Annotated in this window: 162 protein-coding genes and 5 pseudogenes (1 of these 167 running past the window's edge); 86 read left to right on the top strand and 81 right to left on the bottom strand. The window is 62.1% G+C overall.

Features of this window, described 5'->3' with window-relative positions:
• The first annotated feature begins 450 nt into the window (after positions 1-450).
• The 4 genes from F8N66_RS18715 to F8N66_RS18700 all read left to right on the top strand — a co-directional run bounded on the left by F8N66_RS18715 (position 451) and on the right by F8N66_RS18700 (position 5521).
• On the top strand, positions 451-1491 hold the full coding sequence (locus tag F8N66_RS18715; RefSeq protein WP_150771588.1) for a LacI family DNA-binding transcriptional regulator: 1041 nt from the start codon (positions 451-453) through the stop codon (positions 1489-1491).
• A gap of 157 nt (positions 1492-1648) precedes the next feature.
• Positions 1649-3037 carry an MFS transporter gene (locus F8N66_RS18710; protein WP_150771587.1) on the top strand — a complete coding sequence of 463 codons (1389 nt, stop codon included), beginning with the start codon at positions 1649-1651 and terminating at the stop codon, positions 3035-3037.
• Positions 3038-3041: 4 nt separating this feature from the next.
• Positions 3042-4397 carry a glucarate dehydratase gene (gudD, locus tag F8N66_RS18705; protein ID WP_412070739.1) on the top strand — a complete coding sequence of 452 codons (1356 nt, stop codon included), beginning with the start codon at positions 3042-3044 and terminating at the stop codon, positions 4395-4397.
• A 230-nt stretch (positions 4398-4627) separates the two neighbouring features.
• Entirely contained in the window at positions 4628-5521 is an 894-nt protein-coding gene (locus F8N66_RS18700) for a LysR family transcriptional regulator (protein ID WP_150771586.1), read from the top strand.
• Here the strand turns inward: F8N66_RS18700 and F8N66_RS18695 are convergent.
• Both F8N66_RS18695 and F8N66_RS18690 read right to left on the bottom strand, forming a co-directional pair.
• Positions 5509-6681, bottom strand: coding sequence for a cupin domain-containing carboxymuconolactone decarboxylase family protein (locus tag F8N66_RS18695; protein WP_150771585.1), 1173 nt, complete (start codon positions 6679-6681; stop codon positions 5509-5511). The two genes, F8N66_RS18700 and F8N66_RS18695, sit on opposite strands and share 13 nt — an antisense overlap.
• An 18-nt stretch (positions 6682-6699) precedes the next feature.
• A complete protein-coding gene (locus F8N66_RS18690; protein ID WP_150771584.1) occupies positions 6700-7752 on the bottom strand; it encodes an alpha/beta hydrolase in 1053 nt (350 codons plus the stop codon).
• 433 nt (positions 7753-8185) lie between these two features.
• Here F8N66_RS18690 and F8N66_RS18685 point away from each other — a divergent pair, with 433 nt between their 5' ends.
• Positions 8186-8347, top strand: a complete 162-nt coding sequence (locus tag F8N66_RS18685) for a DUF2986 domain-containing protein (RefSeq protein WP_150771583.1) — start codon at positions 8186-8188, stop codon at positions 8345-8347.
• 41 nt (positions 8348-8388) lie between these two features.
• Here the strand turns inward: F8N66_RS18685 and F8N66_RS18680 are convergent, their stop codons facing one another.
• On the bottom strand, positions 8389-8985 hold the full coding sequence (locus tag F8N66_RS18680) for a DUF4157 domain-containing protein (RefSeq protein WP_150771582.1): 597 nt from the start codon (positions 8983-8985) through the stop codon (positions 8389-8391).
• An 84-nt stretch (positions 8986-9069) separates the two neighbouring features.
• Positions 9070-9996: a Gfo/Idh/MocA family protein gene (locus F8N66_RS18675; RefSeq protein ID WP_150771581.1), complete on the bottom strand. Its 927-nt coding sequence runs from the start codon at positions 9994-9996 to the stop codon at positions 9070-9072.
• A 172-nt stretch (positions 9997-10168) separates the two neighbouring features.
• Here F8N66_RS18675 and F8N66_RS18670 point away from each other — a divergent pair, with 172 nt between their 5' ends.
• The 3 genes from F8N66_RS18670 to F8N66_RS18660 all read left to right on the top strand — a co-directional run bounded on the left by F8N66_RS18670 (position 10169) and on the right by F8N66_RS18660 (position 14178).
• Positions 10169-10675 (top strand): sigma-70 family RNA polymerase sigma factor, encoded by a 507-nt coding sequence (locus tag F8N66_RS18670; RefSeq protein WP_150771580.1) that lies wholly within the window; start codon positions 10169-10171, stop codon positions 10673-10675.
• Positions 10672-11640 (top strand): FecR domain-containing protein, encoded by a 969-nt coding sequence (locus F8N66_RS18665; protein ID WP_150771579.1) that lies wholly within the window; start codon positions 10672-10674, stop codon positions 11638-11640. Before F8N66_RS18670 ends, F8N66_RS18665 begins: the two co-directional genes overlap by 4 nt.
• Positions 11641-11739: 99 nt before the next feature.
• Positions 11740-14178 carry a TonB-dependent siderophore receptor gene (locus tag F8N66_RS18660; protein ID WP_150771578.1) on the top strand — a complete coding sequence of 813 codons (2439 nt, stop codon included), beginning with the start codon at positions 11740-11742 and terminating at the stop codon, positions 14176-14178.
• A gap of 28 nt (positions 14179-14206) precedes the next feature.
• Here F8N66_RS18660 and F8N66_RS18655 read toward each other — a convergent pair whose 3' ends face one another.
• Positions 14207-15235: a GlxA family transcriptional regulator gene (locus F8N66_RS18655; protein ID WP_224790501.1), complete on the bottom strand. Its 1029-nt coding sequence runs from the start codon at positions 15233-15235 to the stop codon at positions 14207-14209.
• Between the two features lie 117 nt (positions 15236-15352).
• Here F8N66_RS18655 and F8N66_RS18650 point away from each other — a divergent pair, with 117 nt between their 5' ends.
• The 6 genes from F8N66_RS18650 to F8N66_RS18620 all read left to right on the top strand — a co-directional run bounded on the left by F8N66_RS18650 (position 15353) and on the right by F8N66_RS18620 (position 21224).
• The gene (locus tag F8N66_RS18650) at positions 15353-16402 is read left to right on the top strand and encodes an ABC transporter substrate-binding protein (RefSeq protein WP_150771576.1); all 1050 of its coding nucleotides are present in this window, start codon (positions 15353-15355) and stop codon (positions 16400-16402) included.
• 15 nt (positions 16403-16417) lie between these two features.
• A complete protein-coding gene (locus F8N66_RS18645) occupies positions 16418-17485 on the top strand; it encodes an ABC transporter ATP-binding protein (protein ID WP_150771575.1) in 1068 nt (355 codons plus the stop codon).
• Positions 17482-18324 carry an ABC transporter permease gene (locus tag F8N66_RS18640; RefSeq protein ID WP_150771574.1) on the top strand — a complete coding sequence of 281 codons (843 nt, stop codon included), beginning with the start codon at positions 17482-17484 and terminating at the stop codon, positions 18322-18324. The genes F8N66_RS18645 and F8N66_RS18640 overlap by 4 nt, the downstream gene beginning before the upstream one ends.
• The gene (locus F8N66_RS18635; protein WP_150771573.1) at positions 18321-19109 is read left to right on the top strand and encodes an ABC transporter permease; all 789 of its coding nucleotides are present in this window, start codon (positions 18321-18323) and stop codon (positions 19107-19109) included. The genes F8N66_RS18640 and F8N66_RS18635 overlap by 4 nt, the downstream gene beginning before the upstream one ends.
• Before the next feature lie 35 nt (positions 19110-19144).
• Positions 19145-20158 (top strand): proline racemase family protein, encoded by a 1014-nt coding sequence (locus F8N66_RS18630; RefSeq protein WP_150771572.1) that lies wholly within the window; start codon positions 19145-19147, stop codon positions 20156-20158.
• A gap of 622 nt (positions 20159-20780) precedes the next feature.
• Positions 20781-21224, top strand: coding sequence for an HIT family protein (locus tag F8N66_RS18620; protein WP_150771571.1), 444 nt, complete (start codon positions 20781-20783; stop codon positions 21222-21224).
• 64 nt (positions 21225-21288) lie between these two features.
• Here F8N66_RS18620 and F8N66_RS18615 read toward each other — a convergent pair whose 3' ends face one another.
• Positions 21289-23493: an OsmC domain/YcaO domain-containing protein gene (locus F8N66_RS18615; protein WP_150771570.1), complete on the bottom strand. Its 2205-nt coding sequence runs from the start codon at positions 23491-23493 to the stop codon at positions 21289-21291.
• A 350-nt stretch (positions 23494-23843) separates the two neighbouring features.
• Here F8N66_RS18615 and F8N66_RS18610 point away from each other — a divergent pair, with 350 nt between their 5' ends.
• Positions 23844-25313 carry a sensor histidine kinase gene (locus tag F8N66_RS18610; RefSeq protein WP_150771569.1) on the top strand — a complete coding sequence of 490 codons (1470 nt, stop codon included), beginning with the start codon at positions 23844-23846 and terminating at the stop codon, positions 25311-25313.
• A 58-nt stretch (positions 25314-25371) separates the two neighbouring features.
• Here the strand turns inward: F8N66_RS18610 and F8N66_RS18605 are convergent, their stop codons facing one another.
• Positions 25372-26577 carry an epoxide hydrolase family protein gene (locus tag F8N66_RS18605; protein ID WP_150771568.1) on the bottom strand — a complete coding sequence of 402 codons (1206 nt, stop codon included), beginning with the start codon at positions 26575-26577 and terminating at the stop codon, positions 25372-25374.
• A 403-nt stretch (positions 26578-26980) separates the two neighbouring features.
• On the opposite strand from F8N66_RS18605, the gene F8N66_RS18600 reads away from it, so the two are divergent.
• A complete protein-coding gene (locus F8N66_RS18600; RefSeq protein ID WP_150771567.1) occupies positions 26981-27898 on the top strand; it encodes a LysR substrate-binding domain-containing protein in 918 nt (305 codons plus the stop codon).
• 366 nt (positions 27899-28264) lie between these two features.
• The gene (locus F8N66_RS18595) at positions 28265-29521 is read left to right on the top strand and encodes an MFS transporter (RefSeq protein ID WP_224790500.1); all 1257 of its coding nucleotides are present in this window, start codon (positions 28265-28267) and stop codon (positions 29519-29521) included.
• 54 nt (positions 29522-29575) lie between these two features.
• Here F8N66_RS18595 and F8N66_RS18590 read toward each other — a convergent pair whose 3' ends face one another.
• From F8N66_RS18590 to F8N66_RS18545, 10 genes are all read right to left on the bottom strand, one after another.
• The gene (locus tag F8N66_RS18590; protein WP_150771565.1) at positions 29576-30301 is read right to left on the bottom strand and encodes an aspartate/glutamate racemase family protein; all 726 of its coding nucleotides are present in this window, start codon (positions 30299-30301) and stop codon (positions 29576-29578) included.
• A 99-nt stretch (positions 30302-30400) separates the two neighbouring features.
• Complete coding sequence (locus F8N66_RS18585; protein WP_150771564.1) at positions 30401-31633, bottom strand: OprD family porin; 1233 nt, start codon at positions 31631-31633, stop codon at positions 30401-30403.
• A 168-nt stretch (positions 31634-31801) separates the two neighbouring features.
• Positions 31802-32809, bottom strand: coding sequence for an asparaginase (locus F8N66_RS18580; RefSeq protein ID WP_150771563.1), 1008 nt, complete (start codon positions 32807-32809; stop codon positions 31802-31804).
• A gap of 3 nt (positions 32810-32812) precedes the next feature.
• Positions 32813-33181 carry a non-heme iron oxygenase ferredoxin subunit gene (locus F8N66_RS18575; protein ID WP_150771562.1) on the bottom strand — a complete coding sequence of 123 codons (369 nt, stop codon included), beginning with the start codon at positions 33179-33181 and terminating at the stop codon, positions 32813-32815.
• Positions 33182-33185: 4 nt separating this feature from the next.
• Positions 33186-33758, bottom strand: a complete 573-nt coding sequence (locus tag F8N66_RS18570; protein WP_150771561.1) for a nuclear transport factor 2 family protein — start codon at positions 33756-33758, stop codon at positions 33186-33188.
• The gene (locus F8N66_RS18565; protein WP_150771560.1) at positions 33755-34990 is read right to left on the bottom strand and encodes an NAD(P)/FAD-dependent oxidoreductase; all 1236 of its coding nucleotides are present in this window, start codon (positions 34988-34990) and stop codon (positions 33755-33757) included. Before F8N66_RS18565 ends, F8N66_RS18570 begins: the two co-directional genes overlap by 4 nt.
• A complete protein-coding gene (locus F8N66_RS18560) occupies positions 34987-35313 on the bottom strand; it encodes a cupin domain-containing protein (protein ID WP_150771559.1) in 327 nt (108 codons plus the stop codon). Before F8N66_RS18560 ends, F8N66_RS18565 begins: the two co-directional genes overlap by 4 nt.
• Positions 35310-35726 carry a cupin gene (locus F8N66_RS18555; protein ID WP_150771558.1) on the bottom strand — a complete coding sequence of 139 codons (417 nt, stop codon included), beginning with the start codon at positions 35724-35726 and terminating at the stop codon, positions 35310-35312. Before F8N66_RS18555 ends, F8N66_RS18560 begins: the two co-directional genes overlap by 4 nt.
• A 14-nt stretch (positions 35727-35740) precedes the next feature.
• Positions 35741-36124, bottom strand: a complete 384-nt coding sequence (locus F8N66_RS18550) for a hypothetical protein (RefSeq protein WP_150771557.1) — start codon at positions 36122-36124, stop codon at positions 35741-35743.
• A 5-nt stretch (positions 36125-36129) separates the two neighbouring features.
• Complete coding sequence (locus tag F8N66_RS18545; RefSeq protein ID WP_150771556.1) at positions 36130-37416, bottom strand: aromatic ring-hydroxylating oxygenase subunit alpha; 1287 nt, start codon at positions 37414-37416, stop codon at positions 36130-36132.
• A gap of 238 nt (positions 37417-37654) precedes the next feature.
• On the opposite strand from F8N66_RS18545, the gene F8N66_RS18540 reads away from it, so the two are divergent.
• Positions 37655-38227 carry a TetR/AcrR family transcriptional regulator gene (locus F8N66_RS18540; protein ID WP_150771555.1) on the top strand — a complete coding sequence of 191 codons (573 nt, stop codon included), beginning with the start codon at positions 37655-37657 and terminating at the stop codon, positions 38225-38227.
• A gap of 96 nt (positions 38228-38323) precedes the next feature.
• Here F8N66_RS18540 and F8N66_RS18535 read toward each other — a convergent pair whose 3' ends face one another.
• Positions 38324-39196, bottom strand: a complete 873-nt coding sequence (locus tag F8N66_RS18535; protein ID WP_150771554.1) for a DNA/RNA non-specific endonuclease — start codon at positions 39194-39196, stop codon at positions 38324-38326.
• A 357-nt stretch (positions 39197-39553) separates the two neighbouring features.
• On the opposite strand from F8N66_RS18535, the gene F8N66_RS18530 reads away from it, so the two are divergent.
• Positions 39554-40114, top strand: coding sequence for a YSC84-related protein (locus F8N66_RS18530; RefSeq protein ID WP_150771553.1), 561 nt, complete (start codon positions 39554-39556; stop codon positions 40112-40114).
• 96 nt (positions 40115-40210) lie between these two features.
• Here the strand turns inward: F8N66_RS18530 and F8N66_RS18525 are convergent, their stop codons facing one another.
• From F8N66_RS18525 to F8N66_RS18510, 4 genes are all read right to left on the bottom strand, one after another.
• The gene (locus F8N66_RS18525) at positions 40211-41629 is read right to left on the bottom strand and encodes an efflux transporter outer membrane subunit (protein WP_150771552.1); all 1419 of its coding nucleotides are present in this window, start codon (positions 41627-41629) and stop codon (positions 40211-40213) included.
• Entirely contained in the window at positions 41626-44805 is a 3180-nt protein-coding gene (locus F8N66_RS18520; protein WP_150771551.1) for an efflux RND transporter permease subunit, read from the bottom strand. The genes F8N66_RS18525 and F8N66_RS18520 overlap by 4 nt, the downstream gene beginning before the upstream one ends.
• Positions 44806-44817: 12 nt before the next feature.
• On the bottom strand, positions 44818-46077 hold the full coding sequence (gene mexE, locus F8N66_RS18515; RefSeq protein ID WP_150771550.1) for a multidrug efflux RND transporter periplasmic adaptor subunit MexE: 1260 nt from the start codon (positions 46075-46077) through the stop codon (positions 44818-44820).
• A gap of 139 nt (positions 46078-46216) precedes the next feature.
• Entirely contained in the window at positions 46217-46495 is a 279-nt protein-coding gene (locus F8N66_RS18510; protein ID WP_150771549.1) for a LysR family transcriptional regulator, read from the bottom strand.
• 109 nt (positions 46496-46604) lie between these two features.
• Here F8N66_RS18510 and F8N66_RS18505 point away from each other — a divergent pair, with 109 nt between their 5' ends.
• Positions 46605-47156 carry a TetR/AcrR family transcriptional regulator gene (locus F8N66_RS18505; RefSeq protein ID WP_150771548.1) on the top strand — a complete coding sequence of 184 codons (552 nt, stop codon included), beginning with the start codon at positions 46605-46607 and terminating at the stop codon, positions 47154-47156.
• Positions 47157-47628: 472 nt separating this feature from the next.
• Here F8N66_RS18505 and F8N66_RS18495 read toward each other — a convergent pair whose 3' ends face one another.
• From F8N66_RS18495 to F8N66_RS18485, 3 genes are read right to left on the bottom strand one after another with little or no spacing between them, the layout of a single operon-like run.
• Positions 47629-48870, bottom strand: a complete 1242-nt coding sequence (locus F8N66_RS18495; protein ID WP_150771546.1) for a nucleoside permease — start codon at positions 48868-48870, stop codon at positions 47629-47631.
• A 58-nt stretch (positions 48871-48928) separates the two neighbouring features.
• A complete protein-coding gene (locus tag F8N66_RS18490; protein WP_150771545.1) occupies positions 48929-50023 on the bottom strand; it encodes a sugar phosphate isomerase/epimerase family protein in 1095 nt (364 codons plus the stop codon).
• Positions 50020-51186, bottom strand: coding sequence for a Gfo/Idh/MocA family protein (locus F8N66_RS18485; protein ID WP_150771544.1), 1167 nt, complete (start codon positions 51184-51186; stop codon positions 50020-50022). Before F8N66_RS18485 ends, F8N66_RS18490 begins: the two co-directional genes overlap by 4 nt.
• Before the next feature lie 175 nt (positions 51187-51361).
• Here F8N66_RS18485 and F8N66_RS18480 point away from each other — a divergent pair, with 175 nt between their 5' ends.
• Positions 51362-52369 carry a LacI family DNA-binding transcriptional regulator gene (locus tag F8N66_RS18480; protein WP_150771543.1) on the top strand — a complete coding sequence of 336 codons (1008 nt, stop codon included), beginning with the start codon at positions 51362-51364 and terminating at the stop codon, positions 52367-52369.
• Between the two features lie 187 nt (positions 52370-52556).
• Here F8N66_RS18480 and F8N66_RS32155 read toward each other — a convergent pair.
• From F8N66_RS32155 to F8N66_RS18465, 4 genes and pseudogenes are all read right to left on the bottom strand, one after another.
• Positions 52557-53093 (bottom strand): annotated as a pseudogene (locus F8N66_RS32155) (methyl-accepting chemotaxis protein); the annotation flags it as partial.
• A 324-nt stretch (positions 53094-53417) separates the two neighbouring features.
• Positions 53418-54311, bottom strand: a pseudogene (locus F8N66_RS32150) (cache domain-containing protein); the annotation flags it as partial.
• 412 nt (positions 54312-54723) lie between these two features.
• Positions 54724-55062, bottom strand: coding sequence for a hypothetical protein (locus tag F8N66_RS18470; RefSeq protein WP_150771541.1), 339 nt, complete (start codon positions 55060-55062; stop codon positions 54724-54726).
• A 223-nt stretch (positions 55063-55285) separates the two neighbouring features.
• A complete protein-coding gene (locus tag F8N66_RS18465) occupies positions 55286-55813 on the bottom strand; it encodes a winged helix-turn-helix transcriptional regulator (RefSeq protein WP_150771540.1) in 528 nt (175 codons plus the stop codon).
• 99 nt (positions 55814-55912) lie between these two features.
• Here F8N66_RS18465 and F8N66_RS18460 point away from each other — a divergent pair, with 99 nt between their 5' ends.
• Both F8N66_RS18460 and F8N66_RS18455 read left to right on the top strand, forming a co-directional pair.
• Positions 55913-56551, top strand: a complete 639-nt coding sequence (locus F8N66_RS18460) for an isochorismatase family cysteine hydrolase (protein ID WP_150771539.1) — start codon at positions 55913-55915, stop codon at positions 56549-56551.
• Positions 56548-58113, top strand: coding sequence for an aldehyde dehydrogenase (NADP(+)) (locus F8N66_RS18455; protein WP_150771538.1), 1566 nt, complete (start codon positions 56548-56550; stop codon positions 58111-58113). The genes F8N66_RS18460 and F8N66_RS18455 overlap by 4 nt, the downstream gene beginning before the upstream one ends.
• A 120-nt stretch (positions 58114-58233) precedes the next feature.
• On the opposite strand, the gene F8N66_RS18445 is transcribed toward F8N66_RS18455, so the two are convergent.
• Positions 58234-59304 carry a GGDEF domain-containing protein gene (locus tag F8N66_RS18445; protein WP_224790499.1) on the bottom strand — a complete coding sequence of 357 codons (1071 nt, stop codon included), beginning with the start codon at positions 59302-59304 and terminating at the stop codon, positions 58234-58236.
• Positions 59305-59594: 290 nt separating this feature from the next.
• Here F8N66_RS18445 and F8N66_RS18440 point away from each other — a divergent pair, with 290 nt between their 5' ends.
• The gene (locus F8N66_RS18440; protein ID WP_150771536.1) at positions 59595-59777 is read left to right on the top strand and encodes a hypothetical protein; all 183 of its coding nucleotides are present in this window, start codon (positions 59595-59597) and stop codon (positions 59775-59777) included.
• Between the two features lie 51 nt (positions 59778-59828).
• Here the strand turns inward: F8N66_RS18440 and F8N66_RS18435 are convergent, their stop codons facing one another.
• Positions 59829-60026, bottom strand: a complete 198-nt coding sequence (locus F8N66_RS18435) for a YbdD/YjiX family protein (protein ID WP_008051268.1) — start codon at positions 60024-60026, stop codon at positions 59829-59831.
• A 15-nt stretch (positions 60027-60041) separates the two neighbouring features.
• Positions 60042-62099, bottom strand: a complete 2058-nt coding sequence (locus tag F8N66_RS18430) for a carbon starvation CstA family protein (RefSeq protein ID WP_150771535.1) — start codon at positions 62097-62099, stop codon at positions 60042-60044.
• A gap of 306 nt (positions 62100-62405) precedes the next feature.
• Between F8N66_RS18430 and F8N66_RS18425 the strand changes: the two genes are divergently transcribed.
• Both F8N66_RS18425 and F8N66_RS18420 read left to right on the top strand, forming a co-directional pair.
• Positions 62406-63767 carry a cache domain-containing protein gene (locus F8N66_RS18425; RefSeq protein ID WP_150771534.1) on the top strand — a complete coding sequence of 454 codons (1362 nt, stop codon included), beginning with the start codon at positions 62406-62408 and terminating at the stop codon, positions 63765-63767.
• A gap of 25 nt (positions 63768-63792) precedes the next feature.
• Positions 63793-64425 carry a response regulator gene (locus F8N66_RS18420; protein WP_150771533.1) on the top strand — a complete coding sequence of 211 codons (633 nt, stop codon included), beginning with the start codon at positions 63793-63795 and terminating at the stop codon, positions 64423-64425.
• Between the two features lie 120 nt (positions 64426-64545).
• On the opposite strand, the gene F8N66_RS18410 is transcribed toward F8N66_RS18420, so the two are convergent.
• Positions 64546-64761, bottom strand: coding sequence for a TOBE domain-containing protein (locus F8N66_RS18410; protein ID WP_007904463.1), 216 nt, complete (start codon positions 64759-64761; stop codon positions 64546-64548).
• Positions 64762-65004: 243 nt separating this feature from the next.
• Here F8N66_RS18410 and F8N66_RS31530 point away from each other — a divergent pair, with 243 nt between their 5' ends.
• Together F8N66_RS31530 and F8N66_RS18405 are read left to right on the top strand one after the other, a co-directional pair.
• Complete coding sequence (locus F8N66_RS31530; protein ID WP_191623020.1) at positions 65005-65166, top strand: hypothetical protein; 162 nt, start codon at positions 65005-65007, stop codon at positions 65164-65166.
• Between the two features lie 53 nt (positions 65167-65219).
• The gene (locus F8N66_RS18405) at positions 65220-65807 is read left to right on the top strand and encodes a helix-turn-helix domain-containing protein (protein WP_191623023.1); all 588 of its coding nucleotides are present in this window, start codon (positions 65220-65222) and stop codon (positions 65805-65807) included.
• A 124-nt stretch (positions 65808-65931) separates the two neighbouring features.
• On the opposite strand, the gene F8N66_RS31835 is transcribed toward F8N66_RS18405, so the two are convergent.
• The 5 genes from F8N66_RS31835 to F8N66_RS18375 all read right to left on the bottom strand — a co-directional run bounded on the left by F8N66_RS31835 (position 65932) and on the right by F8N66_RS18375 (position 71949).
• Positions 65932-66441, bottom strand: a complete 510-nt coding sequence (locus tag F8N66_RS31835; RefSeq protein ID WP_224790498.1) for a hypothetical protein — start codon at positions 66439-66441, stop codon at positions 65932-65934.
• A gap of 471 nt (positions 66442-66912) precedes the next feature.
• The gene (locus F8N66_RS18395) at positions 66913-68259 is read right to left on the bottom strand and encodes a glutamine synthetase family protein (RefSeq protein ID WP_150771531.1); all 1347 of its coding nucleotides are present in this window, start codon (positions 68257-68259) and stop codon (positions 66913-66915) included.
• 23 nt (positions 68260-68282) lie between these two features.
• Positions 68283-68837, bottom strand: a complete 555-nt coding sequence (locus F8N66_RS18390; protein WP_150771530.1) for a helix-turn-helix domain-containing protein — start codon at positions 68835-68837, stop codon at positions 68283-68285.
• Positions 68838-68862: 25 nt separating this feature from the next.
• Positions 68863-70152, bottom strand: a complete 1290-nt coding sequence (locus F8N66_RS18385; RefSeq protein WP_150771529.1) for an NAD(P)/FAD-dependent oxidoreductase — start codon at positions 70150-70152, stop codon at positions 68863-68865.
• Between the two features lie 390 nt (positions 70153-70542).
• Positions 70543-71949 (bottom strand): purine-cytosine permease family protein, encoded by a 1407-nt coding sequence (locus F8N66_RS18375; RefSeq protein WP_150771527.1) that lies wholly within the window; start codon positions 71947-71949, stop codon positions 70543-70545.
• Positions 71950-72273: 324 nt separating this feature from the next.
• Here F8N66_RS18375 and F8N66_RS18370 point away from each other — a divergent pair, with 324 nt between their 5' ends.
• The 7 genes from F8N66_RS18370 to F8N66_RS18340 all read left to right on the top strand — a co-directional run bounded on the left by F8N66_RS18370 (position 72274) and on the right by F8N66_RS18340 (position 77754).
• A complete protein-coding gene (locus F8N66_RS18370; RefSeq protein WP_150771526.1) occupies positions 72274-72759 on the top strand; it encodes a flavin reductase family protein in 486 nt (161 codons plus the stop codon).
• A gap of 223 nt (positions 72760-72982) precedes the next feature.
• Positions 72983-74026 carry an LLM class flavin-dependent oxidoreductase gene (locus F8N66_RS18360; RefSeq protein ID WP_150771524.1) on the top strand — a complete coding sequence of 348 codons (1044 nt, stop codon included), beginning with the start codon at positions 72983-72985 and terminating at the stop codon, positions 74024-74026.
• Between the two features lie 117 nt (positions 74027-74143).
• Positions 74144-74299, top strand: a complete 156-nt coding sequence (locus F8N66_RS31520; RefSeq protein WP_191623018.1) for a hypothetical protein — start codon at positions 74144-74146, stop codon at positions 74297-74299.
• Positions 74300-74431: 132 nt separating this feature from the next.
• Positions 74432-75109: a cysteine hydrolase family protein gene (locus tag F8N66_RS18355; RefSeq protein ID WP_150771523.1), complete on the top strand. Its 678-nt coding sequence runs from the start codon at positions 74432-74434 to the stop codon at positions 75107-75109.
• Positions 75110-75114: 5 nt separating this feature from the next.
• Positions 75115-76500: a purine-cytosine permease family protein gene (locus F8N66_RS18350; protein ID WP_150771522.1), complete on the top strand. Its 1386-nt coding sequence runs from the start codon at positions 75115-75117 to the stop codon at positions 76498-76500.
• Between the two features lie 157 nt (positions 76501-76657).
• The gene (locus tag F8N66_RS18345) at positions 76658-77329 is read left to right on the top strand and encodes a class I SAM-dependent methyltransferase (protein WP_150771521.1); all 672 of its coding nucleotides are present in this window, start codon (positions 76658-76660) and stop codon (positions 77327-77329) included.
• 269 nt (positions 77330-77598) lie between these two features.
• A complete protein-coding gene (locus F8N66_RS18340; protein WP_191623026.1) occupies positions 77599-77754 on the top strand; it encodes a hypothetical protein in 156 nt (51 codons plus the stop codon).
• A 4-nt stretch (positions 77755-77758) separates the two neighbouring features.
• Here the strand turns inward: F8N66_RS18340 and F8N66_RS18335 are convergent, their stop codons facing one another.
• Positions 77759-78217, bottom strand: coding sequence for a metallophosphoesterase family protein (locus tag F8N66_RS18335; protein ID WP_150771519.1), 459 nt, complete (start codon positions 78215-78217; stop codon positions 77759-77761).
• A 247-nt stretch (positions 78218-78464) separates the two neighbouring features.
• On the opposite strand from F8N66_RS18335, the gene F8N66_RS18330 reads away from it, so the two are divergent.
• A complete protein-coding gene (locus F8N66_RS18330; protein ID WP_150771518.1) occupies positions 78465-80108 on the top strand; it encodes an acetolactate synthase large subunit in 1644 nt (547 codons plus the stop codon).
• A 216-nt stretch (positions 80109-80324) separates the two neighbouring features.
• Here F8N66_RS18330 and F8N66_RS18325 read toward each other — a convergent pair whose 3' ends face one another.
• The 3 genes from F8N66_RS18325 to F8N66_RS18315 all read right to left on the bottom strand — a co-directional run bounded on the left by F8N66_RS18325 (position 80325) and on the right by F8N66_RS18315 (position 84218).
• Complete coding sequence (locus tag F8N66_RS18325; protein WP_150771517.1) at positions 80325-81656, bottom strand: MFS transporter; 1332 nt, start codon at positions 81654-81656, stop codon at positions 80325-80327.
• Positions 81657-81735: 79 nt separating this feature from the next.
• Positions 81736-82260, bottom strand: coding sequence for a ribonuclease E activity regulator RraA (gene rraA, locus F8N66_RS18320; protein ID WP_150771516.1), 525 nt, complete (start codon positions 82258-82260; stop codon positions 81736-81738).
• Complete coding sequence (locus F8N66_RS18315; RefSeq protein ID WP_150771515.1) at positions 82257-84218, bottom strand: aconitase family protein; 1962 nt, start codon at positions 84216-84218, stop codon at positions 82257-82259. The genes rraA and F8N66_RS18315 overlap by 4 nt, the downstream gene beginning before the upstream one ends.
• 94 nt (positions 84219-84312) lie before the next feature.
• Here F8N66_RS18315 and F8N66_RS18310 point away from each other — a divergent pair, with 94 nt between their 5' ends.
• Positions 84313-85230 carry a LysR family transcriptional regulator gene (locus F8N66_RS18310; RefSeq protein WP_150771514.1) on the top strand — a complete coding sequence of 306 codons (918 nt, stop codon included), beginning with the start codon at positions 84313-84315 and terminating at the stop codon, positions 85228-85230.
• Here the strand turns inward: F8N66_RS18310 and F8N66_RS18305 are convergent.
• Positions 85209-85646 (bottom strand): annotated as a pseudogene (locus tag F8N66_RS18305) (alcohol dehydrogenase catalytic domain-containing protein); the annotation flags it as partial. The gene F8N66_RS18310 and the pseudogene F8N66_RS18305 overlap by 22 nt on opposite strands.
• 112 nt (positions 85647-85758) lie before the next feature.
• Positions 85759-86673 (bottom strand): LysR substrate-binding domain-containing protein, encoded by a 915-nt coding sequence (locus F8N66_RS18300; RefSeq protein ID WP_150771512.1) that lies wholly within the window; start codon positions 86671-86673, stop codon positions 85759-85761.
• Positions 86674-86873: 200 nt separating this feature from the next.
• Between F8N66_RS18300 and F8N66_RS18295 the strand changes: the two genes are divergently transcribed.
• From F8N66_RS18295 to F8N66_RS18280, 4 genes are all read left to right on the top strand, one after another.
• Positions 86874-87623 (top strand): SDR family NAD(P)-dependent oxidoreductase, encoded by a 750-nt coding sequence (locus tag F8N66_RS18295; protein ID WP_150771511.1) that lies wholly within the window; start codon positions 86874-86876, stop codon positions 87621-87623.
• Positions 87624-87720: 97 nt separating this feature from the next.
• Positions 87721-89019 (top strand): MFS transporter, encoded by a 1299-nt coding sequence (locus F8N66_RS18290; protein ID WP_150771510.1) that lies wholly within the window; start codon positions 87721-87723, stop codon positions 89017-89019.
• Positions 89020-89036: 17 nt separating this feature from the next.
• The gene (locus F8N66_RS18285) at positions 89037-89885 is read left to right on the top strand and encodes a transketolase (protein ID WP_150771509.1); all 849 of its coding nucleotides are present in this window, start codon (positions 89037-89039) and stop codon (positions 89883-89885) included.
• A complete protein-coding gene (locus tag F8N66_RS18280; protein ID WP_150771508.1) occupies positions 89882-90904 on the top strand; it encodes a transketolase family protein in 1023 nt (340 codons plus the stop codon). Before F8N66_RS18285 ends, F8N66_RS18280 begins: the two co-directional genes overlap by 4 nt.
• A 43-nt stretch (positions 90905-90947) precedes the next feature.
• Here the strand turns inward: F8N66_RS18280 and F8N66_RS18275 are convergent, their stop codons facing one another.
• From F8N66_RS18275 to F8N66_RS18265, 3 genes are all read right to left on the bottom strand, one after another.
• A complete protein-coding gene (locus F8N66_RS18275) occupies positions 90948-91193 on the bottom strand; it encodes a hypothetical protein (RefSeq protein WP_150771507.1) in 246 nt (81 codons plus the stop codon).
• Between the two features lie 352 nt (positions 91194-91545).
• Complete coding sequence (locus F8N66_RS18270; protein WP_150771506.1) at positions 91546-92295, bottom strand: creatininase family protein; 750 nt, start codon at positions 92293-92295, stop codon at positions 91546-91548.
• Between the two features lie 61 nt (positions 92296-92356).
• A complete protein-coding gene (locus F8N66_RS18265) occupies positions 92357-93670 on the bottom strand; it encodes an MFS transporter (protein WP_150771505.1) in 1314 nt (437 codons plus the stop codon).
• A gap of 135 nt (positions 93671-93805) precedes the next feature.
• Here F8N66_RS18265 and F8N66_RS18260 point away from each other — a divergent pair, with 135 nt between their 5' ends.
• Entirely contained in the window at positions 93806-94732 is a 927-nt protein-coding gene (locus tag F8N66_RS18260; protein WP_150771504.1) for a LysR family transcriptional regulator, read from the top strand.
• Positions 94733-94822: 90 nt separating this feature from the next.
• Here F8N66_RS18260 and F8N66_RS18255 read toward each other — a convergent pair.
• Positions 94823-96882 (bottom strand): annotated as a pseudogene (locus F8N66_RS18255) (TonB-dependent receptor).
• Between the two features lie 224 nt (positions 96883-97106).
• Here F8N66_RS18255 and F8N66_RS18250 point away from each other — a divergent pair.
• Together F8N66_RS18250 and F8N66_RS18245 are read left to right on the top strand one after the other, a co-directional pair.
• Positions 97107-98750, top strand: a complete 1644-nt coding sequence (locus tag F8N66_RS18250) for a cyclic peptide export ABC transporter (RefSeq protein ID WP_150771503.1) — start codon at positions 97107-97109, stop codon at positions 98748-98750.
• Positions 98751-98874: 124 nt separating this feature from the next.
• Complete coding sequence (locus F8N66_RS18245; RefSeq protein WP_150771502.1) at positions 98875-99141, top strand: hypothetical protein; 267 nt, start codon at positions 98875-98877, stop codon at positions 99139-99141.
• A 25-nt stretch (positions 99142-99166) separates the two neighbouring features.
• Here the strand turns inward: F8N66_RS18245 and fhuF are convergent, their stop codons facing one another.
• Positions 99167-99856 carry a siderophore-iron reductase FhuF gene (gene fhuF / locus F8N66_RS18240; RefSeq protein WP_150771501.1) on the bottom strand — a complete coding sequence of 230 codons (690 nt, stop codon included), beginning with the start codon at positions 99854-99856 and terminating at the stop codon, positions 99167-99169.
• 199 nt (positions 99857-100055) lie between these two features.
• Here fhuF and F8N66_RS18235 point away from each other — a divergent pair, with 199 nt between their 5' ends.
• Positions 100056-101762 (top strand): ABC transporter ATP-binding protein/permease, encoded by a 1707-nt coding sequence (locus F8N66_RS18235; protein WP_150771500.1) that lies wholly within the window; start codon positions 100056-100058, stop codon positions 101760-101762.
• Between the two features lie 125 nt (positions 101763-101887).
• Here F8N66_RS18235 and F8N66_RS18225 read toward each other — a convergent pair whose 3' ends face one another.
• The 6 genes from F8N66_RS18225 to F8N66_RS18200 form a co-directional block, all read right to left on the bottom strand.
• Positions 101888-103204 (bottom strand): purine-cytosine permease family protein, encoded by a 1317-nt coding sequence (locus F8N66_RS18225; protein ID WP_150771499.1) that lies wholly within the window; start codon positions 103202-103204, stop codon positions 101888-101890.
• Positions 103205-103315: 111 nt separating this feature from the next.
• Positions 103316-104290, bottom strand: a complete 975-nt coding sequence (locus F8N66_RS18220; protein ID WP_150771498.1) for a biotin-dependent carboxyltransferase family protein — start codon at positions 104288-104290, stop codon at positions 103316-103318.
• Positions 104287-105159 carry a 5-oxoprolinase subunit B family protein gene (locus F8N66_RS18215; protein ID WP_150771497.1) on the bottom strand — a complete coding sequence of 291 codons (873 nt, stop codon included), beginning with the start codon at positions 105157-105159 and terminating at the stop codon, positions 104287-104289. Before F8N66_RS18215 ends, F8N66_RS18220 begins: the two co-directional genes overlap by 4 nt.
• Positions 105156-106529 (bottom strand): acetyl-CoA carboxylase biotin carboxylase subunit, encoded by a 1374-nt coding sequence (locus F8N66_RS18210; protein WP_150771496.1) that lies wholly within the window; start codon positions 106527-106529, stop codon positions 105156-105158. Before F8N66_RS18210 ends, F8N66_RS18215 begins: the two co-directional genes overlap by 4 nt.
• A 10-nt stretch (positions 106530-106539) precedes the next feature.
• Positions 106540-106785: an acetyl-CoA carboxylase gene (locus F8N66_RS18205; RefSeq protein ID WP_150771495.1), complete on the bottom strand. Its 246-nt coding sequence runs from the start codon at positions 106783-106785 to the stop codon at positions 106540-106542.
• Positions 106786-106878: 93 nt separating this feature from the next.
• Positions 106879-107637 (bottom strand): 5-oxoprolinase subunit PxpA, encoded by a 759-nt coding sequence (locus F8N66_RS18200; RefSeq protein WP_150771494.1) that lies wholly within the window; start codon positions 107635-107637, stop codon positions 106879-106881.
• Positions 107638-107762: 125 nt separating this feature from the next.
• Here F8N66_RS18200 and F8N66_RS18195 point away from each other — a divergent pair, with 125 nt between their 5' ends.
• Positions 107763-108680, top strand: a complete 918-nt coding sequence (locus F8N66_RS18195) for a LysR family transcriptional regulator (RefSeq protein WP_150771493.1) — start codon at positions 107763-107765, stop codon at positions 108678-108680.
• Positions 108681-109123: 443 nt separating this feature from the next.
• Positions 109124-109618, top strand: a complete 495-nt coding sequence (locus F8N66_RS18185) for a PaaI family thioesterase (RefSeq protein ID WP_150771492.1) — start codon at positions 109124-109126, stop codon at positions 109616-109618.
• 59 nt (positions 109619-109677) lie between these two features.
• Here the strand turns inward: F8N66_RS18185 and F8N66_RS31830 are convergent, their stop codons facing one another.
• Positions 109678-109893: a hypothetical protein gene (locus F8N66_RS31830; protein WP_150771491.1), complete on the bottom strand. Its 216-nt coding sequence runs from the start codon at positions 109891-109893 to the stop codon at positions 109678-109680.
• Between the two features lie 262 nt (positions 109894-110155).
• On the opposite strand from F8N66_RS31830, the gene F8N66_RS18175 reads away from it, so the two are divergent.
• From F8N66_RS18175 to F8N66_RS18160, 4 genes are all read left to right on the top strand, one after another.
• On the top strand, positions 110156-111454 hold the full coding sequence (locus tag F8N66_RS18175; protein ID WP_150771490.1) for a sialidase family protein: 1299 nt from the start codon (positions 110156-110158) through the stop codon (positions 111452-111454).
• Positions 111451-112044, top strand: a complete 594-nt coding sequence (locus tag F8N66_RS18170; RefSeq protein ID WP_150771489.1) for a hypothetical protein — start codon at positions 111451-111453, stop codon at positions 112042-112044. Before F8N66_RS18175 ends, F8N66_RS18170 begins: the two co-directional genes overlap by 4 nt.
• Before the next feature lie 52 nt (positions 112045-112096).
• Positions 112097-114133, top strand: coding sequence for an LTA synthase family protein (locus F8N66_RS18165; protein ID WP_150771488.1), 2037 nt, complete (start codon positions 112097-112099; stop codon positions 114131-114133).
• Positions 114134-114686: 553 nt separating this feature from the next.
• On the top strand, positions 114687-115361 hold the full coding sequence (locus F8N66_RS18160; protein WP_150771487.1) for an NADPH-dependent F420 reductase: 675 nt from the start codon (positions 114687-114689) through the stop codon (positions 115359-115361).
• A 25-nt stretch (positions 115362-115386) separates the two neighbouring features.
• Here F8N66_RS18160 and F8N66_RS18155 read toward each other — a convergent pair whose 3' ends face one another.
• Positions 115387-116475, bottom strand: coding sequence for an SDR family oxidoreductase (locus tag F8N66_RS18155; protein WP_150771486.1), 1089 nt, complete (start codon positions 116473-116475; stop codon positions 115387-115389).
• Between the two features lie 107 nt (positions 116476-116582).
• On the opposite strand from F8N66_RS18155, the gene F8N66_RS18150 reads away from it, so the two are divergent.
• Positions 116583-117488, top strand: a complete 906-nt coding sequence (locus F8N66_RS18150) for a LysR family transcriptional regulator (RefSeq protein ID WP_150771485.1) — start codon at positions 116583-116585, stop codon at positions 117486-117488.
• Positions 117489-117601: 113 nt separating this feature from the next.
• Here F8N66_RS18150 and F8N66_RS18145 read toward each other — a convergent pair whose 3' ends face one another.
• Positions 117602-118489 (bottom strand): LysR family transcriptional regulator, encoded by an 888-nt coding sequence (locus F8N66_RS18145; protein ID WP_150771484.1) that lies wholly within the window; start codon positions 118487-118489, stop codon positions 117602-117604.
• A 93-nt stretch (positions 118490-118582) separates the two neighbouring features.
• Here F8N66_RS18145 and F8N66_RS18140 point away from each other — a divergent pair, with 93 nt between their 5' ends.
• From F8N66_RS18140 to phnE, 13 genes are all read left to right on the top strand, one after another.
• Positions 118583-120025 (top strand): aldehyde dehydrogenase family protein, encoded by a 1443-nt coding sequence (locus tag F8N66_RS18140; protein WP_150771483.1) that lies wholly within the window; start codon positions 118583-118585, stop codon positions 120023-120025.
• Between the two features lie 13 nt (positions 120026-120038).
• Positions 120039-121025, top strand: coding sequence for a dipeptidase (locus tag F8N66_RS18135; RefSeq protein WP_150771482.1), 987 nt, complete (start codon positions 120039-120041; stop codon positions 121023-121025).
• A 58-nt stretch (positions 121026-121083) separates the two neighbouring features.
• On the top strand, positions 121084-122634 hold the full coding sequence (locus tag F8N66_RS18130; protein WP_150771481.1) for a BCCT family transporter: 1551 nt from the start codon (positions 121084-121086) through the stop codon (positions 122632-122634).
• 27 nt (positions 122635-122661) lie between these two features.
• Positions 122662-124356 (top strand): hypothetical protein, encoded by a 1695-nt coding sequence (locus F8N66_RS18125; RefSeq protein ID WP_150771480.1) that lies wholly within the window; start codon positions 122662-122664, stop codon positions 124354-124356.
• Between the two features lie 2 nt (positions 124357-124358).
• Positions 124359-125051: a DUF3726 domain-containing protein gene (locus tag F8N66_RS18120; RefSeq protein WP_150771479.1), complete on the top strand. Its 693-nt coding sequence runs from the start codon at positions 124359-124361 to the stop codon at positions 125049-125051.
• A 30-nt stretch (positions 125052-125081) separates the two neighbouring features.
• A complete protein-coding gene (locus F8N66_RS18115; protein WP_150771478.1) occupies positions 125082-125465 on the top strand; it encodes a RidA family protein in 384 nt (127 codons plus the stop codon).
• A gap of 429 nt (positions 125466-125894) precedes the next feature.
• Positions 125895-128021, top strand: coding sequence for a TonB-dependent receptor family protein (locus F8N66_RS18110; protein WP_150771477.1), 2127 nt, complete (start codon positions 125895-125897; stop codon positions 128019-128021).
• A gap of 298 nt (positions 128022-128319) precedes the next feature.
• Positions 128320-128790 carry an arsenate reductase ArsC gene (locus tag F8N66_RS18105; RefSeq protein WP_150771476.1) on the top strand — a complete coding sequence of 157 codons (471 nt, stop codon included), beginning with the start codon at positions 128320-128322 and terminating at the stop codon, positions 128788-128790.
• Between the two features lie 11 nt (positions 128791-128801).
• Entirely contained in the window at positions 128802-129494 is a 693-nt protein-coding gene (gene arsH, locus F8N66_RS18100) for an arsenical resistance protein ArsH (RefSeq protein ID WP_150771475.1), read from the top strand.
• Positions 129495-129602: 108 nt separating this feature from the next.
• The gene (locus tag F8N66_RS18095; protein ID WP_150771474.1) at positions 129603-130454 is read left to right on the top strand and encodes a putative selenate ABC transporter substrate-binding protein; all 852 of its coding nucleotides are present in this window, start codon (positions 129603-129605) and stop codon (positions 130452-130454) included.
• The gene (locus F8N66_RS18090; RefSeq protein WP_150771473.1) at positions 130451-131248 is read left to right on the top strand and encodes a phosphonate ABC transporter ATP-binding protein; all 798 of its coding nucleotides are present in this window, start codon (positions 130451-130453) and stop codon (positions 131246-131248) included. The genes F8N66_RS18095 and F8N66_RS18090 overlap by 4 nt, the downstream gene beginning before the upstream one ends.
• A complete protein-coding gene (locus F8N66_RS18085; protein ID WP_150771472.1) occupies positions 131242-132069 on the top strand; it encodes a PhnE/PtxC family ABC transporter permease in 828 nt (275 codons plus the stop codon). The genes F8N66_RS18090 and F8N66_RS18085 overlap by 7 nt, the downstream gene beginning before the upstream one ends.
• On the top strand, positions 132066-132833 hold the full coding sequence (gene phnE, locus F8N66_RS18080) for a phosphonate ABC transporter, permease protein PhnE (protein WP_150771471.1): 768 nt from the start codon (positions 132066-132068) through the stop codon (positions 132831-132833). The genes F8N66_RS18085 and phnE overlap by 4 nt, the downstream gene beginning before the upstream one ends.
• Before the next feature lie 2 nt (positions 132834-132835).
• On the opposite strand, the gene F8N66_RS18075 is transcribed toward phnE, so the two are convergent.
• The 3 genes from F8N66_RS18075 to F8N66_RS18065 form a co-directional block, all read right to left on the bottom strand.
• Positions 132836-133528 (bottom strand): RES family NAD+ phosphorylase, encoded by a 693-nt coding sequence (locus F8N66_RS18075; RefSeq protein WP_150771470.1) that lies wholly within the window; start codon positions 133526-133528, stop codon positions 132836-132838.
• Entirely contained in the window at positions 133522-133929 is a 408-nt protein-coding gene (locus F8N66_RS18070) for an antitoxin Xre-like helix-turn-helix domain-containing protein (RefSeq protein ID WP_150771469.1), read from the bottom strand. Before F8N66_RS18070 ends, F8N66_RS18075 begins: the two co-directional genes overlap by 7 nt.
• Before the next feature lie 120 nt (positions 133930-134049).
• The gene (locus tag F8N66_RS18065; protein ID WP_224790497.1) at positions 134050-135177 is read right to left on the bottom strand and encodes a sensor domain-containing diguanylate cyclase; all 1128 of its coding nucleotides are present in this window, start codon (positions 135175-135177) and stop codon (positions 134050-134052) included.
• A 397-nt stretch (positions 135178-135574) separates the two neighbouring features.
• Here F8N66_RS18065 and katG point away from each other — a divergent pair, with 397 nt between their 5' ends.
• Positions 135575-137842, top strand: a complete 2268-nt coding sequence (gene katG / locus F8N66_RS18060) for a catalase/peroxidase HPI (protein WP_150771468.1) — start codon at positions 135575-135577, stop codon at positions 137840-137842.
• A 200-nt stretch (positions 137843-138042) separates the two neighbouring features.
• On the opposite strand, the gene F8N66_RS18055 is transcribed toward katG, so the two are convergent.
• The 3 genes from F8N66_RS18055 to F8N66_RS18045 form a co-directional block, all read right to left on the bottom strand.
• The gene (locus F8N66_RS18055; protein ID WP_150771467.1) at positions 138043-139836 is read right to left on the bottom strand and encodes an alpha/beta fold hydrolase; all 1794 of its coding nucleotides are present in this window, start codon (positions 139834-139836) and stop codon (positions 138043-138045) included.
• A 273-nt stretch (positions 139837-140109) separates the two neighbouring features.
• Positions 140110-141555 (bottom strand): mechanosensitive ion channel family protein, encoded by a 1446-nt coding sequence (locus tag F8N66_RS18050; RefSeq protein WP_150771466.1) that lies wholly within the window; start codon positions 141553-141555, stop codon positions 140110-140112.
• 289 nt (positions 141556-141844) lie between these two features.
• Positions 141845-142750 (bottom strand): cation diffusion facilitator family transporter, encoded by a 906-nt coding sequence (locus F8N66_RS18045; protein WP_150771465.1) that lies wholly within the window; start codon positions 142748-142750, stop codon positions 141845-141847.
• 205 nt (positions 142751-142955) lie between these two features.
• Here F8N66_RS18045 and F8N66_RS18040 point away from each other — a divergent pair, with 205 nt between their 5' ends.
• The 3 genes from F8N66_RS18040 to F8N66_RS18030 all read left to right on the top strand — a co-directional run bounded on the left by F8N66_RS18040 (position 142956) and on the right by F8N66_RS18030 (position 146965).
• The gene (locus F8N66_RS18040) at positions 142956-143477 is read left to right on the top strand and encodes a sigma-70 family RNA polymerase sigma factor (RefSeq protein ID WP_150771464.1); all 522 of its coding nucleotides are present in this window, start codon (positions 142956-142958) and stop codon (positions 143475-143477) included.
• On the top strand, positions 143474-144442 hold the full coding sequence (locus tag F8N66_RS18035) for a FecR domain-containing protein (protein ID WP_150771463.1): 969 nt from the start codon (positions 143474-143476) through the stop codon (positions 144440-144442). Before F8N66_RS18040 ends, F8N66_RS18035 begins: the two co-directional genes overlap by 4 nt.
• Before the next feature lie 99 nt (positions 144443-144541).
• Positions 144542-146965, top strand: a complete 2424-nt coding sequence (locus F8N66_RS18030) for a TonB-dependent siderophore receptor (protein WP_150771462.1) — start codon at positions 144542-144544, stop codon at positions 146963-146965.
• 345 nt (positions 146966-147310) lie between these two features.
• Here the strand turns inward: F8N66_RS18030 and F8N66_RS18020 are convergent, their stop codons facing one another.
• The gene (locus F8N66_RS18020) at positions 147311-148123 is read right to left on the bottom strand and encodes an AraC family transcriptional regulator (RefSeq protein WP_150771460.1); all 813 of its coding nucleotides are present in this window, start codon (positions 148121-148123) and stop codon (positions 147311-147313) included.
• 134 nt (positions 148124-148257) lie between these two features.
• Here F8N66_RS18020 and F8N66_RS18015 point away from each other — a divergent pair, with 134 nt between their 5' ends.
• Together F8N66_RS18015 and grxC are read left to right on the top strand one after the other, a co-directional pair.
• The gene (locus F8N66_RS18015; protein WP_150771459.1) at positions 148258-148776 is read left to right on the top strand and encodes a carboxymuconolactone decarboxylase family protein; all 519 of its coding nucleotides are present in this window, start codon (positions 148258-148260) and stop codon (positions 148774-148776) included.
• Between the two features lie 137 nt (positions 148777-148913).
• Complete coding sequence (gene grxC / locus F8N66_RS18010) at positions 148914-149165, top strand: glutaredoxin 3 (RefSeq protein WP_150771458.1); 252 nt, start codon at positions 148914-148916, stop codon at positions 149163-149165.
• Between the two features lie 218 nt (positions 149166-149383).
• Here the strand turns inward: grxC and F8N66_RS18005 are convergent, their stop codons facing one another.
• Together F8N66_RS18005 and F8N66_RS18000 are read right to left on the bottom strand one after the other, a co-directional pair.
• Positions 149384-150472 carry a polyamine ABC transporter substrate-binding protein gene (locus tag F8N66_RS18005; protein WP_150771457.1) on the bottom strand — a complete coding sequence of 363 codons (1089 nt, stop codon included), beginning with the start codon at positions 150470-150472 and terminating at the stop codon, positions 149384-149386.
• A gap of 52 nt (positions 150473-150524) precedes the next feature.
• Positions 150525-151826 carry an NAD(P)/FAD-dependent oxidoreductase gene (locus F8N66_RS18000; RefSeq protein ID WP_150771456.1) on the bottom strand — a complete coding sequence of 434 codons (1302 nt, stop codon included), beginning with the start codon at positions 151824-151826 and terminating at the stop codon, positions 150525-150527.
• Positions 151827-151977: 151 nt separating this feature from the next.
• Between F8N66_RS18000 and F8N66_RS17995 the strand changes: the two genes are divergently transcribed.
• On the top strand, positions 151978-152898 hold the full coding sequence (locus F8N66_RS17995) for a LysR substrate-binding domain-containing protein (RefSeq protein ID WP_150771455.1): 921 nt from the start codon (positions 151978-151980) through the stop codon (positions 152896-152898).
• A gap of 74 nt (positions 152899-152972) precedes the next feature.
• Here the strand turns inward: F8N66_RS17995 and F8N66_RS17990 are convergent, their stop codons facing one another.
• Genes F8N66_RS17990 through F8N66_RS17980 form a run of 3 tightly spaced genes read right to left on the bottom strand, consistent with a single transcriptional unit; the run spans position 152973 to position 155955 of the window.
• Positions 152973-154481: a tripartite tricarboxylate transporter permease gene (locus tag F8N66_RS17990; protein ID WP_150771454.1), complete on the bottom strand. Its 1509-nt coding sequence runs from the start codon at positions 154479-154481 to the stop codon at positions 152973-152975.
• 24 nt (positions 154482-154505) lie between these two features.
• Positions 154506-154988 carry a tripartite tricarboxylate transporter TctB family protein gene (locus tag F8N66_RS17985; protein WP_150771453.1) on the bottom strand — a complete coding sequence of 161 codons (483 nt, stop codon included), beginning with the start codon at positions 154986-154988 and terminating at the stop codon, positions 154506-154508.
• A gap of 1 nt (position 154989) precedes the next feature.
• Positions 154990-155955, bottom strand: a complete 966-nt coding sequence (locus F8N66_RS17980) for a tripartite tricarboxylate transporter substrate binding protein (RefSeq protein ID WP_150771452.1) — start codon at positions 155953-155955, stop codon at positions 154990-154992.
• Positions 155956-156216: 261 nt separating this feature from the next.
• Between F8N66_RS17980 and F8N66_RS17975 the strand changes: the two genes are divergently transcribed.
• From F8N66_RS17975 to F8N66_RS17945, 7 genes are all read left to right on the top strand, one after another.
• A complete protein-coding gene (locus tag F8N66_RS17975) occupies positions 156217-156567 on the top strand; it encodes a DUF6152 family protein (RefSeq protein WP_150771451.1) in 351 nt (116 codons plus the stop codon).
• Complete coding sequence (locus F8N66_RS17970) at positions 156567-157055, top strand: DUF6644 family protein (protein ID WP_150771450.1); 489 nt, start codon at positions 156567-156569, stop codon at positions 157053-157055. The genes F8N66_RS17975 and F8N66_RS17970 overlap by 1 nt, the downstream gene beginning before the upstream one ends.
• A gap of 352 nt (positions 157056-157407) precedes the next feature.
• The gene (locus tag F8N66_RS17965) at positions 157408-158181 is read left to right on the top strand and encodes an alpha/beta hydrolase (RefSeq protein WP_150771449.1); all 774 of its coding nucleotides are present in this window, start codon (positions 157408-157410) and stop codon (positions 158179-158181) included.
• Positions 158182-158308: 127 nt separating this feature from the next.
• Entirely contained in the window at positions 158309-158566 is a 258-nt protein-coding gene (locus tag F8N66_RS17960; protein ID WP_150771448.1) for a DUF2790 domain-containing protein, read from the top strand.
• 113 nt (positions 158567-158679) lie between these two features.
• Complete coding sequence (locus F8N66_RS17955; protein WP_150771447.1) at positions 158680-159351, top strand: heavy metal response regulator transcription factor; 672 nt, start codon at positions 158680-158682, stop codon at positions 159349-159351.
• Positions 159348-160760 carry a heavy metal sensor histidine kinase gene (locus F8N66_RS17950; protein WP_150771446.1) on the top strand — a complete coding sequence of 471 codons (1413 nt, stop codon included), beginning with the start codon at positions 159348-159350 and terminating at the stop codon, positions 160758-160760. Before F8N66_RS17955 ends, F8N66_RS17950 begins: the two co-directional genes overlap by 4 nt.
• Positions 160761-160946: 186 nt before the next feature.
• Positions 160947-163328 carry a DUF3772 domain-containing protein gene (locus F8N66_RS17945; RefSeq protein WP_150771445.1) on the top strand — a complete coding sequence of 794 codons (2382 nt, stop codon included), beginning with the start codon at positions 160947-160949 and terminating at the stop codon, positions 163326-163328.
• A gap of 143 nt (positions 163329-163471) precedes the next feature.
• Here the strand turns inward: F8N66_RS17945 and F8N66_RS17940 are convergent, their stop codons facing one another.
• The 4 genes from F8N66_RS17940 to F8N66_RS17925 form a co-directional block, all read right to left on the bottom strand.
• Entirely contained in the window at positions 163472-164962 is a 1491-nt protein-coding gene (locus F8N66_RS17940; RefSeq protein ID WP_150771444.1) for an aldehyde dehydrogenase family protein, read from the bottom strand.
• Positions 164963-165078: 116 nt separating this feature from the next.
• Positions 165079-165468 carry a c-type cytochrome gene (locus F8N66_RS17935; protein ID WP_150771443.1) on the bottom strand — a complete coding sequence of 130 codons (390 nt, stop codon included), beginning with the start codon at positions 165466-165468 and terminating at the stop codon, positions 165079-165081.
• A 282-nt stretch (positions 165469-165750) separates the two neighbouring features.
• Entirely contained in the window at positions 165751-166101 is a 351-nt protein-coding gene (locus F8N66_RS31515; protein WP_191623017.1) for a hypothetical protein, read from the bottom strand.
• 294 nt (positions 166102-166395) lie between these two features.
• On the bottom strand, positions 166396-166665 hold the full coding sequence (locus F8N66_RS17925) for a hypothetical protein (protein WP_150771441.1): 270 nt from the start codon (positions 166663-166665) through the stop codon (positions 166396-166398).
• A 3-nt stretch (positions 166666-166668) separates the two neighbouring features.
• On the opposite strand from F8N66_RS17925, the gene F8N66_RS17920 reads away from it, so the two are divergent.
• From F8N66_RS17920 to F8N66_RS17895, 6 genes and pseudogenes are all read left to right on the top strand, one after another.
• The gene (locus F8N66_RS17920) at positions 166669-167991 is read left to right on the top strand and encodes a hypothetical protein (RefSeq protein WP_150771440.1); all 1323 of its coding nucleotides are present in this window, start codon (positions 166669-166671) and stop codon (positions 167989-167991) included.
• A gap of 29 nt (positions 167992-168020) precedes the next feature.
• Positions 168021-169415: pseudogene (locus tag F8N66_RS32145) on the top strand (HAMP domain-containing protein); the annotation flags it as partial.
• A 15-nt stretch (positions 169416-169430) separates the two neighbouring features.
• Entirely contained in the window at positions 169431-170270 is an 840-nt protein-coding gene (locus F8N66_RS32140; RefSeq protein ID WP_412070741.1) for a methyl-accepting chemotaxis protein, read from the top strand.
• Positions 170271-170622: 352 nt separating this feature from the next.
• Positions 170623-171936, top strand: a complete 1314-nt coding sequence (locus F8N66_RS17905; protein ID WP_150771437.1) for an amino acid permease — start codon at positions 170623-170625, stop codon at positions 171934-171936.
• On the top strand, positions 171929-173206 hold the full coding sequence (locus F8N66_RS17900) for an aspartate aminotransferase family protein (protein ID WP_150771436.1): 1278 nt from the start codon (positions 171929-171931) through the stop codon (positions 173204-173206). Before F8N66_RS17905 ends, F8N66_RS17900 begins: the two co-directional genes overlap by 8 nt.
• A 9-nt stretch (positions 173207-173215) precedes the next feature.
• Positions 173216-174229, top strand: a complete 1014-nt coding sequence (locus F8N66_RS17895) for a phosphotransferase enzyme family protein (protein WP_150771435.1) — start codon at positions 173216-173218, stop codon at positions 174227-174229.
• A gap of 223 nt (positions 174230-174452) precedes the next feature.
• On the opposite strand, the gene hpaC is transcribed toward F8N66_RS17895, so the two are convergent.
• Entirely contained in the window at positions 174453-174965 is a 513-nt protein-coding gene (gene hpaC, locus F8N66_RS17890; RefSeq protein ID WP_150771434.1) for a 4-hydroxyphenylacetate 3-monooxygenase, reductase component, read from the bottom strand.
• A 262-nt stretch (positions 174966-175227) separates the two neighbouring features.
• Here hpaC and F8N66_RS17885 point away from each other — a divergent pair, with 262 nt between their 5' ends.
• Positions 175228-175857, top strand: coding sequence for a response regulator transcription factor (locus F8N66_RS17885; RefSeq protein WP_150771433.1), 630 nt, complete (start codon positions 175228-175230; stop codon positions 175855-175857).
• A 139-nt stretch (positions 175858-175996) separates the two neighbouring features.
• On the opposite strand, the gene feaR is transcribed toward F8N66_RS17885, so the two are convergent.
• The 6 genes from feaR to F8N66_RS17855 form a co-directional block, all read right to left on the bottom strand.
• Positions 175997-176917, bottom strand: a complete 921-nt coding sequence (gene feaR, locus F8N66_RS17880; protein WP_150771432.1) for a transcriptional regulator FeaR — start codon at positions 176915-176917, stop codon at positions 175997-175999.
• A 154-nt stretch (positions 176918-177071) separates the two neighbouring features.
• Positions 177072-178022, bottom strand: coding sequence for a PDR/VanB family oxidoreductase (locus tag F8N66_RS17875; protein ID WP_150771431.1), 951 nt, complete (start codon positions 178020-178022; stop codon positions 177072-177074).
• Positions 178023-178179: 157 nt separating this feature from the next.
• Entirely contained in the window at positions 178180-178920 is a 741-nt protein-coding gene (locus F8N66_RS17870) for an SDR family NAD(P)-dependent oxidoreductase (RefSeq protein WP_150771430.1), read from the bottom strand.
• Between the two features lie 10 nt (positions 178921-178930).
• A complete protein-coding gene (locus F8N66_RS17865; protein ID WP_150771429.1) occupies positions 178931-179431 on the bottom strand; it encodes an aromatic-ring-hydroxylating dioxygenase subunit beta in 501 nt (166 codons plus the stop codon).
• Positions 179428-180711: an aromatic ring-hydroxylating oxygenase subunit alpha gene (locus F8N66_RS17860; RefSeq protein ID WP_150771428.1), complete on the bottom strand. Its 1284-nt coding sequence runs from the start codon at positions 180709-180711 to the stop codon at positions 179428-179430. Before F8N66_RS17860 ends, F8N66_RS17865 begins: the two co-directional genes overlap by 4 nt.
• Positions 180712-180764: 53 nt before the next feature.
• Positions 180765-181719, bottom strand: partial view of an amidase gene (locus F8N66_RS17855; protein ID WP_150771427.1) — the 3' portion only. Its footprint extends 167 nt past the window's final position; only the last 955 of its 1122 coding nucleotides appear in the window; its start codon lies beyond the right edge, outside the window; it ends in the stop codon at positions 180765-180767.

Below are 181719 nucleotides of genomic sequence, written 5' to 3'. Positions count from 1 at the left end.
GTTGGTTACATCTTTGATTTCTCGCGGAGTAACTTGTGATGCTGATAATCTGTTGACTAGCAGTCTGATACCACAAGCACCCACACGAATTGCTTGATTCAGTTGTTAAAGAGCGGTTGGTTAAGATGTTCGTCTCAACCGAGGTGCGCATTCTACAGACACCAGCGAACCCGTCAAGCGCTTAAAAGCATTTTTTTTGAAATTTTCTTCTTAGCTTTCAGATACTTGATTTCCACCCTTCTCTTGACAGCCAGCGCACGAGGTTGAAACCACCTCGAAATCTCCACCTCTAATCGCAACTCTTCTCTATATATAGAAACAAGCGCATTCGGGGACCTCTTTCCGGACGATCTGGCACAGAGCCCTAAACCACGCCTGCCTCATGGTATGGCTTCGAAAAGCCCGTTAACATCCCCTATTGTTCTTACTAGTTGAATCGCCGGGTATTTTGTGGCCAAAAAGTCGAAACGTGAGATTGCCTCCGCCAATGGCAGCTCTGAAACCCCGCTCACCGTGGCTGACGTTGCGCTCAAGGCAGGCGTTTCGCCTATTACCGTCTCGCGCGCCCTGCACCGCCCGGAGCTGGTCAGTGATTCAACCAGGCAACATGTCCTGGAAACGGTACGCGAGATGGGCTATGTGCCCAACCTGTTGGCCGGAAGCCTTGCCTCCAGTAAAAGCCGGCTGGTTGCCATTCTGCTTCCGACCATCGCCAACTCGATTTTCGCCGGTGCGGTACAAGCCATGATGGATCGGCTGACCGAAGCGGGTTATCAATCCCTCCTGGGCCCGACTGGCTACTCCCCTGAAAAAGAGGAGGTCTTGCTTGAAGCCATTCTGGGCCGGCGTCCGGACGGCATCGTTCTGACGGGCACCCTCCACACGCAAGCCAGCAGAAACCGGCTTGCATCGGCGGGCATTCCCGTCGTTGAAGCCTGGGACCTGAGCGATACCGCACTGGACATGCAAGTCGGTTTTTCCCATGAAAAAGTCGGCGTGCTCGTCGCTGATCACTTTTATGCAAAGGGTTACCGTCGATTTTCGGTTATTTCGGTCGATGACCCACGTGCCATTCGACGCTGCAATAGCCTGATTGAAAGGCTCAGGGAGCATGATCTGCACGACGTGCCTGTAGAAATCCTGCCCCTGCCTTCGACATGGGAAGTCGGCAGAGTCGGCCTGAAACGCCTCCAGCAGCGCGAATCCCGACCTGAACTGATTTTCTGTAGCTCGGACACCCTGGCCTTCGGCGTGCTTGCCGAAGCCGCCAGCCAGGGTCTGCGCGTACCCCAGGATGTCGCCGTCCTCGGATTCGGCGACATCACCAACGCAAAATTCGCTCACCCTGCGCTTTCCACGGTCAGCGTCAATTCCGCACGAATGGGGCGGGAAGTCGCCGAAGCCCTGCTGGAAAGATTTTCCGGCAGCCGCGATGCCTCTGTAAGCCAGACAGACACAGGCTTCGAGCTGATCGAACGCGCCAGCACCTGATTCAATGCCAAAAATCCCGCCAAATGGCGCTTGAAATGATAGCGCTATCTGTTTAATGATAGCGCTATCGTTGTACGACAACATACAACGACACATGACGGATATCGTCGACCTGACAGGTCTACCCGCACAAAAATAATTCGTGGGAGCGTCAACCATGCAAGAACCCAAGAAAACCCGCGTCCGCTATTTGATCCTGCTCATGCTGTTCCTGGTGACAACGATCAACTATGCCGACCGGGCAACCATCTCCATCGCGGGCTCCAGTATTCAAAAAGACTTTGGTCTGGACGCCGTGACCCTCGGCTACATCTTTTCAGCGTTCGGCTGGGCTTATGTACTGGGCCAGATCCCGGGCGGCTGGCTCCTTGACCGCTTCGGCTCAAAGAAAGTCTACGCGGGGAGTATTTTCACCTGGTCATTGTTCACCCTGTTGCAGGGCTATATCGGTGAGTTCGGCATCTCGACCGCCGTGGTGCTGCTGTTCCTGCTGCGCTTCATGGTGGGTCTTGCCGAAGCCCCTTCGTTCCCGGGCAATGCGCGAATCGTCGCCACGTGGTTTCCGACCAAGGAACGCGGAACGGCGTCAGCCATCTTCAACTCGGCGCAATACTTTGCCACCGCACTTTTCGCACCGCTGATGGGATGGATCGTCTACACCTACGGCTGGCAGCATGTGTTCATCGTCATGGGCGCCTTGGGCATCCTGTTCTCTCTGATCTGGATGAAGGTGATCTACGGGCCGAAGGATCACCCGTTGGTCAACGCCGCCGAGGTCAAGTACATCGCTGACAATGGCGGACTGGTCGACCTTGAGGATTCAAGAGGGAAAAAGGACGGCGGCCCCAAGTGGGACTACATCCGTCAGCTTCTGACTAACCGCATGATGATGGGCATCTACATCGGCCAGTTTTGCATCAATGCCCTCACCTACTTCTTCCTCACCTGGTTCCCGGTTTATCTCGTACAAGAACGCGGCATGACCATTTTGAAGGCCGGGTTCATTGCTTCGCTACCGGCCATTTGCGGCTTTCTGGGCGGCGTCCTGGGCGGCGTCATTTCAGACACCCTGCTGCGTCGCGGCAACTCTCTGAGCGTGGCACGCAAGACCCCCATCGTGTGCGGCATGTTGTTATCGATGAGCATGATCATCTGCAACTACGTCGAGGCTGACTGGATGGTGGTGTGCTTCATGGCGCTGGCGTTCTTCGGCAAGGGGATCGGCGCACTGGGCTGGGCCGTCGTGTCGGATACATCGCCCAAGCAAATCGCAGGGCTTTCAGGTGGCTTGTTCAACACCTTCGGCAACCTGTCTTCGATCTCAACGCCGATCATCATCGGTTACATCATTGCCGCCACCGGCTCTTTCAAAATGGCCTTGGTGTTCGTTGGCGCCAACGCGCTGGTCGCCGCCATCAGCTACCTGTTCATCGTCGGCGAAATCAAACGTATTGAACTCAAAGGCGTGACTCACGAGCCCAAGCCCACCGAGGCAACGGCGGCGAGACACACAGGCCCACTACACCCAACTACAAGAAAGGTATGAACTCATGGACGCTTTGAACCCAGCCCAAGCAACCACTGGCGCACCTGTTATCAGCGACCTGAAAGTCGTCCCGGTGGCGGGGCATGACAGCATGCTGCTCAATCTGAGTGGCGCTCACGGCCCTCTATTTACGCGTAACATTCTGATTCTGACCGACAGTTCGGGTCACGTCGGCGTCGGTGAAGTGCCCGGTGGCGAAGGTATCCGCAAGACGCTGGAGGATGCCCGTGACTTGCTGATCGGCCAGTCAATCGGCAACTATCAACGTCTATTGAACAACGTCCGAACCGCCTTCGCTGACCGCGACGCGGGGGGGCGTGGCCTGCAAACTTTCGATCTTCGCATCGCAGTCCATGCCGTGACGGCTGTGGAATCGGCATTGCTGGATCTGCTCGGACAACACTTGCAGGTACCCGTCGCGGCACTGCTCGGCGAGGGCCAGCAACGCGATGCCGTTGAAATGCTGGGTTACCTGTTTTACGTCGGCGACCGCAACAAGACTGATCTGGGCTATCGCTCGGAGCAGGATGCGGATAACGAGTGGTTCCGCCTGCGCAACAAGGAGGCCCTGACACCGGAGTCGGTGGTCGCACTCGCTGAGGCGGCCTACGATCGCTACGGTTTCAAAGATTTCAAACTCAAGGGTGGCGTGCTTCGGGGCGAAGACGAAATTGCCGCCGTTACCGCATTGTCTGAACGCTTCCCCGACGCCCGCATCACCCTTGACCCAAACGGTGCCTGGTCGCTCAAGGAAGCCGTGGCCCTGTGCCGAGACCAGCATCACGTCCTGGCCTATGCCGAAGACCCGTGCGGCGCGGAAAATGGCTACTCCGGCCGCGAAGTGATGGCCGAGTTCCGCCGCGCCACGGGCCTGCGCACGGCCACCAATATGATTGCCACCGACTGGCGCCAGATGGGGCATGCCATCCAGTTGCAATCTGTCGATATCCCGTTGGCCGACCCGCATTTCTGGACGATGCAGGGATCCGTGCGAGTTGCACAAATGTGCAATGAATGGGGGCTGACGTGGGGTTCTCACTCGAACAACCATTTCGATATCTCGCTCGCCATGTTCACCCACGTTGCCGCCGCTGCCCCGGGCAACATCACCGCCATCGACACCCACTGGATCTGGCAGGACGGTCAGCGCCTGACCAAGGAGCCCTTGCAGATCAAAGGTGGCTTGGTTGAAGTGCCCAAGAAGCCCGGCCTGGGCGTCGAGCTGGACTGGGACGCGCTGATGCAAGCCCATGAAATCTATAAATCCATGGGCCTGGGCGCCCGCGATGACGCCACCGCCATGCGGTATCTGGTGTCGGGTTGGGAATTCAACAACAAGCGTCCGTGCATGGTTCGTTAACCCTGCCATTTCAACGGCCTGCCTCCCTCAGGGGCAGGCCCGCACGGAACCTTCATGAATCAATACCCTGGCTTCCCGACAAGCCTCTGCGATGCAGGCCAGTCACCCATTGTTCAAGCGCTTGATTCCCGCTTTTACTAAGGCATCTCTGTTTCCTCCCACCCTTGCGGATCGGACGATCCATCGCAAAAAAGGCATAATCGAAAGCCTTTTATAACGGGGGCGGATCAATGACCACTGAACGTTATGACCAACTGGCGATTTTCTCGGCCGTTGCCCAGGAGCGCAGCTTCACCCGCGCGGCGGCCAAGCTCGGCATGTCTCAACCCGCCTTGAGCCGGGCGATGCGCCAGCTGGAAGATCACCTGGGCGTCAGGCTGCTTTCTCGCACCACGCGCAGTGTCTGTGCGACGCAGGCAGGCGAGCACTTGCTGAAGGTTATTGCCCCGAGATTCGAAGAGATCGATAACGAACTGGCATTGCTCAGCGAATATCGCGACAAGCCGGCCGGTAAATTGCGCATCACGGCTGGTGAACACTCCGCAATCACGATCCTGCACCCCGTACTCTCCAGGTTGCTGCCTGACAATCCCGACCTCAGTATCGAAATCATCGTCGACTACGGCTTTACCGATATCGTGGCGCAAGGTTTCGACGCAGGGGTACGGCTGGGCCAGCAGGTGGCCAAGGACATGATCGCGATGCGCATCGGCCCTGACATGCGGATGGCGGTGGTGGGCTCCCCGGCGTACTTCGCCCGCTATCCCAGACCGGTCATACCGAGCGATCTCATGGAGCACAACTGCATCACCCTGCGCATGCCGACTCACGGCGGCCTGTTCCTGTGGGAGTTCGAGAAAGACGGGCAAGAACTGAACGTTCGGGTTGAAGGCCAACTGGTGTTCAACAACATCGCCATGCGCCTGGAGGCGGCCCTCCAGGGGCTGGGACTGGCCTACATGCCGGAGAACCTGGTGCTGGAGCATGTCGCGCAGGGTCGGCTGATTCACGTACTCAAGGACTGGTGTGAACCCTTCTCTGGCTACCACCTCTATTATCCGAGCCGTCGCCAGAGTTCACCGGCCTTCACCTTGCTGCGCGAAGCCCTGCGCTATGAGGGCTGACTGGCCTGGACGCTTTCCAGCGCCTCGCCGGCACGCTTGGCCGCAGCGCTATCACCCTGGTCAGCCAGCAGTTGAACCAGCTGACGTAATTGCGCAGCCGTCAGGCCGACCCGCAGGCTGGCAGCCATGTGCGAGCGCAGTTGCGGCTCGACACCGGGTGTGACGGCTAAGGCCGCGACAGTGGCCAGCTCACGACTCTGCCAGTCCAGGTTGTCGCGCTCGAAGATGTCGCCGAACAGATGCGCTTGCAAGTACTGGTTGATGACGGGAACGAAGTCGAACAACGGGCCCTGGACAGGCGCTCCGGCAATGCGTGTCTGATTGGCTTTGCCCGCCGCCAGCAATGCGTCGCCGACGGGAATGACCCGGCCGGGCTCGCGCCCCGGAGCATCCTGGACGCCACGTTGCTTGCGTGCCTCGACCACCTTCATCAGTTCACCGAGTGCATTGAGACTGCGTGGAAAACCGCTGTAGGCGTAGAGCTGCACCAGGACTTCCTTCGCCTCGCTGACCGTCAGGCCCGCATCCAGTCCCCGATTCAACGCGGTATTGAGCCCCGGCATGTTACTGGTGGCCATGGCCGCGGCGATCAACGGGATGGCCTGTTGCCTGGCAGACAGCGTCTCGGACACCGGCGGGTTCGCAGGCTCGTCCTTCGGCGCCAGCGAACCCTGGGCATGGTATTGCTCGTCGGTCACTTTCTCCAGCCATTGCACATTCTTACCCTCCACCGAACCCGTCACGGCCAGGTGCGTCATGGCGCTCGTCGCCGTGGCGCCGTGCCAGTGCTTGACGCCCGGAGGGCAGACGATCACGTCGCCCGGGCGGATTTGCTGCACCGGCTTGCCCCATTCCTGGACCAGTCCCACGCCGGACGTCACCACCAACCGCTGTCCAGCGGGGTGGGTGTGCCAGGCCGAGCGCGCCCCCGGTTCGAAGCTGACATAAGCGCCGGACGCATTGATCTCGTCCATGGCGGGAAACAAGGGATCGACGCGTACTCGCCCGGTGAAATAATCCGCAGGTCCCGCAACCGCGGCCTGACTGCCCGCCCGGCTGATGTGCTGCACGGTCCGGGACTCGCTGGCATTGTCCGCACCGGCGGCGTCGGCAAACGGGGCCGCGGCGCACACCGCGAGGCCTATCAAGGTGTTCTTCATGTGACGTATCCCTTCAAGTCAGAGCGTTCTTTCGTAAAACGCGGTCAACTGGTCCATGGCGACGTCCACATACGCAGGCACCCAATAGGTATCGATATGGGTCGCGCCCTCGATGGTGAACAGTTTTTTGTCCTGGGTACCGGTGGCCCTGGCAAAGGCTTGCTCCGACATGTAGAGGCTGTCGGCCTTGCTGCCCGCGATCATCAGCAACGGCTTGTCGATCAGCTCGATCTGATCCGTGGCATCGAAGCGCATCAGGTCCAGCAGGCTGCTCTGGGTGTAGCGGAACGTCGAGTTGGGGTGAGCGTGAGTCTTGCCGTAGTACTCGAAGCCCTGGCGATACAGATCGAAAGGCAGCCTGGCGATCTGCTCATCGGTCAGCCTGGCATCACCCACGTAGAGAATTTCCCCACCCGCCGCTTCCTGGGCGCGGGCCGCCGACGCCTGCTGCAAGCGCTGCTGTATCGTCGACAGCTGCGAATCCTGGTAGCCATTACGGCGAACCAGCCCGGAATTGAACATGCTCAAGGTCGCAACCGACTGGAAGCGCTTGTCGGTTTGCGCCGCCGCCAATGAATAACCGCCACCACCACAGATACCCAGCAAGCCCAGGCGCTGGCTGTCGGCACCGGGATAGCGGGCAATGAAGTCAGCCATACCGTGGATGTCTTCGATGCGATGCGCCGGTGTGTCCACATTGCGCGGCTCGCCACCACTGGCCCCTTGATACGCCGCATCCGCAGTAATCGTGATATAGCCCTGATCCGCCAGACGCTGGGCATACAGGCCTGCGACCTGCTCCTTCACCCCGCCATTAGGGTGCGCCACGACGACGACCGGGTATTTTTTCGCCGCATCATAGTTCGCCGGGGTGTACACGTTGGCGGCAATGTCCAGCCCATCCAGTTTGTAGGTGACCGGATGGATATTGACCTTGCCCGGTTCGTTTCTGGTCAGCGCGCCACCGTAGGTCAAGGTGAACGGATTCTGCTTGTAGTCCGCAGCCTCGGCTTCGACGCCCGACAGGCCGATCATGGCGGCTATTAACGTGGCCTTTAACGTGGTTCTCATCCTGCGAATACTCCTGACAATTCGTGTATGTGAGAGGCGCTGCTGACATCGCCGCGCACTCGGTCGATCCAGATTTTTTCAGCGAGAGGTTGCTAAGCAGGAGTGGGCGATCAGAGTCATCGGCGAAGCCAACGAACCAGAAAGCGAAACAAGGAGTGCCCGCCGTGCAGCGGCGAGCCCGCATCGGCGGATAAAGAAGCAATGAGTCATGGCCTGCCCTCTCGATCAGGTATCGCAGAGCAGCAAATTACCTTTCATCGATTAATCGATAAACCATGCCAATCACATAGCACTGATACCAGAATCACATAGGTGCGCTCGGTAAAGCACCGGGTTCGACCCTTCAAACTCATGCACTGAGTGCGCACCACAGGGCGCTGGTTTGATACTCAAGCTGATATCATCCAGGCATTGACACCTTGAGCAGAACAACATGAATCGCCGTAAAAAAATCAATCAGCTATTAAAGGCCAACGCCAAGAAGGCCAGCGCCAAACTGGCCCCGAAAAGCAAGCCTAAATACATCTGCAAAGCCGACCGATTGAAACTGGCGGCTGAAGCCGGTCAGGACCCCATCGTTTCCCCTGAGAGCTGAAGCCGCCGTCGGCCTGCAATGCCAGGCCGCGTCGCTCCCCATCAGTCAGCCCCTTCGCGCAGCGAGCGCCTGACCTCGGCCTGTACGGCATAAGCCGGCGCCTCCACCGCGTTGAAGTCCTGTGTGTAGCGCTGGGCAAATCCTTCTACTCCCCATTCCTGAAACTGCTGCACATGCTTCAGTTCGTGAGCCCAGAGCGCGACGTTCTGTTCAGCGGTTTGAACATCGCGGAAAAGGATGACGTCGATCAGCGTCACGGCACCGACATCGGGGTTTTGCAACATGGCCGTGGCGGCGTTGAATTGGCCGTTGTCGCTGACTTTGTAGTGCGCGGCATCCAGCACGCCGGGGTCGTACCAGCGCTGCAATTGCTCGCGCACGTGCGGCGGAATCGGCTGGGTGCCGGCGCTGGCTGCTTCTGCGCGGGCCTGGGTCAGCCACAGTGCCAGGGCAGGTGCGGCCATCTGGTAGATGCCATCCGGCAGGACACCGGGCAACTGCCCAAAGTCTGGCAGGCAAATGCAGCCATCCAGGCACACCTGTTTCTCACCAGCCGGGCAGGTGTCGGCCACAGCTGGCATGGCAAACGCCAGGCAAAGGGCGAACGGCGCCACCAGGCGCGAGGTGATGGGCGACATCGGACCCTCCGGGACGCCAGCAGCACGAACAGTGGGGATTGATCGGGTTGCTGCGCGAGAAACCCGACCATGCTTGAGTAGCCGCTAGTCGTAGAACGGCTCAACCAATGTCCGGCTGCCGACAAAAAAACTGTCGGCCACCAGCCGCAGCGGCTGGAGGTCCAAGTCGCTGGCCTTGTCACTAATCAACTGCTGGAAATGCCGATACACCGCCGCGTACTCGCCCTCCTCCGACACGGCCTGGCGCACGCCGTCGATACTCAACAGGGCGCCGCCGTTGTCCAGCCGCAAGATGCCTTCGGCGCAGCGAATCTCGATGCTCCAGAGTTCGTCATGGCCGTGGTCGAAATCGAACTCCGCACGGACGTCGAGGTGGCGCGGGTCAGACATCTTAATGGAGGCGGCAATCGGCGACTGACAGTTGTCGGGCACTCGCAGCTCGGCAGACTCGACAAACAGCGGCAGCGCCAGCAGATGGGTCGCAATCGACAAGGCATTGATGCCCGGATCGAAGACACCCAACCCACCGGGTTGCCAGATCCACGCCTGGCCGGGGTGCCACTTGCGCACGTCTTCCTTCCAGTCGATCTGGACACTTTGCAGGGTGCGGCTGGCCAGCCAGTCGCGGGCGGCCTCGATGCCCGGCGCGTAGCGCGAATGCCAGGCGAACAAACCGCTGACGCCTTGCTCGTGCACCTGATTCACCAACGCCATTGCTTCACCCAACGTCGCGCACGGCGGCTTTTCCACCAGCACGTGCTTGCCAGCGGCCAGCGCTTGTTGCACCAGCGCGAAGCGTCCTTGCGGCGGCGTGCAAAAGGCGATCGCGTCAACGTGCGGGCCGTGTTCGAGCAGCTCGCCCAGCGACCGATAATTCTCCACCCCGGCGCAGGGCTGCCCTTGCGTGGCGACGGCCACCAACTGGAACGCGGGGTTGGCGTTGATGGCGGGGACATGCTGATCCTGGGCAATCTTGCCGTAGCCCACCAGACCGAGACGAATCGGTTGCATCGATGACTCCTGTTGTTTTTCTTGTCTTGGAAAGCGCCGGGCAAGATTACGTTTGTATTGCGTAGAAGTCATTGGCTGCCTGCGCCGGCTTCGTTTCACGCAGGATTGCACTGGCGCTCATCCCGCAGGTAAGATTGAGAACGATTCACACTCACATCTGGAAAGCCGACCAGTGCCCTCTTCTCCGTCCAGCAAGCTGGGATTCTTTTTCAGCGATCATCACCGGTGGCTGCTGCAGCATATCCATCGGCATCTGCGCAATCACGCGGACGCGGAGGACACCGCCGCCGATACGTTTTGCCAGTTGCTGGTGGCGCGCGTCGATCCCGACAGCATCGAACAACCCCGCGCTTACCTGTCGACCATTGCCCGTCGGCTGATCTTTGACCGTCATCGCCGGCGCAAGCTGGAACTGGCCTACCTTGAGCGCTTGTCCGCCCTGCCGGAGACGCTGGCCCCCTCCCCTGAAGAGCAGCTGCAACTGATCGAAGCCCTGGTGGCCATCGACCGAGTGCTGGACGGTTTACCGATGCTGGTCAAGGCGACGTTCCTCTACAGCCAACTCGATGGCATGAGCTACGTGGCTATTGCGCAGAAGCTGGGGCTCTCGGAGCGCACGGTCAGTCGCTACATGAAACAGGCGTTGCGCCAGTGCCTTCTGTGCGAGATGGCGCCATGAGCACGCCGCGCCTGGACCCCGTCAGCGAGCAGGCCATCGACTGGATGGTCAAACTGCGCGCCGGTACGCCCGATGCCGCGCTGCAAGAACGGTTTAATGCGTGGCTGGCGATGGATCGTGCGCATGGCCTGGCCTGGGCGAAATTGCAGGAGCGCGTGGGCGGTTCGTTCAACACGGTGCGGGCGCTGGATCGACGCTTGCCCGGTCAAGCCGGCGAAGCTCGCCAGGTGCTGTTGCAGGCTCAGGGTTCGCGACGCGACGCCTTGCGGGTGATTGCAGGTCTGGGCCTGCTCGGCGGCGGTGTGTGGCTCGGTGCCCGAAGCCCGCTGGGTGACTCGCTGCTGGCGGACCTGCACACCGGGCGCGGCCAGCGGCAGACTTTCAATCTGGCCGACGGCAGTCGCCTGAGCCTGAACGCCGGCAGCGCGGTGGATCTGCGTTTCGATGACCAGCAGCGGCTGGTGATCCTGCGCCACGGTGAACTGGTGATTGATGTCGCCCCCGATCCCCGCCGCCCGCTGCGCGTGCGCACCGCTGAAGGTGAAATGCGCGCGCTGGGCACCCGCTTCCTCGTCGCCCAGGAGAAAGACGCCAGCCGGCTGGTGGTGTTGCAGCATTCGGTCGAAGCGCGGTTGTTCGACGGCACCGTGCAAGTCGTCCAGGAAGGTCAATCGGCGCTGCTGCAAGCCCGGCAGATTGCCCTGGTCAGTGGCGAGCAGCGCCAGCGCGCCGATTGGTTGAACGGCCGGTTGAATGTACTGGACGACTCCCTTGGGCAAGTGGTCGACGCCCTGCGTCCCTACAGTCGCGGCTTTGTGCGCGTGGCCCCCGAGGTGCGCGGCTTGCGCGTGCAGGGTGTGTTCCCGCTGGACAATCCCGACCGGGCCTTCAGTGCCCTGGCGGAAACCTTGCCGATCCGGGTGGATCGCTACAGCCCCTGGCTGACGCTGATTGGCTCGAAGTAGCGCGGCGAAAGTTTTTTTTGGAAATTAATCTTATTTGTGTCTGGTTTTCATTTCTCATCCCACCTATCTCCTGACACTGACAAATAACAGGAGAATGTTGTGTTCAACACGTGGACCCACACCCTATCCGTTGCTGCTGCCCTGGCAACCCTGGCGAGCCCTGCCCTGGCGCAAAACCTGACCTTCAATCTGCCGGCGGGCCCACTCGCCAGTACGCTGAATGCGATCGCCGGCCAGAGCGGGCACATCATTTCGCTTGAACCCTCGCTGGTGCAGGGCAAACAGGCCCCGGCCGTGGTCGGCCAGATGCCCGCCGAACAGGCGATGCAACGCGCACTGTCTGGCAGCGGATTGCAGCTGCGTGTGACCGAACAAGGCAACTTCAGCGTGGCGCCGGTGATGGACGGCAACACGGCGGCGCTGCAACTGGGCGCCACCAACATCGTTGAACGCAGCGCCGATGCCACCACCGAAGGTTCGGGCTCCTACGCCGCGCGGGCGGTGACCATCGGCAAAGGTACGCACACGCTCAAGGAAATCCCGCAGTCGGTCACCGTGATGACCCGCAAGCAGATGGATGACCAGGACCTCACCGACCTCAAGGACGCGGCCAACAAGACCACCGGCCTGGTCGGCGTCCAGGGCGTGGGCAAGGGCATGGTCCTGACCTCCCGCGGCTTCCAGATTGATGATTGGCAGTACGACGGCGTGCCGATCCTGCGTAACTCCTATGCCCTGGGCAACTGGGCCACCCAGGACCTGATTTTCTTCGATCGCATGGAAGTGCTGCGCGGTGCGTCTGGCCTGCTGCAGGGCACCGGCAGTCCCGGTGGCGCCATCAACCTGGTGCGCAAGCGCGGCCAGAGTACACCGACCGTGACCGTCACCGGCAAGGCCGGTTCCTGGGATCACTACGGCCTGCAACTGGACGCCGGCGGGCCGCTGAACCCGAGCGGCACGATACGCGGGCGTTTCGTGGCCGACGAAGACCAGAGCGACTCTTTCATCGACTACGAGTGGAGCAAGACTCACTCGCTCTACGGTGCGCTGGACTTTGATCTGCGCGAGGACACGACCCTTGGCTTGGCCGTCAGCCACTCCGATGGCGAGTCGCGTCCGATGATCCGCGGCTTTCCCCGTTACGCCAACGGCAAAACTGTCGACCTGTCACGCTCCACCTACACCGGCGCGCGCTGGAACCATTCGGACATCGATGTCACCACCGTCTACACCGATCTGGAGCATCGCTTCAACGACGACTGGGCGTTCAAGGTCGGCGCCGTGCGCATGACGGAAGACAACAAGGCGAAAAACCAGCGGGTGCAAAGTATCGACGATGGCCTGGAGCCCGATGGCAGCGGCGTGCAGTACGCGGACTTCGTGACGGATTTCGATTCGACCAAGATCGGCCTGGACATGAACCTCATCGGCCACTTCGACGCCCTGTCCATGCAGCATGAGGTCATGGTGGGTGGCAACTATGAGAAGTTGACGTCGGACGACCGCTTCGCCCGAACCTTCAATAACAGTACCGACACCATCTTCGGCATCAATCACAACCGTCCCGACATCAGCTACGACAGTTTGGTCAATACCGCCGGTGGACGCGGAACACCGAGTAAATACGACATCCGTCAGAAAGGCCTGTATGGCAGCTGGCGCGTCAAGCCGATCGAACCGCTGACATTGGTGCTCGGTTCACGGGTCAGCTGGTACGACTACAGCTACAAGTCGTGGACCCAGGCCGCGTTCAGCGATGTAGCCACCGCCAACCCTGAAAGCACCGCGAACGAAACCGGGGAAGTCACGCCCTACGCCGGCATCATCTACGACCTGAACCGCGAATGGGCGGTCTATGCCAGCTACACCGATGTGTTCGAGCCACAAACCGTGCGCGACTCGGGCGGTTCGGTGCTCAAACCGGTGACCGGTACCAACTATGAAGTCGGCCTCAAGGGCGAATTGATGGAGGGCCGGGTCAATACCTCCCTGGCGGTGTTCCGCTACGACCAGGAAAACCGTGCGGTCAACGACCTGACTTCGGGCTTTGCCTGTGATGGCTGGTATTGCTCGACGCCATCCGGGAAAGTCCGCAGCCAGGGGATCGACGCCGAGATCAGCGGCGAAGTGCTCACCGGCCTGCAACTCTTTGCCGGCTACACCTACAACACCACCAAGTACCTCAAGGACCCGGACAGCGAAGGCAAAGTCTTCAGCACCTGGACGCCGAAACACATGCTGCGGGTCTGGAGCGACTATCAGTTCAGCGGGGACTGGAACCGCGTCAGTACCGGGCTGGGTTTCACCACCCAAAGCCATACACTGGCCTACGACAATAGCTTCGAAGTGCCGGGTTACACGGTTTGGAGTGCCCGTGCAGGCTACCAGCTGACACCGGAGATCGGGCTGGCATTGAATGCCAACAATCTGTTCGACAAGCATTACTACACCGCCGGATACAGCCAGACCAATGGCAACAACAACTTCGGCGATCCGCGCAATGTGATGTTCAGCGTGAAATACACCCCGACGTTTTAACGCCCGCTGCCCGCCCGGCCGGAATCCATCAGTCCGGCCGTTCCTGACGCTGGAACTGCCGCGGGCATACGCCGAACCGGGCGCGAAACTCGCGGGAGAAATGAGCGCCGTCGGAGAAGCCACAATCCATGGCGATCTGGGTGATGCTGCTCTGGCTGTTGACCAGCAGCCAGCCGCCGTACTCGATCCGCAGCGAGCGCTGGAACTCCATGGGTGAAAGCCCCAGCGACTGCTGGAATGCCCGTGTCAGCTGGCGTCGGCCAAGCCCTACATAACGCGCGATGGCGTCCAGCGTCGGCAGGCTGTCCATGCGCTGCTCGATGTAGTGAGCCGCCTGGCGCACGCGCTCATCCTTGATGTCCGCCAGGTTGGCGTAGAAGTGCGCCTGTGGCTGGCGCCCCTGGCGAATCCCCTGCAGCATCATGTGCCGCACCGCCTGCTGGGCTTTTTCCCGCCCGCAATGCCGAGCCACCAGGTACAAACCCAGGTCGATGGCGGCTGTCGAGCCGGCACAGGTGATCAGGTCGCCCTCATCGATGAACAGGTGATCCACCGCCGCCGGGGTCTTGGGAAAACGCGCACGAAAGGCATCCAGCACGTTCCAGTGCACGCACACCGAACGCGCTCCGACCACGCCCGCCTGCGCCAGCGCGAACGTGCCCGTGCAGATGCCCAGCAACCGCGTGCGGCTCTTGGCGACGCGTTGCAGCCAGTCGCGAAAATGAGTTGGCAAATGGGTGTTGAGGTAGTCGTTGCCACCGCAGATGGCCACGTAGTCGAACGCTTCTACATCCTGCGCCAGCCCTCCGGACACCTCCAGCGCAATGCCGGCGCTGGAGGTGCGCGGCAGTCCGTCGACGCTCATCACCCGCCACGCCGTATGGATCTGCCGGCTGCCACCGCCCAGGTCGGCGGACAGGCGCAGCACATCGATAAAGCCGGAAAATGCGGCCAGGGTGAATTGGTCCAGCAGCACAAGCCCAACCGACAACTGCGGACGGCTGCCCGCCTCGGGGTCGAGGGCGGCTGGATGGCAATCTGAATTTATCTGAGTCATTTTGGGCATGACCTAACTATTCAACTTTAAGACCCCGTAGTGCAAGCGCTCGAATCAACGATACGAGCAAGATGCAGGCAAGGGGAAAAGTCCAACAACACCCCCAGAGGACACACGATGAAACTGAAGACAGGCAAGAAAATCACCGCTGCTCTTTTAGTTACCGGCTGCATCGCCTCCCAGGCCGCCATGGCTGAACAGCAAAAGCTGACCGTTGCGTTGTATGGCGGCAACTGGGGTGATGCGTTCCTCAAATGTGTTGCAGAACCTTTCACGCAGGCCACCGGGATTGCCGTTGCGCCCGAGGTCGGTACCTCCACCGTCACGCTGGCCAAGCTGCAGCAACAGAAATCCAGCCCGTCGATCGATGTGGCCTGGATGGACGGCGGCATCAGTGAAATGGCCTATGCCGCCGGGGTCGTCGCCGACCTTGATCCGGCGGCCATTCCCAACCTGAAAAACGTGCAGGACAAAGCGATCTACACCCATGCCGGCCATACCTTCGCGGTCAGCAGCGGTTTCTATTCCCTGGGCCTGACCTACAACACCAAGGACATCAAGGAAGCGCCCACCAGCTGGAAAGACCTGTGGAAACCCGAGTATGCCGGCGCCATCGCCCTGCCCTCGCCCGCCAACTCTTCCGGGGTGCCCTTCGTGTTCTTCATGGCCGATGTCTGGGGCATAGACCGGGCCCACCTGGAGCAGGTCTACACCAAGCTCGGAGCCCTGGACACCGCACTGTTCTTCGACAGTTCGGGTGCCGCGACCAATGCCTTCCAGAGCGGCGAAGCGATCATCGGCGCGCACTTCAACGTCGGCGCCTGGGACCTGATCGACAAGGGCGCGCCGATTGCATTCACCATTCCCAAGGAAGGTGCCTGGGCCACCGATGCGCGCCTGCACCTGATCAAGGGCGCGAAAAACAGCAAGGCCGGCGAGCAGTTCATCAACACCGCATTGACCAAAGAAGCCTCGGCCTGCCTGGCCGGCAAGCTGTACCTGGGACCGGCGGTGAAAGGCGTGGAAGTCGCCCAGGACGTAGCCCGCAAGCTGCCATGGGGCGTGGATGGATCCATCGACAGCCTGCGCCTGTTTGACTGGAGCCAGATCAACGCGCAACGCGCCAGTGTCACCAACGACTGGAACCGCAAAGTCACCGCCAACTAGCTCAAGAGGTCTGCAATGTCAGTTTTGTTGAGCATCGACAGTGTCTGCAAACGCTTCGGGCCGTTCCAGGCACTGGACAACATTCACCTGGACATCGAGCAGGGCGAATTCATCGTCCTGCTTGGCCCCAGCGGTTGTGGCAAGACCACCTTGCTGCGATCGATCGCCGGCTTCATGCAGCCCGATTCCGGGCGCATCGCCATCGACGGCCAGGACGTCAGTCACCTGCCCCCGTACCGTCGGCCCCTCAATACCGTGTTCCAGAACTACGCGCTGTTTCCGCACATGACCGTGCTGGAAAACGTGGCCTACGGCCCCCGGCGCCAGGGCGTCAATCGCACCGACGCCCGGCTCAAGGCGCGCGAGGCCCTGGCGATGGTCGGCCTGGAGGCCCTGGAAGAACGCTTCCCCCGTGGCATGTCCGGCGGCCAGCAGCAACGCGTCGCCCTGGCCCGCGCCATCGTCAACCAACCGAAACTTTTGCTGCTCGACGAGCCGCTCTCGGCACTGGACATGAAACTGCGCAAGCGCATGCAGCTTGAGCTCAAGCATCTGCAGGCCAGGCTGGGGATCGCGTTCATTTTCGTCACCCACGACCAGGAAGAAGCGATGACCATCGCCGACCGCATCGTGGTGATGAACGCCGGACGCATCGAACAGGTTGGCGCCAGCAACGAGATCTACAGCGCACCGGCTTCGCGCTTCGTCGCGGACTTTATCGGCGAAGCCAACCTGATCGGCTACCAGGCCAGCGATAACGGCGAGATTCGCCTGGCGATCCGGCATAAACCGCTGTCACGCAGCGCAGCGAACCTGTTGCCGCGCGGGGTGGCCGTGCTGCGGCCCGAGCATGTGCAGGTGCTGGATGCCTCGACCGCCGAGACCGCCGGTTGCTATGAAATCCACGGCACGGTGACCGATGTCGTCAGCGTGGGCAGTCACACCCTCGTCCACTCGCTGATCGACGGGCAGCCCATCGTGGCGCGCACCATGGGCCTGCCCCGGGCCGACCTGATCGCCGGCAGCGCCGTGCGCCTGGGCTTCAGGCCCGAGCATTTGCACCTGATCGGAGAGCCGGTATGAAACGCACGGCCCTCGCCCCGGGGTTGCTGCTGTTCGGCGCCCTGGCGTTTTTCACGGCATTCTTTCTCGCGCCGTTCGCCGTGGTGATCTTCGCCAGCCTGACCAAGGGCGCGGATCACGCGTTCACCCTGGAGCACTACATCCGGGTGCTGGGCGACCAGTACCACTGGGATGTGATCCTGGTGACGTTCCGCATCGCCGCGCTGACCACCCTGATCTCGTTGCTGCTCGGTTATCCGCTGGCCTGGTATCTGGTGCGTGTCGTGAAATGGCGCGCCTGGCGCCGAGCCTGCGTCATCCTGCTGGTGGTGCCGATGTTCACCAGCAACATCGTGCGCTCATTCGGCTGGATGGTCCTGCTGGGGCGCAAGGGGCTGGTCAACGAGAGCCTCCTGCAGACCGGCCTGATCGATACGCCGGTACGCTTCCTGGGGACCGAACTCGGCATCCTGATCGGCATGGTGTACATCCTGCTGCCGTTCATTGTGCTTGCCGCCGGCAATGCCCTGGCCCAGGTCGACCCGGCCTACGAACAGGCGTCCGACGACCTGGGCGCGAGCCCCCGCGCGACCTTTTTCCACGTGGTGCTGCCACTGACCATGCCCGGCATCATCTCCGGCTCGATCATGGTGTTCACCCTGGCGGCGAGTGCCTACGTCACCCCGGCGCTGCTGTCCGGGGGACGGATCTCCGTGCTCTCGATGCTGATTTTCCAGCAATACAGTTCGGTCTTCGACTTCAACTACGGCGGAGCGCTGAGCGTCGTGCTGCTGATCTTTACCCTGGTAATGGTCGGGCTCGCCGGACGTGTCGGCACCATCCGGGGGAGCAACCCATGATCACTCGACTTCTGGTCAGGCTGGTGGCCTGGGCCGTGCTGGGCTACATGCTGCTGCCACTGGTGGTGATCCTCGGCGTCTCCGTCACCGCCACCTCGTTCCTGGCCTTCCCGCCACAAGGCTGGACGCTGGACTGGTACGGCAAAATGCTCAGTGATCCAAGCTACGTGGCGTCCTTTGCCACCAGCACCGTCCTGGCCCTGGCGGCAACCTTTGTCGCGGTGTTGCTCAGTGTGCCGGCGGCCCTGGCGATGGCCCGCTACGACTTTCCCGGCAAGGGCACGATCCTCGCGGCACTGACGTCACCGCTGGTATTCCCGCACATCGTGCTGGGCGCGGCGCTGTTGCAGTTCGGTGGTTATTTCGGCTTGACCCGCAGCTTCCTGGCATTGCTGATCGGCCACACCATCATCATTTCGCCTTTCGTCCTGCGTTCGGTGCTGTCGATGCTGACGCCCGAGCAGCGCGCCCTGGAAGAAGCCTCCAGCGACCTGGGCGGGACACCCTGGGCGACCTTCTTCCTGGTGGTGCTGCCGCAGATCCGGCCGGGACTCGTGACCGGGTCGATGTTTGCCTTCATCTCGTCATGGATCAACGTGGAGCTGTCGATCTTCAACACCACGCCGGACCTCAACACCATACCGGTGAAACTCTTCAACTACGTGCAATACACCGTCGACCCGACCATCGCCGCCGCGTCCGGCGCGACCATCATCGTCGTCGTGGTGGCCGTGATCATTCTGGACCTGTGTATCGGTCTCGACCTTTTGTCAGAACGCAAATAATCCCGTCATACATCCCGAAAGCCAGGAGTGCCGCTATGCGCATGCAAGACACGTTCGATGTCATCTACACCCATACCGAAGGCGAACCACTGTGCATCGTCCACAGCGGCATTCCCTACCCCGCCGGTTCGAGCATTCTGGCCAAGCGTGCCTTTCTCGAACAGAACTATGACTGGGTACGCAAGGCCTTGATGCAGGAACCACGCGGCCACAAGGACATGTTCGGGGTGTTTCTCACCCCGCCTTCGAGCAGCGAGTTCGACGCCGGGCTGATCTACATGGACGGCAGTGTGTACTCACACATGTGCGGCCACGGCACCATTGCGGTGAGCATGGCAATGGTCGCCCTGGGCCTGGTGCCGCGCGGTAAAGATGGCATCACCAAAATCCGTTTTGAAACCACCGCCGGCCTGGTCGTGGCCGAGGTGGCGTCGGAAGGCGACAAAGTGCTGTGGACCCGTTTCGAAAACGTGCCCGCCTACGTGGCCGCACAGGACATTCCGATCCAGCTTCCCGGCTATGGCGACCTCAAGGCCGACCTGGTGTGGGGCGGCAACTATTTCGGCATCGTCGACCTGACCCATTGCGACCTGCGCATCAGCCCCGACAACGGCAGCGAACTGTCACGCCTGGGCCTGCTGGCGCGCGACCAGATCAACAAGCAGCTGAAGATCCAGCACCCGACCGAGGCGCACATCAACGACCTCAACTTCATCACCTTCTGGCACCCGGCGACCATCGAAGGCGCATTCTACAAAAACGTCCACGTCTTCAGCGCCGGCCAGCTCGACCGTTCCCCCGGTGGCACAGGCACCAGTGCGATGATGGCGATGTTCGAAGCCCGGGGAAAACTGGGGCTGAACCAACCCATTCTGTCCGAAGGCCTGTTGGGCAGCGGTACGTTCGAGGGTTGCCTGCTGGGCGAAGTCGACCTCAACGGCACGCGCGCGGTGCGTCCGACCGTCAAGGGCACGGCCAGCATCCTGGGCACCTCGCGCTGGGTGATCGAGCGTAATGACCCGGTTGGGGCGGGGTTTGTCGTCAACTGATTGGTTTAGTTGAGCCATGTGCATTGGGTTGGGTTGGGTTGGGTGAATATCCATTGCTGCGGTAACGGCGACTAACGGTTCCGCTCTTACAGCGGGTTACTTGGAAGAGCGCCAAGTAACCAAGCGCTCTTGCCCCACCACTCGGTGCCTCGCTAGGGCTCGGCATGCCCTCTCTCCGGCATTGCTCCGTGGGTCGCCGCGATGGGCCATCCCTGGCCCAGCGCGGCTAAACCGGCGTCCTGCCGGTTTACCCACTGCGCAATGCCTGCGTTCGGCCAGCGTGGTTTAACGGGGCGCCCAGATCAAAATCAAAATCAAAAGCCAAGCGAGGCGGCCTTAAAGCCGACCTGGCTTTGGCTGGTGCCCCGCCCCCCCTGTAGGAGCGAGCATGCTCGCGAAAAACCTGAGAGAGCACCACGGGGTGTCAGGCTCCCCGCGTCATCGTTGACGACCATCGCGAGCATGCTCGCTCCTACAGGCTCTTCCAGGTGACTCGCCGCGAGGGCGAAACCAATCGCCGCCCTTTGCGCAGCAATGCATCTACCCCCACCCTTAAACATTACGACCAGCCACCAGCGTTCGGTATGATCTGAACAACACACGACATCATCAAGGACTATGAATGCCACTGATCTCGCAACGTGTAGAACTGGCCCGCAACGGCGCTAACGATAAAGTCATTTGCCGAATGGCCTCGGGTTGGGCGGTCATGGGCGATGTGCAGTTTCTCCCGGGTTACTGCCTGTTGCTGCCCGATCCTGTCGTTCCAAGCTTGAACGATCTGGACGCCGACGCCCGGGCAATCTACCTGCTCGACATGGCCCGCCTCGGAGACGCTGTCCTGCAAGCCACCGGGGCGCTTCGCATGAACTATGAAATCCTGGGGAATTCAGAACCGGAGCTGCATTGCCACATTTTCCCTCGCTACGCCACAGAGCCGGAAGAAAAACGCAAGATGCCCGTCTGGTTCTACGACTGGAAAACCGCAACGCCCTACACCGAGGAAGCGCATGGCGATTTGCGTCACAGCATTGCCCGGTTACTGCAGGCATCATCCCGCGTCTGAAGCAGGTTGTTTGCTGGCCGCCAAAACAAAAAAAGCACCTGAGGTGCTTTTTTCGTCGCCGCGATTACCGGGATAAATTCGCCACTTTAGCCCGCGCCGAGTGCAGTTTCTTGTAGCTCTCGATCAGGCGCAGATGCCGGTCGAGCCCTTCGAGCTTCATGCTCGTCGGCGTCAGGCCGAAGAAGCGCACGCTGCCGTTCACCGAACCGATCGCGGCGTCCGTTCGCTCGTTGCCGAACATCCGGCGGAAGTTGGCTTCGTAGTCCGCCAGTTCCAGGTCCTCGTCCAGTTCCATCTCCAGCACCGCGTTCACCGCCTGGTAGAACAAACCGCGCTCGACCGTGTTGTCGTTGTATTGCAGGAACATCTCCACTGCCTCTTTGGCCTCTTCGTATTGCTGCAAGGCAAGCCAGATCAGCAGCTTCAACTCCAGGATGGTCAGCTGGCCCCAGGCCGTGTTGTCGTCAAACTCGATGCCGATCAGGGTGGTGATGTCGGTGTAGTCATCCAGCTCGCTTTCCACCAGGCGCTCCACCAGCGAATTCAGCTCGGCTTCGTCCAGGCGATGCAGGTTCAGGATATCGGCGCGGAAGAACAGGGCCTTGTTGGTGTTGTCCCAGATCAGGTCTTCCACCGGGTAGATTTCCGAGTAGTCCGGCACCAGGATGCGGCAGGCGGTTGCGCCGAGGTGCTCGTACACCGCCATGTACGCTTCCTTGCCCATGCTTTCGAGGATGCCGAACAGCGTCGCGGCTTCCTCGGCATTGGAGTTTTCACCCTGGCCGCAGAAATCCCATTCCACGAACTCGTAATCCGATTTCGAGCTGAAGAAACGCCACGACACCACACCGCTGGAGTCGATGAAGTGCTCGACGAAGTTGTTCGGCTCGGTGACCGCCTGGCCTTCGAAAGTCGGCTGGGGCAAATCGTTCAGGCCTTCGAAACTGCGGCCCTGGAGCAATTCCGTCAGGCTGCGTTCCAGCGCCACTTCAAGGCTTGGGTGCGCGCCGAACGAGGCGAACACACCACCGGTGCGCGGGTTCATCAAGGTGACGCACATCACCGGGAACTCACCGCCCAGCGACGCATCCTTGACCAGCACCGGGAAGCCTTGCGCTTCCAGCCCTTGAATACCGGCCAGAATCGCCGGGTATTTGGCCAATACGTCGGCCGGCACGTCTGGCAGTGCGAATTCACCTTCGATGATTTCGCGCTTCACCGCGCGCTCGAAGATTTCCGACAGGCACTGCACCTGGGCTTCGGCCAGGGTGTTGCCGGCGCTCATGCCGTTGCTCAGGTACAGGTTTTCGATGAGATTGGACGGGAAATACACCACCTCGCCGTCCGACTGGCGCACGAACGGCAGCGAAACGATGCCGCGCTCTTCGTTGCCCGAGTTGGTGTCGAACAAGTGCGAGCCACGCAGCTCGCCATCGCGGTTGTAGATCTTGCGGCAGTAGGCGTCGAGGATTTCCGTCGGCAGCTCATCCTCGGGACCCGGCTGGAACCAGCGCTCGTCCGGGTAATGCACGAACGGCGCGTTGGCGATCTCTTCGCCCCAGAACTGATCGTTGTAGAAGAAGTTGCAATTGAGCCGCTCGATGAACTCGCCCAACGCCGACGCCAGGGCGCCCTCCTTGGTCGCGCCCTTGCCGTTGGTGAAGCACATCGGCGATTGCGCATCGCGGATATGCAGCGACCACACGTTGGGCACGATGTTGCGCCACGAAGCGATTTCGATCTTCATGCCCAGCTCAGACAGAATGCCCGACATGTTGGCGATGGTTTGTTCCAGCGGCAGGTCTTTGCCGACAATGAAGGTGCTCGCGTCCGACGCCAGGCTCGGCATCAGCAAGGCCTGGGCATCGGCGTCGAGATTTTCCACTTCCTCGATCACGAACTCAGGGCCGGCTTGCACCACTTTTTTCACGGTGCAGCGGTCGATGGAACGCAAGATGCCCTGGCGGTCCTTGTCGGAGATATCCGCCGGCAGCTCGACCTGGATCTTGAAAATCTGGTTGTAGCGGTTTTCCGGATCAACAATGTTGTTCTGCGACAGGCGGATGTTATCCGTGGGGATATTGCGCGTTTCGCAGTACAACTTCACAAAGTAAGCCGCACACAACGCCGACGAAGCCAGGAAGTAATCGAACGGACCCGGGGCAGAACCATCGCCCTTGTAGCGGATAGGCTGGTCGGCCACCACCGTGAAGTCATCGAACTTGGCTTCAAGTCGAAGGTTGTCGAGAAAATTGACCTTGATTTCCATGCGGGATTACCAGAATAACGAGCAGACGATTTGGCCGCCATTATCCGGTTTTTCACCGGGATGTATTGTGCTTTCAGTGAGAAAAGGGGTTCGCCATGGTGCCTGCCTTACGAGCGGCGCCCTTTCGCAGGGGACTTTCCCCCGGAGTTGGCGGTAATTCCCCAGTGCCTGATTTTGCCTTTTGTGCGGATCATTGCTAGAAACATACTGAAAGGACGAATACAGGCGACATTTGCCAAGGTCGTGCAGTCCTGAAGGGTTGGCACAGAGAATGCTCGGTGTTCATCCAGGCTTGATTGAGTGGTTCAAGCGGCTACCTCCGCATGTGCAACACGCATAGGACACTCACCATGCAACGGATAACGGCTTTTTTCAGACGCCTGCATCGCGCAACAACCGACGCCATTGCGCCGACCGGACCGCCCAACCTCCTGCGATGGTTTTCGATCGTCAGCTTCATCCTGATCAGCGCGATTGCCATTGGCCTGGGCTCCGTGTCGACCCGCTTCCTGGTGACTGAAAGCCTGGAGCGCGATGCCCTGTTGTCAGCGCAATTCATCCAGACCATCGCCATCGGCGAGATACGGCACCACGGGTTGGCCGGGATGCGCATGGGCGATATTTTGGCCCCCACCCACTATGGAATGCTCTCGCCCGAATTGGCGCAGAACCGGCAACGCGCCCGCTCCGAGTTTCTCGACCACCTGTCCCATCTCCCGGACTCTCTCCTGATCAGCATCTATTCCCCGCTTCGCACGGTGATGTGGTCGACCAACGCGCAGCTGGTCGGACGCAAATTCCTCAACGATGAGGCGCTCGAAGCCGCGTTCAGCTCAAAAGACCGGGTGTCGACCAAATACAGCAACGCTGACGAGATCCGTCCGGAACAGCAATTTCTGCATCCGCCCAAAATGTTCTTCATCGAGAGCTACATCCCGCTGGTGGATGATTCGGGGAATACGCTGGCGGTGGTTGAAATCTACAAGGAGCCCGCGGATCTGATCGAACGCCTCAACCGTGGCCACTGGGTCATCTGGATGTCGACGGCGGTGGGCGGCCTGCTGCTGTATGTCGGGCTCTACTGGATGGTTCAACGGGCGTCGATCCGGCTCGCGTCCCAGGAGGCCCAGCTCGTCGCCAACAAGACCTACGTGGGCCTGGTCGAGATGTCCACGGCGGTCGCCCACAGCCTGCGCAACCCCCTCGCCTGCATCCGCTCCAGTGCAGAGCTGGCCAACGCCATGCACGGTCAGCCGGCGACCAAGAACATCGACGATATCGTCAACCAGGTGGACCGGATGTCGCAGTGGGTGCACGAATTACTGCTGTGCCTGCGGCCGATCCGTGGAGAGGCTGAACTGGTGGAACCGATGGCGCTGGTACAGGCCACCCTCGACAGCTTCAGTGCACAGCTCAATCAATCGGGCATCCAGGTCGCCTTCCAGAACGAACCCGGCCCGCGCGTCATCAGCAACCCGCTGTTGCTGTCGCAGATTCTCAATAGCGTCATGGCCAATGCCATCGAGGCAATGCCGGGCGGGGGCCGATTGACCATCCACGCCAGTGTGGATGACGCCCAGCAATGGCTGCATTTGACCGTCAGCGACACCGGGGATGGCGCGTCACGGCAGCAGGAAATGATGGCCTTCAAATCTTTCTACACCACCCGGCAAGGCCGGTTGGGCATAGGGTTGATCATGGTGAAGCAGATCATGGAGAGTTTTGACGGAGAGGCCGGCCTGACCTGCAACGAACAGCAGGGGACCGCCGTGCGCCTGAGCTTCAAAGTGGTGGAAAGGAGAGCCAGCGCGTTGGGCTGACCCTCGTCGGTTCAATCCACCCTGACCGTCAGGTCCTTGATGGATCGGGGCTTGTCACTTACCGCAGCGACCTGAATCCAGCCCGCACTTCCTGCGAGAACAGCACCGGTTGTTCCCACGCCGCAAAGTGCCCGCCCTTGGGCAGCCTGTTGTAATGCACCAGCTTGGGATAAGCCTGCTCCGTCCAGCTTCTGGGCGCCGCATACAGCTCATCGGGAAACACACTCACCGCGACCGGAATGTTGACGCCCTTGACGGCGAAGAAGGTCGACTTGTTCTCCCAATAGAGCCGGGCCGAGGAAATGGCGGTGTTGGTCAGCCAGAACAGCGTGATGTTGTCGAGGACATCATCGGGCGTGAGGCCCTCCGTTTCTCCCTCGATGGACCGCGCGATCAGCTCGTAGCTTTTCGGATCGTGATCGAGCATGAAGGCGGCCAGGCCAACGGGTGAGTCAACGAGACCGGTCAACGATTGGGGCCTGTCCCCCATCATGATCGCGTAGCCAATGTGCTTATAGGTATTGGCCAGTTGATCGGCCGCCAATTGCTCTTCCGCGCAAAGACCTGCTGGCACCGGCTCGCCGCGAAACAACGCCGCATCCAGCTCAGGCGGGATGACGCCCGGCATGTTCGAATGAATACCGATCAAGCCAGGTGGCGCCTTGACGGCCATCAGATCGACGACGATAGACCCCCAATCACCGCCTTGCGCCCCATACCGGGTGTAGCCCAGACGCTTCATCAGCTCGATGTAGGCATCGGCGATTCGCTCGGGGTTCCAGCCGGCCACGGTCGGTTTTTCCGAGAAGCCGTAACCCGGCATCGACGGAATCACCACGCTGAACGCATCGGCCGCGCTGCCGCCGTACGCCTCGGGATCAGTGAGTGGCCCGATGACTTTCATCAACTCGATCACCGACCCGGGCCATCCGTGCGCCATCAGCAAGGGCAAGGCATTCGCGTGTTTCGAACGGACATGGATGAAATGCAGATCCAGGCCATCGATCCGGGTGATGAAGTTGGGCACCGCGTTTATTTTCGATTCAATGAGGCGCCAGTCGTACTGTGTCGCCCAGTGGTCGGCCAGTTTCCGGATCGTCGCCAGTTGCACGCCCTGGGAAGAGTCGTTGACGGTTTCCTTATCCGGCCAGCGGGTCGCGGCTATACGCCGACGCAACTCGCAGAGTTCTGCCTCGGGGGCGCTGAAGTGAAAGGGGCGTATTTCAGCGGATGCACTGTCGGTTTTCCGTGAGGTAGGGGTCATTGCGTCAGTCCTGATGGTTGCGTCGGTAACCAGGGCTTTTTGCCGATTTTGCTCATCGCTGATTCCTTGTTGTTTTAGTGAGAATCAAATAGAACAAAGTGACGTATCTATCTGACACGATTGATTTTATAGGTGACAAAACCGTGCCGAATAGAACAGAAAAACCGATCACTTTCGCCTTTTCCGCCCGCCCCGCTTCATCACCACTGATCGACTGGACGCAACACTGGCTTTGACATCAATGCGGATTTAGATGAATATACATCGCATACGATTTAATCTATTGCGATACGAAAGCCACCATTGGAGATTGAGCCATGAACACCGCAAGCCACCACGTCACGTTTATCTGCGCCCCTCAGGCTTGCGCTGGCCACAACGGCAACAACTGGGTCACGGCTGCATGAAACTGATCCAGCTGCGAGCCTTCTGCTCCGTGGTCGACAGCGGCAGCATTCGTTCGGCGGCGCGGGCATTGGACGTTGCCCAGAGCACGCTGACCGAATCGATCCAAAGCCTGGAAAGAGACCTGGGAGCGACCTTGCTGGTGCGCTCCACCCAGGGCATCAGCCTGACACTGGCCGGCAAGGTGTTCCTGGCCCGGGCCCGTTCGATCCTGCTCGATTGCGACCGCGCCGTTGAGGACGTCCGACACTGCAATGGCTCACCCGAAGGCCAGATCGCATTGGGGGTCACAGTGGAACCCCTGGCGGCGAGCCTGATCCCGGTCTTCAGCAGCTTCACCCGGCGCTTTCCGAACGTGCAGCTGCACGTCGCCAGTGGCAAGAGCAAAAGCTTGATCGAGATGATCCGCGCCGGCCGGCTCGACTTCGTGATGTGCCCCATCGGTCCCAACGTGTGCGATATCGATCTGCACATCGAGCGCCTTTACCGCTCGACCACCCGCGTGATTGCGCGCAAGGGCCATCCCCTGGCGGATGCTGGCTCGCTGCACGAGCTGGCCGATTGCCAATGGATCAGCGTGCGGCCGGCCGGGGTGGCCAGTAGCGCGGAGATCCAGTTGATCGAACTGTTCAAAGCCCAGGGCCTGCCCCCGCCGAAGATTGCGATCACCACCGAATCGCTGCTCGAAATCCTCCACATCGTTTCCGAGACCGATTACCTGACCGTCGAGCCCGGCATGCTGGCCGGCATGAAACTGTTTTCCTCGTCGCTGACCCGCATTGCGATCCGCGAACCGCTGGAATCGACCGAGGTGTGCCTGGTCAGCCGGCGAGTGTCGCCCTTCTCCCGGGTCACCCAGGAACTGACCAGCATGCTGATTTCCTACTCACGCCTGCGGCATCGGTTAGAGCAATGATCCACTGTCATCACTGAGCCCAACAGGGCGATAAGAACCCGATCCTGCTGCCTGGCAGACAACAAATCACCGTCGAGCGCCTGCCCCAGCTTTTTTCACAGCAGGGCTAACGCCTCAAAAACGAATGATGTATTCTTTTGATGTCTCTGCAGATGACAACCAACCATAAAAACAAAACAGGTGCTGGTTCATTATGTGACATCACTAAATGAATCCGCACCAATAACGATCATAGTATTTTTTTAGCCAGCCTCTTCCAGGGCCCGGCTAAACCTTGCCTAATAAAAACACTACCCAAAGGACAAATACGTGCACATCACCGAGACGAGCCATGCCGGGACGGTCGTAAGCCTTCCCCGCTCTACCATGCTTCTAGTATTAGGCCTCTGCTGGGCCGCCATCCTCTCGGAAGGGTATGACATCGGGGTCATGGGCACCATCGTGCCCGCCCTGCTGAGCGACCCGAGCTGGAGCCTGACCCCGCTGGAAATCGGCGCCATGAGCAGTTCCGCGCTGTTCGGCACACTTATCGGCGCCTACTTCATCAGCCCCTGGAGTGACATCATCGGGCGCAAGCCGCTGATCCTTCTCTCCATCGCGCTGTTTTCAGGCTCGATGCTGGCGGCCGCCTGGGCGCCAACGCCGCAGATTTTCTCGCTGGTCAGAGGTATCGGCGGCCTGGGACTGGGCGCCATCATCCCGGTGGCCGCGGCCTTGACGATCGAATACTCGCCACCGCACCGACGCAACCTGAACTTCGCCCTGATGTACTCCGGCTATCCGCTCGGCGCCCTGCTGTCGGCCTGGGTGGGCATGACCTTCATGCCTGAACATGGCTGGCGCGCAGTGGTTGGCGCAGGCGCCATCGCGCTATTGCTGATCCCGATCATGATGCTGTGGCTGCCCGAGTCACTGGAGTTCCTGGTGGCGAAGAAGCGCACCCGCCAGGCCCAGGCACTCGCCGCTCGCCTGGGTATCAGCGAACTGCCGGCACCACCGGCCGACAAGGGCGCCACGCAGCGCTCACCTTTCCGGGAAATTCTGGCCGAGGTGTTCTCCAGGCGAAATCGCCGGGGCACGCTGTGCCTGTGGCTGGCCCAATGCACCGCGGTGATGGTGGTGTACGGACTCGGTACCTGGCTGCCGCAATACATGCGCCACAACGGCTACGACCTGGGCTCGGCGCTGATGTTCTTCGCCGTTTTCAACCTGGCGGCCGCCCTGGGCGGGATTGTCATCGGACGAATCGCCGACCGCTTTGGCGCGCGCCGCACCCTCGCCCTGGGCTTTACCTTCGGCGCTTGCGCGATCGCTGCGCTGTCACTGAAAAACTCGATGATGGTCACTTACGTGCTGGTCGCCTGCGCCGGTTTCGGCAGCGTGGCCGTCGCCCTGGTCCAGCTGGGGTACATCGCCAACTACTACGCCCCTCACGCCCGGGCGTCGGCCACGGGCTGGGCGGTGGGCATCGGGCGCTTCGGCGCGATGGGCGGGCCGATTCTCGGCGGCTTCGTCGCCGGGCTGCAGCTCGATAGTTTCTGGAACTTCATGGTCTTCGCCACGGCTGCGATTGCCGCGGCCATAGCCATCACCATGACGCCTGCACCAGCCCACGAACGATAAGGGCTGCAACTCACCGGCGAGCCTGCGCTCGCTGGTGAGTCGTTTATTCATGACCTATTCGAGGCCAGCGCAAGCCTTAGAAAACAACGAGCCAAAACCCACCACCGGCTGGTCGATGCCCAGCTGGTGCAAGCACATCCACACCAGCGCCTGATTACTGCTGACCACTGGCAGGCCCAACTGCGCTTCGATGGTTGCCAGCACCTCAGCCACCTGGATCCCGGCACAGCTGATCAGCACGCCATCCAGCGCCATGCCGCGAAACCCTTGCGCCAACTCAAGCCACGCCTGCGAAGGCAGGCTGCCCTGCTCCACCGGCGTCGTGCAGGGTTTACCCAGCGCACTGACCACCTCGATGCTCAGGCCCGCGAAATACTCGCGCTCAACCTCGATCACTTCCTGCGGATAAGGCGTCAGCAAGCCGATGCGTCGCATGCCCTGAGCACGGCAACCGGCGATAACCGCCTCGATGGTGGTCACGCTGTCGAGCCCGGTGGCGTCAAACAAACGCTTGCGCAGTACCTGCGGCCCGGCCAGCAGGGTGGCGGCGGTGCAGTTGATGGCCAGCAGGTCGACACTGGCATCGGCAAGCAATTGCGCATGGCCTTCCAGGCCCTCGGAAAACTTGCGATCGGCTTCCAGGGAAGTCTGCTTGAAAGGCACGCGCGTGGTGACGAAGCGCACCCCCTCGGGGGCCATCAGTTGAGGTTCATGGTCGCAGAGGCCACCCGATGGGTAGAGTTGGCCTATGCGCGCCAAAGTACCGATACCTGGGTTCACGGGTCTTTCCTTCTATGAGTGATGAATTACACACGCTTGAAACACAAAAACCTCCACGGGCCGACAAGGCCCCTGGAGGTCAGTGACAACCGAACCCGACTACCAGAGCGCCAGGGTATACCCGACGATCAAACGATTTTCATCGGCGTCGGTTGTCAGCCCGTCGCCCGAGCGGAAAGTGACATTGCGCCAGCGTACGCTCACGCCCTTCAGCGGACCATCCTGCACGACATAGGCCAGGTCGGTATCGCGCTCCCACTCGCGACCATCATTCACAGTGGCGGTCTTGACGTGGCGCCCGTCCACATAGCGGGTCATGAAGCTCAGGCCGGGAATTCCCCAGGCGGCGAAGTCATAGTCGTAACGCAGCTGCCACGAATCTTCCTGCGCCCGGGTGAACAGGTTAAAGGTCACCAGGTTGGCCACATAAGGCTCGGCGCCGTTGAGGAACGGGAAATCACCGTCGCCCGACAGGTACTGCCAGGCGGTGGTGAACCGATGAGCCTTGTATTCCAGGCCAATCATTCCGTTGAAATTGCGGTTATCGATGGTTCCCGCCAGCTTGCGCCCTTCATCACGGGTGTCGAAATAACGAAGGTCGCTTTTCATCACCAGACCCTCGGCCAGCGACCAACGATGCGTCAGGCCGGCGAATTGCTGCCGATAGATATCCTGCAGGTTCGCGCCGTAGTAACTCAGGTTCAGCTGGGGTGTCAGCGCATAGTTGGCCCCGGCAAAATCGAAGTGATCACTCGAAGCCGCGCCATAGCCGATGTCATCATGACTGGACGAATCGCGCAGGCTGGCCTGGGTCAGGCGCCCGGCGTTGATCGACAGGCCCTGGATGTCCTGCGAATTCAACAGCCCCCCGCGAAACGACGAGCCCAGCAGGCGCGTGTCGTTGTACATCACCACCGGCAACGTCGGCTGCAAGGTGCCCACACTCAATACGCTCTTGCTGGTACGCGCCTTGGCCGTCAACCCCAGCTTGCTGTAGTTGTCGGCGGCCCGCCCGCTGTCCCCGGCAGGCAACAGCCCGGAGCCGCGCCGGTCGGGACTGGAGTCGAGCTTGACGCCCATTTGCCCCAGCGCATCGACGCCAAAGCCCACGGCGCCCTCGGTAAAGCCCGAGACCAGCCGGCCCGTAAAGCCCTGGGCCCACTCGTCCGTCTTCGATTGCGGGGCGTCGTGCTGACGAAAATCACGGTTCAAGTAAAAGTTGCGCAGTTCCACACGGGCCGTGCTGTCATCGACAAAGTCCGCCAGCGCGCAGTTGGCGAGGGAGGTCCCGATGGAAAACAGCAAAGGTGCGGCAAGGCAAGGTCGGCTCATTATTATTATCCAGACTCGATCAAAACCGGGGCGGCCGGCAACCGGACGCGCACCGGACGGCGCGCATCAATTCACAAAGCGGCAGGCAAGGGAAAACCATCGACGCCCGTCACCAGGCGCCTTCAAGCAATCGTTATTGTTATGGTGTGCCGTGGCGGCACAGGCTCGTCATGCCTCGAGAATGCGAGCCTGCAACTGCGACGCCGACAGGTTCCGGGTCAGGGCCAGCATCAGCAGGATGCGCAACTTGTGCGGGCTCAGATCGCCTCCGGCCAGCACACCGTCACGCGCCAGGAACGCCTGGGGCGGGACGATCCCGCGCAGGGCCCGAGTCGCCTGGACCACGATCACCCCGCTGGCCGTGGCCCGCTTGATCGCGGCCACTTCACCCGAAGCCGGCCGGCCCGGCGCCAGCCCGGCACTGATGATCGCCCGGCTCCCGGCCGCGACCAGCGCATCGACGACCACGCCGTCAGCACCGGCGTAGGAGGTGGTGATGTCCACCCGGGGCAGGTCACTCACCCCTTCGAAATGAAAGTGCGCATGCCAGCCGTTGGCCGGCAGGCAACGTCGCCAGTGCACCTGGGCCATGGCGTCGACCTGGGCCAGCGGCCCGTAGGGAATGGCCTCGAAGGCATTGAGGTCAAAGCTCGAACTCTTGCTCACATCGCGTGCGGCATAGGCTTTGTTGTCCATTACCAGCAACGCACCACAGGCCTTGGCCTGCGCACTGGTCGCCACCGCCAGGGCCGCGCGCAAGTTGGCCAGGACATCGCTGCCCGCGGTATTGACCGGGCGTTGTGCACCGGTCAATACCAGGCCGGCGTCGAGGTCCAGGGCGAGGTCGAGGAAGTACGCGGTCTCTTCCATTGTCGCCGTGCCGTGGGTGATGACAAACCCTTCGATATCCGGGTGCTCACTGGCTGTGCGCTCGATCAGGCGCGCCAGTTCCAGCCAGTCGACCGGGGTGATTGCCGTGCTGCCCAATGCCCGGAACGGCACGGGCACGCATTGGATATGGGGCGCCACCTCACCCAATTGCTCAAGCAGGTGATCAATCGGCAAGACCACGCCACTTTCACTGTATTCAACCCAGTCGAACGGGTCGCGCGCTTGCATGGCGAACGTGCCGCCGGTGCCGATGATGGCCACTTTCGGACGATATTGAGTGGTCATCGATCAGGCCTCCACAGTGACAAGCTGGACGAACACGCAACCGTCTTCGGCTTTCACCTGGTGACACCGGGTGTTCTTCAGCAATGGGCTGCACAACGCCTTGCCACTGCGCAGGTCGAACGCCCCGGCATGCAACGGGCATTCGATTTCATAGCCGTCCAGGTCACCGTCGCTGAGCAGCGCATTGCCATGGGTGCAAATATCGTCGACGGCGAACAACTCGTCGTCGACCTTGAACAGGCCTACCTTGCGGCCACTGACCTGGACGCCCGCGCAATCACCCTGGCCGAACAATTCAGCCAGGGTCCCCACGGCAATCCATTGCCCACTGTTCGCCTGCTCAGGAAATATCAACGCTTGGGATGCCGTCATGAATTTATCGCTCAATCAATGAGTGCGCAGTGCGCACCGGAAAAGGAGTTCGCGCGCGCAATGCATCAAGCCCGGGCGCCAGCGGCATGCTGCCGGTGCCCAGCGCCGTGACCTGCACATCACAAAAGCGCATCGAATCGATCAACCAGCCTTGCGGTGGCATGTAGCGATAGGTTTCCTCGGTACGCGCCATCAGCAACACCGCCTCGGCGTTGTCGGCGCACAGCGCCAACTGCCACAAGCGCCAATCGGCCCGCGCCTGGTGGCCGTCCACCGCAATCTCGGCACCGACGTAGTAATGCGCGGCGAAACACCAGGGCGACTGCTCAAACCATTGCGCCAGCGCTTCGCGCCCGACCCGGTCACCGCCGAACTCGGCGCCGTACCAGACCGCCTGCGGGGTAAAGCAGTCCGCCTGCGCCCTGGCCAATTGCGCCAGACGCGGGGGTTCCTGCCGGCGATAATCGGCGGTGTATTTGGCATCGGCCAGGGCCGCATAACGGGCCTTGAGCTGGCGGATGGCCTCGCGGGCTTCCAACTGGTGCAGGCGCTCGGCCAGCTGCGACAGATCGTTCATGCCGCCACCGCCTTCAGGGACACCGACACGTCGCCGAGCAGCGCCAGGTCGACGGGACGCCGATCACGGATCAAGGCTTCCAGGGCCTTGCGCTCCTTGCCTTGATTGACCATCACCGCCGCCACCACCCGCTGCGCCTTGAGCAGCACCAGGGTGGCCTTGCCCTGGGCCAGATCACCGCGCCAGACATGCGCATCGGCATCGTCGATCAGGCCAACCACCTGGATGTTGTGACCCAGCTGATCGGTCCACATCCAGGGAATTTCGCCATAGGGCTGCGCAATGCCGGCAATCTGTTGCGCCACGGCCAGGGCCTGGTTTTCCGCATTGCGCCAGGTTTCCTGACGCAACAAACGGCCATAGAAGGCATTTTCGCAATTGGCGACATCGCCCACGGCATAGCACCACGGGGCATCGGGACTGCGGCAAGACGCATCGACCACCACGCCGTTGCGGCAGGTGATGCCGGCCTCCTGGAGAAACCCGGTGTCACAATCAATGCCGATGGCGAGCAACACCTGCTGCGCCTCCAGCATTTCGCTGACACCCTCGAAGCCCTGCACCTGCACCTGGTAAATGTCGCCATACTGAACAATGGACTGCACGACCACCCGGGACTTCAATGTCACGCCGACTTGCTGATGCTGCTCTGCCAACCACTGCGAAACAGGGGCCGGCAGACACCGGCGCATGATCTGGTCCGAGACGTCCAGCACCGTCACCGAGACCCCGGCGGCAGAGGCTGTCGCGGCCACTTCCATGCCGATCACGCCGGCGCCGATCACCAGCAGCCGCGACCCCGCGACCAGGGTCGTGGCGAGCTTCTCGCAGTCGCCGATTCCCCGGAGCACATGCAGGCCCGGCAAATCCCCGCCTGGCACCGTCAGCGGCCGCGCCGCCCCGCCCGTGGCCACGACCAGCTCATCGAACCCGACCTGACGCCCATCATCCAGATGCAAGACGCGCCGCTCACGCTCCAGCCCCACCACACGCGCCGTGAGGCGCTCCAGACGCGGATGGGCGGTCCAGAACTCGTCCGTGGCCAGCATCAGCTCGCTCCACGACTGCTCGCCCGCCAGCACCGCCTTGGACAAAGCCGGACGCTCGTACGGCGCATAGGGTTCCTCGCCGATCAGCGTCACCCGGCAGCTGTCGTCCAGTCCGAGCAGATGCTGGACGACCCGCCCGCCGGCATGCCCGGCGCCGACAATCGCGATTCGCCGGGCGCTCATGGCTGGAGCTCCTGCACTGCGCCGAGTCGCACAATGGCGCGGTACAGCAAGCCGTTGGCCGACGTGCAGACCCAGCGCCGAGGTTCGTGCGGTGGAATCACAATCGCCTCGCCGGCACTCAGGCTGTAGCACTCGTCGGCGGCAAACACATCGAAGCTGCCCTCAATGATGGCGCCGACTTCTTCACCCAGGTCGCTGATGCCGCCCATCACCGACTCACCCTGGACAAACGGACGCAATTGCAGATCGAAGGCATCGCCGCTGACACGACTGCCTTCGGCGCACGTCAGGGGCGCCGTCACCCGACACTGTTGAGTGTTCACGAGCGCTCCTCCCGATTCTTCAGCGGGTAATACGGCACGCTGTCTTCCGGCCCGAACTCGGGCCGTGGCGGCGTGACCACATTCAGGCGCATGCTCACGCCTTCGCCGGCAAAACGATTGCTGCCGTAGTGACTCAATTGCGCGGGAATGATCATGGCGCTGCGCGCGGTCATCGGCACCGCCACATCGCCCTCCTCGCCCTCACCTTCAAAAACCGTGCACTCGCCCACCAGTTGCAACGACGCTTCTTCACCATGGAGGTGGGCCTTGGCAGGCAAGTCATGCCCGACTTTTTCCACGAATTTCACCACCGACACACTGATCTGCTTACCGAACAGGTGCTTCATGTACAACCCGTCGGCAACGACTTCCTTGAGCCCGTCATCGATCCCGAACACCCTGCACTTGGCCATACTTACCTCCGCGTTCAATACACAGGCTTGAGAGAAAAATCTTCTTCGGCAACGAAGCGACGCGGGTCAAAGCCGTACACCACTTCCTGTTGGTTGTAACACTCGACGGTGGGGGCGATTTCGGCCAGTGAGAGCAGCAGCTTGAGCAAGGTGCTGTCCACCTCGTCGAGCTCAGCCAGGGGCTTGCGATTGACGAACGCCAGCAGCTCGTCGATCTGCGCCATCATGGCGTCCTTGAAGGCGATGATGGCGGGCATCGACTGGCGGTGGCGCTGGATATTGCGCTCGGTCTCTGTCGCCAGCGCCCACACCCCCACGTAGATCTGCAAGGCCTGGAAAGCTTCGGGCAACAGGAGGTTCACCGGGTGATCGGCCTGGGAAGTTGCAATCATGTTCATCGTGTTCACTCCGCAGCGGCTCGGGCGGCATTGCGTTCCAGCATGCGCTCGACAGCGTGATAGTTATGGCGCACCAGCACTTCGTTGTCCTGAAGGAACATGAAGCGCTTGGCCCCGGTTTCCGCAGCCTTTTGCGTGCGTTCCACCGTGCTCATGTCTTCGAGCAGTACATCGCGCAAGGCCACTTTCATGTACTCGACGAAGAAGCGCCCACCGGCGGTGGTCATCTCCGGATAGAACACCCGGCACTCGACGCGCGTGCGGTTGTAGGCCGTGGGGCGGAAGGTGTAGCACTGGAAGTAATTGGGGCGCAGCGACAGGTACAGGTCGGGGAACACGACGTTGATGTCGAACAACCAGTTCGGGCTTTTGGTCCAGTTCATGCCCTCGGGCAAGGCCTCGATGGGAAAATCATATTTGGCGCTACCCGCAGCGCCACGCAACGCCGCCGCCGAGATCGGCTTGGACTTGCTGGCCTCGACCAGCGCTTCCTCGAAGGCCGCGCCGCCTTCGGTCATGGCCTTGGGGTTGCCGTAGACCGACTTCTGGTTGCCCGACAGAGACAGGCGACGGTGATATTCGCCACACAGCGCACCGAGCGGCGGCATGGCGCCGTGCTCGTCCTTTTCCACCGCATCGGCGATCGACAGACCGTGAATGTAGGCAACGTGGTAGGCCTCCTGGAACGCATCCAGGGCCAGCTTCCAGTTGCACTGCACTTCGCTGACCCAGGAAAAGCCCGAGGTCAGTTTTTCAAACGGATAACCTTCGATCGAACCGAACATGGGCTTGAGGTAATCCTCAAGCGATTGCGCCGGCTCGACCTGCATGTTGATGAAGATGAAGCCTTGCCAGATTTCACACGCCACTCGCGCCAGGCCATTGGCGGACTTGTCCAGATCAAAGAAGCACTCTTCTTCCGGCACGCCGGTCAGGTTGCCATCCAGGTCGAACGCCCAACCGTGGAACTTGCACGAGAATTTGCGCGTCGTGCCGCACTTCTCGTAGGCAATCTGGTTGACCCGGTGCGAGCAGACGTTGTGCATGGCATTGATCTGGCCCTGCTTGTTGCGCACCACAATGATCGATGCATCGGCGCACGCCAGGTCCTTGACCATGTAATCCCCGGCATTGGGAATTTCTTCAACCCGCCCCACCTCCAGCCAGGTCTGCTTGAAGATGTGTTCTTTCTCCCGCTCGTAGTACTCGGGAGAAATATACGGCTCGACCGGCACCGGGCCCTTGCCCAGCTCGGGATAGTCGTCAGTGATAAAGGTGCGCTTGGTGCTCATTATTTTTTTCAAACCCCATCAGTTCGTCCAATTAACGAATGACATTCTGTTATTGAGCGCACTCCTCTGTCAACACCCCTGTAAAAAGGCATTTATCACGATGATTCATTCGTATAAAACGACCGTCACTCTTTAAATAAGCGAATCAGCGTGAGGAGTGGAGTACCGCAACGACCCCAGCTGGTATGATTCGCCCCCATTGCACGAGCGTGCGAGAGCGATCAACCAGGAGCAGTGCGTGGCGCAGATCAAAAAAATGGAAATCCGGGATGCTATCGTCGAATCCGCCTTTACCTTGTTCAAACACAAGGGCTACACGGCGACCACGATGAGCAGCATCGCTCGCGAAGCCGGGGTGACGGTGTCGAACCTGTACGTCTACTTCGATTCCAAGATCCTGATCCTCTATGCGATTTACACGCCCTGGTTCCAGGACCAGGTCACCCGCCTCAAGGACTCCGTTAGCCGTCTGCGCCAGCCACGGGCCCGGCTAAAAAGAATATTGATCGGGGTTTGGTCAGAGCTGCCTGTGGCCGACCAGGCGTTTGCCAACTGCATGATCGAGGCCCTGGCCAGCGCCCCGCGCCAGCAGGGCAAACCCAATGACCTGCTCAAGTGGGCAGAAGCACAGATCAGCGAGATGATGCTCGACACCCTGCCCGAGGACCGCCATCAGCTGCTCGCCGATGGCCTGCTGGCCCATGTCCTGTGGATGGCATTCGACGGATTTGTGATCAACCAGCGCATGGGCGATTGCCGCGACATGGAAAAAATTGCTGATCTGTTTACCGACATGTTGTTGCCCGGCTGAGGCGAAGCGCCGGGCGACAAGATACGCTTGAAAGCTGATGGCAAAAGATCGCAGCCCGCGCCAGGCAGGCTGCGAGCCTTCACCTCGGTGAATCCCTCACGTACGACCCACCGAACCCGTAACCGGCAAATTGCCCAGCAACTTGAGCCCGGTAGCCTTCACGAACGCCTCATAGTCCATCGGCCGTTCAATCCGGGTTTCGGCATTGGGCAATACGTACGCCCAGGCCCGTTTGGACGAGGCGTCGTACACCAGTTTGAACAGGCGCGTCGGCACCCAGACCTTGTTGTCGCCAATGGTGGAATGACCTTGGTCAAAGAGCGGGCCGGTAAAGACAAACACATTGCCCTCGGCGCGCTTGGCGAACTTCCTGACATCCGCCTCGACCTTGCTCCAGATCTTGCGGTTATTGGTGGGGTCTTGCGGCACCATGTTCGACAGTGCAAAGGACTGGGCCATCGCTTTGGGGCTCGGTGCATCGGCCGCCGGCGATTGATGACCACGGTCCACGGCCGGATGCTGGCTGCGGTAGTCGCTCAACTCTGCCCGCCCGCCCTTGGGGATGCGCGGGTCCGGATAGAACTGGTTGGTGCGTTCCTCGCCTTTGGCGTCTTCAAGTTGCGCTGCATTCAGCCGCTCGACCACCACCAGCGGCGTCTTGCTGGTTTGCGAGTACAGCACCGCAAAGTTATCGGAACACAGAGCCAGGGGATTCATGGTGGCCGGCACGGTGGCGATGTTGATCGGCCTGGCAGCCGGGAACAGCTCGGCACAGCCGTCGAACGATGGCTTTTTCTGTTGGCTTGAGTAGAGGTCCAGCGCCGCGTTCTGGTTGATCGAACCTGAGCGGGATGATTGTTCCTGATGCTGGGCGGGCGGCTTGATGAGGTCCAGCAGGCTGCGGGCGTCCGCGGCGGTTGAAAGCAAAACAAGGGCTGACAGCCCAACTGCAATTTTGCGTAGGTGCATGCTTGGTTCTTCGAATGGGATTGAGGGTTTGAATGGGGGGCGGTTGGCTGATTATCGAGCGGCGGGCATGCGTTCTCTGTCCTTGATCAAAAATACGGATTCATTGACCACCGCAAACCGCTTTAGTGCTGGGCAGCGGCTGCATTCTAATGGCTGGTTGAGAATCGCCAAACCCAGACACTGACAACGAACCCCACCCCTACCCTGTGGTCACAACACTGAATGGCATCGTGCTGCACTTCAGCGCGAAGCCTGCACTTCATACACTTTTGGGCGCGCCGGATAACCTTCAGTGAATTCCACTGCTGTCCAGGGAACCACTGCACTCATCCACTGCTCCCTTTTCGGAGTACGCAAATGACTCAATCCACGCGGTTCTTCCTTTCGATCTTCCTCGCAGCAGCCGCACTGGCCTCGGCCAGCCTGCTGAACACTGCCGGCGCGGCCACCGCCGAAGACCTCAATGCCGACTCTCGGCAAGCGCTGCAAACGCTCTACAAGACCAACCCCTTTTCCGAGACCATCTCGCACAAGGCCAAAGCGGTACTGGTCTTCCCGAAAATCATCAAGGCCGGCCTGGTGTTCGGCGGCAGCTATGGCGAAGGTGTTTTGATGAAGGGCGCGAAAGTCGAGGATTACTACAACTCCGTCAGCGGGTCGTGGGGCCTGCAGGCAGGCGCCCAGTCGTATGGTTATGTCGTGTTTCTGATGACCGACAAAGCGGTGAAATACGTGGCTGAAACCAAGGGTTGGGAAATCGGTGTAGGGCCCACGGTGGTGGTGGTCGATGAAGGGGTGGCGAAGAACCTGTCCAGTTCCACGCTCAAAGACGACGCCTACGCGTTCATCTTCGACCAGCAAGGGTTGATGGCGGGCATCAGCATCGAAGGCACGAAGATTTCCTTGATCAAGCGCTGACAACCGGTGGTTGGGCTGCGGATCGATCTCGCGGCAAAAGATCGCAGCCTTCGGCAGCTCCTACAGGGTTCACGTGATTCCTGTAGGAGCTGATCATCAGTTCCTGGCTGCAACCTTGTTGCCACCGGCATCCCACCCTCCTCCCAACGCTTTATAGATGGCGACGATGGCACGGTACTGATCGGTTTCGCCCAGTGCCTGGGCATCCTCGGCATTCAGCCGTTCGCGCTGGGCATCGAGCAGGACGAGGTAGTCCACGGCGCCTTCCTTGTACTGGGTCGCCGCCAGGTCAGCCGCCGCCCTGCTCGACTCGCTTTGCTTGATCAGCGACAGCAACCGCTGCTGGCGTTTGCCGTAGTCGCTGAAGGCGTTCTCGGACTCTTCCAGCGCCAACAGCACTTGCTGTTCATAGGTGGCCAGGGCGCCTTCGGCATCGGCGTCGGCGCCACGGATGCGCGCTCGGACGCTGCCCAGGTCGAACGCTGCCCAGGTGATGCTCGGGCCAAGGCTCCAGGCCTTGGCGGCGGCGGAACCGATTTGCGAACCGCGTCCAGCGGTGAAGCCGAGAAAGCCGCTCAGGCTGACCCGTGGGAACAGGTCGGCAGTGGCGACGCCCACATCGGCTGTCGCGGCGGCGAGTCGACGTTCGGCCGCCAGCACATCCGGGCGACGGCGCAGCAATTCGGCGGGGTCGCCAATGGGCAGCGCCTTGGCGATGGCCGGCAAATCTTTCGGGCCCAGGGACACGCTTAACTGGTCGGGGCGTTCACCGAGCAAGGTCGCGATGCGGTTTTTCTGCCGCACCTGTTCCGCTTGCAGTTGCGGCACGCTGGCCTCGACGGCGGCCAGGCGTGCGTCGGCGCGCACCACGTCGAGTTCGTTGCCGACACCGGCATCGCGCAGGCTGACGGTCACGCTGCGCGAGTCGTTCTGGTTCTTGAGGTTGGCCAGGGCGATTTTTTCCCGCAGTTGCGCACCGCGCAGTTGCCCGTAGGCATCCACCAGTTCGGCAATCATGGTGACGCGCAGTTGATAAAGATCCGCCGCTGCCGCGTCTTCCCGGGCATCGCTCGACTCAAGCGCGCGCTGGATGCGCCCGAACAGGTCGATTTCCCAGGCCATGTCCAGGCCCAGGTCGTAGCGCTCGGTATTGACCCGGCTCTCGGTCTGCCCCGGCACTTGCGACTTGCCTTGCACGCTGCTGACGCGACTGGTAACCACCGGCAGGTTGTCGTTGCTGATGTCGTCGCGAATCGCCCGGGCCGCTTTCCAGCGGGCGAAGGCCACGCGCAGGTCGCGGTTGCCTTCCAGGGACTTGCTGACCAACTGGTTCAGGGTCGGATCGTCGAACTGTTGCCACCATACCGTTTCAAAGCGCGACTGATCGTAGTTGGCGGCTTTCGCATACACGATAGTGGCTGGCGCGGTGTCCGGCGTCTTGTAGTCCGGCCCCACCGCGCAGGCGGCCAGCGCGGTCACCAGGAGGCTGGGTAAAAAAAGCTTCAGGGCATTCATGGGTGCACCTCCAGGTTCAGCGCGTGGGCTTGTCTGCGTACTTTCTTGCGTTCGATATAGCGGCGGATCAGGACGAAGAACACCGGGGTCAATAACAGGCCGAAGAAGGTCACGCCGAGCATCCCGGAGAACACCGCCACGCCCATGGCGCGACGCATTTCCGAACCGGCGCCGGTGGAGGTCACCAGCGGCACGACGCCCATGATGAACGCGAAAGACGTCATCAGGATCGGCCGCAGACGCATGCGGCAAGCCTCCAGCACGGCGTCCAGCGGCGACAGGCCCTGGTCCTGTTTGTCCTTGGCGAACTCGACGATCAGGATCGCGTTCTTGCACGCCAGGCCCACCAGCACGATCAGGCCGATCTGGGTGAAGATGTTGTTGTCACCCTTGGAAATGATCACCCCGGCAATCGCCGACAGCAGGGTCATCGGCACGATCAGGATCACCGCCAGCGGCAGGCTCCAGCTCTCGTACAACGCCGCCAGCACCAGGAACGCCAGCAGCACGCACAGCGGGAACACCAGCAGCGCCGTGTTGCCGGACAGGATCTGTTGGTAGGTCAGGTCGGTCCATTCGTAGGTCATGCCGTTGGGCAGTTCCTCTTTCAGCAGTTTTTCAATCGCCGCCTGGGCCTGGCCGGAACTGTAGCCGGGGGCGGCGCTGCCATTGATTTCGGCGGTGAGGAAGCCGTTGTAGTGCGAGACCCGGTCCGGGCCCGAGGTCGGGCTGACCTTGACGAACGTCGCCAGCGGGATCATCTCGCCGCGATCGTTGCGCACCTTCAACTGGCCGATCTGCTCCGGTTCCTGGCGGAACTGTTGCTCGGCCTGCACGTTGACCTGATAGGTACGGCCAAACCGGTTGAAGTCGTTGGCGTACAGCGAGCCGAGGTACACCTGCAAGGTGTCGAAGATGTCGTTGATCTTCACGCCGTGGGTCTTGGCCTTTTCCCGGTCGATAGCGGCCTCGACCTGCGGCACGTTCACGGTGTAGCTGGTGAACAGGTTGGCCAGTTCCGGCACGCTGCGGCTCTTGCCGATGATGTTCATGGTTTCCTTGTACAGCTCGTCGTAGCCGAGGTTGCCACGGTCTTCGATCTGCAGGCGGAAGCCGCCGATGGTGCCCAGGCCTTGAACCGGCGGTGGCGGGAACACGGCGATGTAGGCGTCCTGAATGCCACCGAACTTGCCGTTGAGCGAGGCGGAAATCGCCTTGGCCGACAGGCTCGGGTCTTGGCGCTCCTCGAACTTGCTCAAGCCGATAAAGGCGATGCCGGCATTCGGGCTGTTGGTAAAGCCATTGATCGACAGGCCGGGGAATGCCACGGCACTGTCGAAACCCGGCTCGTTCATGGCGATGGTGCTCATGCGCCGGATCACCGATTCGGTGCGATCCAGGCTCGCGGCATCCGGCAGTTGCGCGAAGGTCACCAGGTACTTCTTGTCCTGGGTCGGCACGAAACCGGTCGGGGTGGTGCTGAAACCCATGTACGTCATGGCGATCAGGCCGGCGTAGATCAGCAAGGCCACGCTGCTGCCGCGAATGACCTTGGCCACCGCCACCATGTAGCCGTGGCTGGCCCTTTCGAAAAAGCGGTTGAACGGCTTGAACAGCCAGCCGCCCAGCAACCGATCCAGCACTTTGGAGAAGCGGTCTTTCGGTGCGCCGTGGGCCTTGAGCAGCACAGCGGCCAACGCTGGCGACAAGGTCAGCGAGTTGAACGCCGAGATCACCGTGGAAATGGCGATGGTCAAGGCGAACTGTTTATAGAACTGCCCGGTAAGGCCTGAGATGAAGGCCGCCGGTACGAACACCGCGCACAGCACCAGCGCCGTGGCGATGATGGGCCCGGTCACTTCGCCCATGGCTTTGCTGGTCGCCTCGGCCGGTTCCAGCCCGGACTCGATGTTGCGCTCGACGTTTTCCACCACCACGATTGCGTCGTCGACCACGATACCGATCGCCAGTACCAGGCCGAACAGCGACAGCGCGTTGAGCGAGAAACCGAGCAGGTGCATCACCGCAAAGGTGCCGATCAGCGACACCGGCACCGCCACCAGTGGAATGATCGAGGCGCGCCAGGTTTGCAGGAACAGGATCACCACCAGCACCACCAGGATCAGTGCTTCGAACAGCGTGTGCACCACCGCTTCAATCGAGCTGCGCACGAAGATGGTCGGGTCGTAGACGATCTCGTAGTCCATGCCTTGCGGGAAGCTCTTCTTCAGCTCCGCCATCTTCGCCCGCACCTGATCGGAAACGTCGATGGCGTTGGAGCCCGGGCGCTGGAAGATCGGCATGGCCACCGCTTCCTGGTTGTTGAGCAGGGCGCGCAAGGCGTATTGGTTGGAGCCCAGCTCGATGCGGGCGATGTCTTTCAGGCGAGTGATTTCGCCGTCCGGGCCACTGCGGATGATCACGTTCTCGAACTCTCCCTCGGTGACCAGGCGCCCCTGGGAGTTGATCGACATCTGGAAGCTGGTGGCATTGGGTGCCGGCGGCGAACCCAGTTGCCCGGCCGCGACCTGGCGGTTCTGTTCGCGCACCGCGTTGACCACGTCGGTGGCCGTGAGATTGCGCGAGGCGGTTTTGTCCGGGTCGAGCCAGATGCGCAGCGAGTAATCGCCGATGCCAAACATCTTCACATCGCCGATGCCTTCCAGGCGCGACAGCTCATCCTTGACGTTGAGGATCGCGTAGTTGGACAGGTAGAGCATGTCGTAGCGCTTGTCCGGCGAGACCAGGTGCACCAGCAAGGTCAACTCGGGCGAGGCCTTGTCGACGGTAATGCCGATGCGCGTCACTTCTTCCGGCAACTTGGGCTCGGTGCGGGTCACACGGTTTTGCACCTGGACCTGGGCGTTATCCAGATCGGTGCCCAGGGCGAAGGTCACGGTGAGGGTCAAGCGGCCATCGGCGGTGGACTGCGAGGACATGTACAGCATGTTCTCGACGCCGGTGATCGCCTGCTCCAGCGGTGCAGCCACGGTTTCGCCGATCACCTTGGGGTTGGCCCCCGGGTAGCTGGCGTGGACCACCACGGTCGGCGGCACCACTTCGGGGTATTCACTGATCGGCAACTGGAATAGCGAGATGGCGCCGGCGATCAGGATCAGCAGCGACAGCACGGCGGCGAAGATCGGTCGCGTGATAAAGAACTGAGAGAATTTCATGTCGGTGTTCCCTTATCCGCGAGGTGAGAGCGCGGCATCCGTCTTCACCAGCGCGGGTGATTTGACGGAGGCCGGGGCCGAAAGGGCCGGTTGATTGCCGGCTTCGATGGCCTGCCGTTGGCGGGTCAGGGTCGCGACGGTTTCCGGGTCGGCCATGGGCGCATCCTGCGGGGCGACCACGGCGCCGGGACGGACCCGTTGCAGACCGTTGATGACGATGCGGTCCTCTTTCTGCAGGCCACTGCGCACAATGCGCAGGCCTTCGAGCTTCGGCCCCAGCTCGACGCTGCGGTACACGGCCTTGTTGTCCTGATCGATGACCAGTACGAATTTCTTGCCCAGGTCCGTGCCCACGGCTTCGTCCTTGATCAGCAGGCCCGAATAAGCCGCGCTGCCCACCAGTTTCAAGCGGGCATACAAGCCGGGGGTGTATTGGCCATCGGCGTTGTCGAACACTGCGCGGCCACGAATGGTGCCGGTCTTGGGATTGACCTGGTTGTCGACGAAGTTCATCTGCCCCAGGTGAGTGTTGCCCTCCTCGTTCGACAGGCCCATGTACACCGGCGTTGCCTGGCCGCGCTGACCCTGGCGCGACAGCTGGCTGTATTTGAGGAACAGGCGCTCGTCGGCGTCGAAATAGGCATAGACCCTGTCGGTGGAAACCACGCTGGTCAGCGCCGTGGTGTCGGCGGTGACGATGTTGCCGGCGGTGATTTCGGCGCGGCTGACGCGGCCGGTGATCGGTGCGGTGACGCGGGTGAAGCTCAGGTTCAGGCGCGCCAGGTCGAGTTGCGCCTGGATGGCATCGACGCCGGCCTTGGCTTCTTGCGCGGTGGTGGTGCGGGTATCGGCCAGTTCGGCGGAAATCGCGTTGCTTCCCAGCAGGCGCTGGCCACGCTGCGCTTCGTTGGCGGTGCGCACCAGCGTCGCCCGGGCTTGTTGCAGCTGGGCTTCGAAGCGATGCACTTCGTGTTCGAAGGGTCGCGGATCGATCTGGAACAACAAATCACCCTTTTTCACCAGTGCACCATCGGTAAAGGCCACCCGCTCGATCTGCCCCGAGACACGGGGGCGAACCTCGACGGTTTCCGGCGCTTGCAGCCGGGCGGTGACCTCATCCCACTCGGTGATGGGCTGCTCGATAACCTGTGCCACCGTGACATGAGGCGCCCCCGGCGCATTAGCCGCGACAGGCGCGCGATCGCAAGCGGTGAGCATCGCGAGCGCCAATGCGGCAATCGGGTAACGAAAAGCTTTGAGTGACTGTTCCATGGGGTGTGTCCGCCAGACGGTTTAGGGATTTGCGGAGTCTCGGCCTCACGCGAGGCCTCGACGAATCAAACGGGGTGAACTTGGCTATTACTATTAATGATGATCATCATGTATAAGGGCAAAAAAAGGGATTGGCCCTTCAATCCTGGGCGTTCGCGATCGCATTGCACACCGAATCGAGCGCGGGCCCGAGGGTCTGTGCGACCGAAATGGCGCGCGGCGTGGGTTTCATTTCCCGTCCGGTGCGCTTGAACAGAGGATCGTTGAACAAGGCGCGCAACCGCCGCAGTGCGCCGCTGACCGCCGGTTGGCCCATCGACAGCCGGGACGCGGCGCGGGTGACGTTGCGCTCCTGGATCAGGGCTTCGAACACCACCAGCAGATTCAGGTCGATACTGCGCAGATCATTACGTTTCATGACATGTCCACCTGGTATTTGCGTCGACGATATATTACGACCATAATCATTACAAGCCTCTCGGCGACGACTTGCACAAGGCAAGCGCACCTGGCCACAGGAGCAGCTGATGAAAGTCACGAAAGATAAAGCGGCAGCGAACAAGGAGGCGCTGCTCACGGCAGCGTCCCGGCTGTACCGCGAAAAAGGCATCGACGGCATTGGCATCGGCGAGCTTTCACGCTCGGTCGGGCTGACCCACGGCGGGTTTTACGGGCAGTTCCCGGGCGGCAAGGAGCAGCTGGCGGCGGAGGCCGTGACCCGGACCTTCGAGGGCAACATCCGCAATTGGCAGAACGCCCGATCGATTCCTGAACTGGTGAAGGGTTACCTGACCCAAAAGCACCTGGAGAACTGGACCGAGGGCTGCGCGATTCCCGCGCTGGCCGCCGATGTCGCGCGCAACGGCGGCAGCGTCAGCCAGTCTTTCACCCGGGGGATCGAGCACTTTATTGAAATCCTGATGCCTCTGCTCGAAGGCGAAACCGAGGCGCAAAAACGTCAGCAGGCGCAGCAGGTCATTGCCTCGATGGCCGGGGCCATGCTCATTGCCAGGGCGGTGGACAAGCCTGAGTTGGCGGAGCAGTTTTTGGCGTCGGTGATTGAGGCATGGGCGTCCTGAAGGAGCGCACTGGGTTGGGTACATATCCATGATATGGGTGATGGGGACTTATGGTTTCGCCCTTACGGCGGGTTACCTGGAAAAACGGCACACCGCCCGGCCCCGAGTAACCAAGGGCTCTTACCCCTGTCGTTCAGCCCGTATTCCTGCAATTCCACTGTGGGAGCGGGCTTGCTCGCGAAGGCGGTGTGTCAGTGCACATATGCATTGACTGACATACCGCCTTCGCGAGCAAGCCCGCTCCCACCTTTGAACTCAGTACATCAACAAGAGCCAGGTCGGGTTGAAGGCCGCCTCGCTCTGGCTTCAGATTTGAGCGCCCCGTTAAACCACGCGGGCCCAACGACAGGGGCAAAAACCCTTGGTTACTCGGGGCCAGGCGGTGTGCCGTTTTTCCAAGTAACGCACCGCAAGGGCGAACCCGTCAGCCGCCATTACCGAAGCAACGGAAACGTCCGACGCCCCTGTGAACTCAGACCGTCGTTTGCACCACCGCCGCCTGGCGCCCCTTGAACGCCAAACCGAAACAGAAAAAAATCACCAGGGCAAACCCCGCCGGGAACAGCCAGATGTTTTTCCAGTCATGGCCACCGGCCGTCGAGGCGAAGTGGTCTGTCACCTGCCCCGCCACCCAAAAGCCGATCAACATGCCCAGCCCGTAAGTCGCCAACGTAATCAGACCCTGGGCAGAACTGCGGAAGCGCTCCGACGCCTTGGCATCGGTGTAGATCTGCCCGGAGACGAAGAAGAAGTCATAGCAGATGCCATGCAACGCGATGCCGGTGAACAGCATGAAGGCCAGGTCGCCATTGTTGCCATTGTTGCCATAGGCGAATAGCAGGTAGCGCAACGCCCACGCCAGCATGCCCACCAGCAGCGCAATCTTGATCCCGAAGCGGTGAATGAACAGTGGCAGGAGCAGCATGAACAACACTTCGGAGACTTGCCCGATGGCCATTTTCGCCGTGGGGTTGGTCACGCCGATTTCCGCCAGGAACGGGTTGGCATTCTGGTAATAAAACGCCAGGGGAATGCAGATCAGGATCGAGGCGATGAAGAACACCAGGTAGCTGCGATCCTTGAGCAAACCCAGGGCGTCCAGCCCGAGCATTTGCTTGAGGCCGCCGCCGGACTCGCCTTTGAGTGGCGCGGTGCGCGGCAAAGTGAAGCTGTAGAGGCCCAGCAGCAAGGAGGCGATGGCCGACATCAGGAAGGTGTTGCGCAACCCGCCCGTCGCAATCGCGGCCTGTGAGTCCCAGGCAAACACAAAGCTGATCACCAGGCCGGCGACGATCCAGCCAAGCGTGCCCCACACGCGGATCCGGGAAAACTCCAGGGCCGGGTCGCTCATCTGCCGGAACGCCACGGAATTGACCAGGGCCAGCGTCGGCATGTAGACCATCATGTAGGCCAGCACGAAGGGGTAAAACGTGCTGAAGTCCGGCGCCCGATACAGCTGATACAGCAGTACCGCGCCGACCAGGTGCAACACCGCGAGGATGCGCTCGGCATTGAAGAACCGGTCGGCGATCAGACCGATCACAAACGGCGCGATGATCGCCCCCCAGGACTGGGTCGAGAACGCCATGCCGATCTGGCCGCCACTGGCGCCCAAGGTGCTGGCGAGAAAGGTGCCGAGGGTGACGAACCAGCCACCCCAGATAAAGAACTGCAGGAACATCATTGCGCTGAGCCGCGCGGTCATCGTCGTCATGAAAGTCACCGTCTTATTGTTGTTTTTTTCTGCGATTGAAGGACAAACAGGGTCGGGCTCAGGCGTCGGGCAGCCCCAGCAGGCGTCGGTTAAAGGCGGCATCGGCCGACACACTGGCGAAGTCATCGAAGGCTTTTCGGGTCTTGTCGATCATGTGCCGTTCGATGAATGCCGCGCCTTCAGCCGCGCCTTGAGCCGAATCTTTCAGGCAGCATTCCCACTCCAGCACGGCCCATCCGGCAAAGTCGTATTGGGTCAGTTTGCTGAAGATCGATTTGAAGTCGACCTGGCCATCGCCCAGGGAGCGGAAACGACCCGGGCGCTCGACCCAGCCTTGATACCCGCCGTACACACCCGAGCGGGCATCGGGGCGGAACTCGGCGTCCTTGACGTGGAACATGCGGATGCGCGCGTGGTAGCGGTCGATGAAGCCCAGGTAGTCCATTTGCTGCAGCAGCAGATGGCTCGGGTCATAGAGGATGGCGGCGCGGGGATGGTGATTGACCGCGTCCAGAAAGCGTTCGAACGAGGCCCCGTCGTGCAGGTCTTCGCCGGGGTGGATTTCGTAGCAGAGGTCGACGCCGGCCGCTTCGAAACAATCGAGAATCGGCAACCAGCGCTTGGCCAGTTCGGCAAAACCCTGCTCGACCAGCCCGCTCGGCCGCTGCGGCCAAGGGTAGATATAAGGCCAGAGCAAGGCGCCGGAAAAGGTCGCGTGGGCTTTCAGGCCCAGGCGCTGGCTGGCGCGCGCGGCCAGTTTCAGTTGATCGATGGCCCACGCGGTCCGCGCCTCGGGCTGGCCGCGTAAATGAGCTGGGGCGAAGTCATCGAACAGGGTGTTGAACGCCGGGTGCACCGCCACCAATTGGCCTTGCAGATGGGTCGACAACTCACTGATCTCGACGCCCGCTTCGGCGCAGATGCCTTTCAGTTCATCGCAGTAGTCCTGGCTTTCGGCAGCCCGCGCCAGATCGATGAATGAGGTGCCCAGGGTGGGCAACTGAATGGCCTTGTAGCCTTGGGAAGCCGCCCACCGGGCGATGTTGGGCAGGGTATCGAACGGCGCTTCGGCGGACATGAATTGCGCGAGGAAAATCCCCGGGCCACGAAGGCCGGATGATGTTTGAGTGGTCACTGTGTTCTCCAGCGTCATGGGGTACAGACCAGTTCGGTCCACTTGGCGTCGCCACGATGGTTGGCGATGGCGGTCTCGATGAACGCCATGCCGCGCAGGCCAATGTCGATGCCGGGCACGCCGGGCGCATCGTGCCCCGCGACCTCGCCACGGATGGCGTTGGCGAAATCGCCGTACAGGTTGGCCATGGCCTCCAGGTAGCCTTCGGGATGCCCGGCGGGCAGGCGCATGCGCTGGCTCGCGGCTTCGCACAGCCACGGCTGGCCAACGCCGGAACGCAAGAGGCGCAAGGGTTGATCAAGGGCGCGATGGATCAGGCTGGCGGGATCCTCCTGGCGCCACTCCAGCCCGCCCTTGTCGCCATAGACGCGAATGTTCAGCGGGTTTTCTTCGCCCGCACAGACCTGGCTGGCGATCAGCACACCGCTGGCACCGCCGGCCATTTTGAATAGCATCGAAGCGTCATCGTCCAGTTGCCGACCGTCGATGTGCACGTTCAACATCGCGCACAGCTGCCTGATCGGCTGATCGGCGACAAACTCGGCCAGGGAAAAGGCATGGGTGCCGATGTCGCCGATGCAGCCGCCCAGCCCGGACTGCTCGGGCAAGTCGCGCCAGGCCGCCTGCTTGTTGCCCTGCCCGGCCACGTCCTGGCTGAGCCAGCCCTGGGGGTACTCGACGATCACCTTGCGCACCGCGCCGATGACCCCATTGCGCACCATGTCCCGCGCCTGCCAGACCATGGGGTAGCCGAGATAGGTGTGAGCCAGGCCGTACAGACGGTGGCTGCGTTCGACCACGTCCTTGAGCGCGAGCAATTCGGCCAGATTCAACGCCGCCGGCTTTTCACTGAACACATGGAACCCCGCGCTCAGTGCCTGGCTCGCCACCGGTGCATGCAGGTGATTGGGGGTGACGATCACCAGCAACTCCAGGCGTTGCGAAGCGGGCAATGCGCGCTCGGCTTCGATCATGTGCCGCCAGTCGTTGTAGCAGCGGGAGGCTGGCAGGCCGAGCGCTGCGCCGGTCTGCCGATTGTTCAGGGCATCGCGACTGAACGCGCCGCACACCAGTTCAAATCGGCCATTGAGCCCGGCGGCCTGACGGTGGGCCTGGGCGATAAACGCGCCCTCACCGCCTCCGACGAAGCCCATTCTAATTTTCGGCACTGCTGCGTTCATCACAAAGGTTCTCTGTTGGCGGGTAGCCGGCGATGATGTAACCGGTTACATCGTGACGGAAATCTAGGCTCAGTCGGGCGACGTGTCAAACCCGCGATTAAAATCCACGGAGATTCCGGTGCACCGTCGACCTGCGGTAAGCTCACCGGCCGCGCGATCCGATAACGAGGTGGTCTTGTCCAATATCCGTGAAGTAGCCCGGCTGGCCGGCGTCTCGGTGGCCACGGTGTCGAGGACACTGAAATCGCCCGAGCGCGTGCTCCCCGAGACCCGGGACAAGGTCAACGCCGCCGTGGAACAGGCCGGTTACCGGCCGAACCTGATGGCGGTGCAGTTTCGTTCACGCCGCACCGGCAACCTGGTGATCCTGGTGCCGACCATCGCCAACACCTTTTTCGCCCGGGTCATCAGCGGTGCCCAGCAAGCGGCCCAGGCGGCCAACTATCGATTGCTGCTGTGCGACACCCAGGGCCGCGAGGACATCGAGCGCGAATTCGCCGAGCTGGTGTACAACCATCAGGCCGACGGCGTGATTCAGTTGCGTGCCTTCGACCCGTTTACCGCGCCCTTCCCCAACGCCGAATACGCGCCCATCGTCAATGCCTGCGAGGTGATTCAGGGCGGACGTCACCCCACGATCAGCCTCGACAACCGCGCCGCGGCCAAGGCCATGACCGAGCATTTGCTGGAACTTGGCCACCGGCGGATCGGCCTGATCAAGGGCCCGAAAAGCAGCCCGCTGACCCGGGACCGCGTGGCCGGTTATCAGGATGCATTGCTTGAGGCCGGCATCGATTGCGACCCGGCGCTGATCTGCCACGGCGACTTCAGCCTGCAAGCCGGCCACGACGGCGCCGCCGCGATGCTGGCTCTGCCCGAACGCCCCACCGCGCTGTTTTGCGAAAACGATGAAATGGCCATTGGTGCGTTGAAACGCATCAAGCAGCACGGCTTGCGTGTGCCTGAGGACATGTCCCTGGTGGGCTTCGATGACATTCCGTTCGCGGCCTACTGCGACCCGCCACTGACGACCATCGCGCAACCGGCCGAGGTCTTCGGCCAGACAGCCGTCGAGATGCTGATCGCGCTGATCGAGAAAAAACCGCTGGTTCAGCGGCATGTGGTGTTGCCGTTTGAATTGACGCTGCGGGGCAGCACGGCGAAGGTGAACGAAGACCTGTAAGACTGCCCGGCACAATGAACTGTGGGAGCGGGCTTGCTCGCGAAAGCGGTGGGTCAGGCAACATTGATGCTGAATCGGCAGCACTCTTCGCGAGCAAGCCCGCTCCCACATTTCGATCCACGCTGTTCACACATTCCGTGTTCGCGGTAGATCCTCGTGGGAGCAGGGGAAGGTCACAGAGCTGTATTCAATCCCGGAACTGCGTCAGTTGCTGGCTCAGCGAGCCGGCCTGATCGCGCAGTTGCACCGACTGTTCGAGCAGGCTGCGGATCGCATGATCGTTCTGTTCGGAGATGCGGCTGACGCCCTGGATCGCCACCGACAGCTGTTCACCGGTCGCCGCCTGGCTCTGGGTCTGGCGTGCCACTTCGCTGATGCGGGTCAAAATGTCCTGGGCATGCTGGCGGATCTGATCCACGCCCTGGGCCGACGTGGTCAGTTGCACCACGCCCAGGCGCACCGCTTCGCCGACTTGCTGGACGTTGGCCACGGTGTTGCGCACGTCCGAACCGATGGCGCCGATCATCTCGCCGATTTCACCGGTCGAACGGCTGGTGCGTTCCGCCAGCTGCCGCACTTCGTCGGCCACCACGGCAAAACCACGGCCCTGCTCCCCGGCCCGTGCCGCTTCGATCGCCGCGTTGAGCGCCAACAGGTTGGTCTGGTCGGCGATGCTGCGAATCACCGCGATGATCCCGGCAATCTGCTGCGAGCGTTTTTCCAGGTCGCCCACGGCGCCGGCGACCACGTCCATGGTCTGATCGATATGGGTGATGCCGGCCAGGGTCTGGCTCATGTCGGTGGAAATGTTAGTGGTCAACACCTCGGTGTTGCGCGCCAGCTGCTCCACGTCCTCGGCCTGCTGGGACATCTCGGTCACCGAGTGCGCCAGTGCGGTGACACCGCTGGCCATTTCCTCGGTGGCGGTGTGCTGCGAAGTCGCGCGCTCGGCGACCGCCCGGGTGGTATCGCCCAGGTGATTGGAGATCTGCATCAGGGTCGTGCTGCTGTGGCGGATCGAACCCACGAGATCGCCCAGGCGCTGGATGAACTGGTTGAACGCACCGGCCAGCTTGCCGGTTTCATCGCCACTGCGTTGTTCGAAGCGCAGCCCCAACTCACCTTCCCAAGCCTGGATACCCACCGTGAGGCCCGACAGCGGACGAATCTGCCACGCCAGCAAATGCCACAGCACGATGGCCAGCACCAGCAACGCCACCAGGCCAATGACCACCGCGGTATAGAGGAAGTGATTGATCCCGGCCATGGCTTCGGCCAGCGGGTACGCCACCATCAGCGCCCAATTGTTCGGCGCCTCGCCGATCCGCACCGGTTGCAGCACATAACCCCAGCCATCGCGTTCGAAACTGTAGGGCTTGCCGGCCTTGATCGCGTCCTTGGCGGCAGGCGGCAACTCGTCCGCCGGCTGGCTCAGGCGCTTGGCATCGGGATGGCTGGCGTACAGGCCGTCGCTGGAAACCAGCGCGCCGTAGCCCTTGAAAGCATCGATGGTCGAGAGCTGGCGATTGATGCTTTCCAGCGGGATATCGACCCCCGCCACCCCCATCGCTTTGCCCCCCTGCAACAGCGGCACCATGATCGACACCAGCATGACCTGCTTGCCACTGCCGATGCTGTAGACATAGGGCTCGGACGCCCACGGCTGCCGTGTGTGCAGCGGCCGGTAGTAATACTGGTTGTCGGCATTTTCCGGGGTGTAGCCGCTCAACGCTTCGGACTTCACCGTGCCACTGGCGCGGTTCCAGTACGTCAGGTAACGGCCGGTGGCGTCATGATTGGGCTGGTTGGCAAACTCACTGTCCTTGCCGTCGAACGCGTTCGGCTCCCAATACTGACCAAGGCCCAGCAGCTTGGGGTTAGCTTCGAACAGCTGGCGAGTCAGCACATCGGCGGTCTTGCGGTCGACCTGCTGTTGCTGCATCGCCGTGGCGACACTGGCCAGGGATTCAGCCACGGTAAAACCGGTGCCGAGTTCGACTTCCACTTCCTTGGCATTGGCCTTGACGATGGTGTCGACCAGGGCAAAGGTTTCTTTGACGGAGGAGCCATAGGCGATGTAGGCGATGGAACCCAGCAGCAGTGCCATGACGACGACGGTGCCGATCAGCGCCGTCCAGAACAGCTTGAAATGCAGTGAGCGATTAGGCATGAACATTCTCGAATGGGCGATACGTTCAGCCAGCAAAGCCCGCGCAAAAATGTGAGTGCAGCCGCCCTGCTGGCAAGTTATTTATAATTGATATTATTTGGCCACTATATCGAGGCGCGAGGCCCCGGCGCAACTGAATATGAACGTTCGTTCAATATAAAAATATGGCTGGAAAAACCGGGGTTTACAGGCATTCCTGGGCAGCACGTTCGAGTTGCGAAGGGCCGAATGTCGATGCCAGCAGTGTGCGCTCGTACAAAAACACCTTGCCGCCATCCGCTGCCTTGTAAGCCTCAAGCACATCGTTCGCAGCGACTTTGCTTGAAACCACGATCCGGTAGCTGCGCTGGGTTTCGGAGACGGTCGCGTGCAGCGAATCTTCCTGCAATTTCGGCAGTACGCAGTGCGCGTAATCCGCGGGGGCTTTTTTGGTCTGCAAGGTCAGCGTCGGGTCGTTTGGCGTGGAGGCACAGCCGGACAACAGCAAGGATGCGACAACAGCCAGTCGGGTATAGAGGTTCATCGCGCCGATTCCTGGAGATGCGTTTCAGTTGGGCGCGATTTTCCCTGTTTGCCGGACACAACAGAACTTGTGATCGGTGATGGTCACTATCAGTCGAACAAATAGTTCTGAGCGCCCACTCTCCATCTGTAGGAGCGAGCCCTGCTCGCGATGGCCGTCAACGATAACGCGGGCTGTCTGAATGAACGTGGTGCCTGGACTCTTTTCGCGAGCAGGCTCGCTCCTACAGGGGAACGGGCACGGCCTCTGCTCCACGCTGGCCCTTGAACGCCTCGCGCCGCTCCAGTCGCTCCTGGGCATACGCCTCTGAAGGCTCGCTGATCAGCGCTTCGCGACGCAGTAACTCGCCACAATGCTCACACAGCGGCCCCAGCCCGGCGAGGTGGCCGCAGGTTCGATGGGTATAGCGCACCGCCAACCCCTCGTCCGCCGATTTGCACCAGGTCTCACCCCAGGCCCGCAGGGCCAGTACCACCGAGTAAAACGCCTCGCCCTTGGCGGTCAGGTGGTACTCGTAACGCTTGGGCCGTTCGCAGTACGCACGGCGCTCGACCATGCCGTCCGCCTCCAGGCTTTTCAAACGCGAGGCGACCATTTGCGGGGTGCCGCCGGTCTGCGCCTGGATCTCGTCGTAGCGATGGTTGCGCATGAACAATTCGCGCAGCACCAACACCGTCCATCGGTCTCCGACGACGGTCTCGGCCCGTGCAATCGGGCACAGGGTTTCAGGACTACTCTTTTTTACTGCCATGCAGGCTTGCCTCTTTCACAGTAACTATGATTATCATATCTACACCATGCCGGGGCAAGCCCCCGGCACAGGTCAGCCATCATTTCCGGAGAATTCGTCATGTCGAACGCTGCCTACCCGCTTGCTCGCACTGCCTACCTGCTGGTCGATCCCTACAACGATTTCCTGTCTGAAGGCGGCAGGGTTTTCCCCTTGATCAAGCCGATCGCCGAGCAAAACGGCCTGCTCGACAACCTGCGAACCCTCGACCGCGCCGTGCGCGCCCTCGGCATTCAGGTGGTCATCGTACCGCACCGTCGCTGGGAGAAAGGCGATTACGAAAACTGGGATCACCCAAGCCCTTCCCAGTGCAAGATCCAGCACATGCACCATTTTGCCCGTGGCGAATGGGGCGGCGAATGGCACCCGGATTTCGCGCCCAAGGACGGTGACATCATCGCTTCGGAACACTGGGGTTCGAGTGGTTTTGCCAACACTGACCTGGACTTTCGCCTCAAGCAGGCAGGCATCACCCACGTGATCATCGTCGGCCTGCTGGCCAATACCTGCATCGAAGCCACCGCCCGCTACGCCCAGGAACTGGGCTACCACGTCACCCTGGTGCGCGACGCCACCGCCGCGTTCAAGCCGGAAATGATGCACGCCGCCCACGAGCTGAACGGCCCGACTTACGCCCACGCCATCGCCAACACCGCGGAACTGGTCGCGACCCTCAATCAGTCCGGTGGTGCCCAATGAACCTGACCGGACACCTGCTGATCGGCGCCCGCGAAGTCCCTGCCAGCGAAGGCACGATGAAAGCGCTCAACCCGGCAACCAACCAGCTCATCGAACCGGATTTCGCCTTCGGTGGCGTCGCGGACGTCGACCTCGCGGCGAACCTGGCCGACGAGGCTTTCGATCACTACAGCCACACCTCCCTCGCCGAGCGCTCGGCGTTCCTGGAGCGCATCGCCGATAACCTCGACGCCGTGAGCCAGGAACTGGCGGCGCGCACAGCGCTGGAAACCGGTTTGCCCGAGGCCCAGTTTCAGGGCGAAACCGCCAGGGCGGCCAACCAGTTCCGCCAGTTCGCCGAGGTCGTGCGCAGAGGGCGTTTTCTGCAACTGGCCATCGACCCGGCGCAGCCTGATCGCCAGCCACGGCCGCGCATGGACCACCGCCTGCAGAAAATCGCCATCGGCCCGGTCGCCGTGTTCGGCGCGAGCAATTTCCCCATCAGTTACTCCGTCGCCGGCGGTGACACCGCCTCGGCACTGGCGGCGGGCGCGACGGTCATCGTCAAGGCCCATAACGCCCACCCTGGTTCCTCGGAGATCCAGGCCCGCGCCATCCGCAAGGCCGTGCAGGACAGCGGCCTGCCGGAAGGTGTGTTTTCGATGGTGCGCGGCGGCGGCAATGCGATCGGCGAAGCGCTGGTCGACCACCCGTTGATCAAGTCCGTGACGTTCACTGGCTCGGAACAGGGCGGCATGGCGCTGTATCGCCGCGCGCAATTGCGCCCGGACCCGATCCCGGTGTTCACCGAAATGACCAGCGTCAACCCCACATTCATCCTGCCCCAGGCCCTCGCCGCGCGGGGTGCGCAGATCGGTGACGGGTTCGTCGAACGCATGTTGGTCAACGTCGGCCAGGCCTGCCTCAAACCGGCGATCCTGATCGCGGTCGAAGGCGCCGGTTTCGAAGCGTTGCGTGCCGCCATGGTCAAGCGCGTGACCGACGCCCCGGCGCGGCCGATGCTGACGCCGGGCATTCACGCGGCCTACCTCGGCGGCCTCGATCATCTGCAAAGCGCCGGTGCCCGGCTGGTGGCCGTCGGTTCGGTGGCCCATGCCGACCTGGATGGCCGATCCGCGCTGCTCGAAGTCGACGGCGAGCGCTTCCTTGACGACAGCGCCCTGGCCCATGAAGTGTTCGGTCCGGCGGCACTGTTGGTGAAGGTCAAGGACGAGGCGCACCTGTTCGCCGTCGCCCGTTCGCTGCGCGGCCAGCTCAGTGCGACACTGCATCTTGAGGAGGGGGACATGGCACTGGCCCGGCGCCTGGTGCCGGTGCTGGAGCGGCGCACCGGACGGATTGTGGTCAACGCCTTTGCCCATCCCCAGGAAGTGTCTTTCGCGACCATTCATGGCGGACCGTTCCCGGCCTCGTCGGACAGCCGTTTCACCTCGGTGGGCATGACCGCCATCGAGCGCTTCCTGCGCCCGGTGACTTACCAGGGCTTCCCGGATGCGTTGCTGCCTGAAGCGCTGCGAGAGCAGAACCCGCTCGGATTACCGCGCAGCGTGGACGGTCAATAAACGAAACCGCTCCGGGCCATGAACGAATGTGGGAGCGGGCTTGCTCGCGAATGCGCCAGCCCCGTCAACCGAGAGGTTGAATGGGCTACCGCTTTCGCGGGCAAGCCCGCTCCCACAGGGTCAGGAGAGCGTGGTCGCCGGGCTTTTGTGCAGGGCAAACACCTGGTTCCGTCCATTGCGCTTGGCCTGGTACAACCCGTCATCGGCACGGGTCAGCAGGCTTTCCGGATTGTCACCGGGCTGCACGAAGGCCACGCCGAAGGACGCGGTGATCGTATCCAGCACGGTGTCGGTTCCCCGCGCCTTGATCCGCAGAGACTGAACCTTCAGCCGCAACTGCTCGGCAAAGGCGCAGGCGCTGTCCAGGTCGGCGCAGTCTTCAAGTACCACGCAAAACTCCTCGCCACCGTAACGCCCGGCAAAAGCGCTCGGCGACAGCGCACCACGCAGCACCTGGCCGACATGCTGCAGCACCCGGTCGCCCAGCGGGTGACCGTACTGATCGTTGAATTGCTTGAAGTGATCGATATCCAGCATGACCAGCGCGACCGTGCGCGATCCCTTGCCCAACGCCTGCTCCAGCAAACGGCTGAAGGCCGTGCGATTGAGCAGTTCGGTCAAGCCATCCAGCGTCGCCGCCTGTTGAGCCCGCTCCAGCTTGTCGCGCAGGGTCTTGATCTCGTTTTGCGCCGAGTGCAGCTGGGCAAGAAAGTGCTCCTGCTGGCTCTGCATCAAACGGGTGCTCTGCTGCAGTTCGTTCAGGATCCCCGGCAAGCGATCGCTCACCGGCTCCTCAAGCATCTCCAGGCACTGCCCCAGGCGGTGCTGGAAATGGGCACTGCCCTTCACGCTGCGCGAGACATCGCGCTCCATGCCATCGACCAGGCTGATGACTTGCTGCTGCTCCGCCCGGGCATCCTCCAGCTCGTCACGAATGATGTACTGGCGAAAAAGCCGGGTCGCCGATTCTGGCGGGCAACCGTCGAAGTCCCGGACCACCCGGTCCAGGTGACGATTGAGCTCGGGATCCTGGCCTTTGCTGTAGGTGTACCACAGCGCGTAGTGCACCGGATTGGGCGGGATGTTGTGGCGAACCATCAGCGGCACGGCTTGCTTGAGCAGCGCTGCCGCCTCGCGGGAGTCTTCCGGGTACAGCGCTAGAACATTCGCACGCGTGTCTGATTGGCTCATGGCTTCACTGTGGTTGTTAATCATTGGCATCTGGACAGTGCGCTGAGCATACCGATACGCCTGGCAAACGGCCATCCCGGCGTGGCTTGACGATGATTTTTGTCCGAAACAGCGTCAGTACGGGCTGCCAGACATCCCTGAAGGGTCAATGATCGCCGGTAAAACAACAACCGCCGCGCTGATCGCAACACCGTCATGAACAGGGGCTACGATAATATGACGGCATTCATTTCAATGGCCGTGATCGTCGTCAATATCGTGAGGAATGCGATGCCGTTCGAGGACAAGCAATGACCCTGAAAGACCTGTTCATCTACTGGCCGTTGCTGTCGATCGCCATTGTCGCGGTCCTGTGTCGCCTTGTTCATAACGCCAAGGCCGCCGTTCGGGCACTGGAGATTCAGATGACCGATACAAAGGTGGGCGACAGCGCCAGTCGTCGTGAACCGGACAAGGATCGCCGCGTGGTGTAGCGCAAACAAAGATAAAAAAACCCGGCCATTGAGCCGGGTTTTTTATTCACTTCAACAACACTTGGGCCCGGCCTTGCTGCCGTAACGGGCCTCCTGGCGTTCGCGGAAGAACGCCTCGTAGTCCATCACCGGCTTGTCCGGGTGCTTGCTTTGCATGTGCTCGACGTAGTTGTCGTAGTCGGGCATCCCCACCATCAGGCGCGCGGCCTGACCGAGGTATTTACCCAGGCGACTCAGGTCATTGAACATGCGGCAAATCCTCGATCACACGTCTGGCAGAGCCTGGTACGGCGCTTCTTTATCCGTGCGTTCCTTGGTGCCCCACGCGGCAATGCCGACCTTGAGGGCAAAGAACAGGATGCTGAACACCACGAACAGGAACAGCGCCGTCAGCGTTGCATTGGTATAGGCGTTGAAGATCACGTGCTGCATCTGGTCAATGCTTTTGGCCGGGGCCAGCACCTGGCCGTTGGCCAGGGCATCGCTGTACTTCTTGGCCAAAGCCAGGAAGCCGATCGCCGGGTTGGCGTCGAACAGCTTGATGAAGCCGGCGGTGGTGGTGCAGATCAGCAGCCACACGGCTGGCAGCAAGGTCACCCAGACATAGCGCTGGCGTTTCATTTTGATCAGCACGACCGTGCCGAGCATCAGCGCGATACCGGCCAGCATCTGGTTGGAGATGCCGAACAGCGGCCACAGGGTGTTGATGCCACCCAGCGGATCGATCACGCCCTGGTACAGCAGGTAACCCCACATCGCCACGCAGCCGGCGGTGGCGATCAGGTTGGCGGTCCAGGATTCCGTGCGCTTGAGCGCTGGCACGAAGGCGCCGAGCAAGTCCTGCAGCATGAAACGCCCGGCACGGGTACCGGCGTCGACGGCCGTCAGGATGAACAGCGCTTCGAACAGGATCGCGAAGTGGTACCAGAACGCCATGGTGTTTTCACCTGGCAGCACGTGGTGCAGGATCTGCGCGATACCCACCGCCAGGGTCGGCGCACCGCCGGCACGGGCCAGGATGGTGGTTTCACCGATGTCCTTCGCCACGGCTTGCAGCGCCTCCGGGGTAATCGCAAAGCCCCAGCTGCTGACCGTCTGAGCAACCGACACCGCATCGGAACCCACAATGGCCGCAGGACTGTTCATGGCGAAGTACACGCCCGGATCGATCACCGACGCGGCAACCATGGCCATGATCGCCACGAAAGATTCCATCAGCATGCCGCCGTAACCGATGTAGCGGGCATGCCCTTCGCTGGCGAGCAATTTCGGCGTGGTGCCGGAAGCGATCAGCGAGTGGAAACCCGATACCGCGCCACAGGCAATGGTAATGAACAGGAACGGGAACATACCGCCCTTCCACACCGGACCGGTGCCATCGATGAACTGGGTCAGTGCCGGCATTCTCAGCTCGGGCATGGTCACCAGAATGCCGATCGCCAGGGCAACGATGGTGCCGATTTTCAGGAAGGTCGACAGGTAGTCACGGGGCGCCAGGATCAGCCAAACCGGCAGAACGGCAGCCACGAAACCGTAGCCGATCAGCATCCAGGTGATCTGCACGCCGGTGAAGGTGAACGCCTTGGCCCACACCGGGTCCGCGGCAATCTGCCCGCCCAGCCAGATCGAGCCCAGCAGCAGGAACACGCCGATGATCGAGATTTCACCGATACGGCCCGGACGGATGTAGCGCATGTAGATGCCCATGAACATCGCGATCGGGATTGTCGCCATGACCGTGAACATGCCCCACGGGCTTTCGGCCAGGGCCTTGACCACGATCAGCGCCAGCACCGCGAGGATGATGATCATGATCAGGAAGCAGCCAAACAGCGCGATGGTGCCGGGGATGCGGCCCATTTCTTCACGGACCATATCGCCCAGCGAACGGCCGTTGCGGCGGGTGGACATGAACAGGACCATGAAGTCCTGCACGGCACCGGCCAGCACCACGCCGGCGATCAGCCACAGCGTGCCGGGCAGGTAGCCCATCTGCGCCGCCAGGACCGGACCGACCAGCGGCCCCGCGCCGGCAATGGCCGCGAAGTGGTGGCCGAAGAGTACGTGTTTGTTGGTCGGTACGAAGTCCAGACCATCGTTGTTAAGCACAGCCGGGGTGGCTCGATTGGGGTCGAGCTGCATCACTTTATTGGCGATGAACAGGCTGTAGTAGCGGTAGGCAACGAGGTAGATGGCGACGGCTGCGACGACGATCCAGAGGGCGTTGATCGCTTCGCCGCGGCGCAAGGCCACGACACTCAGCGCAATCGCACCCAGGACAGCCACGGCAAACCAGGCGAGGTGTTTAGCCAGACGGGGCATAGAGGGTCTCCTGCCGACAGCTCGTGACTGCGGCGGTAATTTTTATAATTGTGTCCGCTGTGCGGAGCTGGCCCAATATCCGCGCATGGCGTCCACAAATAAATCCGCGTTACTACGTACGTGACGTCTACGTAGTTCTACGTAGAAACCACAGATCCAATGTGGGAGCGGGTTTGCTCGCGAAAAAGGTACAACCAATACCACTCGGCGCCTGGAATACCATCGCAAGCAAGCTCGCTCCTACAGGGCGTATGTTTGGCATATGATGCCGACCCTTCGCCTCCCTCGTTCCGGCCAGGAGCCCAGATGCAGCTCAAACACAAGATCGTCGCGCTCGGGATTCTGCCGCTGGTGCTGGCCATTGCCGTCATCTGCGCGCTGGTGATTTCCCTGAACCGGCAACTGGGTGATCAACAGGCGCAATTGATCGAAGACAGCATCCTGGCGAGCAAGCGCGCCGAACTGAAAAACTACGTGGAATTGGCGCAAAGCCTGATCGAGCCGCTGTACGACGACGGCCATGGCGACGCGCACGCCCAGCAAAAAGTGCTGGAGGAACTGCGCAAGCTCAGCTTTGGCATCAACGGATACTTCTTCGTCTACGACCACGAAGGCCGCAGCCTGATGCACGCGCGGCAATCGGAATTGGTGGGCAAATACCTGTGGGACATGAAAGACCCCCACGGCCTGCCGGTGATTCAGGCGCTGCTCAAAAGCGCACAATCGGGCGAGGGCTTTCAACGCTATGCCTGGAACAAGCCTTCCTCCGGCCAGGTGACCGACAAACTCGCCTATGTGGTGATGCTCGATCGCTGGGGCTGGATGCTCGGCACCGGCATCTACCTTGAAGACGTCGAACGCGCCACCCAGCAGGCCCGTGCCGAAGTGGCCATGGGTATCCGCAAGACCATGATGGCCATTGCCGTGGTCGCGCTCGTGGCGGTGCTGTTCGTGTTCGCCACCGGCATGACGCTGAACGTCAGCGAGCACCGCCTGGCCGACAAGAAACTGCAGCGCCTGACCCAGCGCATCGTCAGCCTGCAGGAGGAAGAACGCTCGCGGGTGTCCCGCGAACTGCATGACGGCATCAGCCAGGTGCTGGTGTCGATCAAGTTTCAGTTCGAACTGGCCAGCCATGTGCTGGAAAATGGCCAGGACAAGGGCCTGGGGATTTTACGCGAGGCCACTGAACGCCTGGGTGACGCCATCGGCGAGGTGCGCAGCCTGTCCCACGACCTGCGTTCCTCCTTGCTCGACACCCTCGGCCTGCAAGCGGCCATCGGCCAGCTGGCCGCGGAATTCGAGCAACGCAGCGGCCTGACGGTGACCTACAACGACAACGAATTCGACTGCCATCTGGTCGATGGCGCCGCGGTGTCCTTGTTCCGCATCGTCCAGGAAGGCCTGACCAATATCGAACGGCACGCCCAGGCCCGGCACGTTTCGATTACCCTGCGTGGCTCGGAAGAGAACGTGCGCCTGACGCTGGTCGATGACGGCGTCGGTTTCAACGTCGCCCAGGTCGAACGCCGCCACGCCGGCATAGGCCTGCGCAACATCCGCGAACGCGTCGAGCATTTTGGCGGCCGCTTCGACCTGATTTCGATGCCGGGACGCAGTGAACTGGACGTCCTGCTGCCGATGAAACAACCCGGCGGCAAACGCTGACCCCACAACAAGAGTGAACGCTGCGATGAACCTGCCCTCCCCGATCCGCGTTGCCCTAGTCGACGATCACTCCCTGGTCCGCGACGGGATCAAGGCGCTGCTGGGCGTCATGGCCCCCCTGGAAGTGGTGGGCGAAGCCGAAAACGGTGCCGAGGCGATCGAGATGGTCGGCCGCTGCCAGCCGGACCTGCTGCTGGTCGACATCAGCCTGCGGGACATGAACGGCCTGGAACTGACCCGCGTACTGCGCGCCCGGTATCCTTCGCTCAAGGTGCTGGTGCTGAGCATGTACGACAACTACGAGTACGTGAGTGAATCGGTGCGCTCCGGTGCCAGCGGCTATGTGCTCAAGAATGCGCCGTCACGGGAAATCATCGCGGCCATCGAAGCCATCGCCAGCGGCGGCACCTTCTACAGCGCGGAAATCGCCCAGCGGCTCATCGCCGACAAAAGCACCGACAACGAGCTGACCCCCCGGGAAAGCCAGGTGCTGTACAAAATGGCCCAGGGACTGAACAACAAGGAGATGGCGCGGGAACTGGACATCAGCGTGCGCACGGTGGAAACCCACCGCCTGAGCATCCGCCGCAAGCTCAACATCGACAAGCCGGCGGCGCTGGTCAAGTACGCCATCGATCACGGGATCATTTCCCGATAACGCCCTGTGGGAGCGGGCTTGCTCGCGAAAGCGGTGTATCAGTCAGCATCCCTGTTGACTGACACACCGCTTTCGCGAGCAAGCCCGCTCCCACAGTACGGCGCTGCTACCGGGATGCGCTCAGAGCTTGGCAATCGAGACTTCGGTGGATTTGACGAAGGCAATGACTTCGCTGCCGACCTTCAACTCAAGATCGCGCACTGAACGGGTGGTGATGACCGAGGTGACAATGCCCGAAGCGGTTTGCACGTCGATCTCCGACACCACTTCGCCTTCCAGAATTTCCTTGATGACGCCCTTGAACTGGTTACGGACGTTGATCGCTTTGATGGTCATGATGAGGCTTCCTGTCTGATGTCGAGCACATCCGCAGTGGATGGCAGGCCTTCAAGGTGCACTGCCTTTACTCACAACAAAAGGAATAAATAATTATCTATTTATTCCTTTTGGAAATATCAAAGCTTGCGGCTCGATAAGAACAAAAACGAATTAACAAATGAAAAATCAGTATTTATCGTTATAAAAGTTCAGGCGTACTCTCCATTCATCCCGTCATTCACCACCACAGTGAAGTGCCCTATGAATGCCACTGCCCATCTCATCGATTTCGCCAGCTACCGTAAACGCAAACAGGCTCAACAACGGGCACGGGCCATGTGGGAAATGTACGCACGCAACGCAGGCCTGCAGGCATTCCAGTGGGTACAGGCCGCCAAGGCCACCGAGACCCGACACGCGTGAACATCAATGAACCCTCGCGCTTTCTGGCGAGCGCCGATGAACCCGTGCTGGCGTTGAATCAACTGGAGCCGGAAGAAGACGCCAACTGCGAACGGGTGGCGCAAAATCTTCAGCGCCTGCGCAGCAAGCGTCATTTGTCCCTGGATGCGCTGGCGCGCCAGTGTGGCGTGAGCCGGGCAATGCTGGCGCAGATCGAATCCGGACGCAGCGTGCCGTCGATCAAGGTGCTGTGCAAAATTGCCAAGGGCTTGAAGATCTCAGTGGCCGCGTTTCTTGAGCATCGGGCCTTTGAAGGCGTGGCGGTGTTGTCGGCGAGCCAGAGCAAACGCCTGGTGAGTGCCAACGGCGCGTTTGTCAGCCGCGCGTTGTTCCCCTTTGATGTGGCGCGCCAGTCGGAATTTTACGAGTTGCGCCTCAGCCCCCTGGGTGAAGATCACTCTGAAGGCCATGGGCCCGGTGTCCAGGAAAACCTGGTGGTAGCCCAGGGTGTGCTGGAAATCAGCGTCAACGATGAACGCTACCTGCTGTCCACTGGTGACTCGATCCTGTTCTATGCCGACCAGCCCCATCGCTATCGCAATCCTGCCGACAGCGAAGCGGTGGCTTATCTTGTAGTGACCTACCCCGAACGCCTGGATTGACACCCCACAAAACACTGTAGGAGCGAGCCTGCTCGCGATGGACTCAAAGACACCGCGTCATCCAGGATGTGCGCGTTATCGTTAACGACCATCGCGAGCAGGCTCGCTCCTACAGGTACAGCGATCAGCAGGTGCAGCACATCAGCGGCATGCCGTTGCAGCTCATCATCATCGGCATGCTGCAGTCGTTCATCATCTTCATCATCAGGGCGCAGCAGTTTTTCATCATGTCCATGTTCATGCCGGCCATTGGCATGATCTTGCACGTCATGCAATCGGCCATGACGGTGCATTCCATCACGCACTTCATCATTGGCATCGGCATGCCCATCATCGGCATCGGCCCCATCATGTTCATCATTGGCATGGCCATGGCCGCCTGGGACATGCACATCATGCTCATGTTGCCGCAGTGCATCATCATTGGCATGCCGCAGTTCATCATCATCTGCATCATTTCGGCGCTGTTCCTGAACATGGCCATGTCCATGCCAGCGGCCGGCATCATCGTGCACATCATGCCGTCGTCCATCATGTCGCAGGTCATGGTCGCCATCATCATCGGCATGCCCATCATCGGCATCATTGGCATGTTGGCGTTCATCGGCATTTGCATCTGCATGGCGTTCATCATGGCGTTTGTCCCTGAAGGATTGATTAGAAGCTGATGGGGCCGATTCTAGGCAATCGGACAGGCGCAACAAGCTGGCGGTCGAACAGCTGAATTCGATGCCGGGGCAGCTTTCATGATGCAGGCAGGACGGGGATTTGCGCCGTAACGAACAAAATGCTTCGATCACGGAAAACGCGGATGCCATGACAAGGATTTGCCGGTTATGGATATGCCGGTCAGGCCTATTGAAATAACTGAAGGAAATATTCGTTCTAAATCACAGACAAAAAAAATCCCGGGCAGCTGATGGACGCCCGGGACTTAAAAATGCATAAACCGTGGTGGTGAACGCGGGGCGAATATTACGGAATATTTCGCACTGTAACAAGATATTTTAATTAACTGCCCAGTTACTAAATTCTCTAAACCCTTATATATCCAGATATTTTTTAAGGTTAACCTCGAAACGCCTTTAACTGTCGTGGGCGGAAATTACAGATACCAACGGTACTCCCGCGCACTGATGTCGTGCATGAATGCCAAATGGTCCTGGCGTTTATTCTCGCAATACACATCGACAAACTCGGCCCCCAGGCCTTCGCGCAAGGGCGCGCAGGTTTGCATGGCCTTCACGGCTTCGAGCATTTCCAGCGGGAAGTCGATGCCGCTGCCGCGGTCATCATTGAGCGGCGCAATCGGTTCGCGGCCGTTCTCCAGGCCTTGCTCCAGGCCCACCAGAATGGCGGCGAGCACCAGATAGGGGTTGGCATCGGCGCCGGCCAGGCGATGTTCGATCCGCAGGTTTTTCGCATCCGACTCCGGCACGCGCAGGCAGGCGTCACGGTCTTCGAAGCCCCAACTGGCGCGCGAGGCGACGTTCACGGTGCCGCTCAAGCGACGCATGGCGTTGTGATTCGGGGCAAAGACCGGCATGCAATGGGGCAACACGTCCAGGCAACCGGCCACGGCGTGGCGCAGCGCTTGCTGCCCGTTCGCCGCCAGCAGATTGTTGCCCGCCTTGTCGTACAGGCTCACATGCACGTGCATGCCGCTGCCGGGGTGCTGCAAGTAAGGCTTGGCCATGAAGCTGGCGCGGTAGTTGTGCTTGAGCGCCACGCCGCGGGTGCTGCGGCAGAACAATGCCGCCCAGTCGGCCGCGCGCAAGCCGTCATCGAGGTGGCCGAAATTGATTTCGAACTGTCCGGGCCCCAATTCGGCGGTGATCACCGTGGCATCGACGCCCTGCGCCCGGGCGGTCTCGACCATTTCATCGAGCACCGGGGCGAATCGCGACAGCCGTTCGATGTGCATGTTGGGCTGGTCATCGGCGTCGCCGGTCAGCGGGTCGCGGGCAAACTGCGGCAAGCCCTCACGCAAGTGGCTGTCGAACAGATAGAACTCCAGCTCGAAGGCCACGACCGGGAAAATACCCTTGCGACCCAGCCGCTCCAGCACCTGCGCCAACACTTCGCGCGGCTCGAACTCGATCGGTTTTTCCGTGCCGTCGGAGGTGATCAGCATCTGCCCCAGCGGTTGCTGTTCCCAGCTCACCAATTTGAGTGTGCCGGGCACCAGGCGCCGTTGCGCATCCGGATCACCGTCGTTGAAGCAGTAATCGCCGATCTTGAACAGCCCACCCTGGGTGCCGAGCAGCACGCAGTTCTGCGGCAACTTGAGCGCGCTGCCGGCCGCGACTTTTTCGAGCATCTCGATCGGGTAGCGCTTGCCGTAGAAATGCCCCGGGATGTCCAGGGAAATCAGGTCGACAAAGCGCACATCGGGGTGGCGCTTGCGAAACCCACGCACTTCGGCCAGCAGATCAGAGCACACAGCATCCATCATCTTGTTCCTTGTTGTTTTTATCAGGTGTAAACCCAAAGCACGCGGGTGAGTTGGTCCGAGAGATTGCCGTAGCGGCAATGGGCATGGCTGGCCAGCTGGAAACTGTCGCCCGCCCGCAAGGTCACCGGTTCGTCATTGTCCAGCCACAGGGTCAGCTGCCCTTCCAGCACATAGCCGCCCTGCTCCGAGCTGTCTTTCATGTGCCGGTCACCGCTGCTGGCACCGGGCTCCAACTGGCTTTCGAGCATGGAGAAGGACGCGCGCATTTTCGGCGAGACCAGGATGTCGGTGATCCCGTCGGCGTAATACAGCGTGCGACGCTCATCCGGCCGCGTCACCCAAGGCAAGGCCATGGGCTTGGGCAGGCTGTAGAAATAGGTGGTCGGCACACCGAGGGTTTCGCTGATGGCGGTCAGGTCCGCCACCGTCGGCCGGGACAGCCCGCGCTCGACCTGGGACAGAAACCCTACGGAGCGGCCGATTTTGTCCGCCAGGTCCTTGAGGGTGTACTTCTTGTGTTTGCGCAGGTCCTGGATCAGGATCGCCAGCGCCGAAATCTCTTCTTGCATGTCCATCTATAGGCTTCCAGAAAAGGCCAAATCAAATGCAGTCGCGCAGTCGGTACCAGGCTTTGCCGATGGCTTCCAGCGGAGCGGCCATGTAGGGGCCGCCGGGAAAGCGGCCGTTGGCCAGGCCCTGGTACAAGGCCAGCTCGTCCGTTTGACCGAGTATCGCATCGGACACCGCTCGCGCCCCGGCCAGGGTCGGCAACACGCCGTGCCCGGAGTAACCCTGCAACCAGTACAGGTCGCCGCGCCGGCCGATGTCCGGCGTGCGCTTGAGGGTCAGGTCGATATGGCCGCCCCAGGCGAACTCCAGCCCGACCCCCTTCAATTGCGGGAAAACCCGCTCCAGGCAAGGCCGGGTGGCGCCGGCGATGTCCTTGGGCATGCCCCCCAGGTAAGTGCAGCCACCGCCGAACAGCAACCGGTTGTCGGGGGTGCGGCGGAAATAGTCGAGCACGAACTGGTTGTCGGTGACGCACACATTGCCCGGCAGCAGTGCCGTCGCCTGCGCCTGCGACAATGGCGCCGTGGCCACCTGATAAGTGCCGACGGGCAACACACAACTGGCGAGCTGCGGGTCGAGACGATCCAGATAGGCATTGCAGGCCAGCACCAGCACGTCCGCGCGAATCCGGCCGCGCTCAGTGGTGACCACGTAGCCATCGCCGTGCTCTTGATAATTCAGTGCCTTGCTTTGTTCATGAATCACGCCGCCAGCCCGCTCGATCGCGGCGGCCAGGCCCAGCGCCAGTTTCAGCGGATTCAGGTGCCCGCCTTCGGGGTCGAAGAGGCCGGCCTGGTAGCGCTCACTGGCGACCCACTCGGGCAGCTGATGACGCTCGATAAATTGCAAACCATCGTGACCCCACTTGTGACTGGCCTCGTGCTGCCATTCGGTCAGCAGGCTGACCCGTCGTGGCATCACCGAGGTCCACAGGTGGCCGGGCCGGTAGTCGCAATCGAACCCATGGCGTGCCGGCAATTCACGCAACTCCCGCGCCGCCCAGCGCATGCCCTCCCACAGTCGTCGCGCGCGCTCGTAACCCAGCGCGGCTTCCAGCGGCGGCATATCGCAAGACCAGCCCAGAATGGCCTGCCCGCCATTACGCCCCGAGGCGGCCCAGGCCACGCGGCTGGCTTCCAGCAAGGTCACGCGCTTGCCGGCCAGGGCCAGGCGCAAGGCGGTGTGCAATCCACTGAAGCCGGCGCCGATGATCAGCACGTCGGTGTTTTGCTCGCCCTCCAGGGGCGCACGATGTTTAAGCTGATCGGCGCAGGTGTGGGCGTAGTAGCTGGCGACATGTTGGGTGGATTGCTGAAACATTACCGGCTCCGTGAAATTTTATAGTTTTAATTTCATGAAAAAATACACGATAAGTTTCATGCGGGCAATTTTTTGATACGCGGAGGGTGTACATATCCATTCGGGACGCCCAGATCGAAAGCCAAAGCGAGGCGGTCTTAAAGCCGACCTGATTTTGCAGTTGCCCATGCCCCCCCTGTGGGAGCGGGCTTGCTCGCGAAAGCGTTGTGTCAGTTGATACATGTATTGGCTGAAACGGCCCCTTCGCGAGCAAGCCCGCTCCCACCATGAATCCGCGCCCGGGGCCGCAATCAGGTCGACATTCTTGTTTCTGTGTTTCCCGGAACTCCGTGAAGAACCCAAAAAAAATGCCCGGCCAAAAGCCGGGCATCCCAGACAACCACCATCAGATCAATCCAAATACCCCAACCGCCCCACCCCTCGCGCCTGAGCCTGACCCCGCGTCGCCAGGCAATAATAGAGCGGACACGTCACCACCAACCCCACCAGCCACGACAGATCCGCCCCTTCCACCAGATTGGCATACGGCCCCACGTACAACGACGTATTGGCAAACGGAAGTTGCACGATAATCCCGATGAAATACGCCACGATCGCATGCAGATTGAAGCGCCCGTAAATTCCGCCATCCGCACGAAAGATCGAGGCGATGTCATAGCACCCACGCTTGATCACATAGAAATCGATCAGGTTGATCGACGCCCACGGCACCAGCACCAGCAGCAAGGCCAGGATCAGCCCGATGAATTGCGAAATGAAGTCCGCCGAGGCACCCAGCGCGACCACGCAGCAGCCCGCCAGCACCACGCTCGACAACACCACGCGCACCTTGATGCTCGGGGTCCACTGACTGGCAAAGGTCTGGATCGAGGTGATGATCGACAGCACCGCGCCGTACAGATTCAAGGCGTTGTGGCTGATGATGTTGAGCAGGAACAGCACCATCAGGATCGGCCCCAGCCAACCGGTGGATTGCTTGACCGCCGCCATCGCTTCGGTGCCTTCCGGAGTCGCCAGTACCGCGACCGCGCCGAAGGTAAACGAGAGGATGGTGCCCAGTGTCGCGCCCAGGTAAGTGGCGAAGAACGGACGGCTGATGCCGATGTCGGCCGGCAGGTAGCGCGAATAGTCCGAGACATAAGGCGAGAAGCTGATCTGCCAGATGATCCCGAGGGACACCGTGGCCAGCCAGCCGGACAGGTTGAAGCCCCCACGCGTGAAGAAGTCCGCGGGCAGATCATGGGCGAAGATATAGAGGAAACCGGCGAGCAAGGCGCTGCCCATGACCCAGGTGCCGATGCGATTGAGGGTATGGATGAAGCGGTAGCCGATCACCCCGATGGCAGTGGCACTGAGGGCGCCGATCAGGATGCTGGCGGGCACCGGCACCGACGGCGCAATGCCGACGATCGATTTGCCGGCGAGCACGATGTTGGAGATGAAAAAGCCGATGTAGATCAGCGCGGCGAAGAACACGATCAACAGCGCCCCGTAACGCCCGAACTGGCCGCGGCTCTGGACCATTTGCGGAATCCCCATGCGCGGCCCCTGCGCCGATGCCAGGGCAATCACCAGGCCACCGGCCATATGCCCCAGCGCAATCGCCAGCAGCCCCCAGAACAGGTCGAGGTGGAACACCTGGACCACCATCGCGCCTGTCACGATCGGCAGCGGCGCAATGTTGGTGCTGAACCACAGGGTGAAAAGATCGCGGGCCTTCCCGTGGCGCTCTGCGAGTGGAACGTAGTCGACCGTGTGATTCTCGATCAACGGATCTTGCCGGGACATCTGGGACATGGGTATGAACTCGAGTTGGTCTGTTCTTATCTTTGTATGAAGCCAAACCGGGGGTGCGCATCGGCAGCCCCTCAGATGCGGACCATATTATGGTATTCCAACATTTTCACAAGACTGATCCGGTCGTTTGACACGCCTCTGATCCGCTATCCTGACGGATGACCTTGCCCCCCGCCTAGCTGAAAGCCCCGTAAACACTGAGTAAAAGACCAGCGGTGTGCGTTTATCGGCCCGCTGAAAAAGCCCTTGCAAACTATGTATTACGGTATACCATCAGACCTACAAACACATAAAAACCGCGTCACACCACCCGAGGACAGTCCAATGATCGATGCCGCCATCTACAAACAAGTCATGGGTTCGTTCCCGTCCGGCGTGACCGTGATCACCACCCTCGATGACGACGGGCAAATCGTCGGCCTGACCGCCAGCGCCTTCAGTTCGTTGTCCATGGACCCGGCACTGGTGTTGTTCTGCCCCAACTACAGCTCCGACTCCTACCCGGTCCTGATCAAGAACAAGCGCTTTGCCATTCACGTGCTGTCCGGCGGTCAGCAGAGCGAAGCCTATGCCTTCGCGCGCAAAGGCAAGGACAAGGCGCAAGGCATCAAATGGACCTTGAGCGAACTGGGCAACCCGATCCTGGCCAACGCCACAGCGGTGATCGAATGCGAACTGTGGCGCGAATACGAAGGCGGCGACCACGCCATCATGGTCGGCGCGGTGAAGAACCTGATCGTGCCCCGGCAGAACGCCGGGCCACTGGTGTATTGCCACGGCAAGATGGGTGCGCTGCCCGTCCTGGCGTGATTACTCTGTTATCACCCAATACCTTGTGGGAGCGGGCTTGCTCGCGAAAGCGGCCCATCAGTCGCCACCCTCGTTGAGTGACACACCCCCTTCGCGAGCAAGCCCGCTCCCACAAGTGATCGCCGGCAAAGAGAAATATTTGCGGATATTTCGTATTATGGTATACCAATAATTAACAGGCCCGCAGTCGACCGGCCATCAACAAAAGATCCGAGGTAGCGTCATGAAATTTTCCCTGTTCGTACACATGGAACGTTGGGACGAAAGCGTCAGCCACCGTCAGTTGTTCGAAGACTTGACCGAACTGACCCTGATGGCCGAGGCCGGTGGTTTCAGCACTGTATGGATCGGTGAACACCACGCCATGGAATACACCATCTCGCCAAGCCCGATGCCGCTGCTGGCCTACCTGGCCGCCAAGACCACCACCATCCACCTGGGCGCCGGCACCATCATCGCGCCGTTCTGGCACCCATTGCGGGTGGCCGGTGAATGCGCCCTGCTGGATGTGATCAGCAACGGCCGCATGGAAGTCGGCCTGGCGCGGGGCGCGTATCAGGTGGAATTCGACCGCATGGCCGGCGGCATGCCGGCGTCGAGCGGCGGCCAGGCGCTGCGGGAAATGGTGCCAGTGGTGCGCGCGCTGTGGCAGGGCGACTACGCCCACGACGGCGACATCTGGAAATTCCCGACCTCCACCAGCGTGCCCAAGCCGATCCAGCAGCCGAACCCGCCGATGTGGATCGCCGCCCGCGACCCGGACTCGCACAACTTTGCCGTGGCCAATGGCTGCAACGTGATGGTCACGCCGCTGATGAAAGGCGACGAAGAAGTCCTCGACCTGAAGAACAAATTCCAGGCCGCGCTGGACAACAACCCGGACGTGCCGCGCCCGCAACTGATGGTGCTGCGTCATACCCACGTGCACACCGCTGACGACCCCGAAGGCTGGAAAGTCGGGGCCACGGCCATTTCGAAGTTCTACCGCACTTTCGACGCCTGGTTTGGCAACAAGCAAACCCCGGTCAACGGCTTCCTGGCGCCGAGCCCGGAAGAAAAATTCGCCGGCCGCCCGGAGTTCGAACTGGACAGCCTGCACAAGACCGCCATGATCGGCACGCCGGAAGAAATCATTCCGCGCATCAAGTATTACCAGGAGCTGGGCGTCGACGAATTCAGTTTCTGGTGCGATAACAGCTTGCCCCACGCGGAAAAGAAAAAATCCCTGGCGCTGTTCATCAAGCATGTGGTGCCAGCGTTCCGCTAAACGCGTTGCCCCCTGTGGGAGCGGGCTTGCTCGCGAAAGCGCCGGGGCAGTCGCCATGAATGTTGAATGATCTGCCCTCTTCGCGAGCAAGCCCGCTCCCACACAGGATCGATTCCCATGTTCGATAATGGTCGTCCCCAGTCACCAGACCTCTGCTGCGGCGCCGCGCAGGCGTACCTGCGTGGCGAATGGACGGCCTCTCACCTGCATTTCAAGCGTTTGCGCGCCAGCGTTTCGGCCAAGCAGAACGGCTTCTGGCAAATAGTTCACTGAACAACCCCGAACAGGAATCCACGTACCCCACATCAGGCGATTGTCCCCTGTGTGCGGTGCATTGTGCTTCGGCCCGAGATTTATCGGGCAGGCAGGATGCGACAGCGTCCGGCCCATGATCAGGTTTGCTCCATGAACAATAAAAACGCGCTGTTGATCATCGACATGCAACAGGAGGACGGCTTCGTCCTGGAACACTTCGACACGGTGGTGGCCCATGCGGCCGACCTGCTCGAATCCGCCCGCCAGCAACGGGTCCCCATTCTCTTCACCCGCCACATCAATCAAGCGGATGGCAGCGACCTGCCGGTCGGTGAACCACTCTCCGGCGACGGTGGCCCGAGCAGCTATCGCGCCGGCACGCGCCAGGTTGAAATCATCGACACCCTGACACCGCTGCCCCATGAACCGGTGATCGACAAAGGCCGCTACAGCGCCTTCCACCGCACCGACCTCGATACCCGGCTCAGGGCGCTGGCGGTTGACACGCTGATTGTCAGCGGCGTGCTGACCGATGTCTGTGTGCTGAGCACGGTGTTCGATGCCTTCGCCCTGGGCTACCGCATTCGCCTGGTCACCGACGCCTGCACCACGACCACCCTGGCCGGGCACTATTCGGCCCTGCTGATCATGGCCAACTGGGTCTACTCCCTGGAAATGCTGACCACAAGCCAGTGCCAGCTTGCCCTGCAACAGCGCGACTACCACAGCCTGAGCCCCGGGCAGCCGGACATGTTCGCCCACCAGCCTCATCAGCTGCCAGGCACCATCGCCCGTCTGCAAGCCCACCTCGTCCAGGCTCAGGAGTGATCGCCATGCACGTCGAAAAAAGAAGCATCGATTTCATCCCCGAAGCCGAGCGCCATGGTCGCCCCGCTTCGCTGTTCTACATCTGGTTCGGCGCGAACATGAACATCACCACCATTGCCTCCGGCGTGTTGCCGGTGGTGATGGGGCTCAACCTGTTCTGGAGTGCCCTGGCCATCCTCATCGGCTCGCTGGTGGGGGCGATTTTCATGGCGTCCCATTCCGCCCAGGGGCCGAAACTGGGCATCCCGCAGATGATCCAGAGCCGCGCCCAGTTCGGCGTGCTCGGCGCGGTGCTGCCACTGCTGTTCGTGATGCTGATTTACCTGGGGTTCTTCGTCAGCAACACCTTGCTCGCCGCCCAGGCTTTGGCCTCGGTCAGCCCGTTGCCGGCCAGCGGCAACATCTACCTGATCGGCGCCCTGTGTTTCGTCGTCGCGCTCTACGGCTACCGGCTGATCCACCGCTTGCAGAAACTGCTGTCGATCCTCTCGCTGCTGGTGTTTGCCGCCGCTACGCTGCTCGCCCTGCAGCTGCCGATTGCCGCCGAACAATGGCTGCCAACGGGCTTCTCGCTGTCGAAATTCCTCGTGGCGGTGAGCATTGCCGTGACCTGGCAGCTGTCCTATGCGCCCTATGTCGCCGACTATTCGCGCTACCTGCCCAGCGACACGCCGACGGCCCAGGTGTTCTGGTACAGCTATGCCGGCACGGTCAGCGGGGGTGCCTGGATGATGATCCTCGGCGCGATCCTGAGCGTGGGCATCGGTGACTTTTCCAGCAACGTCGGCGGCCATGTCGCCGGGCTGTTCGGCGGCGGCGCGCTGGTGCTGTTCGCCTTCATCGTCTACGGCCAGGTATCGATCAATGTCTTCAACCTGTACGGCGCCTTCATGTCGACCATCACGGTGATCGAGCCCTTCGCCCGCCTCAAGGTGACGCCCCGGGTGCGCGGTGTGTTCATGTTGCTGATCAGCCTGCTGGCGACGGCGCTGTGCACCATCAGCCAGGACGATTTCATCAGCTTTTTCCTCAACTTCATCTTCTTCATGAGTTACTTCCTCATCCCCTGGACGGCGATCAATCTGGTGGACTACTACTGCCTGCGCAAAGGCCAGTACCGGATCGGTGACATCTTCGACCTCAACGGGATGTATGGCCGGATCAACTGGATCGCCTGCGGCAGTTTCGCCCTGGCGATCGCCCTGGAAGTGCCGTTCATGAACACCACGCTCTATGTCGGACCGGTTGCCACGGCATTGGCAGGTGTAGACCTGGCCTGGCTGGTGGGGCTGGTGGTGCCGGCGCTGACGTATTACGGGCTGATGAAACGCGCCATGCGCGACCCGGCCCGTGCAGGCGCGATGCTGGCTCGCGATGGACGTGAACGATGACGCGAACTACCTGAAAGAACGCGTTCATTGGCGTTTCGCGAGCAAACGGATGGGACAAAATCGGACAACGAACGAACCGTGCAGCCAACACGGCCACGCTTCATTCGACCCGCATTTGTCCTATCCTTTCTCGTAAACCACGCCATCGGTCCCCCCTATGCCCGCCCCCGAATCCAGCCTGCTGCAAAGCTGGCACCACAACGCCCGCCCCTGGATCGAAGCCGTGCGCGGCGGCGCTATCGAAAGTCGCCTGAAGGTCACCGACCAGGCCATCCTGCTGGCGGTGCAGGGCCGCCAGCCCGAGCGCGTGCTCGACCTGGGCTGCGGCGAAGGCTGGCTGTTGCGTGCCCTGGCCGAACGGGGCATCGACGCGGTCGGGGTGGACGGCGATGCGACGCTGGTCGAAGCGGCGCGGGCGGCCGGCTCGCCAACGGTACATCTGGCGAGCTATGAAGCGCTGGCGGACGCCCAGGTGGACATCGGCAGAGACTACGACCTGATCTGCGCCAATTTTGCCCTGTTGCATCAGGACATCATCGGGCTGCTCGCCGCCATGACCGCCCTGCTCGTCCCGGGTGGCGCGCTGGTGATCCAGACGCTGCATCCGTGGACGGCGGCGGCAGGCGACTATCAGGACGGCTGGCGCGAAGAAACCTTTGCCGGCTTCAAGGGGCAATGGCAACCCATGCCGTGGTATTTGCGCACCTTGTCCAGCTGGATCAGGGCGCTGGACATGGCCGGCCTGCGGCTGGTCGACCTGCAAGAGCCGCAGCACCCGCAAAGCCCAGTACCGCAGTCGTTGCTGCTGGTGGCCGAGCCGCGTGGGTAAATGGCGGCCCAGCGCGGCTAAACCGAGGCGGCCTGACAGCCGACCTGACTTTGGCTGGTGCCCCGCCCCCCCCCCTGTAGGAGCGAGCCCTGCTCGCGATGGACGTCAACGATAACGCTGGCTGTCTGAATGAACGCGGTGTCTGGACCTCCATCGCGAGCAGGGCTCGCTCCTACAGTGGGACGCGTACATCCGTGAAAGCAGGTCGGCTTTAAGGCCGCCTCGCTATTGCCTTGGCTGTTGAGGTGTACGCCCCTCACAATTGTGGGGTGATCTATCTGCTGGTCGGATTTGGCTCGCAGGTCGTGTTGCAAACCCGACCGGTAGCCGCCCGCCGGGTCAGTCGGCTTTCCGCAGCGGCGATGATCGTCATCGCCCTGGTGCTGCTCGCCGAGCAGGCCGGATCGATCACAGGCCTTGGGTAAGACGTCAATCCAGCAAGGAAATCAGCCGGGGTTCGATTGAATCGTCCTGCACATCGAGCAACGCCAGCGTCACCGGCAACTTGAAGCGCCGCGGCCCCGCACTGCCGGGGTTGAGATAGAGCCGGTCACCGCGCCATTCGATACAGGGCTTGTGCGAATGGCCGGTGATCACCAGCCTTGTGCCGGCCTCCAGCACGGCAGGGACATCCGCCAGGTCATGGACCAGCAGGACCTGCCAGCCGTCGAGGTCGAAACTCAGGTGGTCAGTGAGTTCTTCTGCCCACGGCGCATTAAGATCATTGTTCCCGCGCACGACATGCAATGGCGCCAAGGCTGCCAGTTGCTCAAGGATGTGCGGTTTGCCGATGTCGCCGGCGTGGAGGATCCGGTCACAGCCCTGCAACGCGGCCAGGGCTTGCGGGCGAAGCAAGCCATGGGTATCGGAGATCACGCCGACTTTCATGTACACCTCGCACAGGAACCTGGAGGGTGAATTCCAAGCATAGGGTACGCGGCACCGCCCGGGTCTTGCTCCCGTCATTCGTCTGGCCGACGTGCGTGCGCTGCACCAGAGGCCTACAGTCACCGCCGAAGGTTGCTGGAGGTTGTACGCCCTTTCGATGCCGGCGCTGAAGCTTCGGGTGGATTTAACCCTGAGCGTGGTTCGCCTGCAGGGCACTCAAACCCACCCTGTTTGCGAGGTGAATAAAATGGCCAAGGCCGCCGATGTCGTTGTGCAATGCCTGGAAAACGAAGGGGTCGAGTATGTGTTCGGCATTCCCGGTGAAGAAAACCTCGACCTGCTGGAGTCCCTGCGCAAGTCCGCCATCAAGCTGGTGCTGACTCGCCATGAACAGTCTGCCGGCTTCATGGCCGCGACTTACGGCCGCCTGACCGGCAAGACCGGCGTTAGCCTGTCGACCCTCGGTCCGGGGGCCACCAACCTGGTCACCGCCGGCGCCTACGCCTACCTGGGCGGCATGCCGATGCTGATGATCACCGGCCAAAAACCGATCAAGAAGTCCAAGCAGGGCCGCTTCCAGATCCTCGACGTGGTCGGCATGATGCAGCCGCTGACCAAATACACCCATCAGCTCGCCTCGGCGGACAACATCCCTTCGCGGGTTCGCGAGGCGTTTCGCCTGGCCGAGGAAGAAAAGCCCGGCGCGGTGCATCTGGAGCTGCCGGAAGACATCGCCGCCGAGCAGACCGATAGCCTGCCCATCTCGCCGAGCCTGGTCCGTCGGCCCCTGGCCGAGCACAAGTCCATCGACGGCGCCGTCGAAAAGCTCAAGGCCGCCCGCAGCCCGATCCTGGTGATCGGTGCCGGCGCCAATCGCAAGATGACCTGCAAGGTGCTCAAGCCACTGATCGACAACACCGGCATTCCCTTTGTCACCACGCAAATGGGCAAGGGTGTGGTCGACGAGCGCCACCCGCGCTTCCTCGGCAACGCCGCCCTGTCCGCCGGCGATTTCGTGCACCGCGCCGTCGAGGCCGCGGACCTGATCGTCAACATTGGCCACGATGTCATCGAAAAACCACCCTTCTTCATGGTCCGTGGCGGTACCGAAGTGATCCACATCAACTTCCGTTCCGCCGAGGTCGACCCGGTGTACTTCCCGCAAATCGAAGTGGTGGGTGACATCGCCAACGCCGTGTGGCAGATCGGCCAGGCGCTGGAAGTCCAGCCACATTGGGACTTCAGTCGCCTGATGGCCATCCGCGAAGCCAACGAAGCGCAAATCATCGAGGGCGCGGACGACAACCGCTTCCCGATCTACCCGCAGCGTCTGGTCGCCGATGTGCGCCGGGCCTTGCCCTCCGAAGGCATCGTGGCCCTGGACAACGGCATTTACAAAATCTGGTTCGCGCGCAACTACAAGGCCCACAAACCCAACACCGTGTTGCTCGACAACGCCCTGGCGACCATGGGCGCCGGCCTGCCGTCGGCCATGGCCGCGCACCTGGTGCACCCGGACCGTCCGGTGGTGGCGGTCTGCGGCGACGGTGGCTTCATGATGAACAGCCAGGAACTGGAAACCGCCGTACGCCTGAAGATGAACCTGACGGTGATCATCCTGCGCGATGACGGCTACGGCATGATCCGCTGGAAACAGTCCAACATGGGCTTCACCGATTTCGGCCTGGACTACGGCAACCCGGATTTCGTCATGTACGCCCAGAGCTATGGCGCCAAGGGCCATCGCGTGGAAAGCGCCGAAGGTTTCCTGCCGCTGTTGCAACGCTGCATCAGCGAACCGGGCGTGCACGTGATCGATTGCCCCGTGGACTATTCGGAGAACGATTTCATTCTCAACAGCGAGATCAAGCGAAGAAGTGCCCTGGTCTGATACAGCGACATTCGCTTCGCCCCGATGGCGGTACCGCAGTGAGGTACCGCCAGCGTCAGCCAGCCATGCGACCGGGTTATTGCCGCTCTTTCAGCAGTTCGGCGATCAATTGTGCGGGTGGCATCTTCGCGGACTGTGCAATCTGGCATACAAGGTTGATCACAAAGGAAATTATTCGATGTTGTGAGGGCGCCTGATGCCTGTCGAGTCGTTGTCCTAGGCCGCGACACGCTTCGCCGCGGCTCGATCATCCGGCAGGCCCCAGTAGATCAAACCGGCGCACAAGAGACAGAACGGCGCCAGCGCCAGCATTCCCATGTAGGTGTTACCGCTCACGTCGTTGATATAACCGACCAGCAGGGGCGCGACCATGCCGCTCAGCTGTCCCACCGTGTTCACCGCCGCGATCCCGCCCGCGATGGCAAGGCCGGTGAAGGCTTGCTGAGGTATCGTCCAGAAAATCGGAATGGCAATGAAGACGCCGGCAGTGGCCAGCACCAGGAATGACGTCAGCAGGATGTAGTGATCGTTGAAGTAGCACGCGGCAAAGTACCCTGCCCCGCCCACCATCATGCACATCCACAGATACTTGCGGCGTTCGCCGGTCGCGTCCGAACGCCGAGTGACGATAATCATGCCGATGGCCGCCACCAGGTACGGCAGCGCAGTCAGGAAGCCCACCGTCAACTCACTTTTGATCCCCGACGCACTGATCAGGTGGGGCATCCAGAAGTTGAGGCCATACCCCGTCAGCTTGATCATGAAATAGATCACCGACAGCACCGCCACCTGCCGCGTGAAAATAACCTTGAACAGCGAGGCGTGAATCGGGTTGGACGCTTTCCTGTCGTTATCCAGGTTGCGCTGGAGCACCTCCTTTTCATCCTGGGTGAGCCACTTGGCGGACTGGATATCACGATCAAGTTTGTACAACACGATAATGCCCAGGAGGCTGCAAGGCAGTCCGGACAAGACGAACAGCCAGTGCCAGCCGGCAAGACCGAGGAAGCCGTTCATGTATTCGAGGATCATCCCCGACACCGGCGCGCCGAGGACGCCGGCCAGCGGGATCGAAAGGAACCAGATGCCGTTCATGCTCGCCAGGTTCTTTTTCGGAAACCAGCAGGCAAGGTAGAACAAGAGCGCGGGCCCGAAGCCGGCTTCCATCACACCGATCAGGAAACGCAGGAAGTACAGGGTGTATTCGTTGTAGGCGAAGACCAGGGCTGCGGTGGCCAATCCCCAGGACACCATGATCCGGCAAATCCAGCTGGGCGCTCCGTAGCGCTTCAAGCCATAACTGCTGGGCACTTCGAACAGCACGTAGCCAAAGAAGAAAATGCTGGCCGCAAAACCATAGGCGGCATCGGACAGTCCCAGTTCGGCCTGCATCTGGGTCTTGGCAAAACTGATGTTGATCCGGTCGAAGTAGGAAAACAGGAAACACACAATGGTCAGCGGAAGGATGCGCCAGGCGATTCGACGATAAAGCAGGAGTTCGTCAATGCCGGCAGGATCAGCCGCAACGCTATGAATTGCAGTAGCCATCTCATTTCTCCGTAATTGTATTTGTTGGAGATCATTGGTTCCGGCGCCAACGCAAGCCGGTTATAGCATCAGGACATCTTCAGGGTGCGGATCGCCTCCCATCCTCGGTGGCAGGCACCAGCGCCGTGCGACTGAGCAGCACGCCGTCCTCATCGGCATACAGCCAGTCGCCAGGCGATACCTCGATGCCGCGAATGTTGAGCGTTTCCTGGAGAATGCCGCCGTTCTCGTTGTTCGAACGAACCGGCCAACACCCCGTTGCGAGGATCCCGAGCCGGATTCGGGCCAGTGCCTGGGTGTCGCGCAAGTTGCCATTGATCACCACACCCGCCCAGCCGTTCCGCCCGGCCAGCGCCGCCAGATTGTCGCCCAGCAGCGCCAATGGGTTGAGGCCTGCGTCGATCACCAGCACACGGCCATGGCCCGCGTCGCGCAGCAGGGTCCGAATCTCACCGTTGCAACCTTCGGCCCTGAGGGTGACGACCTCACCGTGGCAACGGCGCGCCGCACCAAACCATGCCCATTTGCCGGGCAGCACCCGCACGTCGCCAGCGATGAGCATCGGGGCGTGTCGATCACAGAGGTCGGCCGTGGAAAACGTCATTTCAGACCGCCTCCGCCCACCCGCTCACGCAACTCCTCGAAGCTGGCGAGTCGTCCAAGCAGCGCACTGGCGGCGACGGTGTAGGGACTGGCGAGCCATACCTGGCCCGGTCCGGATCGACCGGGAAAATTGCGGTTGATCGCACTGACGGTCACCTGATCGGCCCGGGTCGATGAGCCAGGCCCGCAATTGGCGCAGGCACCACAGCCGGGCATGATCATCTCCACGCCCAGGCGCTCGAAGGTCTCCAGATAACCCTTTTCGATGCAGTAGTCTCGAACCGCCACCGTGCCGAATTGCAAGTACAGACGGGTGTGCCCGGCGATCGTCAGCCCGTGCTCGAGTCCCCATGCCAGGACTTCGTGGTAGTAGTCAAAGTCCTCGCGCTTGCCCGCCGTGCAGGATCCGCCGTAGGCGATATCCACCGCGACAGGTTGCTCCAGCTCCGCCAAAGGCATCCCGTTGCCGGGGTCTCCCGGAGACGCGACCAAGGGTGTCAGGCGCGAGCAGTCTATCGAATACTGCGCTTTGTACTCGGCACCTTCATCGCTGAACAGCCAGTCCTCCAGCTCGATCCTGACACCTCGCCGCTGGTAAATGAAGTCGACGGTTTTCTGGTCAGGCTGCACGATGCCGGTAAATCCGCCGAGCTCGGCCACCATGTTGGTCAGGGTCGCACGCTCATCGATCGACATGGCCTGTACGGCTTCGCCGCGGTACTCGAACACCGCGCCAATGGCATTGCCCTGGCGTATGGAGTCGTTGCGCAGCAACTCGAGCACCACATCCTTGGCGGTGACGCCCGGCGTGAGTCGACCGCTGAGTTCTACCCGAATAATCTCGGGCATGCGGCAACGGATGTAGCCCGTGACCCAGCTATTGGCGATGTCGGTCGCCCCCGCGCCAAAGGCCAGGCAACCCAGGGCGCCGGCGTGGGGCGAATGCGAGTCCGTGCCCACCACCACCTGGCCGGGGAGCGCATGCTGCTCGGTCATCAGCGCATGACAGATGCCTTGCGATCCGCTCTGCCCTTTCAATGCGCCATGCTCGACAACCGGATAACGACGGACAAACTCATCATGGGCAGAGGCCAGCCCGCCCACGGCGGCGAGCAGGTTGTCACGAACGTGGGGGAAACTCTGGCTGGCCAGAATCAGGTGATCCTGGAAAGCGATGATTTCATGGGGTCGGACCAGACTCACTGGATCGCCAAACGCTTCATGCATGAAATGCGCGCACATGCCGGTGAAGTAGTCATGACTGAATCGCCAGTCCGCAGAAATGAACACACCATCCCCCTTGCTCACGGCCTGTTCGGGATTGATGCGTCGACGCAAGATGATTTTTTCGACCAGGGTCAGCGGCCGATCCTGCGTGATCGTATTGAACACTTTGTCGTCGCGAGGCGGCAGCTCGGCTTTGCTGTACGGCAACAGCCCCCCTGCACGGATCACGGCCTGGGTCACGGCATCACGCCCCGCGAGAAATTCCTCGATATCGATGGACTCGCCCGCGCGAATGCGCTCGATCAGGCCAAAATCCGTCGAGGTGTAGATGCCGATGTTGTCGCAGTTCTGCCGATAAATTCGCTCGAAGCTCTCGGCAATGATCAGGCGAATGCCGGCGGATTTTTCGGCCAGCGGGCTGGACTCGCGAGACGAGCCCTTGCCGTAGCGCTTGCCCGCCACCGTGACCTGGAAGCCACCGTTGCTGACCGCGAAAGGGCCGATCGGCAACACACCCTCGGTCTTGAAGCCTACATAGGGATACTCTCCCAGCCGCGAGTCGTAGGTCATCATGATGACCACAGGAGTGATTTCGTCGGTAGAAATATTGTCGCGAAGCGGCAAGGCTTCGGCCACGGCCAGGTCCCGCCCCTGCAACTGAGCGCTGACGGCTTCGCTGCTGCAGGACAAGAACAGGATGCGTCCGTCAAAGCGGATTTTTGTTTTGGTCATTTGTATCTCCTCTCTTGAGAGGGATACTAAGCTTCACATTTCCTGGCGGTAGTGATGATTCTTCAGCACCGCCATCACCAAATATCGGTTCTCAATGCAATCCATCTGGCGATTCGATCCCACCTCGCTGAAACTCTTCATCGCCGCCTGTGAACAGGGCAGCATCGCGCGGGCGGCGGAAAGGGAAAACATGGTCCCGTCGGCGGTCAGCAAGCGCATCGCCGAACTGGAGGAAGCCGTCGGTACGCCGCTGTTCTATCGCCACAAAAAAGGCATCGAAGCGACACCGGCCGGCCAGTGCCTGCTTGAGCATGCAAGGCGTGTCGTCGATGACCTGTTGCTGATGAGCGCCGAAATGTCGGGGTTCGCCGATGGTCAACGCGGCCATATCCGGGTGGGCGCCAATCGTTCGAGCATTATCCAGTTTCTCCCCCGGGATCTGCGCGCCTTCCGCGATGCCCGCCCCGACATTGCCATTGAGCTGCAGGAACAGACCAGCGAGGAAGCGGTGGAATCGGTGCTGGGCAATCAGAGTGATTTGGCCATCGGCACTGACCTGTCCGGCGCGGCGCTACGGGGACTTGATGTCCACGACTACCACTCGGATGAATTGGTGCTGGTCGTACCCCAGGGCCATCCGTTGGCCGGAAAAACGGCGGCAGCCTTTTCCGACAGCCTGTCGTTCAGCCACATCGCGCTGCACAAGGACAGTCCGCTGTACCGCATGCTTGACCAGGCGGCGCGCCACGCCAAAAAAACCATCAAGTACGAAGTCCACGTGAAAAGCTTCGATGCGGTGTGCCGGATGGTGCAAGCCGGCCTGGGCATGGCCGTCATACCTCGACAAGCGATCAGCCATGCCGAAGGGCCCGACCTGATCATTGTCGCGCTGACGGACAGTTGGGCGACCAGGCGTTTTCACATCGTCTCCAGACCCGCGCCCTACCTGTCGACGGTGTGCAAAAGCTTCCTTGAGTTTCTGAGCGCCCAGGTCCCCGGCCCGCGGGGCTGACGGTTCAACGGATAAGTCGTCTTGAGCAGGTACTGGGCCGTGATGCCCTTGAACATCACCGCCGCCGCTTCGGCGAAGCCCAGCTCATCGGCAATCCGCACCAGGCGGTTCGCCGGATACAGGCGACCACTGGCGTAGGCACCCAAGGGTCCCGTGGCAGAGGCGACCCTGTCGCTCACCGCCACTTCAGTGACACCCGCGCCGATCGCCGACACGCGACCGGCGCCTTCCAGACCGAGCGCGGACGGCAAGGCCACGCGCACCGCACCGCTGCGCTGGCTGAGGTCCAGCGGATTGACCCCGATGGCCGCCTGATCCAGCCAGACTTCCCCCGCGCCCGGCGATTGCACAGCAATCTGTTCCAGGGACAGCACTTGAGGCCCGCCGAACTCATGAATCCTGACGCTGTTGATCATCTCGCACTGCTCGCATTGGTCTGGATGAAGAGTGTAATGCGCTGGAAAACGCGCGCCAGACGGGGCTTTTGCAGTTCATAAGTGCACAGCGTGCAGCATTGGGCACAAAGGCTCAGTAACTGAAATCGTGCCCCAGTTCCTTCTGCATCCATTCGAGAAAACGCCTTACCCGGGGAAAGTTCGAATGGGCGCGAGGAAACACCAGGTGGTGGGCGGTGATCGGCGCGCTCAATGCCGGCGCGACTTCGACCAGCGCACCGCGGGCGAGATAGTCCCGGGCCAGCAAGGTGCTTTCAAGGGCAAAACCCAGCCCGTGGCTGGCGGCCTCCAGCGTCATGTAGGAGCGATCGAAGCTGAGGGTGTAGGGTTTCTCTGGACGTGACACGCCATGTTGGGCAAACAACTGCGGCCACTTGATCAGCGTCGCCTCCGACAGGATCAGTTGGCTGTCGAGCAAATCCGCGGCGCTGCGGATCGGGTGTTTTTCCAGCAGCTTCGGCGAAGCCATCACCGCAATCCGTTCATTTCCAATCGTGCGCACTTCGTAGCTCGGCCAGTTGGGCATGCCATGGCGGATGTCGACATCGATCTTGTCACGACTGAAATGCAGCGACTCATAAGAGCACGAGAGGTTGAGCTGGATGTCCGGGTGGCTTTGGCGAAACTGCTCCAGGCGCGGCATCAGCCACAGCAGGCCAAAGCTGGGCGATGAGTGCAGGCGCAGGCAATCGAGGCTGACGTCGCTGGTGGCGCGTTCGGTGGCCACGGCGAGGCTGTGCAGGAGGCCGGAGACTTCCGTGAGGTATTGCTCGCCGACCGGGGTCAGGGTCACGCCCCGGGCGGTCCGGAAAAACAATTGCCGCCCGATCATTGCCTCCAGTTTGGCCAGTTGATGACTGACGGCCGAGGGGGTCAGGTCGAGCAATTCGGCGGCGCGCGCGACGTTGCCGAAGCGGGCGGTCTGTTCGAAGGCCTGAATGGCTTTCAGCGGCGGCAGCGTTGCAGGTGCATCGTCGGATGAGCGCATGATGATTGTTATTCTGCTGCAAGTTAAACAAACCGGGGGTTTCACTATTCAAGCATCGGAATGCGCAGCTGACGAGTGCTGAATTTTTTTCAGCACCCAGTGACGTTCACGTTATTGCTCAGGGTCATCGTGGGGAACAAGCTGAGTCATCGATTCGATTGGAGTCGAACCCATAAAAACAATGTCAGAGGTACTCCTCCATGCTTCTTCAAGGCAAAGTCGCGATCATCACCGGTGCAGCTTCCGCACGTGGCATTGGCCGCGCCACAGCGACCACTTTCGCGCAGCACGGCGCCCGTGTGGTGATTCTCGACCTGGATGAATCCGCCGCCCGCGATGCCGCGGCAACCCTGGGCGAAGGCCATCTGGGTCTGGCGGCCAACGTCGCCGATGAATCGCAAGTCCAGCAGGCCGTCGCAACCATCATCGAGCATTTCGGTCGTATCGACATCCTCGTCAACAACGCCGGTATCACCCAACCTCTCAAGACCCTGGACATCCGCCCCTCGGATTACGACAAGGTGCTGGACGTCAGCCTGCGCGGCACCTTGCTGATGTCCCAGGCGGTGATCCCGGCCATGCGTCAGCAGTCATCCGGCAGCATCGTGTGCATGTCATCGGTTTCCGCCCAACGCGGTGGCGGCATTTTCGGCGGCCCGCACTACAGCGCGGCCAAGGCCGGTGTGCTGGGGCTGGCCAAGGCCATGGCCCGGGAACTGGGACCGGACAAGGTGCGCGTGAACTCCATCGCCCCCGGTTTGATCCATACCGATATCACCGGCGGCCTGATGCAGGACGAACGCCGCCACGCGATCATCGATGGCATTCCCCTCGGTCGACTGGGCGAGGCGCAGGACGTGGCCAACGCGGCGTTGTTCCTGGCCAGCGACCTATCCTCTTACCTGACTGGCATTACTCTGGATGTGAACGGCGGCATGCTGATTCACTGATGACACCTGGCGGGCCTCGCGGCCCGTGCGGTTCTGGATCGACGACGCAGCCGGCCCACGAGGCTGGCGGTCAATAAAAACAAGAGATCAGACCATCATGACTACCCTGTCGCTCGAAGCGGTTTCGACCGTGCGCTCCAACGCCTATCGCAAGACCGCATGGCGCCTGATGCCGTTCCTGATGCTGTGCTACCTGTGCGCCTATCTGGACCGGGTCAACGTCGGCTTTGCCAAGCTGCAAATGATGAACGACCTGGCCCTCAGCGAAACTGTCTACGGACTGGGCGCCGGCATGTTCTTCATCGGTTACTTCCTCTGTGAGGTGCCCAGCAACATCATCCTGCACAAGGTCGGCGCCCGCGTCTGGATCGCCCGCATCATGATCACCTGGGGCATCGTCTCCGCCCTGTTCGCCTTCGTCGAAACCGCCTGGCAGTTCTATGCGCTGCGCTTTCTGCTGGGTATCGCCGAGGCGGGCCTGGCACCGGGCCTGTTGCTGTATCTGACCTATTGGTTTCCGTCCTACCGGCGTGCACGCATGACCGTGCTGTGGTTTATCGCCATTCCGCTGTCCGGAATGGTCGGTGGCCCGCTCTCCGGCTGGATCATGAACCATTTTGCCGGGATGCATGGCTGGGCGGGCTGGCAGTGGATGTTTGTCCTGGAAGCCGTGCCGACCGTACTGATCGGCCTGTTGGTATTGAGCTACCTCAAGGACGGCGTGCATCAGGCCAGTTGGCTGGATGATGACGAGAAAGCCCTGATCAGCCGCGAACTGGCCGAGGACGACCAGCAGAAAGTCACCCATGCCTCGGTGGGTGAGTTCATCCGCGACCGTCGCCTGTGGTTGCTGGCCGGCATCTACTTCTGCGTGGTCATGGGCCAGTACGCTATTACGTTCTGGCTGCCGACCCTGGTGCGCAACGCCGGGGTTTCCGATCCGCTGCACATTGGCTTCCTGACCAGCCTGCCCTACCTCTGCGCGATTGTGGCCATGCTGTATGCCGGACGCAGCGGCGACAAACATCGCGAACGCCGCTGGCATCTCATCGTACCGATGATCGCCGGTGCTATCGGCTTGAGCCTGGCGGCGCTGATGGGAGGCAATGTCCTGCTCTCGATTCTCAGTCTGTGCCTGGCCGCTTCAGGAATCCTGTCCGCGACGTCGATGTTCTGGATGCTGCCCACCACGCTGCTCGGTGGCGTGTCCGCCGCCGCCGGCATCGCGGCGGTCAACAGCTTCGCCAACCTCGCCGGCTTCTGCTCGCCCTATCTGATCGGCTGGGTCACCACCCAGACCGGCTCCAGCGCCATCGGCATGTACCTGATCACCGGCGTCCTGCTGGCCGGTGCCACATTGGTGCTGCGCATCCCCGCCGCCTCGGTCAATCGTTGATTCATTGGAGTTTTACCATGACTGCTCAGACTGCATTCACGTCATCCACGACGCTGGCGCAACGCGCCCATAATATTCGCCGCCACGCCTTGCGCATGGGCCAGGTCCAGGGCCAGGGCTATGTCGGCCAGGCCCTCGGTGCCGCCGACCTGCTGGCCGTGTCCTACTTCCACGCCCTGAGCTATCGGCCTGAGGACCCGGAATGGGAAGCCCGCGATCGCTTCTACCTGTCGATCGGTCACTACGCGATTGCCCTGTATGCGGCCCTGATCGAAGCCGAGATCATCCCGCTGGACGAACTGGAAACCTACGGCGCCGATGACAGCCGCCTGCCGATGTCGGGCATGGCGGCCTACACCCCGGGCATGGAGATCACCGGCGGTTCGCTCGGCCAGGGCCTGGGCATCGCCGTCGGTGCGTGCCTGGGCCTCAAGCGCAAGGGCTCGTCGTCCTTCGTCTACAACCTGCTGTCCGACGGCGAACTGAATGAAGGCTCGACCTGGGAAGCGGTGATGTCGGCCTCTCACTGGAAACTCGACAACCTGATCGCCATCGTCGACGTCAACAACCAGCAGGCTGACGGCCACTCGAGTGAAATCCTCTCGTTCGAACCCATCGTAGATCGTTGGCAGGCCTTCGGCTGGTTCACCCAGCGCGTCGATGGTAATGACCTGCAGGCGCTGGTCGCGGCGTTCGACGCCGCGCGCAACCACCCTGGCGCCCAACCACGGGTGATCATCTGCGACACCAAAATGGGCAAGGGCGTGCCCTTCCTCGAAACCCGCGAAAAGACCCACTTCATCCGCGTCGAAGAACACGAATGGGACCTGGCACTGAGCAACCTTGAAGAAGGACAAAACCAATGAGCAACGCAGCCAACACTCCGACTTCCACGGTTACGCCTGCCAAAAAGCGCCTAACCACCTCGGCGATGATCGCCTCGATTGCCGCTGAGGGCCAGGCCACCAAATCCGCGCCTTTTGGTCATGCACTGGCCGCATTGGCCGATCAGCGCCAGGACATCGTCGGCCTGTCCGCCGACCTGTCCAAGTACACCGACTTGCACATCTTCGCCAAGGCGCATCCGGATCGCTTCTATCAGATGGGCATGGCCGAGCAACTGCTGATGAGCGCGGCGGCGGGCATGGCCCGGGAAGGCTTCGTGCCCTTCGCCACCACCTACGCGGTGTTCGCTTCGCGCCGCGCCTATGACTTCATCTGCATGGCGATTGCCGAGGAGAACCTCAACGTCAAGATCGTCTGCGGATTGCCCGGCCTCACCACCGGCTACGGCCCGAGCCACCAGGCCACGGACGACCTGGCGATCTTTCGCGCCATGCCCAACCTGATGATTGTCGATCCGTGCGATGCACTGGAGATCGAACAGGCGGTGCCGGCTATCGCCGCGCATCAAGGGCCGGTCTACATGCGCCTGTTGCGCGGCAATGTGCCGCTGGTGCTGGACGAATACGGCTACACATTCGAAATCGGCAAAGCCAAGACCCTGCGCACCGGCAACGATGTGCTGATCATCTCCACCGGCTTGATGACCATGCGTGCACTGGAGGCCGCCAAGGCGCTGCAAAAGGACGGTGTGGATGTCGCGGTGCTGCACGTGCCGACGATCAAGCCGCTGGATGAGCAAACCATTCTGGCTGAAGCCCGCAAGCCCGGCCGCCTGGTCGTGACCGCGGAAAACAGCTCGATCATCGGCGGGCTGGGCGAAGCGGTGGCCGGCGTGTTGCTGCGCAATGGCGTGACGCCGACCTTCAGGCAGATCGCCCTGCCCGATGCGTTCCTTGATGCGGGGGCTCTGCCAACCCTGCATGATCGTTATGGCATCTCGACCCAGGCGGTGTGCGCCCAGGTCAAAGCCTGGCTGTGATCATGGACTGATGCCGGGCGCCCAGGGACGGGCGCTCGCCCCTTCACTCGGGCTTTACCTGCCGAGTCGCTTTCGACCCGAGCATGCACTCCGCCCGGCTTGCGAACAACGTCCCGGCCTGCTGAGCAAGCTTGCGCCACTCGACGCTGGTGATCAGGCCGTCACGCTCCATGTCATCCGCCGCTTTCAACAGCCGGTAGTACCGGTCTTCGGCGTCGATGCGATGTTCGGACAGGGTAAACAGCTGTCGCCAGGCAGTGATCGCCAATCTTCTTTGCGCTTCTTTCATCCCACCCCCCACGGTCTGTGTAGGAGATGGATTGCTTCTGCGCCTGCGCGTTCCATTTGCCTGATCTTCCCGCACCCACTCTTTGTAGGAGCGAGCCCGCTCGCGATGGTCGCGAACGATAACGCGTAAAGCCAGATGCCCCTCGGCGCTCTCGGGTTTTTCGCGAGCTTGCTCGCTCCTACAGGGGATCTGTGAACGACACGGATCTCCTGTAGGAGCGAGCACGCTCGCGATGGTGGTGAACGATGACGCGTAAAACCAGGTGCCCCTCGGCGCTCTCGGGTTTTTCGCGAGCTTGCTCGCTCCTACGGGGGATGGGTGGACGACACGGATTTGCTGTGGGGGCCAGCCTTTAACCCGGTATCGATTCCCGACTGAACGCTTCCACTTCCTTCACCAGGCCCTGGGCGGCCAGCATCACCAGCGCCTCGCCTTTTTCCGGGGTCGCCAGGGCCGGGTCCGAGCCCATGCGGCCGTCGGGGTGGCGTGCCCGGAAGTCCTTCGCCTCGCGGATCGGTCCCCAGTTGGCGATCTGCGGCGAATAGTCAGCCGTCTTGATCGAGTCCGGATACGCCCACTGCGTAACGGCGATTTCCGAAGGCGTGGCATGCACGCCGTGGCCGGTCGGGAACTGTTCCTTGGCGAGCTCATTGACCCCTTCCAGGTCCCACCAGTTGCACAACTTCAGCGCGAACCCCGCTGGGCGCCGGGCGAAACTCGCCTCGGCGTACAGCTCCGAGAACGCCGCTTCAATCGACGCCACATTGCCGCCGTGACCGTTGAGGAACAGGATTTTCTCGAACCCGTGGGCGGCCAGCGACCGTACCCAGTCACCAATGGCCGCGATGAAGGTCGAGGGCCGCAGGGAAATGGTGCCGGGGAAACCAAGATGGTGTTGCGCCATGCCGATGTTGAAGGTCGGCGCGATCAGGATGTCGGCCTCCTGCTGGGCGACGCGGGCGATGATTTCCGGGCACATCCAGTCAGTGCCCAACAGGCCGGTCGGCCCGTGTTGTTCATTCGAACCGATGGGGATCACGATGGTGCGGCTGCGCTCAAGAAACTGGCCGATCTCGGCCCAGGTCGACAGGTGTAGAAGCATGTTGATTTTCTCCAGTAGTGGGTTTCTTGCGGAACAGGACGATGCAAATTCAGATGAATGATCAACCGGCGCTGTAGGCAGGCGCGGCGTGTTCGCGGGCCAGTGATCGGTTCAGCGTGATCACCAGTGCCGCGCACAGTGAGGCGCAGCCGACGACGACGATGCCCAGGTGCATGCTCCCGGTGGCCGTTTTGGCCCAACCGATCACCGCGGGTCCCCAGAAGCCGCCGCACAGGCCGATGGTATTGATGAAGGCGATGCCGCCCGCCGCCGCATCACCCTTGATGTGTTCCGAAGGCATGGCCCAGAACACGGTGTAGGCCATGAATATCGTGGCGGTGGCGCCCGTCAGCAGTACCAGCGAAAGCCCAAGGTGCCCCTCTGCAAAGGGAAACATGAGCAGGCACAAGGCTGCAATGCCCGCCGGGATTGCACAGTGCAGGCGCCGTTCGCCGAGCCGGTCGGACCGCCGCCCGATCAGGTACATCCCGATGGCCGCGCCGACATAGGGAATGGCGGCGTACCAACCCAGCTGCAGGGTGTCATTGACGCCCTGGTCCTTGAGGATGGCCGGCAGCCAGAAGCTCATGGCGTAGATCGAGAAGATGATGCAGAAGTAGGCGGACGCCAGAATGTAGGTTTTCGGGTCCCGCAACACGGCCCGGAACGAATGGACCTGGCCGGTCGGTGCCCCCAGTTCGGACGCCAGCAGTTGCTTTTCCTCAGCACTCAGCCAACTCGCTTCCGAAGGCCGGTTGGCCAGCACGAAGAACGCGAGGATGCCGAGCAGGACACAGGGCAGGCCTTCAATCAGGAACATCCATTGCCACCCGGTCATGCCGCCCACGCCGGACAGCGTGGTGATCAGCCAGGCGGACAGCGGGCCACCGAGGATGCCGCCGACGGGGCCGGCGATAAACACGATGGCAATCGCCCGGGCCATGCGCTTTGGGCCGTACCAGCAGGACAGGTAGTAGATCAGGCCCGGGGCAAATCCGGCTTCGAAGACCCCCAGCAAGAAACGCATCACATAGAAGGTCGGCACGTCGCGCACGAACAGCATGCAGGCCGAGGTGATGCCCCATAACACCAGGATGCGGCTGAAGGTCTTGCGCGCCCCGACCCGTGGCAGCATCAGGTTGCTCGGCAGTTCAAACAGCACATAGCCCAGGAAGAAAATGCCCGCGCCCGCGCCATAGGCCGCGTCGGACAGCCCGAGATCATTTTGCATCTGCAACTTGGCGAAGCCGACATTGATCCGGTCCAGGTAGGCAAACACGTAGCAGATGAACAACAGCGGCAACAGCCGCCAATTGAGCTTGCGGTACAGGGCGGTGATCGCCCCGCTTCTTGCCGACGTCGCAGGGGTTGCCATGGGAGTCTCCGATTGTTCTTGTTGATCTTCGGTGGTGCCAGGGATGGTGCCCCGGCAACCAAAGCCCAGCAAGAGCAACTAAGTTCGCGTATCGTTGCCCTGTGAGCAACACTGAACTTGTAAGGGATGCCTGTCATGCGCGAAATCAACCAACAACGACTGAGGTATTTTCACGAGGTGCTGGTCCACGGCTCGATCCGTGGCGCGGCGGACAGCATCAACACCTCCCCCTCGGTGATTACCCGCCAGATCAAGCTGCTGGAGGAAGAACTGGGCGCAAAACTGTTCGAGCGCCAGGCGCGGGGCGTCCAGCCGACCGAGGCTGCCGCGCATTTGTTGGAGTTCTGGCGCGGCTATCGCTCTCACCAGGAGAAGCTCGAAGACCAGCTGCAAGCGATCAAGGGCTTGCAGCAAGGGCATGTGCGGGTGGTCATCAGCGAGGGCTATGTCGACGCGTTGGTCGATAACGTGCTCGCCCCCTTCTGCAAGCAATACCCCAGACTCAATGTCACGCTGGACACCTTGCCCGTGGTCGACGTCCTCCACGAAGTCGCCGAAAACCGCGCGCACATCGGCCTGGCCTACAACCCGCCCCTGCACGCGCACATCGATTTTCGCGCCACCTCGTCGCAGCCGGTCATGCTGCTGGTTCGGCCGGATCATCCGCTGGCGTTGAGGGGGGGTGCTGCAACGATCGCCGACATCCTCGACTGCCAGCTGGTGTTGACGCCAACCACCTTCGGCATCGGCCAGGCGATTGAAATGCTGGAATATGCGGAAAAGATCGAAATCCAGCCGGTGCTGGTCAGCAACTCCCTGGCCGCCCTCAAGCGCCTGGTGGCCGCCGGGGATTTCGCCTCGTTGCTGGGAGAGTTCGCCGCCTACCGGGAAATCGCCCAGGGCAGCCTGGCCGCCATCCCGATCGACCATCCGTTGTTCCTGGGGGTCGAGGCAAAACTGCTGGTGAAGTCCGGCCGACCGCTGGCCGCACCGGCACAGGAGTTGCTCGACTGGATGTTGAAGCGCCTGCCCATGTTCTCGCCTGACGGGAGCCTGGGGTAGCCAGGAAGAATGAGCCGCTTGAAGCGAACGCTTCAGGGAATGACCGCTGTGAAACCGGACGCGGGGAATCCTTCCCCCGCGTCCATCGGTTTACATGTCGTAGCGCAGAATCAGGCCCGCTGTGCGCGGGGCGCCGACATCGATGACGTCGCCACTGCGGTTGTTGGTGACGTATTCCTTGTCGAAGGCGTTTTTCACGTAGCCAGATACCGAGACGTTCCTGGTGATTTTGTACTCGGCGTTGAAGTTGGCTAGCCAGTAGTTATCGGCCTTGCGCTCACCGGTGACTTGACCCGCGTCATCGAACTCGTATTCAGACGGCGACGTGCTCTGCCAGACGACATCGCTGTTGAGGGTCACACGGTCATTCCAGCGATAGGTCGCCCCCATCGTCATCTTGTACTTGGGCGAAAACAGGAAGTCTTCGCCGCTCATGTCCCGACCGTCGCTGGTGACGAAGTCCTTGTACTTGCCATCGGTCACGGAGGCACCTGCGTTCAGGGTCAGCTGCTCGCCGAAGTCCTTTTCAACCGAGACTTCCAGGCCCTTGATGTCACTGCGACCGGCTCGAACACGTCAAAGAACTCGGTGTCCGGGTTCACGACGCTGACCTGTTGGTCTTTCCAGTCGGTGTAGTACAGGTTGGCGCGGGTACGCAGGGTCTGGTCCATGAACGAGCCGCGGTAGGACAGCTCGTAGTTGGTGGTGAATTCCGGATCGTAGGAGGTGTGACCGCTACCGGCACGGACGTTGACGCCGCCGCCGCGATAACCTCGCTGCACCATGAAACCCAGGTACTGATTGGCGGCCAGTTCGTAGTCGAGACCGAGCTTGGGCAACACGGCATCGGAGGTCTGTTTGTCCTTGCCCGGCTCGGAGAAGTCATCGGCCTTGACGTCGGTGTCGTTGGTCTCGTGGTCGTAGCGCAGTCCGGTGATCAAGGTCCAGCGCGGGGCGAAGGTCCAGTTGACTTCACCGAACACGGCCTTGTTCTCGATCGTCGTATCGCCCTTGACCGTGCCGAACAGTTCGTCATCGAAAAACAGGCGGTCGTGGAAGTTGTTGGTGTTATGGCCGTAGTAGAGGCCGGCAAAACTCTTCACGGTGTCCGAGTTGTAGTTCAGGCGCAGTTCCTGGCTGAACAGGTCGCCATACTGCTTGCGCAGAACCACCTGGTTATCGACGGCGGACTGGTCGAAGTCCAGGCGGGCGTCGTAGTCGGAGTCGGTGTTGGCGGTGAGGCTGGTGATGGACCAGGCATCATTGAGGCGGTAGTCGACCTTGGCACTGACGGTGTCCTGCTTGAGCTTGTCGTAGGCGTCCGTGTTGGAGTCGATTTTGTAATAACGGATCCTGTCGCCCTGGCGAACCACCGAGTTATCGCCCTTGCGGCTCTCACCGTGGGCATAGGTCAGCAGCACATCAAGGTCGTCGTTGGGCAGGACCAGCAGCTTGCCACGGTAGTTCGCGGTGCGGGTCTGGTTGGCGTCTTCGTCGTTGAACAGGTTGTCGATGTAACCGTCGCCTTCCTGGTAATCCAGGGCGAGACGGCCGGCAATCTTGCCGTCGACGATCGAGCCGCCACCGGCTATCGCGCCGCCACGCTCACCATAAGTGCCGCCATTGGCCTGTGCCGAGAGGCTCGGTTCGAAGGTCGGGTTTTTGGTTTGAATGACCACGGCACCGGCCAGCGAGTTGCGACCCTGGGTGGTGGATTGCGGGCCGAGGAATACTTCGACCTGCTCGACGTCCCACAGCGGCATGGGGCTCAGGGTCAGCGCACGGTTGGGCTGCACGGCACCGTCGACGAATACCGAGACCGCGCCATTGAGCGCGGCCGGGCCCTGGTCATCGAAGCCGGAGACCGGCACGCCACGGATACCCCAGTTTTCGTTGCCGGAGGTGTTGTAGACACCCGGTGTGCGGGCGAAGACATCGACCAGGCTATGGTCTTCCTTCTCGCGCAGTTGCTTGTCCGTAACTACGGCCACGCTCGACTGGGTCTGCTCCAGGGTGCGGTTGATCTTCTCACCCGTCACCGTGATCGGAGCTATTTCCAGGGTTTTCGACTGTTCGGCCGCCCATACGCTGTTGGACAGGCTGATCGCCGACCCCACAGCCAACGCTATTGTATGTTTTTTGAAATTCACGCCCCGCTCCCCTGCGACAGATATTAGTGTTGTTTTCCTAGGCCCCGAGCACCGCCTTCCCACGTCCAGAGCACTGTTTTCCTACAGCTGGCGCGAGTCTAATCCAAAGTGCTGTTTAAACAAATACTATTGATAACACCTCTCATTTGTATTTTTAGTGCGCACACGTATCAGATCGAATACATTTCGAATTGATTTCCACTGCCCACATCGCTCAGGTTTCCATGGAACTGATCCGCTATCTGTATCGCCAATCCGCACGTTTGCTGGCCCTGGCCTCGATCACCGGGGCACTGGGCGGCCTGGCCAGCGCCGGGTTGGTGATTGTGATCAACCGCGGGCTGGCCGATCCGCAGCAGTTGCCCGATCTGGCCCTGGGCTTTTTCGGCTTGTGCGCCGGCATGCTGCTGAGCAAGCTCTGCTCGGAGCTGTCGCTGCTGCACCTGACCCAGCGCGCGATCTTCCAGATGCGCATCGACCTCTCGCGCAAACTGCTCGCCACTCCGCTTAAACGCCTGCAAGGCATGGGTAAACACCGGCTGCTGGTGATCCTCACCGAGGACGTGCACACCTTCACCGCGGCGTTCGAGTGGGTGCCGCTGTTGTTCGTCAACGCGGTGGTGACCCTGGCGTGTTTCGCCTACCTGGCCTGGCTGTCATGGTCGCTGCTGGCGATCCTGGCGCTGTTCCTGCTGGTCGGCCTGGTCGCGTTCCACCTGGCCGAGCGTGGTCCCTTGAGCCACCTGGAACGGGTGCGCCAGCAAAAGGACGTGCTCTATCAGCACTTTCGCAGCCTGATCGAAGGCAGTAAGGAACTGCAGTTGAACAATGCCCGGGGCGAAGCTTTCGTCGAGCGGGTCATCCGCCCGGGCGCCGACGAATTCCGGGCGCGCTTCCTGCGCGGCATGGCCGGCTATTCGGTCGTCGCCAACCTGGGCACGCTGCTGTTCTATCTCAACATTGGGGTGCTGCTGTTTATCGTGCCGTTCTGGCTGCCGCTGTCGGCCACTGTCCTGACCAGTTTCACCGTGACCCTGCTGTATCTGGTGCGGCCGATTTGCGACCTGATGATCGCCCTGCCCTCGCTGCGCCAAGCCAGCATCGCCTTGAAACGCATCCGCCAGCTGGACGCCGAACTGAGTGCCCAGCCCCAAGCCACCCCGGTCGGTAACGTGTTTGCCGGCGAAGGCCCGATGCACCTGCTGCTCAATGGGGTGTGCCACCGCTATCCCGGCGAACACGAGGACCATCCGTTCCTGCTCGGGCCGGTCGACCTGACGCTGGAACAGGGCGAACTGGTGTTTGTGGTCGGCGGCAATGGCAGCGGCAAGACCACGCTGGCGATGCTGCTGCTCGGGCTGTACGCCCCGGAGTCCGGCTGCGTGGTGCTCAACGGTGTGGAAGTGGACGACGACAACCGCGAGCAATACCGCCAGCACTTTGCCGCCGTGTTCGCCGATTTCCATCTGTTCGAGCACCTGTTGAGCGACGACGGGCCGGACGCCGGGCGGCGCACCGCCGAAGCGACGCGCTACGTTAAGGCCTTGGGGCTGGGCCACAAGGTCAGCATCGTCGATGACCGTTTTTCCACCGTGGATCTGTCCACGGGGCAACGCAAACGGTTGGCGCTGGTGTCGGCCTACCTGGACGACAAGCCGTTCTATCTGTTCGACGAGTGGGCCGCCGACCAGGACCCGACCTTCAAGCGCGTGTTCTACCGGGAGCTGCTGCCGGAGCTCAAGGCCCGAGGCAAAACCGTGATCGTGATTACGCACGACGATGCGTATTTCCAGGAGGCCGACCGGGTCCTGAAAGTCGAGAACGGCCGCCTTGTCCAGGTCGAAGCCCACGCGGCTTATGCTTCATGAAGGGTTGCGGTGCCGATCGCTCTAGCGGGTAGTCTTGAAGGGGTAATGTCGTCTACAGTTCTTCGAACTCACTGCAAACCGTAACGGAGGGATGGCAATGCACGGCTATGGAATGATGGGAGACTTGCTCCATCTAGCCCTTTATTTATTGAGCATCGGGTTCTGGGCCGTGTTCTGGATCGTCTGTATTTTCAATGCCAAGCGTCGTTTGAAAAGGTTGCTGGGCGCCCATGCGCTACTGATCGGCCTGCTGTTTTTTCCGGTGTTGCCCGCGACCGTCGTGGGTGGCGCACTGATCGCATTCGGCCTCGAAGGCCTGGTCTGGGGCCTGTGCATCGCTGGCGTAGGACTCCCGCTGGCCGGCTTGCAACTGGTCCGGCGTCTCGCCTGAGCAGGCACCCACCCACTGTCGCCACTCAACCGTCCTCATAGATGTAGTGCAAGTAACTCACCTGCTCCGCCACCGGCAGACGGTGCAGCTTGGGGCAGGACTCGCACAGCACCGGCGGTTCGCCTTCGACGGGGGCGTGCAACTGGTAATGCAGGCAGCAATGCCGACGCAAGGGCAATTGCGCGACGACCTGCGGCGCCGGCGACTCGACCATGCGTTGCAGGCCCCTGAGCTTGAGGCGCCCGTCGAGCACCGTGACCGGCTCCAGCCATTGGTGCGCCTCGGCGAACCCGTCCCTGGACAAGTCGGCATCCATTCTCGCGAACGCACCGTCCCAGATGGCGACCATGTTGCCCCACAGGATCTTCGGCGCCAGGCCTCCGGCGGCGGCCAGCGGGACGAACAGCGCGGCCAGGTGCTCGTGGATCAGGCGCGACCAGTAGGCGGCCCGGTCTTCGCCCGCCAGGGTCGGCAGTTCGCCAGGCAATCCCAGCGCCAGGGGCTGGCCGTCATCGTGCAGCAGCACGGCTTCCTCGCCCCACAAATCGATTGCACCATGACGGGTGAGTACACAGGCCAGGGCGGCCGGCAGGACGATGCTCATGTAGTTCATCGACCACTGCGACACCACGGCGGCGCGGTTCACGCCCGGGTAAAGCAGGGCGAACCGGGTCAGCAACGGGTGCAGCACGGCGGGGTCGACGAGCCGGCTCAACGCTATTGACGGCTGATCGCCCGGATCATCGCGAATGACCCGCTGTATCGGCGGCCAGGCCTGGTTGAGCCATTCTGGAAATTCGATACCGGGTCTCCCGTGACTATCCCTGAATAATGCAAACGATTAGCATTGGCCGATCCTATCCGCCCTCCCTTGCAAACTCAACGTCGTCAGCGACCGGGCTCATCAGACACTCATGCAAACACTCCGCAACTTCTGGCGTCTCGCAGGGCCTTTCTGGGCATCCGAGCAAAAGTACCCGGCGCTGTTGTTGCTGGTCGCCACCGTGCTGATGACCCTGTGCCTGGTGGGCATCAACATCCTCACCAACTTCTGGAACCTGCACTTCTACAACGCCTTGCAAGACAAGGACTACCCCGGTTTCCTGCTCGGTGGCCTGCAATTCATCCTGCTGCAGATCGGCACGGCCACGTTCACCGTCGCCGCGTTTCACTTCCAGCAAAAGCTGACGCTGCGCTGGCGTCGCTGGTCCACCCACAACCTGCTCGGGCAATGGCTGGGCAGCCAGCGCTACCAGAAGCTGAAACTGACTGAAAGCGACGTCGATAACCCCGATCAGCGGATCGCCGAGGACATCGACCTGTTCATCGTCAAGTCACTGAAGTTGAGCCTGGGTCTGTTGACGTCGGTGGTGTCGCTGTTTTCCTTCCTGCACATTCTCTGGCAGGCCTCCAGTCTGGTCAGCGTGCCGTTCATGGACGAGACGGTGATCATTCCCGGGTTGCTGGTGTGGGTCGCCATCGTCTACGCGCTGGCGGGCACGGGCCTGGCGTTCTGGCTGGGGCGCGCCTTGCCACGGCTCAATTTCATGCAGCAGCGGCGCGAGGCCGACTTCCGTTTCGCGCTGATGCGCCTGCGGGAAAACGCCGACTCGGTCGCCCAGTATCGCGGCGAGGCCGTGGAGAATGCCCGCTTCAAACAACGCCTGGAAGCGGCACTGGAAAACTTCTGGGCGCTGGTGAAGAAGCAGAAGCTGATCATGGGCTACTCGACCTTCTACCTGCGCAGTGCCACGGTCATCCCGATGTTCATCATGGCCCCGCAGTTCTTTGCCGGCGCGTTCCCCCTTGGCCGCCTGACCCAGATCAGCGCCGCTTTCGGCGAGGTGCACGCGGCCATCGCCTACCTGGTCGAGGTGTTCCCGGAGCTGTCGGCCTGGAAATCGGTGATCGACCGCCTGATCGGTTTCCAGGAGCGTCTGGACGGTGTCGACGTCAAGTCGCAGGTCGTACTTGGCCAGCAAGCCGATGGCCTGCATATCAAGGATCTGGAGATCTGGCTGCCGAACGGCCGCCCCCTGCTCAATGGCTTCAACCTGTCACTGGCACCGGGTGACAGCCTGCTGATCAGCGCGCCGTCCGGTTATGGCAAGTCGACCTTGCTTCGCACCGTCACCGGGCTCTGGCCCCATGCCTGCGGTTCGGCCAGTTACGACCGCGGGCGGGCGCTGACCCTCTCGCAAAAACCTTACCTGCCGCTGGGCAGCCTGCGCGAAGTGCTGTGGTATCCCAACCCGGCGGATCGCGAAGAGGACACCGCCCTGCGCCACACCCTGCAGCAAGTCGGCCTGCAACACCTGAGCGACCAACTGGACGAGGAACGGGATTGGTCGCAGACCCTGAGCGTCGGTGAACAGCAACGCTGCGCCTTCGTCCGGGCATTGCTGGCGCGCCCTGCGGTGCTGTTTCTCGACGAAAGCAGTTCGGCGCTGGATGCGGCGAACGAAGCGCGCTGCTACCAGCTGCTCAAGCAGAGCCTGCCGGATGCGATCCTGATCAGCATCGGCCACAATGCCTCGCTGGAGCGCTTCCACTGGCAAGTCTTGGAGCTGCAGAGCGAGGCCCGGTGGGTGCATCGCAAGGTTGAGCCTTCCCGCGCCTGACGAAGATCCAAATGTGGGAGCGGGCTTGCTCGCGAAGGGGCCCTGTCAGTCAGCATTTGCGCTAAATGACACACCGCTTTCGCGAGCAAGCCCGCTCCCACAGGGGATCGGGGATACCCGAAAAATCAGGCGGTAACCTGCAACCGGCTGCGATGGGACAACCCGGCCTGCAAGGCAAAGGCAACGATCACCGTGGCGGGTGCGGAGAAGCTGCTCGCCGCGCCTGCGGAAAACATCAGCGCCAGCCCCAGCGCCGTGCCGCCAAACCAGGCAGTCAGGCCCACCGGGTTGAACGCCGCCACCCGATCCAGCGTCGCCGCGTCATACCGTCCGTAGACAATCTGCGCCAACGCCACCCCGACCCAGGCCACCACGAAAATGCCTTGATAGGCCAGCGCCTTGAGCAAATAAGCGAACACGTCCGCCAGCATCAGGCCGTAGACGATCACACCGACCGCCAGCGCCCACGCCAGGTACGAACCGCGCACGCCGAACCGGGCAAAAAACGCCTGCATGTTCAAGGTCGCCAGGTAGTAATTGGCAGTGTTGATCCGGGTTTGCGTGGCCCAGACAAACAACAGGCCCCACAGCCCCATCAGCTGCAGGATCGCCATCACCACCGATACTTCGTTCAGTGCGCCTTCGTGGGGAATGCTGCTGACCAGGTAGATCCCCGCCGCGCCGTTGAGCAGGAAGGTCACCGCATAGAACGGCATGCCGAAGTTCCAGCGACCGTGATACTCGGCGTCCTCGGCCTTGCCAAACCGGGCGTAGTCGAACGTGAACAGCATCAGAATCCACACGCCCATATAGGCGACGAAGCAATCCCACCAGCCGAAGGCACTCGGGGTCGCCGGGCCGAAATCCAGCCATTGCGGCTGGTAGCCGTAGCGGCTGATCGACAGCCCCACCGCCACCAGTAAGCCGCCCAGGTACACCGGCAGCAGCACGCCATTGAGCTTGTCCAGCCAGTGCTGCACGCTGCCCAGAATCATCGGTACGCTGTACAGCACCACCAGCAACGCGGCCAGCGGATAGACCAGTTCCGGGTAGAGGTGATTGAGCGCGACGGCGATCACCGAGCCTTCGAACACCGCGTAATAGATCGCCGTGGAGAAGAAAATCAACGTTGCCAGGCAGGCACCGGTGCTGCCGAACAACAGCCGTGAAAACAGCGCCACCGACAAGCCGCTGCGGATCGCGAAGCGACTGAGCACGGCATTGACCAGGCCGTAGCTGATCACCGACAGGACCATCCCGATCAGCGCATTGCGCGCGCCGTAGGACAAGGCCAGCGACGCGCCGACCACGATGTAAAACATCGCGCTGCACACCGCCCACCAGGCCATGGTCAACGACAGTCGACCCATGCGCGCTTCAGCTGGAACAGGATGGTTGGCCGGGTCCTGCCCGGTTTGACTCGATTGCGATAAAGCAGCCATATGCGTGAACTCCAGAACCAGTCAAAGGTTGAAGCGCGGGCAGCCGCCACCGCACCGAAGTGCGGCGTTGGCTCACCGTTTGGCATTACCCGCGCCGTGCGGCGGGCAGCATCAGGAAGGGAACAGCTTGCTCAGGCAGCTGAGTTTTTTCTTGTAGGAACGTCGCGCTTCCAGCGCCTCTTCGAGGGTCACCGCCACGAAACGGGCTTTCTGGTTGGGTTGCATCTGGCCGATCAGGTCGAGGTCGGCGCTGATCACCGTGCCGATCATCGCGTAACCGCCACCGGATACCGCATCGCGGTGCAGCACGATGGGTTCGAGCCCGGCTGGGACCTGGATCGAGCCGATCGGGTAGCAACTGTCGACGATGTTCGACGGATCGGAACCGGCGCCGAACGGCTGTTCGCGGGGCTGGAACGTCAGCGGACTGCCGCCCTTGAAGCGATAACCGATGCGGTCCGCTTCCGAACCGACGGTCCAGGCCTCGGCGAAAAAGCTGTCCGCCGCCGCAGGGGTCAAGCGGTCGTAGTACAGGCCCGGCACCACGCGCAGGGTGATTTCGCCACCCAGCGATTGACGCAATGCCATGGGCAGGCTGGCACCGGCGCGGCCCTTGCCGCTGGCAACCCCCACCGGCAATTCGTCCCCGGCAATCAGGCGACGGCCCTGAAAACCACCGAGTGCGCCCAGCGCATAGGTTGAGCGACTGCCGAGCACCACCGGCACATCGACGCCACCGGCCACCGCGAGGTAAGCGCGGGCACCGGCCTTCGGGAAATCAAAGCGCAGCACTTGCCCGGCTTTTACCGTAAACGCGGTGTCCGGGTGCATGTCCACGCCATCGACCTTTGGCGTCATGTGCGCCCCGCACACCGCCACTAGCGCGTCCTGCTGGAATTCCAGTTCCGGTCCCAGCAATGTGCATTCCAGCGCCGCCGAATTGGCCGGGTTGCCTACCAGTTGATTGGCCGCACTCAGGGCGTATTGATCCAGCGCGCCGGAAGGCGGAATGCCCAAGTGGTAATAGCCTTCGCGGCCCAGGTCCTGTACCGAGGTGGCCAGACCGGGTTTGAGTACCTTGATCATGCCAGCACCTCCTGCAGCGACTTGGGATAGCCGATCGGGTCGGCCAGAAACGCATCCAGCGAAAATTCCACCGGGCGGATGCGCAGGTCGAAGCGCCCGGCGTCGACCTCCGCCACGGCCTGGTCGTAGGCTTCACGATCCATCGGCTTGAACTGCACGATGTCACCCGGTCGGAAGAACACCATGTGCTCTTTCAGGTACGCCAGGTTCTGCTGCGGGTCGTAGATCGGTGCCGGCGTCACGCCGAACATCTGATAGCCACCGGCGCCGCGCACCGAGTAGATGCAGCCAAAGCAGCCGCCGTGACCGAGGGTCAGTTTAGGGGTGTCGGTGCGCGGCCGCAGGTACTTGGGCACCTGCAACTGGCGCTCGCGCTCGACCATCTGGAACATGAACGGCAGGCCGGCGACAAAGCCGACCATCGAGACAAACCACGGCGCACCACTGTGGGCGGCGATGAACGCCTCGACGTCGGCCAGGCCGTTGATCCGTGCGGCGTATTCCAGGTCCGTGGCGCTCGGGTCCTGGTGACGGTCGCGAAAGCGCATCAGGGTCTCGTGGGTCCAGGGATCGTTGTACAGCACCGGAATCTCGATGATCCGGGTCTGCAAGGTGCGCTCGGCAACCGCCTCGGCTTCTGCGCCTTTCACCGCTTCGAGCAGGTCGTGAGGGGCGACGCGGTCCGGGTCGAAACGGATCTGGAACGAGGCATTGGCCAGGCACACATCGAGCACGCCATCCAGCGCCAGGCGTTCTACCGCACGGGTCACGGCCATGCCCTTGAAGAAGGCTTCAAGGGACATGCTGTCGCTGACTTCGGCGAACAAATGCTCGTCGGCGCCAAAGCTGTAGCGGATTGGATTGCTCATGCTTCACCTCCGCTGCGGCGCGCGGCCAGCCAGGTTTCCAGGGTGCCGGTGTGGAAGTCGGCGCTGTGCAGCCACGGTTGTTCCAGCAACTCGCCGTGCAGCGACAGAGTGCTGGCCATGCCGGTGAGCGTGGTCTGTTCCACCGCGATTCGGGCACGGGCCAGGGCTTCGTTGCGATCGCGGCCATGCACGATCAGCTTGGCCAGCAGCGAGTCATAGTAAGGTGGCACGCGGTAGCCTGGGTAGAGATGGCTATCAACCCGCACACCCTCGCCTTGCGGCCAGACCAGCGATGCCACCACGCCGGGGCTGGGGAAGAAATCCCGTGCCGGGTCTTCGGCATTCAGGCGCATTTGCAACGCGGCGCCATTGAGCTGGATATCGCTTTGCCTGAAGCCCAGCGGCTCGCCACCGGCGATGCGCAGCATGGCCTGGACCAGATCGATGCCGGTGATCAGTTCGCTGACCGGGTGCTCCACCTGAATCCGTGTGTTCATCTCGATAAAGAAAAACTCGCCAGTGGCGTCGTCGTACAGGTATTCCAGGGTCCCGGCGCCTTTGTAGCCAAGGGCTTCGGTCAGGCGTACGGCGCTGGCGCAGAGCGTCTCGCGCTGTTGTTGATTGAGCACCGGCGACGGCGCCTCTTCAAAGATTTTCTGCCGGCGACGTTGCAGCGAGCATTCGCGCTCGAACAAGTGCACCGCGTGCTGGCCATCGCCCAGCACCTGCACTTCGATGTGCCGGGCCTTGCCAATGAAGCGCTCCAGGTACACCGCGCCATTGCCGAAGGCGGCCTGGGCTTCACGCTGGGATCGGGGAAATTCTTCGCTCAGCTGTTCGGCATTTTCCGCCAGGCGAATGCCCCGCCCGCCACCACCGGCAGAGGCCTTGATCAGCAGCGGGAAGCCGACGGATTCGGCGGCCTTGAGCGCCGACTCGACGTCGAACAACTCACCAGGGGAACCGGGCACCACCGGCACGCCGGCCGCTTGCGCGGTGCGCCGGGCCTCGGCTTTGTCGCCCATGCGGCGGATGGTGTCCGCGCTCGGCCCGACGAAAATCGCCCCGGCCGCCACCACCGCTTCGGCAAAATCGGCGTTCTCCGACAGGAAGCCGTAGCCGGGATGTACCGCGTTGGCGCCCGTGGCTTTCAAGGCCCCGAGCAACGCTTCGACGTTCAGGTAACTTTTATCGGCGCGGGCCGGGCCGAGGATGTGCACCTCGTCGGCCATGCGCGCCGCCTGGGAATCGACGTCCGCCTCGCTGCACGCGGCAACGGTGGGAATCCCCAGTTCCTTAGCCGCACGGATGATCCGCACGGCGATTTCGCCACGGTTGGCGATCAGCAGTTTACGAATGCCTTGGGTCATGGTCGTGCCCTCACGCGTCGTCAAGTGTGGCGATGACCTGACCCGGCTCCACCGGATCACCGTCTTCGACCAGGAACGCGCCCAGGCGACCGGCCGTGCCGGCGGTCAGTTCGGAAAACTGCTTCATGACTTCGATCAGGCCAATCACGGTGTCGGCGCTGACTTCGGCGCCCGGCTCGACGTAGTTCGCCGATTCCGGGGTGGCTTTGCGATAGAAGGTGCCCGGCAACGGGGTAATAACGCTGTGTTCGGCCATGTCTGTTCCTCTTGGAATAGTTGTAGAAAGGCAGGCAAAAAATGAATCGGTGTGTAAACCCGGGCTTATCTGTGCCTGGTGTTTCGTTGTGCATCAGCGCGGTGCGCGGACCTTGATCCCTGCGTCATCCAGCGCTTTGCGCGTGGCTTCGACCAGCGCCAGGGCGCCCGGTGTATCGCTGTGCAAACAGATGGAATCGAATTCGATCGCGAGGTCTTCGCCCTCGACGGTGCGCACCACGCCTTCCTGGCAAGCACGCAGCACTCGCGCCGCCACTTGCACCGGGTCGTAGGCCCGCACGTTGCGGGTGAAGACGATGGAACCGCTGAGGTCGTATTCGCGGTCGGCGTAGAACTCGCGGATCACCGGTTGGCCAAGCTCTTTGGCGACGCGCCAGATCACTGAATTGGGCATGCAATACAGCAGCAAATCGGGCTCCAGGCGCTGAAGGTTTTCCACCAGCAAGCGGGCGGCTTCCTCGTCCCGGGCCAGATGCATGTACAGCGCGCCGTGGGGTTTGATGTGTTGCAGGGCTACGCCTTGAACCCGGGCGAGTTCACGCAGCGCACCGAGCTGATAAAGCATGTCGTCCACCAGCTCCTGGGCCGGTGCATTGATGTGGCGGCGACCGAAGCCGACCAGGTCGCGAAAGCCTGGGTGCGCGCCGATGGCCACGCCCAGGCGCTTGGCCTGCTCGACGGTGCGGCGCATGGTGCCGGGGTCGCCGGCATGGAAACCGGTGGCGATATTGGCGGAGCTGATGAAGCCCATCAGTTCATTGTCGACGCCATCGCCGATGGTCCACGGGCCAAAGCCTTCGCCCATGTCCGAGTTGAAATCTACTGCCTGCATGACGCTTGCTCCTGACGCTTGTGACTTCATGCAGGCCACGTTAAATTCCCGCCACCCCCTTGGGAAGATCTATTATCAGAGGGGTCATCTTCTGAAATTCAGATACCCCATACGCTGGAGTTTTCATGTCACTGACCCTGCGCCAGGTCCGCTATTTCGTCGCCACCGCCGAGATCGGACAAATCTCCCAGGCGGCGATTCACCTGAACATTTCCCAGTCGGCGGTGACCACGGCGATCAAGGAACTGGAAGGCATGCTCGGCACGCTGTTGTTCCAGCGCTCGGCCCAGGGCATGAGCCTGACCGATGCCGGGCGACACTTTCTCAACCGCGCCTACGTAATCTTGCGCAGCGTCGACGACGCCCTGAACAGCCCCCTCCCCGACGTCCGCGCCAGCGGCCTGTTGCACCTGGCCGCCAGCTACACGGTGATCGGCTACTTCCTGCCGCACCATCTGCAACGGCTGGAACACTGGCATCCGGACGTGGCCATCGAAGTCCACGAGCAGGAGCGGCAAGCCATCGAACAGGGCCTGCTCGAAGGTCGATTCGACATGGCGGTGGTGCTCACTTCGAACCTCACGCACCCGGACATCGTCTCGGAAACCCTGTTCAACTCCGAACGCCGGCTGTGGCTGCCCAGCCACCATCCGCTGTGCGAACGCTCCGCCGTCAGCCTTGCCGACGTGGCGAAAGAACCCTATATCCTGTTGACCGTCGACGAAGCCGAACAAAGCGCCATGCGCTACTGGGAACACGCCCATCAGGCGCCGAACGTCAGGGTCCGCACCAGTTCCGTGGAAGCGGTGCGCAGCATGGTGGCCAACGGCAGCGGCGTGGCGATCCTCTCCGACCTGGTGCATCGCCCCTGGTCGCTGGAAGGCAAGCGCATCGAAACCGTGACCATCACCGACAAGGTCACCCCCATGAGCGTCGGCCTGGCCTGGCACCGCGAGCGCGAATTCAGCCCGGCGATGCAGGCGTTCCGCAATTACTTCCACGATGCGTTTCTGGCACCGCAACAGCATTCGGCGCGACGCTGAAGGCAGGTGGGAAACCTGTGGGAGCGGGCTTGCTCGCGAAGGGGCCAGCACACTCGGAATCATCGGTGAATGACACACCGCCTTCGCGAGCAAGCCCGCTCCCACAGAGGTAAAGTGTTCAATTCAGTATCCGTTTGGCTTCCACATTTTAAGGATGATCAAGACAGCGCCGCGCCGGACGGCGTTTGCTACGGCTGCGGCGGCGGCAATCCCCACGGGCTGCACATTACTTCCACGATGCGCTTCTGGTACCGCAACAGCATTCGGCGCGGCGCTGAAGGCAGGTGGGAAACCTGTGGGAGCGGGCTTGCTCGCGAAGGGGCCAGCGCACTCGGAATCATCGGTGAATGACACACCGCCTTCGCGAGCAAGCCCGCTCCCACAGGGGTAAAGTGTTCAATTCAGTATCCGTTTGGCTTCCACATTTTAAGGATGATCAAGGCATGTCCACCCTCGACACTTCCCTGCAAGACAGCGCCGCGCCGGACGGCGTTTGCTACGGCTGCGGCGGCGGCAATCCCCACGGGCTGCACATCAAGAGCTACTGGCACGAAGACGGCGTGCACGTGGTGGCCGAGCATGTGCCGGACGACAAGTATTGCGGCTGGCCGGACCTGGTCTACGGCGGCCTGATTGCAATGCTGGTCGACTGTCATTCCAACTGGACGGCGATGGCCTACCACTACCGGGCCGAACAACGCGAAGCCGACAGCCTGCCGCGCATCAACTGCGTCACCGGCAACCTGGGCATCAAGTTCATCAAGCCGACCCCCATGGGCATGCCGCTGCTTCTGAAGGCAAAAGTGGAAGGCGAGGTCGGGCGCAAGACCCGGGTGATCTGCGAAGTCTTCGCCGGGGATGTGCTGACGGCGGTGGGTGATTCGGTGTTTGTCCGGGTCGATACCGGGCAACTGGCGGACGCGGCGCACGGGCGCTGATCGGCCCGAAAACATCACAGCCTGCGGTTGAACCCGTCATCCCGCAGGCTGCGATCACTTCAATCGTCGCGGTCGTCGCGATCGCGGTAACGACGGTGGTCACGATCATATCGGTGGTCATAATCCCGACCATCGTCATCCCTTTGGTCGTAACCGCGTCGATGATCATGGTCGTGGTATCGACCGTAGCGTTCTCCATCATCCCAGTGTGGGCCACAGCCTCCCAACAGCAATGAACTGAAAATGACCAGGGTCATGATGACTGCGCGATTCATAGGAACGCCCTAAACGTGGAAGGTATTGATGGGTGATGGCAACTCGTCATCTTCGTCCAGACAAGATTCAGCCGTGCCTGTGACCATGAAGTAACTTAATGATTCCGCAGGTAAATTCAGAGAAGTGATGGTGGATCCCTAAGGAATCCCGGGGCGCTGCAAACATTTGCTTACAAAGCAGTCGCTCGCTAAACGGCGAGTTTGTAACTACAAGTGATAGGTTAAGCTGCCTGACCTGGCCAAGAGATGCACAGCCTTAATCATGCGCATCCAACTACAGAGCCTTCCCGTTTTCGGGGCGTACATTGCCCTCTTCTGTCTTTTTGCGGCCGCCTGGTTTACCCACCCTGCGCCGGTCCATTCGCCCTTTGCCCTGATGAACCCGGTAAAGGCGGTGGCCGATCAAGTCGCCAAGCCCATTTATACCAGTCGATTTGCCTCATCCGGGCTGGTGGACTTCGTGCATTCCTCGGCGGTCACCGCCCTGCCCGACGGTAGCCTGATGTCGGTCTGGTTCGCTGGCACCCGCGAAGGCGCCGCCGATGTGCAGGTACGCTCCGCCCGCTTCGACGCGAAGACCGCCGAATGGGGCGCCGAACAGGTCCTGGCGACTCGCGATTCAACCCAACAGGGCACGGGCAGGTACATCCGCAAACTGGGTAACCCGGTCATCGCGCTGGCCCCGGACAACCGCCTCTGGCTGTTCTACGTGTCTGTGTCCATGGGCGGCTGGGCCGGCAGTGCGGTGAATGTGATGGTCTCGGACGACTTCGGTCGCCAGTGGTCCGCGCCACGCCAGTTGATCACCTCACCCTTCCTGAATATCAGCACCCTGGTGCGTTCGACCCCGGTGTTTCATGCCGACGGTTCCATCGGCTTGCCGGTCTACCACGAATTCCTGGGCAAGTTTGCCGAGTACCTGTACCTGAGCGCAGACGGTGATGTGATCGATAAATTCCGCATCAGCTACGGCAGCAATTCATTGCAACCCACAGTCGTTCCGCTGGACGGGCAGCGCGGCATTGCCTTGCTGCGCTATGCCGGCAATACCCATCACCGCGTGCTGGCGACCCGCACTGAAGACGCCGGGCAAACCTGGAGCGAGCCCTATCCGCTCGACCCCTCCAATCCCAACTCTTCGTTGGCGGCCGTCGCAACGCCCGAGCACGGGTTGCTGGTGGCGCTCAATGACTTGCAGGAGGGGCGCTTCAAACTCAGTCTTTATGGCACCGACGCGAAAATGGACGATTGGCGCTCGCTGCGCGACCTCGACAAATCCCCTGATCCCGAGGGCGATACGTTTTCGCCCCAGGCCTACAAGGAAATCATCGGCAGAGAGTTTCGCGGGTCCAGTGGCGCACTGCGCCAACCGCTGGAGGCGCAGTTCCTGAACAACCTCGACAACCGGGTCTGCAAGGATCAGGCCTGCAGTTTCGAATACGAATACCCCTATTTCATCCGCAGTCCCGACGGTCTGTATCACCTGGTTTATTCCTGGAACAACACCTTCATCAAGCACGTCACCTTCAACGATGCATGGCTGTCGGAGCGTTCCAAATGATCAACCTGTGGCAAGCCCACGTCAGCTTCACTTTGATCGTGTTCCTGTTGCTGCCTGCCTTTGGCTTGAACAGGCCCGCGCGGATCGCACTGTTGCTTGCATTGCTGGCCGCCAGTTTCCTGCCGCTCAACGGCTTGTCGCTGGCGGCGTATTTGCGCAGCCACATCGATGACCTGGCGATCACCACGCTGGTGTTCATGGCGTGGGGCTGTTTGCGTCGACTGGATTTCCTGGCGCCGGCGCAGCCGGGTAAAACCAGCGTGTTGATCATCTTTGCCGCGTTGGCGCTGGTGCTCTATCCGGCCACGCTGGGCATGAGTTACCTGGACCCTTACCGGTTCGGCTTCAGCCCGCGCCCGATGCTGGTTTTCATTGGATTGCTCACCGCAGGCCTGTTTTACCGGCGCAACTACCTGGCGGTGGTGATGCTGGCCACGGCGACCCTGGCCTTCATCGCCGGGATAAAACCGTCGCATAACTACTGGGATTACCTGGTTGATCCGCTGCTGGGCCTGTATTGCTGCACGGCATTGCTGCTGCTGGCCGCGCGCTGGACCTTTGGCTGGCTGAACACGTGGCGCGCTCAGTGAACGACGCCAGATCCGTTTGAGATTCAACGACATTTTTAACAGGGGAACACGGATGGGTTGGCTGCAATCAAGACGCTTGCACTATTGGCTCGGCGCAACAGCGATTGCGTTTGTGCTGTTTGCGGTGCTGCGGGTGGTGTTCTTTTTCGGCTTTTCCGGTTTCGACGCCAGCGCGTTGGGCGACAAGCCGGCCGTCCTGGAAACCCTGGGCATCGGCTTTCGTTTCGACCTGCGCCTGGCCATCCTGGTCATGTTGCCACTGGCGCTGCTGGCCTGGCTGCCGCGCTGGAACCTGCTAAACAGCCGCCTGCTGCGCCGACTGGCCCGCGTGTATGTGTTCCTCGCCATGGGCGCCCTGCTGCTGATCTACATCGTCGATTTCGGCCACTACGCCTACCTGGGCGTACGGATCAACGCCACCGTGCTGCGCTTCATCGAGGACGCGCAAATCTCCCGTGACATGGTCTGGCAAACCTACCCGGTGATCTGGATCTCACTGGGCTGGCTGGCAACGGTCGCCCTGGTGACCCTGGCGCTGGTGCGTCTGGAACGGGTCACGCTGGATCGCCCGCGCAAAGCCATTCATCCGCTCTCCGTCACATGGGGCAGCGCGTTGATGGTGGTGCTGGTGCTGCTGGGCATCCTGGGCCGGGTCGAGAACATGAACCTGGAAAACCCTGTCCCGTTGCGCTGGAGCGATGCGTTCTTCTCCGGCGATAACCAGGTCGCGGCGCTGGGCCTGAACCCGGTGATTTTCCTCTACGACACGGTCAAGGTTGGCCAGTCGCGCTACGACGAAGCGCAGGTGCGTGAACACTACGCCGTGATCTCCAGGTACCTGGGGGTCGACCAGCCCGACCCGAACACCCTGAATTTCGTCCGTCACCAGGCGCCACAGCCCTACAAGGTCTCGAGTTCGCGCCCGCCCAACGTGATGTTTGTCATGCTGGAGTCGCTGGGCACCAGTGCCGTCGGCGCCTACGGCAACCCGATCAACCCGACGCCCAATATCGACCGCCTGGCCACCCAGAGCTGGTTCTTCGAGCACTTCTACGTGCCGGTCACCGGCACCGCCAAAACCGTCTGGGCCAGCATCAGCGGGGTTCCCGACGTCACCCGCCAGGAAACCGCGACCCGTAATCCGCTGATCACCCAGCAGAACACCCTGATCAATGCCTTCACCGGCTACGAGAAGATCTACACCATCGGCGGCAACTCCGGCTGGGCCAACATGAACGCCCTGATCCGCCAGAGCATCGACGGCGTTCGCCTGTACGAAGAACGGGACTGGCAATCCCCGGTGGTGGATGTCTGGGGGATTTCAGACCTGGACCTGTTCAAGGAAACCGACCGGATCCTGCAGGCACTGCCCAAGGACAAACCGTTCTTTGCCTATGTGCAGACGGCCGGCAACCATCGTCCGTTCACGATTCCCAAGAGCAATGACGGGTTCGAGGTCAAGCACCCGACCCTGGAGCAAGTCCAGGCCGCCGGATCGCGCAGTGTCGAGCAGTACAACGCCGTGCGCCTGCTGGACTTCAACATCGGACGCCTGATGGAAATCGCCAAGGCCGGCGGTTACTACGACAACACCATTTTCGTGCTGTTTGGCGACCACAACACCCGCATCGCCCAGATCCCTTTCCTGGCACCGGCGTACGAGCAACTGGGCCTGGAAAGCAACGCGGTGCCCATGATCATCCACGCACCGGGCCTGCTCGGTACGCGCACCGTCAAGGAAGCCGTCGGCCTGGTGGACTTGCTGCCCACCGTGGCGGGCATGGCCGGCCTTGAGTTCCGCAACGGCGGCCTGGGGCGCGACATCCAGCAGCCCGCGCCCGAAGGGGAACGCGTGGTGCCATTGGTGTTGCGCGAAGGCACCTTCCCGCTGATTGCGGGGGTCACTCAACATTACATGGTGCAGATGGAACACGACGGCAGCTCGCCGACGCTGCACGACCTGGCCTCGCCGACGCCGCTGGACAACGTGGCGCAGCAAAATCCCGAGGAGTTCAAGCGTTTGGTTGAACTGACCCGGGGCATGCATGAGACGTCCAGGTTGATGCTTTATCAGAATGTGCGTAAGTGATTGGGTTGGGTTGGGTTGGGTTGGGTTGGGTGAATATCCGTTGCTGCGGTAACGGCGACTTATGGTTTCGCCCTTACGGCGAGTCACTTTCGAAAAGCGCGAAAGTAACCAAAGCGCTCTTGCCCCACCACTCGGTGCCTCGCTAGGGCTCGGCATGCCCTCTCTCCGGCATTGCTCCGTGGGTCGCCGCGATGGGCCGTCCCTGGCCCAGCGCGGCTAAACCGGCGTCCTGCCGGTTTCCCCACTGCGCAATGCCTGCGTTCGGCCAGCGTGGTTTAACGGGGCGCCCAGATCAAAATCAAAAGCCAAGCGAGGCGGCCTTAAAGCCGACCTGGCTTTGGTGGATGTGCACACTTCCCTGTAGGAGCGAGCCTGCTCGCGAAGGACGTTAACGATAACGCGCCCTGTCTGAATGATCGCGGTGTCTGGGCGTTTTTCGCGAGCAGGCTCGCCCCCACAGGGGTACGCGTGCATCCGGATCGATTCATCGTCTTTAGAAAATCCTGTACTAGGGTGGTAACAACACCGTTCAAGCAACGCAGGAGCACCGCGCATGTCCAGAACCCTCTTTCTGATCTTCGCCGGCATGGTCCTGTGCACCAGCCAGGCCATGGCGGACAGCCTCAAGCTCAGCGTGATCGGCGCCGGTAATGTCGGCGGTACGCTGGGCACCTTGTGGGTGAAGGCCGGACACTCGGTAATGTTTTCCTCGCGCCACCCCGAAGAACTGGACGATCTGGTCAAGAGCGCCGGTCCCAACGCCCGGGCGGGCACCGTCAGCGAGGCCGCCGCCTGGGGCGATGTGATCGTGTTGAGTGTTCCCTACGGCGCCATGCCGGCGCTGTCCGAACAGTTGAAGGGCAAGCTCGACGGCAAGGTGGTGTTCAGTACCAGCAACCCGTTCAGCGGGCGTGACGGCGACATCGGGCGCAAGGCGCTGGACACCGGCGTCGCCCTGGCCGACCAGCAGTATTTGCCCGGGATACACCTGGCCCGGGCCTTCAACGCCATTGGTTTCGCCTCGATGAAAGACCAGTCCGGCCAGGGTAAGGCGCTGCCCGTGTTCGCCGACGACGCCCAGGCCCGGGACATGGGCGCCCGCCTGGTGCGCGACGCCGGATTCGTGCCGGTGCTGTTCCCGCTGGCGCGAGCCAATGAAGGTTTGCCGGGCGGCCCGCTCGCCGGGATCTGGAGCGAAGCTGAACTCAAGGGCAAGCTGGCGCCTTAGCCGCCACTCACCGAATGCCTATCCCTCAAGGCAGCACACGTTGTTTCCTGAGACTGTCCAGCGCCTCGAACAACGAGGCTTTCGAGTCGACCCTTTCGGTAAAGCCGTAACGGTAGATTTTGTTGGTATCCGAGATGATGTCGGTCTCGGTGTGGAAGATGAAATCCCCGAAGCCCCACTGAACCAGCTTTTCCAGGTCCGGCTGGATCAGGCCGTGACGCTCGGAGATCTCGCGCCAGAGCGCTGCCTTGTCCGGCATGTGGCGCGTAAGCGTTAGTGGCACCACAGATGCCGTTTCCATCCCCAGATGCCTGGCCGCGTCCTCCCACATGCGCTCCCAGCGAAAAATGTCACCGTTGGTGATATTGAACGCCTCTCCACCCGCAGTCTCGCTCAATGCAGCCCAGACACTGGCCCGGGCCAGCAAGCCGGCATCGGTGAATTGCTGCAACTGCCCGTAGGCTTTATCGGTGCCAGGGAATCGCATCGGAATGTTCAGTTCCCGGGACAGTGCTGCGAAGACCCCAATGACCAGTGCAATGTTCATCGGGTTGCCAAAGATATCCCCGATCACCAGGTCAGGTCGCAGCGCCACATAATCCCAGCGAGCCTTGTCCGCGCGTTGTTTGAGTTGCGCTTCCTGGGCGAGATACAAATTCGGCGGCATATGCCCTGCGTCGTTTTCCAGTGCCGGTGTACGAACGGTCGCGCCAAGGTGGGAGCCGTAGATTTTGAATCCCTGATAGATGACCACCCGCTCCAGGGCCGAATCCGCTCGCTCCAGTCCATCGAGGACGTTGGCCAACATACCAGCATTGCGATTGGCTTCTACGGCCAGGTCCGGATCGGGGCTGAAGGCCGCGTAAAAAACATGCGTGGTATCTCGGGCAGCCTTTACCGCGAGGGCCACGGCATCGGCGTCGGTCAGGTCGGCGATGACCGTCTCGGTGCCCGTGACGGTTCGGCGATCAAGCGCCCGGACCCGCCAGCCTTCGCGCTTGAGTTCCTGCGCGACGGCGTTACCAATGATGCCGTTGGCGCCGACGACCAGCGCGACTTTTGCATGGACCGCTGCAGGGCTCACGCGATCTCCAGTGTTTTGAATGTCACTCATCAGCTCTCTCCTTGCGCACGTTGTGTGCGGTTGAGAGACAGGATGCCTTCGCCAGCACCTGTGATATAGACTGCAATCACGACTGGCTTCTATGACATACATTCACAATGGCACGTTGGGATATCAATCGTCTGGCAGAGATGGAAGTGTTTGTCCGGGTCATGGAGCTCGGCAATTTTTCAGCGGCTGCACGGGAATTTCGCATGACGCCTTCGGCCGTCAGCAAGCTGTTGACACGCCTTGAAACGCGCCTTCAGGCACGCTTGCTCAATCGCACGACGCGGCGGCTGATGCCGACGCCCGAAGGCCATTCGTTCTATGAACAATGCGTAAGAATCCTGGCGGATGTGGAAGATGCCGAACGCAGCACCTCGGGACAGGGCGATCCACGGGGGCGTCTGCGGGTCAGTGCCAGCGTGCCTTTTGCCCAGGGCGTGCTATTTCCGCTGGTTAACGAATTTCTCGCGCGTTTTTCGGGTATCGCGCTCGATATCGTGCTGACGGATCAAGTGGTCAATCTGGTTGAGGAGCGCACCGACGTGGCGATTCGTCACGGTCCGCTGGAGAGTTCGCGGCTGGTGGCAAGAAAGCTGGGCGAGACCCGAATGGTCGTCGTTGCGTCGCCTCACTATCTGGAGCGCCATGGTCTGCCGACCCAGCCGGACGATCTGACCCGCCATAACCTGCTGGACTTCGGCTACACACGCACGCTCAAAGGCTGGCCATTCATCGTCAATGGTTCGCAGCAGATCATCTCGCCGCAAGGCAATCTGACTGCCAGTGACGGCGAGGCTCTGCGCCAGTTGGCGGTGGCGGGCGCAGGCCTGGCGCGTCTCGATGAATTCCAGGTGGTGGACGACATTGCATCGGGAAGACTGGTGCCGGTGCTGCAAGCCTTCAACCCCGGAGACACTGACCCCGTGCATGCGGTCTTTCTCGGCCAGGGTACTCAGATGCCGCTGCGGGTTCGGGTGTTTCTCGATTACCTGGTGGCAAACGTTCGGCTCACCTGAGTCTGTAGGAGCGAGCCCTGCTCGCGATGGACGTCAACGATAACGCTGGCTGTCTGAATGAACGCGGTGTCTGGGCGTTTTTCGCGAGCAGGCTCGCTCCTACAGGGGGCGGATTACGGCTGAGGCGAGGTGTTCGCCTTCAAAAACCTCATCAACGCCCCCGCCGCCGGCGACAGGCTGCGCCCTTTACGCGTGAGCATGCCGATCTGCCGTTCCACCTTCGGTTCGGCCAGCGGCAGGAAGGCGAGTTTTTCGTTCTCCTGAGGGAACGCCAGGTACGGCAAGGTGCTGATGCCCACGCCCTCTTCCAGCATCGCGATCAACGAAATCATGTTGGAGATGAACAGGCGGCTGTGCTCCAGCAGGCATTCGGCTTCGGTGCCCTCCAGCAGCCGTGAGGTGCCGTTGCGGATCATCGGCAAGCCTTGCAAATGTGACCAGTGCAACGCCCCACCAGCCTGCACCAAAGGGTGATCGGCCCGGCACACCACGCCCACCTGGTCGTTGAGGATCGGCGCGAACTCCATCTGTTCGTCCGCCACCCACATGCTGCTGATGCCGAAGTCCACAACCCCTTGCGTCAGCAACTGCTGGACGCTGTCGGCGGTGCCGTCCTGGATGCTGATCTGCACATTGGGGTGCTCGGCGACGAAACGCGCCAGTGGCCCCGGCAACAGGCGACTGGCCACCGACGGCACGGTGGCGATGCTGACCTGGCCGATCTCGTGCTGGACCAGCAAGGTCACCTCGCGGGCGATGCGGTCGTGGTGGTCGATCAGGCCTCGGAACAGCGGCAGGCAATGCTCGCCAAAGGGCGTCAGCTCCACTCGACCGCCGCCCTTCTCGATCAGCGCCTGGCCCAGCTTCTGCTCCAGCTCGCGCACCGCGAGGGAGATCGCCGGCTGCGTGCGGTAGGCCTGGCGGGCGGCGGCGTGGAAGCTCTTGAGTTCGGCCACCAGCAGGAAGTAGCGCAACTGGGCGATTTTCAGCTCGGGCAGCATGGTTAGTAATCCTTATCAGATCATTTTTTTTATTAATTTTTATTTGCGTCATATTGCTCGCAAGATGAAAGCCACGCAAACGGAGGCTTCTCAATGTCACTCACTCCCTACAAAAACTACATCGATGGACAGTGGTGCGAAGGCCACGCCACGCAGAGCAACCACAGTCCCTCGGACAGCCGCGACCTGATCGGCTTGTACCACCAGGCCAGCGCCGAACAGACCCGGCTGGCCATCCAGGCCGCCCGCACCGCGCAACCCCTGTGGGCGGCCACTGGCCTGGAAGCGCGCCAACAAGTGCTGATGGCCATCGGTGACGAGCTGATCGCCCGCAAAGAAGAACTCGGCCAACTGCTCTCCCGCGAAGAAGGCAAGCCATTGGCCGAAGGCATCGGCGAGGTCAACCGCAGCGGCCAGTTCTTCCATTACTACGCCGCCGAAGTGCTGCGCCAGATGGGCGAGACCGCCGACTCGGTGCGTCCCGGCATCGATATCCTGGTGCATCGCGAGCCAGTCGGCGTGGTGGGCATCATCACCCCCTGGAATTTTCCCATGGCCACCGCGGCCTGGAAAATCGCCCCGGCCCTGGCCTTCGGCAACGCCGTGGTGTTCAAGCCGGCCAACCTGGTGCCGGCCAGTGCCTGGGCGCTGACCGAGATCATCAGCCGCCAGGCCCTGCCCCACGGCACCTTCAACCTGCTGATGGGCAGCGGCGCCAGTGTCGGCGAAACCCTGATTCAGTCGGCCGATATCGATGCCCTGACCTTCACCGGTTCCCTGGCCACCGGCAAACGTGTCGCCGTCGCCACCGCCGGCAACCTGGTGCGCTGCCAACTGGAAATGGGCAGCAAGAACGCCCTGGTGGTGATGGACGACGCCGACCTCGACGTGGCGGTGGAGTGCGCCCTCAACGGCGCGTTCTTCGGCACCGGGCAGAAATGCACGGCGTCCTCGCGGCTGATCGTCTGCGACGGCATCCATGATCGCTTCGTCGAAGCCCTGCGCGTGCGCATGCGCCAGCTCAAGGTCGGCCACGCCCTGGAGGCCGGCGTGCAGATCGGCCCGGTGGCCGAGGCGCGGCAACTGGAGCAGAACCTGGAGTACCTGCGCCTGGCCCAGGCCGAGGGCGCGACGCTGGTCGAAGGCGGCGAACGCCTGCAGCTGGAAACCGACGGCTACTTCATGCGCCCGGCGCTGTTCATCGACAGCCGCAACGACATGCGCATCAACCGCGAGGAAGTGTTCGGCCCCATCGCCTGCGTCATCCGCGTACGTGATTTCGAAGAAGCCGTGGCCACCCTCAATGACACCGAATACGGCCTCACCGCCGGGATCATCACCCAGTCGCTGCGCCATGCCAGCGAGTTCAAGCGCCGCGCCCAGACCGGCTGCGTGATGGTCAACCTGCCCACTGCCGGTACCGATTACCACGTGCCGTTCGGCGGCCGCAAAGCCTCCAGCTTCGGCCCGCGCGAACAGGGGCAGTACGCCCGGGATTTCTACACCGTGGTCAAGACCACCTACGTCCGGCCTTGATGGAGCGCCTGCCATGCACGACCTTCTGATGATCGACGGCTTGCAGTACTCCAACTGGAGCCCGGAAATATTCCAGCAAATGCAGGCCGGTGGCTTGAGCGCGGTACACGCCACCATCGCCTACCACGAGAACGCCCGTGAAACCCTCTCGCGCCTGGGCGAATGGAACCGTCGTTTCGAAGCCTGGCCGGAGCTGATCCGCCCGGTGCGTTCGGCCGGCGATATCCGCCTGGCCCATGAAGAAGGCCGCGTGGGCGTGTTTTTCGGCTTCCAGAACTGCTCGCCCATCGAGGATGACATCGACCTGGTGGAAGTCTTTCGCCAGCTCGGCGTGTTCGTGATGCAGTTGACCTACAACAACCAGAGCCTGCTCGCCAGCGGCTGCTACGAGACCGAAGATAACGGCATCAGCCGCTTCGGTCGCCAGGTCATCGCCGAAATGAACCGGGTCGGCATGCTCATCGACATGTCCCACAGCGCCGAACGCAGCACCCTGGAGGCTATCGAGCTGTCGAGCCGGCCGGTGATCATCTCCCACGCCAACCCGTCGAGCTTCCATGCGGCCAAGCGCAACAAGTCCGACGCAGTACTGCGCGGCATCGCCGAGTCCGGTGGGCTGCTGGGTTTCAGCACTTATCCCTTCCACCTCAAGGGCGCCTCGGCCTGCAGCCTGGAAAGCTTCTGCGACATGATCGCCCGCACCGCCGACCTGATGGGCGTCGAGCACATCGGCATCGGCACCGACCTGTGCCAGTCGCAACCGCTGTCGGTACTGGAGTGGATGCGCAACGGCCGCTGGAGCAAGGAGAAGGACTACGGCGAAGGGACCAAGGACAACGCCAACTGGCCGGACCCGTTGCAGTGGTTCCGCGACAGCCGTGACTTCCCCAACATCGCCAAGGGCCTGCGCGCCCGTGGCTTTGCCGAGGACGATGTACGCAAGATCATGGGACTGAACTGGCTGCGCCTGCTGGAAACCGCCACCGCGGCGCAGGTCTGAGCCCCTTCCTGCACGGACAGCATCAACAATAAAAACAATCGCAGGTTCCGGAGATTTCATGAAAAATCCAAGCACCTTAGAGGCAGAGGTTCAAACCATGAGCCTGCCGATCGCCAAAGACATCGACTGGCCGCTGTTCCTGATCAGCGGCGGGTTCCTGGGCGCGTTCCTGGTTGCGGCGCTGGTCGACATCGACATGGTGTCGGCACTGGTCAACACCCTGTTCGCCTGGTCGACCAAGGCTTTCGGCCTGTACTGGCAAGTGCTGATGCTGGCGACCTTCGTGGTCAGCCTGGGCATCGGCTTCTCCAAATGCGGGCGCGTGCGCCTGGGCGGCATCGACCAGCGCCCGGACATCAGCACCTTCAACTGGATCGCCGTGATCATGTGCGCCTTGCTCGCTGGTGGCGGCGCCTTCTGGGCCGCGGCTGAACCGCTGATGCACTTCGCCAGCCCGCCACCGTTCTTCGCCGGCGTGCAGCCGCACACCGAAGCGGCGGCGACCGCGGCACTGGCCCAGGCCTTCATACACTGGGGCTTCCTGGCTTGGGCGGTGCTCGGCAGCCTGTTGGCGATCGTGCTGATGCACTTGCATTACGACAAGGGCCTGCCGCTGGCACCGCGTACCCTGCTCTACCCGCTGTTCGGCGAACGCGCACTGAAAGGCCCGATCGGCACCTTCGCCGACGCCACCTCAATCATCGCCGTGGTCGCCGGTACCATCGGCCCGATCGGCTTCCTTGGCCTGCAAATCAGCAGCGCATTGCACGCGGTATGGGGCGTGCCCAACGGCATCGTCACTCAGTCGGTCACCATCGTGCTGGTCACGCTGATGTACACCACCTCTTGCCTGGTCGGGCTCAAAGGCATCCGTTTCGTCAGCGAGATCAACGTCTGGCTGATGCTGGGGCTGGCGCTGTTCATGGTGGTGTTCGGGCCGACGCTGTTTATCCTCAGCGGCTTCCCTTCGGCCTTCGCCCTGCACGTGGAGCAATTCATCCCGCTGACGATGTTCCGCGCCGACCCCAAGTGGCTCGACTGGTGGACGGTGTTCTACTGGGGCTGGTTCATCGGCTATGCACCGATGGTCGCGCTGTACGTCGCACGCATCTCGCGGGGGCGGACCATTCGCGAGATCATCATGACGCTGTCGATCATCGCCCCGCTGGTAACCATGTTCTGGTTCACCGTGGTCGGCGGCACCGGCATCGGCCTGGAATTGCAGACGCCCGGTATCGTCACCGCCCATGGCACCCAGCCTGAAGACCTGCTGCTGGGCGTCACCCAGAACCTGCCGCTCGGCGGCCTGATCAGTGGACTGTTCCTGTTCCTGAGTTTCATCTCGGTGGCCACCAATGGCGACGCGATGGCCTTCACCGTGGCGCTGGCGATGTCCAGCACCGACAAGCCGAAGAAATGGCTGTGCGGGTTCTGGGCCATCGGCATGGGCCTGGCGGCCGTGGTGCTGATCACCATTGGCGCCGGTGGCGTGACGGCCTTGCAGTCCTTCATTGTCATCACCGCCGTGCCGGTGTCGCTGGTGATCCTGCCGGCACTGTGGGACAGCGTGCGCATCGCCCGGCACATGGCCCGTGAACAAGGCCTCTGAATCATGATTCGTCCAGGAACAATAATAATGTCCGACACCGCGATTGCAGCCCCGGCGCTGCGCCCCGCCCGCCAGGTCATGGACCTGGCCCGGCTGGGCAGCCACTTCCAGAGCCCCTTGAGCTTCGTGCGCAGCAGCCTGCGCCGGATGATGAACCAGCACTGGCAGATCCAGCGCAGCCGGTTCGACCTGGATGGCGAAGGCTTCGGCACCGTCATCTACCGCATCGACACGCCGAACGCGCATTACCATTGCGTGATTTTCTCGGCGTACCTGCCACCGGAAAAACGCAGCGACCGGGTGATCGCCGATCAATGGGACGTCAGCTTCGTGCTGGTGGCCGGGGATGTCGACGCCGCGCAACTGGCCGACCTGCAGCGCAACGTGCCGTTGCAGGAGGCTGGCCGCTTCGACGCCCGGGTGCTGGTGTTGTCCCGCGCCAACCGCAGCCTGCGCAACTTCGAGCGTTTCCTCGCGGCCCTGGCCGAAGGCACCCAGCCCGATCCACGGCAACTGGCCGACGTGGGCTACCTCTATCGCACCACCGCCGTCTACGGTAACGGCAAGTTCGGCATCGCCGACTTCGGCTGCCTGCAAGACAACGCGGACTTCAACCAGCCGTTCAGCGCGCAGATGTTCACCGTGTACTTGCTGCGGCATTTCAGCATCGAACAGATCGAGCACATGGCCCGGGCGCGTAATCCGCAACGGGCGGTGAAACTCGACGCGGCATTGCAGCGCTACCTGGGCGTCGGCAATGCCACCGGGTTGGGCATGGCGCCCTTCCTGCTCAACCATCCGCAGTTGATCAATCAGTGGATCAGTGCGCGGGAAACCGGCCTGGCCCGGGTGCTGGCGCAAGCGGCCGATCCGGCACGGTTGCAACGTTTCCATGACCTGCTGCAACGGGCCCGCCTGCACCTGCAACAGACCTTGACCGAAGACGTGCGCCAGCACGAGCAGGACCTGCAAACCCTGGCCGAACTGACCCCGCTGGCCGACTGGCTCCATCGCCAACCCGCCAGCGACGACCTGTGGCCGCGCCTGCTGGCCTGGTGTGAAGCGCACGCGGGCGTCGGCTGCCAGGAACTGCTGGTCAGCCTGCTGTTGGAGTTGTACCCCGAACAAGTGACGCCGTTGGCCGAGCAGATGGGCGTCGTCGAAGGCTTGCGCCTGGACGCGCAAATGCCCCTGTCGCAGTTGCGCGAGCTGATCGAAAACCACTACGACTGGGCCCTGGCCTATGACTTCAGCGGCGCCGATGCCGAGCACTTCTTCTGGTATCGCTCCGCGGAAAAAGAAGAACCGCGCCTGGGCATGCGCGCCGAGGAGCCAGGCGCCGAGAAAGAGATGCAACTGGGCATCGCCCGCAACATCCAGCGCTGCCACGCCGCGCTGATCGAGCATTTGCGCGCCCATCCCGGCGAATTGACCGCGCACTTCCTGATCGCCCAGCCGGCATTCAAGGGCACGGTGCGCCGCCTGCAAGGCATGGCGCTGTGTGCCTACGGCGAGATTCGCGCCAACCTGCTGGACCGCGACATGCTGCCCATCCACCTGTTGCGCTGCAAACTGGCGTTTTTCGGCGCGGGCAAGTTCGACCCGAAATCCAGCCGCTGGGTGCGCATCACCCTGTTCCAGGGCGCACCGCTGGTGAGCGAGATTGGCCAGCCGTTCGCCGACGACTGGAACTTTGCGGTCATGCCCCACGGAGATCAGTGACCATGCGCGTATCCCTCAACGAAATCCAGGTGATGTGCCGCAAGGCCTTCGAAGGCATGGGCTTTGCCGCCGGCGATTGCGAGGACGCCGCCGACATGGTCGGCTGGCTGCAACGGCAAGGGCTGGACGGCGTCGGTGCACTGGCAAAAGCCCTGGACTATCTACAGAACGAGGCCGAGCAACCCTTCGCCCTGCGCTACGAAGACAGCGCCCTGCTGGTGATCGATGCCAGGGGCCAGAGCGTGCTGCGATGCGCCGCCACCGCCGTGGAACTCGCGCTGGGCAAAGCACTGCGCAACGGCCATGCCGTGTTGCAGATTCATCATTGCCACAACCGGTTGCTGCTGCTCGGTTACCTGTGCCGGGCTGCCGAGCAAGGGCTGGACGTGCAGGCCCGCTGGGGCGATGCCCGCCAGGTGCACTTCGCTTCTTTGCGCGCGGGCGACAGTCGCCCCGACCTGCACATCGAAGCACGCACCACCGCCCAGGACATCGAGCAAAGCATCACCGTCACCTTCAGCCAGCCGGCCACACCGGCCCGCCCTCAGGCCTGCTCGCCCTCCGCGCTTGCCCAGGGTTTCAGCGTCAACGAACAGACCTGGCAACGGCTCAAGCAATTGGCCGAAAACGTACTGGTCGAAAGCACCGAAGCTTCGCGCCGCCATGGCGCGGGTGGCGGCAGCGACGCCGACTGAGATGTCCCGTTTTTTTAAGGAATACGCATTATGAAATACGCGATCAAAACCGACCTGTTCGCCTCCAAGGCACCGCTGGAATGGGCCGTCGTCGGCAACGGCACGCTCTACACCGCACAAATCCCCATCGATGCCCAAGGCCAGGTGGTCAGCGGCGGCATCGAAGCCCAGGCGCGCCAGACCCTGGACAACCTGCGCCATACCCTGGAGGCGGCGGGCAGCTCGCTGGACGCGGTGACCCAGGTGATGATCTACGTCACTGACCGCAGCTATCTGGCGACGGTTAATGCTGTGTATGCGCAGTACTTCCAGGCGCCCTACCCTAACCGCGCGGCGATTGTGGTGGCGGGGCTGGCGCGGGAGGAGATGTTGGTGGAGTTGGTGGTGTATGCGTGTGTGGCGCAGGTGGCTTGAGGTGGGTTGGGCGTAGATCCGTTGCTGCGGTAACGGCGGTTTCGTCCTTACGGGGAGTCACTTGGATGCACGCAACACCGCCCGGCGCCAGGTAACCAAACGCTCTAGCCCCACCACTCGGTGCCTCGCTCCGGCCATCGTGGTTTAAAGGGGCGCCCAGATCAAAAGCAAAAACGAGGCGGCCTTAAACCCGACCTGGCTCTTGTTGATGTACCCAATTCCAATGTGGGAGCGGGCTTGCTCGCGAATGCGGTATGACATTCTCCATCGATGTCGACTGACACGGCCTCTTCGCGAGCAAGCCCGCTCCCACCGGAGCGAGGCCCCCATCCAACTCAACCAAAAAAACCAAATCCCCATGTGTTTCCTTCGTGACTCCCTACGTCGCACTTCTTCACTGCCCGTTCCCGTCCGTATGGAGTTTCATCAATGCCCTCGCCCAAATCCCTGCCCGCCGCGTTGTTGGGCCTGGCCCTTGTCTGTCCGGCCACCGCCAGTGCCGAAGGCCTGGAGCTGGGACAAGTGCTGATCGGGGCCGAGGATCGCAGTGGCGAAGACTCGTCGGTCGAGGAAGCGCAGGCCCGGCTGGCCCAGGTGCCCGGTGGCACCAACGTGGTCGATCTGCGCCGTCCTTTGCAGGGCCGCGTGGCCGGCAACCAGGATGTGCTGGCGTATCAACCGGGGGTTTATGCCCAGTCGGCGGGCAACGAAGGGGCCAAGATTTCGATCCGTGGATCGGGCATCAACCGCGCACCGGGCGCCCATGCCTCGGGGCTGTACGCGATGCTCGACGGTCTGCCCCTGACCGGCCCGGGCGGCACGCCTTATGAATTGCTGGAGCCGCTGTGGCTCGACCACGTGGAAGTGCTGCGCGGCGCCAACGGTTTCGACCGGGGCGCGCTGGCCCTGGGCGGGGCCATCGATTACGTCAGCCACACTGGCTACAACGCCCCCAAGTTGCAGGTACGTTATGCCACGGGCAGCCATGGTTACCAGCAACGCCAGGTCAGTTCCGGGCAGGTGCTGGGCGACTTCGACTATTACGTGGCGGTGACCGATGCCCGGTCCGACGGCTACCAGGACCACACGGCCAGCGAGAGCCAGGGCGTCATCGCCAACTTCGGCTATCGCTTCAACCCGAACCTGGAGACGCGTTTTTACCTGCGTTATCGCGAGACCGACAACGACCTCGCCGGACGGGTGACCCAGCATTCCATCGAGCATGATCCACGAGCGGCCAACCCGGCCTACGTGACCCGGGACGACAGTCGCAAACAGCCGGGCAGCATCTTCATCGGCAACAAGACCACCTTCTACCTCGATGACGATTCGAGCATCCAGACCGGCCTGGCCTACCACGACTATCCGATGGACCTGCGCGAGGGGCCCAACCGCCTGAAGGTGGCGTACACCGACGTCAGCGGCACGTTCGACTACAAGCGCCGCGACACCCTATGGGGACTGGAAAGCCACAGCACCGTGGGGCTGCGAGTCACCAAGCACCTGCCCAATGACGGCGCCAGTGAATCGGTGCGTATCCCCACCGGCAACACCGCCGGCTATGCGCCGGGCACGCCGATGCGCAACTTCACCTATCAGGGTTCGGACAGCGTCCTGCATGTGGGCAATGACCTGGAGATCGCCGACGACCTGTGGTTGACCACCGGCCTGGCCGCCATTTACACGCGCCGTGAAAGCGCGGTGACTTACCCCGACGGGGGCGGCAAGACCAGCCTGGGCGACTGGGACTATGCGCCACGGGTGGGCCTGCGCTATCAACTGACGCCCGAGCTGCAACTGTTCGGCAATCTCAGCCGCTCGGTCGAAGCGCCGCACCCATGGTCGCTGATCTACAGCGCCAACCAGCGGTTCCCGGCCGGCAGCGGCGCCGCCACCGGCACCCAGCGCGATCCGGTCAAACTGCAAAACCAGACCGCGACCACCCTGGAACTCGGCGGCCGTGGCGACAGCGCGCTGGGGCAATGGAGCCTGGCCTGGTACTACGCCCAGGTGCGCCACGAATTGCTCTCGGTGCTACCGGATGCCAACGCCACCACCCCCTATGAACTCAACGCCAGCCCCACCGTGCACCAGGGCGTGGAAGCCGGCCTGCAGAGTAACCTGTGGTCGCGGGATGATGGCGGCCAGCTGAGCCTGCGCCAGAGCTACACCTTCAGCGACTTCCACTACCGTGACGACGAGCGCTTCGGCGACAACCGCCTGCCGGGCCTGCCGATGCACTACTACCAGGGCGAACTGCGCTACGACTGGCCCCAGGGTTTCTTCGCCGCGCTCAACACCCAGCTGGTGTCGAAGGTGGCGGTGGATTACGCCAACAGCTACTACGCCGATCCTTACACGCTGTTCGGCGCGACCCTGGGCTACAACGCGCCCAAGGGCGACTGGCAGACCTGGGTGGACATGCGCAACCTGACCGACAAGCACTACGCCGCCACCGTCACGCCGGGCTACGACGACAAAGGACTGGATGCGGCACGGTCCACGCCGGGCGAGGGATTGGGGGTGTACGTCGGCGTGTCATGGAGTTTGTTGTAGGAGCTGCCGCAGGCTGCGATTTCTTGATCTTGCATTAAAAAATCAACAGATCGCAGCCTCGTTGCACTCGGCAGCTCCTACAAGGGAATGTGGCCCGCCGACTCTTTTTTGTGGGCGCCCCGTTAAACCACGCTGGCCGAACGCAGGCATTGCTCCGTGGCGAAACCGCCAGCCGCCGTTACCGCAGCAACGGATATACACCCAATCTGAACAACCTCCCTCACACGCCTCTTGCCTGTACATATGGAAACTCATATATTCGGTTATCCATATATTCAAAGCCAGAGAAAATACTCCCATGCGCATCCTGTTCATGTGCACCGCCAACAGCTGCCGCAGCATCCTCAGCGAAGCCGTGTTCAACCACCTCGCACCGCCAGGCGTGCAGGCGATCAGCGCCGGCAGCTTTCCCAGGGGCCAGGTGCTGCCGCGCAGCCTGACCACGCTTCAGGAGGCCGGCATTGCGATTGAAGGCTTAAGCAGTAAAGGCAACGACGCCTTCGCCAGTCATCCCCCGGACATTGTCATCACCGTCTGCGACAACGCCGCCGGGGAGGCATGCCCCCTGTACTTCGGCCCGGCCCTCAAAGCCCATTGGGGCCTGGCGGATCCATCCGAGGTAAAAGGCGATGAGCCGGTGGTGAAAGCTGCGTTCCACTCGACCCTGGCGCGCATCGAAACACGCTGCCGGGCGTTCCTCGCCCTGCCCTTCGCCGAACTCGATCGCGATGCGCTCAAGCGTGAACTCGACCGTATCGGCACCCTGTAACCGGAGCCCCCATGAACGACACACTGCCCAATCTCGACCCCTCGCTGGTGCCATCCATCGCCCGTGAAGACGGGCGACACAAGCCACGCATCCTGCTGTTGTACGGATCGACCCGCGCACGGTCGTTCAGCCGGCTGCTGGTCGAAGAAGCCGCGCGGCTGCTCGAACACTTCGGCGCCGAAACACGGATCTTCAACCCCTCGGGCCTTCCCTTGCCGGATGACGCCCCCAGCGACCATCCGAAAGTTCACGAACTGCTTGAGCTGATGCAATGGTCCGAAGGACAGGTCTGGTGCTCACCGGAGCGTCATGGCGCCATGTCCGCCGTGTTCAAGGCGCAAATCGACTGGGTGCCGCTGGCGATTGGCGCCCTGCGCCCGACGCAGGGCAAAACCCTCGCGGTCATGCAGGTCAGTGGCGGTTCCCAGTCTTTCAACGTGGTGAATCAACTGCGTGTGCTGGGTCGCTGGATGCGGATGTTCACCCTCCCCAATCAATCCTCGGTGCCCAAGGCCTGGCTGGAATTCGATGAAGACGACCGCATGAAACCGTCCCCGCTCTATGACCGGGTGGTGGACGTGATGGAGGAGCTGGTGAAATTCACCTTGCTGCTGCGCGATCGCCCGGACCTGGTTGACCGTTACTCCGAGCGCAAGGAATCGGCAGAAGAACTGACCCGGCGCGTCAACCAACGCTCAATTTGACGCGTCCATGCAATCGCTCCATTTCGTCTAACCTCTCAATGCGCCGCACAGCAATCACCCTGTATCCGGCGCATCGACAATCCAGCGCAAACGAAACGGAGAAACTCCATGCTCAAGCGTACCCTGGCATTGGCCGTCGGTTTGACCCTGTCGGTCTGCACCTTGCTCACGCAGGCGGCGGACACCCTGAAAGTCAGCGCGATCCCCGATGAAGCGCCCACCGAACTGCTGCGCAAATTCAAGCCGCTGGGCGCTTATCTGGAGCAGCAACTGGGCATGAAGGTCGAGTTCGTGCCGGTGAGCGATTACCCGGCCGTGGTCGAGGCACTGGCCACCGACCGCATCGACCTGGCCTGGCTGGGCGGTTTCACCTTCGTCCAGGCACGCCTGAAAACCGGCAATGCGATCCCCCTGGTCCAGCGTGAGCAGGACGCGAAGTTCACCAGCAAATTCATCACCGCCGACCCGAACGTCAAATCCCTCGCCGACCTCAAGGGCAAGTCATTCGCCTTCGGTTCGGTGTCCTCCACCTCGGGCAGCCTGATGCCGCGTTACTTCATGCTCAAGGATGGCATCAAGCCGGAGACGTACTTCAGTCGCGTGGGCTACTCCGGCGCCCATGACGCCACGGTCGCCTGGGTGCAGGCCGGCAAGGTCGATGCCGGGGTACTGAACGCCAGCGTCTGGGAAAAACTGGTCGCCGCCGGCAAGGTCGACACCGACAAGGTCAAGGTGTTTGCCACCACGCCGGCCTACTTCGACTACAACTGGACCGTGCGCGGCACCCTCGATCCGGCGCTGGCGAACAAGATCAAGGCCGCCTTCCTGGCCCTCGATCCGGCGAAGCCCGCGGACAAGGAGATTCTCGATCTGCAGGCCGCCAGCCGCTTCATCGAGACCAACCCCGAGAACTACAAGGGCATCGAGGAAGCCGCACGCGCCGCCGACCTGCTGAAATGACCTTGCAGCTGACCGGCGTCAGCCTGACCCACGCCAACGGCGTCCAGGCGCTGCGCGGCGTGGACCTGCACATCGCGGCCGGCGAACAGGTCGCCATCATCGGCCCGTCCGGCGCGGGCAAGTCGAGCCTGCTCAACCTCCTGGCCACCGCCCTGCGCCCTGGCGGCGGCGAGTTGCACGTGCTGGGCGAGCGCGCCTGGCACCTGTCGGCCCGCGAGCGCCAACGCCTGCGCGCCCGTATCGGCCTGGTGCACCAGTCGCCGCCCCTGCCTCCGCGCCAGCGTGTGATCACGGCGGTGCTGGCCGGCAAGCTGGGCCAGTGGGGCCTGGGCCGCAGCCTGCTGAACCTGCTGCACCCGGTGGACATTCCGGGCGCGCGGGCGGCGCTGGCCCGGCTGGACCTGGGTGACAAGTTGTTTGCACAGTGCCAGCAACTGTCCGGTGGCCAGTTGCAACGCGTCGGCGTGGCCCGCGTGCTGTATCAGGCGCCCGAGGTGTTGCTGGCCGATGAGCCGGTGTCGGCCATGGACCCGGTGCTGGCCGGGCACACCCTGTCGGTGCTCTGCCGGCACGCCCGTGAGCACCAGGTCACCCTGGTCGCCAGCCTGCATGCGGTGGAACTGGCCCTGGCGCATTTTCCACGGATCATCGGCCTGCGCGACGGGCAGATCCTGTTCGACCTGCCGGCCGGCGCCGTCGACCGCGAGCGGCTCGACGCGCTCTACGCCAACGAGCAACTGCAATCGCCCCCGGCGTCCCCGCCCGCCTTGAGCGTGCAGATTCCCCGATGCTGACCGGCGACGCCCGAGATCCGGCCACCCGGCCGCGCCTGCTGCTCAGCCTGCTGGCCATTGCCCTGTTGTGGCCGGGCATCCGCTTCAGCGAGCTGGACCTGGGCGTGTTGTTGGCGACCGACAGCCAAAGCGAAATGGGCCGCTTTGTCTCGACCTTCTGGCCACCGGCCACTGGCGATGAATTCCTCACACTGCTGTGGCAAGCCACCCTGCAAACCCTGGCCATTGCCACGGCCGGCATGACCCTGGCGTTGCTGTTGGCGGTGCCCGCCAGCCTGCTGGCCAGCCGCGCGCTGTCGCTGTCCGCCGCCTCCCGCGCCGGGCGCCCCGGCGTTTGCGGGCGACTGCTGCGCTGGCCGGTGCGCGGCTTGCTGATCTTCCTGCGCAGCGTGCCGGAAATTGTCTGGGCGCTGCTGTTCGTGCGCGCCGTGGGCCTCGGCCCGACCGCCGGGGTGCTGGCCATCGCCATCACCTACAGCGGCATGCTGGGCAAGGTCTACGCGGAGATCTTCGAGTCGGTGGACCAGCGCCCCGCCCACGCCTTGCTGCAGGCCGGCAGCGGTCGGCTCGCGGCATTTGCCTATGGCATCCTGCCCAATGTCGCGGCCGAGTTGCTGTCGTACACGGTGTACCGCTGGGAATGCGCCATCCGCGCCTCGGTGGTGATGGGTTTCGTCGGCGCCGGTGGCCTGGGCCAGCAAATGGACCTGTCTTTGCGCATGTTCGCCGGCGGTGAAGTGGCCAGCCTGTTGCTGACCTTTGTGCTGCTGGTGCTGCTGGCCGATCAACTCAGCCGCCTGTTGCGCTGGAGGCTGGGATGAATCGCCTGATCAACCTGGCCCTGCTGCTGTGCATCGGCGTGGCGGTGGTCGCGTCGTTCAGCTATCTGGGCATCGATCTCGGCGCGCTGGTCGACAGTGGCAACCTGAAGCAGATGGGCGCCTACGCCCAGCGTTTTCTCAGCCCGGACTTGAGCGCGGCGCACCTGCAGGCCATCGCCCGTGGCGCCCTGGAAACCCTCGCCATGTCCGCCCTCGGCACCTTGCTCGCGGCGGTGTTCGGGTTGGCATTGGCGTTGCCGGCGGCCGGGCGCTTCGGCTGGCCGTTCAAGAGCGTGGCGCGGCTGATCCTCAACGCCCTGCGGGCGATTCCCGAGCTGGTGTGGGCCGCACTGATGGTGCTCGCCGCCGGCCTGGGGCCCAATGCCGGGACCCTGGCGCTGGCTTTACACACCACCGGCGTGCTCGGCCGGTTGTTCGCCGAAGCGCTGGAAAACACTCCGCCACAGCCGGCCGAAGCGATCCGCCTGCAAGGCGCCAATGCCGTGTGGGCCTTTTGTTACGGCACTCTGCCCAACCTCTTGCCGCAGCTGCTGGCCTATATCCTCTACCGCTGGGAAAACAATATCCGCATGGCCAGCGTGCTCGGCTTCGTCGGTGCGGGGGGCTTGGGGCAGATGCTGTATGTCAGCCTCAGCCTGTTCCAGGAAGCCCAGGCCAGCACCGTGATCCTGGCGATGCTGGTGCTGGTGTTTGCCGTCGACTCGCTGAGCAGCTGGAGCCGGCAACGCTGGGTCAAGGCCTGAGGTCAGGCTTCGCTGATCTGGTTGACGCTGGTGACCTGGCGGTTCCAGATCATTTCGTAATGGGCGCTCTGGATGATCGACCGCATCGGCCTTGGGGTCATCAATGCCCAGCAATGGCTGCCGGGCCTGCGCACCGAGTGGTAACGCAGGCCGGGACACCGGGCTTGCCGGATGGCTTTGCCGAAGCCATGGGAGTGGCTGTAATCGTCGGGATCGTAGATCGGATCGGTCACGGCGACGGTCGTCGCGTCCTTCATCGCCTTGTCCACGAACGAGCAGGACAGCCCGCGAAAGACAAAGCGCTCATAGTTGAGGTCGGGCACCTTCGACCAGTACCGCGCTTGATGATGCTGGACCTCGGCCAACGCCGTTTCCAGGGTGTCGGCCAGGTACAACACGCCAAAGCTGCCATCGCTGAAGCGCGACCCCGCCGGGTTGACGTGGGTAAAGGGCGCCGTCGCGTAGGAACAGCCGGGTATGCCGAACGGGATCTCGCTGCGCGGGATCAACTCCAGCTGCCCGACTTCGTTTTTCAGGCGCGGATTGGTCAGTGCCTGAATCTCGTACAGCACCTCGAACTCGTCCGCGTCGGCCACGTCATCGAACATCGCAATCGGTGGAAACTTCGAATTGACCAGCCGATAGGCCTGCAAGGTTTCGCCGGCAAACGTTGGCAGCTGCCTGCCCCTCACCATTGCGCGCCCCGCAACGCGTCGATGCGGCGAAAGGTTTCGTACAGCGAAATCATGTCGCCCTGGGACATGATCTCCAGCGGGCTGCGTCCATTGAAAAACTCGTTGTCGTTGCTCATCGACACAAAGCCGTAGACGTTTTGCGGGTTATCGAAGATCAGGCGCAGGGTGGCGTGGATGTTCAGCACAAAGCTGATGCGCTGCATCTGGTCGGCGTCCAGCGCCACGGCCCAGGCGGGATCATGCTGCCGGGCGCGGGTGTAGGTGCTGCGGGAAATGCGCAGGATACGACAGGCCTGCTCGCTGGAGGCCGCCCATTTTTCGAGAATGCCGACCGCGGCGCGCAGGCCGGTCACGCACTGGTTTTTGGTAAATTCCTGCTGCGCCTGAAGGGCGAGTGGCATGTCCGGCACCTCTTTATCAATCCACAGATTCAAAAATAGGTATTTTGATTCTACAGATCAAGAGCCCCGCGACCAGTGGTGCGCGCCTGGTTCATCAGATGCATCGCATTGATCCACGAATCAGTCCGACACCACCACCTGATTACGCCCCCGGGCCTTGGCCCGGTACAAGGCTTTGTCCGCGTTGCTCATCAGACTGTGCAGGTCCTTGTCGCCGGACGCCATGGACGCCACCCCGACGCTGGCCGTGATGCAGTGCACCGGCCCGGTCATCAGCCCGGCGATGGAATGGACCAGTGCCTCGGCAATGTGTTGCGCGGTTTCGAGGGAGGTGTCCGGCAGCAGAACGGCGAACTCCTCGCCGCCCAGCCGGCCATACACATCGCTTTCGCGAAATGAACGGCCGATGACCACGCCCATTTGCCGCAGCACCTGGTCGCCGACCTGGTGCCCGTAGGTGTCGTTGATGTGTTTGAAATGGTCCATGTCCAGCATCACCGCACACAGCGGCAACTGGTAGTGCTGGCAATGGTTGTAAAGCCGCTGGGCCTGCTCGAAAAACGCCCGGCGGTTTTTCAGGCCGGTCAGTTCATCGGTCTGTGCGGCGCGCGTGGAGATGCTGTGCGCCAGCTCCATTTCACGGGTCAGGCGGAAGGCCGTCTCCAGGGCATCGGAGAGTTTGCGCGTGGCGCTGCACACAAAGGAGGCAAAAACCAGCACGGCCAGGCCCATGCCGACCTGAAGGGTCGAGGGCTGGAACAGCAGCCAGAAGGTAGAAGGCAGCAACACCAGCGCGATCGACACCACCGTCATGTAGCGATAGGCCGAGTAGCACGACACCGCGCTGACCGACATGCCTACGGTAAACAGCATGACCAGCGCCTGGGCCAGCAGGTCGTCGGCCGGCATGACCGCCAGCGCGCCACCGCCCCAGATGCTGGCGGAGAGCACCAGGGTGACCAGGTAGATGCGCTCCCAGCGTTGCGGCGTGCGCGCCGCTTCCGGGCTGCGGAAATACATCACGAACATCGAGATGCGTAGAAACGTCGAGGCGGTCAACAGGATGACCCACCCGGCGATGACGGAATGATCGAAGCGCTCCCAACACAGCCAGCACAACATGACCAATGCCAGAAAACTGCCAAGAACAGCGGTAACCGATTGCCGAAACAGCTGGTGCAACCGATCCGTGCGCACCTGCTGGGCGATAAAGCGTTCCTGCTCGTGCCGAAATCCAAGGCCATCCATTGAGTTCGCCTGATAATGCTGCGGTGACATCCACCATTGTGGCACATCGCTCATGGGCACCTGCAACTCTGTACGCCCTTGAGAGATTGCGACTATCAACCACCAATACTCGCGCTATTAGCTGACTTGCCAAACGGGGTCTAGCCTTAGCAGGTCGGCGTAGTCTGGCCGACACAGACCTGATGCGAAGATAAGAATGAGTCAGAAACTGACCAGGCGTAGTGTGGGCCGTCAGGGTGGCAATTTGATTTCCACCCTCCGTCATGCCCACGAGACCACGACGATCAGAGGATCGAAAGGCGGGTCCGCAAACCTGAGTCATTGATTTCGCTCGCTTCCACGCCGGGCCGGAACCGGGCCGGATAGCTGAATGAACTCGACCGAGGGTAGCTCAGACATGGCAAATGAATCGAAATGCCCGTTCAACCACGCCGCCGGCGGTGGCACAAGGAACCGTGACTGGTGGCCGAACCAACTGAACCTGAACATCCTGCACCAGCATTCTCCCCTGTCCTCCCCCACGGACGAGGGCTTCAACTACGCCGAAGCCTATAAGAAGCTGGATTTTGCGGCGGTCAAACGTGACCTGACCGCGCTGATGACCGACTCGCAGGAATGGTGGCCCGCCGACTTCGGCCACTACGGTCCGCTTTTCGTCCGCATGGCCTGGCACGCAGCCGGCACCTATCGCACCGGCGACGGCCGTGGCGGCGCCGGCTCCGGCCAACAGCGCTTCGCGCCGCTCAACAGTTGGCCGGACAACGTCAGCCTCGACAAGGCGCGTCGGCTGCTATGGCCGATCAAGCAAAAATATGGCCGCCATATTTCCTGGGCCGACCTGATCGTGCTCACCGGCAACGTCGCGCTGGAGTCCATGGGCTTCAAGACCTTTGGTTTCTCCGGTGGGCGTCCCGATGTCTGGGGGCCGGACGAGGATGTGTACTGGGGTTCGGAAAACAAATGGCTAGGCGGCGACACCCGTTACGCCAGTGACCGTGACGATGAAAACAAGGCGACGCAAGACCCCGGCGATGTGCCGCTGGTGGCCGAGCCCGGACGCAACGAAGACAGCCGTACCCAACACGGCCGCAACCTGGAAACTCCGCTCGCCGCAGTGCAAATGGGCCTGATCTACGTCAACCCGGAAGGCCCTGAAGGCGAACCCGACCCCGTCAAATCGGCCCTGGACATCCGCGAAACCTTCGGCCGCATGGCGATGAATGACGAAGAAACCGTGGCGCTGATCGCCGGTGGCCACGCCTTCGGCAAGACTCACGGCGCAGGTCCCGCCGACAATGTCGGGGCCGAACCGGAAGCCGCCGGCCTGGAACAACAGGGCCTGGGCTGGAAAAACAGCTTTGGCACCGGTAAAGGCCCGGACACCATCACCAGCGGCCTGGAAGTGACCTGGACCACCACCCCCACGAAGTGGAGCAATAACTACCTGGAAAACCTGTTCGGCTTCGACTGGGAACTGACCAAGAGCCCGGCAGGCGCGAATCAGTGGAAACCTAAAAACGGAGCCGGCGCGGGCATCATTCCCGACGCTTTCGATTCGTCCAAGCGTCGCGACCCCACCATGCTGACCTCGGACCTGGCCCTGCGTTTCGACCCGATCTACGAGCCGATTGCGCAGCGCTTCCTGCAGAACCCGGATCAGCTGGCCGACGCCTTCGCCCGCGCCTGGTACAAACTGCTGCACCGCGACATGGGCCCGCTCTCGCGCTACCTCGGCCCGGAAATGCCCGGCGAAGAATTGCTGTGGCAAGACCCGATCCCGGAGGTCGACCATGCCCTGGTCAACGACGCTGACGTCGCCGCGCTCAAGAGCAAACTGCTGGCCTCGGGCTTGAGCGTTTCGCAGCTGGTGTCGACCGCCTGGGCGGCGGCTTCCACCTTCCGTGGCTCCGACAAACGCGGCGGCGCCAACGGTGGACGCCTGCGCCTGGAACCCCAACGGTCCTGGAAAGCCAACCAGCCTGACCAACTGGCCAACGTGCTGGCGAAACTCGAAGGCATCCAGCAGGCGTTCAACGCCGGCGGCAAGAAAATCTCCCTGGCGGACCTGATCGTGCTGGCCGGGAATGCCGGGGTCGAACAGGCCGCGAAAAACGCCGGGCACACCGTCACGGTGCCTTTCTCGCCGGGGCGTACCGATGCGAGCCAGGAACAGACGGATGTCGAGTCGTTCGGCTTCCTCGAACCGATAGCCGACGGCTTCCGCAACTACCTGAAAAGCCGCTACAAGGTATCGGCCGAGCACCTGTTGATCGACAAGGCGCAGCTGCTCACCCTCACCGCCCCGGAAATGACCGCACTGATCGGCGGCTTGCGCGTGCTCGACACCAACGCCGGACAAACCGCCCACGGCGTCTTCACCACCCGCAAGGGCACCTTGACCAACGACTTCTTCACCAACCTGCTGGACATGGGCGTCGAATGGAAACCCACCTCGCAGGACAATGAACAATTCGAAGGTCGCGACCGCAAGACCGGCCAGCCGAAATGGACCGCGACCCGCGTGGACCTGGTCTTCGGCGCCAATGCGCAGCTGCGGGCACTGGCGGAGTTCTATGCCAGTTCCGACAACCAGGAGAAATTCGTGAAGGACTTCGTAGCGGCATGGACCAAGGTGATGAACCTGGACCGCTTCGACTTGAAGTGATGTAACCGGCAAGACCCTTGGCCACCCCGGCAAACGATGCCGGGGTGGCCATTTTGTTTCCCGGACTCAAAAGATCGCCCGCAGGAGCTGTCGCCGGCTGCGATCTTTAAATCCTCCACCCTTCAGGACGGATCAATCTGATCCGGCACCCTCGCGGCCATACGCAGGTGGGCAGACCGGTCGCACCAGCCCCCGCCGCCTCAACGCTCCATGACATAGGTGCCAGGTGCGGGGCACAGGGGCGGATACTTGCGCGAGCCGAGCTTCTTCGGCGATGGCAGGCTGTCGCCCGAGCGCTGCCCGATCCATTCACGCCAATGCGGCCACCAGCTGCCGGGCTGGCGCTCCCCGGCGTCCTGCAACCAGGCTTGCGGGGTCTCGGCGGCGGCAGGCGCCGCGTAATAGAACGACTTGGGGTTGCCCGGCGGGTTCACCAGGCTCTGTAGATGGCCGGCGTTGGACAGCACGTAGGTGGTGTCCTCGCCAAACAACCGGGCGGTGCCGTAGCAGCCTTGCCAAGGGGTAATGTGGTCGGTGGTGCCCCCCACCACATAGGCCCCCACCTTCACTTGGGTCATGTCGATGGATTCGCCGGCAATCTCCAGGGAGCCCGGGTTGCTGTAGGGGTTTTGCTGGATCAGGTCCAGGTAGTCCGCGTGCAGTTGCGCGGGAAGCCGCGTGGTGTCGTTGTTCCAGGCCAGGATGTCGAAGGCTGGCGGCTTGTTGCCCAGCAGGTAATTGTTGACCCAATAGTTCCAGATCAGGTCGTTGGGTCGCATCCAGGCGAACATCCGGGCCAGGCCCTGGCCGCTCAGCACGCCTTTGCGCCGGGAGCTGGCCTTGGCCGCGCGCAGGGCGGACGGGGTGGTGAACAGCCCCAGGGTGGTGTCGTCCAGCGCCGAGGGCATGTCGAGCACACACACGGCCCAGCTGGTATTCAGCACTTTGTGGCCTTCGCCGCGAGCCGCCAGCCAGCCCAGATAAGCCGCCAGGGTGATGCCGCCCGAGCAAGAGCCCCACATGTTCACATCCGGGCTACCAGTGATCCTGCGCGCCACGTCCACGGCCTGGTCCAGGCACAGCGCGTACTCGGACAAGCCCCAGTCGCGGTGTAAACGTGTGGGGTTGCGCCAGCTGATGACGAAGAGGTTCACGCCGCTGTCCTGGATCCACTTGATCAGGCTTTTCTCCGGCGACAGGTCGATGGCGTAGTACTTGTTGATTTGCGGCGGCGACATCACCAAGGGCCGGGCATAGATCTGTCCGGTGGTGGGCGCGAACTGCAGAAGCTCGAACATCTCGTTGCGAAACACCACCTCACCCTTGGCCGTGGCGATGTTTTCCCCCACCTTGAACGGCGTGCTGTCGACCTGACTCGGGATGCCACGGTTGTTCAGCAGGTCCTGACCGAATTGACGGGCACCCCTGGCCAGGCTCATGCCACCTGTATCCACCAGCTTTCGCAGCGCCGCCGGATTGGTCAGCGGCGAGTTGCTCGGTGCCACTGCATCGGCCAGGAGTGCTGCGACGAACCGGGCCCGGCCCTTTTCCAACGGGGCAAGGTCGGTGGCTTCGATGAAGCGGGTCAGCTCGCTTTGGCCCGCCAGGTAGCTTTGCAGCAGTGCGCGCAAGAAGGCGTTGGATTGCCAGGCCGGATCGGCGAAGCGCTTGTCCTTGGGGTCCGGCGCGATGCTGGAGTTACCGCCGACGATGCCGCGCAGCGCCTTCAGGTAGCCCCCCAGATGAGCGCCCGCCTTGAGCGGCGACTTGCCCACGGCCTTGAGCAGGCAGCCGGCCGAGCTGGCCAGGTCCGCGGCGCGCACGCCGACGAGCGGATTGCCTGCCAGGGTCTGATCGGCGGCCGTACCCATCAGCTCTTTTTGCTGGGGGTTGTCCGGGACATCGCCCTCCTTGCGAGCGCGACGCTTTCGGCCGGTCGCCGGGGGACGCTGGGTGATGGGGGCGGTCTCGCTCGTTCGGGTGGATCTGCTCATGGCGGCTCTCGTGTTTGCGGGCGCGGTGTTGTTATGCGCCGACTCTAGGGCAGCAGCGGCCTCGACCACCTCGCATCGCACGACAGCCATTTTTCATTTCATGACAAGCACGCAGCTTCGGGTGGCTGCTTTTGGCCGATTGTGTAGAAAACGTCGAAGTTCGCACCTTGAACTTTGCGCGCACTCTTTGAGCCCGGCTGCCCTGATAACAGCCGTGAAGGCCTCCGCCGGTTTACTGTTTTTCACTACCCTTGACTCATGCCTGTTGACCGATCACACCCGGCTGCGCAGCCACTGCAGGAAACCTTTTTTCTCGATGGCCTTCGGCTCTTCCTGAGTCATCGTATGGGCTATCTGCAAGCGGAAATCCAGCAACGCCTTCATCGCTTGACACATCTCGTGACGAGCCTCCATGCACGGCTGGAGATAATCCCGTTCGATCCGGTACAGGTTGCAAAAAGTCAGCGCGGCGAACTCCGCCGGCAGCGCGGTTCCCGAGACGATCCCGCCTTCGCCGATCACCTCCCCCGGCCCCATGCGCCCGGCTTCGAATTTGACGCCCCCACGAAACAAGGCCACCGTCACCACGCCGGACTCTATGATGTACAACTGCGAGCTGACCTGCCCGCCCGCCAGAATGACTTCGCCAGGGGGAAAGGACTGCAGGGTCATGTTCTGGCTGACGTGGTCCTTGTCTTCCTCGCTCAGGTTGGTCGAGAAAATGCTGGTGTTGTCCAGCAAGGCCCGGGCTCGCGACAGCCGCGCAGGCTCATTGTGTTCAATGGTCGATGTCCAGCTGATACCGGCCGCCAGCAAATGCCGGTACGCCAGATCGTACATCTGGTTGCGCACCGTACGCTTCTGATCCATCGACAGCACAAAGCCGCTGACTTCGTATTCCACGCCATTGCCACCGGTACTTTTGATCGTCACCTTGGGAGCGGGTTTGGTCAGCAGGATGCGGCAGCCTTGGGCTGCCCGCTCAAGGGCATCGAAGACCTTGTTTGGACGCACCTGCGGGCTGATCAGCAAACTGATCGAAACGCCGAACATGTCGCTGGGCCGACTGAAGTTGGTGATCTTGGCCTTGGCCGCCATCGAATTCGGAATCACGATCATGCTGCCTTGGGAGGTTTGCAGGAACGTGGCACGCCAATCGATATCGGTCACCCGGCCTTCGGTGCCGTCGATGGCGATCCAGTCATCGATTTTGTAGGGCTTGGTGGTGTTCAGGACGATGCCGGAAAAGACGTCACTGAGGGTACTTTGCAGGGCCAGGCCGACAATGATCGCCAAGGCACCGGACGTCGCCAGAACCCCCTTGACCGGCAGGTTGAGCACGTAAGCCAGCGCGGCGATCACCGCGACCAGGAAGATCACCGCACCGAGCAAGTCCTGGAGTAACCGCCCGGCGTGCCCTACCCGATACATCATCACAGCGCCGATCATCACCGTGAGCGTGCGCGCGCCGAACAGCCACCAAATGATCTGCAGCACCGTGTGCGCAAATTGCAGCGGCGCATCATCGAGCGAGGGCGCCGGCTCCCATGGGCTCAAGCCTTCATGGAACAACAGCGCGCTGTACAACAAAAAAATGACCAGGCGCGCGAGGACTTTCCAGTTGTACCGGTGGGAACCGACCACACGCCACATCACCATATCGATCAGGATCAAGGCCAGGCCGCAGATCAATGGACGTTCAGAGAACAAGGACAGCATCAAGCACCTCCAGCGCAGTTAAATGACCGGAAGATCGCATTCATTCGGCGCACCACCGCGGCAAGCCCGGGAACGGTGCCGTTGATGCAAAAGTATGGCTGCCAATTGGCAAACCGATAGGTCCCGGCGATCGGGATGTTTCGTACCCCCTCTCTGTCAGCCAGGTTCGCCAATACGCCACAGCGCCATCCTTGACCTTGAACGGACACGAAACCTTCGGTGGGTGCCCGTTCAAACCTGGCGACGGGTTATCGCGGACTGGCGGAATGTCTCAGGTGACTTTTCCTGATCATTCGATCCACTTGCGGTCACCGGTAAAGCTGATGGTCAGCCATCGCGCGGCGTCCGGCTCGCCCAGTTTCGTGGAAATTTCCTCTCGCAAGCTGTCCAGTTGTCCCACACCGTCCAGCCGGTAATCCAGCGGCAATACGATGTGGATCTCGATAAAACAGGCCCTGCCGTGTTTCTGCACGTAGGAAATATAGTCATCGAAACCATGCTCGACCTTCGCCACCTCCATCACCTGACGCACCTTTTCGTCCAGTTGATCCGGGGCGATTCCCAATACATCGCGCAAGGCCGGACCGAGGATTTTGTACGCTGGGGGGAGCATGCCCAGGGCTAACAGAATCAGGATCAGCGGGTCGACGTAGACCGCCCATTGTTCGTAACCCTGAGTCTTGAGCAGCAGTGCGATGAGGAAACTCACCAAGAGGCCCGCCGACAGCATCGCGTCCACCAGCCAACTGATGTTGTCGAACTGGATCAGCGATGAGTTGAGCGTGCGATTGCGATGGCGGACGTAGAAGAAATAAATGAGTTCAACGACAGTGAACACCGCCGCGTAAAGAATCACCAGACCCAGCTCGACCTCGCGGCCACCACTGAGGATGCCGAACACACCGTTGAGGAAGGCATAAATGGCAACCAGGAACAGGAAGCTGCCCTCGATCACCAGCACCATGGGCTCCAGGTGCCACGACCCAAACTGGAAGCGCTGATTGCTTTCCTTGGCGATCAGCCGGGCGGTGATCAGCATCAAGACCTTGATGAAGGCCGCGACTAACGAAAAGAAGCCATCGAACAGGATAGATTGGGCGCCCGACACAAACCCGGTGATGATCCCGGCGACGGTCACGGCGAGCATCAGGAAGGTCGACTGCTTGAGCAGAGACTGCTCACCTCGATTACTCACGTGATCGCCCCTCAAGCCGCCAGACCGCCGGGTGTGGCGGATACTTGAGGGAGGAGTCTAGCTGATGTCCTGCGCGGGTTGAGTCGGCCTCATCGCGAGCCAGCTCGCGCCTACAGACCAGAACCACCACCACGTTGCCCTTGCTGTCCTCCCGGTCGCTCATTACAATTGCTAATAATTCTCACTAGCAAAAAATATTGACGCGATGAGCGACTCTCTGCCTGCCACCCATCAGCACCATGTGCGTTGTGTCGAAGCCCTGTACGTCGGCCATCAGGGCTGGCTGCACGCGTGGTTGCAGCGAAAGCTGGGTAACCGGGTGGATGCCGCCGACCTGATGCATGACACGTTCACGCGCATTCTCGCCGCCAAGACCCTGCCGGACCTGGCCGAACCGCGGGCTTATCTGACCTGCGTGGCCAAGGGCATTCTGGTGAACTGGTATCAGCGCCAGGCGCTGGAGCGCGCTTATCTGTCGGCACTGGCGCAGATGCCGGAGTCGCTTGCGCCCTCGCCGGAGGTGCGTTTCCTGATTCTGGAAACCCTGCACGAAGTCGACGCGATGCTCGATAGCCTGCCGCCGCTGGTGAAGCGGGCGTTCCTGCTGTCGCAGATCGGTGCAATGAAGTACGACGAGATTGCCGTGCAACTCCAGGTGTCGCTGATCACGGTCAAGCGCTACATGAAGCAGGCGTTTTTGCAGTGCCTGACGTTGATGCCCGAATGAGTCACCCGTCGATGATCAGCCCGGTCACCCTGGAAGAGACCGCCGAATGGCTGATGCGCCACAGTGAAGGTTCGCTCAGTGCGCATGAGTTCGCGCAATGGCAGCAATGGCGAACCAGCAGTGCCGAACGGGAATACGCCTGGCGCCGGGCCGAGAGTTTGCTGGGCAAACTGGGCGGGCTGCCGCCCGAGCTGGCCATGCCGGCGCTCGACCGGCCGGCCAATCCGCAGCGCCGGGCGATGCTCGGGCGCCTCGCCGCGTTGCTGGCGCTGGCACCGGCCACCTGGGTCGGCTGGCAGCTCAACGAGCGCCAGGGCTGGACCGCCGACCACCATTCGCCGATTGGCGAACGCCGCCAACTGACCCTCGCCGATGGCAGCCAGCTGACCCTTAACACCGACACGTCGATCGACGTGAATTTCGATGCCGCGCAGCGTCTGGTCCGGGTGCGCAAAGGCGAGATCCTGGTGCAGACCGCGCCCGACATACTGGTGCCCGGCCGACCATTCCGGGTGACGACCGCACAGGGTCGACTGCAAGCGTTGGGCACCCGTTTCAGTGTCCGCGAGGGCGACGGGATCACGCGGCTGGCGGTGCTCGACGGCCGCGTGCAGATCGAGTTGTTCCAGCGACCGCAGGCAACGCCGCTGATTGTGCTCGCCGGACAACAGACGGAATTCTCGGCCACCGCGATTGACACACCGACCCCGGCGGACAGCGCCCTGACCGCCTGGACCCAGGGCATGCTGGTGGCCGACGGCATGCGCCTGGGCGACTTCGCGGCGGAACTGGCCCGCTATCGTCATGGCCTGGTTCGCTGCGATCCGGCCGTGGCCGGAGTGCGGATTTCCGGGGCGTTCCCGCTGGACGATACGCGCCGCGCGCTGAGCATGCTGGCGCTGACCTACCCGCTGAACGTGACAACGCGGCTCGGCGGTTACTGGGTGACGATTTCACCCGCTTGATCATCCCGAAAATAAATGTGCCATGAGGTGATACTTTTTTCGCGCTGGGCTGGCAAGGGAGGAAGCACCCTCTCTCCCTTGCCGACAGGATCACTCAGAATGCCCGTTGCCCGCTCCATCCCGTTCACGCCGCCGCTGCGCCGCGCCGCCTGCCATGCCCTCGCCAGCCTGCTGATCAGCGGTGCCTGCACCCAGGCCTGGGCCGCACAGCCTCAAGCATCGAGCATCGCCGATGCGCGCCGTTATCAAATCCCGGCAGGCCCGCTGGGGCACACGCTGTCGCGGTTCGCCGCCGACAGCCACATCGCGCTGTCGTTTGATCCGGCCCTCACCGACGGCCTGCAAAGCCCTGGCCTGTCCGGCAGCTATTCGCCGTTCGAGGCACTGACCCGGCTGTTGAGTGGCACGGGCCTGGAGATGATTCAGCGCAGCGACGCCAGCTATACCCTCGTGCGTTCGGCCCACGGCGACGCCCTGCAACTGGGGGCGACCTCGATCACCGGCCAGCGCCTGGGCGTCACCACCGAAGACACCCACTCCTACACCACCAACGAAGTGAGCATCGGCAAGGGCAACATCAAGCTCAAGGACATTCCGCAGTCGGTGTCGGTGGTCACGCGCCAGCGCATGGACGACCAGAACATGAACAGCCTGCAAGACGCCATGCGCCAGGTCACCGGGGTCACCATCAAGACCTACAACTCCGGCTCCAGCCTCAACGATGTCTACATGCGCGGTTTCCTCGTCGACCAGGTGCAGGTCGATGGCGTCTCGCAACCGACCGGCCAGGGCGACATGGCCACCGCCTTCGACCTGGCAATGTACGACCGCGTCGAAGTGCTGCGCGGTCCGTCGGGCCTGTATCAAGGCGCGGGCGAGCCCGGCGGCACGATCAACGTGGTGCGCAAGCGCGCCCTCAACCAGTTCGCCATCGGTGGCGAGCTGGCTGGCGGTTCCTATGACCACTACCGTTCCTCGGTGGATGTCACCGGCCCGCTGAACGATCAGGGCACGGTGCGCGGTCGCTTCATCACCGCCTACGAGAACAACAAATCCTTCGTCGACTACGCGCAGAACGAACGCCCGATGGTCTACGGCCGCCTGGAACTGGACCTCGATCCGTCCACCACCCTGTCGGTCGGCGGCGCCTACCAGCAGAACCACTCCACCCCGGCGTTTGGCTTGCCGGCCTACGCCAGCGGCAAGCTACTGGACGTTTCGCGCTCGACCTTTGTCGATGCCAAGTGGAACGAGCTGAACGAAAAAGTCTGGGAAACCTTCGCCGAAGTCGATCACACCCTGGACAATGGCGGGCAGTTCAAAACCACCCTGACCTACCGCGACGCCGAGACCCCCAAGCGCAATTTCACCTGGGCCGACGGCGCGGTCGACCCCGATACCGGCGACAGCTGGGCGGTGGCGTACAACTACTACACCCACATCAAGAGCATTGGCGCCGACAGCTTCGTCACCACCCCGTTCGAAGCCCTGGGTCGCACCCACGAGTTCACCTTCGGTGGCGAGTACCAGCACCTGGACAAGGACTTTACCTACGGTGGCGGCGACTACTTCCCGATCAACGTGTTTGACCCGGGCAGCATCGACATTCCGAAACAGGACTATGTAAAGAACAACGGCAACTGGTCCAAATCCGATCAGTACGGCGTGTACACCCGCGCGAAAATCAACGTCACCGACTGGCTCGATGTCATCGGTGGCAGCCGCGTGACCTGGTACGAAAGCGATGCCAAGAACGCCAACGCCTTCTTCGACAACTTCGGCAGCGCCCACACCAGCATCAACCGCAAGGTCGTGCCCTATGGCGCCCTCATCGGCAAACTGACCCCGGAACTGTCGGCTTACGCCAGCTACACCGGGGTGTTCAAGCCGCAAAGCGAAATCGGCTCGGACAACACGCCGATCGGCCCGCGCAAAGGCAAGCAGTATGAGATCGGTCTCAAGCGCGAGTTCTTCGACGGTCGCCTGAATGCCAGCATCGCGATGTTCCGCATCTACGATGAAAACCGCGCCGAATACAACAACGCCACCGCGGCGTACGAAGCACAGGGCAAGGCGCGCAGCCAGGGCTGGGAAACCGAGCTGAGCGGCAACCTGACCGACAACTGGAGCATCGTCACCGGTTACGCCTTCACCTCCACCAAGTACCTGCAGTCCGACGACGGCACCGAAGGCAAGACCTTCAGCACCATCACGCCCAAGCACAACTTCAACCTGTGGACCAAGTACGCGTTCACTGACGGCCCGCTCAAGGACTTCAGTGTTGGCGGCGGCGTTCGCGCGGTCAGCGACACTTACTACCAGCGTGAAGTGAAATTCGAACAAGGCGGCTACGCCATCGCCACGGCCCAGCTGGGCTACAAGTTCAACGACAACCTGTCGACGACACTGACCGCCAACAACCTGTTCGACCGCAAGTATTACGACCGGGTGGACGCGTCCTGGGGCACCAACTTCTACGGCGACCCTCGCACCCTGACACTGGCGGTGCGGGCGCAGTACTGACGTCTCAAACTGTAGGAGCGAGCCCTGCTCGCGATGGACCCGAGACCGCCACGGGGCACCAGACACCCCGTGTCATCGTTGACGACCCTCGCGACCAGGGTCGCTCCTACGGGCTCAATAATCCGGAAACTGGTCCCGATAGCACACTGGCGAGCTGGATTCGTAGTCCTCCTCCAGCGCCTCTTCCGGCCATGGCGCTCGCTGTGTAGCCGCGGGTGAAGCCTGCATTCGGTTGCGCAGCAGTCGTGAAACCTGCGCGCGCGATCTGGCGGACAGACCAAAGTGTCCGGATCTTCGCAGCCCGACACCGGCTGCGTCAGTTTCCAGGCTATGCCTCATGATCATTCACCCCCTCCACTCTCGCGGGCTGACCCCGGTTTTGCGGCGAAACGCCCGGGCCAGGGCCGACGGGCTTTCGTAGCCGACCTCCTCGGCGATCAACGCAATCGGCTTGCCCTCGCGCAAACGCTTCTGCGCCAGGCTGATGCGCCAGCTCACCAGGTAATCCACCGGTGCCTGGCCGACCACGCGCTTGAAGTGTTCGGCGAAACTGGCCCGCGACATGTTGGCCAGCGCCGACAGCTGCGCCACGCTCCAGGCCTTGCCGGGCGCCTCGTGCATCTGGCTCAGCGGCCGGGCCAGGCGCGCATCCGCCAGCCCGGCCATCATCCCCGGCTGCTGATTGCGCGTGCTCAGGATGTGTCGCAGCAACAGAATCACCACCAGTTCGAACAGGCGGTCCATCACCGCTTCACGGCCACAGGTGCCCTCGAACGCTTCGTTGAACAACCATTGCAGGGTGCTGGCCAGGGCCGGGATTTCGTCGAGCCTGAGCACCAGGTAATCCGGCAGCGCTGCCGCCAGGGCATTGCTTGAGCCGCCATCAAAATTCAGCGATGCGCAGACCAACTGCGTGCCGGATGCCTCTGTCGCAAACAGCCGATGCCGGTAAGGCCGGGGGAAAAAGATCAACGTCGGCTCGCTGAGGTGAAGCTCGCGCTCATCGGCCAGTTTCAGGCCGATCTCGCCGGCTTGCAGCAAATGCACATGACCGCATGCCTGGCTGCCATCGAAGGCGGTCGTGCCGCAAAACGTGCCGCTGTGAAAGGTGCCGGCGTTGACGCCGAAATGGGTGAGCAAGGTGGACAGGCGATCCATGGGGAAGCTCCCGAGGGCAGTTCTGGACGATCTGTCGCATATCGTCGACGATTTGCATCCATTTAACCAGCCCTGTTCACTAGCATGAACTCCGTACCCAGCGCCCGTCGCGCTTGAATCCTCGGAGAATCATCATGACCCGCATTACCTCTGTCAGCCTGGAACACGCCACCGACGCCACCCGCCCACTGCTGGAAGGCGTGCAGAAGAAAATCGGCTTCCTGCCCAACGTATTCCGGGTGCTGGCCCACGCCCCCGCCGTGCTGGCCTCTTACCTGCAAAACTCGGCCGCATTGGGCAAGACCTCGCTGAGCGCCACGGAGAAGGAGGCGATCTTCCTCGCCACCTCCCAGGTCAACGGTTGCGATTACTGCCTGGCGGCGCACACGCTGTTCGCCGGCAAGGCCGGGCTCTCCAGCCAGGAGATTCTCAGTGCCCGCGAAGGCCGGCTCGACGCCTACGCCCTGCTCGCCCGGCAAATCACCGAAAGCCGTGGCCACCTGGACAGCGAGCAGATCGCCGCCGCCCGCGCCGCCGGGATCAATGACGCGAAGATCATCGAAGTGATCGCCCACGTGGCCTCGCAGACGCTGACCAACTACCTGAACAACGCCGCCCTGACCGACATCGACTTTCCGGCCATCGACGCCTGATCAACTGCTTCCTGTAGGAGCTGCCGCAGGCTGCGATCGTTAGATCTTGCTTTTGAAAATCAAAAGATCTCAGCCTCGTTCCACTCGGCAGCTCCTACACGGGATGTTGGGCATAAACCCCGTTCTGGAGACTGAATATGACCACCGTAACCCTGTACACCACCGACACCTGCCCCTACTGCCGCAGTGCCAAATCGCTGCTGGCCGGCAAAGGCATCGCGATGCATGAAATCAACGTCCAGCGCGAGCCTGGCAAATTCGAGGAAATGCAAGACCGCAGCGGACGACGCAGCGTGCCGCAGATCTTCATCGGCGACACGCACATCGGCGGCTTCGACGACCTGGCCAAGCTCGATCGCCAGGGCGGGTTGATGTCGATGCTGGCCTGATGAAAGCGATGTCAGGCCTATCAATGCCGAATGTGCCGACGCCTTCGCGAGCAAGCCCGCTCCCACATCCGGCCGCGGTGAACATAGACACTATGTACACCGAAGTTCAGTGTGGGAGCGGGCTTGCTCGCGAAGCGGTGTGTCATACGACATCAATGTTGACTGCTCCACCGCTTTCGCGAGCAGGCTCGCTCCTACAAGTTGACGTTCATATCGGCTCAGGTATTGGTTTTCAGCTTGGTCCACAGGCGCGTGGTCAAGCGGGCGATGGACGCCGGCAGGTCCTCGACGGTGAACAATTTGTCCATCACCGTGGTCGGCGGGTAGATCGCCAGGTCCTGCTTCACCGCCGGCACCACATAGGCATCCGCTGCGCTGTTGGGGTTGGCGTAGTGGATGCTGTTGCTGATGTTGGCAATCACTTGCGGCTGCAACAGGTAGTTCATGTAGGTGTAGCCGTTCTTCTCGTGGGGGGCACTCCTGGGCATCACCACCATGTCAAACCACAGGGTCGAGCCTTCGTCCGGGATCGAGTAGGCAATGTCGATCCCGTTCTTCGCTTCCCTGGCGCTGGCCGCCGCCTGCACGATGTCGCCGTTGAAGCCGATCACCGCGCAGACGTTGCCGTTGGCCAGGTCGCTGATGTACTTGGAGGCATGGAAATACTGCACGTACGGGCGGATCTTCAGCAGCGCCTGCTCGGCTTTCTTGTAGTCCGCCGGCTCGTGGCTGTGGGGCGGCAGTCCCAGGTAATTCAGGGTGATCGGCAGGACCTGGGTCGGGTTGTCGATGATCGCCACGCCGCATTCGCTGAGCTTCTTGATGTTGGCTTCGTCGAAAAACAGCTTCCAGGAATGGGTGACGTCGGTGTTGCCGAAAATCGCCTTGATCTTCTCGACGTTGTAGCCGATGCCGGCGGTGCCCCACATGTAGGGATAGCCGTACTGGTTGCCGGGGTCGTTGACTTCCAGTTTTTTCATCAGCACCGGGTCGAGGTTTTTCCAGTCCGGCAACTGGCTTTTGTCGAGCTTCTGGATCGCCCCGGCCTTGATCAGGCGTGACAGGAAATGGTTCGACGGACTGACCACGTCGTAGCCGGTGTTGCCGGTCATCAGTTTCGACTCCAGCACTTCGTTGCTGTCGTGGATGTCGTAGGTGGCCTTGATCCCGGTTTCCCGGGTGAAAGTGGGCAAGGTGTCATCGGCGATGTAGCCGTTCCAGTTGGAAATGTTCACGGTTTCGTCAGCGTAGGCCGCCGCGCAACAGGTCGAGAGAAGAGCCGCCAGGGAAACTGTTTTGACACGCATGTTCGATCACCTTCGTATTGAAGTGCTTTTGTTTTATTTGAAAGGCTGTGTTCTAGATTTCGGTTCTGGCCCGGGCCGTCTCGATGCGCATGCGCAGCATGGCACCGATGTCGAGCAAAGGCTTGGGCGGCAACCAGCCGGGCTGGGCGCGCTCCATGACCGATTGCAGCAGCGTCGAGCCAACCCCCGAAGCCAGTTCGGCGAGCAACCGCCCCCACAACGTGCCCCGCGCCACACCCGAGCCATTGCAGCCAGCCACGGCAAACACGCCCTCCTCGACCTTGGCGAAGTACGCCTGCCCGGAACGTGAAGCGCTGAGGTGGCCGGTCCAGGTGTACTGGATGTCGTGCTCGCCCAGCATCGGAAAACGCCGCTGCAAACCGAGCACATGGTGTTGGCGGCGGATGGCCAGTTCGGCGAGGGACAAGTCCCGGGAGCGGTATTCAGCCGTGTTGCGGATCATCACCCGACGGTCCGGGGTCAGGCGCACCGTGGCCCCCAGCGGCCGGGTCGACAGCACGCCCCAGGGCTCGGGCGCACCGATGGCCTGAAACTCTTCGTCGCTGAGCGGGCGCGTGAGACTGGCGCTGAGTTCCATGGGAAAGGTGCCGCTGTCGCTGATGCCGGAGCGGGAGACGAAGGCGTTCAGGCAGACCAGCACCTGCTTCGCTTCGATGCAGCCATGGCGGCCGGTGGCGCGAATCCGCCCGTCGGCCAGGCGCTGCAGGCCGGTGATCTCGGTGTTTTCAAACAGCGTGACCTTGTCCGGCAAGGCATTGAGCAAGCCCTTCACGTACTTCGCCGGTTGCAGCAAGGCGTTGCCATTGCCGCACCAGATCGCCGCCTGGTAATGCCGGGTGCCCAGCTTCCGGATCAGCTGCTCACCTTGCAGGAATTGCCCGCTGGCACCGACGGCGCGCAGCGTCTGCAGCTTGGCTTCGACATCGGTCAACTTGCGCCAATCGCTGACGGCAAAGAAGTAGCCCGACTCGCGAAAATCGCATTCGATGCCATGCCGGGCAATGCGCTTGCGCACCTCGTCGCTGGCGGCGCGGGAAATCGAGGTGTCCACCTGGAAGCCGGCGAACCCGGCGTTGCCTTGCAGTTCAGCGGTGGCCGGATGTTCGTGGGCCACCACAAAACCGGAGTTACGCGCCGAGGCGCCTTGCGCGGCACGTTGTCGGTCGACCACCACGATCCGTGCCTGGGGATGCAGGTCGGCCAGCGAGTGGGCGGCACACAGCCCGGTGATGCCGGCGCCGATTACCAGCCAGTCGGCCTGTTGCGTGCCGCTCAAGGCATCGCGCACCGGAGAATCCCCGGCCTGCGCAATCCAGCCACATTTGTTTTCCATGCATCACCTCTTCGACGTTCGTTGCGCAACCGTCAACGCCTATGCTCACATCGCATGAATGCTTGGAGATGACGGCGGCCATGACTAGAATCTAAAGGCTCTTCCCGTCCGCAACCAACGTTATTATCGCATCCAGGTATTCGAAAAACGCATGGATAAAATTCGTCACGTACCCTCGCTCCAGGGCTTGCAGGCGCTGGTCGAAGTGGCCGGTTCGGGCAGCTTCACCCAGGCGGCGCAGACCCTGTGCCTGACCCAGAGCGCGGTGAGCCGCAAAATCCAGCAGCTGGAAAGTCACTTCGGTGTGGCGATGTTCGTGCGCAGCAGCCGCAGCCTGCGCCTGACGCCCGAAGGCGAACAGGTGCTGGCCAGCGCGCGCGCTATCCTGGAACAGCTGAAAACCCTGGAAGAGCGCATCGCCCCGCAGAAACGTCCGTTCCGCATTCGCATGCACGTATCGCTGGCGGTGCGTTGGCTGTTGCCGAAGCTGAGCGACTTCTACCGCCACCACCCGGATGTTTCACTGGCCATTGAAACCGTGGCCACGGAAGTGGTGGAACCGGCCAGCGACAGCGACGCCTACATCCTGTACCTTCCAGAACCGTCCGCTGCCGCCGATTGCCTGACCCTGTTCGAGGAAGCACTGGTGCCGGTGTGCGCGCCCGGCCTGCCACTGGCGTCCCTGGAAGACCTGGCACGCTATGCCTTGCTGCATCGCTCGGCGGATCGCAATGACTGGAAACACTGGCTGTCCGCCAACGACGGCCCGCCGCTGGAAGCGTTCCGGCACATCCCTTTCAACCTTGACGAACTGGCCCTGGATGCGGCGGCACGGGGATTGGGGGTGGCGATGACTGACATGACCCTGGCGGGCGAATCGATTGAACGCGGCGTACTGCACATCCCGTTCGGCGAGCCGTTGAAGACCCGGGGCATCTACGCGCTGTGCCTGCAACCTTCGGCGGCGGCGCATCCGGCGTGCGAGTGGGTGATGCAGTGGTTTGCCGGGCAGGCTACGACGCCCCCGTCACCTGTGGGAGCGGGCTTGCTCGCGAAGACGTCGGCCCATTGAACATGGATGTGACTGACACACCGTCTTCGCGAGCAAGCCCGCTCCCACAGGGGCGTTGCGCGTAATCGCGGCACTCAATCATCCTCATGCAACTTGATCCCCCGCGCGTGCAGCAGATGCGGCACCACCAGCACCAGCATCGTCAGGGCCATGAAAAACGCCGAGATGGGTTGCGTGAGGAAGATCGTCCAGTCGCCCTCACTGATCGACAGGGCGTTGCGCAGTTGTTTCTCGGCCATCGGCCCCAGCAGCATGCCGACGATTACCGGCGCCACCGGGAAGTCGAAGCGGCGCATCAACACCCCGGCCCAACCGATCGCCAGCATCAGCAACAGGTCGAAGGAAGAATGGCGCATGCCGTACACGCCGATGGTCGCAAACACCAGGATGCCGGCGTTCAGGTATGGCCGGGGGATTTGCAGCAACTTGACCCACAGCCCCACCAACGGCAGGTTCAGCACCAGCAGGATGACGTTGCCGATGTACAGCGAGGCCACCAGGGTCCAGACCAGCTCGGCGGAGGTTTCGAACAGCAACGGCCCCGGTTGCAGGTTGTAGTTCTGGAACGCCGCCAACAGAATCGCCGCCGTGGCCGAGGTCGGTATGCCCAGGGTCAGCAACGGCACCAATGACCCGGTCGCGCTGGCATTGTTGGCCGCTTCCGGGCCGGCGACGCCTTCGATGGCGCCCTCGCCCTTATTGGCGGAAAACTCCTTGGGGTATTTGCTCAGCTTGCGTTCGGTGGAATAGGACAAAAACGTCGGGATTTCCGCGCCACCGGCCGGAATCGAACCGAACGGAAAGCCGATCAGCGTGCCCCGCAGCCAGGCGGGCACCGAGCGTTTCCAGTCGGCGCGGGTCATCCACAACGAGGTCAGGCGGTGCCGGCCTTCTGCCTGCTCGTTTTGATAGAGCAGGCTGTACAGCGCCTCCCCGACCGCAAACAGGCCGACCGCCACCAGCACCACTTCAATGCCGTCCACCAGTTCGGGAACGCCCAGGGTGTAGCGGGCAATTCCCGAGGTCGAGTCCAGGCCGATCATGCCGATGGTCAGCCCGATCCCCAGCGACGCAAAACCGCGCAACATGGACGCGCCGAGCACCGCCGACACCGTGGTGAAGGACAACACCAGGATCGCGAAGTACTCCGCCGGGCCGAAATTGAGCGCCAGCCGGGCCACGACCGGGGCGAACAGGGTCAGCAAAATCGTCGCGATGGTGCCCGCCACAAACGAGCCGATGGCGGCCGTGGCCAAGGCAGGGCCGGCGCGTCCGTTGCGCGCCATCAGGTTGCCTTCCAGGGCCGTGACCATGGACGACGACTCGCCCGGCGTGTTGAGCAGGATCGAGGTGGTGGAGCCGCCGAACTGCGCGCCGTAGTAGATACCGGCGAACATGATCAGTGCCCCGGTCGGGTCGACCTTGGCGGTGATCGGCAGCAACAGGGCCACCGTCAGCGCCGGCCCGATGCCGGGCAACACGCCGATGGCGGTGCCCAGCAGGCAGCCAATGAACCCCCACATCAGGTTGATCGGCGTCAGCGCCGAAGAGAACCCCATCATCAGGCTTGCGAGAATGTCCACGCAGTCGATCTCCTTGGGCCCGGATCAAATCCAGGTGTTGACCAGCGGCGGCAGGGAAACCCCAAGCCCGGCGTTGAACAGCCAGTAAATCGGCAGGGTCAGGGCAATGCCGATGGCCAGGTCGCGCAACGGATGACGACTGCCAAAACCCCTGGCCGAACAGGCGAACAGCAACGCAGCGGCCAGCACGAAGCCGATCAGGTTGATCAACAAGGCCACGCCCACCAGCCCGCCCGTCACCCAGGCCGCGCCGGACTTGCCGCCAGCCATCACCCCGTTGCCGTTGTCGAGTTCGCGAAAACCGCCGGTCAGCGCCTGATAACTCAGCAGCAGGCCGACCACGGCGAGGAACCCGGCGACCACACAGGGATAAACGTAGGCCGGCAGAATCACGAAGCCCATTTCCGCAGGAAAGCGGTACGCCCCCACGGCCAGCACGACGCTGAGGGCGATCAGGCCAAGGCCGATCGCCAGTTGCGTCGGCACGATTGCGCGCGCCCCGGCCATCTCAAAGCAGCCCGACCTTGACCAGCATCGCCCGCAAGCGCACGTGTTCCTCGTCGACGAACTTGCCGAAGTCATCACCGGTCAGCACGCTCTCGGTCCAGGCATTGGTCTTGATGTTGTCTTGCCAGACTTTGCTTTTGCTCGCCGCCACGACCGCGTCGGTCACTTCTTTACGCTGCTCGGCGGTGAGGCCGGCGGCGCCGTAGACACCCCGCCAGTTACCGATGACCACGTCGTAGCCGCTTTCCTTGAGCGTCGGGGCGTCGATCCCCGGGACACGCTCGGGCGCGCCGATAGCCAGCACGCGGATCTGGCCATTCTTGATGTATTGGCCCAGCTCGGCGTAGCCACCGGTCAGCACCTTGATCTGCCCGCCCAGGGTCTGGGCGACGATTTCGCCCCCACCACCGGTGGCGATGTAATTCACCTTGTTGACCGGGACATCCAGCTTGCCGGCCAGTTCGGCGATGCCGATGTGGTCGATCGAGCCCTTGGAACCGCCGCCAAAGGTGACGCTGGTTGGCTTGGCCTTGAAGTCCTTGACCAGGTCATCGAGGGTCTTGTACGGCGAGTCCTTGCGCACGGCGATCACGTTGTATTCGGTGAACAGCCGGGCAATCGGCGTCACATCCTTCAGGGTGATTTGCGGTTTGTTCTGTTCGATACCGGCGACCATGATCGCACCGACCACCAGCAATGCATTCGGGTCGCCCTTGGTGCTGTTGGCGAATTGCGCCAGCCCCAGCGTTCCGCCCGCGCCGCCCTTGTTTTCAAAGGTGACGGCTTTGGCCACGCTGGCTTCGATCAGGGCTTTGCCCAACACCCGTGCGGTCTGGTCATAACCGCCGCCCACGGAACCGGGGGCCATGAATTTGACGGTATCCAGCGCGAGCACGGGGGTGGTCAGTACGGCTGCGACGAGGCCAACGGCCAGGCAACGACTCAAGCGGAGGGTTAAAGCGGACATGGCGTATCTCCCTGTTCCATTGTTTTTATGGGTGCCGATTGCCGGTTGATCAGGGGCCAGCCCTGCTCAATGACCATCGGCCTGCGGATAAGCGTAGGCCATGGTTGGGTTTATTGAAGGGGTTTCAACGCAAGGCCTGGCGGTGCGGCATGGGGCCTGCGTCACAGATGGAAACATTTCATTGGTCCGGCGGTTTCAGGCGGCGAAATGCGCCGACTATCCTGAAAAACATCGGCAAAGACTGGAAAAGGAGCGTCTGTCATGAACGTCATGCTCAAGAGTCTGGGTGTGTCATTGTTGCTGGTTGCGACGGCGGCCTTTGCTCATCATGGCTGGAGCGAATACGACTCCAGCAAGCCGTTGAACCTGAGCGGCACCATCGAAGCATCCGGTTACTCCCACCCCCACGGATTCGTCAACCTGAAAACCGCGGACAAGACCTGGAACGTGGTGCTCGCGCCCCCGTCGCGCATGGAAAATCGCGGCCTGACGAAGGCAATGCTGGCGGTGGGCACCCAGGCGACCGTGGTCGGCTACGCCAACCGCAACAAACCGGAGGAAATGCGCGCCGAACGCATCACGATCGGCGATAAAACCGTCGAGCTACGCTGATGCCGGCCGCGCCGAACTGGATGGACTGGCTCAACGACTCGTCGCTCGGTGCCGCCATGCGCGGGGAGTTGTGGTTGTACCCGCTGGTGGAGGTGATGCACATCGTAGGCTTTACGATACTGGTCGGTGCGGTGGTGATGTTCGACCTGCGAGTGCTCGGCCTGTCCCGCAACCTCCAGGTCACCGCCCTCGCCCGCCACCTGCTGAGCTGGGCCATCGCCGCCCTGCTGTTGATCGTGCCGGCGGGGCTGATGATGTTCACCGCCCACCCCCACGATTTCGCCTCCAACGACATCTTCCTGCTCAAACTGTGCCTGATCGCCACGGCAGGCCTGAATGCCGTGCTGTTCCACCTGGGCGTGTACCGCTCCGTCACAGCCTGGAACACCGACACCCCGGCGCCTGGCGTGGCCAAATTGCAGGCGTTTTTTTCGATTGTGATCTGGGTCAGCGTGATTCTGTGCGGGCGATTGCTGGCGTACACCTGAGCAGGCAGCGCCCCCGCCCCGCCCTGTAGGAGCGAGCCTGCTCGCGATGGACGCCCAAGCAACGCAACCATTCAGACAGAGCGCGTTATCGTTGACGTCCATCGCGAGCATGCTCGCTCCTACAGAGGCACGTGTACATCCGGGAAAGCAGGCCGGCTGTCAGGCCGCCTTCGCGAGCAGGCTCGCTCCCACCGTGAGTTCATTCCCACAGTGAATCAGGCACCACCGCCCTTCATTACAAACTTGTCACCAAGTTGTCAGCGTACCCACCCCCCTCGCTCCCTACAGTGGCCCCGTCAGTCACCCACACCGGGTGACACGCCTCCCACTGATGAAGACAAGGGTCGACACCATGAAACCATTGAGCAAACTCTGCCTGATCGCCGCCAGCCTGTTGATGCTGGGCACCGGTTCGGCCATGGCCGCTTCCACGACGGCTCCGGTCCAGGCCAACAACGTCGTGCTGGTGCACGGTTCCTGGGCCGATGGCTCCAGCTGGTCGGACGTGATCGCCCGTTTGCAGGCCGCCGGCCTGCACGTCACCGCCGTGCAAAACCCGCTCACGTCAGTGGCCGACGACGTGGCCGCCACCCAGCGGGTGCTCGATCAGCAGGACGGCCCGACCGTGCTGGTCGGCCACTCCTACGCCGGCACCGTGGTCAGTGAAGCCGGGGTCAATCCGAAGGTCAGCTCGCTGGTGTACGTCGCCGCGCGCGCGCCGGATGCCGGGGAGGACTTCGTCGCTCTCTCGGCCAAATACCCGACCATGCCCGTGCGCACCGGCACCGAAGAACATGACGGCTTCGTCAGCCTCAAGCAGGACGCGTTCCTCAAGTACTTCGCCAGTGATGTGCCCCACGACAGGGCGATGCAGCTGTTCGCCGTGCAGCAACCGATCGCCAAGACCCTGTTCACCGACCGCACCACCGCGGCCGCCTGGCACACCAAGCCGTCCTGGTACGCGGTCTCGAGCCAGGACCAGACCATCAACCCGGACCTGGAACGCTTCCTGGCCAAGCGCATGGGCGCGACCACCATCGAGCTGCCGTCCAGCCACCTGTCGCTGATCTCGCACTCCAAAGAGATCGCTGACCTGATCCTCGCCGCCGCCGGTCGCCAGCCGTAATCCGCCCCCCTTTCATTACAGCTTTGTAATGAAGTTGTTGGTCGGCTGTCCGGGTCGCCTGGTTAACCTGAACTCACTGCCAGGCCCCCTGCCGACAGCCCCAAACCCTTGAAAAGAGAGACTCATCATGAAAATGTTTATCCTCGGTTTTGCCGCCCTCCTCGCCACCGGCACCGCGTTTGCCGACACCCAGGCCTCCGCACCGGTCATCCACGACAAGGACGCAGCCTTCGTCCACCTCGACGTGGCCAAAGTCGTGGGCGAAACCGACATCTCGCAACAATGCGGCATCGTCCCCGCACATCTGAACTACCTCGACCACCAGGGCCGCCAGCATGAGCTGGACTATCTGGTCCAGGGCAGCGGCTGCACCAACGATCATTGATCGTCATCCCTGCTTGCCGACGGATGATCGGGCTACACTGGCGGCACCGGGTTGCCGCTGTAGCCCGCCTGCGCAAACCTGAACATTGCTGACCCCACACCTGGCAGATCCCCATGAACATTCTCGTCGTCGAAGATGAACCCAAGGCCGGCAATTACCTGCTCAACGGCTTGCAGGAACTCGGCTACACCGTGAGCCTGGCCCGCGATGGCGTCGACGGTTTGCACCTGGCCCTGGAACACGACTTCGATGTGATCGTACTGGACGTGATGATGCCGAAAATGGACGGCTGGGAAGTCCTGCGCCGCCTGCGCAAGGAGGCCGACACCCCGGTGCTGTTCCTCACCGCCCGCGATGACATCGCCGACCGCATCAAGGGCCTGGAACTGGGCGCCGACGACTACCTGATCAAGCCGTTTTCCTTCGCCGAACTGGTGGCGCGCCTGCGCACCCTGACGCGCCGTGGCCCGACCCGGGAAGAAGAACAGTTGCAGATCGAAGACCTGCAGATTGATGTGCTCAAGCGCCGCGTCATCCGTGCCGGCACGCGCATCACCCTGACCAACAAAGAGTTCGCCCTGCTGCAGCTGTTCGCCACGCATCAGGGACAAGTGCTGTCGCGCTCGATGATCGCGTCGCGGGTCTGGGACATGAATTTCGACAGCGACACCAACGTGGTGGATGTCGCGGTACGGCGCCTGCGGCTGAAAATCGACGACCCGTTCCCGCTCAAGCTGATCCACAGCGTGCGCGGGATCGGCTATCGCTTCGACACGCAACCATGAATGCCCGCCCCGGATTGCGCCACTCCCTGACGCTGCGCCTGGCGCTGGTCTTCGCCTTCCTCGCGTTCGTCTCGCTGACGGCGCTCGGCGTGGCGCTGTACCGCGACCTGGAGCGCGAATTGATCCGCCGTGACGATGCGGCCCTGGTGACGCGCATCGATCAACTGCGCACCTTCCTCAACGACAGCAACACCCTGGAACTGATCCGCAGCAAACCGGCGCTGTTCCAGAACATGCTCGGTAACCGCGAAGCGCTGCTGAGCATCGGCGTACCTGGACAGCCGCCATTGCTGGTGGTCAACCCGGGCAACCTCCACATGCCGGCCCTGGCGCCCATGCCCATGAACCAGCCGCTGACCCTTGGCAACGTGCAGCACTTGCCCAACATCGACGGCGTCCCCTTTTCCGCGTTGGCGGCCATTATCGAGTCCGATGACCAGGGCAGTCTCGAAGTGGTCACCGGGCGCCTGATGACCGAGCGCACCGCCGTGCTCGCCAGCTACCGCCTCAACATCTACCTGTTCGCCAGCGTGGCGGCGATCCTGCTGGCGTTGTCCGGCTATGTCCTGGTCGATCGCGGCCTGTTACCGGTGCGGCGCCTGGCCCGGCATGCCCAGGGCATCGGCGTCGGCAACCTCAATGACCGCCTCGACAGCCAGGATGCGCCGCGCGAATTGCTGCCGATGATCGACGCCTTCAACGCCATGCTCGACCGCCTCGGCAAGGGTTTCGTGCAACTGGGCCAGGTGTCGACCGACATGGCCCATGAACTGCGCACGCCAATCAATAACCTGCTCGGTGAAACCCAGGTCGCCTTGCAGCAGAACCGCAGCACCGAAGCCTATCAACAGTTGCTGGCGTCCAACGTCGAGGAACTGGAACGCCTGGCACGCATGCTCGACAACATGCTGTTCCTGGCCCGCACCGACCCGGCCAGCGCCCTGCGCCAACGCCAGGAACTGGACGCCGCCGAGGAAATGCAACGCATGGCCGACTACTTCGAGGGGCTCGCGGCGGACGCCGGGATACGCATCGACGCCAACGGCCGCGGGCTGATCTGGGCCGAACCGATGCTGCTGCGCCGGGCCATGGCCAACCTGTGTGCCAATGCGATCAAATACGGTGCGCCCGACTCCGAGCTGCAGATCCACGCCACCCCGGCAGCCGACGGTATCCGCCTGCAGGTCCGCAACCAGGGCCCGACCATTCCCGCCGAACACCTGCCCAGGCTCTTCGAACGCTTCTACCGCGTGGACCAGTCCCGCGAACGCTCGGCGCAATCCAATGGCCTGGGCCTGTCGATCGTGGCGACGATCATGCAGTTGCACAACGGTGCGTACAGCGTCAGCAGTGCCGAAGGGGTGACCTGCTTCGAGCTGTTTTTTCCTGCACGCCGAGCGGGGGAATAACGGCCAGATCAAAAGATCGCAGCCTTCGGCAGCTCCTACAGGAGACCGCATTCCAATGTAGGCGCTGCCGAAGGCTGCGATCTTTTGATCCTCCACCACAGGGTCACCCGACCAATAAACCCTCGATATCGCGAGTCATGACCTAACCTCATAGGCTGGGTGACTCACAACCTGTCGGGCATGCCTATGCGCACTGCATTGAAATGGATGATGGTCCTGGTTCTCGCGATGTGCGGGCCGAGCGGCGCCCTGCTGTCGGCGGCGTCGGACGCCACTGCCGTCAATGCAACGGCCGCCTCCGCCAACATTTCCGACAGCGATCTGCAGGCGCTGCAACTTCGGCTCAACAGCCTCAAGCAACAGGTGTCCCAGGCCAGCAATTACAGTCAGCTGGAAGGCCCGCAGGACCTGGTCCAGGCGCTGATCCGGGAACTCGATCAACTGTCGGCGCTGCTGTTGCCCGAACAGACGCAATTGCAGTCGCAACTGGGCGTGCTGGGCCCGGCACCGCTGGACGACGCCGCCCAGGAAAAGACCGACATTGCCCGGCAAAGGGTGGTGTTCACCGAGCAAAAAAACCGCGTCGACAACCTGCTCAAGACCCTGGCGACGCTCAAAGCCAGCGCCGCCGAACTGCTGACGCAGATTGCCGTCATCCGCCGCAGCCTGCTGGAAACCGAAGTGACCCAGCAGACCCACAGCATCCTCAACCCCTGGTTCTGGGCGCCCATCTTCAATCCGCCCGCGGACGACCGGCGACGCCTGGGTGAATTTCTGCAACAAGTGGGTGCGTCACTCGACGCCGCCTGGCAACCGGGCCAGCGCCTCAACACCAGCACCTTGCTGATACTGGCCGTGGCCCTCTGGTTTGCCGGCCGTCGACTGGCCGAACACGGGCTGACGTGGCTGTGCATTCATCGCATGCCTGAAGGCCGGCTGCGGCGCAGTTCCCTCGCGCTGGCCTCGGTGCTTGCCACGGTGCTGGCGGCGGGATTTGCCTTGCAGCTGCTGTTTTACGCCCTGACCCGCCAACTGCCGTTGACGCCGCAACTGGCGGGGTTTTCCCAGGATTTCGAAAAGATCGTTTACACCTGCGTGCTGATCACCGGCCTGAGCCGTGCATTGCTGTCCACCCAACATCCTTCCTGGCGGCTGCCGGCCATTGCCGACCCGGTGGCCCTGGCGATCAAACCCTTCCCCGTTCGCCTGGCCTGGGTGCTGCTGATTCTGGTGGCGGTGGCGCAGATGACCAATGTCACCGGCATGAGCACCGAGGTCGTGATCGCGGTCCGGGGCTTCGTTGCCCTGGTCGTATCGGGGATGATCGGTGCGCTGCTGTTGCGCGTCAGCAGCACCCGCCGCGCCCTGGTGGCGGCCGGCGCAGACCCGGAAGCGGGCCGCACGCTGGCCGGGGTGATCTATGCCTTTGCCAGCATCGCCGTGGTGTTTTCACTGCTGGCCTTGCTGATCGGCTACATATCGCTGTCGCGCTTCATCACCTACGAACTGGTCTGGCTGTTCATCATTTTTTCCGGCTTCTACCTGCTGATCCAGATCCTGAAGGACGGCTGCGAATACCTGTTTTCACCCCGGCATTCCACTGGCAAGGCCCTCAAACAGTTGCTGGGCATAGGCGATGCGCGACTGGAGCAGATCTCCATCGTCCTGTCCGGGGTCGGCCGGGCCGCGCTGGTGCTGATCGCGTTCATCTCGCTGGTGGTGGGCGGGGTGGGGTCGACCCTCGGACAACTGGCGACCAATACCCTGGCGATACTCGGCGGCGACGGGCTGCGCAAGCTCAACATTGTCCCGGGCAACCTGCTGCATGCGGTGCTGGCACTGTTTATCGGCATCTACCTGACCCGCGCGTTGCGTCGCTGGCTGGATAACGAATTCCTGCCAAAAACCGAAATGGACCCCGGCATGTGTGCCTCCCTCAGCACATTGTTCTCCAACATCGGCTACGCGCTGGTGTTCCTGCTCACGCTGTCGTCGCTGGGGGTGCAATGGACCAACCTGGCCTGGATCGTCAGCGCCCTGTCGGTGGGGATCGGCTTCGGCCTGCAGGAGATCGTCAAGAACTTCGTCTCGGGGTTGATCCTGCTGACCGAACGCCCGGTGAAAGTCGGCGACCTGATCAGCATCAGCGGGGTCGAGGGCGACATCCGCCGGATCAATGTACGGGCCACGGAAATCCAGTTGGCCGACCGCTCGATCGTCATCGTGCCCAACTCGCAACTGATCTCGCAGAACCTGCGCAACGTCACCCTCGGCGGCAGCGCCCAAGGGGTGGCGACACTGGAACTGATGTTCCCGCTGGACATCGACCCCGAGCAGGTGCGCAACCTGTTGTTCGACACCTACACCGAGCACGAATCCATCCTCGATAAACCGGCGCCGTTCGTGCGCTTCAGCCAGCTGAAACCCGAAGGCATCACCCTGACCATCACCGGTTACGTCAGCAGCCCGCGCAACGTCGGGGCGATCAAGAGCGAGCTGCTGTTTGAAATTCTCAAGCGGTTGGGGGCGGCCGGGATTGAACTGGCGAAACCGCCGCCCGCGGCGTGATGCAAATCCCGCGAAGGCAACGCGAACAAATGTGGGAGCGGGCTTGCTCGCGAAGGCGGTGGAAGCGTCAACGCTCATGTCGACTGTCCCACCGCTTTCGCGAGCAAGCCCGCTCCCACAACCCCGGAGGCGCTAGCGATTCATCAATGCGCGATGCACACCGACTTCAGCTCGGTGTACGCCTCGATCACCGCACGCCCGAACTCTCGCCCCATGCCCGATTGCTTGACGCCACCGAACGGCATCGCCGGGTCGAGCAGCACGTGGGCGTTGACCCACACGGTGCCGGCTTCGATGCGTGGCACCAGGTTCATGGCTTTGCCCAGGTCGTTGGTCCACAGGCTGGCGGCCAGGCCGTAGCGGTTGTCGTTGGCCAGGGCGATCACGGCGTCTTCGTCATCGAACGGCATCACGCCCAGCACCGGACCGAACACTTCTTCACGGGCCACGGCCATGCTGTGGTCGATGTCGGCCAGGATCGTCGGCTGGACGAAGAAGCCGTCGCCTTCCAGCAACTCGCCACCGGCCACCACCCGCGCGCCTTCGTGGCGAGCCAGTTCAATGTGCTTGAGTACGCTCTGCTGTTGCTTGCGCGACACCAGCGGGTTGATCGCCGCGTCGCAATTCATGCCGGCGCCGATCGGCATGGCCGACACCGCCGCCGCCAGGGCTTCGACGAACTGGTCATGGATCGAGCGGTGCACGTAGAAGCGCGACGCCGCCGCACAGACCTGGCCGTTGTTCAGCAGGCCGCCGAGGATCGCGCCTTGCACGGCCTTCTCGATGTCGGCATCGGCGAGCACGATCATCGGGTTCTTGCCGCCCAGTTCCAGGGAGAAGCGCGTCATGTTTTCCATGCACGCGACGCCGACGCTCTTGCCCACGGCGGTGGAACCGGTGAACGACACTTTGCTCACCAGCGGATGCGAGGTCAGCACGCCGCCCACGGAGGCGCCGCCACCGGTAACGACGTTGAACACGCCGGCCGGAATGCCGGCTTCCAGCGCCAGTTCAGCCAGGCGCATGGCGGTCAACGGGGTTTCCATCGCCGGCTTGATGATCACCGTGCAACCGGTGGCCAGCGCCGGCATCAGCTTCCAGGCGGCGATCAGCAGCGGGAAGTTCCACGGCACGATGCCGACCACCACGCCGACCGGTTCACGCTTGGTGAACGCGGTGAACCTGGCGCCTGGCGGCAGCGGGATCGACACGTCGAAGGTCTGGCCTTCGATCTTGGTCGCCCAGCCGGACATGTAGCGCATGAACTCCACGGTGGCGTTCAGATCCAGCGCGCGGGCCATGTTGATCGACTTGCCCTGGCTCAGGGTTTCCAGCTGCGCCAGCTCTTCGGCGTGCGCTTCCACCAGGCGGGTGAAGTTGAGCAGGATGCGTTCGCGGTCAGCCGGACGCAGCGCCGACCAGACACCGGACTTGAAGGCCTTGTGCGAGGACTGCACTGCTTGTTCGACGATTTCCAGCGGCGCGTCCAGGGTTTCGCACAGGGTCTGCCCGGTGGCCGGGTTGACCACGGCAATGCGCTCGCCTTCGGCAAACACCCACTGGCCATCGATAAAGCAGCCATGACGGCGTTCGAGGAATGCAGCCACCTGCGGCAGGATTTCAACGTTGCTCATAAATCACCTTCATTCAAATGTGGGAGCGAGCCTGCTCGCGAAAGCGCCCTTAAAGGCGGTGCAAGACTCAAGGCAAGCCAGCTCCAGCAGGGTTCGATAGCCAGGTATCCGGCCGCTTAGTGTTGTTCTTTGAGGTAGCACACGACCGCCTGGCGATCGTCGGCCGAAGCCAGGCCCATGTACGGCATGTAAGTGCCCGGCACGTACGCCTGGGGTTGGGTGATCAGTTGCTCGATGTTCTCGGCCTGCCAGTCGATGTTTTTGGTGCGCATGGCCTGGGAGTAGTTGAAGCCTTCCAGCGAGCCGGACTTGCGCCCGACCACACCCGCCAGGTTCGGCCCCATCATCCCGGCCATGCCCTTGCTCACCGAGTGGCAGACGCCGCACTCATTGGCGAACACTTCGGCGCCCCGCTTCTCGACGGGTGCGCAATCGGCAGCCGACACGGCCTGGGCCAGGGTGAAAGACATCAAGCCGATGAGGGACAAACGCAGGGCGGTAAACATAAGAAGCGACCTTGAAAATCCACGCGCCCGTCACGCAGACGAACGCCAACACAGAAAGCGCCGGGACCTTGAAGCCCCGGCAGGTTGAAAAGGATTGTCGGTGGTCGGTGAAAAGCAGGGTTTGCGCTGCGTGCCAGTTGTGTTGGCGGTTCTGCCAAAACGCTGGAGTACGCTTTCGCAACGCCCTGTAGGAGCGAGCCTGCTCGCGATGGACGTCAACGATGACGCGCCCTGCCTGGATGATCGCGTTGCCCGGGCGTTTTTCGCGAGCAGGGCTCGCGCCTACAGGTCATCTTCAGTGTGTGAAATCAAACCGTAAAACAATAAAACCTCTTCGACTTCAGCACTTGATAGCTTTGAGTTTCCCAGCTCATTAATTGCCGACAACAGCGGTGAGCCCCGTTCCCTTGATATCTCGCACTTTGAAACCACGAAACCATCAACTGGAAGATTGAGTATCTCGAATGTGTATGGATATAACTTCATGACAGTCCTTTCCATGACTGTTCTGCTCAATACCAGAACAACCATGCCGAATGGGCATTGAATCCCTGCCAACAGCCCTGCAACCTTCGGCTCCAGGCGGGCAAGCACTGATTTCCAACTCTTCGTCGTAGTTGAAAAAGCTGTCACGCAAAAAATCATTCGTCATGGCCGAATCCCCGTCGATTAGAAAAGCCGTCACAACTATGGTTATTATTTTTCGCACAAAGTTACAAGTAGGCATTCTTTTGAACGTAGGACACTTCACTCAACATCAATAGATAGTTCTCACAAGAAAACAGGAAGTGCTATTCACCCAAAAGCGTGAGCCAGGTTACTTGTCGAACCAGGCAACGGTGGGAAGCAGTAAGAACTTTCCTTCGTCGTCAAGAAAACCCTTTGTCCTGACCGACGTTCCTCTCAATAAAAAACGACGAACGGTAATCACAACAGCGCCACCATTCCCCTGTAGGAGCTGCCGAAGGCTGCGATCTTTTGATCTTGATCTTCAGGATCGTCAGACGCCAAAAGATCGCAGCCTTCGGCAGCTCCTACGAAGAGCACAGTCCGACAAACCTTCGTGCCATCACCCTGCCATGCAATCTGGCATGCACAACCAACTAATTGGCAAACAGGCAAAAGGCCGAAAAAACCTCCGCCCTTAGTATCTAAAAAGACCGCAACCCTGCGCCTAAGAACAAGAACGGATGTCATGCCATGCTCAAGTCCCCCTTGCTGCGACTTTCCACGCTCGCGCTGATGATCAGTGCCGGACCTGCCTGCGCCTACGAACTGTACTCAGACAGCGACACGCACCTGAACGCCACCCTGGAAGCGGTTTTCGGCATTTTCCACAGCCAGGAAAACTACGCCCTGTCGGGTCGTCTCGATGAAGGTTCGTCGTCGTGGCGCGAGGGTTACATCAAGTACGGCCTGGCTTTCGACAAGGGCCTGGCCGGTGTCGGCACCGCTTACGGCGCGGCGAACATGCTCAGTTCCGGCACCTGGGGCGACGGCGATGCGGCCGGGTTCAGCGACGGTTCGGAACGCACCACCAAGTTTGAAGATGCGTACCTCGGCTGGCGCTCGGCCGACCTGTTCCCGGTACTGGGCAGCGATGGCATTGATCTGTCGTTCGGCCGCCAGAACATTTTGATCGGTGACGGTTTCCTGATTAATGGCGACGCACTGAACCTGGGCAAAGGTATTGCCGACGGCGAATTCAATCGCGGCGGCGCCTACTGGCTGGCCGCGCGCAAGGCCTTCGACGAGACCGCCGTGTTGCGCATCGGCGGCAAGGAAGGCTGGCGTGGCGACCTGATGTGGCTCAAATCCAACAACCGCGCCCAGGCCAAGACCGAAATGTATGTCGGCACCCTGGAGCACGTGTCGGACGCCGGCACCGTCGGCCTGACCTACATCGACACCACCGACATCGACGAGCAATACGCCTCGCCGATCCAGCTCGAACGCGACGGCATGAAGACCTACAGCCTGCGCGCCACCGGCAATGCCGGGGTCAAGGACCTGTTCCTCTCCGGCGAATACGCCAAGCAGGACAAACCTCACACCTCCAGTGAAGACGCCTGGTACCTGGAAGCCGGCTGGACCTTCTCCGACGTGGCCTGGGCCCCCTATGTCAGCTACCGCTACAGCCGTTTCTCGGAAAACTACGACACGTTGTTCTACGGTTTCAGCCGTGGCTTCGGTACGTGGTTCCAGGGCGAAGTGGCGGGTAACTACGCCGGTCCGTTCAACTCCAACTCGCGGATCCAGCAACTCAAGTTCAGCGTCTCGCCACTGGAAAACCTGACCCTGGGTGCGATGTACTTCAACTTCGACACCATCGACCGCAACCTGGGCAATACCGACGGCCACGAAACCGACCTGTACGCCGAATGGCACGTCAACGACCACCTGAGCATCATGCCGCTGATCGGCCTGTTCCAGCCGGACAAGAGCGCCGACCAGGGCGGCACGCAGTTGGGCAACAACGACAAGAACCTCTACAGCCAGGTGATTTTCGCCACGACCTTCTAAGCCAAACACCATCCCCTGTAGGAGCGAGCATGCTCGCGAAAAACGTCAAGGCAACGCGGGCATTCAGACCGCCCGCGTTATCGTTAACGTCCATCGCGAGCATGCTCGCTCCTACAGAGGGCGGGTTTGTTTCCAGGAAAAAGGCATTTCCCATGCAGAAAAAATTCCTCACGATCCAGAGCAAGATCGCCCTGCTCGCCGGCCTCTGCCTGCTGCTGGTGGTCGGGCTGCTGATGAGTCTGTCGCTGTACCAGACGCACAAAAGCAGCCAGCAAGTGGCCGAGGCCAGCAGCGAAATGCTCGCCGAGGCGGCCAAGGAACACATGCAGGCCTTGGGCAAGGTGCAGGCTATGCAGGTGCAGCGCACCTTCATGCAGACCCATGAATTCGGCCAGGGGCTGTCGCGATACTTACTTTATCTGCGGCAACTCCAGCACCAGGGGACGCTGACCCGCCCACAACTGCGCCAGGCGCTGAGTACCCAGCTTCACCAGGCCCTGATCGACAAGCCCGACCTGCTCGGGCTTTACGTCATTTTTGAACCCGACGCTCTGGACGGTGCCGACTCAGGCTTCGTCGACAAGGCCGATCTTGGCAGCAACGAAACCGGACGCTTCTCGCAATACTGGGTGCAGGGCAAGCCCGGCGAACTGCAAGCGGTGATCGGCGACGAAGGCCTGCTCGCCAATACCGAGCCGGGACCGAGCGGCGCGCCGTACAACGCCTTCTACACCTGCGCCCGCGACACCCGCCAGGCCTGCGTGCTGGAGCCCTACTTCGACGAGGCGTCGGGCAGCCGCAAACTGGTGACCAGCGTCGCCTTCCCGCTGCTGGAAAACGGCAAGGTCATCGCCGTGGTCGGCCTCGACATCAACCTCGCCGCCCTGCAAAAAAACAGCGAGGCCAGTGCCCTGCAATTGTTCGACGGCCACGGCCAGATCAGCATCGTCAGCCCCCGGGGCGTGATCTCCGCCAATAGCCAGGACGTCAGCCTCCTCGGCCAACCGATGGACAATGCCGAGGTGATGGACGCGCTACGCCAGGGCCAACCGAAGGTGTTCGTCGACCCGCAACAGATCAAGGTCCTCGAACCGCTGGCACCGATTGCCGGCGCGGCGCCTTGGGGGGTGCTGGTGGGCGTGCCGCAAGAGGTACTGCTGGCACCGGTCATCACCCTGCAAAAAGACCTCGATGCGCGGGGGGTACAAAGCACTGCGCTGGAGTTGCTGCTCGGTGGCGGCTCGGCCCTGCTCGGCCTGCTGTTGATCTGGTACACCGCGCAGCGCATCACCCGGCCGCTGCAAGTGCTGACGCGGGTCATGGAGGATATTTCCCTCGGCGAAGGCGACCTGACGCGGCGCCTGCAAGTGCAGTCGCGGGATGAAATCGGCCAGTTGGCGACGGCGTTCAACCGCTTTGTCGAACGCATTCATCAGTCGATGCGCGAGGTGTCGTCGGCGGCGCTCGGCGTCAACCAGGGCGCACGCCGCGTGCTGGACGCCTCCAACTCGTCGCTGAGCAATTTCGACGATCAATCGACCCGCACCAACAGCGTGGCGGCCGCGATCAATCAACTGGGCGCCGCCGCCCAGGAAATCGCCCATAACGCCTCCGACGCCTCCCATCAGGCGTCCAGCGCCCGGCAGCAGGCCGAGGACGGGCGCCAGGTGGTGCAGCGCACAATCGAAGTGATGAACGAACTGTCGGGAAAAATCAGGACATCGTGCGCCAACATCGAAGTGCTCAACGACAAGACCGTGAACATCGGGCAGATCCTCGAAGTGATCAAGGGCATCTCCCAGCAGACCAACCTGCTGGCGCTCAATGCCGCCATCGAAGCGGCCCGCGCCGGTGAAGCCGGACGCGGTTTTGCCGTGGTGGCCGACGAGGTGCGCAGCCTGGCCGGACGCACTCAAACCTCGGCGCTGGAGATCCAGCAGATGATCGAGGAGCTGCAAGTGGGCGCCCGCGACTCGGTCACCACCATGACCGAAAGCCAGCAGCACAGCGAAGAAAGCGTCAGCATCGCCAACCTCGCCGGCACCCGCCTGGGCAGCGTCACCCAGCGCATTGGCGAGATCGACAACGTCAACCAGTCGGTGGCCGCCGCCACCGAGGAACAGACCGCCGTGGTCGAAGCGCTCAATGTCGACATCACCCAAATCAATACCCTCAACCAGCAAGGCGTGGAAAACCTGCAATCGACCTTGCGCGCCTGCACCGAGCTGGAGCAACAGGCGGCGCGGTTGAATCAGTTGGTGGGGAGTTTCCGCATTTAAAATTGATGTTGCCTTAACTTCCGTTTTCGCGGGCAAACCCGCTGCCACAGTGATCACTGGCGTTCACAAATGCGGTGTTCACGGGAGATCCACTGTGGGAGCGGGCTTGCTCGCGAAGACGGAGTGTCAGTCGATAAAAATATCGGATGTGCCGGCCCCTTCGCGAGCAAGCCCGCTCCCACATTTGTTCGGCGCCGGATGCAAAATTCTGGCATCCACAACCAAGCACCTGGCATGCACGCAAACATGCCGCGCCTTCCCCCGCGCGTAGTATCGAAGCGCAAAGCAACGCTCAACCCCCTCCATTTCTCACTAAAACAATAAATCGGCCTTCGGGTCGCGGGAGACGTCTGTGCTCAAGAAAAGTGCGTTGGGCTGGCCAAAGATTGCCGGCCTTGGAATTGCGTTGGTGGTGGCCGGGCAGTTTTCCGGCTGGAACTTCGGGCTGGCGGCCGGTGGCTGGCTGAACATGCTGATCGCCACGCTGTTGATGGCCTTGCTCTGCGGTGGCCTGGCGCTCTGCGTGGCGGAACTGTCCACGGCGTTGCCCAGCGCTGGCGGCGTGTTCGTCTATGCGCAAAGCGCCTTCGGGCCATTCGTGGGTTATCTGGTGGGTGTCGCTTGCGCGTTGGCGCTGACCATCGGCACCGGCGCGGCAGCGACCTTCATTTGCGCCTACACCGAGTCGATTTTCGGCCTCGGCGGCTGGCCGGTGAAGATCGCCCTGTTCGTCGTGATCATCGGCATCCACCTGCGCGGTGTCGGCGAAGCCATGGGCCTGACGTTCATCGCCGGGGTGATCGCCGTGGTCGCCCTGCTGACCTTCGGCGTGGCCATGGCGCCTCACGTCGAGCTGTCCAACCTGCTGGCCTTGCCGGCCAATGTCGCCACACCGGTGAGCCTCGGCGGCATCTTCGCCTGCGTGCCCTTCGCCATCTGGCTGTTCATCACGGTCGAGCAGACCGGCTCGGCGGCGGAAGAAGCGGACAACCCCGGGCGCACCATGCCGCGCGGCATTCTCGCGGCGATTGGTACTTTGCTGGTGACCGCGCTGGTCGTTCTGGTGTGCGCACCGGGTGCCGGCGGCGTCGAGCTGGTGGGTTCGGCGGGCGACCCGTTGTACGCGGCGATGTCCAGCAACAGCGCGTTCGGTGAAGGCTCGTGGCTGGCCAAGGTGATTGGCTGCGGCGGCGTGTTCGGTTTGATCGCGACCTTCTTCTCCCTGGTCTACGCCGCGTCCCGGCAACTGTTCGCCATGGCCCGCGACGGCCTGTTCCCGCAGTGGCTGGGCAAGACCGGCCAGCGCGGCACGCCATTCCCTGCCCTGCTGTTGATCGGCGCCATCGGCCTGCCGTTGTCCGCCATCGACCCGGCCACGGTGATGCTCGCCGTCGTGCTGCTGCTCAACGTTTGCTACCTGTTCATCTTCGGCGCGTACCTGCGCATCAAGACCAGCCAGCCGGACCTGCCACGCCCTTTCAGCCTGATCGGCGGAAAACTGGTCGCCTGGCTGGGCCTGGCGTTGACGCTCGTGGTGATCGCCGCCTGCTTCCAGCTCGACGTCAAGATGCTGATCGCCCTCGCCGTCACCTTCGCCCTGTGCATTTTCAACTTCCTGCTGCGCACTCGCCGCACCACCGTCATCGAGGTTCCAGACCATGCCTGACACTCTCCTGCAACGCCGCCACCGCGTCCTCGGCAGCGCCTCGCCACTGTTCTACGACAAACCGCTGCACCTGGTGCGCGGTGAAGGCGTGTGGCTGTTCGACGTCGACGGTCGCCGCTACCTGGACGTGTACAACAACGTACCCTGCGTGGGTCACTGCAACCCGCAGGTGGTCGAGGCGATGCACCGCCAGGCGACCACGCTGAACATCCACACGCGCTACCTGGATGAGCAGGTGGTGCGCTACGCCGAACGCCTCACCGCGACCTTCGCCCAGCCGCTGGACACCGCGATGTTCACCTGCACCGGCACCGAGGCCAACGAGCTGGCGCTGCGCCTGGCGCGTTTCGCCAGTGGCGGCACCGGGATCATCGTCAGCGACTACAACTACCACGGCAACTCGGCGTCGCTGGCCGAAGTCACCACCGCCCTGCCCTCGCCGGAACCCTTCGCCGCCCATGCCCGCGCCGTGCCGATCCCCTGCCTGTACCGCGCCCCCGCCGGCACCAGCGAAGCGCAACTGGCCGAGGAATATGCGGCCAATATCGCCGCGGCGATTGCTTCGATGCAGGCCCAGGGCATTCGCCCGGCAGCGCTGCTGATCGACACCCTGTTCGCCAACGAAGGCTTGCCGCGAGTGCCGGCCAGCTTCGTCGCCAAGGCCGCGGAGTTGATCCGCGCGGCGGGCGGCCTGTTCATCGCCGACGAGGTGCAATCCGGGTTCGGTCGCACCGGCGATCACCTGTGGGGGCATCAGGCCCATGGCGTCACGCCGGACATCGTCACCCTCGGCAAGCCCATGGGTAACGGTTATCCGCTGGCCGGCCTGATCACTCACAAGGCACTGGTCGAATCCTTTGGCCGCAACGCCATGTACTTCAACACCTTCGGCGGTTCGCCAGTGGCGGCTGCGGTGGGCATGGCGGTGCTGGACGTGATTGAACAACAGCAACTGCTGCACAACGCGCAAGACGTGGGCGCCTATGTGCAACAGCGTTTGCAGGTACTGGCCGGCAAACACTCGATCATTGGCGATGTGCGCGGCAAGGGCCTGTTTTTCGCCATGGAACTGGTGCGTGATCACGCCAGCAAGGATCCCGCCGGGCTGGAAGCACGCAAGGTGGTCAACGACATGCGTGAAAACGGCGTGCTGATCAGCAAGATCGGCGCCGGTGACAACATCCTCAAGCTGCGCCCGCCGCTGGTGTTCGGCCGCGATCACGCCGACCTGTTCGTCGACACCCTGGACCAGGCACTGAGTGCGATTTGAGGAGCTGACATGACGCAATTCCATACCTTGAGCCACGACCAACAGGTCGCTCATTTGCACGACCTGGCGCGCCACGCCCTGCAACACTGGGACGGCGATTTCGCCGACATCGAACTGGTCAAGTTCCGCGAGAACGCCGTGTTCTCCGCCTGGCGCCACGACGGCCAGCGCGTGGCCCTGCGCATCCACCGCAACGGCTACCACTGCGAAGCAGCCTTGCGTTCCGAGCTGTTGTGGATGGAGGCGCTGGAAGGCGCCGGCATTACCGTGCCGCAGATCATTCGCGCCCAGGACCAGCGCCATCTGATCGAAGTGAGCCATGCCGATGTCGGTGAGCGCCATGTCGACATGCTCGCCTGGCTGCCCGGCGCCACCGCTGGCACTTCCGAGTCTGGCGTGCAGGCGGACACTGAAATCGATTTCCTGTTTGCCGAAGCCGGGGCGATTGCCGCGCGCATTCACCTGCATTCGGCCCATTGGCAGCAGCCGGACGAGTTCGTCCGGCATGCCTGGGATGAGGAAGGCTTGATCGGCGCCAACCCGTTCTGGGGGCGTTTCTGGGAGCTGGCACAGCTGAGCGACGAGCAACGCGAGTTGCTGCAACAGGCGCGACGCCAGGCGCGCCGGGACTTGCGCCAATACGGCCGGCACCTGGACAACTTCGGCATGATCCACGCCGACCTGGTGCCGGAGAACCTGCTGATCGAAGGCCCGAGCCTGCGCCTGATCGACTTTGATGATGCCGGTTTTGGCTGGCACATGTTCGAGCTGGCCACGGCGCTGTACTTCTGCCTGGATGACCCGCGCTACGAGCAAATCAAGGCGGCGCTGCTTGAGGGGTATCACGCGGTGAAACCGCTGGCCGAGGCGGATCGGCAGACGCTGGCGCTGTTTTTATTGCTGCGAGGCACCACGTATCTGGGCTGGATTCATACCCGCCAGGGCACGCAGACAGCGATTGAAATGGCGCCGATGTTGATTGAGCGGGCTTGTAAACTGGCTCGGGAGTATTTGCAGGTCTGATAGACCGCTTTCGTCGGAACGCCGCCCGGAGCAAGCCCGCTCCCACAGGTACTGCGCCGTGTGGGAGCGGGCTTGCTCGCGAAGGGGCCGGCACCTACAACAAGCATTTCACCTGACACGCACCACAAATGTAGGAGCTGCCGAAGGCTGCGATCTTTTGATGTTGCTTTTAACAACAACATCAAAAGATCGCAGCCTTCGGCAGCTCCTACCACAGCAATTCTCAGCAGGTTGCGGCAGCGTGCTCCAGTCGATGGAACAAGCGGTTGAAGTACACCAGGCTGTCGCCCTGCTCGCGCACGCCCACCTTCTCCAGCTCCACGAACATCACCGAATGCGAGCCCACTTCCTTGCACTCGCTGATCCGCCCTTCCAGTTGCACCAGGGCGTCGCGCAGCACCGGCACTTCAGCGGCGCCGTCGTCCCACAGGTCCCAGGCAAAACGCTCGGCCATCGGCACTTTGGTCATGCCGGCGAAGTGCCGGGCCAGTTCTTCCTGCTCGCCGCACAGCACGTTGACGCACAGCCGGCCGTTGGCGCGGAACACGTCATGGGTGGCGCTGTTGCGGTTGACGCACACCAGCACGGTCGGTGGCGAATCGGTCACCGAGCACACGGCGCTGGCGGTGATGCCGCAGCGGCCGCCCGGGCCATTGGTGGTGATGATGTTCACCGCCGCAGGCAGCTGCGCCATGGCGTTGCGAAAGTCGATTTGCTGCTGGCTCAGGTCGGCCATGTCGATGCCCCTTCCTTCAGGAGGACCGCGATCGAAGCGGTCCGTAGGTGATGGATCTAGAGTACGGCCGGGCACCGGCTCCAACCATTCTGACGATCACCACACCGAGCTAGGCTTTCCGCTAGTCGACTAGGTGGTTTCTTTATCGCAAGGGCCGGTGACAGTGGGTATCCTGCTATCTGGCTCCGAAAAGACGAGCCGATGTGCGCCGCGCGTGTTCGCGTGCGATAACAATAAATAGAATTTCTCGTGGCAGCCCCTGATGCAAACCCGCAAACCGATTGTTTACATCGTTGACGACGACAAGGACCTGCGCACTTCACTGGCCTGGCTGCTGGAGTCGGTCAGCGTGCAGGCGCAATGCTTTGCCGGCGCCGAAGAGTTCCTCAGCCAGTACGACCCGCGGCAACCGGCGTGCCTGGTGCTGGACGTGCGCATGCCGGAAACCAGCGGTTTCCAGCTGCAGGAGATCCTCAACCAGCGCGGCAGCACCTTGCCGACCATTTTCGTCTCGGCCCATGGCGACATCCCGATGTCGGTGACGGCGATGAAGAATGGCGCGCTGGACTTCGTCGAGAAGCCCTACAACCCGCAGCAGATGATCGACCGCATCCAGGCCGCGCTGAAGACCGCCGTGCACGCCCAGGCCGACCAGGAGCAGCGCCAGAACCTGCAAGGCAAACTGGCCCTGCTGACCAGCCGCGAGCGCGAAGTGCTGATGCTGGTGATCGATGGCAAGGCCAGCAAGGTGATTGCCCGGGAACTGAACATCAGCGTGAAAACCGTGGATGTGCACCGCACCAAGATCAAGGAAAAGATGGGCGTGACCAGCATTGCCATGCTGGTGCGCGAGGTGCTGCATTTGCCGGCGGAGGAGCCGGCGCGGCATTGAGATGGGGGGTTAGAGGTTTAGCTCTTCGCAAAAGCTGAAGCCGCCTTCGCGAGCAAGCCCGCTCCCACATTGGATTTGCGTACGACGCCGATCAAATGTGGGAGCGGGCTTGCTCGCGAAAGGGCCGGCAGATTCAACATCAATTCTGGCTATAGCGCTTGCGGTAAGCCCCCGGCGATACGCCGAAGCGCGATTTGAACGCCGAGGAAAAGTAGCTGGAGTCGGAGAAGCCCCAGGCATAGCACAGCGCCGACAGCTTCTGCTCGACATCGCTGCGGCGCAGGTTTTGCGCGCAGAAGTCCAGGCGCCGATGCTTGATGTATTGCGCCACCACCAGCCCGCGCTTGGAGAACATCCGGTACAGCCCGCGTACCGACACCCCGACCTCCCGGGCGATCAGCTCGGGGCAGAGCTCTTCGTCGCTGATGTGTTCGTCGATGAAGGCGATGATCTTGCGAAATTGCCGCTCGTGGGCATCGCCAGCGCTGTCGCGGGCGCTGACGCCAGGCAACAGCAGGCTGACCAGGGCGTCGAGCACGGCTTCGCTTTCCTGCATCTCCAGCCCTTCCTGCTGACGAGTCTCAAGCACCAGCTTGTTGGCCATCGCCGCCAGCGGGCTGCTGGCGCCGATGCGCGTGGCGCAGTTCACCGCCGTGAAGTGCGAACCCCGCTCCACCACCTGGCGCGGCAGGATCAGCGACAGCTGCCTTGAATCGTCGTTGTAGGTCATGTCGCTGGGACGGCTGGCGTCGATCAGGGCGATGTCGCCACAGCCCAGTTGCGCACGGTTGTCGCCCTGCTCCAGCTGCGAACTGCCGCGCATCTGGAACACCGCGTAGTAGTGGCCGTCGCTGCTGACGCTGACGTCCTTGCTGCTGCGATACAGGTGCACGTGCGCCATGTCGACCACGCTGAGCTTGATCGCGCCGCTGCGAAATTCTGCCAGCTCGCCATAAAAATCAGTGTCCAGCGCGCGCGCATCGAAACGCCCGCAGGCCTGGTTTACCTGGCTCAGCCAGGTTTCGAACGCCTCATTGCGCACCGCCGATGCTGTAATCATGTCCGCAAAGCCTCACGTGTTTTTGTTGTTATTTTCCGGCCGCTTCGTCGAGCGGCTCGTTAAAAATGATTCGTACTCCAGCCATCCCTCCCTCGATGGCCGCCGGGCGCCCATTCAACAGGCTCCGGCGTCGGCTTTCCAGCGTGGAAAGCCCTTAAATGTCCAATACCAGACGAGCGGAAAGCGCCCGTGAGACGCAGGCGCAAATCTGCTTGTTGGACGCCTTTTCCTTGTTCGACAGGCAGTTGTCACGGTGCTCCGGCAAGCCGTCCAATACCTCCACGATGCACGTGCCGCAGATGCCTTCGCGGCATTCGGTGTCGATGTCGCAACCGTGGGCCTGGAGCACGTCGACCAGGCTGGTGTTGGCCGGCACGTGAAGCACCACGCCGGAGCTGGCCAGTTCCACTTCGAAACTGCCGGTCGGCGCGCTGTTGGCCGCAGGATCTGCCGCGAAATGCTCAAGGTGAATGGCGTCGTCGCAACGGCTGCGCGCCGCCACTTCCACCACCTTGTTCATGAACGGCGCCGGGCCGCAGGTGTAGACGTGGGCTTCGGGGCCGGCACGGTCCAGGCATTCGCTCAAGGCGGCGTCCAGATCGGCGGGTTCGACGCCGTAATGGAACGACACGTTGTCGGCAAAGTTCGTCGCCAGCAGCTCGGTGAACGCGGCGTACTCGGCCGAACGGGCGAAGTAGTGCAGGCGATACGGCTGGCCGCTTTCCGCCAGACGATAGGCCATGCTCAGCAGCGGCGTCACGCCAATGCCGGCGGCGAACAGCACGTGTTCGCTGGCGGCCTCATCGAGGCGGAAGAGATTGCGCGGTGCGCCCATCTCCAGCTCCATGCCCTCTTCTACCTGCTCGTGCAAGGCCTGCGATCCGCCGCGCGACTGCGCTTCCTTTTTCACCGCCACCAGATAGGCGCGGCGATCCCGGGGCGGGCTGCACAGGGAATACTGGCGGGTCACGCCCGTCGGCCCGGTAAGGTCGACGTGAGCACCCGGCTCATAGGTGTCGAGCGGCTGGCCGTCACTGCGCACGAGGCGAAAGGAACGGATATCCAGCGCTTCGTCGACGATCCTTTCGATCTTCACCTTCATCATTGCATCACCTGAATACTGTTATTTCGGTTAAACACATTGCTTGAACCACGGCCCCTGTAGGAGCTGCCGAAGGCTGCGATCTTTTGAGCTTGCTTATGAAAATAAAAAGATCGCAGCCTCGTAGCACTCGACAGCTCCTACAGGGGTTGTTTCGGGATCAGCGCATGAACAAGCCGCCGTTGATGTCCAGGCACGCGCCCGTCACGGAGGTGGCGTTATCGGCAATCAGCAGCAACACGCTGTCGGCGATGAACGTCGGGTCGCCGAGGGTGCCCGCCGGGATCATCTTCATAATCTGTTCCAGGCGCTCCGGGGCCACGGTTTCGCGCACCACCGGCAAGTCCAGCGGGCCTGGCGAAATGCTGTTGACCGTCACCCCTTGCGGCGCCAGTTCGCGGGCAAAGACCTTGGTCAGCGTCGCCACGCCACCCTTGGCCGCCGCGTAATGCGCGCCGGTGGCGGTGCCGCCGTTCTGTCCGGCCAGCGAGGCGATGTTGACGATGCGCCCGAAGCCACGCTCGGCAAAGTGTGCGCCGAACACCTGGCAGGCGACGAAGGTGCCGCGCAGGTTGATCGCCATCGACTCGTCGAACTCTTCGGGCGTGATGTCCATCAATGCCGCGACCTTCGACACGCCGGCGTTGTTCACCAGGATGTCGCTGCCGCCCCAACGCTCAGTCAGCAAGTCGCGGGCGCGGACAAAATCCGCCTTGCTGCGCACATCCAGTTCGATGGCCATGGCGCTGGCGCCGCTGCTATCGAGTTCCAGCGCCAGGCGTTGCACGCCTTCAATCTGCACATCGGCCAGACCGACGCGATACCCCGCCGCATGCAGACGGCGGGCGATATGCTCGCCCAGTCCGCGCGAGGCACCTGTGACCAAGGCTACTCGACTCATGATGTTGCCCTCACAGAAGGAAGCCGAGCGCGCTCAGGCTGTCGGTGGAGTTGATCAGGCGCACAACCTTGCGCTCCAGGCTCGGCACGCCGTCGGTGAAGCGGATGCGGTGGTTCAGGTCGGCCACGAACGGCGTGTGCACGCCACGCTTGTAGGCGTACAACAACTGCGCCGAATTGACTTCGACGATGTCGCCGGCCGCTTCCACCAGGCGGAAACGCGAGACGGTGCGGATGGTTTTCGCCGCGTCCACCGCCGACGGCGAGTAGCCGGCGGTCAGGCGTTCGATGCGCAGGTCACGCATGCGCGCGTCGTCGTAGGCGTAGTTCAGCGTTGCTTCGAAATCTTCGGTGTCCGGGTCGATCGGCACGATGTACTTGCCGCTGTCGCTCCACAGGGTCGCCCACTCGGCGTAGTTCTTGTGGTCCAGCAATTCGGCTTCGCGCCAGATGAATTCGATGGCCTGGGCCAGCGGGCCGGAAAAACCGTTCAGGGTGTCGTGATTGCTCATTGGCTCATCATCCTTTTCCACATGTCGTAGGCACCGCGCATGCCGCCTTCGTCGGTGGCGTGGCTGACTTTGTCACCGTTCTCGGCGGTGACTTCGCGGTTCAGGCCGCGGTTGACCAGGATCGGTGCGTCAACGCCGGCATAGGAGCCGCGCTGCACGCGGTCCCAGGCCTCGGCGTCGTCGGGGCTGCCGAAACCGAACGGGCCCTGGAAGTGTTCGTGAATGCGCATGCGCTCGCGGTTGGCGATTTCCGGGCCGCCGTCCATGCCCAGGGCCACGTGGCGGATTTCCGTTTCGGTGACCGACACCGGACGCAGCACGCGGAAGAACGACATCGACATGGCCACGTTGGGGAACAGGTTCAGGTTGAACCCGGCGCCGTGCAGCGAACGCACGATGCGGCGCACCTGTGCAGGCTCCATGGTTTTCGACAGTTCTTCGGTGACGTGGGCGAAGCGCTCTTGCAGTTGCTCGGTGCCGTCGTCGTGATCCAGGTCGACGTGCTCCGGCACCATCACCATCACGCTGTGGCCGTTGCCCAGCGAGTGGGTCACGGCTTGCTCGTCGGTCATGAACGAGAGCATTTCCGAGGTTTCTTCATCCACCGACGACATGAACGACTTGTGCACGATCGGGAAGTGGTAACCGTCGGTGGTGTTTTCCAGCTGGATCTTCCAGTTGCCCTTGAAGCTGAACTTGTGTTCGCCCTGGGTCTTGATCGGATAACCGGCGCCCTGCTTCATGAACAGGTCCATCCAGTGCTTGGCGCCGCCAAGGAAATCTTCCAGCGGTTCGATCTCGTCGTTGTAGCTGGCGAAGACCATGCCCGCGTAGCTCTCGACGCGCAGGCTGGTCAGCGGCAGCTCGGATTTTTCCAGAATGCCTTCGTAGCCGTCCGGGTATGGCAGCGCACGCAGCTTGCCGTCCAGGCCGTAGGACCAGCTGTGGTACGGGCAGGTGAAACCGGTGGCGTTGCCCTTGTGCTTCTCGCACACAGTCGCGCCACGGTGGCGGCAACGGTTTTCCAGGACGTTGATGTTGTTCTTCTTGTCGCGCACGACGATCACCGGGCGACGGCCGATCATCGCGGTCTTGAAGTCGCCGCTGTTGCGCACTTCGCTTTCGTGGGCAACCCACACCCAGGTGCGGTAGAAAATCTTGTCCAGCTCGGCTTCGAACAGTGCCGGATCGTTGTACAGCGAGACGTCGACGCGGTCGTGCTGGACCAGGTCTTCGGGGCTTTTCGACGTTGCGATCAGCCGGTATTCATGAGTGCTCATGCGGTTCTCCTCATGGCTTATTTTTATGATTTCGTTTTAGAGACTGCTGGCGATCAACCGGCCATGCTCTGTTGCAGCTGCGCACCAAAGGCGCAGACCAGTTCGTCCTGGCCTTTACGGCCAACAATTTGCAGGCCGACTTTCAGCCCGCCGCAATCGAGTTCCACCGGCACCGTCAGCGCCGGATGGCCGCTGAGGTTGAAAGGTCGTACCAGCGGGGTCATGCCGGCCACGGCCTTGCTGCCAGCGCGGGCTTCGCTCAGGGTTGGCGGCAGGCTTGGCAGCGTCGGCAGCAACAGCACCGCGAACTCTTCCAGCGCTGCATCCACCTGCCGGGTAAAACGGGCGCGCACGGCTTCGGCCAGGGCCAGTTCTTCGCGCGTGGTGCGACTGGCAGCCAGCAAACGGGTTTCCACGTCGGCACCGATCAGGCCCTGGCCGGTCAGGTGACCGAACGCGGCCCAGTTTTCAACATTGATCACGGTCAGGCCGGCGGTGAATGCGGCTTCGAATTCGCTCAGGTGCAGGCTGCTGCGACGCCAGCCTGCACGGTCGGCGGCGGCGCCCAGACTGGCTTGCAGGTGCGCGTCGCAGGCCACTTCGATAAAGCCGACTTTGGCGCCGTCACCGGGCAGGCCCTGAGCGGTGAAGCCCGGGCAAATCACCTGCATGGCCGCGATCAGGTCGTCCATGGTTCTCGCGAACGGGCCGACGCAATCGAGACTGGATTCCAATGGATGCGCGCCGACGCGACTGACACGACCATAAGTCGGCTTGAGCCCGGCAACGCCGCAGCACGCCGCCGGCACCCGCACCGAACCACCGGTGTCGGTGCCGATGGCGATGTCGGCCAGGCCGGCGGCGACGGCCGAGGCCGAACCGCTGGACGAACCGCCCGGCACCCGATCAGGCGCTTGCGGGTTGACCGGCGTGCCGGTCCAGTCGTTGATGCCGGTTACGCCAAAGGCCAGTTCATGCAGGTTGGTCTTGCCGACGATCTGCCAGCCA

This window comes from Pseudomonas fluorescens, assembly GCF_902498195.1.
GTDB classification, from domain to species: Bacteria; Pseudomonadota; Gammaproteobacteria; order Pseudomonadales; family Pseudomonadaceae; genus Aquipseudomonas; species Aquipseudomonas fluorescens_BU.
The sequence above is the reverse complement of the archived record's forward strand: the minus strand, read 5'-3'. Positions and strand labels throughout refer to the sequence as shown.

What these genes read in the sequence shown, in the direction of transcription:
- F8N66_RS31530 (WP_191623020.1), top strand. Translation starts at nt 65,005, where the DNA reads ATGAATGCCACTGCCCATCTCATCGATTTCGCCAGCTACCGTAAACGC.
- F8N66_RS18555 (WP_150771558.1), bottom strand. Translation starts at nt 35,726, where the DNA reads ATGGCCAAGTGCAGGGTGTTCGGGATCGATGACGGGCTCAAGGAAGTC.
- F8N66_RS31835 (WP_224790498.1), bottom strand. Translation starts at nt 66,441, where the DNA reads ATGATGAACGCCATGCAGATGCAAATGCCGATGAACGCCAACATGCCA.
- F8N66_RS18685 (WP_150771583.1), top strand. Translation starts at nt 8,186, where the DNA reads ATGAATCGCCGTAAAAAAATCAATCAGCTATTAAAGGCCAACGCCAAG.
- F8N66_RS17865 (WP_150771429.1), bottom strand. Translation starts at nt 179,431, where the DNA reads ATGAGCAATCACGACACCCTGAACGGTTTTTCCGGCCCGCTGGCCCAG.
- F8N66_RS18250 (WP_150771503.1), top strand. Translation starts at nt 97,107, where the DNA reads ATGGAACTGATCCGCTATCTGTATCGCCAATCCGCACGTTTGCTGGCC.
- F8N66_RS18070 (WP_150771469.1), bottom strand. Translation starts at nt 133,929, where the DNA reads ATGCCACTCGCCCTTCAGGCGCAGCAGGAATTTACCAAAAACCAGTGC.
- F8N66_RS18140 (WP_150771483.1), top strand. Translation starts at nt 118,583, where the DNA reads ATGTCACTCACTCCCTACAAAAACTACATCGATGGACAGTGGTGCGAA.
- F8N66_RS18040 (WP_150771464.1), top strand. Translation starts at nt 142,956, where the DNA reads ATGAGCGACTCTCTGCCTGCCACCCATCAGCACCATGTGCGTTGTGTC.
- F8N66_RS18440 (WP_150771536.1), top strand. Translation starts at nt 59,595, where the DNA reads ATGACCCTGAAAGACCTGTTCATCTACTGGCCGTTGCTGTCGATCGCC.
- F8N66_RS18550 (WP_150771557.1), bottom strand. Translation starts at nt 36,124, where the DNA reads ATGAACATGATTGCAACTTCCCAGGCCGATCACCCGGTGAACCTCCTG.
- F8N66_RS18160 (WP_150771487.1), top strand. Translation starts at nt 114,687, where the DNA reads ATGTCCAGAACCCTCTTTCTGATCTTCGCCGGCATGGTCCTGTGCACC.
- F8N66_RS18185 (WP_150771492.1), top strand. Translation starts at nt 109,124, where the DNA reads ATGTCCACCCTCGACACTTCCCTGCAAGACAGCGCCGCGCCGGACGGC.
- phnE (WP_150771471.1), top strand. Translation starts at nt 132,066, where the DNA reads ATGAATCGCCTGATCAACCTGGCCCTGCTGCTGTGCATCGGCGTGGCG.
- F8N66_RS18585 (WP_150771564.1), bottom strand. Translation starts at nt 31,633, where the DNA reads ATGAGCCGACCTTGCCTTGCCGCACCTTTGCTGTTTTCCATCGGGACC.
- F8N66_RS18135 (WP_150771482.1), top strand. Translation starts at nt 120,039, where the DNA reads ATGCACGACCTTCTGATGATCGACGGCTTGCAGTACTCCAACTGGAGC.
- F8N66_RS17900 (WP_150771436.1), top strand. Translation starts at nt 171,929, where the DNA reads ATGCCTGACACTCTCCTGCAACGCCGCCACCGCGTCCTCGGCAGCGCC.
- F8N66_RS18265 (WP_150771505.1), bottom strand. Translation starts at nt 93,670, where the DNA reads ATGGCAACCCCTGCGACGTCGGCAAGAAGCGGGGCGATCACCGCCCTG.
- F8N66_RS18260 (WP_150771504.1), top strand. Translation starts at nt 93,806, where the DNA reads ATGCGCGAAATCAACCAACAACGACTGAGGTATTTTCACGAGGTGCTG.
- F8N66_RS18085 (WP_150771472.1), top strand. Translation starts at nt 131,242, where the DNA reads ATGCTGACCGGCGACGCCCGAGATCCGGCCACCCGGCCGCGCCTGCTG.
- F8N66_RS18420 (WP_150771533.1), top strand. Translation starts at nt 63,793, where the DNA reads ATGAACCTGCCCTCCCCGATCCGCGTTGCCCTAGTCGACGATCACTCC.
- F8N66_RS17920 (WP_150771440.1), top strand. Translation starts at nt 166,669, where the DNA reads ATGCTCAAGTCCCCCTTGCTGCGACTTTCCACGCTCGCGCTGATGATC.
- F8N66_RS18170 (WP_150771489.1), top strand. Translation starts at nt 111,451, where the DNA reads ATGATCAACCTGTGGCAAGCCCACGTCAGCTTCACTTTGATCGTGTTC.
- F8N66_RS18075 (WP_150771470.1), bottom strand. Translation starts at nt 133,528, where the DNA reads ATGGTGAGGGGCAGGCAGCTGCCAACGTTTGCCGGCGAAACCTTGCAG.
- F8N66_RS17980 (WP_150771452.1), bottom strand. Translation starts at nt 155,955, where the DNA reads ATGTCCGCTTTAACCCTCCGCTTGAGTCGTTGCCTGGCCGTTGGCCTC.
- F8N66_RS17860 (WP_150771428.1), bottom strand. Translation starts at nt 180,711, where the DNA reads ATGAGCACTCATGAATACCGGCTGATCGCAACGTCGAAAAGCCCCGAA.
- F8N66_RS18665 (WP_150771579.1), top strand. Translation starts at nt 10,672, where the DNA reads ATGAGCACGCCGCGCCTGGACCCCGTCAGCGAGCAGGCCATCGACTGG.
- F8N66_RS18165 (WP_150771488.1), top strand. Translation starts at nt 112,097, where the DNA reads ATGGGTTGGCTGCAATCAAGACGCTTGCACTATTGGCTCGGCGCAACA.
- F8N66_RS18000 (WP_150771456.1), bottom strand. Translation starts at nt 151,826, where the DNA reads ATGGAAAACAAATGTGGCTGGATTGCGCAGGCCGGGGATTCTCCGGTG.
- F8N66_RS18315 (WP_150771515.1), bottom strand. Translation starts at nt 84,218, where the DNA reads ATGACCAAAACAAAAATCCGCTTTGACGGACGCATCCTGTTCTTGTCC.
- F8N66_RS18200 (WP_150771494.1), bottom strand. Translation starts at nt 107,637, where the DNA reads ATGCAGGCAGTAGATTTCAACTCGGACATGGGCGAAGGCTTTGGCCCG.
- F8N66_RS17985 (WP_150771453.1), bottom strand. Translation starts at nt 154,988, where the DNA reads ATGGCCGGGGCGCGCGCAATCGTGCCGACGCAACTGGCGATCGGCCTT.
- F8N66_RS18330 (WP_150771518.1), top strand. Translation starts at nt 78,465, where the DNA reads ATGGCCAAGGCCGCCGATGTCGTTGTGCAATGCCTGGAAAACGAAGGG.
- F8N66_RS18465 (WP_150771540.1), bottom strand. Translation starts at nt 55,813, where the DNA reads ATGGCAGTAAAAAAGAGTAGTCCTGAAACCCTGTGCCCGATTGCACGG.
- F8N66_RS18610 (WP_150771569.1), top strand. Translation starts at nt 23,844, where the DNA reads ATGCAACGGATAACGGCTTTTTTCAGACGCCTGCATCGCGCAACAACC.
- F8N66_RS18065 (WP_224790497.1), bottom strand. Translation starts at nt 135,177, where the DNA reads ATGGATGGCCTTGGATTTCGGCACGAGCAGGAACGCTTTATCGCCCAG.
- F8N66_RS18605 (WP_150771568.1), bottom strand. Translation starts at nt 26,577, where the DNA reads ATGACCCCTACCTCACGGAAAACCGACAGTGCATCCGCTGAAATACGC.
- F8N66_RS31520 (WP_191623018.1), top strand. Translation starts at nt 74,144, where the DNA reads ATGTTCGATAATGGTCGTCCCCAGTCACCAGACCTCTGCTGCGGCGCC.
- F8N66_RS18300 (WP_150771512.1), bottom strand. Translation starts at nt 86,673, where the DNA reads ATGCGCTCATCCGACGATGCACCTGCAACGCTGCCGCCGCTGAAAGCC.
- F8N66_RS18470 (WP_150771541.1), bottom strand. Translation starts at nt 55,062, where the DNA reads ATGAACCTCTATACCCGACTGGCTGTTGTCGCATCCTTGCTGTTGTCC.
- F8N66_RS18220 (WP_150771498.1), bottom strand. Translation starts at nt 104,290, where the DNA reads ATGATCAAGGTACTCAAACCCGGTCTGGCCACCTCGGTACAGGACCTG.
- F8N66_RS17970 (WP_150771450.1), top strand. Translation starts at nt 156,567, where the DNA reads ATGCCGGCCGCGCCGAACTGGATGGACTGGCTCAACGACTCGTCGCTC.
- F8N66_RS18655 (WP_224790501.1), bottom strand. Translation starts at nt 15,235, where the DNA reads ATGACTCAGATAAATTCAGATTGCCATCCAGCCGCCCTCGACCCCGAG.
- F8N66_RS18690 (WP_150771584.1), bottom strand. Translation starts at nt 7,752, where the DNA reads ATGAGAACCACGTTAAAGGCCACGTTAATAGCCGCCATGATCGGCCTG.
- F8N66_RS17995 (WP_150771455.1), top strand. Translation starts at nt 151,978, where the DNA reads ATGGATAAAATTCGTCACGTACCCTCGCTCCAGGGCTTGCAGGCGCTG.
- F8N66_RS18445 (WP_224790499.1), bottom strand. Translation starts at nt 59,304, where the DNA reads ATGAGCCAATCAGACACGCGTGCGAATGTTCTAGCGCTGTACCCGGAA.
- F8N66_RS18640 (WP_150771574.1), top strand. Translation starts at nt 17,482, where the DNA reads ATGAAACGCACGGCCCTCGCCCCGGGGTTGCTGCTGTTCGGCGCCCTG.
- F8N66_RS18385 (WP_150771529.1), bottom strand. Translation starts at nt 70,152, where the DNA reads ATGTTTCAGCAATCCACCCAACATGTCGCCAGCTACTACGCCCACACC.
- F8N66_RS18710 (WP_150771587.1), top strand. Translation starts at nt 1,649, where the DNA reads ATGCAAGAACCCAAGAAAACCCGCGTCCGCTATTTGATCCTGCTCATG.
- F8N66_RS17960 (WP_150771448.1), top strand. Translation starts at nt 158,309, where the DNA reads ATGAAAATGTTTATCCTCGGTTTTGCCGCCCTCCTCGCCACCGGCACC.
- feaR (WP_150771432.1), bottom strand. Translation starts at nt 176,917, where the DNA reads ATGATTACAGCATCGGCGGTGCGCAATGAGGCGTTCGAAACCTGGCTG.
- F8N66_RS18005 (WP_150771457.1), bottom strand. Translation starts at nt 150,472, where the DNA reads ATGCGTGTCAAAACAGTTTCCCTGGCGGCTCTTCTCTCGACCTGTTGC.
- F8N66_RS18635 (WP_150771573.1), top strand. Translation starts at nt 18,321, where the DNA reads ATGATCACTCGACTTCTGGTCAGGCTGGTGGCCTGGGCCGTGCTGGGC.
- F8N66_RS18535 (WP_150771554.1), bottom strand. Translation starts at nt 39,196, where the DNA reads ATGCACCTACGCAAAATTGCAGTTGGGCTGTCAGCCCTTGTTTTGCTT.
- F8N66_RS18175 (WP_150771490.1), top strand. Translation starts at nt 110,156, where the DNA reads ATGCGCATCCAACTACAGAGCCTTCCCGTTTTCGGGGCGTACATTGCC.
- F8N66_RS18155 (WP_150771486.1), bottom strand. Translation starts at nt 116,475, where the DNA reads ATGAGTGACATTCAAAACACTGGAGATCGCGTGAGCCCTGCAGCGGTC.
- grxC (WP_150771458.1), top strand. Translation starts at nt 148,914, where the DNA reads ATGACCACCGTAACCCTGTACACCACCGACACCTGCCCCTACTGCCGC.
- F8N66_RS18310 (WP_150771514.1), top strand. Translation starts at nt 84,313, where the DNA reads ATGCAATCCATCTGGCGATTCGATCCCACCTCGCTGAAACTCTTCATC.
- F8N66_RS18460 (WP_150771539.1), top strand. Translation starts at nt 55,913, where the DNA reads ATGTCGAACGCTGCCTACCCGCTTGCTCGCACTGCCTACCTGCTGGTC.
- F8N66_RS18410 (WP_007904463.1), bottom strand. Translation starts at nt 64,761, where the DNA reads ATGACCATCAAAGCGATCAACGTCCGTAACCAGTTCAAGGGCGTCATC.
- F8N66_RS18490 (WP_150771545.1), bottom strand. Translation starts at nt 50,023, where the DNA reads ATGACGCTGGAGAACACAGTGACCACTCAAACATCATCCGGCCTTCGT.
- F8N66_RS31830 (WP_150771491.1), bottom strand. Translation starts at nt 109,893, where the DNA reads ATGAATCGCGCAGTCATCATGACCCTGGTCATTTTCAGTTCATTGCTG.
- F8N66_RS18285 (WP_150771509.1), top strand. Translation starts at nt 89,037, where the DNA reads ATGACTGCTCAGACTGCATTCACGTCATCCACGACGCTGGCGCAACGC.
- F8N66_RS18485 (WP_150771544.1), bottom strand. Translation starts at nt 51,186, where the DNA reads ATGAACGCAGCAGTGCCGAAAATTAGAATGGGCTTCGTCGGAGGCGGT.
- F8N66_RS18030 (WP_150771462.1), top strand. Translation starts at nt 144,542, where the DNA reads ATGCCCGTTGCCCGCTCCATCCCGTTCACGCCGCCGCTGCGCCGCGCC.
- F8N66_RS17950 (WP_150771446.1), top strand. Translation starts at nt 159,348, where the DNA reads ATGAATGCCCGCCCCGGATTGCGCCACTCCCTGACGCTGCGCCTGGCG.
- F8N66_RS17885 (WP_150771433.1), top strand. Translation starts at nt 175,228, where the DNA reads ATGCAAACCCGCAAACCGATTGTTTACATCGTTGACGACGACAAGGAC.
- F8N66_RS17965 (WP_150771449.1), top strand. Translation starts at nt 157,408, where the DNA reads ATGAAACCATTGAGCAAACTCTGCCTGATCGCCGCCAGCCTGTTGATG.
- F8N66_RS18345 (WP_150771521.1), top strand. Translation starts at nt 76,658, where the DNA reads ATGCCCGCCCCCGAATCCAGCCTGCTGCAAAGCTGGCACCACAACGCC.
- F8N66_RS18050 (WP_150771466.1), bottom strand. Translation starts at nt 141,555, where the DNA reads ATGCTGTCCTTGTTCTCTGAACGTCCATTGATCTGCGGCCTGGCCTTG.
- F8N66_RS18620 (WP_150771571.1), top strand. Translation starts at nt 20,781, where the DNA reads ATGCCACTGATCTCGCAACGTGTAGAACTGGCCCGCAACGGCGCTAAC.
- F8N66_RS18225 (WP_150771499.1), bottom strand. Translation starts at nt 103,204, where the DNA reads ATGGCTGCTTTATCGCAATCGAGTCAAACCGGGCAGGACCCGGCCAAC.
- F8N66_RS18360 (WP_150771524.1), top strand. Translation starts at nt 72,983, where the DNA reads ATGAAATTTTCCCTGTTCGTACACATGGAACGTTGGGACGAAAGCGTC.
- F8N66_RS18600 (WP_150771567.1), top strand. Translation starts at nt 26,981, where the DNA reads ATGAAACTGATCCAGCTGCGAGCCTTCTGCTCCGTGGTCGACAGCGGC.
- F8N66_RS18395 (WP_150771531.1), bottom strand. Translation starts at nt 68,259, where the DNA reads ATGGATGCTGTGTGCTCTGATCTGCTGGCCGAAGTGCGTGGGTTTCGC.
- F8N66_RS18595 (WP_224790500.1), top strand. Translation starts at nt 28,265, where the DNA reads ATGCTTCTAGTATTAGGCCTCTGCTGGGCCGCCATCCTCTCGGAAGGG.
- F8N66_RS18270 (WP_150771506.1), bottom strand. Translation starts at nt 92,295, where the DNA reads ATGCTTCTACACCTGTCGACCTGGGCCGAGATCGGCCAGTTTCTTGAG.
- F8N66_RS18035 (WP_150771463.1), top strand. Translation starts at nt 143,474, where the DNA reads ATGAGTCACCCGTCGATGATCAGCCCGGTCACCCTGGAAGAGACCGCC.
- F8N66_RS18580 (WP_150771563.1), bottom strand. Translation starts at nt 32,809, where the DNA reads ATGACCACTCAATATCGTCCGAAAGTGGCCATCATCGGCACCGGCGGC.
- F8N66_RS18375 (WP_150771527.1), bottom strand. Translation starts at nt 71,949, where the DNA reads ATGTCCCAGATGTCCCGGCAAGATCCGTTGATCGAGAATCACACGGTC.
- F8N66_RS18505 (WP_150771548.1), top strand. Translation starts at nt 46,605, where the DNA reads ATGAAAGTCACGAAAGATAAAGCGGCAGCGAACAAGGAGGCGCTGCTC.
- F8N66_RS18335 (WP_150771519.1), bottom strand. Translation starts at nt 78,217, where the DNA reads ATGAAAGTCGGCGTGATCTCCGATACCCATGGCTTGCTTCGCCCGCAA.
- F8N66_RS18115 (WP_150771478.1), top strand. Translation starts at nt 125,082, where the DNA reads ATGAAATACGCGATCAAAACCGACCTGTTCGCCTCCAAGGCACCGCTG.
- F8N66_RS17875 (WP_150771431.1), bottom strand. Translation starts at nt 178,022, where the DNA reads ATGATGAAGGTGAAGATCGAAAGGATCGTCGACGAAGCGCTGGATATC.
- F8N66_RS18015 (WP_150771459.1), top strand. Translation starts at nt 148,258, where the DNA reads ATGACCCGCATTACCTCTGTCAGCCTGGAACACGCCACCGACGCCACC.
- F8N66_RS18570 (WP_150771561.1), bottom strand. Translation starts at nt 33,758, where the DNA reads ATGAACGATCTGTCGCAGCTGGCCGAGCGCCTGCACCAGTTGGAAGCC.
- F8N66_RS18525 (WP_150771552.1), bottom strand. Translation starts at nt 41,629, where the DNA reads ATGAATGCCCTGAAGCTTTTTTTACCCAGCCTCCTGGTGACCGCGCTG.
- F8N66_RS18495 (WP_150771546.1), bottom strand. Translation starts at nt 48,870, where the DNA reads ATGACGACGATGACCGCGCGGCTCAGCGCAATGATGTTCCTGCAGTTC.
- F8N66_RS17925 (WP_150771441.1), bottom strand. Translation starts at nt 166,665, where the DNA reads ATGACATCCGTTCTTGTTCTTAGGCGCAGGGTTGCGGTCTTTTTAGAT.
- F8N66_RS18110 (WP_150771477.1), top strand. Translation starts at nt 125,895, where the DNA reads ATGCCCTCGCCCAAATCCCTGCCCGCCGCGTTGTTGGGCCTGGCCCTT.
- F8N66_RS18290 (WP_150771510.1), top strand. Translation starts at nt 87,721, where the DNA reads ATGACTACCCTGTCGCTCGAAGCGGTTTCGACCGTGCGCTCCAACGCC.
- F8N66_RS17870 (WP_150771430.1), bottom strand. Translation starts at nt 178,920, where the DNA reads ATGAGTCGAGTAGCCTTGGTCACAGGTGCCTCGCGCGGACTGGGCGAG.
- gudD (WP_412070739.1), top strand. Translation starts at nt 3,042, where the DNA reads ATGGACGCTTTGAACCCAGCCCAAGCAACCACTGGCGCACCTGTTATC.
- katG (WP_150771468.1), top strand. Translation starts at nt 135,575, where the DNA reads ATGGCAAATGAATCGAAATGCCCGTTCAACCACGCCGCCGGCGGTGGC.
- F8N66_RS18280 (WP_150771508.1), top strand. Translation starts at nt 89,882, where the DNA reads ATGAGCAACGCAGCCAACACTCCGACTTCCACGGTTACGCCTGCCAAA.
- F8N66_RS18530 (WP_150771553.1), top strand. Translation starts at nt 39,554, where the DNA reads ATGACTCAATCCACGCGGTTCTTCCTTTCGATCTTCCTCGCAGCAGCC.
- F8N66_RS18390 (WP_150771530.1), bottom strand. Translation starts at nt 68,837, where the DNA reads ATGGACATGCAAGAAGAGATTTCGGCGCTGGCGATCCTGATCCAGGAC.
- mexE (WP_150771550.1), bottom strand. Translation starts at nt 46,077, where the DNA reads ATGGAACAGTCACTCAAAGCTTTTCGTTACCCGATTGCCGCATTGGCG.
- F8N66_RS18435 (WP_008051268.1), bottom strand. Translation starts at nt 60,026, where the DNA reads ATGTTCAATGACCTGAGTCGCCTGGGTAAATACCTCGGTCAGGCCGCG.
- F8N66_RS18615 (WP_150771570.1), bottom strand. Translation starts at nt 23,493, where the DNA reads ATGGAAATCAAGGTCAATTTTCTCGACAACCTTCGACTTGAAGCCAAG.
- F8N66_RS18680 (WP_150771582.1), bottom strand. Translation starts at nt 8,985, where the DNA reads ATGTCGCCCATCACCTCGCGCCTGGTGGCGCCGTTCGCCCTTTGCCTG.
- F8N66_RS18295 (WP_150771511.1), top strand. Translation starts at nt 86,874, where the DNA reads ATGCTTCTTCAAGGCAAAGTCGCGATCATCACCGGTGCAGCTTCCGCA.
- arsH (WP_150771475.1), top strand. Translation starts at nt 128,802, where the DNA reads ATGAACGACACACTGCCCAATCTCGACCCCTCGCTGGTGCCATCCATC.
- F8N66_RS18425 (WP_150771534.1), top strand. Translation starts at nt 62,406, where the DNA reads ATGCAGCTCAAACACAAGATCGTCGCGCTCGGGATTCTGCCGCTGGTG.
- F8N66_RS32140 (WP_412070741.1), top strand. Translation starts at nt 169,431, where the DNA reads ATGCGCGAGGTGTCGTCGGCGGCGCTCGGCGTCAACCAGGGCGCACGC.
- F8N66_RS17935 (WP_150771443.1), bottom strand. Translation starts at nt 165,468, where the DNA reads ATGTTTACCGCCCTGCGTTTGTCCCTCATCGGCTTGATGTCTTTCACC.
- F8N66_RS18350 (WP_150771522.1), top strand. Translation starts at nt 75,115, where the DNA reads ATGCACGTCGAAAAAAGAAGCATCGATTTCATCCCCGAAGCCGAGCGC.
- F8N66_RS18370 (WP_150771526.1), top strand. Translation starts at nt 72,274, where the DNA reads ATGATCGATGCCGCCATCTACAAACAAGTCATGGGTTCGTTCCCGTCC.
- F8N66_RS18355 (WP_150771523.1), top strand. Translation starts at nt 74,432, where the DNA reads ATGAACAATAAAAACGCGCTGTTGATCATCGACATGCAACAGGAGGAC.
- F8N66_RS18650 (WP_150771576.1), top strand. Translation starts at nt 15,353, where the DNA reads ATGAAACTGAAGACAGGCAAGAAAATCACCGCTGCTCTTTTAGTTACC.
- F8N66_RS18695 (WP_150771585.1), bottom strand. Translation starts at nt 6,681, where the DNA reads ATGAAGAACACCTTGATAGGCCTCGCGGTGTGCGCCGCGGCCCCGTTT.
- F8N66_RS18105 (WP_150771476.1), top strand. Translation starts at nt 128,320, where the DNA reads ATGCGCATCCTGTTCATGTGCACCGCCAACAGCTGCCGCAGCATCCTC.
- F8N66_RS18090 (WP_150771473.1), top strand. Translation starts at nt 130,451, where the DNA reads ATGACCTTGCAGCTGACCGGCGTCAGCCTGACCCACGCCAACGGCGTC.
- F8N66_RS17895 (WP_150771435.1), top strand. Translation starts at nt 173,216, where the DNA reads ATGACGCAATTCCATACCTTGAGCCACGACCAACAGGTCGCTCATTTG.
- F8N66_RS18545 (WP_150771556.1), bottom strand. Translation starts at nt 37,416, where the DNA reads ATGAGCACCAAGCGCACCTTTATCACTGACGACTATCCCGAGCTGGGC.
- F8N66_RS18095 (WP_150771474.1), top strand. Translation starts at nt 129,603, where the DNA reads ATGCTCAAGCGTACCCTGGCATTGGCCGTCGGTTTGACCCTGTCGGTC.
- F8N66_RS18510 (WP_150771549.1), bottom strand. Translation starts at nt 46,495, where the DNA reads ATGAAACGTAATGATCTGCGCAGTATCGACCTGAATCTGCTGGTGGTG.
- F8N66_RS17940 (WP_150771444.1), bottom strand. Translation starts at nt 164,962, where the DNA reads ATGAGCAACGTTGAAATCCTGCCGCAGGTGGCTGCATTCCTCGAACGC.
- F8N66_RS18125 (WP_150771480.1), top strand. Translation starts at nt 122,662, where the DNA reads ATGTCCGACACCGCGATTGCAGCCCCGGCGCTGCGCCCCGCCCGCCAG.
- F8N66_RS18055 (WP_150771467.1), bottom strand. Translation starts at nt 139,836, where the DNA reads ATGAGCAGATCCACCCGAACGAGCGAGACCGCCCCCATCACCCAGCGT.
- rraA (WP_150771516.1), bottom strand. Translation starts at nt 82,260, where the DNA reads ATGACGTTTTCCACGGCCGACCTCTGTGATCGACACGCCCCGATGCTC.
- F8N66_RS18575 (WP_150771562.1), bottom strand. Translation starts at nt 33,181, where the DNA reads ATGACGGCATCCCAAGCGTTGATATTTCCTGAGCAGGCGAACAGTGGG.
- F8N66_RS18235 (WP_150771500.1), top strand. Translation starts at nt 100,056, where the DNA reads ATGCAAACACTCCGCAACTTCTGGCGTCTCGCAGGGCCTTTCTGGGCA.
- F8N66_RS18120 (WP_150771479.1), top strand. Translation starts at nt 124,359, where the DNA reads ATGCGCGTATCCCTCAACGAAATCCAGGTGATGTGCCGCAAGGCCTTC.
- F8N66_RS18205 (WP_150771495.1), bottom strand. Translation starts at nt 106,785, where the DNA reads ATGGCCGAACACAGCGTTATTACCCCGTTGCCGGGCACCTTCTATCGC.
- F8N66_RS18195 (WP_150771493.1), top strand. Translation starts at nt 107,763, where the DNA reads ATGTCACTGACCCTGCGCCAGGTCCGCTATTTCGTCGCCACCGCCGAG.
- F8N66_RS18215 (WP_150771497.1), bottom strand. Translation starts at nt 105,159, where the DNA reads ATGAGCAATCCAATCCGCTACAGCTTTGGCGCCGACGAGCATTTGTTC.
- F8N66_RS18645 (WP_150771575.1), top strand. Translation starts at nt 16,418, where the DNA reads ATGTCAGTTTTGTTGAGCATCGACAGTGTCTGCAAACGCTTCGGGCCG.
- F8N66_RS17955 (WP_150771447.1), top strand. Translation starts at nt 158,680, where the DNA reads ATGAACATTCTCGTCGTCGAAGATGAACCCAAGGCCGGCAATTACCTG.
- F8N66_RS18675 (WP_150771581.1), bottom strand. Translation starts at nt 9,996, where the DNA reads ATGCAACCGATTCGTCTCGGTCTGGTGGGCTACGGCAAGATTGCCCAG.
- hpaC (WP_150771434.1), bottom strand. Translation starts at nt 174,965, where the DNA reads ATGGCCGACCTGAGCCAGCAGCAAATCGACTTTCGCAACGCCATGGCG.
- F8N66_RS18325 (WP_150771517.1), bottom strand. Translation starts at nt 81,656, where the DNA reads ATGGCTACTGCAATTCATAGCGTTGCGGCTGATCCTGCCGGCATTGAC.
- F8N66_RS18150 (WP_150771485.1), top strand. Translation starts at nt 116,583, where the DNA reads ATGGCACGTTGGGATATCAATCGTCTGGCAGAGATGGAAGTGTTTGTC.
- F8N66_RS18210 (WP_150771496.1), bottom strand. Translation starts at nt 106,529, where the DNA reads ATGACCCAAGGCATTCGTAAACTGCTGATCGCCAACCGTGGCGAAATC.
- F8N66_RS18145 (WP_150771484.1), bottom strand. Translation starts at nt 118,489, where the DNA reads ATGCTGCCCGAGCTGAAAATCGCCCAGTTGCGCTACTTCCTGCTGGTG.
- F8N66_RS17975 (WP_150771451.1), top strand. Translation starts at nt 156,217, where the DNA reads ATGAACGTCATGCTCAAGAGTCTGGGTGTGTCATTGTTGCTGGTTGCG.
- F8N66_RS18020 (WP_150771460.1), bottom strand. Translation starts at nt 148,123, where the DNA reads ATGGATCGCCTGTCCACCTTGCTCACCCATTTCGGCGTCAACGCCGGC.
- F8N66_RS17945 (WP_150771445.1), top strand. Translation starts at nt 160,947, where the DNA reads ATGCGCACTGCATTGAAATGGATGATGGTCCTGGTTCTCGCGATGTGC.
- F8N66_RS18130 (WP_150771481.1), top strand. Translation starts at nt 121,084, where the DNA reads ATGAAAAATCCAAGCACCTTAGAGGCAGAGGTTCAAACCATGAGCCTG.
- F8N66_RS18430 (WP_150771535.1), bottom strand. Translation starts at nt 62,099, where the DNA reads ATGCCCCGTCTGGCTAAACACCTCGCCTGGTTTGCCGTGGCTGTCCTG.
- F8N66_RS18520 (WP_150771551.1), bottom strand. Translation starts at nt 44,805, where the DNA reads ATGAAATTCTCTCAGTTCTTTATCACGCGACCGATCTTCGCCGCCGTG.
- F8N66_RS18630 (WP_150771572.1), top strand. Translation starts at nt 19,145, where the DNA reads ATGCGCATGCAAGACACGTTCGATGTCATCTACACCCATACCGAAGGC.
- F8N66_RS18455 (WP_150771538.1), top strand. Translation starts at nt 56,548, where the DNA reads ATGAACCTGACCGGACACCTGCTGATCGGCGCCCGCGAAGTCCCTGCC.
- F8N66_RS18565 (WP_150771560.1), bottom strand. Translation starts at nt 34,990, where the DNA reads ATGAGCGCCCGGCGAATCGCGATTGTCGGCGCCGGGCATGCCGGCGGG.
- F8N66_RS18700 (WP_150771586.1), top strand. Translation starts at nt 4,628, where the DNA reads ATGACCACTGAACGTTATGACCAACTGGCGATTTTCTCGGCCGTTGCC.
- F8N66_RS18275 (WP_150771507.1), bottom strand. Translation starts at nt 91,193, where the DNA reads ATGAAAGAAGCGCAAAGAAGATTGGCGATCACTGCCTGGCGACAGCTG.